Consider the following 224,016-nt stretch of genomic DNA (forward strand, 5'->3'; position numbering starts at 1 on the left):
GGCCCGCATGTCCGGTGGTGTGGGGGGAGGGCCGGGCGAACCGGCCCTCCTACCCGATCGTATGCCTTCACCGTGCGGGCGCGCGGGCCCGGGATACCGACGGGCGCCTCGGCCCGCCCAGCCGGCAGGTCCGGGCGAGGACACCGGCCGCGGTCGCGGCGGACGGCTCGCCGCCGACCAGCCCTGGGTCACCGCGGGGCCGGGCGGTGGGCAGCCGTGCGGTGCAGCTGTCCTGGACCGCGTCGACGGACGACCGGGCCGTCGCGTCGTACGACGTCTACCAGGGCACGACGAAGATCCACAGCGTCGTCGGCGGACAGACCGCGACGGTGGTCACCGGGCTGCGCCCCGGTACGCGCTACGTCTTCAGCGTCCGGGCCCGCGACGCGGCCGACAACCTCTCCCCCGCGAGCGACGCCGTCCGGCTCACCACTCCGGGCACCGACGACGGCCGGGACACCGCCCCGACCGGGTTCCGCGCCACGACCCACCGGACCGACGGGGCGTACTACATCGACCTGTCCTGGGTGGCGCCGCAGACGGACGGCGTGATCACGGAGTACGGGATCCAGCTGGACGGCGCCGCCGCGACCTCCCTGGTGTGGGGCGGCACACCCCCGCGCGGCCGGGCGACGTACAGCTTCTACGCCGGCCGGGAAGCCGGGGCCCGCCACCGGGTGCGGATCCGGGCCAAGCTGCCGGACGGCACCTGGGGCGGGTTCTCGCCGGAGCGGACGGTGACCACCGGCACGGTCGGCGACGCCGCGCCGTAACTGCCCCGCCGGGGTCCATCGAACGGAGCAATCCGTCACCTGGCCGGGGGCGGTCCGCATGCGGGTGGCACCGGGGGCGCATTGGCTGGCCATAAGGCTGCACGGACGTTTCCCGACCCTCGGCGGCGCATGGGACGTTCCGCCAACCGTGCCGCCGGAGGGCACCCCAATGCGCACTACTCGAATCCTCCTCCGCTCCGGCCCGGTACTGGCGGCCGCGGCGCTGCCGATCGGCCTGGCCGGTCCGTCAGGCGCCGCCACGGGCATCTCGGTGAGCACGTCCGGTTCCACCGTCTCGGTGGTGACCAGTGCGTGCGCGCAGAACAACGGCAGCTGGGGCAACGCCTCCCTGCTGAACAGCAGTCAGACGAACTTCGCCCAGGGGCGGCAGTCGGCGCTCGCGGGCACCACGATCAGCCAGTCGGCCGCCTGGTCGAACGTCAGCCCGGGCACGTACTCGGTCATCGTCGTCTGCTCCAACGGCAACACAGCGGGCACGCAGTCCGTCATCGTCTCCCCGGGGTCGGCTCCGACGATCCCCTCCACCACCGCCCCCAAGCCCACGTCCTCGCCGTCCCGCGGCGTCGCGGGCGGCCTCGGCGGCGCGACACGCGACTACGGCCCGCTCACCCTGGGCATCGGCGCGGCGCTCGTGGGATCGGGCGTGATCGCTACGGGCTGGTACGTGCGCAAGCGGCGGTCGAAGCCGTACCGGCCCTGAGGGCGGGTTTCCCGGCCGATGGGACCCCGCTGCTAGCCCTCCGCGGCGGACAGTTCGGCGAACTCCTTCAGCGCGTGCGTGAGCCACTGCGTCCAGAAGGTCTCCAGGTCGATGCCCGCGCGCAGGACCAGGTGCCTGAGACGGTCCTCGGGGCTGTCCCGGTCCGGCGGGAAGTCACGGCGCTCGATGGCCTCGTACTCGGCCAACTGCCGACGGTGCAGGTCGAGATGGCGGCGCAGGTCGCTGTCCAGACCGGCCGTGCCGACGACGGCCGCGGCACGCAGCCTGAGCAGCAGCACGTCACGCAGCGGCTTGGGGTCCTGCGACGCGGCGGTCCAGCGGGCAAGTTCGGCACGGCCTGCGGGCAGGACCTCATAGCTCTTCTTCTGCCCGCGGGCCGGCTGCTCGGCCGGCAGGGTGCGAATGAGCCCGTCGGCTTCCAGTCTTCCCAGCTCACGATAGATCTGCTGATGCGTCGCCGACCAGAAGTAGCCGATCGACCTGTCGAAGCGGCGGGTCAGCTCCAGCCCCGACGACGGCTTCTCGAGCAGGGCGGTGAGGATCGCGTGCGGGAGTGACATGGGCTCATCCTAGGGACGCGCCGGACGGCGCCTAGAGCGTCGCCGCCAGCTCCGTGCCCTGCTTGACGGCGCGTTTGGCGTCCAGTTCGGCCGCGACGTCGGCGCCGCCGATGAGGTGTGCGCTGCGGCCCGCGGCGAGCAGTGCCTCGTACAGGTCGCGGCGCGGCTCCTGCCCGGTGCACAGCACGATGGTGTCGACCTCGAGGACGGTGCTCTGCCCGCCCACGGTGACGTGCAGGCCCGCGTCGTCGATCCGGTCGTACCGGACGCCCGGCACCATGGTGACGCCGCGGTGCTTGAGTTCCGTGCGGTGGATCCAGCCCGTGGTCTTGCCGAGGCCGGCGCCGACCTTGGTCTCCTTGCGCTGCAGCAGGTGGACGGTGCGCGCGGGCGCGGGCCGCCGGGGTGCCGTAAGTCCGCCGGGCGCCCGGTAGTCCATGTCGACGCCCCAGGCGCGGAAGTACGCCTCCGGGTCCTCGCTCGCCTTGTCGCCGTTGTCGGTGAGGTACTCGGCCACGTCGAATCCGATGCCGCCCGCGCCGAGGATCGCGACGCGGTCGCCGACGGGGGCGCCGTCGCGCAGGACGTCGAGGTAGCCGAGGACGCGCGGGTGGTCGACGCCGGGGATGTCGGGGGTGCGCGGGGTGACGCCGGTGGCGACCACGACCTCGTCGTAACCGGTGAGATCGTCGGCGGCCACGCGGGCGCCGATCCGTACGTCCACCCCGTGCGCCTCGAGTTGATGGCGGAAGTAGCGCAGCGTCTCGTCGAACTCCTGCTTGCCGGGGACCTTGCGGGCCACGTTGAGCTGGCCGCCGATCTCGCTCGCGGCGTCGAACAGGGTGACCTCGTGGCCGCGTTCGGCCGCGCTCACGGCGCAGGCGAGGCCCGCCGGTCCCGCGCCGACGACGGCGACGCGCTTCTTCAACCGGGTCGGGGACAGGACGAGTTCGGTCTCGTGGCAGGCGCGCGGGTTGACCAGGCAGGAGGTGATCCTGCCGCTGAAGGTGTGGTCGAGGCAGGCCTGGTTGCAGCCGATGCAGGTGTTGATGGCCTCGGGCCGTCCCTCGGCCGCCTTGTTGACGAAGTCGGGGTCTGCGAGCATGGGGCGGGCCACGGAGACCATGTCCGCACAGCCGTCGGCGAGCAACTCCTCGGCGAGGTCCGGGGTGTTGATGCGGTTGGTGGTCACCAGCGGGACGGACACCTCGCCCATCAGCTTCTTGGTGACCCAGGTGTAGGCGCCGCGCGGCACCGAGGTGGCGATGGTGGGGATGCGGGCCTCGTGCCAGCCGATTCCGGTGTTGATGATCGTCGCGCCGGCGGCCTCGACGGCCTTGGCGAGCGTGACGACCTCGTCGAACGAGGAGCCACCGGGCACCAGGTCCAGCATGGACAGCCGGTAGACGATGATGAAGTCCGCGCCGACGGCCTCGCGCATGCGCCGGACGATCTCCACGGGGAAGCGCATGCGGTTCTCGTACGAGCCGCCCCAGCGGTCGGTGCGGTGGTTGGTCTGCGCGGCGATGAACTCGTTGATCAGATAGCCCTCGGAGCCCATGATCTCGACGCCGTCGTAGCCGGCCCGGCGGGCGAGGCGGGCGGCGCGGGCGTAGTCGCCGATGGTCCGCTCGACGTCGGCGCCGGTGAGTTCGCGGGGCGGGAAGGGGCTGATCGGGGCCTGTACAGGGCTCGGAGCAACCAGATCCTGGTGGTAGGCGTACCGACCGAAGTGCAGGATCTGCATGGCGATCTTCCCGCCCGCACGGTGGACGGCCTCGGTCACAGCGGCGTGCCGCTCGGCCTCGGCATCGGTGGTGAGCTTGGCACCGCCCGCGTACGGCCGCCCCTCGTCGTTGGGCGCGATCCCTCCGGTGACGATCAGCCCGACTCCCCCACGCGCACGGGCGGCATAGAACTCCGCCATACGCTCGAACCCGTTCTCGGCCTCCTCCAGCCCCACGTGCATGGACCCCATGAGGACACGGTTGGCCAGGGTGGTGAACCCCAGGTCGAGCGGCTTCAGCAGATGCGGGTAACGACTCATCGGGCCCTCCGTGCGAGATGCGGTCGTCCCTGTTGTAGAGGACACCCGACGTGTTTTGCAACTAGTTGCATAAACTCTGAGGCGAGCGTGAAATCGACGCGCTCGGCGCCGACAGCGCCCGCCTCGAGTCGCTGGGCCACGCCGTCCAGGACGCGCCGGCCGAGGTGCTCGGCGTTCCGGCGGAGGACCGATTCCAGGTGCTGACCGGCCACGACGGCATCCACAGCACCCTGTGGTGCGGCGACCACCTGGGCCTACGGCACGACGACGGCGTCGTCTTCGTCGCGATCACGATGCGCTCGGGACGCGCGCCCGACCGCAAGCGCGCCCCTGTACCGCCGGATCGCCGAGCTCGCGCACGCCTACGCCGGCATCGAACCGCGCAACGTGGTCGTCAATGTGACCGAGAACGAGTCGGTCGACCGGCCGTTCGGGGACGGGGTGGCGCAGTACGCCCCGGCCGGGGGCTGAGCGGCCGGGGCGTATCGAGTGGAGATTTCAGCGGCTTTCCAGTAGGACGTGGAGTTCCCTCTCCTGGTCGCCCGAGGCCGAGGTGAGGTTGCGTACCGCGAACAGGGAGTCAAGGGTCGCGCGGAGGCGGTCGATCGCCCAGTAGCCGCCCTGTGCGTCCGCCTCGACGGTCGACGACAGATGGGCGGGCGGGCGGCACTCGTGGGCGTCGGTGACCTCGAACGTTCCGAGCCACACCATCGGACGCGTCTCGTGGAGCTGCTGGGGCACGTCCTCGGCGCCCCGGTCGGACTCGAAGCACTGGCACAGCGCGTCGAACACGATCCGGGCGTCTTCCTTGCTGCATCCGCTGATCTCGACGGATACGGGCTCCTCGTGCATGCGCTCACGGTCCATCGTGATCGCTCCTCTCGTGGCGGTGACGCGACCCCGCGGGTTCCCCGCGAACCACGCCACGACCCCAGAAAACCACCACTTTCCGGAAGAGCACCACCTGTCGCATCGACCGGGCACCCCGGAGGCTCAGCTCCGCGTGAACTTGTACGTCTTGCTGTCCGTGAGCACGCAGAATCCCGGCGACACGACGATCACGCGCAGCGTGCCGGTACGGCGGTCGTAGTCGATGCCCTCCGCCTCGAACGCGCCGGAGCAGGAGCTGCGCAGCGGCAGTCGGCGCAGCGCCGTGACATGGCCGGACACGTCGGCCGTGCCGCCCGGCTCGGCGGACAGGTCGACCTGGAGGAGCGGCTTCGTGACGCCGAAAAGGCTGCCGTCGGGGTCGTCGGAGGAGCACAGCAGGGTCGTCGGGCCGGAGAAGTCGCAGCCCTGCACGTCCCGCACGGCACGGTCCAGGTTCACCGTGGATACCTGCGGCAGGTTCACGGACGGCGAGGTGCTCGGGTTCACGCCGGGGGCCGGGAAGACCAGGAGCCGACTCATGGTGCCGTACTCCCCCGCGAGCATCCACTGTCCGCCCGGCGAGATCGCGACCCAGGAGTTGTTGAGCGCCTCCCCGCCGCCGAGCGTGTGGACGTACTCCGACCAGGCACCGTCCGGTGCCTGCACCCGGAACATCTTCGAGTTGCCGGAGTCCCGCTGGTACGGCTCGATGTAGTAGCCGTCGTAGGACGCGTCGGGGTCGCCGACGTGGTTCCAGCCGCGGCCGCGCACGTCGGAAGGGATGGTGCCGATGCCGGTGTACCGGTTGGGGCTGCCGGCCGGGACCTCGACCGAGGCCAGGCCCTGGCTCTCGGTGAGCGGATCGGCGCGGTCGGAGCCGGTCTCGGTCCAGGTGTCGGCGGCCGAGGCGGGTACGACGGCGGAGAGGGCGAACGTGGTGGCGAGGGCGACGAGTCCGGTGAGGACCGCGTGACAACGTTGCCGGGCGGGCGCGGGCATGGGCCTGCTTCTGGGGTTCGGGGGGTGGCGGGCACTTTCGGCGGACAGTCTGACCCGGGTCCGATGGACATGTGCAGACCAAGCTCGGGAACAGAGAGGTGAACGGGCGTGACGGGCTGCCGTGCGCCCGGATGGCGCCCTGCCGACGACTTCCGCGTACACCCGCCGCCGTGTTGAGAGATGGTGGAGAAAGACGCCGGCGGCAGCGTCGGCGAGTCGGGTGTGGGCGCGATAGAACAAGGGGAGTCGGCACGGGGGACGACGTGCCGTGCGGACGGTCGAAGGCGGTGCGTGGAATGAGTCCAGCCGAGGCTCCCGTGGCGGAGGGTGACGGGCCGGTCCGCCCGAGCGGCCTGCTCGACGTGCTCCGGGTGGCCTCGGTCGTGCTGGACGACCGGGGACACATCGTGCTGTGGAGCCCCCAGGCGGAGGAGCTGTTCGGCTACTCGGCGCAGGAGGCTCTCGGGCAGTACGCGGCCCGGCTGATGGTCCACGACCAGCACATCGAGCTGGTCGGCAAGCTGTTCGCCGACGTGATGCGGACGGGCAAGAGCTGGGCCGGGGCGTTCCCCATCAAGGTCAAGGACGGCAGCACGCGTCTGGTCGAGTTCCGCAACATGCGCCTGCTGGACGACCACGGCGACGTGTACGCGCTGGGTCTCGCCGCCGACCAGTCGACGGTGCGCCGCCTCGAACAGGACGTCGCCCTGTCCGAACGGATCGTGAACCAGTCCCCGATCGGCCTGGCCGTCCTGGACAGCGACCTGCGATACGTCTCGGTCAACCCCGAACTGGCGAAGATCAACGGCGTCCCGGCCGAGGAGCACACCGGCCGCACCCTCCACGAGCTGCTGCCGCAGATGGACACCGACGCACTGGAACGGGCGGCCACCCAGGTCCTGGAGACCGGGCAGCCGCTCGTCGACCGGCCCACGGTCGGCCGAACCCCGGCGGACCCGGACGAGGACCACGCCTGGTCGGTGTCGCTGTACCGGCTCGAGGACGCCATGGGCACGGTCCTCGGCGTCGCGATCTCGGTCGTGGACATCACCCAGCAGTACCGGGCGGCCGTCGAGGCGGAGGCGGCGCGCCGCCGCCTCGCACTCATCGCGGACGCCTCCGCCCGGATCGGCACCACCCTCGAGCTGGACCGCACCGCCCGCGAACTGGCCGACGTCGCCGTGCCCGAGCTGGCCGACGTGGTCGCCGTGGACCTGCTCGAGGCGGTGGTGGAGGGCCGTCCCAGCACGCTCGGCCCGTCCGAGCCCGCGATGATCCGCGCCCTCGCCGTCCGCGCCGAGCACGCCACGGACGCGATCCGGGCCGCCGACCCGCCCGGAGAGCTCGCCGAGTACGCGCCCGACCGGCTGGTCACCGAGTGCGTGCGAACGGGTCGCCCGATCGTCGTACCGCAGGTCAAGGACGACGACCTGCCCCGCATCGCCCGCTCCCCCGAGGCGGCGGTGCTGCTGGGACGGGCGGGCCTGCGTTCGTATCTGGCCGTGCCGCTGATCGCGCGCGGCGAGGTGCTGGGCGCCCTCGACCTCAAGCGCACGTGCAATCAGGCGCCGTTCGACGAGGACGATGTACTGCTGGCGCGGGAGCTGGCCGCCCGCGCGGCCGTGCAGATCGACAACGCGCGCTGGTACCAGAATGCCCGCAACACCGCCCTCACCCTGCAGCGCAGTCTGCTGCCCCGCCATCCTCCGGTGACGACCGGGCTCGAGGTCGCCTCCCGCTACCAGCCCGCGGGCGCGGCGAGCGAGGTCGGCGGCGACTGGTTCGACGTGATCCCGCTGGAAGGCGACAAGACGGCACTCGTCGTGGGCGACGTGATGGGCAGCGGCATCGACGCGGCCGCCACCATGGGCCGGCTGCGCACCGCGACGGCCACCCTGGCCGCGCTGGACCTCGATCCCGCCATGCTCCTCGAACACCTCGACAAGATCACGTCGGGTCTCGACCAGTCCATCGCGACCTGTGTGTACGTCGTCCACGACCCCCATCTGCGCCAGTGCCGCATCGCCAACGCCGGCCATCTGCCCCCGGCCCGGGTGTGCGTGGGGCGTCCCGCGGAGCTGCTCGACCTGGACACGGGGGTGCCGCTCGGCGTGGGCGGGGTCGAGTTCTCCACCACCACGGTCGACCTGGGGCCCGGGGACGAGCTGGTCCTCTACACGGACGGGCTGGTCGAGACGCGTCGGCACTCGCTGGACGAACGCCTGGACGACATGCTCGCCCTGCTGGACGACCCGGCCCGTCCACTGGAGGAGGTCTGCGACCTGCTGCTGCGGCGGCTCCACCACCCCGACAACCACGACGACGTGGCGCTGCTCATCGCGCGGGCGCATGCGCTCGACTGACGACCGGCCCCGGGGGACGGGTCCGGGGCCGATTCACAGCGACTCGTTATCAGGCCCTTATCGTCCTGACGGGACAATCACAGGGAGGCATGCGTAAGGATGCCGCGTGACATGGCCGAGGGGAGCGAGCGGTGATGCACGAACCGGACCATGAGCAGCGCTCCGGCGAAGGACCCACGGAGCCGGTGCCGCCGATTCCGCCGATGCCGGCCGAGCCGCCGCGGGCGGCCGCCGAGTGGGAGGTGATCGCCGGGCCGGGCGACGGCCGCGAGTCCCGTCCGCCCCTGCGCGAGCGATGGCACAGGCAGTCGGCCAGGGCGCGCGCCGTGACCGTCGCGGTGGCGGTCGTGGTGCTGGCCCTCGGCGGCACGGTCGCCTACGCCGCCGCCTCGGGCGGCACGGCCGGCGACGCCGTACCGGCGGCCGCCGGCTCCACCTCCCCGTCGCCGGGACCGGACGGACACGGGCACGGCTCGTGGTTCGGCCTCGGCGGGGACGCCGCGCACGGCGAGGCGACCGTCAAGGACCGCGACACCGGGAAGTGGGTCGTACGGGTCTGGCAGCGGGGCACCGTCGAGAAGGTGGCCGGCGACCAGGTGACCGTCAAGAGCGAGGACGGCGCGCGGTGGACCTGGACCGTCGGCTCGGACGCGATGGTCCGCCGCCACGACGTCTCGTCGGACTCGGGCACCCTGAAGAAGGGCGACACGGCGATCCTCGTCGGCACCCGGGCGGACGACGGCACCCGGACCGCGAAGGCCGCCTTCGCCGGGACGTTCGACGGCAAGGGCTCGCGTTTCGACGGCAAGGGCCCGCGCGAGCACCGGGGCGGGTTGCCCGGCCACGGTCCCTGGGGCCGCCCCGACGGCACCCCGTCACCGGCCGGCCCGTCGGGCAGCGGGGCGACGACATGAGGCGCCGCGTGCGCGGTCAGACCCTGACGCCGATCAGCACGGTGGCGTAGAGCTCCTCGGACACCGCCAGGCGGGTGTTCAGTCCCGCACGGGTGAACTCCTCGACGGCCGTGGGCACCTGGCGTTCGCTCGTCTCCACCAGCAGACGGCCCCCGGGAGCCAGCCAGTCCGGTGCGGCCGTGACGACCCGGCGCAGGATGCCGAGACCGTCGGGTCCGCCGTCGAGGGCGGCCCGGGGCTCGTGCTCGCGGGCCTCCGCCGGCAGGAGGCCCAGCTCGCCGGTGGGGACGTACGGCACGTTCGCCGCGAGGACGTCGACGCGCCCGCGCAGGGTGGCGGGCAGGGCGTCGAACAGGTCGCCCTCGTGAGCGTGTCCCCCGAAGGCTGCGATGTTGCGGCGGGCGCAGCGCACGGCGGCCGGGTCGACGTCGGCGGCGTGCAGTTCGACCGGGCCCAGCGCGGCGGCCAGGGCGGCGCCGACCGCGCCGGAACCGCAGCACAGGTCCACCACCACGGAGGCGTCCGGGGCCTGGGCGAGGGCCTGGTCGACCAGGAATTCGGTGCGGCGGCGCGGCACGAAGACGCCCGGTTCCACGGTGACGCGCAGTCCGTGGAACTCGGCCCAGCCGAGGACGTGTTCGAGGGGAAGCCCCAGGACGCGTCCGTCGACCATCGCGGCCAGCTCGTCCGGCGTGCGGGCGGTGGCGAGGATCAACTCGGCCTCGTCCTCGGCGAAGACGCAGCCGGCGGCGCGCAGCGCGGCGATGACGGAGGCAGGGGAGGAAAGAGGGGGCATGGGAGCCGAGAGCCTTTCGGAGACCTTGGGGCCGAAGGGCGCTCACACGGTCACCCGCTAGCGGTGATCCGCGCCATGGTGAGGAGAGAGCACCCGACCTGACACAGCGGTAATGGGTCTCACCTCCTCGACAGCAGGGCCGGGACGATCCACGGCCGGACGGCCACCCTACCCCAACGGACTTGCGCCTACGGCCTCTTCGACCGCCCCTGGGCCGCGGTTGCGTCGGTGCACGCCCGTGCGGATCGACGGCCGCTCAAGTTGTACTCTGCAACGGGAGCGGCTGAGGAGGATTCCCCGTGAGCGCAGCGCAGACGGCCATCGAGACCATCCAGCGCGAGATGACGATCTTCGCGCGCCGGGCCAGGGCCTCGGCGGGCCGAATGCACCCCGAACTGTCCCTGGTGTCGTACACCCTGCTCGGGCACCTGGAGGAGCGCGACGGCTGCCGGGCCACCGACCTGGCGGCGCACTACGCGCTGGACAAGTCCACGGTCAGCCGCCAGGTGACCGCGCTGGAGCGGGCCGGGCTCGTCGAGCGGCGCCCGGACCCGGAGGACCACCGGGTCCAGGTGCTGCAACTGACCGACGCGGGACGTGAGATCCTCGCTCAGGTCACTCAGCGGCGCCGGGCCGCCTTCCAGGAGCGGCTCGAGGACTGGCCGGAGGAGGACCTGACGCGGTTCGCCCGGTATCTCGAGCGGTACAACGCGCGGGCGGACGCCGACTCCGACTGATCGGACGGCGCCGCGCCGCTCACGCCACCGGTACGGCCTCGCGTCCGTCCGCCAGTCGTTGTGGCGCCCTGGCGGCGAGGAAGGCCGTCCTGCGCCGCAGCCGGAAGCCGAGCGACTCGTACAGCCTGATGGCGTTCGTGTTGCCCGCCCCCGTGTGCAGGAACGGTGTCTCGCCGCGCTCGCGGATGCCGTGCGCGACGGCGCGGATCAGCCGGGTCGCCAGGCCCTCGCCGCGGTACGCCGAGTCCGTGCAGACCGCGCTGATCTCGGTCCAGCCCGGCGGGTGCAGCCGCTCCCCCGCCATGGCGACGAGGGCGCCGTCGCGCCGTATGCCGAGGTAGGTGCCGAGTTCGATGGTGCGGGGCAGGAACGGGCCCGGCCGGGTGCGCCCGACCAGGTCGAGCATCTCGGGTACGTCGTCCGGACCGAGGCGGACCGCCTCCGCGTCCGGCGCCGCGGCGAGGCCGTCGTCGACCAACTGGACGCCCTCCACCCGGAACGTGATCTCCCAGCCGTCCGGGACCTCCCCCCGGAAACCGGGCAGCGGGACCTCCGCACCCGGTCCGGCCAGCGCGGCGAGGTCCGCCCAGTCGTCGGCGTCGGGCCCGTCGGGCAGGGCCAGCCACGGGGACACGTCCACCGGGTAGCGCAGCACCCGGCCGCGCCGCTCGGCGAAGCCGGCGTGCGGGCCGGTCAGCGAGGCGAGAGCGGGGTTGTCGAGGATGTGCGGGGCGTCGGCCGGCACCCTGCTCTCCTGGTTCGCGTCGGTCATGCGGCGGCCTCGATCACGATCTTGCCGCGGGCATGGCCCTCCTCGACGGCGCGCAGCGCCTCCTCCGCCCGCTCCAGCGGGAAGGTCCGGGTGACGTGGGGGTCCAGGTCGCCGTTGCCCACGAGCCGGGCCACCTCGTCGAGGACGGCGGCGTTGCGGGCGCGCGCGACGCGGGCGCCGCCCAGCGCGGACACGGTCTCCGCCGTGGCACCGGCCGTGATCAGCTTGGAGCGGTCGGTGAGCAGGGCGGCGGCCTCGGCGAGCACCTCGCCGCCGACCAGGTCGTACACGCCGTCGACGCCGTCGGGCGCGGCAGCCCGTACGCGGTCGGCGAGGCCAGGGCCGGACGGCACGTGCACGGCGCCGAGCGACTCGACGAAGTCCTTCTTGCCCTCGCTCGAGACGCCCACGACCTGCAGCCCGAAAGCGCGGGCGATCTGCGTCGCCGCCGCGCCCACGCCACCGCCGGCCCCGGTGATCAGCAGCGTCGCTCCGGTGGGCAGGTCGAGCTGGCGGACGCCGTCGTAGGCGGTCGCCGCGGCCACCGGCAGGGTGGCGGCGTCGGCGAAGGACAGTTCGGCGGGCTTGTGCGCGGTGACCGCGGCGGGCAGCAACGCGTACTCGGCGTAGCCCCCGGCCACGGTGTTGCCGAAGACCTCGTCACCGGCCGCGAACCCGGTCACGCCGGCCCCGACCTCCTCGACGACGCCGGAGACCTCGTTGCCGAACACGGCCGGGAAGACGCGCTCGCCGGTCTCGCCGGGGCGGCGGTAGCCCGAACGCAGCTTCCAGTCGACGGGGTTGACCCCCGCGGCACGCACCGCGACCAGCACCTCACCGGCGCCGGGACGCGGCCGCGCGACCTCCACGAACGCCTCGGTCTCCGGGCCGCCGTACCGCGTGAAGACATACGCTTTCGGCATTGCTCCCACTCTCCTTCGCAGTCGCCGGCTCACCGGGTGTACGGGCCACCGATACCGGCACGCCTTGTGGAAGGGAGATCGCCGGGCGGCTATTCCCCGGCCGCGGGAGAGTTCATACGGCCTTAATGATCGCCGGGCCACCCGGTGCCGGGACGGGCCCGAGGTGCACGTACGGTTGAATGCGTAAGCATTCACCCGCGTCGGCACAGGCAGGCAGCACCCGTATGAACGTCACCCGCGGCTTCACCGGCCGCCCACGCGTGAGCAACGCAGGGCTACCCCCCGGGCAGTACGACGCGGGCGACGACTGGCCCGTGCTGTCCGCGGAGGTCACGCCCGACCTGCAGCCTGCCGACTGGTCGTTCCGCGTGGACGGGCTGGTGGCCCAGCCGCGCACCTGGAGCTGGGACGAGGCGCACGCGCTGCCCGCGTCGGCGTACGAGGGCGACATCCACTGTGTGACGAGCTGGTCGAAGTTCGGCGTCCGGTTCGGGGGCGTCTCGCTGGACGCATTCCTGGATGTGGTCCAGCCCCATGGGTCCGCCACCCATGCCGTCGCCTACTCCCACACCGGCTACACGGCCGCCCTCCCGCTCGCAGACCTCACGGGCGGCCAGGCCTGGATCGCCTGGGAGTACGGCGGCGAGCCGCTGGCTCCGGAGCACGGCGGCCCGGCGCGGCTGCTGGTGCCGCACCTGTACTTCTGGAAGAGCGCCAAGTGGATCGCGGGCGTCACACTCCTCGACCATGACGAACCCGGTTTCTGGGAGCAGAACGGCTACCATGCGCGCGGCAACCCCTGGCAGGAGCAGCGGTACTCCGGTGACTGAGACGTTCGCTCCCCCGACCCGCTTCGCGGTGCCCGGACGCATCGCCGTCAGCACGCAGACCGAGGCGACGTGGCAGACCGCCGCTCTCGCCGAGATCCGGCGCGAGACCGCGCACGCCACCACCTTCCGGTTCGCGGTCCCGGACTGGCCCGGGCACCTGCCCGGACAGCACCTGATGCTGCGGCTGACCGCCGAGGACGGCTACACGGCCCAGCGCCACTACTCGATCGCGTCCGCGCCCGACGGCTCAGGGCACGTCGAGCTGACCCTGGACCACATCGAGGGCGGCGAGGTCTCCGGCTGGTTCCACACCGAGGCCCGGCCCGGTGACACCGTCGAGGTGCGCGGGCCGCTCAGCGGCTTCTTCGCCTGGCCCGGCGACCGGCCCGCGCTGCTGGTCGGCGCGGGGTCCGGCGTCGTACCGCTCATGTCGATGGTCCGGCACCACCGGTCCCGGGGGCTCACGGTGCCGCTGCGGCTGCTGGTGTCGGCGCGCAGTCCCGAGGAGCTGATCTACGCGCGGGAGTTCGGCGCGGAGACGACGCCCGTGTTCACGCGCAGTGCGCCGGACGGTGTGCCGGTAGGACGTATGGCCGCCATACATGTGGCTCCGCTCCTGGCCGCGCGGCCGCCGGGTGGATGGGAGGCCTATGTGTGCGGCTCCAACGGCTTCGCCGAGCACGCCTCGCGCCTGCTCGTCGCGGCGGGGCAACCCGTGGATCGCATCCGCATCGAGCGCTTCGGGTAGGCCCCGGCGGACGTCCGGAGCGCGGACCCCGAGACAGGGTTGGGCGCAAGCCGGTCTCGAGCGCCGCAGTGGACCTCCTCACCACGCTGAGAAACCTCTGCGGTATGTGGTTCGCGAGGTGAGCCGGTGGGGCCGAACGGGGTACGACATCGGTGTGGACGCTCGCATGCGTGCGCGGAGCGCGGAGAACGACGGACCGGCCCCGACGAGGTGCCGTCCACCCCTCCGGCTCCGGTGACGGCGAGGAGGTCGACATGCGAACCCGGGTGCGCGGCTGGCGCTGGCGGCGCAATCTGCTGCGGCGCCGGTCGGACGTCGTCGAGGCGTGGACGGCGCTGGCCGTCGCTGTGCTGCTGATCCTGGCCGCGCCGCTGGCCGGGGCGATGGCGGGCCTGTGGGCCCATGACGAGGCGAAGGCGATCGCCACGGTCGAGCGAGCGGAGCGGCATCGTGTCCGTGCCGAGGTGGTTGGCGGCACAAGCGATCAGCCCTCCTCCGCAGCGGGCGCCAGGGAGCACGCCTACCGGACGACGGTGCGCTGGACGGAGCCGGGCAAGGGCACCTGGACGGCTCAGGCCCGGGTCCCGGCGGGGACACGTCAGGGCGACAGGGTCGACGTCTGGTTCGACTCCCGGGGACGTGACGTGTCCGCGCCGCCGGGCGACGTCGCGATCTGGCAGCACGCGGTCACCATCGGCGTCTTCACCACGGGCGCGGCAGCCGGCGTGGTGCTGCTCGGCCACGGTGTCGTGCGCCGGGTCTCGCTGCGGCACCGGATGACCGAGTGGGAGCGGGAGTGGGCCCGGACGGGTCCGGACTGGACGCGCGGGAAGGCGTGAGACCAGCCCAGCGAGGCCCCGTCGCGACATCCGCTCGCCGGTGCGCGTCGCGAGACCTGCCGGCCCCTGGCGCGTCGCAATATCCGCTCACCCGTGCCGCACCACGAGATCCGCTCACCCGTGCCGCATCGCAACGCGCACCCCGCCCCGGCGCCGATGGCGGGCGCGGGCCTCGCGACTGCTCGCCGGGGCCACGTACGGTGTGATCATCCGCAGTACCCCTTCACAAAGGCGGTTGTCGATGGCCCTGTTCGACCTCACTCCCGAGGAGCTCCGCGAATACCGCAGCGCGTCGGCGGAACCCGAGGATTTCGACGCCTTCTGGTCCAAGACGCTCCAGGAGGCCCGTGAGCACGATCTGGACGCCCGGTTCGAGCCGGTCGACACCGGGCTCGCCACGGTCCAGGTGTTCGACGTGACGTTCGCCGGGTTCGGCGGCCACCCGGTCAAGGGCTGGCTGCTGCTGCCCGCGGCCGCCGAGGAACCGCTGCCGCTGGTGGTGCAGTTCGTGGGGTACGGCGGTGGCCGGGGTCTGCCCCACGAGCATCTGCTGTGGGCGTCGTCGGGCCGGGCGCACTTCGTGATGGACACCCGCGGGCAGGGCAGCACGTGGGGCGGCGGGGGCGACACGGCGGATCCGGTGGGCGGTGCGCCCGCGTACCCGGGTTTCATGACCCGTGGCGTCGACGCGCCCGAGAACTACTACTACCGCCGGCTCTACACGGACGCCGTGCGCGCCGTCGAGGCCGCCCGCTCGCACCCCCTGACCGACGCGACGCGGACCGTGGCGCTCGGCGCGAGCCAGGGCGGCGGGATCACGATCGCCGTGGGCGGTCTGGTCCCCGACCTGGTCGCAGTCGCGCCCGACGTGCCGTTCCTGTGCGACTTCCCGCGCGCGACGACGCTGACCGACCGGCACCCGTACCGGGAGATCGGCCTCTACCTCAAGACGCACCGCGGGCGCACCGAGGACGTGACGCGCACGCTCTCCTACTTCGACGGCGTCCACTTCGCGGCTCGCGGCCGGGCGCCCGCCCTGTTCTCGGCGGCGCTGGAGGACCAGACCTGTCCCCCGTCGACCGTCTTCGCCGCGTTCAACGCCTGGGCGCACGACGACAAGGCGATCGAGGTGTACGAGTTCAACGACCACGAGGGCGGCGGCCCGTACCAGGACGCGGAGAAGCTGCGCTGGCTGCGCACGTACGCGTGAGCGGACCGGGGTCGGGGGGATTCCCTGCGTCACCCTTCCCTCCAGTCCGACCAGTCGGTACGTTCGGGATGCCCGGGTCGCAGCGTCGCGGCCCGGGCATTCCGGCGGACGACGGAGGGCCCATGTCCGAGCACGTGGCAGACGTTCACGGTCACTGCGACGCACGCTTCGCGGCGGTGCGGCAGGCGTTCGAGGAGAACTTCCGGGACCGGGACGAGCTCGGCGCCGCGGTGGCGGTGACGGTCGACGGCGAGCCCGTGGTGGACCTGTGGGGCGGCTGGGCCGACCCGGCGCGCACCCGGCCGTGGGAGCGGGACACGCTGGTCAACGTGTGGTCGACGTCGAAGGGCCCGGTGGCGCTGTGCGCGCACATCCTGGCCGACCGGGGACTGCTCGACCTCGACGCGCCCGTGGCGGACTACTGGCCCGAGTTCGCGGCGGCGGGCAAGGAGCGGGTCCTCGTACGGCATCTGCTGTCGCACCGCGCCGGCCTCGCCGGGCTGCGCGAGCCGCACTCTCTGGAGCAGCTCTACGACTGGGAGTTGACGACCGCCCGGCTCGCGGCGACGGAGCCGTGGTGGGAGCCGGGGACACGGTCGGGATACCACGCGCTGACGTACGGCTTCCTGGTCGGCGAGGTGGTGCGGCGGGTCTCGGGGCTGCTGCCGGGCGCGTTCCTGGAGCGGGAGGTGACCGGGCCGATGGGGATCGACTTCACCATCGGGCTGCCGGAGAAGGAGTCCGGCCGGGCGGCCGAGATGGTGCATCCACGGGCCGCGGCGACCAGTGAACAGGCCGCGATCTTCAGCCAGTTGTCGCCCGCGGCGATCGCGGCGCTGACCAATCCGGTCGTGGGCGCCACCCAGGCCAACACGCCGGAGTGGCGGGCCGCCGAGATCCCGGCCGCCAATGGGCACGGCACGGCGCGGGCCGTCGCCGCGCTGTACGGCGTCTATGCCGGGCGGGGCTCCTTCGGCGGCCGGCGCGTCCTGTCCGCCGAGGCGGCCGAGCGGGTGCGCGAAGGGCAGGGCAGCTGCCGGGACTTGGTGCTCGGGGCCGGGTTCCAGCACGAGACGGAGGTCGCTCTCGGCGTGTGGCTGAGCGGGCCGAACGGCTCGTACGGCCGCAATCCGCGGGCCTTCGGGCACGACGGCTTCGGCGGTTCCTGCGGGCTCGCGGATCCGGAGGCCGGGGTGTCGCTGGGCTACGTGATGAACCGGATGGGGCCGCACATCGCCGATGATCCACGGAAGACGGCCCTGGTGGAGGCGCTGTACAGCGCGCTGTGACACGGGGCGCGCGGATCGGTTTCGGCCGATTCGGCGGGCCGCCCTTCCTTAGTGGTTTAGACCAATGCTGGATGTGGCCGCGCAATGAGCCCACGCGGCTACGTCTTGTGACCAACAGGAGGCGCGGCATGGCCCGCACCATCCCCCACGACCACACACGGACCGACGGCCAGTCCCCGCCGCTGTACTGGCGGATCGCCACGAAACTGCTCGGCGAACTGCGCGACGGCACCATCCCGCCCGGTGAACGGCTGCCGGGCGAACGGCAGTCGGCCGGGCACTTCGGGGTCGGCAGAGAGACCGTACGGCAGGCGCTGGACGTGCTGCGACGCGACGGTCCGGTGGCCGCCGACCGGCGGGGCAGCCACGCCACCCTGACCGGCCGGCCGGTGGCGGACCCGGTGTCGCTCGCGTTCCCGGTGGGCGCGCGGTCCGCCGAACCGTGAGCGGCGGACCGGGCCACGGTGGCCTGGGAGGCGCCCCCGCCGGAGCACGCCGCCGCGCTGGGTCTCGCCCCGCTGCGGCCGACGCTGGTGCACCGCTACGAGTCGGCCGCGCCCGACGGCCGTACCCTGCGCACCGCGGTGACGTCGTTCTCGACGGTGGCGCTCGCCGAGGTGGAGGAGCTGGGCCGCTACCGCGACCGCGCCGACGGCGCGGCGGCCGCTCAGCTGCGCCGGGCCTACGACTGAATGCGCGGAGCGGGCCTGACCCTGCACCACCGGGATGCCATCACCCAGCACGCGGACCCCTCGTCGGTACGGGTGACCCGCCGCGTCCACGACCAGTACGCCCGCCCACTGGAAATCACCGACCTCGTGGTGGACGCCCAGCAGGACACACTGGTCTACGAGTTCACCCTGCCGTCGGCGGTCTGACACAGTCGGGCCCATGAAGGCCGGCCGTCACCGGGAAGCACCACTACGCCCGCGGTCATTTCGGCCGGCGCCGGGCGACGGTGCGTTCGGATTCGTCCATGCCCTCGTCAGGGCAGCCGCCGCGCCGCGATCAGCCGGGCGCGGGGGCTGCCGTCGGCGCGGCGGCCGAACTCGGGAAGGGGGTGCAGGCCGGTCTCGAAGCCGGTGCGCTTCAACTCGTCCAGGACGGCGCCGAGTCGGAACGCCCGGTAGTACATGACGAACGGTGGGCGCCACACGGCGTTGCGGACGCGCATCGCCGCGTCGAAGCCGAGCAGTACCCAGAAGCCCGGCCTGGACGGGCGGGGCGGGGCGAGGACCGGGAAGGCGAACGTGCCGCCCGGCCGGAGCACGGAGTGGACCTGGCCGAAGAGTCCGGGCAGTTCGCGCGGCAGGAAGTGGCCGAACGCCCCGAAGCTCACCACCAGGTCGAAGGAGGACGAGAACGGGAGGGCGCGGGCGTCGCCGCGCACCCAGGCGACGCGCGGCCCGCTCGGCCGCGGCTGCCGCCGGGCGACGTCGAGCATGCCCGCGCTGAAGTCGATCCCCGTGACGCTTCCCCGGCACACCCGCGCCAGCACGTCCATCCCGGCGCCCGTGCCGCAGCACAGATCGAGCCCGTCCTCGAAGGGACCGGTGCCGACCAGTGCCGTGGCGACCGACTCCAGCACCGAGTCGGGCGTCCGGAAGGGCGTGTGGTCGAACTTCGGCGCGAGCAGGTCGTAGCCGTGCTCCACGGACGACAGCGCCTGCACGGCGAGTTCGCGGAGCGTGGGGCCTTGAGGGCTGAACATCCGGTCAGCCTAGGGGAACTCGCCGGTCCAGGACGGCGAGAACGCGATGGCACCAGCGGACGTTCTCCTCCTCGAAGGCGATCCCGGCCATCAGGGTGAGATACGGCCCCACGCGGTCCGCCGTGCGCAGGTACTCCTCCTCGGTCCGCCCGTCGACGAGGCGCTCGCGCACCCGCTCGTATCGGGCGAGCTTGCCGCGCGCCCACGACATGCGCTCCTCGATCAGCCCACGCGTCACCCGCGCGTCGCCGCCGTCCATGGCCTGGATCTTGATGAGGAGTTCGTCGCGGATGGCGGTGGGCCGGCGTGGTGGCTCGGCGGCGAAGCCGCGCAGATCCGCGCGGCCGGCTTCGGTGAGCGTGAACATCCGCTTGTTGGGCCGGCGCTCCTGCTGCACCACCCGCGCCTCGATCAGGCCGTCCTGCGCGAGGCGCTCCAGTTCCCGGTAGAGCTGTTGCGGGGTGGCGGGCCAGAAGTTGGCGAGCGAAACGTCGAAGACCTTCGACAGCTCGTAGCCCGAGGCCTCGCCTTCCAGGAGCGCGGCGAGGACGGCGTACTTGAGGGACATATGGACACGTTAGCAGTCGGTGACTATTCTCATCGGCACCTACTCAAGAAATTGAATATGAGGTGGTGATTCGATGCGTGCGTTCCGCAAGGCGATCGAGGCACGGGATCTTGACGCCGTCGAGGCGCTGCTGGCCGAGGACGTCGTCTTCCGCAGCCCGGTCGTCTTCAAGCCGTACACGGGCAGGGCGATCACCGCGGCGATCCTGCGCGAGGTGGCGCAGGTCTTCGAGGACTTCCGGTACGAGCGCGAGCTCGCCGGTGCCGACGGCCGCGACCACGCCCTGGTGTTCACGGCTCGCGTCGGCGACCGGGAGCTGAGCGGCTGCGACTTCATCCAGGTCGACGAGGCCGGGCTCATCGCCGACCTGACGGTCATGGTCCGCCCGCTGTCGGGCGCCCACGCCCTGGCCGAGGCGATGGGCGCCCGCTTCGACCGCATCGCGCGGGAGGCGCAGGCCCGCTCCGCGTGAGCGACCGCACCAGGAGCGGCGCGGGACCGGTCAGCCCCACAGCCGCAGGGCGGCGAGCCAGAGTTCCGGGGTGCCGGGACCGCGGTCGGCCGGCGGTGGTTCCGGCGGGCGCTGTTCCCGGTGGCGCGACCGCGTGAGGGCGGCGAGCAGGCGTGCGGCGGGTCGTACGAAGGTGTCGGTCATGGGAGTCTCCGGTTGCGTCCGTCGGATCTCTTGCACCCCACCGACGAACCGGGCTCACGCGGATCGACACTCCGCGAGCCGCTTCTCGAGGAACCTTCGCTCCGCGTCGTTCTCGACGTCCTCCAGCGCCCGCGCGTACGCCTCCGCCGCCTCGCCCGTGCGGCCGAGGCGGCGGAGCAGGTCGGCGCGGGTGGCGGGCAGCAGGTGATATCCGGCCAGGTCGCCCTCCCGTTCCAGCTCCGCCACCAGGGCCAGGCCGGCCTCCGGTCCCTCGGACATGCCCACGGCGACGGCCCGGTTGAGGCGTACGACGGCGGAGGGCACATGGCGCAGGAGTGCGCCATAGAGCGCGGCGATGTCGGCCCAGTCGGTGTCCTCGGCCGTCGGGGCGGTGGTGTGGCAGGCCGCGATGGCGGCCTGGATCTGGTACGGGCCGGGCCTGCCCCGGCGCAGCGTCGTCTCCAGGAGGGCGGCGCCCTCGTCGATCTCGGCGCGGTCCCAGGCGGTGCGGTCCTGGTCCTCCAGCGTGACCAGGTCACCGGCCCCGTCGACCCGGGTGGCGCGGCGGGCGTCATGCAGGAGCAGCAGGGCCAGCAGGCCGAGCGTCTCGGGTTCGTCCGGCATGAGCCGGGCCAGGACGCGGGCGAGGCGGATGGCCTCGGCACACAGGTTCGTGCGCACCAGGTCGGCGCCCGCGGTGGCCGCGTAGCCCTCGTTGAACAGCAGGTAGAGCACGCCCAGCACCCCTGTCGTGCGCTCGGGCAGGAGGTGCGCGGGCGGGACGCGGTACGGAATGCCGGCGTTTCGGATCTTGCGTTTGGCCCGCACCAGGCGCTGCGCCATGGTGGCCTCGGGGACGAGGAAGGCGCGGGCGATCTCGGAGGTGGTCAGTCCGGCGAGGGTGCGGAGGGTGAGCGCGACGCGGGCCTCGAGGGGGAGTGCCGGGTGGCAGCAGGTGAAGATCAGCCGCAGCCGGTCGTCCCCGACCCCGCTGTCGTCGTCGTACGGCTCCCCGTCGCGCGTCAGCACGGCCACCTCCCGCAGTTTCTCCTTCCCCACCGCCTGTCTGCGCAGCACGTCCAGGGCCCGGTTGCGGGCGGTCGTGGTGAGCCAGGCGCCTGGGCGGCGCGGCACTCCGTCGCGCCGCCACCGGTCGAGGGCCTGGGCGAAGGCGTCCTGGGCGCACTCCTCGGCGAGGTCCCAGTCGCCGGTCACCCGGATCAGGGTGGCGACGACCTGGCCCCACTCCTCGCGGAAGGCGACCGCGACCGCCTCCTCGACGTCGTTCGTGTCGTTCACTCCCAGACCGGCCGCACCTCGACGGAGCCCCCGGCCAGTACGGCGGGGTGCCGGGAAGCGAGAGAGATGGCCTCGTCGAGGTCGGTGACCTCGACGATGTCGATGCCGGCGACGTACTCCTTGGACTCGGCGAACGGGCCGTCGCTGAGCAGGACTTCGTCGCCCTGGACGCGGACGGTGGTGGCGTCGGACCCTGGGCGCAGACGCGCACCGCCCCGTCCGATGCCTCGGCTGCGCACCTCGTCGATGTAAGCGGTGAAGCGCGGGTCGTCGGCGATCTCGGCCGGGCTCAGCTCCTCGCCGCCGGCCGGTGTGCAGATGAACAGCACGTACTTCACGGCCGCTCCTTCGTCACGCCGCCCTCGAGCGGCACCGAGAGGTGCTCGTGGTCGATGAGCCAGCGGAAGCCGGCGTCGCGGTAGCCGGTGGTCACCCGGACCACACGGTCCAGCGGTTCGCCGTCGCCGCGGGTGCCGCGCACCCGCACGAGGGCGTGGCTGAAGGCGCTGCCCTCGCCCGGCCGCACCCGCAGGGAGAGAACCTCCCGGTGGATCGGCCCGCTCAGCGTGGCAAACCATTCCGCCACGGCCTTGCGGAGGGCGTCAGTGCCGATCCGCACCTCGCCGTCGAGGAGACCGAACGCCTCGACGTCCGGGGCATAGCAGGCCATCGTCCGGTCGACGTCGCGCTCGAGCGCCGCCTCGGTCAGCTCGGCGTCGATGCGGCGGACGGCCGTCTCCGCGTCCTCGCCGCCCTCGTCCCAGAAGGGCCGCACCTCCATCGCGCCGATCGTCGCCACGGGGTGCTGCGCGGCGATCGCCACGGCCTCCTCCAGGTTCGCGCAGTCCACGACGTCGAACCCGGCGACGTACTCCTTCGTCTCGGCGAACGGGCCGTCGGAGCGCAGCACCTCACCGTCCCGCACCCGTACGGTGACCGCCTCGACGGGCAGGCGCAGCCGGTGGCCGTAGAGCCGCGCACCGCTGCGGACGCCGTGCTCCTCCACCCAGGGCTCGACGGGCGCCATGCCGGAGGCGTCGGCGGTGTCGTCGCCGCAGACCAGCAGCATGTACTTCATGGTTCCTCCCGGTGTTCATGAGCTTCCTGCACCCCACCGACGAACGGGAGCGACCCGGATCGACACCCCGGATCGACAAAGTACGCGCGGCACGAACCGCGCGAGCCGCCGACGCGCGGCAGGCCGCCCGGCCCGGCCCCTCCCGCGTCAGCCCACGAGCCGCACGGGAAGTGTCCGCACGCTGTTGCCGACGAAACTGGCGTGGCGGGCCAATGAGGCCTCCGGAACCGCGAGCTCGAGCCCGGGGAAGCGCGTGAACAGCCGCTCCAGCGCGATGGTCGCCTCCAGCCGGGCCAGCGGAGCGCCGAGGCAGTAGTGGGCGCCGTGCCCGAGCGACAGACTGCGTACCGCGTCCGGGCGTGCGGGACGCGTGACGTCGAAGCGGCCGGCGTCCGGGCCGTACGCGGCCGGGTCACGCCCGGCGGCGGAGTACCCGGCAAGGACGGGCGTGCCCGCCGGGATGAGCGTCCCGTCGACGGTCAGGTCCCGCACCGGATACCGGAACGGGAAGAAGCTGACCGGCGCGTCCCACCGCAGCGTCTCCTCCACCACTTCGCCCCAGCTCGCCTCGCCCGCGCGCACGTGGTCCAGCTGGTCGCGGTGCCCGCACAGCGCCCGGACGGCATTGGTGATCAGGTTGAGGGTCGTCTCGTGTCCGGCGACGATCATCAGCACGAGCGTGCCCATGAGTTCAGGTCGGCTCAGCCGGTCGCCGTCCTCGTCGTGGGCCGCGATGAGCGCACTCGTGAGGTCGTCGCCCGGCCGTTCCGCCTTGGCGGCCGCGATCTCGCCGAGGACGGCGACGAGTTCACGATTGGCGGCGACGGCCCGCTCGGGCGTGATGTCCGTGGCGACGACCTGGCTGGACAGCTGGTGCAGCCGGTCCCGGTAACGCGCGTCCACGCCGAGCAGTTCGCTGATGACGCCCATGGGAAGCGGCATCGCGAAGTGCCGCCGCAGGTCGGCGACTCCGCCTTCGGCCTCGGCCGCGCGGGCGAGGCCGTCGAGCAGGCAGGACGTCAACTTCTCTATGCCGGGCCGGAGTTCCTCCATCCTCCGCGCCGTGAACGCACTGCTCACGAGCGACCTGAGCCGACGGTGGTCGGCCCCGTCGGCGGCGGTCATCCCCTGTACCGTCGCGAAGGTCGCCAGCGGCCAGCCCTCGGGGATCCGCCCGTCCCGCAGCGCGGCGAAGTGCCGTGCGTTCTTGGCGACTCCGGGATGTGTGAGGAACTCCTTGAGTGCCGCGTGCCCGAGCACCGCCATCCCCTCGAGCTCGCCCGGAAGCATCACGGGCGCGACGGCGCCGCGCGTGAGCAGCCGGGCGTTGGCGGCGTGCGGGCAGCCACCGGCGGGGTCGAAGCGGTGCGGCGTGTCCACCGGAACTCCTCGGTACGGGAGGCGGGTTGACGTCGTACGGCGTTCGATTCTGCCGGGACGGCCGCGATCGTGCCAAACGGCGGCCGATCCGGCGCTCCTCCCACCGGTCACCGGCCGTTCGCGGTTGGATGACATCTGTGACCACCGACGACGAGCAGCGCCGGATGATGCGCGCCAACCAGGCCAACTGGGACGCCCGCACCCCGGTCCATGTGGCCAGCCGGTTCTACGCACTCCACGAACACCCGGACCCGACCGCTGGTTCGGCGCCTTCGAATGGAACGACCTCGAGGACGTGTCGGGCCTGGACGTGCTGCACCTGCAGTGCCACCTGGGCACGGAGACGCTCGCCTTCGCGCGGCGCGGGGCACGGACCGTGGGGCTCGACTTCTCCGAGGCATCGGTCATGGCCGCCCGCGGGATCGCGGAGAAGGCAGGGCTCGACGTCTCCTACGTCCGGGCCGACGTGTACGACGCCGTCGAAGCCCTGGAGGGGCGGCGGTTCGACGTCGTGTACACCGGGAAGGGTGCGCTGCGCTATCTGCCCGACCTCGAGCGCTGGGCGGACGTCGTCGCCCGGCTCCTGCGGCCGGGCGGGCGGCTGTACGTCGTCGAGTTCCATCCGCTGCTGAACGCGCTGGGTCCCAAGCCCGCGCCCGGCGAGGGCCCCGAACTGCTGCTGCTCCACGACTACCTGGGCGGTTCCGGCGCCGTGCACCGGGACGCGACCCACACCTACACCGACGGACCGGCCGTCGAGGGAGCGACCGACAGCTATGAGTGGATGCACGGAACAGGAGAGGTCGTCAACGCGTTGCTGGGTGCGGGGATGAGCATCCGCCGGCTGACGGAGAGCGACGAGCCCCCGTGGCCCCGCTGGCCGCGGATGGTCTGGACGGCCCCCGGCTGGTGGTGCCTTCCCGAGCCGCGGATCCCGCTCCTGTACGGTCTGCCGGCAAGCCGCTGAGGCGTCTCCCACAGCCGCGCGCCCACCCCGAGTGGTAGAGTGCGGTCAGCGCTTGTGTACGCCCCGTTGCGGGCGCCGGTGCCAGTTCTTCCTCAGACCGCTGAACCGCCCACCGTTTCGGTCGGCACCTCAGCCTTTCCGCACACCTCGTGAGCAGGGGTCGTAGCACCGCCGTACCCGAGGTGTTCTCCGCCGCCGAGCGCGTTCGTACGCCCTCGTTCCGCGGCTCCTCCCCCCTCTTCCGCATGCCTGATGCCAGGCCACCCGTCCGTGAAAGGACCACTCATCATGACCACCACACTCGAACACCCTCCCGTGGAACAGCAGTCCAAGGCCCTCCGGCTCGTCACCGGTGTCCTCGACATCGACGCGCAGGGGAAGGGGCAGCTGCGGGCGGCCGAGAGCCTCCTGGCCTCGCCCGCCGACCCCCAGGTGTCCCCGGCGCTGATCCGCCGGTACGGGCTGCGCAAGGGCGACCTCGTCGAGGGCGTCCGCGGCGCGCAGCGCTCCCTCACCGAGATCGGGCATGTCAACGGCCGTGCGCCCGAAGAACTGGGCGGCCGCCGTCAGTTCCGCGACCTCACTCCGCTGCACCCGAGCGAGCGGATCGGCCTCGAACACCCCGCGGCGGGTCTGGCCGGGCGGGTCACCGACCTGTTCGCGCCCGTCGGCAAGGGCCAGCGCGGGCTCCTCGTGGCGCCGCCGAAGACCGGCAAGACCGTGCTGCTCCAGCAGATCGCGGCGGCCGTCGCCGGCAACCACCCCGAGTGCCGCCTGATGGTGCTGCTCCTCGACGAGCGTCCCGAGGAGGTCACCGAGATGCGGCGCTCCGTGCGCGGCGAGGTGTACGCCTCGACGTTCGACCGGGCACCCAGGCAGCACATCGCGCTCGCCGACCTCGTCGTCGAACGGGCCAAGCGGCTCGTCGAGGACGGCGAGGACGTCGTCATTCTGCTGGACTCCCTCACCCGGCTGTGCCGGGCCCACAACAACGCGGCCGCCTCGGGAGGCCGCACCCTGAGCGGTGGCGTCGACGCGGCGGCGCTGCTCGGACCCAAGAGGTTCTTCGGCGCCGCGCGCCACGCCGAGGAGGGCGGATCGCTCACGATCCTCGCCACCGCGCTGGTGGACACCGGCTCGCGTGCCGACGGCTACTTCTTCGAGGAGCTCAAGAGCACGGGCAACATGGAGTTGCGCCTCGACCGCGAGCTGGCCTCGCGCCGGCTGTTCCCGGCCGTCGACCTCACTCCGTCCGGCACCCGGCGCGAGGAACTCCTGCTGTCCACGGCCGAGTTGACGGCCGTACGCGGCCTCAGGCGCGCCCTGCAGTCCCGGGACGGCGGTCCGGCCGGCCTGGAGACGCTGCTGGAGCGGATGCGGGAGACCCCGGACAACGCGACGTTCCTGCGCCGGATCCGGCCGACGCTGCCGGCGGACTGACCGAACGGTGGCGCGCCCGGGCGGGCCACGTGCGGCATCCGGGTTGCTCATCGAACCCGTTCGGCCCGGCCGGCGTGGCGTGGGGCGACGCCATTCCTAGGTTGATCGTATGCCTATCGGATTCTCCTCTCGTGTGGCCGTGTCGGCCTGCGCCCTGTGCGTGGCAGGCGTCCTGGCGCTCACACCACCCGCGGCCGCCGCCCGCTCCGGCGGCACGGAGCCCAGCCCACCGGGCGGACAAGCGGCCTCGGCGCCGAAATCGGCCCTCCTCTACCGCTCGGGGACGCAGGTGAGGCCGCACACCGATGCCCCTGCCGTGCCGGAGGTCTCCGCGCTGTCGTGGCTGGTCGCCGACGCCGGCACCGGCGACGTGCTGGCCGCGAACGACGCGCACCGGAAGCTGCCCCCGGCCAGCACCCTCAAGACGCTGTTCGCCCTCACCGTGCTGCCGGCCCTGCCCGCCGGCGTCCGGCACACCGTGACCGAGGAAGAGCTGGCCGGCGTCGGCCCCGGCAGCAGCCTGGTCGGCGTCGAGGAGGGGCACACGTACGAGATCGCCGACCTGTGGCGCGGAGTCTTCCTCAGCTCGGGCAACGACGCCGTCCACGTCCTGGCGGCGCTCAACGGCGGCTGGCAGACCACGGCCCAACGGATGCAGGTCAAGGCACGCGCCCTGGGCGCCCGCGACACCCATGTCGTCTCACCCGACGGCTACGACGCCCCCGGCCAGGTGTCCTCCGCGTTCGACCTGGCCGTCTTCGGTCGGGCCGGGCTGCGCAACCCGGACTTCGCCCGATATTGCTCCACCGCCTCGGCCGGATTCCCGGGCGACGGCGGGTCGTACGGCATCGAGAACACAAACCGGCTGCTGACCGGCCACGACGGCGTGGCGCCGTACCCGGGCCTGATCGGCATCAAGAACGGCTACACCAGCAACGCGGGCAACACGCTCGTGGCCGCCGCGCACCGCGGCGGCCACACCCTCGTGGTGACGGTGATGAACCCTCAGGAGGGCGGCGGGTTCGCCGTGTACGAGGAGGCACGGGCGCTGCTCGACTGGGGCTTCGCCGCCGCCGGGCACGTCGATCCGGTGGGCTCGCTCGACGCGCTGCGCGCCGCGTCCAAGCCGGCACCGGTGCCGGCTCCGGCGGCGGCCGCGTCGTCGGTGCCCGACGACGGATCCGGCTGGCCGGGCACGGGCGCCATCGCGGGCATGGCCGGGCTGGGCGCCGGAGCCGTGGCACTGGCGCTGCGGGTCAAGGCCGCGCGGTCCGCACGCGGCTGACCCACCGGCAGCCAGAACAGCAGGCCGAGCGTGATCCACGTGTAGGTGTTGCTGCCGAGGAACCCGTCGACGCCGGAGGCGTCCTCGAACCACAGCCACACCACGCTGGTGCACAGCACCGCGTAGAGGGCGCCCGCGACGCGCGGGTACCCGGCGCGCGCCAGTACGGCGAACGACGGCAGCAGCCAGACCAGATGGTGCACCCAGGTGATCGGGCTGACGAGGCAGGCCGTGAGACCGGTGAGGGCGAACGCGGCGATCCAGTCCCCGGCCGCGACGGCCCGGCGCGCCCGCCACGCCCACACGCACAGCACGAGCAGGACCGCGGTCGCCCACAGGGGCCGCTCCGTTTCGCCCAGCCGGGCCAGCACGCCCTGCAGCGACTGGTTCGACACATAGTCGAGCCGGCCCACCCGGCTGGTGTCCCACAGCGCCTCGGTCCAGTAGAAGCGCGAGGCCGCGGGGTCCGCCCAGGCCGCGAGCGCGGTCGCGCCCAGGGCGACGGCCGTCGCGACCGCGGCGGCGCGCCACCGGCGGGTGAGCAGCAGCAGGCCGATGAAGACGGCGGGCGTGAGCTTGATCGCGGCGGCGAGCCCGATGCCGACCCCCGCCCAGCGGCCCCGGCCGGTCGACAGCAGCCAGCTGTCGCCGAGGACAAGGGCCAGCAGCAGGAGGTTCACCTGGCCGAAGCTGAAGGTGTCGCGCAACGGCTCGAACAGGGCGAGCCCGCACAGGGCCAGGCACCAGCCGTACCAGCCGTACCGCCGCCAGTGCGGCCCGGCCAGAATCCGCAGCACGACCGCCAGCGCCGCCAGGTTGAACAGCAGGGCGACGGCGATCGCGGTGTGCAGACCCATCAGGGCCATCGGCAGCATGCCGACCGCGGCGAACGGCGGGTAGGTGAAGCCGTACGCCGTCCCGGGCACCCGGTAGTCGTAGATCCACCCGCCGTGGTGGACCCAGGTGTCGACCGCCCCGTAGTAGACGCGCAGGTCGAACCAGTCACGCAGCAGCGGCACGGTCACCGTGAAGGCGGTGACGACGGCGGCCAGCATCAGGACGAGCAGCAGCCGGCCCCGGTCGGTCGCGGGCCACTTCGGCGCCTTCACGCCGTACGCTCCATGGCCGGGGCCTGAGTGGCCTGGTGGGCCTGCCACAGGACGACCACGGCGAGCACTCCGCCCGAGACGGCCAGCACCAGTTGGCCGGTGTCCACGGGCCCGCCGCTCGGCATCACGCCGAGGGCGAGTGCGCCGGTCACGGCCGCGACCCGGTGCCGCACCGAGGTGGTGGGCGCGGCGGCCGCGATCAGGAACAGACCCCACAGCGCGTACCAGGGACGGATCGCCGGGCCGAACGCGGCCACCACGGCGAGGCTGAGGCCGAGCGCGTACACCGGGCGCGGGCGCAGCCGCAGCCATATGAAGAGCACGGCGGCGGCGGTCACGGCCAGGCCGAGCACGTGCCAGGCCGGCACGGCCAGCGGCGCCAGATCGCTGCCGAGGTGTTCGAGCAGCGCGCCGGTGGCGCGGCCGAGCAGACTGGTGAGCGCCCAGTTGTGCGGGGAGACGGGGGTGTCCAGGGCGCCGATCCAGCCGTATCCCGTACCAGCGACGGCCGTGGCCGCCACAGTGGTCGCCGCGGCCGTGGCCGTGGTCGTCAGCACGGCCCGCGCCGGGCGGCGGCCCGCGTGCACCTGGACGACCACCACCGCGAGGAGCCCGAGTGCGGCGGGCGCCTTGACCAGGGCGGCGAGCGTGACGAGGACGGCGCCCAGCACCGGCCACCGGCCGAGCGCCGCGACCAGGCCGAGACCGAGCAGACCGAGCATGATCGCGTCGTTGTGGGCGCCGGCGACCAGGTGCAGCAGGACGAGCGGGTTGAGGGCTCCCAGCCACAGGGCGGCGGCCGGGTCGGCTCCGCTGTGCCGGGCCAGACGGGGCAGCGCGGCCGCCATCAGGGCGACACCGAGCAGGGCGACGAGCCTCATCCCGAAGAGTCCGGCGGGCAGTTCACCGCGGGTGAGCGCGGACAGGGCGGAGGCGAGGCCGAGGAACGCGGGGCCGTACGGGGCGGCGGTGTGCTGCCAGACCGGGGCGACCTCGTCCGCGAGCGGGCCGCCGAGCTGCGCGGGTCCGTGCGCGTACACGTCGATGTGCGCATCGACCATGGCACCCTGCGCGAGATAGCTGTACACGTCCCGGCTGAACAGCGGCGGCGCGAGCAGCAGCGGGGTCGCCCAGAGGGCGAGGACGAGGAGCAGGGCGCGCGGGGTGGGCGGTTCGTCGCTGCGCACGAGGCGGCCGAGCAGTGCCCAGGCCGCTATCAGCAGGACGACGCCGAAGTAGACCCCGACCAGTCCGAGGACCGCCTGGGCCGAGGCGGGGGCCAGGAGATCCTCGACAGGCAGGGCACCGGCCGTCTCACCACCCAACGCGAGAAAGGCGGTACCGGCCAGACCGAGTACCTGGCAGCGGCGGAGATCGACGGGGAAAGCCATGGCCAACACTCGGGAATCGTGTCAACACGGGGTGGCCGGAAGGCGACGAGCGGCCTTCTGCGCGGCAGCCGACGTGTGACCTCTGTGTGCGGCAGCCGGCGAAAGACCTGCGTGTGGCGGGGTGACTGTGCGTTCCTGACTACGAGTTCACCGACGCATGTCGACAAGTCCACTTGTCTCAGAACACCGACAGTCCCGTCAGCGTCGTGAATCCGTCCAGCGCCGCCACCCCCGCCACCGAGTTGCCGCGCTCGTCCAGGCCCGGGCTCCAGACACACAGGGTGCAGCGGCCCGGGACGACGGCGATGATGCCGCCGCCCACACCGCTCTTGCCGGGCAGCCCGACCCGGTAGGCGAAGTCACCCGCCGCGTCGTACGTCCCGCACGTCAGCATCACCGCGTTGACCTGCTTGGCCTGGCTGCGCGTGAGCAGCCGGGTGCCGTCGGCGCGGATGCCGTGCCGGGCCAGGAAGGTGGTGGCCAGAGCGAGGTCGGCGCAGGAGGCGGCGACGGAGCACTGGCGGAAGTACTGGTCGAGCAGCACCGGCACCGGGTTGTCGATGTTGCCGTACGACGCCATGAAATGGCCGAGGGCCGCATTGCGGTCGCCGTGCGTGGCCTCGGAGGCGGCGACCTCCCGGTCGAAGTCCAGTTCCGGGTTGCCGCTCTCCGCCCGCAGGAACGTCAGCAGCTCCCCGGCCGCGTCTCCGGTACGGGTCTGGAGGCGGTCGGTGACGACGAGCGCGCCCGCGTTGATGAAGGGGTTGCGCGGAATGCCGTTCTCGTACTCCAGCTGGACCAGGGAGTTGAACGGGTTGCCGGAGGGCTCACGGCTCACGTGCTCCCAGAGTTCGTCGCCCTCGCGGGCCAGGTCGAGGGCGAGGGTGAAGACCTTGGTGATGGACTGCGTCGAGAACGGCTGCCGCCAGTCCCCCACCCCGTAGACCGTGCCGTCCAGCTCGGCGACGGCCATGCCGAAGCGACGCGGATCGCACGCGGCGAGCGCCGGGATGTAGTCGGCGGGACGCCCGCGGCCCGGCGTCCGGTCCACTTCCTCGGCGATGCGCTCCAGGACCGGCAGGTAGGTGAGCGACGACGTCGTTGCCATGATCACCATTGTGCCTCCGGGCCGGCCCCGGCGCGTTGTGGCAGATCAGGCGGCAGGCGCACCGCTGCCCGCGACGGTCTCGGGGCGCAGCAGATCGGCTGGGGTCTCGGCGGGCAACAGCCTCTTCTCCAGGACGAGTTCGGCCACGCCCCGGCCGGTGGTGAGGGCCTCCCTGGCGATGTCGGTCGCGGCCATGTACCCGATGTGCGGGTTGAGGGCGGTGACCAGACCGATGGAGTTCTCGACGCTCGCGCGCAGGGCCTCGGTGCTGGCGGTGATGCCGCAGACGCAGCGCTCGGCGAGGGTCGGGCAGGCGTTGCGCAGGTGCGCGACGCTCTTGGACAGGGAGTGCAGGATGACCGGCTCGAACGCGTTGAGCTGGAGCTGTCCGGACTCGGCGATCATGGTGATGGCGACGTCGTTGCCGATCACCTCGAAGGCGACCTGGTTGACCACCTCGGGGATCAACGGGTCGACCTTGCCGGGCATTGATGCTCGAACCGGCCTGCACCGGCGGCAGATCGATCTCGCCCAGGCCCGCGCGCGGCCTCGAGGACAGCAGGCGCAGGTCGTTGCAGCTCTTGGAGAGCTTGACGGCGATGCGTTTGAGGACGCCGGACATCTGGACGAACGCGCCGCAGTCCTGGGTGGCTTCGACCAGGTTGGCCGCGGCGACCAGCGGCAGGCCGGTGATGCCGGCGAGGTGGCGGCGGGCCGATTCGGCGTATCCCGCAGGCGCGTTGAGGCCCGTACCGATGGCCGTGGCGCCCAGGTTGATCTCATGGATCAGCTCGAGGGCCTCCGCGAGCCGGCCGCGGTCCTCGTCGAGCATGACGGTGTACGCCGAGAACTCCTGCCCCGGCCTCATCGGCACCGCGTCCTGGAGCTGGGTACGCCCCATCTTCAGGACCTCGCGGAACTCGACGGCCTTGTGGGCGAAGGCGTCCTGGAGCACGGCCATCGCCTTGAGCAGGCCGTGCACCGCGAATACGGTCGCGATCTTGACGGCGGTCGGGTAGACGTCGTTGGTGGACTGGCTGAGGTTGACGTCCTCGTTGGGGTGCAGGTACCGGTACTGCCCCCTCGCGTGACCCTGCAGCTCCAGCGCCCGGTTGGCGACGACCTCGTCGGCTTTCATGTTCGTCGAGGTGCCGGCGCCGCCCTGGATGACGTCGACGACGAACTGGTCGTGCAGCTTTCCGGCGCGGATCTCCCGGCAGGCGCGCGACGATCGCGGCGGCCTTTCCCGGCGCCGGCAGGCCGAGTTCCTCGTTCGCGAGGGCGGCGGCCTCCTTGACGGCGGCCAGGGCGTCGATCAGATGCGGGTACGCGGAGATCGGGGTGCCGGTGATGGGGAAGTTCTACGTCGCGCGCAGGGTGTGGACACCCCAGTACGCGTGGGCGGGGACGTCACGGTCGGCGAGCAGGTCGTGCTCGCGTCGGGTCGCGGCGGTCATGAGGGCGGGGGTCCTCTTTCGGGGTACGGAGGTGAGTGCGCCCCCGCAAGGGGCGCGGGCGGTATCGACTTGCGGCTCCGCCGCGTGGGCGCGACCAGCCACACGCGGCTCGCAGACCGGCGGCGGCCCGCAGTTCCTCATCGGGAATCGGCAGAACTACGCGCAGGCAGTGAGCGGAGCCGGGTCAAGCGCACGCACCGGACGAACGCATCCCACCGGCTCCCCTCCCCCGAGCAGCGGCTCACCCGCGAACTCGGTCAGCAACTCGGGGTCCACGCCCGCGCGAGCGAGCGCGGCCGCCGCGACCGGGATGCGCGCCCGGTTCGCTCCGTCGGCGATCTTGACCGCGACGGCACGACCGTCGGGCAGTGCGGCGACCTGGACGCCCTCGAAGCCGTCCTTGGCGAGCAGCCCGGGCACGGCCCGCATCAGCGCGGCGACGTCCCGTCCGGCGCCGGAGGCCATTTCGGCGTGCTCGCGCATCGCATCGGCGACACGCGCCTCGGGGGTGCCGGGCGCGGCCGAGGCGACACGGGCGAACGCGCGGGCCAGGCCGTGCAGAGAGACGGCGAACAGGGGCGCACCGCATCCGTCGACCGTGACCCGGGCGACGCGCTGACCGCTGAGGTCCTCGACGCTCTCGGCGATCGTCTGCTGGAGGGGGTGGGCCGGGTCGAGGTAGTCGTCCAGGGACCAGCCGTTGAGCTTGGCCGTGCAGAGCATGGCGGCGTGCTTGCCGGAGCAGTTCTGGGCGAGCCGGGAGGGCAGCCGGCCCGCGCGCACCCAGTTGTCGCGTACGGCGGGGTCGTACGGCATGTCGGTGACGTTGCGCAGGTCGTCCTCGGCGAGGCCGGCGAGGACGAGGATGCGGCGGGTGCCGGCGAGATGCCGTTCCTCGCCGGAGTGGCTGGCGGCGGCCAGCGAGAGCAGGTCGCCGTCGAGCGGCAGACCCGCCCGCACCATGGCCACGGCCTGGACGGGCTTGAGTGCCGAGCGCGGGTAGAAGGCGGCCTCGATGTCGCCGAGCTGGAACTCGACGTCGCCGTCGGCGCCGAGGACGACGACGGAACCGTAGTGGATGCCCTCGACGACTCCGCCGCGTATGAGGTGGGCGACGGGGGCGTGGAGGGGTTCGCGGACGAGGGGTGCGTCCGCGGGAGAGGTGCTGTACATGGCTGTCCGGCTCACTGGTGGGGTGGAGTGGGCTCGCGTGGGGTTCACGCGTCGGCCCGGCCTGGTGCGGTGGTGTCCGCGCGTTCTGCGGTCGTGTCTCCGCGCGAGGAGCGCACGATGTCGGTGAGGGTCGTCTCGACCCGGTCGAGGTGGTGGCTCATGGCCTCCACCGCGTCGTGCTCGGAACCGTCGGCCAGCGCCTCGACGATCGCCCGGTGCTCGCGGTTGGACTGCTCGCGGCGGCCGCCCAGTTCGTTGAGGAAGGCCGACTGCCGTGCGAGCGCGTCCCGGATCTCCTCGATCAGCCGACGGAATACCGGGTTCTGCGCGGCCTCGGCCACGGCGAGGTGGAAGAGGGTGTCCATCGCGACCCATGCGGTGGTGTCGGTCTCCCGCTCCATACGGTCCAGGAGGTGGGCCAGGCGGTCGAGGTTCTCCGGGGTGCGGCGCAGCGCCGCGTACCCGGCGACGGGGATCTCGATATGGCGGCGCACCTCGAGCAGGTCGCTGGCCGCGTAGTCGCCGAACGTGGGGTCCTCCACGGCACTGGCGACGACGAAGGTGCCCTTGCCGGTCTTGGAGACCGTCAGGCCCATCGTCTGCAGGGCCCGCAGCGCCTCGCGCAGCACGGGCCGGGAGACCTCGAGCGTGCGGCACAGCTCCGCCTCGGACGGGAGCTTGTCGCCTATGGCGTACTCGCCGCGCTCGATGGCGTTGCGGAGGTGGGCGAGCACCGCTTCCATCGCGCTGACGCGCCGCGGTCCGGAGCCACCTGTCTGGCTGTCTGACAGGTTCACGTGTTGATGGTCCGGTGGGACGGGGCCGCTGTCAAGGTGAGGCGAGGTGACAGGGGTCTCAGGCGTGAAAGGACGACGGGCGTGAAGCCTGTCGTGGAGGCTTCACGCCCGGGACGGTCGACCGGCGACGGTCGGATCTCCGAACTGTCTCAGCCGTCGAGGGCGCCCGTGGCCAGAAGACCGAAGAGGGCCACACCGATGACGATCCGGTAGAGCACAAAGGCGTTGAAGGAGTGCTTGGCGACGAACTTCAGCAGCCAGGCGATGGAGGCGTAGGCCACGACGAAGGAGACCACCGTGCCGACGACCAGCGGCGCGGCGCCGACACCCGCACCCAGGGCGTCCTTGAGTTCGTACAGGCCGGCGCCGGTCAGAGCCGGGATGCCGAGGAAGAACGAGAGACGGGTGGCGGCCACCCGGTCCAGGTCGAGGATGAGCGCCGTGGACATGGTGGCGCCGGAGCGGGAGAAGCCGGGGAAGAGCAGCGCGAGGATCTGCGAGCAGCCGACCAGCATCGCGTCCTTGAACGAGGTGTCGTCCTCACCCCGCTTGTGCCGGCCCATCTGGTCGGCCGCCCACATCACACCACTGCCCACGATCAGCGAGCCCGCGACCACCCAAAGAGAGGCGAGGGGGCCGTCGATGAGGGGCTTGGCGGCCAGGCCCACCAGGACGATCGGGATGGTGGCGTAGATCACCCACCAGGCGAACTTGTAGTCGTGGTGGTAGCGCTCCTCCCGGTTGCGCAGACCGCGGCCCCAGGCGGAGACGATCCGCACGATGTCCTTGAAGAAGTACACGAGCACGGCGGCGATGGCGCCGACCTGGATGACGGCCGAGAACCCGACGACGGACTGGTCGTCGACGGGGATGCCCATGAGCCCCTCGGTGATCTTGAGGTGGCCGGTGGAGGAGACGGGCAGGAACTCGGTCACCCCCTCGACGACTCCGAGGACGACGGCTTGACCGACGGAGATGGCGCTCATGGGATCCAGTTCTGAGAAGTGGGTCGACAGTGCTGTAGACAGTCTTACTACGCCGGGGTGCGAGGCAAGCACCTACGCCCGGACGTCGAGGCAAGTACCTGCGCCCGGACGCTGTTGGGGGCCGCGGCTCCGACGAACGCGCCCTGAGCCCCGCCGCCGGACTCGCGAGAGGTTGGCGGCAGCGTAGAGGGCGGTGCCACCCTCGGTCAGCCTGAGCATCTCGCACGAGAAGGCCGAGGCGCCGTCGGGTCCCCGCGCAGCACGGGTGACCACCAGCAGTTGAACGGCCAGCCGGTGACGTTCACCACGTCAGTTCACAACGACTTCTTACCCTCAGTGCCCGTTATGCCCGCTTCCTCCGGGCGTCCGAACAGCCGCGCCCTGGGCCGGGGAACAGGTTGCCGGCGCTCAGCGCTCCCCTGCTCTGACCAGTCCCGTCTCATAGGCGAGGACGACGGCCTGGGCGCGGTCGCGCAGTCCCAGCTTGGCGAAGATGCGGGCCACGTGGGACTTGACGGTGGCCTCGCTGAGGCAGAGCTCCGCGGCCAGTTCGGTGTTGGACAGGCCGCGCCCCAGCCACGTCAGGACCTCGCGCTCCCTGGGTGTGAGGACGACGAGGTCGGCGTGCACGGCGGGTGCCCGGCCGGCCTCGGCGGCGTAACGCTCGACCAGACGCCGGGTGATCGACGGCGCGAGCAGCGCGTCGCCCGTGTCGACCAGCCGTACGGCGGCGGCCAGGTGTTCCGGGGTGACGTCCTTCAGCAGAAAGCCGCTGGCACCGAGCGTGAGGGCCTCGTACACGTACCGGTCCAGGTCGAAGGTGGTGAGTATCAGAACCCGGCAGTCGGGGTGCCGTTCCAGGATGCGCCGGGTGGCCTCCAGGCCGTCCATGTTCGGCATGCGGATGTCCATCAGCACGACGTCCGGCCGCAGTTCACGCACCGCCGCCACGGCCTCGGCGCCGTCGGCCGCCTCGCCCACCACCTCGATGCCGCGGGCGTTCAGGATCAGCCGGAAGCCGGTCCTGATCAAGGTCTGGTCGTCGGCGATCAGCACGCGGGGCACACGTGCGGGATCGGTGACTGGTACGGGTGGTCCTTCCGGGTGCGTTGCGGGTGTCATCGGTGGTCCTTCCACGGACGAAGCGGTTCGCCGGGCGGCCTGGCGGAGGTGTCGAGGAGGCCTGCGTCGGTGCGCCCGGGTTCACGGCCGGTCCAGCGGTATGCGGGCCCGGACGCGGTAGCCGCCGCCTAGGCGGCGCCGCGCGTCCAGGTCGCCGCCGTACACCGCGACGCGCTCGCGCAGGCCCAGCAGTCCGCGTCCCGTGCCCGGCCCGGGGCGCGCGGGCAGCGGCACCACGGCGCCGGTCAGCACGCTCGGGCCGGTGTTGAGTATCTCGACGCGCAGGGCATGGTCGGCGTACCGCACCGTCACCTCCGCCTTGCCGCCGTCACCGTGCCGCATGGCATTGGTCAGAGCCTCCTGGATGATGCGGTAGGCGGTCACCTCGATGCCCTGCGGGAGCGGGCGCGGCTCGCCGGATATCCGTACGTCGACGGGCAGTCCGGCGAACGATATACGGTCGACGAGTGCGCCGAGCCGGTCCAGACCGGGCTGCGGTGCCAGGTCCGTGCCCGGGCCCGGGTCGTCGGCACGTCCCGTGCCCGGGTCGGTGTCCTCGCCGGTCGGTGACGGCGCCAGCAGGCCGAGCAGATGGCGCAGGTCGGTCATCGCGCCGCGTCCCGTGTCCTCCACGGCGCGCAGGGCGACGGCCGCCTCGTCGGGCATGGTGCCCAGGACCTCGCGGGCGGCGCCGGCCTGGACGACCATGAGGCTCACGTTGTGGCTGACGATGTCGTGCAACTCCCGGGCGATCCGGTCGCGTTCGGCCGCGACCGCGGTCCGCGCGGCGCTCTCCCGCTCGCGCTCCAGCAGCCAGCCGCGCTCCCCCACCGCCGTCAGCCACCGGCGCCGGGTGCGCACCAGCGCGACCGCGAGCACAACGACAGCCGCGCACGCCACCGCGAACGCCGCTGCCCACACGTCCCGTTCCCCCATGGCCTCACTCTCGCAGAAGACTCCGACCACCGCATCGGCCTGTGGATACAGCGCCCTGCATCTCCGGGATGACATCCCGCCGAGGTGCCGTCCGGGGACGGATGCCGTCTGCCGGGTCGCGCGTCTAGCGTCCTGTGCATGGTCGATGAGGTGGGAACGGGAGAGACCGTCGTACGGCTCGACGGTGTGCGCAAGGAGTACGGCGAGACGGTCGCGCTGGACGGGCTGTCGCTGGAGATCCGGGCCGGGGAGGCGGTCGCGGTGATGGGGCCCTCGGGATGCGGGAAGTCCACTCTGCTCAACATGATCGCCGGACTGGACCGCCCGTCGGGCGGCACGGTCCTCGTACACGGGGAGAACGTCGGGGAGTTGAACGAGAAGGGCCTCGCGCTGTACCGACGGCGCCGGATCGGCATGATCTTCCAGTTCTTCAACCTCGTCGACGACCTGTCGGCGCTCGACAACGTCGCCCTGGCCGCCCAGTTGACCGGCAGCCCGGCCCGCCAGGCCCGCCGCCGCGCCCTGGAGCTGTTCGAGGAGCTGGGCATCGCGGATCGCCGCAACGCCTATCCGGCAGTCCTCAGCGGAGGTGAGCGGCAACGCGTCGCCGTGGCACGAGCGTTGATGAACCGCCCCGCTCTCCTGCTGGCCGACGAACCGACCGGCGCGCTGGACAGCCGGGCCGGAGAGCAGGTGATGGACCTGCTGCTGGACCTCAACCAGATCGGTCAGACACTGGTCCTGGTCACGCACGACGAGCATCTGGCCAGGCGCTGTGCGAGCCGGCTGGTGCAGGTCGCGGACGGCCGGGTGACCGGCGAGCACAGTCTGGAGCCGTCCGCATGAGGGCGGTGTGGCGGGCCGCCCGGGCGGCCGTGCGTCGACGCGGGCTGCAGACGCTGGTCATCTGGCTGGTGGCTCTGGTGTCGACAGGGTCGATCGTGGTCGCGCTGGGGCTGGTCGACGCGGCGACGGCACCTTTCGACCGCGTCTTCGGAAAGCAGCGGGGGCCGCATGTCGTGGCTGCCTTCGACCGGAACAAGGTCTCGGACGACCGGCTCACACGCGCGGCAGAGCGGTCGGGGACCGCGGCGGTGGCCGGGCCGTTCCCGCAGGCGACGATGGAGATTCCACGCGGGGCGGGCGACTTCGGCCTCGGCGGCGAGGTCACCGTGGTGGGCCGGCCTGGACCCGGCGGCCCGGTGGACCGGGTCGACCTGTGGGCGGGCAGGTGGCCCACCCGGCCCGGCGAGATGGTCCTGAACCGGCAGTCCGACTGGACCGCCGACGACCTGGGCAAGCAGTTCAGGGTGCCGTCGGGGCCCACGCTCACCATCGTCGGGTTCGCCTTCGACCTGAGTGACACAGCCGACGTGTGGGTCGCACCCGACCAGATCGAGGCCCTGCACCCGACCGGGACACAGATGCTGTTCCGGTTCCGGGACGCGTCGTCGGAGAATCGATTGCGCGCGCAACTGGCCGAGGTGACCGCAGGGTTGCCGAAGGGCACTCTCGCCGGGGCGCAGACGTATCTGTCGCTCAAGCACCGGGTCGGCAGCAACGCGCGTGCCTACGCCCCCTATCTCATGGCATTCGGCATCCTCGGCATCCTGGTTGCCGTGCTGATCGTCGCCAACGTGGTCGGCGGGGCCGTGGTCTCCGGGTTCCGGCACATCGGCATCCTCAAGGCACTGGGGTTCACACCGGGGCAGGTGCTGACTGTCTACCTGGTGATGATCTCCGTACCGGCCGTCCTGGGCTGCGCGCTCGGAACCCTCGCCGGGAACCTGCTGGCCCAGCCGTTCTTCCGGTTCGTGTTCACCGGGCCGAACTCGGGGGTGCTGCGCGACAGCGTAGGAATCGCGCCCTGGGTGAACGTACTCGCCCTGCTCGGTATGCCGTTCGTCTGCGTGCTCGCCGCGCTCGGTCCCTCGATGCGGGCACGCGCGATGCCGGCGGCGCGAGCGATCAGCACGGGCAGTGCGCCACGTACCGGGCGGGCGCTCGGCGTCCAGCGGCGTCTGGCCGGTGCACGGTTGCCGCGATCGGTGAGCCTCGGGGCGGGACTGCCCTTCGCCCGTCCGGCACGCAGCGCGCTCACCCTGGCCGCCGTGGTCCTGGGTGTGACGACGGTGACGTTCGCGACCGGCCTGGCGGCGACGATGACCGGCCTCGGGACCGCGGGGACGCACGCGTACGACGTCACCGTGTACGTCGGCAGCCACCGGCATGGCAAGGAGGTACGACCGGTGCACAGCGACCGGGAAATCCAGTCGCTGCTCGGCTCGTTGCCGGGTGCGACCCGGGTCACGGCGCGGTCGGACGACGACGCGGTACTGGTCGGCTCCACGCAGCGGGTGATGTTCGAGGGCCGGCGCGGCGACCTCCCCCTGGACAGTGTCCTGGCCCGGGGCCGCTGGATGCACCGCACCGGCGAGGTGGTGGCCGGCTCGGCGTTCCTGCGCCGCAACGGGGTGCACGTCGGGGATCACCTGCGACTGCGCAAGGGCGGCCGCGAAGTGGACCTGACGGTCGTCGGCGAGACGATGTTGGACAACGACCGGCTGATCGCCGGTGCGTGGCCGACGGCCGTCGCTTTGATGCCGGACGTGAAGCCCATCGCCTACCACGTCAAGCTGGGCGACGGCGTGGATCAGGAGAGGTACGCGCGCGCGGTCCGGGCGGCCGACCCGGGCCTGTCACCTCAGCTGAGAGGCCCGAACAACATCACGCGCACCATCGTCGGCTCGGCGACCGCGCTCACGCTGGCGCTGGCCCTGATCGCCTCGCTCGGTGTCTTCAACACAGCCGTCCTCAACACCCACGACCGGCGGCGTGACCTCGGCATGCTGAAGTCGATCGGCATGACACCACGCCAGGTCACGGTGATGACAGTGACGTCGATGGCGGTGCTCGGCGCGCTGGGATCCGTGCTCGGCATCCCGCTGGGCATCGCGGCCTACGAGCTGGTGATCCCGCGCATGACGGGAGCGATCGACATCGCTCTGCCGTCGTACATGACGGACGTCTGGCACGCCCCCGAGCTGGCCCTGCTGGCGCTGGCCGGACTGGTGATCGCGGTGCTCGGTGCGTTCGTTCCCGCCCGCCGGGCGGCCCGGCTGACCGTCGCGGAGGTGCTGCGCAGCGAGTGACGGCGGGCCCTGGGGCATGGGCTCAGGAAGCGGTCAGGATCTGAGAAGCCGTACCGGGCCTCCCCGCCCTAGCGTGAAAGCACCGACGGATCACGTCGGCCCACACGGCAAGAAGGAGTGAGTTGGCATGACCGCCGGACTCAAGACGATCGTCTACCCCGTCAAGGACATCGACCAGGCGAAGGCTCTGTTCAAGATCTTGCTGGGGGTGGAGCCCTACGCGGACGAGCCCTACTACGTCGGCTTCAAGGACGCCGGGCAGGACATCGGGCTCGACCCGAACGGACACGCCAGGGGCATGACCGGACCGGTGCCGTTCTGGCACGTCACGGATCTCCGGGGGAGGCTCGCGGCGCTGCTGGAGGCGGGTGCCGAACTGCTCGAGGACGTGCGGGACGTCGGTAACGGCCGGCTGATCGCCTCGGTCAAGGACGCCGACGGCAACCTCATGGGGCTGCTCCAGGACCCGGCCGCCTGAGTCTCGAGCGGCCGCATGCACCCGCACTAGTTGCACACTCAACAACTGGCTGGATCGGTGTTACCGTGCGGGTATGGCAGTCAAGACGGCCGAGACCCGGCTCGAGGAGCGCTGGCGGGACATCCTGTCGGTGCACGCGCGCACGATGTGCGAGATCGACCGGGTGCTGCACCCGTACGGTCTGGGCGCGAGCGACTTCGAGGTGCTCGACATCCTCGCCTCCGAGTCGCGCCAGGAGGGCGACCAGTGCCGGGTGCAGAACCTGGTCGGCCGGGTTCACCTCAGCCAGAGTGCCCTGTCCCGGCTGATCGGGCGCCTGGAGAAGGACGGTCTGGTCGAGCGATCGATCTGTGCCGAGGACCGGCGAGGCGTATGGGTCGCGCTCACCCGCAAGGGCCGCGACCTGCACACCGAGGTCCAGCCGCTGCAGCGGGCGGTGCTGGAGCGGATGCTGGCGGGCCAGGAGAGCTGACCGACGAGGCTGGTTCGGGCCGGGAGGGCTTCGGCTCCGCCGGGGAAGGCTTTGGCTCCGCCCGGGATGCCCTCGGTTTCAGGGCCGGTTCCGGCTTCGGCCTCGGTTGCAGATCCGGCGCGTGTTCGTCTGTGAACGGCGAGTCGAGGGCGCCCGCCCACGCCTGACGGCTTGCTCGCGTTCTCGGGCTCCCCCCGCGGCCAGGTGGATCACCCCTGCGCAGGCGACGGCTTCTGCCCGCCCTCCCCAGGACGGCGGTCTCTCGGGCGGCGGGGTGGGATCGGGGTCGACGGGAAGTCGCGGGGGCCGGTCCACAGGGCCGGGACGGCGTCACTGCGGCGGCACAGTTCGTAGGCGACGGCCTCGTAGTTGACGCGCCAGCCCTGGAAGTGCGGCCAGGCCTCCTTGGTCGAGCGCTCGGCGTGGAAGCCCGCCGCCTCCAGCATCTCCGCCGCCGCGTCGAACTCGACGAACGTCAGCTGGATCGCGGCGTCCGGTGCCGGGTCGGCGTCGAACGGGAAGCGCAGCCCTCGGGAGATGTCGTGCAGGGCGGTGAACCCGGCGCGCAGCACCAGGCGGGCCTCCGGCGGCGCGGAGTTCGGGGTGAGCGACAGTTGCACGGCCGCCGCGTCCATCACGGCGATGAGCCCGACGAGCCAGCTCAAGTGCGGGCGAGGCGAGCGGAACGTCAGCAGGACCGGGTACGTGGAGTGGCTCTCGCCCATGTCCGCGGCGAGGCGCTCCCAGGAACGGTAGAGCTCGGGCAGCGCCGTCTCCGTGTCGACCAGCCACTGCCGGGCCAGGATCTCCGGTCCCCAGGCGGGCTCGCCGGCGCGGGACTGCAGGAGGGTCACCTCCAGTTCGCGGCGGTTGTAGGCGGCGTACAGGGTGGGCAGGTAGGCGATCTGCAGGGCGATGAGGACGGGACCGGTGGCCGCGGCCATGAAGTCCAGCACCGAGAGTTTCAGCCGGTCGCCGCTGGCGAAGCCGAGCGTGAACAGGCTGGACCCCGCCTCGCGGAAGGAGGTGGCCCAGGACAACGGCGAGAAGGCGTAGAGCAGGAGCCCGTACGCGAGCAGGGCTCCTGCCAGCCAGGTGACGAGCATGCCGATGAGCATCAGCGGAGCGAGCCAGGTCTGCGCACGGTCCACGGCCTCGTAGCCGCCCCGGAACGCCGTGAGCCGCAGCAGTCGCCGCAGGACCCACCACAGCCGGAACACCAGCATCGAGTACAGACCGCGGGGCACCACCAGGGTCCGCAGGATGCTGCCCAGGACCACTCCGAGCACCACGGCGCCGGCCACGCCGGAGATCCATTCCATGCAGACATTCTGACCCGGCGCCGAGACGGGCTTCCTGTGCGGTGCCGCCCGGAACGGTCAGCGGGCGGCCAGCGTGTGTATGCCCTCCGAGGTGAGCACCAGGCCGTGGTCGGAGCCGGCATCGACGGCGAGCGCCGGGGCGTCGTCCGGCCACTGCGCCGCGAGGGCGCCGAGAGGCACCAGCCGGTAGCGGGAGACGGCCGGCAGCAGCTCGGCCAGGTCCGCCTCCGAGGTGAACACGGGTACGACGGGTTCTCCCCCGGGTCGTTCCAGGACCGGTACGGCGAGCGCCGTGGGGTCGGTGACGTCCGTGTCCGGAATGTCGTCGGGCACGGGGACCAGGACGTCGCTGTTCGCGAGCGCGTCGAGGGCGGCCGGGTCGGCAGCGTCCGCGGCCAGTGCGTCGAGCGCCCGCCGGGCCGGCGTCGGGAGGTCGTCGTGGGCGGGTGTCGTCATGGCGGATCCCCTGGTAGCGGCGGTCGTACGGCCCGCCCGGACCCCTCGGCCACGGGCGCGGCCCCCACCGCGTACCCGGCAGCGCCCGGGACATGCATGCAGGCTTCGAGCACCTCGCCGGGACGGTGGTCCTGCACGTTTCCGCCACACCCCGGGTACGGGGTCCTGCGGTTTCCGCCACGCGTCCTGGTTCGCCGTCCCATCGATCTTCGGCTCCCCGCCGGGAGGCCCGTCCCGCACATGACCGCCACCTCGCCAGGACGCCCACCCTGCAGATCCCCATCACCTCGCCGCGCTGCCGATCCCGTGGTTCTGCGCTACGCCGCCGCGATGGAAGCGCCCGGTGCCCGGAGGGTTCCGCATCGGTCTCCCGCATCCAGGTACCCGCGCCCTGAAATCCCTCTTGACGGTTAATGAGCATGAACTCGTAATCGTTTTCAGGGATCAGAGGTTGATGGTCGGTCGCACGTTCAGCTACGACCGGCGGCCACAGGAGTCTCCAGTTGAGACAGCAACTCGGTCTGTCTGACTCGGTAGGCCGCTACGTTAGCCATCTTGATGTGCTCGTAGCCGCGAACCATGTCGGGCAGTTCGGCCAACTCAACAATGGTCGCGTGGTCCTGGCTGTGAGCGTGGGCGGTGTTCAAGGCGCACAGCACGGCGTCTCGGTATTCGTCGACAAGCGCGCGCTCCATCCGTCGTACACCTGCGTAGCCGAAAACGTCCAGACGGGTTCCGCGCATCTTGCGCATCGCGCGCAGGACGCGCAGGGCCGGCCGGGTGCGGGGACCGAGGCTGATCTTTCGCTTCATGCCTATGGCCCTTAACACTGGTGGATGCAACTGGTAGGCGTATGTCGCACCTTCCCCGAACTGCGCCTCGATGTCTGCTAGCAACTCTTCTTCAAGGTGAAGGCGGGCCACCTCGTACTCGTCCTTGTAGGCCATCAACTTGTACAGGTTGCGGGCCACGGCCTCGGTAACGACCGTGGGGCCCGCTTCGAGCAGTCGCACACGCTCCACGAACTCCGTGTATCGGCGAGCGTACTTTTCGTCCTGGTAGGCGATGAGTTCCGGTACCAGGACGTCCAGCAGTCGGGCTAGTTCTGTATCGGCCTCGGCATGGACGAGAGCCTTGATGTGCTGAGCCGCGGCGCTCGGCTGTCTGAGGTTACGAGTACCACCGCGCTTGGTGGAGGCCCACAGGGCCTCGGGGTCGGCCACCAGTTGGCGGCCACGCCGGAACGCCTGGACGTTGCGGTCTACGGCCACACCGTTCAGCTGAATGGCCTGCTCGATCAAAGCCGAAGGCAGAGGGAGCGCTCCGAACTGGTAGGCCGCGCCTAGCAGTAGGATATTGGCGTACTGATCGTCGTCGAGGATATCCTCGGCCAGTTTCCGCCCGTCGACATAGAATGCGTGCGCGCTGGCCGCGTCGATCGCCGCGCGGATGGCGCTCTGTTCTGGGAATGACGCTGTCGTATTGATGACCATGTTGCCCGTGGGGACTTCTGTGGTCGACATGACTGCCACCGTGCGATCCGGGTCCGCCACCGCGAGGTATTGTGGATCGATCCCAACCAGCGAGTCACAGGCGAGGTAGAGGTCGCACTCGGCGTCGGCCAGCTTCGGGGCCTGCTCGATGACGGACGAAGTCACCTTGATGTCCGAGACCACCGCGCCGCCCTTCTGGGCGAGGCCAGTCTGGTCGAGAGTACGGACGTGCTTGCCGTCGATCACCGCGGCGGTGGCGAGGATCTGGGCCACGGTGACGATGCCGGTGCCGCCGACGCCCGTGATGCGTACGGTGAAGTTATCGTCCTTCACGCGCCGTTCAGGTTCGGGCAGCATCTCGGGCGAGATCTCGGCGGCCGCCGTGTGCTTGGCCTTGCGTCCGCTGGGCACCACGGTCACGAAGGAGGGGCAATCGCCGGCCAGGCACGAGTAGTCGACGTTGCACGAGGACTGGTCGATGCGGGTCTTGCGGCCAAATTCGGTCTCCACCGGCTGTACGGACAGGCAGTTGGACTTGACTCCGCAGTCGCCGCACCCCTCGCATACCCGCTCATTGATCACGACCTTGACGGGCGGCGTCTCCATTTTGCCGCGACGCCGCTTGCGCCGCTTCTCGGCAGCGCACTCCTGGTCGTGGATAAGTACTGTGACACCCGGGATCGCGGCCAACTCTTTCTGGCTGCGTATCAATTCGTCGCGGTGCCGGACTTCCACCAGTTTGGGGACGCGCGCCTTACGCAACCGTTCGGGGTCCTCGGTGGTGATGATCACCTTGGCGGCGCCCTCGACGAGAAGCAGTTGGGCGACTTGACTGATCGACATCGCGCCGACTGCATCCTGACCGCCGGTCATTGCCACTGCATCGTTGTACAGGAGCTTGTAAGTGATGTTGACGCCGGCTGCGACCGCGGCACGCACTGCGAGGCTCCCGGAGTGGGTAAAGGTACCGTCCCCAATGTTCTGCACGAAGTGCTTGTGGTCAGTGAAGGGAGCCATTCCGATCCACTGGGCGCCCTCACCGCCCATTTGGGTCAGGCCGGTGACCGTGCCCACCTGGTCGGGCTCCATAAAGACGGCCATGGTGTGACAGCCGATTCCAGCGCCGACCAGCGAGCCTTCCGGAACCTTGGTCGAGGAGTTGTGCGGACAACCCGAGCAGAAATATGGCGTACGCGTCACTCCCAGCAGCGGCAGCTGAACGCGCTCTTGGCGGCGCTTCTCGCGCCATGCGATGACCGGTTCGATGTCCCTGTACTCGGGCGCCGACAGGCGCCGTCCGAGTCCGGCCGCAACGGCGTCGGCGCCCAGCTCGCCGGCCTGGGCGAACAACACGGTGCCATCAGGTTCCATCTTGCCGTACACGGCGGGGGCGCCTGGGACGCCGTACAGAATCTCCTTGACGGCGAACTCGATGAACGATCGCTTCTCCTCGACGACAATGATCTCGGTCAGCCCCTCGGCGAACTCCCGAATGAGGTTTGGGTCCAGGGGATGGATGACGCCCAGTTTCAGCAGCCTGATTCCGTAGCGTTCCAGCGCCGCCTCGTCCATGCCGAGCGTGCGCAGCGCCTGTTGGAGATCGAGGTAGGGCTTGCCTGCTGAGATGACGCCGATCCGGTCGGCCTGCCGGGTGCCGCCGATGATCCGGTTGACGCCGCTGGCTCGCACGTATTCCAGCGCCATGGGCAGTCGCTCGGTGTAGAGACTGTGTTCGAGGGCGGCGAGACTGGCGCCGAGCAGGTGGGTGCTGGGCTTGTGGGTGTATGGCTTGGTGAAGCCCAGCGTGGGCACAGAGGGCGGGGCCCAGCCGCTGCTTACGACCGCAGTGCTTGCCGCGTCCGCAACATTGGTGACTACCTTCATCGCCGCCCAGACGCCGCTCGCGCGGGAGAGTTCGACGGCGTGCAAGCCGTAGTCGAGGATGTCCTGCGGGTCAGCCGGGTAGAAAGTAGGCATAGCAAGGTCGGCCAGGGTGAGCTCGGAGGCGCACGGTACCGTCGAGGACTTGGCGACCGGATCATCACCGACCAGGGCAAGTGCGCCGCCGCGCGGATCCGTGCCCGCGAGGTTCGCGTGCCGGAAGGCGTCGCTCGCCCGGTCCAAGCCCGGAGACTTGCCGTACCAGATGCCAGTCACGCCGTCCGGCCGCCTGTCGCCGAGGGCGCCGGCGAGCTGGCTGCCCATGACGGCCGTGGTCCCGAGCTCCTCGTTGAGGCCGGGACGGTGTACGACGTCGTAGGTCGTGAGTAGTTTCGAGCGACGGGCCAGCTCCAGGTCGAATCCTGCGAGGGGTGAGCCCTCGTAGCCCGAAATGAATGCGGCGGTACTCCGCCCGGCTCGCCGGTCGTGCCTGACTCGGTCGAGGACCAGACGCACGAGGGCCTGGATGCCGGTCAGGTAGACCGTGCCTTCGTCGCGCAGATATCGGTCTTCGAGGGTGAAGCTGTCGTCCGTGGTCGAGCCGGTCACCGCAGTTGCCATGTCGTACCGCCTGAATTCTTGAGATCCACGCATCCCTTGGCCATTGGACCGGATGATAGACTCGTTTTACTCTATTGGGTCAATAAATCGGCTTGAGACTGGGCCAATGGCACAGTTCCTCGAGTGTGCTGTTGGATGAGAAGGGCCATCGGTACAGCCATGGACATGGACGAGCTGGACACTGCCATCCTGCGTCTGCTCCTTGAGGAGCCGCGTGCCGGTATGCGTGAGTACGCGCGCATTCTCGGGGTCGCCCGAGGGACGGTGCAGAGTCGGCTGGCCCGGCTGGAGCGGGACGGAGTGATCGCCAGCTTCGCCCCCCGACTCAGTCCCGCCAGAATGGGCTATCCCGTGCTCGCCCTCGTCCACCTGCATCTGGCGCAGGGCAGACTGGAGGAAGTCACGGCACAGTTGGGCGGGGTCGCGGAAGTCCTTGAGGCGTTCAGCATCGCCGGCGAGGGCGATCTCGTCTGCCGTGTGGTCGCGCGGGACAACGTCCACCTGGAGGACGTCATCCAGCAGCTGATCAAATTGCCTGGAGTCGTCCGTACGAAGACGGAGGTCGCACTCAGTGAACGTGTCAGTTATCGGCTGCTGCCGCTGGTCAGTCAGACCGTGAGGCGGCGTGAACTGTAACTAGTGAAATGAGGGCGCCTATGCGGCATGTCAAGCCGTCCAAGATAAGAGCCAGGCCCGCCTCGAATGCCGACTCGTGATCGATCGGCGGGACGGCCGCGGAGTCCGCGCCGACGCCACGGCCGGTATCTGCCTGTTCCTCGAGAACGCTGCCGACCGTGAAGCGCCCGGCAGCCAGTGCCATCTGGGCGCCCCGCTCAGGCACACCGGAAGTGGGCAGGAAGGCTATCTTGTGGGCGATGCGGTCAAGGTCTGCGCCGTCCGGGCGACTTCCAGCATGGAGTCGTGCGCCGTCGCGGCGCAGCAGTAGGGTCCGCCGGAAGCTGCGTGCGTTTTCCGGCAACCACTCACGCCAGTCCTGGACAGGCTCCGGTATCGGAGCCGTCGCATGGGGTGCCATGGCAGTCTCGGCCACTGCGCTGAGCAGTTCTTTCTTGTTCCGGAAGTGGTAATAGACCAGTCACACCAGTCTGGGCCTCACGGCTGACCGGGAAGGAGCTGCACTTCAGGTGCCCGATGTCCGTGAACCGCGCATCCTTCAGTGTCTCGAAGAGATCGGTGGCGTAGTGGTGCGGCAGGGCAACGGTCGAGTCCGGATGTGGCCCCGGACCGGCGATCCGATCGGTGCGATGTAGCGGAGTCAGGTTCGGGTGCCGATGACGATGCCGCCGACTCCTCACGAGCACTCGCCCGTACCTACGGCTGTCACTGGGCTTTCACCTCGCGCTCCAGGCTCGGCGAGGTTCACGTGCGGCTTCTTGATCTGCTCCGTCACGTACCGCCGGACGGTGCGTGCGAACACCCACGGCCTCCGGAAGACTGCCTTGGTGCCCGTGATCTTTGACCAGATACCGTATCTGCGCGCCCACGCTCGTGGGCGCCGGGCGGGTGAACGGAGGCGTCGTGACGTCCAGGCCGTCCCCAGACAATATGACCGCCGCGCAGACCTGCCGTCTCGTAGGACGGGACAGCGCCCGCGGCTCTGTCAAACGAACGGCCGTTAGATTTACACCCGCGGGCCAACACCCGCGACGGTAGGAGCCGACCACCTCCGCACCGCCCCAAACATCCACGAATCACCCAAACGAGGCACCCCTACAAGATCTGCACCCTTTCGAAATCGACCGCCCACCGCCGCTTCCTCATCTGGTCAAGAGCCAGCGTCTGGGGCCGGTTGCACGAAGCCGTGCTGCACCGACTGAACGACGCCGGCCTGGTCGACGTCACCCGCGTCGTCCTCGACTCCGCCCACGTCAGGGCTAAAAGAGGGGCGAACACACAGGTCCGAGCCCCGTGGACCGGGGCACGCCAGGTTCCAAGATGCACGTCCTGTCGGACGCGAACGGACTGCCCCTCCTCGTCGGCGTCTCGGCCGCCGACGTCCACGACAGCGACGCGCTGAGGCCGATGGTGGCGGGTCACCAAACGAGACACGACCCCCACCGCGGCCGCCACTACAAGCCCCAACGCCTGCATGCCGACAAGGCCTACGACGTTACTCACCTGCGTAAATGGTTACGCAGCAAGCACATCGGCGTGCGCATCGCGCGCAAAGGCATCGAGTCCAGCGAACGATCAGGGCTGCGCCGCTGGGTCATCGAGCGCACCAACCTCCTGGCTGTCCGGCTATCGCCGACTCAGCCCCCGCTACGAGCGCAATCCCCGCAACTACCTGGCCTTTCCCGAACCTCGCCGCCGCCCTGTGCTGCTACAAACGACTCCTCCGCCTCACCACATAGGACACGTTCTCAGGAACCCACGGCTCGGCCAGGTCGGAGCCGGTGGTGCGATGACCGCGCAGTCACGACGGCCGACCGGGCGGGTGGTCCAGCGCTGTGGACAGCCGGTGCAGTCGCAGCGCGAACTGCACCTCGATCGCGAAGTCGGGGTCCTTCCAGGTTCCGCCGAGAATCTCCCCAATTTTCGCAAGACGTTGGTACAAGGTGTTCGCGTGGATGTGTAAGGCCTGGGCCGTCGCAGTGTGCCGCGACGCCCGTGACAAGTATGCTTCGAGCGTTCGGGTCAGCTCGGTTTGGTGTGCGCAGTCGTAGCTCAGCAGTGCGCCGATCGTTGTGTCGATGAACCTCTTCAGCTCTTCCCGGCCAGATCGCGCGAACAGCGACTGGTAGACGCCCACCTCGTCCGCTACCGCACAGGTTCCCGCCCTGCCCAGGGCCGTCAGCAAGGCTGTGCAGTCACTTGCCTTGCGGTATGCCTCTCGCACCTCGTCGGCGGTTCCCCCAGTGGAGGCGATCCCACCGGTCACCGCCCCGTCGGCAGTCAGGGACCTCAGCCGGTCGCGCACGTCACCGAGAGCGGCACTCGGTAGCAGGGCCACGGCGTGCCCGTTGTAGTTCGCTGACCATCCTCCTGCATCGTGAGCCAGCCGGACGGCGGTTGCCGTCGCGGCGGCCGCGTCACCATGTCCGGGGTCCAGCACGACGACACACCGCACTTTGCCCAGGTTCATCCCTGCTGCGGTCGCACGACGGCGAAGCGTCGTGTCATCGGTGTGCCCGCCGAGCAGTGCTGTCACGAACTCGCCTTGCGCGCGCCGCTCAGCCTCGGCGACCGCGCGGTCGGAGGCCAGCGCCAGACCGACGACGGTTGCACCCGCTTCGAGGAACCTGGTTCCGTCGTCGTCGAAGGGTTGGCCGCGAAGGGCGATCAGACAGCCGGCCAAATCCTCCGCGATGACGATCGGTGTGCTGGCCCAGCACGTGCCGGCCGCCTGTCCCGTGTGCGTCCTGCGATCGCCGGGATCGCTGAAGCCACTCGCGAGGGCCCTGAGATCTCTGACGTTCCCGGCGAGGGCGGACGTGGGGCCATTCGTCGAGATGACGGTGGCGTCGGCGTCCAGGAAGAGGACATCGGCGCTCAAGACTTCGCCGATGGCGTCGACGACCTCGGTGAGTCCTCCGCCGACCAGCACAATGTTGGTGAGGCGTTCGTGGAGGCCGACGGTGCGGCGGACGGATTCGTTGCTGCGCTGCAGCTTCTCGGCGGCGCGGTGGCACTGGTCGAACAGTTCGGCGTTGTGGATGGCGACGGCTGCGTGCGCGGCGAGGGACACGAGCAGCGCGACCTCATGCTCGCTGAATTTCCTCGGACGCCGGTCGGCGGCGACGAGCACCCCGATGGTGCCGGTCCCCATGCGCAGCGGTACGCCGAGGATGCCGCCGATGCGCTCCTTTCCGGCCGCGGCGTCGGTGTCCGGATCGTGCCGCAGCTCCGGGTCGGCGACGTAGTCCTCCGACCAGTAGGGCTGCCCGTCGTACAGCACGCGTCCGCCGAGACCGACGCCCGGCAGCAGCTCTATTCCGCGCAGGGCGCTCCCCAGTGACCCGCTGACCAGTTCGATGCGCAACAGTCCCTGATCGTCGGCGAGCATGATGAAGGCGACGTCGACCCCCAGCAGCCGGCGGGTCTGTGCCGCCACCTCGTCCAGCACCTCGTTCGGGTGGCGCAGCGCGGTGAGCTGCCGGGCGAGGTCATTGAGAACGGTGAGCTCCGCGGCGTGCCTTTTACGCTCGGCAAGCAGCGCGTGGAGGTGGATCGCTCGCCGCGCCTCGGCCTCGATCTCGGCTGTCTGACCGGACCCCGCGCTGCTCAAGCGGAGAGCACGGTGACTCTCGAGCTCGGCCAAGGAGGCACCGTCGATGAGCATTTCCAGCCATGATCGGTAGCGCCCGTCGCCACCCGGATCCGCCATCGCCCCGTCCGCTCCACATTGGTGAGCCGTAATGTTGCGGACCCAGTATGCGTGCTGTGGTCCGGCTTCACTCAATGGGGAAAACCTCCAGCCATGTGCGGCACGAGTAGGCAATTGCTCCATTACGACCCCCGCCGGTGAGGCCTAACGTCAGGTGCCCGGACGCGGATCGGGAGGGCTTCCAGTGAAGGAGCGGTGCCACATGCTGCGGCAGTTGACAGCGGACGAGCGGACCTTTCTCACCCCACGGGTGACCGAGACTTGCCAGTGCGACGAGCCTGGATTGACACCGCCGGGGAGGCCGTTGCCGGTGGTTCGTGCCCGTGTCACCGGAGGGGTTCAGCGTTGAAGGTCCAGCGCCACATGCCCACTTACCACGACCTGGCGCCACTGCTGCGATTCAAGAGGCCGCAGGTCAACCTGCGCAAGCGCCGGCTCGCGTCGGCGGCGACCATCCACGATCTGCGACGTGTTGCCAAGCGGGTCACCCCCAGAGCCGTGTTCGACTACGCCGACGGCGCAGCTGAAGGAGAACTGTCGCTGTCCCGCGCACGACAGGCGTTCTCGGACATCGAGTTCCACCCCGAAGTGCTCAGGGACGTGTCCGCGGTCGATACCAGCCGGGACATCCTCGGTGGCACTTCGGCACTGCCGTTCGGCATCGCGCCTACGGGTTTCACGCGCATGATGCAGACAGAGGGCGAACGCGCGGGGGCCACCGCCGCGGCGTCCGCCGGTATCCCCTTCACCTTGTCGACGATGAGCACGACCTCGATCGAAGACGTCGCCGCAGTCGCGCCGGAGGCGCGACGCTGGTTCCAGCTGTACATGTGGCAGGACCGAGAACGCTCACTGGCGCTGGTCGACCGTGCTTGCGCAGCGGGATTCGACACGCTCGTCGTCACCGTCGACACGCCTGTCGGCGGTGCCCGCCTGCGCGACGTCCGCAACGGTATGACCGTTCCACCGAGTCTCACGCCCAGGACGGTTCTCGACGCGGTCCCCCGCCCCGCGTGGTGGATGAACTTTCTGACCGGTGAGCCGCTCGCGTTCGCGTCGCTCGACAGGTGGTCCGGTACAGTCGCCGACCTGATCCGCACGATGTTCGATCCGACGGTTGTCGCCGATGATCTGCGTCTCCTCCGCGAGCACTGGAAGGGGAAGCTCGTCGTCAAGGGCATCCAGTCCATCGAGGCCGCCCGGCTCGCGGTCGACCTCGGCGCGGACGGGATCGTCCTCTCCAACCACGGTGGGCGGCAACTCGACCGTGCGCCCGTCCCGTTCCACCTCCTGCCGCGCGTCGTCGCCGAGGTCGGCAGGGACACCGAGGTCCTGCTCGACACCGGCATCATGAACGGCGCGGACATCGTGGCGTCCGTCGCGATGGGAGCGCGTTTCACCCTCATCGGCCGCGCCTACCTGTACGGGCTGATGGCCGGCGGTCGCGAGGGCGTCGACCGGGCCGTGCAGATACTCAGCGACGAGGTGGTACGCACCATGAAGCTGCTCGGCGTGGCCTCGCTCGATCAGCTCTCACCCGAGCATGTCACTCAACTTGTGCGCATGATCCCGCTCGCCCGCGGCAGGGAGTAAAACCCCCGCCTCGCTCGGTCGTTTACTAGCAGCCCAGGCGGCTTCTGCCGTGGCCTCGGGCGGCAAATCTGGGTCCCAAATCGGCGCCTTCTTTCGAGGACAATGCGAAAAGGCCAGCAGAGAACTCCTCGATTAGGGGAATTCTGAATACAGAATCCTGTACAGGAAATGACCGAAAGGAAAAAGTCTTCTTATGGAAGCCAGCCTCAACGACAATCAGAATCTGGCCGTCGGCACTCGCGCGATACCGCCCGGTGTGTACCGGCTGGACCCGGTGCACTCAACCGTCGGTTTCGTGGTCATGCACAAGGTGTCGCGTTTCCGTGCCGGCTTCGGCGATTTCGACGCGACACTCGTGGTGGACGAATCGGGTGCCATGACGCTGACCGGCGCCGCGCAGGCGGCCAGCGTCGAGGTCAAGAACCCGATGATGAGAACGCACTTGCTGTCGCCGGAGTTCTTCGACGCCAAGCGCCATCCGGAGATCAACCTTCGATCAACCTCGATGGAGCTGGGAGAAGGCGGCGCGCTCGTGGTCTCCGGCGAGCTCACGCTGCGGGGTCACACCGAGGTCGTGTCGGCCGTGGGTACGTTGACCTACGTACCGGATGATCTCCACGGCCACGGGCGTGTCGGGATCGACCTCGAGGGCGTGGTCGATCGCACCCGATTCGGTATGACGTGGAACCAGAAGCTGCCCGGCGGCGGCGTCGCGGTCGCCAACGAGGTCACCCTGGTCGGCGAGCTCGAGTTCCCAAAGGAGTAGGCATGCCGCACGATGTGCCGCGCGTTCTCGGTATCGCCGGCAGTCTGCGCCGGGATTCACTCAACGGACAGCTGCTGGATTACGCGGCCGCGCAGTTGCCGGCGCACGTCAAGTACCGCCGGTACGACGAACTCAAGAGCGTGGCTCCGTTCGACGAGGACGATGAAGTGGCGCCTCCTGGGGCGGTCGAGCGGTTGCGTGAGCAGCTGTGCTGGGCTGACGGGCTGATCATCGCAACGCCGGAGTACAACTCCGCGATCCCCGGGCAGCTCAAGAACGCGCTCGACTGGGCTTCGCGCCCGATTGAGACGGCTGCGCTGCGTGAGGTGGCCGCAGTCGTGATCGGCGCCAGCACCTCGAGCTTCGGCGCGGTCTGGGCGCAGGCCCAGCTGCGCGCGGTACTCGGTGCGGCCGGGGCACGCGTCCTCGACAGCGAATTCGCGCTCGGCGAAGCCCACGAGCGGTTCACACCCGACGGCCGGCTCGGGGACAGCGAACTCGCGAGGCAGCTCGCCGAAAACCTGACGTTGTTCATGACCGAGGTGACGGCGACAGCAGCCATACGCACCACAGAAGGCTGTACACAGCGAGTTGGCTGATGCCATCTGCGCCCACCTATCACAACCCTGCTGGTCTCGGCACGCCATTCAGTGAGTTATTCGCATCTGTCGCGAGCGGGTGACCTGCTGTTCGTCTCGGGTCGGTGCGGGTTCACCGTCGACAACACGGCCACGGGGTCCGACACCGGCAGCTGAAATCGGCGGGCCTCCGAAAACGCTCACCCAATCCTGGAGTCACAGGGCGACTCGCTGCGCGACGTCGTCAAATTCACCAGCTATTTGACCAGCACGGATGACATTGCCGAATTCTACGCAGCGCGCGAGCGCTATTTCGCTGAGCACTACGACGAACCGTTCGATTCGGACGGCGGCTACCCAACACCTTGCTGGTCGGGACGCTCCCGTCCGGGCGGATCTGCTGGTCGAGGTCGAGGCGGTCGCGTGTCTGCGTCCATGACCCGCTACGCCGCCGGTTCGCCTTACGACGGGGTGTGGCATCCGACTAGACCAATGAAATCGGTGGTGGAGCAATGAGTCCGAAGCAGATAATGGTGATGTCGTCGGGTCCCGGGCAGAAGACCGCCGCGCACTACCAACGCTCGCCCTTTGGCCCCGGCCAGGGTTTTGCATATTCGAACCACGTAATCGTCGCACTCATCTAGTGCCTGACGAACTTTCTTTCCTGGCTCGAAAAATTGAGTCATCGATCGCCACTCAAGAGTATTGCCCGAATCCAAGCCGGCAGCCGGCGTGGGCAGGAGCAGAGGAGCTCGTATGTCGATCGTTTCTCGGAAGCCACCCAATTCAACCAGTCAGCAGTGGCGCTTTACGCTCTGGAACAGAAGACTAAACCACTACCCGGACCCTCCACAGCGGATCGTCTACCTTGGTGTCACGGTCGCGGCCACCATCCTGCTGTACTACGAGCTCTACGTCCAAGGTGCTGTAGCGCCGAGCATCATCGCGCATTTCGGCATGTCCTTCATGTCGTTTGTTTTCATCTCGGTGGTCGGAGCCCTGGTCGGTGCGTTCGGCTCTCTCGCCGCCGGTCTGGCGGACCGCATCGGCCGGGCCAACATAGTTGTCGGCGGGCTTTTCGTAACGGGCCTGACCGTGCTCGTCGCGCTGCCGCACGCAGCGAACAGCACGGTGTACATGATCTCCTTCGCCCTGCTCAGTCTCGTCGAGGGCATGATCCTGGTTGCCACACCTGCGCTGGTCCGTGACTTCTCCCCGCAACTCGGTCGCGCCTCGGCCATGGCCTCCTGGACGATGGGGCCGGTGCTGGGCAGCCTCGCCACGACCGCAGTGTCCAGCAACACCCTGGACTCGTATCCCGATTGGCGAGTCCAGTTCTACATCTGCGGGGCGGTCGGGCTGGTGGTCGCGGTGGTCGCGCTGCTGCTGTTGCGGGAGCTTTCGCCCCCGCTGCGCAACCAGATCATGGTGAGCATGAACGACCGCTCGATCATCGAGGCGCGAGCCAAGGAAGTCGCTGAGACCACAGCCGGCAAGAGTCAGTGGCGGCAGATGCTGCACCTGGACATCGTCGGTTCCAGCATCGCGATCAGTGTGTTCCTGGCCTTCTACTACATCGCGGTCGGCTTCTTCATCGTCTATTTCACCACCGTCTACGGCTACTCCGAGTCTCGCGCGAACTCGCTCGCGAACTGGTATTGGGCTTTCACGGCGATCTCGCAACTGGCGACAGGATTCTTGTCCGACAGACTCAGGGTCCGTAAGCCGTTCATGATCGTCGGCGCCCTGATCAGCATGACCGGAGTCGCTGTCTTCGCCACGAAGACGACCGATCCAACTACCTCCTTCGGTGAACTCTGCGCCCTGATGATCATCATTTCCGTCGGTCAGGGAATCACCTTCAGCTCGTGGTTGGCCTGTTTCAGTGAAACCGTGGAGCGGCGTAACCCGGCGGGCACGGTGACCGGTCTCGCGGTGTGGGGATGGACGATCAGGGTCGTGCTGTGCGGAGTGCTGGTCGGATTCGGTATTGCGTTGCCTGCCCCGGCTGTGCTGGTCGATCACGGCGCGCAAGTCACTGCAACCAGCAAGGCGCTGACTCGCGGAACCCTTGCAGCACTCGAGGAAGATCCGAACTCGACTGCTGCGGAAGCGGTAGCCGTCCAGGAACTCATCTCGAAGGGGTTCGCCGACGATGAACGACAAGCCGTCACCGACGTCGAGTACCTCACCAAGCACCGGGACGAGGTGGCAAAAGCCAGTACGGAAGGTCCCGAGCAGTGGGAACGCTGGTGGTGGATCTGCCTGGCGCTGCAAGTGGTGTTCATACCGTTCGTGTTCGTCATGGCCGGGCGGTGGCGTCCTTCCTCCGCGCGTCGTGATGCTGAGCGCCACGACCAGCTCATGGCGGCCGAACGCGCGCGGCTCGAGGTGCCGCAGGGCTGAACACCCGATGCGACGACCGCTTTGCGGCCAATGACAGCCGGCTTCCCTCGTTTCCCGCCGGCCGCAGGTACCGCGCCAGCGCAGCCGCATTCTCTCCGGCCCGGTCGGCTCCCGGTAGAAAACGATCCCACCCTTCCGCAATAACGTTCTTCACCGCGCAGGGCCCGATCAGATCTGTGTCGCTCACAACAATTTGGCCTTGTACCGCTCGAAAGTGAGGTTCCTCTATGACCGACGTGGTGGATGTCCCCGTCCTGGTGATCGGGGGCGGACCGACGGGGATGAGTCTGGCGCTGCTCCTCGATCGATTCGGGATCCGCAGCATGCTTGCCGAGCGTCGCCCTTCGACCACGAAACACCCGAAGGCGTTCGGCTGTCAGGCTCGCACGATGGAGCAGTTCCGCGTCTGGGGTATCGAGGATCGCGTTCGCGCGGCCGGACTGTCGGCCGATGCGGATGTCATCTGCTGGTGCGAGAGCTTGAACGGGCCGCTGGTCGGCTACACGCACCCGGAAGCGAGCCTGAACACACCAGCGCCGAAGTCGATCGTCTCCCAGGACGTGGTCGAAGAGGCGCTCGACCAGGTACTGGCACGCTGCCCGCTCAGTGTGGTGCAGCGTTCGATGGAGCTCGTCTCGTTCGAGCAGGACACCGACGGCGTTACCGCACACCTGCGCGGTGTCGATACCGGCGAGGCGATCATGGTCCGCGCACGCTACCTCGTCGGTTGTGACGGCGCGGCCAGCGTGGTGCGCGAGCAGGCCGGCGTGGCGATGGACGGGCCCGAGACGATCGCAAACTTCGCAAGCCACTACTACCGCGCAGACCTCAGCCGTCTGCCGCACGCCCGCAGTGCGATCGGGTTCGTCGTGCGCCCGTCCGATCCCACGCGGCCGCACGTCGACGTGCTGGCGAGTGGCCCTGATGCGGATCGCTGGAGGTTCCTCCAAGAACTTAAGGACGACTGGACCGAGCCATTCAGCGAGCAGCAGCTGATCGAGCTGGTCCGCGAGTACTGGGAAATACCCGACCTCGAGGTCGAGTTGATCAACACCATGCCCTGGCGGATGAGTGCCCAGGTGGCCGAGCAGTTCCGCGCGGGCCGCGTGCTGCTCGCCGGTGACGCGGCACACCGCTTTCCGGTGACCGGCGGGATGGGCCTCAACTCCGGGGTCCAGGACGTGCACAACCTGGCTTGGAAGCTCGCGTTGGTGATCGACGGACACGCCGGTGAGGCGCTGCTGGACACCTACGATTCCGAGCGGCGGCCCCTCGCCCAGGACAACACCGACTGGTCGGTTCGCAACTTTCGCCGGATGAAGCAGATGGACGTGGCATTCGCCGATCGTCATGAGAACCCCAAAACCTGGCGGGAACTGTTGCTGGCGATGGACGAGCAGATCAATTGCGAGGGCCAGTCACTCGGCTACATCTACCGTGAGGGCGCGCTGGTGGACGACGGCTCGGAACTACCTGAGCACGACCCGCAGTACTACTGGCCGACCGACCGTCCAGGTGCTCGATTCCCCCACTTCTGGCTCGACGCCGACCAGACCGAATCGACGATCGACTGGTTCGACACGGCGTTCGTGCTGGTCTGCGGTCCCGATGCGGACGGCTGGCGTGCCGCGGGGGAGCGCGTGATGGCTGAGGCCGCGGTCCCGCTGATCATCAAGCGGCTACCGCACATGCTGGGGCCGTTGACGATCGAACGCGACGGCGCCGTGCTGGTGCGTCCAGACGGGCATGTCGCTTGGCGCACCCTGAACGCCGGCCCCGCGCAGGAGCTGCGCGAGGCGATCGCCGGCACGTTGGCCGTGGCCCAGGTCGCGAGCGCCGGCACGGGACCGCAGCGAGAGGAGCTGTAACGATGATGGAAGTTCCCGTCCTGATCGTGGGTGCCGGCCCGGTCGGCATGAGCCTGGCGCTGTTGCTGGAGAGGTTCGAGGTGGAGAGCCTCGTGGTGGAGCGTCACCCGACGACAACGCCCCATCCGAAGGCATACGGTTGCACGGCGCGAACGATGGAGCACTTCCGCGTCTGGGGTATCGAGGACCGGGTCCGCGGTGCCGGCCTCCCGCCGGGCAGCGACGTGATCGCGTGGTGCGAGAGCCTGAGCGGTCCGATCGTCGCGCTCACCCACCCGGAACCCAGCGTGAACACGCCGGCGCCCAAGTCGATCGTGCCGCAGGACGCGATCGAGGAAGCCCTCGACGACGCACTCGACGCGCGGCCGGGCGTGGACCTGCGCAGGCAGACGCGGCTCGAGTCGTTCGTGCAGGACGACGACGGCGTCACAGCGTTGTTGCGCCGGCTCGGCGACGGGGAGGAGTTGACCGTTCGCGCGCGCTTCATGGTCGGCTGCGACGGTGGATCGAGCACTGTGCGCGATCTGCTCGGTATCGAGATGGAGGGGCCGGGCGCGCTCCAGCGGCGGGCCACGCACTACTTCCGCGCAGCGGTCGGGCATATGCCGCACGTGCGCGACGTGATCGGCTTCCTCTGCCGTCCGCGTGACCGGCCTGCTCTCGACGTGCTGGGCACCGGACCGGACGGGGATCGCTGGCGCTTCATCCAATGGCTCAAGGACGATGATGAACAGCCGTACAGCGAGGAGCACCTGATCGCCTTGGTGCGTGAGTACTGGGGGATTCCCGACCTCCACGTCGAGCCGATCAACGTCCAGGTGTGGAACATGAGCGCGCAGGTCGCGAAGCAGTTCCGTCAGGGCTGGGTGTTCCTCGCCGGGGACGCCGCCCACCGTTTCCCGCCCGCAGGCGGCATCGGCATGAACTCCGGCATACAGGATGTGCACAACCTGGCCTGGAAGCTCGTCGCCGTGCTCGCCGGACATGCCGGCGACGCGCTGCTGGACAGCTACCACACCGAACGCCACCCTCTCGCCTGGTCCAACACGAACTGGTCGGTCGAGGGGTTCGACCGGATCGAGGAGATGGACAAGATCTTCCACAACCGCGACGTGGACCCCGATCCATGGCGGGAACTCCTGATCGACCAGGACAAGCAGATCCACTGTGAAGGCCAGGCGATGGGCTTCGTCTACGCTGACGGGGCGGTTGTCGACGACGGTTCGGCTCTGCCACCGCAGCAACCACGCTACTACTGGCCGACCGACCGCCCCGGGGCGCGGTTCCCGCACTTCTGGATCGACGCGTCCCACGAAGTGTCGAGCATCGACTGGTTCGACACGGAGTTCGTGCTCGTGTGCGGCCCCGATGCCACGGCATGGCAGCAAGCGGGCAACAAGCTGGCCGAAACCACGCCGGTCCCGCTCGTCGTCAGGGTGCTGCCTCACATGGTCGGACCGCTCACGATCGAACGTGACGGAGCTGTGCTCGTGCGCCCCGACGGGCACGTCGCCTGGCGCGCGAAGCGCGCGGGTGATGCCACAGAGCTCACCGAGGCGCTCACCATCGTGCTGGCGGGCGGATCATCCTACCGGTCTCACCAGGAACCACTGACGAACTGACGATCCGAACGGGCCGACGATCTGCTCGGCCGTAGACGACGCACCGCAATCGAAGAGGAAGTGATGCGAATGCTCATCGAAAAGCCGGTCAAGGACAGCAGCTACATCGGTGGCTCCTGGAGCGGCGCGCGGGGATCCCGCTTCGACGTCGAGAACCCGGCGACCGAGGAAACGCTTGCGACGATCGCGAGTGCCAGCGAGGCGGATGTCGATGCCGCCGTCAGGGCGGCGACCGGTGCCGCGCGTGACTGGGGGCGCGCGCCAGGCGGAGTACGCGGCGCACATGTCAGCGCGATCGGCGACCTGATCCGCGCTCACGAGGACGAGCTCGCTGAGCTGCTCACCGCCGAGGGCGGCAAGCCGGTAGGGCTGGCGCGCTGGGAGCTCGGGTTCGCCGCAGGCTACGCGGACTTCACCGCGGGCTGGGATCGCCGGCTCGACGGCGAGATCATCCACAGCGACAACCCCGACGAAGTCATCAACCTGGTGCGAGTCCCGATGGGCGTCGTCGCGGCGATCACGGCCTGGAACTTCCCGATCGCGCTCTTCGTGCGCAAGATCACGTCCGCGCTGGTCGCGGGCAACACGGTAGTCGTCAAGCCCAGTGAGCTCACTCCGCTCGCGACGGCGGCGCTCGTCCGGTTGATCGACGAGGAGCTCGACCTGCCGCCAGGCGTGCTGAACCTGGTCAACGGCGACGCCGCGGTGGGGCGGGCGCTGGTGACGCACCCGGGGGTCGACCTGGTGACGTTCACGGGCCATCGCGACACCGGCAAGGCCGTGATGAGGGACGCGGCGGCCAATCTGACCCGGGTGTCACTGGAGCTGGGCGGTAAGGCCCCGGCAATCGTGTGGGCCGATGCCGATCTGGACCGGGCGGTCGAGTCGGTCGTGAACGGACGCCACGCGAACTCCGGCCAAGTGTGCACATCGACCGAGCGTGTGATCGTTCATGCCGATGTCTTCGACGCGTTCGCCGAGCGCTACTTGGCGGCTGTGGCGGGCTTGCGGCTGGGCGACCCGCGCAGCGACGTGGACCTCGGTCCGGTGGTCAGCGCGGGGCAGCTGCGCAAATGCGTCGACGCGATCGAGGGTGCGGTCAAGGAAGGCGCGATCGTGGCACTCGGTGGTGGACGGCCGGACGGCGCCCAGTTCGAGCAAGGCCACTGGCTGGCTCCCACAGTCCTCACCGACGTGCGGCCCGAGATGAAGATCATGCACGAGGAGGTTTTCGGGCCGGTTACGCCGATCGTCAAGGTGCACGACTACCGCGAGGCGTTCGAACTGGCCAACGCGACGCGCTACGGGCTGGCGGCCTACCTGTACACCGAGGACTACCGGACCGCGTTGCGGGCAGCGCAGGACCTCGATTTCGGCGAGCTCTACGTCAACCGCTCGCTCGGCGAGCAGGTCCAAGGGCACCACAGCGGACACAAGGAGTCCGGGTTCGGTGGTGAGGACGGGCGCCATGGCGTGCTGCGATACACCCAGCTGCGCACCGTCTACCACAACTTCGGATAGGACTCCGCGCCTGCACGCCGTGGCCCCGGATCCACGGCCGCACCCGATCAGGCGGGCAGTCCTGCCGGCCTGATCGGCTCTGGCGAGCGAGTCGTGCCACCCGTGGGTGCCGCGCCGACGACAACAAGGCAGCATGTACCCGAAGTAGCACCACTACCCACCGCACGAGGAGCCCACCTGAGGCTGGTGACCTTGGAGGGACGCGCCGTACTGCTGCGCCGGTCGACCTTGGTCCGGACGCCGAGACGGCCCGACGGTGGCGAGTTCGGCCCGGAACTGGGACTGTTCCAAGATCGGGTCTTGCCCTCGCTGATACGTCGCTCCACGTAGTCGCGCGTGCGGGTGTCCCAGCGCAGGCGGGCCAGAACGATGGTGTAGAGCGCGGAGTTGGCCTGGCGGTCGCCGCCGCGGTTGAGCCTGCGGCGTTGGGTCTTGCCGGAGGATGCCTCCACCGGGCTGACGCCGCAGAGTGCGGCGAAGGACGCTTCGCTGCCCATCCGTTGTGGGTTGTCACCGACAGCTATCAGCAACGCGGCAGCGGTGTCCGGGCCGACGCCGTAGTGCTCTAGGAGCCTCGGTGCACGGGCGGCGATGGCGGTGGTGATCCGCGCGGTGAGGTCGTTGATCTCTTCGGTGAGATGCTGGATCCGTCGGGCCAGCAGCCGGAGTGTGTGGCGGGCCGCTGCTGCCGGGCCGATCCCGTCCACGGCCTCCAGCTCCGAGCACCGGCGGATGAGCTCGGGATTGCTCAGCCCGGTCAGCGACTCGCGCAGAGCAGGATCCGCGGACACCAGGACGGCCTTGAGCTGGTTGATCGCCTGCGAGCGCGACTTGATCGCGGAGCCCTTGGCCATCTTGAACATCCGGATGGCCTCCACCGGCCCGTCGCTGGTCTTGGCGGTGGCGGTGGCCCGGCCGGACAGCACCGCCTGGGCGGCAGCGGCCGCGTCGGTCTTGCCGCGTCGGCGCCGGGTGGCCTTGTCGGGCTGGTTGACCTCGATGACCGTGATGCCCTCGCTGTGCAGGTAGCGTGTCAGCGCCGCGCCGTAGGAACCGGTGCACTCGGCGCCGGCCCGCTGGAGCCGCCCGAAGGAGCGTGCCCAGGACAGGAGTTGCCGGTAGCCCTCCTGGGTGGTCGGGAAGCTGCGGGTGTCCAGCATGGCTCCTGTCGTGGTGGTCACTGCAGCGACGTGGGTGTCCTTGTGGGTGTCCACTCCGAGTACGACATCCTCAGGCGGTTCGGCCGTGTGGTGACGGGGGCGGGTGGATTGGGTCATGCTGGGCACGGTCGCCTGTCTCCTGAGCGCTTCGGGAACACCGGTGGCCGACGCGGGGCCGGTGTGGCGGTCAGGACTGTGACGGTGCCTGTCGCGAAGGCCCCTATCGGGACACGCCCACCGGTCCGGCGGCAGCAAGCGCCGCCTCAGGCGTGGCCGACAGATCAGCACGCAGGGCACGAGGCCAGTCGCGTCGCGGGTCAGACCACCGCCCGAGGCGGCACCCGATCATCCTCACAGTCGCGTCGGGTCGGCGCCGGGTTCCACGGCTCCGGGGTGGTGCTGCTCGTAGGGACAGGACGCTGCTGGTCAGCCGGGGTTTGGGAGGGCATCGAGTCGGGCGAGGGCTCTGGTGATCACGTCGGTCCAGGGCCAGTGCCGTGCCAGGCGGAGGATGCGTCGGCGTCCGGTGGTGACGAGCTGGGCAGCGGCGGAGAACAGCCGCAGTCGCAGGCGGCGGGGTTCCCACAGGCGGGCGTGCCGGTGAGAGCGAGCATCGGTCGTCCTGTCCCGCCGGAGACGCGAAGCTGCGCAGGTCATCCCGGACCGCATCGGCATCCCACTTCGCCCTCAACAGCAGATGCTGCAGGCCGTACGGGGGGGCCGCCGGCGTGCACGGCCAACGTCCAGCAATTCTTGCGTGGCAGCTCCGACAAAGGCCGAGCACAAACTTCCGCGCCCGCCGCCGTGGTTCCACTCGGGTGAACCGTCCCGCGATGCGGCCCATCAGGGCCTCGAACATGTCCTGCCAGTGGGCGGGATCTATGCTATGGCCTGCGGCCGCCGCCTGATCTTCTGTCTTCACACACCGATGATCAACGGTGGCCGCACTCGCGCCGCTCGCCCCCTGTCGTCCGGGGGCAGGAGGCGCCTACGCGCGCGCCGGGCAGGGGGCTCATCATGTGGTCAACCACTTCACGGCCGGTGTTCCGGCGCTTCGTCGGTGCCGTCGTGGTCGGCGTGGCCTTGGCCGCGACCTCAGGATGCACGGTCCCCGTCGATGCTGTTGCCGGCATCTCCGTGACAGGCGACGGCCATCTGCTCGGTGTCATGATGGTTTGCGGACATCAGATCGATGGCGCGACCCTCTACGTGGACAGCGATGACGTCGACAAGCAGGTGACGGTCGGTTCATGGACCGCCGACCGCCCCCTCACGGCCGGTCTCGCCACCTGGCCCCTCGATTCTCCCGCTACCGGCTGGGCCGCGACCAGATCTCTCGCTCCGCTCACCGCCAAGACCTCCTATGTGCTGTACGGCTGGACCAAGGACGACTCGTGGTCGTCGAGCAGCGTCTTCTTCACCCTGGCCGACCGGGACCGGCTCACCCCGGGAAAGGTCCGCTACGCCAACATCTCGGACAACGGCGACGAGTCCGCAATTACCGTCTCCATAGCGGAGTTCAAGACCAGGGCCTGCCCGAACACGTAACGCCACGGCGCCCTCGGCCAGACCGAGGCACTCCCGTTGGGCGCGAGCCCTACGGTGCGGAGTGCCAGTAGCAGTCGTGGGAGTAACGCCCTACCAGGGAGAGCGGGAGAGCCGCTTACAGGGCCAAGTGGCGCAGGTGTCCACGGTATCCGAACCCGCTCGACACACGGATTCGCGTCGAACCCGGTATACGGCGCGAGGTTGACATGTGGAGCGTCGCGCACCACGTCGAATCATGCCCATGGCGGCATCGATCACCTGAGGATATGGGCCATCTCACCGATACCGTCAATGCTGGTGCGAACCTCATCGCCAGGAGCGAGGTAACGGGCCGGGGTCCGTCCCATGCCGACCCCGGCCGGAGTACCGGTGAAGACCAGATCTCCCGGGTAGAGGGTGCACACCGAGGAAATCCGCTCGATGAGGACCGGCACGGGCATGATCATCTGATCTGTGCTGCCGTCCTGGACGAGCTCGTCGTTGACCCAGCATCGCAGCCGGAGCGGGATGTCCGGGGCGATCTCGTCAAGGGACACCAGCGCCGGTCCGGTCGGGCCGAAACCGGGGTAGCTCTTGCCCAGGGAGAACTGCGGAGGGGTTCCGCTCATCTGTACATCGCGGTCACTGAAGTCCTGACCGACCATCACGCCCGCTACGTGCTCCCAGACATCGGCCGCGGCAACGTCGTAGGCCTCCTTGCCGATCGCCACGACGAGTTCGACTTCCCAATCGACCGATGGCCCGGTGAGCTGGACCGTACCGGTAGGGCCAGTCAGGGAGCTGGTGAATTTGGTGAACACCGACGGCATCCCCGGGCCAGCCTCCAGACCGGTCTCCGCCGCGTGCTCAGCGTAGTTGAGCCCGATGGCGAAGACCTGGCCCGGACGGGGAACTGGCGCGCCCAAGTCCTCGCGTCGATAGGGCGCGGAGGAGTGGACACCGTCGGTGTGGGCCCAGGTACGGAAGGCGTCCCAGTGGGCGAAGAGATCCATCGGATCGGGACCGAATCGCCCGCCGCTGGCCCGGGCGATGTCGATCGCGCCCGGGCCGCTCAGCAGGTGGGCGCGGCCGTTGACATTGGCGATGCGCATGAAACCCTCTTCCTGGGTGCGAGAGCGCGGATGTTCAGGCGGCGGTCTCGGCGGTCGCGGTCAGCACCGCGCGGCCCAGGACGTGGCCGGCGATATGGAAGCCCAGCAAGGCGGGCGTGGTGTTCCCCTCCACCCCGATGTCCTCCACGTCGAGCGCCTGCACCACGATGAAGTAGCGGTGCGGGCCATGACCGGCAGGTGGCGCGGCGCCGATGAACCGGGCCGCTCTCGCGTCGCCGGGGAGTTGCACGGCACCCGGCGGGAGGAGGTCGCCCGAGCCGTTGCCCGCGTCACTCGCCAGCTCGGTCACCGAAGCGGAGATGTTCGCCACGGCCCAGTGCCAGAAGCCGGAACCGGTGGGGGCGTCCGGGTCGTACATCGTCACCGCGTAGCCCTTCGTTCCCTCCGGCGCGCCGAACCAGGACAGCTGCGGGGACACATCCCCTCCACCGGGGACACCGAAGATGCCCGACCACTGGGCGAGGGGCAGGGGCTCGCCATCACTGACGTCCTTGCTGCTGAGTGTGAAGCTCGGGACCTCGGGCAACCGCGCGAAGGGATCGTTGAAGTACATGGGGACTCTCTCACGTCGTGGCACCGTGCGGCGGGCCGTCCCGCCCCGGCGTGTGGTGGGGTGGGTTCAGGGGACCAGGATCGCGCGGCCTCGGACCCGGTCGTGGGCGAGGTCGTCCAGCGCTTCCGTCGCCGCGTCCAGCGGGTACTTCTTGGTGTGCAGGGTGACCCTCCCGGAGTCCACGAGGGCCATCAGCTCCACGAGGTCGTTGTAGGTGCCGACGATGTTGCCGACCACCCGTTTCCCGCCGGCCACCAGGTCGAGGGTGGGAATCCGCAGTTCACCGCCATAGCCGATGACGTACTGGGATCCGGCCGGGGCGGTCATCGCCCAGGCGTCGTTCTCCGCGCCGTGCTCGGCGACGAAGTCGAAGACCACATCGCCGCCCCGGCCTCCGGTGAGCTCCTTGACGGCCTCGACCTGATCGCCGTCGGCCAGCACGGTCGCGTCCGCACCGAGCTTCTCGGCCAGCTTCAACGCCTCCGGGTTGCGGTCCACCACGACGATCTTCGCGGCGGTGAGCGCGGCCACGGCCTGGATACCGACGTGGCCGAGCCCGCCGGCGCCCTGTACGACGGCGACCGCGCCTGGGGGGAGCAGCGGTACGGCCTGCCGCACCGCGTGATAGGCGGTGATCCCCGCATCGGCCAGCGCCGCCACGTCGGCCGGGTTGGTGTCCGGGCTCAGCTTGACGCAGCCGCGCGCCGTGGTGCGCAGGTACTCGGCCATGCCGCCGTCGTGGTTCGACACCCCGGGGAAGACGGCGTCGGAGCACTGCATATCCCGACCGGCCCGGCAGGCCAGGCACAACCCGCAGGAAGGCTGCGGGTGCAGGATCACCGTGTCGCCGACCTTGACGTTGGTGACCGCCTCGCCGACCTCCTGTACCCAGCCGGCGTTCTCGTGGCCCAGCGTGTAGGGGAGTTGCGGCCCCATCGCCTCGGCCCACTGCCCCTCGATGATGTGCAGATCGGTGCGGCAGACGCCGGCGCCACCGATCTTCACGATCACATCCAACGGGCTGGAGAGCGTCGGCTCCGGTACCTCCTCCACCGCCGGTGGCTTCTGGTAGTCGTGCAGCCGCACAGCTCGCATGAGTTCTCCTTGATCGATATGGGGGAATCAGTTGACCGGCGAGAGCGATTCCGCGGGTTCGACAGAGATCCGGCTCCGCCTCGCGGAGCTGGCGATCACGGCGATCAGTGCCGCGACCAGCACCAGCGGCAGTACGAGCAGACCGAACAGCGATCGAGCGGACCACCCGTGGTCGAGGAGCAGACCCGCGAGGGCGGGAGCGCTGAATGCGCCGAGCCGCCCGACCGCCATGGCCCACCCCACGCCGGTGGCACGCACGGCTGCAGGGTAGAGCCCGGGCACGATCGAGTTGAGGCCATTTCCACTGGCGTTGACGAACAGCCCGATGGCGACGGCCGCGGCCAGCGCGACCACGGTCGAGCCGAGGAAGAGGCTCATCGCCAGGTACGAAAGCCCCGCTCCCAGGAACGCCAGGACCGTGAGGGTGCGCGTCACCACCTTCAGGGCCAGAACGCTGAGCAGCAACGTCCCCGCCAGCCCGCCGAGGTTGAGCAGCAGCCCTCCGTCCATACCCTGCGCGGCGGAAGAGCCGTTGTGCTGGAGAAGCAGAGGCGTCCAGCTCTCGGCGAAGTAGAAGCTCGCCATCATGAAGAAGTACGCGACCCACAGCGCGACGGTGCGAACGGCCTCACGACCGCGCAGGACGTTCGCCAGCACACCGCGCTCCTCCCTGGGCGGGACGGGCGGCAATGCCTCCACCGCGGGCAGCCGCATCCGGCCCAGCAGCTTGTTGACCTTCTCCAACGCGCCTTCCGGCCGTCGGCTGATCAGGTAGTCCAGCGACTCTGGCAGAGCCAGAGCTACGACCACGAGAATGGCGAAGGTGAGCACGGCACCGACGAGGAAGCTGGCTCGCCAGCCGTATTCGGACGTCACCAGCACGGCGACCGAGCCGCCCAGTATCCCGCCGACCGGCAACCCGCTCCCATACAAGGCGATCATCGTGCCCCGGAGGCGCCGTGGTGAGTACTCAGTGATGATCACGGGGAGACCGGCCACCATGCCCCCGACACCGAGCCCGGTCAGCAGGCGGCACACCCCCAGGAACCAGAAGCCGGTGCTCACCGTCGCGAGCAGCATGCCCACGGCGCAGACGGTCAGGCAGATCAGCGTGTGCGGCCGTCGGCCGATCCGGTCGGAGAGCGGGGCAATGAGGGCCGAGCCGAGTGCCATACCGACAAGGCTGCTGCTCAGCAGCAACCCGACCTGGGATGCCGTCAGCGACCACTCCTTGGAGATTCCGGACGCCGCGAACGCGATCACCAGGACGTCGAAACCCTCGAAGAGGTTGATGACCAGGCACACCCCGACGACACTGACCTGAAACGCGGTCATTCTCGAGCGATCTATCGATTCACTGATCGACGACATGACGGCTCGTCCTCACTGCCGACAGGCTGTGGCGTCGAGCTCGACCAGCAGGTCCGGGCGGACCAGTCCCTTGACGATCAGCAAGGTGTTCGGCGGGTACTCACCGTCCGGGTAATGCTCGGCGAAGAATTCCTCGCGCGCCGCGTAGAACTCGGCGACGTGGTCCGAGGACGTCAGGTAGGTCACGAAGCGAACCACCGAACGCAGCGACGCGCCCTGGGACTCCAGTGCGGTGCGCACGTTGGCATAGGCGCGAAGCGTCTGGCTGCGCACATCCGGACCGGCCACGGAGTTGTCGTCGACAAACCCGCACTGTCCGGCCACGAAGATCAGATCCCCGGCGCGGGCCACATGCGCATAGGCACTCAGAGGGTCTCCGAGACCCTTCGGGTTCTCATACGTCGGCAAGGGAGACATGGTTCCGCCTTTCTGGCTTTCTGAAGTGGCAGGCGCGGGAGCGGTGCATGGCCCCGGTCGCGGCCGGGGCGCACGGCATCCGCGCGGTGGCGTCAAGCGGCGAGGCCGGTCACGGACGGGGCACGCGTGCCGCCCGCCAGTACACGGGTGAGCGCTTCGCGTAGCAGCTCGGGGCCACCGGCCTGGGTGGACCGCCAGGCGACATGGCCGTCCGGCCGGACGAGTACCGCGCCATCGCGGCCGATCGACATGGGTCCCAGGAGATGGGGCAGCCTTCTGACCTCCAGCGGCACCGTGCCGGCCGCGAGCAGTTCCTCGCCGGCCTGCTGCCAGCCCTGGCCATCGGGCCCGCAGACGAGTACGAACGAGGTGTCGAACCAGTCGATGGACGATTCCGTCTTCTCGACGTCCATCCAGAAGTGCGGGAACCGGGCGCCGGGCCGGTCGGTTGGCCAGTAGTGGCGCGAGTCGTAAGGCGGCAGGAACGAGCCGTCGTCGACGACCGCGCCGTCGGTGTAGATGTAGCCCATCGACTGACCCTCGCTGTGCAGCTGGTTGTCCATGTCCAGGAGCAGGTCACGCCAGGCTTGGGGATCCTCATGGCGGTGGCGGATGGCCTCGTCCATCGTGTCCATGCGTTCCTGGTTCCGTATCGCGAAGTCGGTGTTGGAACGCGCGACCGGACGGCGCTCGGACTCGTAGGTGTCGAGCAGCGCGTCAGCGCCCTGGTGCGACAGCGCCATGACGAGTTTCCACGCGAGGTTGTGTACGTCCTGAACCCCCGAGTTGAGTCCGTTGCCCCCCGCCGGGGGAAAACGGTGGGCGGCATCCCCGGCGAGGAACACTCGCCCCTCGCGGAAACGTGTCGCCACCTGAGCGCTCATCCGCCAGTTCATGACGTTGATCCGCTCGACCGGGAGATCGGGAATTTCCCAGTATTCGCGAACGAGCTCGATCAGCCGCTCCTCGCTGATGGGTTCCTCGCCGTTCTCCAACTTCTGGACCGCGAGCCAGCGATCACCGTCCGGGCCGGTCGCCAGCACATTGACGTCCGGCCGTGACCGGTCACTGGGACGCACCAGGAAACCGATGGCGCTGCGCACGTGCGGAAGGTGACTCACGTCCGCGCGGTAGTAGTGGTTCGCCATGAGGTGCAGGAGCTCCGGACCGTCCATCTCGATGCCCAGCAGGCCGCGCACCCTGCTGTTCGCCCCGTCACAGCCGACGAGATACTGAGCGCGCACCTCGAACTCGCCGCCGTCGCCAACGGATCGAACGCGTGCCGTCACACCCTCGTCGTCCTGGACGAACGACACCAGCTCGGTCAACCGGCGCACCTGCGCCCCCGGCCGGGCAGACAGCGCATGATCGAGCGCGTCCTCCACGGCGTCCTGCGGCACGATCGAGCGGGGTGCCGGGGTGTTCACACTCGGCGCGGGCTGCGTATAGGCCACCAGCGGCCCGTTCAGGCTCTCGCACCAACACGCCACGTCGGATTCCTGGGGCAGACCCGCCCGGCGGATTCGATCCTCGATGCCCCATACGCGGAACTGCTCCATCGTACGGGCGTGGCAACCGCGGGCCTTGGGATGTGTCGTGGTCGACGCACGACGCTCGACCAGCAGGCTCGGTACCCCGAAGCGATCGAGAAGCAGCGCCAGACTCATTCCGACCGGTCCGCCGCCAACTACGAGAACCGGGACATTGATCATAGGGGGATCTCCTTTTCACCTGACGCGGACGAGACCGAATCGCGCAGCGTGACGCCCTGGGAACGCGCACGTTCTCGTATGCCTGAGGGTCTGGCTAAGCAAGTCCTCTTCGACTGGCCGGTTATGCCGATCCATGCCGACCTGGCCTGCAACGCACACGAGCTCGCCCGCCTTGGCGACGTGGGAGTAGGCGCGGAACGGCTCGCCGACTATGTGCGGATCGGCAAAGGAAGGCTGCAAAACCTGGCCCGTCATCAGTCGACCCAGTCGATGCGGGACTCGCAACGACCGTCATCGAGCTCCGGGGTGACGACGACGCGCTCCTGCTCCAGGGGGTCCGTGCGCGCGACGACGAAGGTCGCGCCCTCAGCGTGGCTGCGGCTGAACGTCTTGTGCGGGGTGAACGGCGGGATGTACACAAAGTCACCGGCCTCGACCTCGAGCATGACCTCGAGCTCGTCGCCCCAGAACATCACGCCCTTCCCCTCGGTGCAGTACAGGGCCGTCTCGTGGTCGAGGTGATAGTGGGTGGTGGTGGCGCCCTCAATACCGGGTCCGCACACCGTCACGAGCATACAGATGTGACGCGTGGCGACAGTGTTTTCGTTGATGCCCTGGTAAGCGTCGATGTTCTGCTTGATGCGGTCCGCATCCTTCACACGGACGGCCGTGACAACTCGCTCCCACTCCCCTGCCTCGGCGAGGGGAATCCATGATGCGGTAGTGCCGCACATTTCGGTCACCTTTCTATTTTTTGTGTCCAAAGGGTGGAGTGACCGCTGCTGAGCGGCCTCACCGGTAGGGTTTGTCGTTCCGTTCGGCGATGACCCGGTCGCCGTGCGCGACGCCTGCGCGCAGATCGCCATCGCTCGGGTCGCGGTGGGTAAGCAGCCGGATGTGGTGCCGGTGGTCATCTGTGGTGGACGCGCTCCGCGAAGGATCACACGTGGACGCGGTCCGCAACCCGGTCGTCGAGGTCAGGCAGAAGGAAGACGCGTTCCTGCTCGAGTGCGTCGGTTCGCGCGGTGGCGAACGAGGCGGTGACCGTCCGACTGCGGTTGTACGAAACGTGCGGGCAGAACGGCGGGATGTACAGGAAGTCGCCCTCGCCCACGATCACCTCGTGTTCCAGGTCGTTACCCCAGAAGAAATGCGCGCTGCCACTGATCCCGTAGAGGGCCGACTCGTGGTTGATGTGGTAGTGCGCGGCCGACTTCTCACCCGGCCGAAGGGAGGTCACGATCAGGTACAGATGCTTCGACGGAGTGGTGCTGCTGTTCGCCCCGAAGAGCGCGTTGACGTGCTGCTTCACCAGCTCCTCCTGTTCAGGGCGGACCAGGGTCACATCGCCGTCCCAGTCAACCTTGAAGTCCATGTCGAACCCCTCCCTTCCATCGGTTGGTGAACATTGGGCTGGCGAGACATCCGAGACCGGTCGGCAGGCACGGCCGGAGAGGGGAGAAAAACCCGAGGTCGAGCTCACAAGTTCAGGCAGCAGTCGATTTCACAGGGTCACGCCCCTTTTTCGCTGGAGTGGGCCGGCCTACCGACCGTGGGAGCCGGATCACATCACGGGTTCACCGGAATTACCTCGGATCTCCCTCTTTCGGATGCATTCGATATCCTGCATCATCGCTGTCAACCCCGACAAGGTGGTGTGCAAAAGCTGCACAGCTCTCCCGTCACGGAGCAGCTCAGCACGCCGACGGCACGCATGGGAGGCGCGATGAGATCACAGAGCACCAGGAACGCCTGGGAGAGCTTCCAGTCGGGGGAGGTCGCGACCGTCCGCCCGCAGATCCTCACGTCGTGGCGCCGGGCACGGAGCAACGGCGTCGATCCGCAACGGCTGGAGCTCACCCGCGCGGACATCGACACGCAGTCCCCGTTCTTGCGGGCCGCGAGGCCGGTGTTACTCAGGATGGCCGACCTGCTGGTCGGGAGCTCGACCTCACTGGCGCTCGCAGACGCCGACGGAACCCTGGCCTGGCGGTGGGAGTCCGAACGCGCGCTGTCGCGGGCCCTGGACCGGGCCGAGTTCGAGCCCGGTTCGCGGGTGGGCGAGCCGGTGGCGGGGACCAATGGGATCGGGATGGCACAGCTGACCAACCGCACCTCGCTCGTCATCGGTGCGGAGCACTACAAGGAGCCATGGCACGCATGGGCCTGTATCGCCTCGCCCGTGGTGGATCCGATCAGCCGCCGCGTCATCGGCACGGTGAACGTGGCCTGTCGCGCCGAGGACGCCAATCACCTGCTTCAGGTCGCCGCCGGGGCCCTCGTTGACGGGATCACCACCACGCTGCGTGAGGTGGCCACCGCGCGCCAGCGACGCATGCTCAGTACGCATCTCTCTTATTGCGGCCCCGCCGCCGGCCCAGTGGTCACCATCGATCAGAGGACCATGATCGTCGACAATGCGCCGACGGAACTCCGGCTGGACCGGGCCGAGTTGTGGTCGATTGTGGTGGCTGCCGGCCTGTCGGCCACCGAGGTCACCCTGCACGACGGCTGGAGTGCCCGCCTCCACCCGGTGACCCAGGGACGCCTCCACGACGGAGTCGTGCTCGTCCTCGAGCACGACCGGCGGGGCAGGTGCGCCGAGCAACACGGGATCTCGCCCCTGGCTGCGCTGGGCCCCCTCGAGCAGGCGGAGTTCAAGGTCATCAACGAGACCCTCGCGGAGTGCGGCGGCAACAAGTCCGAGGCCGCGGCCCGCCTCGGAATCTCCAGGGGCACGCTCTACCACCGCGTCCGGCGCTACCGGCTCGGCTGACCGACCGGCGCCCTACCGGATTCCCCTACCCCCTATGCGGATTCCCCTACCGCGCTTCGCTTGTGGTACTGGAGATGGTCGAGCATGGCTTCCACCGCCCGTTCGGGATCCCCGCTCGCGAAGCTGTCGACCAGGTGCGCGTGTCCGGCGTCGATCCAGGGTCTGCTGGACGCGTCTTCCCTGAGGGACAGGGCGATCTGCGGGGCGGCCACGTCGGACAGGCTGGTGACGATCGACAGCAGCCGAGGCGAGCGGGCGGCGCTGTGCAGGACGAGGTGAAAGGTGCGGTGAAGGAGTACCCAGCCGGCGACGTCCTCGGTGCGAGCCATTTCGCGGGCCAGCGAGCGGGCCTGCTCCAGTTCCGCCTCGGTGATCTGCTCCGCGGCCCTGCGTGCCGCCATCGGGGTGAGGGTGAGCAGGAGATCGTAAACCTCGCGCATCTCTTCCTCAGCGGGTGTCAGGACCACGGCCCCGCGGTAGGAGTCGAGCTGGATCAGCCCTTCGGTCGCCAACTGCCGTATCGCTTCGCGTACGGGAGTGATGCTGACTCCGAGACGGTCCGCCAGCTCGGATTGAACCAGCCGTGTGCCGCCGGGCAGCTCTCCGGCGAGGATGGCATGACGCAGAGCCTCGGCAACCGTTTCATGGGCCGTCCGTTGCTTGACGTTTCCCAGGGAAACCTGCGAGGAGGCGGAGAAGTTACCGAAGGCACCCATGTTCACAACAATACATGATGCAGGACCACGCCGAAGAGACCCAACGACTGTGAGGACGGATCCATGGCAGCGCCCCGCGCCGCTCTCCTCCGTCGCTCAGCCGTGTTGCGTCAGGCGCGGCCCCGCCAGACACGCGTCAGAAACCGCACGACCTCCTCCACCCTCTCCGGCTCGGAGAATTCCGGTGCCATGTGGTCCGCTCCAGGCACGACGATCAGCTCCGCGGGTATCCCCGCCGCATCGAGACCTTCGTACAGGCGGCGACTCTGCGCGAGACCCACCCGGTGGTCGCGATCGCCATGCATGATCAGGAATGACGGCCTCTCGCCGCTTCGCTCGGCGAGAACCAAGGGATCGGCGCCCGCTGCCAGATCGGGCGCGTCGCGCGGGTCGAATCCCAGAAGCTGACGCACGACGGCAAACAGCGATTCGATCTCGTGCTCCGTGTTCTCGAAGGCATCCTCCCCCAGACGGGCCAGGTCGGCGGCGCCGTAGTGGTCGATGACCGCCGACAACCTGCTGGACTGCTGCCGGACATCGCCCACCGGACGCCCCAGGGGCCCGTCCCCCGCCAGGCCGGCCATCGTCATGAGATAGGCGCCCGCAGAACTTCCCCACCCCGCGATCCGGCTGCCATCGAGCAGGAACCGCTGTGCCTGCGCCCTGACCCAACGGATCGCCGCCCGGATGTCCTCGGCCGGATCCGGGAACCGCACCTCGCCCGCGAGGCGGTAACCGACCGAGGCGACCGCGATGCCCCGCGCGGGCAGCGAATGCCACGGTCCGATCGCCTTGGACCCGCCGAGCCAGCTGCCGCCGTGGGCGTAGACGACCACCGGATACGGCCCCGGTCCTCCCGTCGGGACGTGCAGGTCGAGCAGAAGGGGACGCCACCCCATCACGACGGCATAGGCCACGTTGAGATAACTCCGGGCTCCGGGGAGAGCGTCGACGGCATGCGGCTCGGTCAGCGACCGTGGCGCCAAGGGATCACTGTCGATGGGCGTCGTCAACAGCTCCGACGGGTGCGGGAACGGGTCCATGGTGCCTTCCTCCCAGGTGCTCTGCCTCGGCAGGATCCGGCGACGGACGGTGAACCCCAGCCGGTCCTGGCCGCCGGAGCTCCTTGCGGCAGCATAGATGATGCATCCTGCATGATGCACCCTGCCCGTGCCCACACCCGAAAACTGTCCAGCGACCCCGCGCACGGGCAGGCGGTGTGCTCAGCCGGTCAGACAGGGATAATCGTGTTGGGGTGACGTGCAGCTCGAACCGCGGGTGTTTCGCCGGCCAGGCCTTGATCGCTCGAGTCTTGTGAGTGCCGTAATGGTCCACGATCAGGTGGACCTGCAGGTGAGCGGGCACCTCCTTGTCGATCCGATCAGGAACTTCTTGAACTCCACGGCCCGGTGCCGGCGGTGCAAGGCAGTGATGACTTCACCCGTGGAGACATCGAACGCGGCGAACAAGGTGGACAGGCCGTTGCGCACATAGTCGTGGGTACGCCGCTCGGGCATGCCCGGCATCATCGGCAGCACCGGCTGGGACCGGTCCAGGGCCTGGATCTGCGACTTCTCGTCCACCGAGAGCACCACCGCTCCCTCGGGCGGGTTGAAGTACAAGCCCACGACGTCGTAGACCTTCTCCACGAACAACGGGTCGGTCGACAGCTTGAAGGTGTCCGCCAGATGCGGCTTGAGCTGGAACCGCCGCCAGATCCGGCCCACGGTCGACTTCGACAGACCACTGTGCTGCGCCATCGATGTCCGCGACCAGTGAGTGGCGTTCTTCGGCACCTGCTCCAGCGTGGTGACCACCACCGCTTCCACCTGATCGACGCTGATGGTGGGCGGCCGGCCCGGGGCTCGTCGGCCGGCCCGTCCAGCCGCTCGGCGAGGAAGCGCCGCCGCCACTTGCGGACGGTGTCCGCGGTCACCCGAAGCTCCCGGGCGACCGCGACGATCGGCGGCACCTCCGGCCCCGCACGCGCCAGCACGATCCGTGCCCGCAGGGCCAGCGCCTGGGCCGATGTCGCCCGGCGCGTCCACCGTTCCAAGGTCGCCTGCTCCTCATCAGAGAGCAACAGCGAGGAACTGACGCACCATCAGTAGAAGTCACACACCAACTAACGATCAAATACTGGCGCATCACACTAGTAGATTGTCGCGGCTAATTTGTGGGATATAGGTGGCGTAGTTTGATGCGCGCGTCGTGGGTGGTGAACTGCCAGTTCACCTGACGTTGGTCGCTGTTTGTGGCGTTCTGCCAGGCCGAGAGTTCGGTGTTGAGGGTGTCGAGGTCGGTGATCCGGCGGTCGAGGCATTGCCGGGTCAGTGCAGAGAGTTCGATCTCGGCGATGTTGAGCCAGGAGCCGTGTTTGGGTGTGTGGTGGATCTCGAGGCGTTGAGCCAGGGCGAAGGCCTCGGCTGGTTCGAAGGCTTCGTACAGTGAGGCGATGTCGTGGGTGTTGAGGTTGTCCATCACCAGCACCACGGTCTCGGCGTCGGGGTAGTCCTCGGTCAATAACCGCCGGACCTGGCCAGCCCAGTCGATCCTGGTGCGACGAGGCTGGGCGTCTACTCGGCGCCACCCTCGCAGGGGTTCAACCCACACAAAGATCGAGCACGTGCCGCAGCGGATGTACTCGCTGTCCTGGCGGGCGTCGCGGCCGGGGGCGGTCGGGAGCGGGTCGCGGGCATGGGCGAGGAGCTGGTAGGGCTTCTCGTCCATGCACACCACCGGGCGGGCCGGGTCATAGGGCCGGGCATAGACGGCCAGCACGTCCTCCATCCGGGCCGCGAACTGCGAGTTCGCTCGTGGTGGGATGGTCCAGCACTTCTTCAGATGAGGACGCAGCCTCGTTTTTTTAAGACCCGCCCGATGGTGGAGTGGTCCAGATCGGGGATGTCCTCGACCAGCGCGACATGCTTCTCCAGAAGCCGCAATGACCATCGGGCACGGCCTGCCGGGGGCTGGGAGCACGCCATCGCGATCAGCCGGGCCTCGACCTCACCGGTCACCGGTGAGGGCACCGGCGGGAGCTCCCGCTGTTTCCGCTGGATCGTCGCGTCGACATCACCACCGGTCTCGGCGAACCGCTTGGCCACCAGCCGGATCGTCTCCCCCGAGACCTCGAGCCGAGCAGCGATCACCTCTTTCGGATCGACGACGCCCACCGAGGTATCCAGCGCCAGCAGCACCCGAGCCCGCCGGATCATCGAGGCCGGATGCACCCCCGTCGTGGTTATCCGAACCAACTCATCACGATCTGCCGCGGTCAACGTGACCGGACGCTTCTTCTGCGAAGGCATGAGATCCGTCATATCAGGCAGAGGGAACGGAAATCTGCCAGACACCTACCACCGACACACCCGAACTAAGCAGCGACACACTACTAGCGTGGGCGCATGCCGATGCAACCCTGGTTCCGCGACGCCAAGTTGGGCATCTTCGTCCACTGGGGCATCTACGCGGTGGATGGAGTCCCGGAGTCCTGGTCCTTCTACACGGGGCAGGTGTCCCACGAGCGGTACATGAAACAGCTGGACGGCTTCACGGCCTCTCGGTACGACCCCCGCGCCTGGGCGGAGCTGTTCGTCCGTGCGGGTGCCCGGTACGCCGTCCTCACCGCCCGGCACCATGACGGCGTGGCCCTGTGGGACACCGCCCACGGCGACCTGAACGTGGCCGCCGGCACACCGGCGGGCCGCGACCTGCTCGCCGGTTACACCGCCGCACTGCGCGAACGGGGCCTCAAGGTCGGCCTCTACTACTCGCACTCCGACTGGAACCACCCCGACTACGCGAGCACCCGTCACCCCGAGCCCGGCGAGGAACCGCCCAACCCCTACTCCCACGCGGCACCGGGTGCCGAGGACCCCGAGGCGTGGGCGCGCTTCCTCGCCTACCGCAACGCCCAGGTGGGCGAGTTGGTCGCGCGGTTCCGCCCGGACCTGCTGTGGTTCGACGGCGAGTGGGAGCGCACGGAGGAACAGTGGGGCATGAGGGAGCTCGCCGAGGCCGTCCTGGCCGGAAACCCTGACACGATCCTCAACGCCCGCATGCTGAGCCACGGCGACTACGCCACGCCGGAGCAGGGCGTACCGCTTCAAGCACCGGACGGGCCATGGGAGTTGTGCCTCACCGTCAACGACTCGTGGGGGTTCCAGCACCAGGATCACAACCACAAGTCGGTGCGCCAGCTGGTGCGTTACTTCGCGGAGACGATCGGCGCCGGCGGCAATCTGCTGCTCGACATCGGCCCGCGCGAGGACGGCACGATCCTGCCGGAGCAGGCGGAGCGTCTCGAGGGACTCGGGGCGTGGATCGCCCGGCACTCGGACGCCGTGTACGGCACGGTGGCGGGGCTGCCGCCCGGCCACCACTACGGGCCGAGCACGCTGTCGGCGGACCGGCGCACGCTCTACCTGGTGTGCTTCGACGCCCCGCGCGAGACCGTGTCCGTACGGGGGCTGCGCAACCGGATCCGCCGGGTGAGCGTGGTCGGGACGGGCACCGAGCTGGGCCACCGTGTCACCGGGGGACTGCACGAGGTGCCGGGCGTGACATGGCTCGAGGCACCGGGACCGGACGACGTGGACGAGTACGCGACGGTCCTCGCCCTGGAACTCGACGGCGAGCTGGACCTCTACAGGGGTACGGGGCGCGACTGACACCTTGGCCCGGGCGGGGACACGGACGTGGACGTGGACGTGGCCTCAGCGTCCACGCCCACGGGCCGGCGCCAGCTCGCACGAGCCGGGCGACCACCGCCTCAGACCACCCCGGGCCACCGCCGCCTCATGCCACCCCGCCGACCGCCTCCGCCCCCCACACACAACACCCCGGCAGGACGCCGTGCGTGGGCACCTGGTCGCCCGCACGACCGGCTGCAGGAGCTCCTCGCGGGCATGGGCGCCGCCGTCGACGCCGCGGGCGGACGTCTCACGATGCGCTACGCCACGGTGGTGATCACGGCGGCCCGCACCGCGGCCGGCTGATGCGTCTCACGCGCCGTTCGCCGATCGGCCGTCGACGATCTCGGCGAAGCGGTCCGCGCCGACGTTGCCGCCGGAGAGGATGACGCCGATCCTGCGCGGCCCCGGCTCGATCCGCTGGGCCAGCAGGGCCGCCAGGCCGCTGGCGCCGCTGGGCTCGACGACGCTCTTCAGCCGTTCGAAGGCGAACCGCATCGCGTCCCGGATCTGGTCGTCGCTCACGAGTGAAATGCCGTCCAGCAGGCGCCGGTTGATGGAGAAGGTCAGCTCTCCGGGGATGTCGGCGGCCTGACCGTCGGCGATGGTGCGGGGCACCGGCACGGAGACGCGCCGACCCGCCTCCAGGGACCGCTTGGTGTCGTCGCCGGCCTCGGGCTCGACCCCGACGACCCGGATGCCGGGCAGCAGCCCCTTGGCCGCGGTGGCGCTGCCCGCGATCAGCCCGCCGCCGCCGACCGGCACGACGAGCGCATCCAGATCCCCCACTTCTTCGATGAGTTCGAGGGCCGCCGTGCCCTGTCCGGCGATGACGTGGGGGTGTTCGTACGGTGGCACCAGTGCCAGCCCGCGGTCGGCTGCGAGGGCCTCGCCCATCGCGTTGCGGTCGCCGGTGTAGCGGTCGTAGGTGACGATCTCCGCCCCGTAGCCGACGGTCGCCTCCAGCTTGGCGCGGGGTGTGTCCTCCGGCATGAGGATCACGGCGGTGGTGCCGAGTTCACGGGCGGCCAGGGCGACGGCCTGGGCGTGGTTACCGGAGGAGTAGGCGGCGACGCCCTTGGCGAGCTGCTCCGGGGACAGCCGGGACGCGGCGTTGTACGCGCCGCGGAACTTGAAGGCACCGATGCGCTGGAGGTTCTCGCACTTGAGGAAGACCTCGGCGCCGACCAGCTCGTCCAGGGTGCGCGAGCGCAGGACGGGGGTGCGGTGGGCGACGCCCTTGATCCGTGCCGCGGCGTCCTGGACGTCCGCCAGGGTGACGGGCGGGGTGTCGGGCATGTGCGTCCTCCGTTCTGGGCGCCGTCGACGCCCGGTGGGCTTCCGCTGGAGACTCCTTGGAATTATTGTCTACTACCTGTACTGAAAGTCCAGACCCGGTCCACGAAGGCGAGCCGATGACGCAGCGATCGACGGACACCAGCGACGACGCGGCGCCGCAGCCGACAGGCGCCGACGACGACTCGGCGCGGCGTGAGCAGGACGCGATCGTCACCGCCCTCACCCCGGTGATCGACGGGATCGCCACGACCCTCGGGTCCTGCTGCGAGGTGGTGATCCACGACTTCCGGCGCCCCGAGCGCTCCGTCGTCGCCATCGCCGGGGCGGTCACCGGGCGCGGCGTCGGCGGGTCCATGAGCGAGATCGGCATGAAGGTCCTCGCGAGCGGCGACACGGCGCGCGACGAGCTGAACTACCTCACCCGCACCCAGGACGGGAAGCTGGTGAAGTCCTCCACGATGGTGCTGCGCGACACGCGCGGTACGGTGTTCGGCGCGCTGTGCGTCAATCTCGACGTCACCGCCGTGACCCAGGCCCACACGCTGATCGGCGAGATCGCCGGGGTCGCCGCGACCGGTCCCGAACCTCCGACGACCGCCTTCGGCGACGACATCGGCACGGTGCTGGACTCCATCGTCGACACGCACCAGCTGCGCCGCAACAAGCCCTGGGCCCAACTGACCCGTACCGAACGGCTGGACCTGTTCCGCGACCTCGACGAGCGGGGCGTGTTCGCGGTGCGTGGCTCGGTCCAGCAGGTCGCCGGGCGACTCGGTATCTCCCGCGCGTCCGCGTACAGCTATCTGGCCGCGACCCGCAACGACGACGGCCCAGGTACGTCCTGAGCAGCACCGCCCCAAGCACCGTGAACAGCCCGAGGAAAGGCGTCCGTTGAACACCGGCAGCTACTATGAGCGCATCGACGAGCACCGTTTCAAGCCCACCCCGCACGCGGGCGGCGCCTGGGACCCCGGCGAGCTGCACTTCAGCCCGCTCGGCGGTCTTGTCGCGCACGCCCTCGACCGGTACCGGGCGGCGCGCCCGGACGACGGGCTCGCGCTCGCCCGGATCAGCTACGACATCCTGGGGCGGCTCGCCCTGGACGAGTGCGAGATCCGGGTCGAGACGGTGCGCCCCGGCCGCACCATCGAACTCCTCGAAGCCGTCGTGCTCGTCGCCGACCGGCCGGTGGTCCGCGCGCGTGCCTGGTTCCTGGCCACGCTGGACACCGCAGCGGTGGCGGGCGGCTCCGGCGAACGGCTGCCGGACCCGGAGACGCTCGCGCCGTGGCGGATGTCCGACGTGTGGCCCGGCGGCTACATCGCCTCCCTCGACGTACGGCCGGTCGCCCCGCCGCAGCAGGGTCGTACGACCGCCTGGGTCGCCACGCCCCTCGAGCTCGTGGCCGGGGAGCCCGTCGGCCCGGTCGCGTCCTACCTCGCCCTCGTCGACACGGCCAACGGCATCGCCGTACGGCAGCCGCCGACCGAGTGGATGTTCCCCAACGTCGACCTCACCGTGCACCTGCACCGCCGGCCCGAGGGCCGCTGGACCGGTCTGGACACCACGGTCGTCTTCGGCCCGACCGGCCAGGGCCTGACCGGCACGGTCCTGCACGACGTCCACGGCCCGGTCGGCCAGGCCCAGCAGATCCTCACGGTCCGACCGCTGTAGCGGGTGTGGGCGTCAGCGGCCGTTCGCCGGGATCACGGCGACCGGGCAGCCTGCGGAGCGCAGCAGTGACCGGCTCGCCCCGTCCCACAGCAGTCGCGGCATCCCCTGGCGTCCGCATGCCGCGACGACGACCAACTGGGCGTGTTCGCTCACGTCGGTGAGGGTCCGCCCGAGCCGGCCAGGCACCGGCCGGTCGTGCACCGTGACCTCCGGGTGCGCCTTCCGCAGGTCCCGCAGAATCCCGGCGAGGCCGTCCGGTGCGCCCGGGCGCCTGCCCCAGGGGCGCACGGGCCGCGGACCACCAGGACCGGGCAGCGCGCGTGCGCGGTCAGATGTCCGGCGACCGATCCCTTCCGCGTGCGGTCCGGGCGACGGCCGCCGATGACGGTCAGCGACGCGTCGCGCGCCTCCGTCGCCAGGACCGACTCGGGGTCGCCGATGAGAACGTCCTGCGTGACCTCCAGGAACGGGGCGGTGCGACAGGCCCGGCGCTCCGCCTCGGTCAGGATCCTGTCCGCCCGCTCGCGCACCGCGCCCCCGGCCGGGTCCCACGCGGCCGCGCCCGCCGACCAGCCGATGGCATGGACCAGCCGGAGTTCCGTGCCGTGCCGCTCGGCCTCCCGTGCCGCGGCCTCGACCACGTCCCGGTCCGACGGCGAACCGTCCACTCCCACCACGACGGGACCCTTCATGTCGCCCCTCCCCTGCCGGTCACGGTCGGCGGCCGTACGGCACGGCCGGACCGATCCCACCGTGCTCCCGTGCCCGCACCTCCCACAGGGGCCGGAAGGGGCCCGGAACCGCGCCATCCGGCCCCACCGGCGGCGGCCGGAACACGGCGGTGGGGCCGGACAGGGTCGATCGGCCCTGGACCGACGGCGCGAACGGGCGCAGCCTTGAGAAGTGCAGGGGGGTGCCCACGGAGGTGATGACGGTGCAAGCCAAGCAGTGGACCGTACAGATCTTCATCACGGAGGACGACAACAACACCCACGCGCGTGCCGTCCTGAGCACCCGCGACACGTCGACGGTCACCGGCACGGGCACCGCGCGGCGCAACCCGGTGGACCGGCCGATCCCCGAGATCGGTGACGAACTGGCCGCCAGCCGCGCACTGGAGGACCTCGCCCTCCGGCTGCACGAAGTGGCGGCTCGCGACGTGGTGGAGATGGCCGGGCCCATCCGCGGCTGACGGCGGAGCAGGGCACGGCATGTCACCGGGGCCTCCGCCACCCGCACAAGGAAGCGGAGGCCCCGGCATGTGACCGTTCGCTCACCGGTGCGGTACCACGGCCACCGGGCAGCCCACGTGGTGGATCGCCGCATGCGTGACGGGACCCAGGCGCGGCCCGGCCGGCCGCTCTGCGAGGTGCCGGCCCACGACCAGGAGGCTCGCCCCGGTCGCGGCGCGCACCAGCACGTTGGTGGCCCTCTCCTCGACCACGGTCTCCAGCGTCTCCACGTCTGGGTACTTGTCCCGCCAGACCTGCAGCAAGGCCTGGAGGAAGCCCAGCCACTCGTCCGCGCGCTGCGGCTCGTTCACCAGGGCGATCTCGCCGGGACCGAGACCCACCGGCCAGGGCACGTGCCAGGCGTGCACGGCCCGCAGCCGCGCGTGGCGCAGCCGGGCCGCCTCGAAGGCGAACTCGATGACCTCGTCGCAGGGGTCGCCGACGTCGATGCCCAGGACCACGTCCCGGTAGCCGGTGCGCGTCGAGGCGCTGCCGTCGGCGGCCGGAAGGTGCTCGTCGGCCGCGTCCTCGCCGGCCCGCACGAGGACGACGGGACGCCCGGCCTTCGACGCTACGCCGAGCGCGACCGAACCCACGAGGAACCCGGTGAAGCCGCTCAGTCCGCGCGAGCCCAGGACCAGGAGGTCGGCACCCTCGGCGGCCTTCAGGAGTGCGGCGGTCGCCGGGCCCTCGACCTGTTCGTCGTGGATCCGGACCTCCGGGCACGTGGCGCGAACATGCTCCTGCGCCGCGCGCAGGACGCGTCGGGCCAGATTCCGCTGGGCGGCGGTCGCGATCTCACCGTCCCGCCCGCGCGGGTGCCAGTTCCAGACGTGCACGAGACGCAGCGGTCGTCCCCTGCGGACGGCCTCGCGGGCCGCCCACGCGGCGGCGGAAAGGCTCTCGGACGATCCGTCGACTCCGGCGACAACAGGCGGCAGCATGACGGCACCTCCAGTGATGGTTCAGGTTCCCGGTTCCACCGTCGTACGGCGGCCGGTGTACGGCGAGGGGCTACCAGGTCCACGCCGGGGTCCGACCGGCCCCCCTGCGTGGGAAGTTCATGTTGTACCGGGGCCGGGTCCCCGCGTGTCAGTCCGGTAGCACCAGCCGGACCGTCTCCCCCGGCGGCACGGACACCGCCCGCTCCGGGAGCCGGATGTCGATGGGCCGGCGGTCGGACTGTGGCACGACGACGTCCAGCAGTCCGCGCTCCAGGCGCAGCTGTACGCCCCAGTGGCCCTGGTACTGGAACGAGAAGCCGTACGAGGACAGTTCGGGCAGCGGCACGGGGTCGAGCCACAGCGTTTTCTCCCTGGTCTCGAGCCCGGTCAGCCCGCGCTGCACGAGGTCGAGCGTGCCGCCCATCGCGCCGAGGTGGATGCCCTCGCCGGTGGTGCCGCCCTGGAGGTCGGCGATGTCGCCCCGCAGGGCCTCCTGGACGAAGATCCAGGCGTCCGAACGCCGGCAGCGCGCGAGGACCCAGCCGTGCACCAGGCCGCTGAGGGTGGAGCCGTGGCTGGTGCGGCGCAGATAGTGGTCGACGGTGCGCCGCCAGGTCTCCTCGTCCAGCCGGTACCCCAACCTGGTGAAGAGGGCGTCCAGTTCGGCCGGTGAGAAGAGGTAGCCGAGCATCAGCACGTCCGCCTGCTTGGACGCCTTGTAGCGGTTGACGGTGTCGCCCTCCGCCTCCAGGATCCGGTCGAGGCGGCGGATGTCGTCGTACCGATTGCGGTAGCCGTCCCAGTCCAGCTCCTGGAGGTCGTCGTAACCCTCGAACTGGCTGATGACGCCGTCGCCGTGGAAGGGGACGTGGAGGGTGCGCGACACCTCCTCCCAGCGGTCGGGCTCGCCGGGCTCCAGGCCGATGCGCTCGACGAGTTCGCGGCGGCGCGGCTGGGGCAGGACGCGCAGCAGATCGAGGGCGCGGCAGAGCACCCAGGCGGCGGTGACGTTGGTGTAGGCGTTGTCGTCGAGGCCGGGCTCGGTCGCGCCCGGGTAGGCGTCGTGGTACTCGTCCGGACCGACCACGCCCCGGATGCGGTGCCGGCCGAGGCGGTCGTCGTAGGTGGCCGAGTCGGCCCAGAAGCGGGCGATCTCCAGCAGCGTCTCGGCGCCCTCGGTGTGCAGGAACTCGGCGTCGCCGCTCGCCTCGCTGTAGCGCCACACGTTGTACGCGACCGCCGAGCCGACGTGTCGCTGCAGGCGCGAGTGGTCCGGCAGCCAGCGCCCCGAACGGGGGTTGACGTGCACCTCCTGCGTCTCCTCGCGGCCGTCGCTGCCGCTCTGCCACGGGTACAGCGCGCCGCGCCGGCCGAGCGCGCGGGCCGCCGCACGGGCCTGCTCGAGGCGCCGGTGGCGGTAGCGGAGCAGGGCGCGCGAGACCTCGGGGAAGTGCAGGTCGAGATACGGCAGGACGAACAGCTCGTCCCAGAAGACGTGCCCGCGGTACGCCTCGCCGTGCAGCCCGCGCGCCGGCACACCGACGTCCAGGTCGGCCGTGTGCGGGGACAGCGTCTGCAGGACGTGGAAGAGGTGCAGCCGCAGGATGTGGCCCGCCTCACCGGGCACGTCCAACTCGGCGCGCCGCCACAGCTGTTCCCACGCGATGCGGTGCGCCTGGGTCAGCGCCTCGAATCCGGGGGCGGCGCCCACCCGGTCGACGGCGGCGCGCAGCGGGTCGCCGATCGCGGGGTCGCGGGAGGTGTGCACGGCGACGGTCTTGTCGACGGCGACGGTACGGCCGGGCGTCAGCGACAGCCGCATGTGCTGCACGGCCCGCCATGGTTCGTGCGGGTCGGAGACGGGTGCGTCGGCGGTGAGCCGGGCCGCCATGCCGATCCCGATGTCCGAGGTGCGGGTACGGCAGCGCAGCCACACCGTGTCCGCCGCGGCGCTGCCGGTGCGTACGTCGGTGAGGTGCCGGCCGTCCAGATCGCGGTAGCGGGCCACTCCGGAGTTGGTGACACCCCCGTCGAGCGCGGCCTCGACGAGCAGTTCGTCGGCGAAGCCCTCGGCGGTGAACTCGGTGCACAGCGCGGCGAGATGGGGGTCGGCCATGTGCACGAGCCGCTGTTGGCGCACGAACAGGACGCGTTCTTCGCCGAAGCCGTAGCGGGTCCGGCGTTCCAGCAGTCCGGAGTCGAGGTGGAGCACCTGCCGGTGTTCGATCACCTCGGCGCTGTCCGGGCCGAGCCAGTCCTGTCCGTCGAGCCGGAAGCGCAGCGGCAGCCAGTTCGGGAGGTTGACCATGTCCTCGTTCTCGACCCGGCGTCCCGCCACCTCCGAGGTGAGCCGGTCGTAGCAGCCGGCCACATAGGTGCCCGGGTAGTGCACGTGGTCCGCGTCGCACTCCGGCAGCGCGCCGCGTGTGGCGAGGTAACCGTTGCCGACGGTGCACAGTGACTCCCGCAGGCGCTCCTCCGCGGGATCGTAGCCGTCGTACTCCCAGGTCCAGCCCGTCACTGTCACGATCCCCCTTCGAGCGATGCTGCGCGGTCGGCCACGGCGGTGCGCCGCCGCGTCGCAGCAGTCTGACCGCGGTGCGCGGACCGGCGGCGCGCCACGCCGACGGCGGTGGTGAACTCACCGTGACGGCCCGCGCCGGGTGCCCGGTGGGCGGAGGTTCACACCGGCTGCGGGACGATCGCCACGGGGCAGTCCGCGTGATGCAGCAGTTTGTGGGCCACCCGGCCGACCTGGAGCCCGAAGTGCCCCGTCCTGCGGCCCGCGCCGACGATCACGAGGTCGGCGGCGGCCGTGCGGCGCAGCAGCACGTCGTGGGCGTGGCCCTCGACCGTCGCGCGGCGCACCCGGACGCCCGGGTGGTCCGCCACGGCGTCGCGCAGCAGCGCGTCGAGGCCGGTGGAGGCGTGCTCCTCGGGACGCGCGGACTCCTCGCCGCTCCCGTCCGCGCGGCGGCGCCAGGCCCGTACGGCGTCGAGGGTGCACTTGCGGGCCGCTGCCTCCCGGAACGCGAACCGCACGGCCTCGCCGCAGGTGGTGGCGTCCCCGGCGCCGAGCAGGATCCGTTCATGGCTGCTCGCCAGGGCCGCGGGGTCGCCACGCACGACGATCACCGGGCAGGGCGCGCGGGCCGCGACGGCGAGGCCGACCGATCCGAGGAGCAGTCCCCTGAGCCCGCCGCGCCCGCGCGAACCGGTGACGAGGGCGGTGGCCTCGTTGCCTTCGCGCACGAGTGCCTCCGCCGCCTCATCGGGGACGATGGCGGTGGTCACCGTCACGGAGGGGTCGTGGCGGCGGGCGCGTTCGGCGGCGGAGCCGACGACGTGCTCGGCCATCACGCGTTCCGAGGGGCGTTCCAGGCTGTCCGTGGGCACGCCGCCCTCGTAGCGTTCCCAGAGCGAGGCGTGTACCAGTCTGAGGGGCAGGCCGTGGCGGGCGGCCTCGTCCACCGCCCAGTCGACCGCCCGCAGGCTCGCGTCCGATCCGTCGACGCCCACGACCAGGGGGAGTGTCATCGTCCCCACCGCCTTTCGCCGGGTTGCCGGGCCCGGCAGTCGGGTGTTCCGTTTCCACGGTCGCACCGGTCGGCGCCCGGCAGCAGTGGCGGTCGGACCCGGACGGGGACCTTCCGGCCCCACCGGGCGTCAGCGGACCAGTACATGCTCCCCGGAGCGCGGGCGGACAGCAGGGTGTGGCCGGGGCGGCCGAGGCCTCCGCTGACGGCCAGGGTGTGGCCGTCCTCCAGGATGAGGCGGGCCCAGGCGGAGCCGAAAGTCGTCGCCCTCCCGGTGTCACGTGCGTCGGCCCCGGGCAGTGCCCCGGTTCCGGTGGTGCCGAAATCCGCCCGGCCCTGGTGGTGAGGCGGTTGCCGTGGTGTCCTGGTGTTGGCGGGAAGGACCCGGAAGAGACGCGGGGAAGCGGTCAGCGGCCGCGCACCGCGCAATCAGGACCCGCGAGAAGCGGATAGAGCCCTTCCCGCCCTCTCGCGCGACCCGCCGGTTCCGGCTGTCCCACTGGTCCTGGTCACCCTCGCCCTCCGCTGAGTTTGCGCCACTGCGGGCCGACGCGCTTCCATTCCTCGTCCCACTCCGCCAGGCGTCGCTTGATCAGGCGGGCGCGGATCAGACGGCCTCCGGCCCAGGCCAGGGCTCCGGCGGCCGGTGCCACGACGGCTCCCGTGAGGGCCGCCTGGAGCTGCGACTCCATCGGTGACAGCGGTGGCGACACGATGCGGTTCGTGCTGTTCGTCCACACCGTGACGCGGCTGCCCGCGGCCGTGCCCGGTTCCACCTGAGCCTGGTCGGTGTGGACCGAGCCGTCGCGTGTCGTCCAGCGCACGGTGGCCCAGGACCTGCCGGTGTCGTATCCGGTCGCGGACGGTGGGGCGGGCGCCGCGCTCGCGGTCAGTACGGCGGGCACGGCGTGCACCTCGGCCCGGCGCACCTCCAGCGACCGGTCCACCATCCCTGCCGCGACCGCGCCCGCGAGCACTCCGCCCAGCAGGGTCACCGTCCAGGTGACGAGCACGATCCAGGCCTCGACGACGTCACAGCTCCGCCGCAGCGGGTTCTGCCGCCAGCGCCAGAGCCGGTAGCCCGTCGTCCGGGGCTTCCTCGGCCTCTTCCTCTGCTTCGTGCGACGTGTCCTCGCCATGGGTGGACGCCTCCTTCCCTGGCCACGGGTCGCCTTGATGTCTCAGACGGGCCGGACTCCCTCCGTGTCCGGAAGGTCGGGGTCGAGGTCCGGTCGGCGGGGCGGGCCCGTGACCGCGCAGTCCACGTCCACCACGCCCTCGACGGTCCGTGTCAGCCGTGCCGCGACGGGCGCGACCGAGGTGTCACGGATGCGGCCGGTGAGCGTCACGACACCGTCCCGCACGGTCACCTCGACCCGCTCCTCCGGCAGGACGAACAGCCGTGCCACGACCTCCCGGCGCACCTCCTCGGCGATGTCCTCGTCGTCCCGCAGGAACACCTTGAGCAGGTCGGAACGGCTGACCAGGCCCTTGAGGACCCCGGCGCCGTCGACCACGGGGAGCCGCTTGACCTGGTGGACGGCCATGAGGCGCGCCGCCTGGGCGAGGGTGGCTTCCTCGTCCACGGTGACGGCCGGCGCCGTCATCAGCTCCTCGGCGGTCACCGCTCCCGCCTTGGCGAGGTCGGACAGCCGCCGCAGCTGGGTGTAGCGATCGGGATCGCCGTCCCGGAACTCCTCCTTGGGCAGCAGGTCGGCCTCGGAGACGACGCCGACGACGCGCTCCTCGGCGTCGAGCACGGGAAGGGCGCTGACGTTCCACCGCCGCATGGTCCGCACGATGTCCTTGAAGGCCGCACCGGCACCCAGCGCGACGACGGTGCGGGTCATCACATCCCTCACGACGTAACGCGTGCCCTCCATGGCGGCCTCCAGTGTGCTCGGGTGCCCGCTGCGACACCTCCAGAGTCGGTCAGGAGTCCACTGATCGCATGGGCCGAACGGCCCCGCCCGCTGCGCCGTGCGATGTCTACGCCTTCTTTTCGGCGCCGGCGTCGTCCTCCGAGTTCACCGGCACGCACCACACCAGCCTGGTCCCGCCGCCCTCGGGAGTGCTCAACTCCAGCCGCCCGCCCAGCTGCTGGGCCCGCTCGGCCATGTTGCGCAGCCCGCTGCGGCGGCCGTCCGGCGGGATGCCCACACCGTCGTCGGTGACCGACAGCCGCAGCTCGCGCCCGTCCGTGATCAGGGCCACCTCGGCCCGGGTGGCACGGGCGTGCCGCGCGATGTTGGTCAGGGCCTCGGAGAGCACGGCCACCACGTGGTCGCCGGTCTCCTTCGGCACGTCGGTGTCCACCAGGCCCTCCATGCGGACGCTGGGGGCGAAGCCCAGCACGGAGGCGGCCTCGCCCGCCACCCGGACGACCCGGGCCCGCAGTCCGGTCCCGGCGGTGCCCTCGCGCGCCCGCAGACCGAAGATCGTCGACCGGATGATCTTGATGGTCTCGTCCAGGTCGTCAACGGCGCGCAGCACCCGCTCGGAGGCCTCGGCGTGCTCGATGAAGCGGCCCGCGCTCTGCAGGGTCATCCCGGTGGCGAACAGCCGCTGGATCGCAAGATCGTGCAGGTCACGGGCGATCCGGTCGCGGTCCTTGAGCACCGCGATCTGCTCCGCGTCCTGGCGGCGCTCGGCGAGCTCCATGGCGATGGCCGCCTGCGCCGAGAAGACCTGGAGCGGCTCGGTCTCCTTGTCCGCGAACGGAGTCTGGCCGGCCTCCCGCACGAGCAGGACGACACCGCGTACGCCGCCCTCTCCCGTGCCGACGGGGACCGCCACCCCCGGGCCCAGGCCGGCGAACCGGGGCGGACCGGCCGGGAAACGCTCGTCGAGGGCGAGGTCCGCGCTGGTGACCGCCTGCGCGCCGGAGAACGCCTCGCCGATCAGGCTGCCGTCCACCGGCAGCACCAGCCCTCTGAAGGCCTCGGCCTCCTGCCCGAGCGCCAGCTCCACCTCGAGCGAGCCGGTGTCCTCCATGGGCATGGCCACGACCGCCAGGGCGGCACCGGTGATCTCGCGGGCACGCTCGGCGATCAGGCCGAGAACCTCGGTGCGCCCGGCGCCGGACATCAGGCTGTGGGTGATCTCGGAGTTGGCCTGCAGCCAGCGCTCGCGCAGCCGGGACTCCGCGTACAGCCGGGCGTTGTCGATCGCGACACCGGCCGCCACCGCCAGCGTCAGCGTGACGGAGACGTCCTCCTCGTCGAACTGGCCGCCGCCCCGCTTCTCGGTGAGGTACAGATTGCCGAAGACCTGGTCCCGCACCCGGATCGGGACGCCGAGGAAGCTGTTCATCGGCGGGTGGTGAGGCGGGAAGCCGTACGACGCCGGGTGCTCGGAGAGCTTCGCCAGGCGCAGCGGCTCGGGGTTGCGGATCAGCTCGCCGAGGATGCCGTGGCCCTCCGGGAACGGGCCGATCCGGTGGATCAGGTCCTCGGCGACCCCGACCGTGTGGAAGGCCGACAGCCGCTTGCCGTCGGGACCGATCACGCCGAGGGCGGCGTACTCCGCGTCGACCAGGACCGCCGCGGCCTCCACGATGCTGCGCAGGGCCTGCTCCAGGTCCAGTTCACGGCCGACCGAGAGCACCGCCTCCAGCAGGCTGTGGACCCGGTCACGGGTTCCGCGGGCCGCGTCGAGGCGGGCCTGCAGCTCCTCCAGCAGCTCGTCCAGCCTCAGCTGCGGCAGCCGTACGCGGGCCTCCTCCGGGCTTCCCACGTGCGTTCCTCCAGGTCCCCTCAACGCGCGGACACGAATGTTCCGGTCATGTGCCACCGTAATGGTCGCCGCACCATGGCGGTACCGGTTCCCTCCGGTCCGCCCGTGCGACGACCGCATCACCCGCGTGGCTGCCGGTACCGGCCGGACCATGCCAGGGCCACGAGCCGCTCACAGAGCGGGCCGGTCACTCCTGGACGATTCTGGATGTCCGAGGCGTGCGCTGACCGTCACGCCCCGGAGCCGCCCGGCCCACCCGAGGGGTCGTACGGCACCTGCCCGTGCGCGACGGCGCGCTCGACGCTGAAGGCACACCGGATCCCGTAGCGAGGAGAGCGGCGTCATGGTTCGTTACGTGTACGACTTCGCGGACGGCGGCCGTGACATGGCCGACCTGCTGGGCGGCAAGGGGGCGAACCTGGCCGAGATGACCCGGCTGGGGCTGCCCGTCCCGCCGGGGTTCACCGTGACCACGGAGGCCTGCCGGGCGTTCCTGGCGACCGGCGCCGAACCGCAGGGCATGGCGGAGGAGGTGACCCGGCATCTGACGGCCCTGGAGACCGCCGCGGGGCGGGAGCTGGGCCGGCCGGACGATCCGCTGCTGCTGTCCGTGCGCTCCGGGGCACGGTTCTCGATGCCCGGCATGATGGAGACGGTCCTGGACATCGGTCTCACCGACGCGTCGGTGCCGGGCCTGGCCAAGGTCTCCGGGAGCGAGCGCTTCGCCTGGGACTCCTACCGCCGGCTCCTGCAGATGTTCGGCAGCACGGTCATGGGCGTCGACGCGGCCCTGTTCGAGGAGGCCATCACCCGGCTCAAGGAGGCCCGCGAGGCCCCGGACGACGTCCATCTCGAGGCGGCCGATCTCCAAGGCCTGGTCGAGACCTACAAGCGCGTGATCCGGGACGAGACGGGCCAGGACTTCCCGCAGTCCCCCGCCGAGCAGCTGCGGCTCGCGATCCTCGCGGTGTTCCGCTCGTGGAACGGCGAGCGCGCCCGTCTGTACCGGCGCCGCGAGCACATCCCCGACGACCTGGGCACCGCGGTCACGGTGCAGCGCATGGTGTTCGGCAACCTGGGCGCGGACTCCGGCAGCGGTGTCGCCTTCACCCGCGACCCCGCCACGGGGCGCCCCGGTCTGTACGGCGACTACCTGGCGAACGCGCAGGGCGAGGACGTCGTCGCCGGCATCCGCAACGCCGTACCGCTCGCCGAACTCGAACGGCTCGACCCGCGGTCGTACCGGCGGCTGCGCGACCACGCGCAGACACTGGAGCGGCACTACCGGGACCTGTGCGACATCGAGTTCACCATCGAGCGCGGGACGCTGTGGATGCTGCAGACCCGCGTCGGCAAGCGCACCGCCGAGGCCGCGTTCGCCATCGCCGCCGAGCTGGTCGAGGAGGGCCTGATCACGCCGGACGAGTCGCTGGCACGGGTCGGCGGGGAGGGGCTCGCGCGGCTGATGTTCCCCCGCTTCGACACCTCCGCGACCGGCGAGCCGCTGGCCCACGGCATTCCGGCCTCGCCGGGCGCGGCGGTCGGCGCGGTGGTCTTCGACTCCGCCGAGGCCGTACGGCGCGCGGGGGCCGGCGAGGACGTGATCCTCGTACGGCAGGAGACGACTCCGGACGACCTGCCCGGCATGGTCGCCGCCCAGGCGGTCCTGACCAGCCGCGGCGGCAAGACCAGTCACGCCGCCGTGGTGGCCCGCGGCATGGGCAAGGTCTGCGTGTGCGGCGCGGAGGAACTCTCCGTCGACACCGGGGCCCGGCGCTTCACCACTCGCGACGGCACCGTCGTCGAGGAGGGCACGACCGTCTCGGTGGACGGCTCGGCAGGCGCCGTGTACCCGGGTGCGGTGCCGCTGGTGGCGTCCGCCGCGATGCGTTACCTGGAGACCGGCGAGCAGACGGACGGCATAGTGACCGCGGTCGCCCGCGCCCTGAGCCGGGCCGACTCGGTACGGCGGCTCGAGGTGCGGGCCAACGCCGACACCCCCGAGGACGCGGCGCGCGCCCGGCGCTTCGGCGCGCAGGGCATCGGGCTGTGCCGCACGGAACACATGTTCCTGGGCGAGCGGCGCCGGCTGGTCGAGGAGATGATCCTGGCCCGCACGGACTCCGCACGGGACCGGGCGCTGGCGGCGCTGCTGCCGCTGCAGCGGCAGGACTTCACCGGGATCCTGGCGGCGATGGACGGCCTGCCGGTCACCATCCGGCTTCTCGACCCGCCGCTGCACGAGTTCCTGCCCGACCGCACCGAACTCGCCGTCCGTGTCGCCTCCGCCGAGGCCGCCGGGCGTCGACCCGATCCGCACGACGTCGAGCTGCTCGACGCGGTGAGCCGGATGCACGAGGAGAACCCGATGCTCGGCCTGCGCGGTGTGCGGCTGGGACTCGTGGTGCCGGGGCTGGTCGCGATGCAGGTGCGGGCGATCGCCGAGGCGGTCGTGGAGCGCGTCCGGGCCGGCGGCTCGCCGGAGGCCGAGATCATGGTGCCGCTGGTCGGCGCCGTCGAGGAACTACGCATCGAGCGCGAGGAGGTGGAGCGGGTGCTGGCCGAGGTGTCGAAGGAGTCCGGCGTCGCCGTGCACTGCCCGGTCGGCACGATGATCGAGCTGCCCCGGGCCGCGCTCACCGCCGGACGGATCGCCGGCGAGGCCCAGTTCTTCTCCTTCGGCACCAACGATCTGACCCAGACGACCTGGGGCTTCTCCCGGGACGACGTCGAGGCCGCGTTCTTCTCCGCCTACCTCGACAAGGGTGTGTTCGCCACCTCGCCGTTCGAGACGATCGACCGCGACGGCGTCGGCCGGCTGGTCCGCATCGCCGTCGAGGAGGGCCGGGCCGCCCGCCCGGACCTGAAGATCGGCGTCTGCGGCGAGCACGGCGGCGATCCCGACTCGGTCCACTTCTTCCACGGCGCGGGACTGGACTACGTGTCCTGTTCGCCGTTCCGGGTCCCGGTCGCCCGGCTGGAGGCCGGCCGGGCCGCACTGGCCCGGACGGGGACGAGCGACAGCCGGTGAACCGAGGGGCGCAGGCGCCGTACACTTCCCCCCTTCTGTCTTGACGGACCGTCACAAGGGGTACAGCGCATGACAGTTCATGAGGCGGCCGGCAGCAGTGTTCGGGTGCGGGCCGACGGAGACGTGGGCGAGAAGGACCTCGCCCATGTCCGCGCCAAGGTCGAGGCGGCCCTGGCCCGGCCGGGGCTCGGGGAGGTCAGCGGCGAGGTGCGTGTCGCCCGGGCCGCGGCGCACCACGCCGGACAGCCGTGGTCGGCCGGCGCCGAGATCCGCGTCGGGAAGCACGCCGTACTCGTCCGCGCCGAGGAGGCCACCGCGCACGAGCTCGCCGACCGGCTGGCGGACCGGCTGCGCGTGCAGGCCGAGCGGGTGGCGCACCGCGCGGGCACGGCCCGCAGGTCGGCCGGGCCGCCGCCGTGGCGCGGCGGCGAGGCCGACGCGCGGGCGGCCGAGAAGGTTCCGCCGCGCGAGGTGTGAGGGACGTCCGGCCCCGCCCTGGGGACCGTACGGCCCCCAGGGCGGCCCGTTCGGCCCTGGATCCCGGGGCCCGCACGGGAGACACTGGACTCAGGAGCGGCACCGATCCCCCGCGGTGTCGCTCCGTTCTCGCGCGCGTTCTCGTATGTGCCGTGGCCCGCGACCGAAGGATCCGTCCGGACGCCGCGCCAGGGCCGAACGGCCCTAGCGGGTCGGCGTGCGGCGCGGTCGAATGATCACCCTGAGACCGCTCGCGGTCTCTCCCGGACACGGACGAGCCGGATGCAGAGAAGAGTGAGCGACGCACCCGTACGGAACCCGCCATGACCCGTAACGACGACCCATCACCCCGGAGCATCGACCTCGACCGCGTCGAGGCGCTGCGGCTGCTGGGCAGCGTCTCGCTGGGAAGGATCGTCTTCACCCGGCACGCGCTGCCCACCATCCGCCCGGTCAACCATGTCCTGGACGACGGTGACATCATCATCCGCACCCACGAGGGTGCCGCGCTGACCTCGCACGCCCGGCAGGCCGACGGTTCGGGCGTGGTCGTCGCCTACGAGGCCGACGTCATCGACCCGGACACACACCTGGGCTGGAGCGTGGTGGTAACGGGGTACGCCCGGCTGGTCACCGATCCGGACGAACTCGCCCGTGTCCAGAAGCTGGTCCATCCCTGGGTGCAGGAGCACAGCATGGCGTACGCGGTCCGCATCCATCCCGACCTGGTCACCGGGGTGCGTCTGACCGGCGTCGACGGCCGGGCGGACGGCGACTGAACGCTCCCGGCCGGCGGCGTGGGCGGGTCATGGGGCCGGGACCACGATCACCGGGCAGTGCGAGCGGTGCACCAGGGTGAGGGCGACGGGGCCCAGCCGCGGGCCGAGACCGCCCGGGCGGCGATGGGCGCCGATGACGACGACGGCGGCCTCGCGGGTGGCGTCGAGAAGAGCGTGCGCGGGCCCGTTGCGGACCGTGCGGGTCTCCAGTCCCACGGCGGGATACAGGTCCCGGAGCCGGGCCAGGGAGGCCCGTGGTGCCGCCTCGACGGCCCGGGCCCGGCCACGGACCCAGGCACGCAGGACGCGCACCGCGGCACCGCGCCGCTCGGCGTCGCCGAAGGCATAGGCGGCCGTCCGCTCGTCCGTGTCGTCGTTCAGCCCGAGCAGTACGACCCCGTCACCCGAGGTCTCGCCGGCGCACGGGTGCTCGCCGCGGACGACCGCGAGGGGTCCCTGCGCGTGCGCGGCCAGCCGCAGGCTCACCGATCCGAACAACGGTCCGGTGAAGCCGCCGAAGCCCCGGGTGCCCACGACCGTCAGGGCGGCGGTCCCGCTCTCGCGGGCCAGGCCCCGTACGACACCGCCCTCCACGGCGTCGGTCTCCAGCGGCAGCTCCGGGTGCCGTGCGCGCACCCGGGCCGCCGCCGCGTCCAGTACCGGCGCGGCCTCGTCGCGGTCGGGCACGGCGTACACCACACGCAGCGCCGCACCGCGGCGGACCGCCTCCTGCGCGGCCCAGTCCAACGCCCGTACGGAGATCAGCGAGCCGTCCACTCCGACGGCCACCCGACGGTCGGTCATGGCCCTGTCTCCCTTCTGTCCGCACCGCCCGCGCCGTGAGCCGGCCCGGTCGGGGCACCGGGTGCCTCCGAGGACGATGCTGGCCGTCCGCGGGCGCCGGGGGCAGGAGCCGGGTGAACCCTCCCCGCACGCCGAACGGCCCCCGGGACGGGGGCCGTTCGGCGTGCGGGTAGGTCAGGGGTGACGAACGGTCAGGAGGTGAGGTCCAGGCCGTACATCGTGCGTCCGCCGACGAGTTCGCGGCCGGTGACCAGTTCCGGCGCGATACGGACGAAGACCTCCTGCGGCGCGGGCACCCAGGAGCGCGGGCCGGTGCGCACCAGCCGTTCGTGCTCGGCGGCGTCGGTGACCACAGTGGCCCCGCCCGTGACGACGACGCTCCAGCCGGACTGGGTGGTGACGTCGACCTGGTCGGCCTCGAACGCGACCACCGAACCGTCGATCGCCCGCACCAACTCCGAGGCAGCGGAGGTGCGCAGCAGTACCGAGCCGTCGTCCTCGAGGGCGAAGTTGACCGGGAGGACGGCGGGCAGGGCCTGCCGCGTGTGCACGATGCGGCCGACGGCCGCCTTGGCCAGCAGCCGCAGGCACTCCTCCCGGTCCAGTTCGCGGAATCCGTCGTTGGGATACATCAGCCGTCTCGTCTCTCACCTGGTCCAGCGGAAGTACGTCCGTCCATCCTCCGGCGGACCGGAGCACGGGACGAGGGGCCATCGGTCCCGGCCCCGCCGGAGAAGGGCCCGACTCCCGCACGGCCGGGGCGTCTCAGACCGTGATCCGGCGTCCGGTGACGGTCTCCGGCTCGACCCGCACCCACACGTCCCGCTCACCACCGGCCCACGGCAGGCTGTACGCCCGTGCCGTGAGCCGGCTCTCCTCGTCGGGGTCGGTGACGGTCCGCGCACGACCGCGCACGAGCACGCTCCAGCCCTGGCTGAACGCGTCGTCGATCCGGTCGACCTCGAAGGCGACCGGGCGGCTGTCCGCAAGCGCGGGGGTGGTGCCCTCTGCGGTCCGGAACACGATCGCGTCGTCGACGACGTCGTAGTTGACCGGCACGATCACCGGCCCCGAGTCCATGGGGACCGCTAGGCGGCCCACGCCGTGCGCCGACAGCAGCGACCGGCACTCGTCAGGGTCCAGTTCCGTGAACTCGGGAGTGCGCCCGGCCCGTCCGGTGCCCGGGGGCAGGTCGACCGCGCCGCCGGTCAGGTCGGTCACGGTGGTCTGCAGGACCTCGGCCAGTCTGACCAGGGGACCGCTGCCCGGCGCGGCGCCGGGGTGCTCCTCCAGGTACCGGACGTAGCTGGGTGCCATGCCGGCACACTCGGCCGTCTCCTCGAGGGACAGGCCGAGTTGTGAACGCCGTGCGGCGAGGCGGCGGCCCAGGTCGCCCACGGGCGCTCGCGCCGGAACGCTCGCCGGTGTCGGCTCCGCCATGACCCGTCACCTGCCTCTCGTCAGTCCGTGCGCACGGCCAGTTGGTCGTGCTGCTCCCCGCCGAGCACCACCTTGAGCGCGCCGGTCTCGGAGGCACGGCCGAAGACGTCGTACGCCTCCTCCATGCGCTCCAGCGGGAAGGTGTGGGTGACCATCTGCTCCGTGGGCAGCCGGCCGGCGGCGGCCATGCGCAGCAGGGTGGGCGTGGAGTACGTGTCGACCAGACCGGTGGTGATGGTCACGTTCTTGATCCACAGGTCTTCGAGGTGCAGGGTCGCGGGCTTGCCGTGCACGCCGACGTTGGCCACGTGCCCGCCGGGGCGCACCAGACGCGTGCACAGCTCGAAGGTGTCCGGCACGCCGACGGCCTCGATGACCACGTCCGCGCCGAGTCCGTCCGTGAGGTCGGTGACCAGTTGCCGAGGTGCCTCGTGGACGTCCGCCACCGCGTCCGCGCCGAACCGGCGGGCCGCCTCGAGGCGGGCCGGGGCCAGGTCGATGGCGATGATCCGCTCGGGTGCGAACAGGCGGGCCGTGGCGATCGCGGCGAGCCCGATGGGTCCCGCGCCGACGACCGCGACGGTGTCGCCGGGACGCACCTTCCCGTTGAGCACGCCCACCTCGTAGGAGGTCGGGAAGATGTCCGCCAGCAGCACGGCGTCCTTGCTCGAGACGGTGCCGGGCAGCGGGTACACGGACAGGTCGGCGTACGGGACGCGGACGTACTCGGCCTGGGTGCCGTCGATCAGATGGCCGAGGATCCAGCCTCCGCCGCCGCGGCACTGGCCGTACATCCCCTCCCGGCAGTAGCGGCAGCGTCCGCAGGCGGTGATGCAGGAGACCAGGACGCGGTCGCCCGGGCGTACGGTGCGCACGTCGCTGCCGACCTCGACGATCTCACCGACGCACTCGTGGCCCAGCACGGTGCCGGGGCGCACCTCGGGCACGTCGCCCTTGAGGATGTGCAGGTCCGTGCCGCAGATGGTGACGCTGTCGACCCGTACGATCGCGTCGGTGGGCTCCTTGACCGCGGGATCGGGGACGTCCTCCCAGGCGGACTGCCCGGGACCGTGGAAGACCAAGCCTTTCATGGCGTTCCTCACCTTCACTTCGGTCGTGCGTCTCCGGCCGGACGACACGGCGGCCCGGCCGAGCGGTGCCGGTTATGCCCTGCGAGTCCAGCTTGTCCCGCGCCGCTGGGTTCCGCATGGGCCGGTCGGCCCCGGTGCCCGGCCGCGCGGGGCCCTTCCCACGGCCGTCATGGTGGGAGCGCGGACCCCACCGGATCGCGAACAGGGGACCGAACGGCCCTTCCGCACGTCCGCGGGCCGGGTTTGTCTCGTCGTATGACCGAATCGCACACGAGGACGCCCCTGCGGTCCGTGACACGCACCGCCGCCGGAGCAACCCTCGTGACCCTGCACGGCGAGATCGACCTCCTGACCGCCAGGCAGCTCTCGGCCCGTCTCGACGAGCTGACCTCCGGGTCCCGTCCCGACCTGGTGATCGATCTCCGCCCGGTCGACTTCATCGACTGCGCCGGGCTGGGTGTCCTGTGCCGGGCGCGGAACCGGGTCATGCACCGCGACGGGCGGCTGCGGCTGGTCAGCGACAGCGCCTCCTTCCGGCAGGTCCTGCGGGCCACCGGCCTGAGCGACGTCTTCGAACTGCACCGCCACCTGCCCGAGTCCGTGAACGGCCTCCCGTCCTCGGAGCCGGTCCCCGCGCACCGCGACTGACCCGGCCGCCGGGGCCGAACGGACCTCGTCCGGCGCGCTGCCGGGTCCCGGGCGGCCCTGCTGTGGCGCCCTGTGGCCCATGCCGCGGCGGGCGCCGGGCTGACACCGTCGGAGGTGGCACCACATGGGCGGGGACGAGAAGGAGGGTGCGGAGCGATGCGCGCCGGCAGGAACGCGAGGAAGCGGCTGTGGCGGTGGCGGAGCAATCCGCTGCGACGGCACGACGACGTCATCGAGGCCTGGATCGTGCTGGCCGCGGGGGCCGTCATCGCGGTGGGGGGCACCGTCGCCGGGCTGGTGACGGCCCACACGGCCGACGAGGTGTTCGCCCGGCAGCGCGCCGAACGGCAGCCCGTGCGGGCGGTGCTCGTCACCGACGCCCCGGCCAGCGGCCCGGCCACCTGGGGAGCGGGCACGCAGGCGCGGGCGACGGTGCGGTGGGCGGCCCCCGACGGGCGTGTCCGCACCGGACCGACGCTGGTGGACACCGGCAGCAAGGCAGGCACCGGCGTCGAGGTGTGGCAGGACGGCCGCGGCCGGCTCACGAACCCGCCGACGGAGTCCACCGAGGCGGCCGTGGAGTCGGCGGTACTGGCCATCGGCGCGGCCGGCGCGGTCGCGGCACTCACCCTGGGTGCCGGGGCCCTCGCACGGTGGCGGCTCGACCGCCGGCGCATCGACTCCTGGGGCCAGGAGTGGGATCTCGTCGGCCCGCGCTGGGGACACAAGACCGGCTGACACGGGGCGGGGCCGTGCGACCCCGCCCAGGTGCGTCTGCGCTCGTTCGTCCCGCCTCTGACGATGGGCTCGGGGCGGCCGGAACGCGCTGCAGTGACTCCGCTCCCCACCTGGGGTGGGGGCTTCCGACCCGAAGGTTGCGGTCCAGCCCGAACCGGCCCCTTCCAGGGCACGATGAAGCTAGCACGGGTGAAGGACGCACTTCCGTCATTTACTGAAACTGGTGACTTGCTCGCTGGTCCGAGGAGGTGCGGAATGCAATTCGACGACCGGACGGACGCCGGGCACCGGCTTGCCCGGCGCCTGGAGGAGCTGCGCGGCGAGGACGCGGTGGTGCTGGGACTGCCGCGCGGCGGTGTCCCCGTGGCCTACGAGGTGGCACGGGCGCTCGGCGCACCGCTGGACGTGCTGGTGGTGCGCAAGCTGGGCGTGCCGTGGCAGCCCGAGCTGGGCTTCGGCGCGATCGGCGAGCAGGGGGTGCGTGTCCTCAACGACGACGTGATCCAGGACACCGGCCTGAGACCGGCCGACCTGACGGCCGTCGAGGAGTCCGAGCGCGCCGAACTGGAGCGGCGGGTGGAGCGCTACCGGGCCGGCCGTGCCCCCGTCGCTCTGACGGGGCGTACGGCGGTGATCGTGGACGACGGTCTGGCCACCGGCGCCACCGCGGCGGCCGCCTGCCGAGTCGTACGGGACCGGGGTGCGGCCCGGATCGTGCTGGCGGTACCGGTAGGGCCGGAGCGGACGCTGCCGCATCTGCGGGAGGTGGCCGACGAGGTCGTGTGTCTGGAGCGCCCGCGCTACTTCGGCTCGGTGGGCGCCTGGTACCACGACTTCGCGCAGACCTCCGACGAGGAGGTCACAACGCTGCTGGGGCGGGCCGCGGGCTCCTCCCCCGCAGCCGCCGACCCGCCCCGGTCCCCGCCGAACCGTGAGGTCGAACTGCCGGCCGGACGGGTGAACCTCGCCGCTCGGTTCGTCCTGCCGGACCGTGCCACGGGCGTGGTGGCGTTCGCGCACGGCAGCGGCAGCGGCCGGCACAGCCCGCGCAACCGGTACGTCGCCGCCGTGCTCAACCGCGCGGGACTCGGCACGCTGCTGCTCGACCTGCTGACCGAGGACGAGGAGAGCGACCGGAACAACGTGTTCGACATCGCCCTGCTCGCCCGCCGGCTGCAGGCGGCGTCCGCGTGGCTGCGGCGCGAGACCGATCTGCCTGTGGGCTACTTCGGCGCGAGTACCGGCGCGGGCGCGGCGCTGGAGGCGGCCGCCGACGACCCGGTCATCGGAGCCGTGGTCTCCCGGGGCGGGCGCCCCGACCTCGCCTCTCCGGCCGCGCTGGCCCGGGTACGGGCTCCGACGCTGTTCATCGTGGGCAGCCGGGACACCCGGGTGCTCAGCCTCAACCGGCTGGCCGCCGACTGGATGCACTGCGAGCACCGGCTGGCCGTCGTGGCCGGCGCCGGGCATCTCTTCGCCGAGCCCGGCACCCTGCCCACGGCCGCCGCGCTGGCCCGCGACTGGTTCACCGCCCATCTCGTACGTCCCGACACGGGCGCGCCGCCGCTGCGTTCGGCGTGACCCGCGTTGCCCCGGTCTCCTGACGGGGCAAGGCCGTTCGGCCCGTGCGCGGGCCGGGCCGTGCGGTGCAGGGTGGTGGGCGAGAGCGTCTCCCCCTGTGCCAGAGAGGCGGACTGCCATGGAACGAGTGATCCTCGCCGGCGCCCACGCGGCGGCGGCCGACTGGGCCGAGGAGGAAGCCCGGCTGCGTGGTCTGCCGCTGGCGGTGACCGACGGACTGCCGGCGGACCCGGCCGGCGCGAAGCTGGTCGTGACCGGCGTCCGCGGGCAGGGCGACCTCTCCGGTGCCGGGTCCGTGCCCTGCCCCCTCGTCCTCGTCCCGGACGACCCGGTCCCCGGGCGCCGTCCCGATCGGATCCTGCTCGGGGTGGACGCCCGGGATCCCGCCGGGGCCGTGATCGAGTTCGCCTTCGACTGTGCCCGGGTGCGCAGGGCGCGGCTGCATGTCGTGCACGCCTGGGAGTTGCCTCCGCTCGCCGCTGAACTGCCCTTCGGGATCCCGGAGGAGGACCGGGGCGAATGGGAGGACGAGGAGGTGCAGTTGCTCGCCGACGCGGTGCGGCCGTGGCGTGAGAAGTACCGGGAGGTGGACGTACGGGAGGACGTCCTGCTGTTCCCTCCGGCCGGGGCCCTGCTGCACCACTGCGCGAGCGCCGCCCTCGTCGTGGTGGGCGTGCGGCCCGGCACGGCGTGGGGGCACACCGCCCGGACCCTGGTACGCGAGTCCGCGTGCCCAGTCGCCGTGGTACCGGCGTGACTCCCGGCACCCCGAAGGTGCGCGGAGCCGGGTCGACATGCGGCTCCGCCACGTGGGCGCGATCAGCCACGACGGTGCAGCAGCCAACCGCGGACATCGCTCACGGTCCGCGCAGCCGGTCCTAGGCCACGCCGTGCAGGGCCTGTTCCGCGGGGTGCGGGCGGGGTGTCGTCGAGCCGGTGTGTGAGCCTGTCGACGTCGTCGACGACGCCGTCGATCTGGCGGGCCGTCGACACGGCGATCTCCGTCTCGCTCCGGCGTTCCATGTCCTTCCGGGGTGAGGGGCGTTCAGGCGTTCCAGCTCCACTCCGCGACCTCCGGCAGGTCCGTGCCGTGGGCGCGGATCCAGTCGTGGTGGCGGGAGCGGGCGTCGGCCATCGCCTGGCGTACGGCGGCGGCGCGCACGGCGAGTCCGGGGACGCGGTCGACGACGTCCATGACGAGCCGGTACCGGTCGAGGTCGTTGCGGACGACCATGTCGAACGGAGTGGTCGTGGTGCCGGACTCCTTGTAGCCGCGCACATGCAGGTTCGTGTGTCCGGCGCGGCGGTAGGCGAGACGGTGGATCAGCCAGGGGTAGCCGTGGTAGGCGAAGATCACCGGCTTGTCGGCGGTGAAGAGGCCGTCGTACTCGAAGTCGCTCATGCCGTGCGGGTGTTCCTCGCGGGGCAGGAGCCGGGTCATGTCGACGACGTTGACGACACGCACGGCGAGCTGCGGCAGATGCCGGCGCAGCAACTGGGCGGCGGCCAGCACCTCCTGGGTGGGCACGTCCCCGGCACAGGCGAGCACGACGTCCGGTTCGCCGTCGTTCTCGGTTCCGGCCCACTCCCAGATCCCGGCGCCGCGCGCGCAGTGGGCGCGGGCCTGGTCCATGGACAGCCAGTCGAAGCAGGGCTGCTTGCCGGCGACGATCACGTTGACGTAGTCGCGGCTGCGCAGGGCGTGCTCCGCGACGGACAGCAGGGTGTTGGCGTCCGGCGGCAGGTAGACGCGCACGACCTCGGGGCTCTTGTTGAGGACGTGGTCGACGAAGCCGGGGTCCTGGTGGGAGAAGCCGTTGTGGTCCTGGCGCCACACGTGCGAGGTGAGCAGGTAGTTGAGGGAGGCGATCGGCGCCCGCCAGGTCAGCTCGCGCGAGGTCCTGAGCCACTTGATGTGCTGGTTGACCATCGAGTCGACGATGTGCACGAAGGCCTCGTAGCAGGAGAACAGCCCGTGCCGGCCGGTCAGGAGATAGCCCTCCAGCCAGCCCTGGCACAGGTGTTCGGACAGGATCTCCAGCACGCGGCCGTGCCGGTCGAGGTGTTCGTCGACGGGCAGGACCTGGGCCTGCCAGGCCTTGCCGCTGGCCTCGAAGACGGCCTGCAGCCGGTTGGAGGCGGTCTCGTCGGGGCCGACGACGCGGAAGTCCCGGCGGGCCGCGGTGTCCTTCATGATCTGCTCGATGAGGCCGCCGAGGACCCGGGTGGGCTCGTGGAGCGTGGTGCCGGGCTTGTCGACCGGTACGGCGTAGTCGTCGAGCGGTGCGATGGGCAACTCGCGGGAGAGCAGACCGCCGTTGGCGTAGGGGGTGGACCCGAGGCGCTTGGCGCCGTAGGGGACGCAGGCGAGGACGTCCGCGACCGGACGGCCGTCGGGGTGGAACAGTTCCTCGGGGCGGTAGGAGCGCAGCCAGGCCTCCAACTGCCGCAGATGCTCCGGGTTCTCGCGGACGCCGGCGAGCGGGACCTGGTGGGCGCGCCAGGTGCCCTCGACCGGTTCGCCGTCGACCTCGGCCGGGCCGGTCCAGCCTTTCGGGGTCCGCAGCACGATCATGGGCCAGTGCACGCGCTCGGCGACGCCCTCCTCGCGCGCGGTGCGCTGCATCAGGGCGATGCGGTCGAGGGCCTCGTCGAAGGCGGCGGCGAGGGCGCGGTGCACCTGGGCCGGGTCGTCGCCGGTGACGTGGATCGGCTCGTGACCGTATCCCCGCATCAGGGCGTCGAGTTCGGGCTCCGGGAGGCGGGAGAGCACGGTCGGGTTGGCGATCTTGTAGCCGTTGAGGTGCAGGATGGGCAGGACGGCTCCGTCGTGCACCGGGTCCAGGAACTTGTTGGAGTGCCAGGAGGCGGCCAGCGGCCCGGTCTCGGCCTCGCCGTCGCCGATCACACAGGCGACGAGCAGGTTCGGGTTGTCGAAGGCAGCGCCGTAGGCGTGAGCCAGGGAGTAGCCGAGTTCACCGCCCTCGTGGATCGAGCCTGGGGTCTCCGGAGCCACGTGGCTGGGCACGCCGCCCGGGAACGAGAACTGCCGGAACAGCCGCGCCATGCCGGGCTCGTCGCGCGACACGTCCGGGTAGGTCTCGCTGTAGCTGCCCTCCAGCCAGGAGTTGGCGACCACGGACGGCCCACCGTGCCCCGGGCCCCAGATGCACAGCGCGTCCAGGTCGCGTGCCTTGATCACCCGGTTGAGGTGGGTGTACACGAGGTTGAGGCCCGGCGAGGTGCCCCAGTGCCCGAGCAGCCGCGGCTTGATGTGGTCGGGGCTCAGGGGTTCGGTGAGCAGCGGGTTGGCCAGGAGATAGATCTGGCCCGCGGCGAGGTAGTTGGCGGCTCGCCAGTGCGCGTCCAGGGTGCGCAGTTCGTCGTCGGAAAGTACCGTGGCGTCCTGTTGTTCGACGGTGGTCATGGGGGCTCCGGATGTCATCGTCGCGGGTCATCGGGCGGTGGAGGCGGCATGGCCGGCAAGAAGGCGGCGACCCTGCCGCGCAAGGTGTACGAGACTGAACTGCTGTGTCTTCAGACGGAGTTGGTGAAGCTTCAGGAGTGGGTGCGGGCGGAGGGCGCCCGGCTCGTCGTCGTCTTCGAGGGGCGGGACGCGGCCGGCAAGGGCGGCACGATCAAGCGGGTCGCCGAGCATCTCAACCCGCGGGTGGCGCGGATCGCGGCGCTCCCGAAGCCGACCGAGCGTGAGCGCACGCAGTGGTACTTCCAACGCTACGTCGAGCATCTCCCGGCCGCGGGCGAGATCGTGCTGTTCGACCGGTCCTGGTACAACCGGGCGGGCGTGGAGTGGGTGATGGGGTTCTGCACGAAGGAGGAGCACCAGCTGTTCCTGCGCCAGTGCCCGATCTTCGAGCGGATGCTGGTCGAGGACGGGATCCTGCTGCGCAAGTACTGGTTCTCGGTGAGCGACACCGAGCAGCAGGAGCGGTTCCGGCGCCGGCTGGAGGATCCGCTGCGGCGCTGGAAGCTGTCGCCGATGGACCTGGAGTCGATCACCCATTGGGAGGCCTACTCCCGGGCGAAGGACGAGATGCTGGTCCACACCGACATCCTCGAGTCGCCCTGGTTCGTCGTCGAGAGCGACGACAAGCGCCGGGCGCGGCTGAACATGATCGCCCACCTGCTGGGCTCGGTGCCGTACCACGAGGTGCCGCCACCGGTCCTCGAGCTGCCGGCCCGCCCGCCGTCGACGGGCTACCAGCGGCCGCCGCGCGATCTGCAGACGTACGTTCCCGATCACGCGGCGCGCCTCTGATCCGCTCACGCCTCCTCCGGTACGACGGCGACCGGGCAGGCTGCGTGGTGCAGCACGCCGTGGGCGACGCGGCCGAGCTGGAGGCCGAAGTGCCCGCTGCGCCGCCTCGCCCCGACGACCAGCAGGTCGGCGCCGGCCGAGGCGTCGAGCAGCACGCGGCGGGCGTGTCCCTCGACGATGCGCCGGCGCACCTCCACGTCGTCGGGCGCCTCGCGGAAGGCCTCCTCGAGTTCCTCGGCGGCCCGCTCCTCGTGCAGCCGGGCGGCTCCGCCGGACATCAGCGGATGGTCGGTGGTCTCGTGCGCCGGGGCGCGCCAGGCGCGCACGGCGTCCAGGGGCACGTGGCGCAGCCGCGCCTCGTCGAGGGCGAACCGCACGGCCGCCGAGTGCGCGGGTTTCTCACCGACGCCCACGGCGACGCGGCCGTGCCGCCCGGAGCGGGCCTGGTCGTCGTGGCTGCCGCGGAGCACGATCACCGGGCAGTGGGCGTGCCCGGCCACCGTCACGCTGACGGAGCCGAGGAGTGCCTCGGTCATGGCGCTGCGGCCTCGTGAGCCCAGGACCACCGCGGAGGCGGTGCGGCTCTCGCGGACCAGCGTGTACTCCGGTTCCTCGGGCAGCACGGCGATGGAGAGCCGCACGCCCGGCTCGCGCAGCCGCGCTCGGTTCGCGGCGGTCTCGATGACGTCCTCGGCGGTCACCTGCCCGGAGGGCCGGGCGAGGTCCTGGGCGAGGGAGCTGCCCTCGTACCGCTCCCACAGCCGCGCGTACACCAGCCGCAGCGGCACCCCGCGCAGCGCGGCCTCGTAGGCCGCCCGGTCGACGGCCCGCAGGCTGGGTTCGGAGCCGTCGACACCGACGACGATCGGCAGGTCCATCACCGTCACCGCCCCGCCGCGAGGTCGAGGACGATCCGTGCCTTTACGCGGCCGTGCAGCACGTCGTCGATGGACTCGTTGACGGAGGAGAGCGGCCGGGTCTCGTGGATGACGCGGGTGCGGCCCGCCGCGTGCAGCCGGAAGACCTCGGCGAGGTCCTGCCGGGTGCCGACGACCGAGCCGACGACGGACGTGCCGCCGAGGACGGTGTCGAAGATCGGCACCTTGATCGTGCCGTGCGCGGGCACCGCCACCATGACGAGCTTGCCGCCGCGTCGCAGGCCGGAGTTGACCGCCGCGAAGGCCTCCTCGTTCACTGCGAGCGCGATCGCCGCGTGGGCGCCGCCGTACTGCTTCAGCACCTCGCCGACGTCGTGCTTGCGGGCGTCGATGACGAAGTCGGCGCCTAGTTCGGCGGCGAGTTCGAGCTTCTCGCCGGTGACGTCGATCGCCGCGACCTGCGCCCCGGCGACCTTCGCGTACTGCACGGCCAGATGGCCGAGCCCGCCGATGCCGGAGACGGCGACGAGCTGGGCCGGCCGCACGCCGGCGACCTTGAGCGCCTTGTACGTGGTGACGCCGGCGCAGGTCAGCGGGGCGGCGTCGACGGCGCTGACGCTCTGCGGCACCGGCTGGGCGAAGTCGGCCCAGGCGAGCATCTTCTCGGCGTAGCCGCCGTCGCAGCCGTACCCGGTGTTGATCTGCTGCTCGCACAGGGTCTCCCAGCCGGAGACGCAGTGCTCGCAGCGTCCGCAGGCCCAGCCCAGCCATGGCACGGCGACCCGGTCCCCGGCCTCCAGGTGGGTGACACCGTCGCCGAGCTTCTCGACGAGACCGACGCCCTCGTGGCCGGGCACGAACGGCGGGGTGGGCTTGACCGGCCAGTCGCCGTGGGCGGCGTGGATGTCCGTGTGGCACACCCCGGAGGCCTCGACACGGACGCGGACCTGGCCGGGGCCGGGTTCGGGGTCGGGGCGTTCCTCGATGACCAGGGGTTCGCCGAAGGCTCGGACGACCGCTGCCTTCATGGGTTCAGCTCCTCGGAACGGGTCAGCCGTGGGCGACGACGGCGACGGGGGTGGTGGAGTGGTGCAGGAGGGCGTGCGTGACATGGCCGACGTGCACACCGAAGGGGTTGCGGCGGATGCGGCGGCCCACGACGACGAGGGACGCCTGGCCGGAGGCCTCGACGAGTTCGAGGGCCGGGCTGCCGTACCGGGACTCGGCGACTACCTCGACGTCGGGGTACTTCTGCCGCCAGGGCCGCAGCACCTCCTCGAGGGCGGCGGCCTCGGCCTGGGCCAGCGACCGGTTGATCTCGGGGTCGGCGGCGATGCCGTACGCGTAGGCGTAGTACGGCGGCGGGCTCCAGGTGTGCAGGACGCGCAGCGGGACGGAGCGGCGGGCGGCGGCGTCGAAGGCGAACTCGATCAGCGTCGCGTCGGGACCGTCGACGTCCAGGCCGAGCAGGACGGGACGGTAGGGGGTGGCGGCGGACGGGATGCCCATCTCGTCCGGCTCGTGCTCGTCGGCGGCCTGTTCACCGGCCCGGACGAGGGCGACGGGGCGCTCGGCGTGCGCGACGACGGCGAGGGACACCGAGCCGATCATGAAGCCGCCGACCCCGCCGAGGCCGCGCGAGCCGAGGACGAGCAGTTCGGCGTCCCGCGCCTGCTGGGCCAGGACCTCGCCGGGGTTGCCGGTGATCTGCTCGGTGGTCACCTCGACGCCGGGGTGACGCCGCCGCAGACCGTCGGCCGCTTCGCGCGGGACCCGCTCGGTCCAGTGCTGGTGCGTCTCGGTGCCGAGGAGCGGTGCCTGGGCCATGGGCTCGGGGACCGGTTCCCAGACCTGGACGAGCTTCACGGGCAGGCCGCGCAGCCGCGCCTCGCGGGCCGCCCACTCCGCCGCGGCCCTGCTCTCGGGCGAACCGTCGATACCGACCGTGATGGTGCGGGACATGATCTCCACCTCTCGGGTTCTTGGGGGTTCGGGGACCCGGTTCCAGGGTCGTGTCGCGGGGACGGCGGATGCAGGGGCCGCTGGTCCTGTCGAGGGGCCGACCGGTCCCATGGACGCGCCGGTGCGACGGGCCCTGCCGGGCGGGCCCGTCGCACCGTCGGCGTTCAGCGCAGCCAGCCGTGGTCGCGGACGACGGGGAGCTGTGCCCACAGCCTGCCGAGCCCCCAGGTGGCGCCGGCGCCCAGCGCCGCGACGGCGATCAGCGCCAGGGCGTAGATGACGTGGTAGTCGGTGAAGGGGTTCGTGGACATGCTGGGCGAACCGTCCGAGAGGTGCTTGGCCGGCGGCCACTCGGCGATCCACATGAAGGCCATCATCAGGGTGCCCGCCACGGCGGAGATCCGCAGCGCGACGCCGGACATCACGGCGACGCCGACCCCGAGCATGCCGAGCATGAACAGCCAGTCCACCCAGGTGTCACCCGCCCAGGAGTGGAACGTCGACTCCATGGGGCCGGCGGCCACGGAGCCGAGGAAGCCCTTGGTGGGCGAGCCGCCGTCGATCCAGCCCTTGCCGGAGGCGGTGGCGTAGCCGAGGCCGAAGGTCTTGTCGAGGAAGGCCCACAGGAAGACGAACCCGGTGAGCAGGCGCAGGGACGCGAGGGCGTACCGTGCGGCGACGGTGCCGGTCCGAGCCGACACGGCGGACTCGGACGCGGAGGCGGCTGCGTGCCTGCGGAAGTGCGGCAGTTGGAAGCCGGAGCTCCGCTGGGGGTGCTCGTGCACGGCCATGGTGGTGTTCCCTTCTGGGAAGGTCCGGTCATTGCCTGACGCTCATTACTCTCGTCTGACCCGCCGCGCGGCGCCGGATGCCGAAGGTCGGTGTCGATTGGGCTGAACGGCCCTGTCCGAGCGGCCGGTTGGGCGACCGCGCGGCGTGTGGGACGCCGGCGGCGGCCGTCTCGCGAGGAGGCGGCACGCCGGTGGATGCTGTGGGCCGACGGCGAAAGGCGGCTCATGGCACAGGACTCCGGCGGGCGTGGCGCGATGTGGCGAGGCCTGATGCCCGGGCTGGGTCCCCTTCTCCGGTACCGGCGCGCGTGGCTGAGGGGTGATCTGCTGGCCGGTCTGACCGTGGCGGCGTATCTGGTGCCGCAGGTCATGGCGTACGCGGGAGTCGCCGGACTGCCGCCGGTGGTGGGTCTGTGGGCGATCCTCCCGGCGCTCGGCCTGTACGCCCTGTTCGGCTCGTCGCGGCTGCTGTCGATCGGCCCCGAGTCGACGTCCGCTCTGATGACGGCGACGGTGGTCGGTCCGCTCGCGGCGGGCGACCCGGGGCGGTACGCCTCGCTGGCAGCCGCACTCGCGGTGACGGTCGGGCTGCTGTGCCTGGCGGCGCGGGTGCTGCGGCTGGGTTTCGTCGCCGACCTGCTCTCCCGGCCGGTCCTGATCGGCTATCTGGCGGGCGTGGCCCTGATCATGACGGTGGATCAGCTGACCAGGCTCACCGGGGTGCGTACGTCGGGGAGGCAGTTCTTCCCGCAGCTGTGGTCGTTCCTCAGCCGTCTGACGGACGTTCGGCTCCCGACGCTCGTGCTCTCCATGGTCGTGCTCGCGTTCCTGTTCGCCGTCACGCGCTTCCTCCCCGTGGTTCCCGGCCCGCTGCTCGCCGTGGTCCTCGGTACGGCGGCCGTGGTGGCGTTCGGCCTCGACGACCGGTACGGGATCGAGGTGATCGGCGAGGTCCCGTCGGGGCTGCCGAACCTCGCCGTGCCTGACCTGGGCGAGGTGCCGCGCCTGGTGCTGCCCGCGCTCGGCGTGCTGCTCGTCGCGTACACCGACGTGATCCTGACCGCCCGGGCGTTCGCGGACCGCGACGCGCAGGGCCCCGGGCTGGACGCGAACCAGGAGTTCCTGGCCCTCGGTACGGCGAACCTCGGCGCCGGTGCCGTGCAGGGCTTCCCCGTGAGCAGCAGCGCCAGCCGCACCGCCCTGGCCTCCTCCGCGGGCGCGCACAGCCAGGCGTACTCACTGGTCGCCGGCGCGGTGGTGCTGGCCGTCCTGCTGGTCCTCAGCCCGCTGCTGACGCGCACGCCGTCCGCCGTCCTCGGCGCGCTCGTCGTCTACGCCGCGGTCCGGATGATCGACCTCTCGGGTTTCCGCCGGCTGGCGTCGTTCCGGCGCAGGGAGCTGTTGCTGGCGGTCGGCTGCCTGGCCGGGGTGCTCGCGCTGGACATCCTGTACGGCGTCCTCGTGGCCGTCGGCCTGTCGGTGGCCGAGCTGCTGACCCGGGTGGCGCGGCCGCACGACGCGGTGCAGGGGCTGGTGCCCGGGGTGGCGGGCATGCACGACGTCGACGACTACCCCGAGGCCCGCACGATCCCCGGCCTGCTGGTCTACCGGTACGACTCGCCCCTGTTCTTCGCCAACGCGGAGGACTTCCGCCGCCGCGCCCTGGCCGCCGTCGACGAACAGGCCGTCCCCGTACGGTGGTTCGTGCTCAACACCGAGGCCAACGTGGAGGTCGACATCACGGCCCTGGACGCGGTGGACGACCTGCGCCGTGAACTCGCCCGCCGCGACGTCGTGTTCGCCCTCGCCCGGGTCAAGCAGGACCTGCTGGTCGACCTGGAGGCCTACGGCCTCGTCCAGGCCGTCGGCGAGGACCACGTCTTCCCGACGCTGCCGACCGCCGTGGCCGCCTACCGCGCCTGGTCCGAGGGCCGGTGACGGCGCGCGCCGGCCGTCTCACCCGCTCGTGAGATCCGGGCGGACCAGCGTGCCCGACCGTCCGTGGACGATCTCGTACGCCGCGTCCAGGGCACCGATGGCAGCGAGGCCTCCGGTGCGTTCGACGAAGCGGGCCGCCGCCTCGGCCTTGGGCCCCATCGAGCCGTCCGGGAAGCCGCCGCGGCGCAGCTCGGCGGGGGTCGCGTCCAGGACGGGACGCTGGTCCGGGGTGCCGTAGCCCTGGTACACACAGGGCACGTCGGTGAGGATCAGCAGGAAGTCCGCCTTCAGTTCCACGGCGAGCAGGGCGGCCGTGAGGTCCTTGTCCACGACGGCCTCGACGCCGGTCAGCGCCCCGGTGCGCCGGTCGGCCGTGACCGGGACACCTCCGCCACCGGCGCAGATCACCAGGGTGCCGCCGCCCAGCAGTTCGTGGACGGTCTCGGTCTCCACGATCCGTTCCGGCTCCGGAGAGGGCACCACCCGGCGCCAGCCCCCGGTGTCCTGCGCGATGTACCAGCCGCGGGCGCGGGCGAGGGACTTCGCGACGTCCCTCGGGTAGACCTGACCGACGAACTCCGTGGGCCGGGCGAAGGCGGGGTCGTCGGCGCGGACGAGGGTGTGGGTGACCAGGGCGGCGATCCGGTGTCCCGGCAGCACGTCGTGCAGGGTGCGGGCGAGCAGGGAGCCGATCAGTCCCTGGGTCTGCGCGCCGAGCAGATGCAGCGGGTAGGGGGCGCTCAGCGCGGGGTCGGCGGCGCTCTCCGCGGCGAGCAGGCCGATCTGCGGGCCGTTGCCGTGGGTGAGGACCAGCTCGTGGTCGTGGGCGAGGGCGGCGAGTGCGGTGGCGACCCGGTCGACGTTCGCCTGCTGCACGCCCGCCTCGGGGCGTTCGCCGCGGTGCAGCAGGGCGTTGCCGCCGAGGGCGACGACGATGCGCATGCTTCGATTCTCCAGGATCGCGACGGGCACGGGACAGCGGCCACATGGACCCGCGGCGGTGCCGATGGTCCCGGCGGCGCGGACCGGACCGGCCCCGAACGGCCGGAGCGACGTGCGCTTTCGCCCACGAACCGCACTCGGGACCGCGGTGGACCGTACGGCCCGGTCGAGGGACGGGTGGCCCACGGTTCGCACGGACCCTGCGGGTTCACCCTGGCGGTGACAGCTCGTACGACGTGCCGGGGAGGCACCCATGACCAGTCCCCCCACACCCAGCATGCTGCGCGCCCTGCCCGCCGAGCACCGGAACCGGCTGATGGCCATCGCCCGGGAGGTGTCGTTCCCGCAGGGGACCCGGCTCTTCGAGGAGGGCGACCGCGCCGACCGGTTCTGGATCATCCGCACCGGCACGGTCGAACTCGACATGCGCGTGCCGGGCCGTCCGCAGGCCGTCATCGAGACCCTCGGGCACAACGAACTCGTGGGCTGGTCCTGGCTGTTCGACCCGCACGTCTGGCACCTGGGCGCCGAGGCGGTCACACCGGTGCGCGCCTACGAGTTCGACGCCACGGCCGTGCGCTCCATGTGCCGGGACGACCCGGCCCTCGGCAACGACGTCGCCCAGTGGGTGGGCCAGGTGCTGGCCCACCGTCTGCGCTCCGCCCGCACCCGGCTGCTGGACCTGTACGCCCCGTACGGCGCCGGTAGCCCCGCCTGAGCGGGCTCCTCACCCCGTTGTTCAAGGAGTCGCCATGCACGGCACCCCGCACATCGTCAGCGACGTCATGACCCACACGGTCGCCTCCGTCGGCCCCGGGGCCGGCTTCAAGGAGATCGTGCGGCTGATGCGCGACTGGCGGGTCAGCGCCCTGCCGGTCGTCGAGGGCGAGGGCCGCGTGGTGGGGGTGGTCAGCGAGGCGGACCTGCTGCCCAAGCAGGAGTTCCGCGAGGACGCCCCGGCCGACGGGCACACCGTCCCGCCCCGCCCCGCCGCGCGGGGCAAGGCCGACGCGGTGACGGCGGGCCGGCTGATGACCTCACCCGCCCTGACCATCCATGCGGGCGCCCCGCTCGCCGAGGCCGCGCGCGTCATGGCGCGGGCCAAGGTCAAGCGGCTCCCGGTCGTCGACGACGTCGGCGTCCTCGAAGGCATCGTCAGCCGCGGCGACCTGCTCAAGGTCTTCCTGCGCGGCGACGAGGAGATCGCCGAGGAGGTCCGCCGGGAGATCGTGTCCTATCTGCTCCCACCACCGGCGTCGGTGGTGCGGGTGCAGGTCGAGGACGGGGTCGTCACACTCACGGGCCGGATCCGGGACACGTCTCTCGTCCCGGTGGCGGCGCGGCTGATACGCGCTGTGGAGGGCGTGGTGGACGTACGGTTCGACCTCGCACGCCGGGAGGAGCCGGCGGGGACGTGAGCAGTCGGGAGCAGTCCCGCACGCTCCCGCCGCGGAGACCGGCGGATCTCTTCGGGTCTCAAAGGACCCCCACCAGGTCGCATCTGTTCCATCGGATCCCGGGGTCCCATCGGTCCCATCGGATCCCGGCTGCCTCAACCGCTCGTCCTCGGCCCCTGCTGCCGTCCCACCCGGTCCCACTCGACGCCCCACTGCTCGGTGGCCCGGCGCTCCACGCGCAGACGCACCACCCGGCCACCGGTCATCACGAGGAGCCCGGTGCCGAGGGCGACGCCCGTCCCGGCGAGGCCCACGCGTGCGGCCGCCGCCGCCGGACCGATCGGCCCTGCCACCAGGCGGCCGTCAGGGCCGGTCCACACGGTCATCCGCGTGCCGGGCGCGGTACCGGCCCGGACGGCGGTGTCTCCCGTACGGACCCTGCCGGCGCCGTCGGTCCAGCGCACCGTGGCCGTCGCGCGGTCGTGGGCACGGCCCGTGGCCCTGCCGTCCGTCGTGACGGGCAGGGTGTCGACGAGGACGGCGGAGGCGGGGTGCCGCTCGGCCTGCGCCTGCCGTACCGCGCCGTCCATGGCCAGGGCCCCGGCCGTACCGGCGGCGGCCGAACCGAGGAGGGCCGTCGTCCAGGTGGCCAGCACGATCCACGCCTCGACGACGTCGCTGCGCCGGCGCAGCGGGTTTCGCCGCCACCGCCATCCCCGGATCGTCGTGCGCCTTGCCTTCCGCATCGGTCACACCTCCCGAGGGCCTCACGAGCCCACGCGCCTGCCACTACCCTGTCACCAGCCGGACGACGTCGGGAGGGGTCTTCCGACCACGGGCTTCACGCCGGTGAGGTGCGCCCGTCCCAGGTGAGTGGGCCGGTCGGCCCTAGTGCGTCCCGGCCTGGCGAGTGATGATCTCGTGGTGGGCAGCCCGCAGTCTGTCCTTCACCCGGGGAACGAGGGGCCGCATGACCGAGACACGCACTTTCACGGAGCAGAATCCCATCCGTGTCTTCCTGCTGGACGACCACGAGGTCGTACGACGTGGACTGGCCGATCTGCTCGACGCCGAACCGGACATCTCCGTGGTCGGCGACGCCGACACGGTCGAGCACGCGCTCGTCCGCGGCCCGGCGCTGCGTCCGGACGTGGCCGTGCTCGACGTCCGGCTGCCGGACGGGGACGGCATCTCCGTCTGCCGCGAGCTGCGCAGCCAGATGCCTGAGCTGGCCTGTCTGATGCTGACGTCGTTCGACGACGAGGACGCCCTCCTCGACGCGATCATGGCCGGTGCCTCGGGTTATGTCCTCAAGCAGATCAAGGGGTCCGACCTGGTCTCGGCGGTGCGCACGGTCGCCTCGGGCCAGTCGATGCTGGATCCGGCGACCACGGCCCGGCTGATGCGCTCGCTGCGCGCCGACCCCGCCGAGACTCCGGCTGTGCCGCCCGAGCTGGCGAGCCTGTCGCCACGGGAGCGGGACATCCTCGCGCTGATCGGGGACGGGCTGACGAACCGCGAGATCGGCAAGAAGCTGTACCTGTCGGAGAAGACCGTCAAGAACCACATCTCCCGCCTGCTGGCCAAGCTCGGCGTACAGCGCCGGGTCCAGGCGGCGGTCCTCGCGTCGCACCTGGAGCAGCCGGAGCACAGCGAACAGCGGTCGGCCCGGTAGGGCCTGCGCCGAAGCGCGGGACTGACGCGTGCTCAGCCACGCCGACTCGCAGCGCTCGCTCCTGTGGGCCGGAAAGCATGTGCCTCCGGGCCGTCGGGGACCCCCGTAGGGCCTTACGGCCCCTGCCTCGTCCGGCGCCCGGCGCGGGACCCTGGAGCGGTCGCCGCAGAGCCCGGGCGCCGACATCGGCGCAGGGCGGGGAGGAGCCTGTGATGCCTTCCGCAGTTCTCGACGGCACGGTTCTGGAGTCACTCGTCTCCGCCGCCGTGACCGCTCCGTCGATCCACAACACCCAGCCGTGGCGGTTCCGCCTGGACCCGGACACGGTCACCCTGGAGATCCGCGCGGCCGCGGACCGCGGGCTGCACCACATCGACCCGAGCGGCCGCGCCCTGCACCTCTCGGTGGGCTCCGCGGTCTTCAATCTGCGGGTCGCCGTGGCGCATTTCGGCTGGGAACCGGTGACCCGGCTGCTGCCTCGCCCCGACCGGCCTGACCTGCTCGCCACCGTTCGGCTCGCCGACACCGCCAGGGCACCCGCCTTCCCCGGCCTCTACGACGCCCTGTGGCGCCGGCACAGCAGCCGCTTCCCCTTCTCGGACCGCCGGCTGCCCCGGGCGGTACTCACCGAACTCACGGATGCGGCCCACACCGAGGGCGCCCTGCTGTACCGTCCGGCACCGGTGGACAGGGACCGTCTCCTGCGGCTCACCAGGGAGGCGGAGCACCGTACCACCGCCGATTCCGCGCGGGCGGCGGAGAGCAGGCGGTGGGTGCACGAGCCCGGCGACTCGGCGCTCGGCCTGCCGCCCGGGACGCTCGGACCCCAGGACTTCCGGGAGCGGGTGCCCATGCGGGACTTCGGCGCGCACCGGCACCCGGACGTCCTCGCCGCGCGCCCCTTCGAGAAGCGGCCCCTCATCGCCGTACTGACCACGGCGCACGACCGCCGCACCGACTGGCTGCGCGCGGGGCAGGCCCTGGAGCACGTGCTGCTCGTGGCCACAGCCCACGGCGTCCGCGCGTCGCTCCTGCACCAGGCCCTGGAATGGCCCGACCTGCGCGAGCAGCTCGCGTCGTCCACTCCCGACCCGCGCACCCACCCCCAGATGCTGATCCGCCTCGGCTACGGTCCCGAGGGCCCACCCTCCCCCCGCCGCACGGCCGGGCGTGTGCTGGACGGGTTCCTCTCACGGAGCGCCGTGGGCGCCCCCTGACGTCCAGCGGTCACGACTCCTCGGGCCGCACGATGACGACGGGGCAGGTCGCATGGTGCGCGACGTGCTGGCTGACGGATCCCAGCAGCGCCCGGGCGAAACCACCCCGCCCATGGCTGCCGACGACCACGGCCTCGGCACCGTCGGCGGCTCTCAGCAGCACGTCGACGGGGTTGCCGCGCACCAGGAGCGCCCGGACCCTGCCGGCTCCCTCGGCACCGAGCGTCTCCGTCAGTTCCTGGGTGAGCTGCTGCCGGGCGATCTCCTCGTCGAAGTCGGTGTCGACGGCAGGGGCGGACCAGCCGTACATCCCGGCAAGCTCCCAGGCGGCCACCGCGTCCACGCCACCGCCGATGAGGTCGGCGTAGCGAACGGCCCAGCGCAGGGCCGCGTGCGAGGACGGCGACCCGTCGACACCCACCACGACCCGCGGTCCCGAGACGTCCTTGTCCATACGACCCACCTCTCCAGCGGCCTCGCGCCCGCGTCCGTGTTCCGCCCTCCCTTCCACGCTGCGCGACACACGCCCGCCCCGCCAGGGAAGAGCGTCCGAGGGCATGGCGGCCCCGCCTGCGCCGAGGACATCACGGGGTCACCGGGCGAGCTGCTCGTACAGGGCGCTCACCTCGCTCGACAACCGGCTCTTGACCCAGCGGGTGAGGTCGTCCGCGAGGACCTCGTGGGCTCCCGTCCCGACGCCGTCGAGCGCGGCCACGGCGATGTCGTGGGCGTTCGCCCTGGGCGCGTCGGTGTCGGTCGTCATGTCGGTGTCGACATAGCCCATGTGCAGGCCGGTGACGGCGCGGCCCCGCGGCTGCAGTTCCAGGCGCAGGCTGTTCGTCTTCGACCAGACCGCGGCCTTCGTGGCGCTGCAGGCCTCGCCGTCGGCGCACCAGGGCACCTGTGAACCGATCGGTTTCCGGGATCAAACGGAGGCTGCCCCGGCTGCGCGGAAGTGGGTGAGCAGCGCCGCCGCCACGGCTCCCGGGTCCTCGATCGCGAGATGACCGGTGGCGACCGTGCGGAGCCCGGCACCGGGGATCCCGTCCGCGAGCTCCCGGGCATGGTCCAGGGGTGTGGCGGTGTCGTGGATGCCGCCGATCACCAGAGTGGGTGCGGTGATGCGGGGCAGCTCGTCGCGCACGTCATAGCCGGCGAGGGCGTCGCAGCAGGCGGCGTAACCCGCCGGGTCAGCCGCGGCGAGGTCGCCCAGCAGGGCCTTTCCGTAGGGCGTTCCGGCCGTCGCGGGATCGGCGAACCAGCGGGCAGGCATGAGCCCGGCCAAGGCCCCCATGCCCGCCCGCCGTACGAGAGCGGCCCGCTCCCGCCACCCCTCCGGCCCGCCGAAGTGCGCGGACGAGCACACCAGCGCGAGCGAGGCGACGCGCTCGGGGTGCCGGAGGGCCAGCTGTGCGCCGATGGCACCGCCGAGCGAGATGCCCGCGTAGTGGAAGCGGCCGGTGTCGTAGTGGTCGACCAGGCCGAGTACCAGCCGGGCGAGGTCCGCGACCGTGGTACGGCCGGGCCCGGTGTCCGGGAGCAGGGCGCCCGGCGAGGCACCGTGGCCCGGGAGATCGAAGCGCAGGACGCGGTAGTGCTCGGCAAGCGTGGGCGGCTGCGGTTCCCACACCGCCGTCGAGGTCCCGAGCGACGGGCCCAGTACCAGCACGGGTGCGCCGGGCGGACCCTCGACTGTGTGGTGCGGCAAGGGGGTGAAGCGCACTGCGGCTCCTTCGGGGTCAGCGTTCGAGGACGAGGGCGACGCCCTGGCCGACGCCGATGCAGAGGGTGGCGATGCCGGTGTCGCGCCCACCACCTTGTCCCTCAGCCGGCCGCCAGGTCCGAGGGGTGCTGGGCCAGTGGTGTGACCTCGATCTTCATGTACGGGAAGAGCGGGAGGTTCCACAGGAGCGCGTGCAGTGCCTCGTTGTCGGGGACGTCGAAGACGCTGATGTTGGCGTACTGCCCGACGCACCGTCAGATGTGCAACCACTCCCCCGACTTCTGCAGTTCACGGCAGTAGGCCTTCTCACGGGCCACCAGGTCCGCGCGGACCCCCGGGTCGAGGTCGCGCGGAATGTCGACGTCCATGCGTACGGCGAAGAGCACGGTCGATCACGCCCTGTCGAGGACGAAGTCGTACGTGACCTCGCGGCCGTTGCCGTCCGCAGCCGGACCCGGGTCGAGGATCAGCTCGGGCTTCACGGCGGAGGCGATGTCGTCGGCGACATGGCTGCCGCCCTTGAAGTACAGCTGGGTGGTGATCAGTTGGTGGCCGGGCGCCGAGAACTTGAGGTGCAGGTGAGCCGGGCGCCAGGCGTGCCAGCCCGCGGCCGCGATCAGCTTGCCGCACGAGCCGTCCGTCGGGATCTGGTACGGCGCCGGCTCCACCGTGGGCGGCGCCGAAGGCGACCGAGCACAACGTGCCGATCCCGCCGTCGATCTGATTGCCCATCACCACTTCCACGCCGAGTCCCTCGCACTCGTGCAGCACCCGCTGGGAGGCGATGAAGCCGGTGCGGGCGGTCTTGATGCTGATGGCGGTCGCCGAGCCGCCCAGCAGTTCGCGGGTCACCTCGGCGGCCCGGGTCGCGCTCTCATCGGCGATGAACAGGACCGGGCTCTGCGCGACCAGCCAGCGGCGGCCCAGCACATCGTCGGCCGGGCAGAGTTCCTCGGCGAAGGTCAGCCCGAGGTCGGCCATCTCGCGCAGGGCGCGCACGGCGTCGGAGGCGGTCCAGCCACGGTTGCCGTCGATGTACAGATCGACGTCGGGGCCGAGTGCCTCGCGCAGCGCGCGGCAGGCCGTCACATCCTCGGTGTACGGCTGCCGGCCGACCTTCACCTTGAAAGTGGTGATGCCGTACGTGTCCCGGATCCGCTCGGCCTCGGCCACCATCTCGGCGGCCGGTGCGAAGCCGACCATGTGGCTGACCCGCATGCGGTCGGAGTAGCCGCCGAGCAGTCCGGAGACCGGCATGCCGGCGGCCCGGCCGAGGATGTCCCACAGGGCCATGTCGATCGCGGCCTTCGCGGCCGGGTTGCCGACCGTGCGGTCGAGCCGCTCATGGACCGACTCGCGTTCCAGGGCGGTCAGTCCGAGAAGCTGCGGCGCGAAGATCTTCTCGATCACCGCGACGATCGACTCCTGGGTCTCGCCGTACGTGTAAGGACGGGGCCGGCCTCCGCGATTCCGGTCAGTCCCTCGTCGGTGTGCACGCGGACCAGGACGTGGTCGGCGGTGTGCACTTCGCCGCTCGCGAATCTGAGGGGTTTGGCATAGGGGATGGCGAAGGGAATTGCCTCCACCCGGACGATTTTCATGCCGCTCTCTCACAGGTCTCGGGAAATACTTCGTTGCGCTCCAGCACCTCAAGCAGGTTCCGCAGCAATGGGGACCGGTCGTCCGCGCGCCACGCGAGGTCCAGCCGTACCGACAGCGCGTCCTCGATCTCCGTGACCACGACACCCTCACGGGGTGCCGAGCGGATGGAGTCGGGCAGGACGGCGATGCCCAGGCCGGCGGCGACCAGGGCGAGGGCCGCGGAGGTCTCGGTGACCTCGTAGGCGGCGTGCGGATAGAAGCCGGAGGCGAGGCAACCGCGCACCACGGCGTCGTTGACGACGGAGCCCAGCGTGGCGCCGTACATGATGAAGTCCTCGTGGCGCAGTTGCTCGACGCGCACTGAGTCGGCCTCCGCCAGCCAGTGCTGTTCGGGCAGGGCGACGACCAGCGGTTCGGTGGCGAGGGGGCGGTGGGTGATGCCCTCCTGCCGCACCGGCGGGCGCAGTACGCCGACGTCCAGGCGCCGTTCGAGCAACCCTGCTTCCTGTGCGGGTGTGAGCATCTCGGTGTGCACCTCCAGCATGACGTGCGGCATCTCGCGCTTCACCAGCCGTGCCAGGGCGGGCAGTTGGCGGTACGAGGCGGAGCCCGTCAGGCCGATCCGCAGCACGCCCTCCACTCCGGTCGCAAAGCGCGCGACCCGGGCGACCGCCTCGTCGACGGCCTGCAGGATGCGCTCCACGTCGGTGCGGAACACCTCGCCGGCGCCGGTCAGGGCGACCTGCCGGGTGGTGCGGGTGAAGAGCTCCACGCCCAGTTCCGATTCCAGGCGGCGTATCGCCTGGGAGAGCGGAGGCTGGGCGATGTGCAGCTGCTGTGCGGCCTTTCCGAAATGACGCGTCTCGGCGACGGCCGCGAAATAGCGAAGGTGCCTGAGTTCCATCGGGCTGCCCCTTTCGATGTCGGGGCCCTCGAATGCGGCCCAGCGTAGGGAGGGGATCCCATACATCACAAATACTTGGTTGCAGCCTATTCAGACGTCTGCCGTATCAATACCCCCCTGGGTCAACCCTGGGGAAATGTCTGGGGCCGACTTTTCACCGCGCAGCCATCGTGCTGAAAAACGGCCGTTACAGGCCGTTGCCGGCCGGAGGGTCCGGGCGGCGGACATGGCTGGGAGGGACGGGACCATGACCGAGGACTTCAGCCGCGCGCGGACCATCCTCGAGAACGCCCTCGTGGAGGACCCGGACAACGGTGTGTACCGGGTGCGGCGCAGCGTCTTCACCGACGAGGAACTGTTCGAGCTGGAGATGCGGCACATCTTCGAGGGGAACTGGGTCTATCTCGCGCACGAGAGCCAGATCCCGGAGGCCGGGGACTACTTCACCACGTACATCGGCCGGCAGCCCGTCGTGATCTCCCGCGACAAGCAGGGCGAGCTGCACTGCCTGATCAACGCGTGCAGTCACCGCGGCGCGATGCTGTGCCGCAGGAAGACCGACAGGCGGACCACCTTCACCTGTCCGTTCCACGGTTGGACGTTCAGCAACAGCGGCCGGCCGCCGTACGGCAGACGGCGGAGGCGGCGTGAGCATGAGCACCGTCCACGCGGACCGGTTCGCCGGTAAGACGGTCCTGGTCACCGGTGCCGCCCAGGGCATCGGGCTCGCCGTGGCGCGGCGGCTGGCCGCCGAGTCCGCCCGGCTGACCCTCGTGGACCGCTCCGACCTGGTCCACGAGTCCGCCGCCGAGCTGGGCGCGCAGGCCGTCACCGCCGACCTGGAGACATACCCGGGGGCCCAGGAGGCGACGGCGGCCGCACTGGAGCACCACGGCCGGATCGACGTCCTGGTGAACAACGTGGGCGGCGCGATCAACTTCAAGGCCGTTCACCGAGTTCTCCGCGCCCGAGATCCAGGCGGAGATCACGCGCTCGCTGCTCACCACGCTGTGGACCTGTCGCGCGGTACTGCCCGCCATGACGGTCCAGGGACACGGCGTGAGCGTCAACGTGTCGTCGGCGGCCACCCGTGGCATCCACCGGATCCCGTACTCGGCCGCCAAGGGCGGCATCAACGCGCTCACCGCCTCGCTCGCCCTCGAGTACGCGGGCGCCGGGGTCCGTGTCGTCGCCACCGCGCCGGGCGGCACCGAGGCACCGCCCCGCCGGATCTCCCGGGGCACGCCGCCGCAGCGGACCGCGCGGGAGAAGGCCTGGTTCCAGGCCCATATCGACCAGACGATCGGCTCCTCGCTGCTCAAGCGGTACGGCACCCTCGACGAGCAGGCCGCGGCGATCTGCTTCCTCGCCTCCGACGAGGCGTCGTACATCACCGGCACGGTGCTGCCCGTCGCGGGCGGGGACCTGGGGTGAGAGACGCCGGCGGTGTTAGCGTGCAGGCCCATGGAAGACCGTCCTGAGCAGCGGCGACGTCTGATCGGACGGGCCGGCGAGGTGGCCGCGCTGACCCGTGCGGTCGACGCCGCCTGCGCGGGACGGCCGGGCCTGCTGCTGGTCGAGGGCCCGGCCGGGATCGGCAAGACGGCTCTCGTCGAGCACGTGCTCCGTACCGCGCCGGCCGACGGATGCGCGGTGCTCCGGGTCGCTGGCGTCTCCTGGGAGTCGGAGCTGCCGCTGGGAGTGGCCCGGCAGCTCGCGGGTGCCGAGGACGACGTGTCCGGGTCGGTGCCGGAGATGGGACGACTGCTGCACCGGCGCTGGTCGGCCCGGCAGGAGCGCGATCCGCTGCTGGTGATCGTCGAGGATGCGCAGTGGGCGGACGTCGAGAGCCTGCGCGCGATCAGCTCCGCGATCCGGCGGATGACGCGCGCCAGGGTGCTCGTCCTGCTCGTCGCCCGGGACACACCGAGCGAGGTGACGGAGCCGCGCGAGGAACCGCCCCTCTCGGTCCTGCGCACCCTGGACTTCCTCGACGGCTGCCGCGACGACGCCGTACGTCCGGCACCGCTCACCCCCGGGGACATCCGCGCCCTCGCCCAGGACACCGGCGTTCCTCTGACACCGCCCGCCGCCCGCCGGCTGTGCGTGCACACCGGCGGAAACCCCCGCCATGCAGCCCGGCTGCTGGCCGAACTGCCGCACGAGACCTGGCAGGACTGGCGCCCGCAACTGCCTGCCCCCGCGCGCTACGCCGCGGCCGTACGGCACCGGCTCGCCGGGTGCGGCGACGACGCCCGGGCGCTGGTGGAGGCCTGCGCGGTACTGGACGAGGCGCCGCTCGCCGAGGCCGCCGCACTCGCCGGCGTCGCCGAGCCGCTGCCCGCCGTGGACGAGGCGCGTGCGGCCGGCCTGCTCACGGCCACCGTCGACCCGGGCCGCCTGCTGCTGTCCTTCACCCACCCGCTGATCCGCGCGGCCGTGCTCGACGCGATCGGGCTGACCCGGCGCGCCGCGCTGCACCGCCTGGCCGCGGGCCTCACGGCGGACCGCAAGCGGCAGCTGGCCCACCAGGTCGCCGCCACGACGACCACCGACACGGCGCTCGCCGCCGAACTCGACCGGTACGCGCGCGAGCGCGCCTCGGCCGGCGAATGGGCGACGGCGGCCGATGCCCTGGTGCGGGCCAGCAGGCTCAGCCCGGCGGGGTCCGACCGGGAGGACCGGCTGCTGCGGGCCGTCGACGCCATGATCGGCGCCGGAGACGTGCCGCAGGCGGCCGGCTTCGCCGCCGAGCTGGAGTGCTTCCCGGTGAGCACGCTGCGCGAGGTGGTGCTCGGCTATCTGGCCATCATGCGCGGCCGTCCCGCGGAGGCGGAGGTGCTGCTGACCCGGGCCTGGGAGCGCTGCGACCCCGAGCGGCATCCGGATCTGATGGCGCGGATCTGCCAGCGCCGGGTACTGCACGCGCTGGGCCGCTGGGACGGGCCCGACCTGGTCGCCTGGGCCCGGCGGGCCGTCGAACTGGCGGACCCCACCGACCCGTCGGCCGTCGAGTCGGAGGCCGTCCTGGGCCTCGGACTTGCTGTGTCGGGCCGTCCCGAGGAGGCCGTCAAGGCCTACGAGGCGGCCGCCGCCCGGGTGCCCGGCGGCGCCCAGCCGCAGCGCTTCCAGCTCGGCCGCGGCTGGATCGACCTCGCCCTGGACGCACCGGAGTCCGCGCGCCGCAGGCTCGAGGCCGCGGTGCCGACCTCGTACCGGATGGGATCCACCCGGATCTCCCTCTGGGCGCAGGCCTGGCTGGCGCGCACCCAGTTCGCGCTGGGCGCCTGGGACGAGGCACTGGAGACGGTGCAGCGGGCGTCGGCGCGCCTCGCCGAGGTCCAGGTAGAACTCGTCCGCCCGGCCGTGCACTGGACGGCGGCGGAGATCCACGCCCTGCGCGGCGACTGGGACGCCGCCGACCACCATGTGGGCGAGGCCGCGGCGGCGCCGCACCAGTACGAGGTCATGCTCGTGCCCTCGTGTCTGGCCCGGGCCCAGGTCGCCGAGGCGCGCGGGGACTACGAGCGGGTCATCGAGGCACTCTCCCCCGTCCTGCAGCTGCCGTCCCGGTCCTCGGTCGACGAGCCGGGTTTCTGGCCGTGGCAGGACGTGTATGCCAACGCCCTGGTGATGACCGGCCGTCTCGACGAGGCCGACACGTTCCTGAAGCCGTACGAGGACCTGGCCGCCAGGCGCGGGCACCGCTCCACCCTGGCGCGCCTGGGCCTGGCCCGGGGCCGGCTCACCGGCGCGCTCGGTGACATCGCCACCGCCCGCGAGGAGTTCGAGCGGGCCCTCGGCCAACTGGAGCCCCTGCCACTGCCGTTCGACCGCGCCCGTGTCGGTTTCGCGTACGGCCAGACGCTGCGCCGGGCCGGCAAGCGCCGTGAGGCGGACACGGTGCTGCACAACGCCCGGGACCTGTACGTCACGCTCGGCGCGCAGACGTACGTGGAGCTCTGCGACCGGGAGGTGCAGGCGGGCGGTGTGCACAGCCCGCGTCTCGCGCCCGGGTTGTCGCAGCTCACGCCCCAGGAGCAGGCGGTGGCCCGGCTGGTGGCTTCGGGCGCGACGAACAAGCAGACGGCGCTGGAGCTGTACATCTCGGTGAAGACCGTGCAGTACCACCTCACGCACATCTACGGAAAGCTCGGCATCCGCTCCCGCAGCGAACTGGCGGCCCGGTTCCGGGACCCACGCTCGGGTGTCCCGGGGTGAGAGGTGTCTCAGGGTGAGACACCCGCCGCCGCCGTCCTGCCGCACGCTTTACGTGACGTGCGACGAGACGGCGAGGCGGGGAGGTCCGGGATGGTGGCACGCGCATGGGGACACCGCGAACGGCTGCTGGCGTTCGGCGGTTTGGGCGTCCTGCTGGTGGTGTGCGGCGCGATCGCGACGGCGACCGGCGCGGCGGACGGCCCCGCTGTGGCGCTCACAGGCCTGGCGCTGACGTGCTGGGAGGGGCTGGGTCTGTGGGTCGTCAGCCTCTACCGGCGTTGAACCCGGCGGGTCGGTCCTGCGTCACCTCGCGTCCGGCCCCAGCCTGATCCCGTAGGACGTGATCTTCCGGTAGATCGTGGCCCGTGAGATTCCCAGCGCCTTCGCGGCCTTCGCCTTGTCGCCGCCGTGGTCCAGGAGGGCCTGCACGATGAGGTCGCGTTCCGTGGACTCCCAGGCGGACAGGGGGTGTTGGGCCTGGGAGAGCAGTGAGGGCGGCAGGTCGGACTCCTCGATCAGCGGGCCCGAGCGGTGGGCGTCGGCATAGCGGAGGGATCCGGCCAGCTGGCGGACGTTGCCCGGCCAGGGCGCGCGGGACAGGGCGCGCAGCGCGCCCTCGGTGCAGCGGACGTCCCCGTCCTGACGGGCGATCAGACAGGTCACGAGCGGCGGGACGTCGGCCGTACGGTGGCGCAGGGGCGGCACCGTGACCTCCGCGCCGAACCGCGCCCGGACCGCCGCGACCGGGTCCGTGCCGTCGCGCGGAGTACCTCCTCGGGGCAGGGTCGGCCGGTCGCGGGTGAGCAGTGCGGCCACCCAGCCCGAGCGTCCGGCGGTGGTGCGCAGTACGGCGTCGAGCTGCCCGAGGACGGCGGCCGAGAGCAGTTCGAGATGGCGCAGGACGACGGTGCCGCGGTCCTCGGCCAGGTCCTGGTAGACCGTGCGCAGCCAGTCGGCGGTGCCGGCGCGCGCGTGAGCCGCGTCGTGCACGGCGTACGGCGCCGTGGGGGCGGCGTGCCGGTGGACGGCTCGGACCAACTCGTGCTTGCCGGTGCCGGCCTCCCCGTCCACGAGTGTCCAGCGGCCCTGTCCGCAGTGCCGGAGCAGCTGGTTGACCACGCCCTGGAAGGCGGGGCTGCAACCGGCGATCCCGGGCAGCCGGGGCGCCTGGGCGCTCGCGCGCGACGCGGGCTCGTCCAGGTCCGCGACCAGCCGCAGCTCGATGAGATACGCGGCCGGGACGCCGTCCGCCGCCTCCCCCTCCACCTGCCGGCCCCGCACCTGCACGGCCCGCCCGTCGCTGAGCAGCATGCGCTGTTCGCTCAGGCCCGTGGGGCCGGCGGCCAGTTCACGGAGCTTACGGTGGTCGTCGGGGCCGAGGAGTTCGGTGGCGGCGGCGTCGGCGAGGAGCAGCCCGTCCGTGAGGGTGACAAGGGCCTTGCGAGAGTTCTGACGGTAAGTCAGAAAAGCGCGCAGGGCAGCGCGCTCACGCTCCGAGCCGATGTCGAGCAGTCGTTCCTCGATGTCGGCGGCGGCCTCGCGGACCAGGGCGAGCATCAGCGGGGATGCGGTGTGCTGCCAGGACGTCAGGTCGATCAGGCCGATCACCCGGCCGCTGGCGGGATTGCGGATCGGCGCGGCGGCGCAGGACACACGTTGCAGCCGCTCGGAGAAGTGCTCCGAGCCGAAGACGTGCGCGGTGCGGCCGTCCTCGGCGGCGGTGCCGATGCCGTTGGTGCCGACGTATTCCTCGGCATAGCTGAAGCCGGGCGCCAGGCAGATGTCGTCGAGGTGCCGGTGCAGGGCCCGGTCCCCCGTCCTGCGTTCGCGCACCCGCCCCTTCGAGTCGGTCAGGATCAGCGACATGGGAGTGCCCTGGAGGGCTTCGGAGAGCCGGTCGAGGACCGGCCGGGCAGCCGTGGCGAGCCGGGAGTGCGGATCGAAGTCGGCGTTGTACGGCGCCTCGATGCGGTCGGCGTCCACCCCCCAGAACCGGGAGCGCTGCCAGGAGCTGAGGATCGGCTCCCGTACGTCGGCCTCGGGGACGCTGCTGCCCTCCAGGAACAGGGTGCGGGCGCGGACGGGGTTGAGGTGCGGGACGGGGCGGTCGAGAGCGAGCGGGGTGGCCGAGGGGGACGGCCGGGGCCGTTCCACGGGCTTCAGGGATTCCAAGGGTGCGGCGGGTTCCAAGGGTTCCATCGGCTCTGTGCCTTCTGCCGTTCGATGACGCCACGGTGTGCTGCGATGACGCCTCTGCGTGCTGCGGTGACGCTCCGGTCGCTGTGGTGACCCTCCGGGTCCAGGTATTTCCAGCACGTTAAGTCCGGCCGTCCGACGGAGGCCATACCCGTGTCATGACCCGTGTCTCAACTTGAGACGACCTGCCTCGGCGTGTGCCCCCACGATGGGCGGCGCCCCGGTCATCGACGGCAGTGCGCCGCCGCGGCACCGGGCCGACCGAGGCCATGCCTCGCCGCCGAGTCAGCCGGAGGAGTCTCACCCGTGAGCCGACAGAGCCTGAGCAAGGCGCACAAGAAGATCACCGAATTGTCGTGGGAGCCGACGTTCGCGACGCCCGCGACGCGCTTCGCCACCGACTACCGCTTCGACAAGGCCCCCAAGAAGGACCCGCTCAAGCAGGTCCTGCGCTCCTACTTCCCGATGGAGGAGGAGAAGGACAACCGGGTCTACGGCGCGATGGACGGCGCGATCCGCGGCAACATGTTCCGCCAGGTCCAGCAGCGCTGGATGGAGTGGCAGAAGCTGTTCCTGTCGATCATCCCGTTCCCCGAGATCAGCGCGGCCCGCGCGATGCCGATGGCGATCGGCGCCGTACCCAACCCGCAGCTGCACAACGGACTCGCCGTCCAGATGATCGACGAGGTACGGCACTCCACGATCCAGATGAACCTCAAGCGCCTCTACATGAACCACTACATCGACCCCGCCGGGTTCGACATCTCGGAGAAGGCGTTCGCGAACTGCTACGCCGGCACCATCGGCCGGCAGTTCGGCGAGGGATTCATCACCGGTGACGCGATCACCGCTGCCAACGTCTATCTGACGCTGGTCGCCGAGACCGCCTTCACCAACACCCTGTTCGTGGCCATGCCCGCCGAGGCGGCCGCCAACGGCGACTATCTGCTGCCGACGGTGTTCCACTCGGTGCAGTCGGACGAGTCGCGGCACATCTCCAACGGCTACTCCATCCTGCTGATGGCGCTGGCCGACGAGGAGAACCGGCAGCTGCTGGAGCGCGACCTGCGCTACGCGTGGTGGAACAACCACTGCGTGGTCGACGCGGCCATCGGCACGTTCATCGAGTACGGCTCCAAGGACCGCCGCAAGGACCGCGAGTCGTACGCGGAGATGTGGCGCCGCTGGATCTACGACGACTACTACCGGTCGTATCTGATCCCGCTGGAGAAGTACGGCCTGAAGATCCCGCACGACCTCGTCGAGGAGGCGTGGAAGCGGATCTGGGAGCAGGGCTACGTGCACAAGGTCGCCCAGTTCTTCGCGACCGGCTGGCCCGTCAACTTCTGGCGCATCGACGGGATGACGGACGACGACTTCGAGTGGTTCGAGTCCAAGTACCCGGGCTGGTACGCGGAGTACGGCGCCTGGTGGGAGGCGTACAACCGGCTGAGGCACCCGGGCGCGAACAAGCCGATCGCGTTCGAGGACGTCGGCTACCAGTACCCGCACCGCTGCTGGTCGTGCATGGTGCCCTGCCTGATCCGGCAGGACATGGTGGTCGACAAGGTCGACGGCCAGTGGCGCACGTACTGCTCGGAGACCTGCGCGTGGACCGACCGGACCGCGTTCCGGCCCGAGTACGAGGGCCGGCCGACGCCGTCGATGGGCCGGCTGACCGGCAAGCGCGAGTGGGAGACCGTCTACCACGGCCAGGACCTCGCCGACATCATCCAGGACCTCGGCTACGTCCGTGACGACGGCAGGACCCTGGTCCCGCAGCCCCATCTCGACCTCGACGACCCGAAGAAGCTGTGGACGCTCGACGACGTGCGGGGCAACACGTTCATCAGCCCCAACGTGTCGCTGAACGAGATGTCCGACGAGGAGCGCGAGGCGCACGTCGCGGACTACCGCAGCCGCAGCAACATCACCCCGTCGATGCTCTGACCGAACCCGGGCAAGGGGCGGCGACGAACCGTCGCGGGGTCGCCGCCCCGGAAGGCTGGTCCCTGTGGGCGACAAGCACCGCATCCGCTTCGAACCCGTCGGCATCGAGATCGAGGCCGACGAGGAGGAGACCGTCCTGGACGCCGCGTTCCGCCAGGGCGTCATGCTCATGCACGGCTGCAAGGAGGGCCAGTGCTCCTCCTGCAAGTCCTTCCTGCTGGACGGCGACCAGCAGATGGAGCGCTATTCGACCTTCGCGCTCGCCGACTACGAGAGCGAGGAGGGCTACGTCCTGCTGTGCCGGGCGCACGCCTACGGCGATCTCTCCGTCGAACTCATCAACTACGACGAGGAGATGCTCCTCAACGGCATCCCGCCCCGCGAGGCCCGCACGACGGTCGGCGCGGTCGAGGCGCAGACGCACGACATCGTCCGGCTGGCCCTTACACTCGACCCCGCCGACGAACTCCCCTACCGCACCGGGCAGTACGTCGACATCAAGGTGCCCGGCACCGAGCAGTGGCGGTCCTTCTCCATGGCCGGACTGCCGGGCGGCGAGCTGGAGTTCCTCATCAAGCGCTACCCCGGCGGGCTGTTCTCCGGACTGCTCGACGGTGAGCGGCTGCGTCCGGGCGATCCGCTCACGGTGAAGGGTCCCTACGGCACCTGCGTCATGCGGGACGCCCCGGACCGCGACCTGATCCTCCTCGCGGGCGGCGCCGGCATGGCCCCGATCCTGGCCCAGCTGCGCGCCCTCGTCGCCACCGGCACCGCCCGGCGCACCCGCTTCTACTACGGCGCCCGCACGTCACGCGACCTGTTCGCCCTCGACGAGATCGCCGAACTCGGGGCCCGGATCCCCGATTTCGCGTACGTCCCGGCGCTGTCCGAGGACGCGTCGGGATCGTACGAGGCCGGCCTCATCACCGAGGTCGTCGACCGCCACGAGGGCGACCTGTCGCGGGCCGACGCCTATCTCTGCGGGCCGCCCCCGATGTGCGACGCCGCTGTCGACCTGCTCACCGGCAAGGGCATGCCCGAGGAGCGGATCTTCCTGGACAAGTTCACCACTTCCACCGACACCTGACCCGACCGTCGCGAGGAGAGCCGTACGCATGACCACGCAAGCCGACAAGCCGGTCAAGGCCGAACGCAGCTTCCCCAAGCCGCAGTTCACGGACGCGGAGGCGGGAGCCCTCACCTTCCCGAGCTCCACCAGCCGCGCCTTCTCCTACTACAAGCCCCAGAAGCTGCGGGCCACCATGTACGAGGACGTCACCTTCGACGTCCAGCCCGACCCCGAGCGGCACCTGCTCCAGGGCTGGATCTACGGCTTCGCCGACGGGTCCGCCGGATACCCGCAGGACTGGACCGCCCTCAAGTCGTCCGACTGGCACCGCTTCCTCGACCCCAACGAGGAGTGGGAGCAGACGATCTACCGCAACAACGCCAACGTCGTACGGCAGGTCCAGCAGAACCTGGCCAACGCCCGCAAGGCCGAGGCGTACGGCCAGTGGGCGCGCTCCTGGGCGAGCTTCGTCGAGCGGCACGTCGGCGCGTGGATGCACGCCGAACAGGGCCTCGGCATGCATGTGTTCGTGGCGATCCAGCGGTCCGCGCCCACCAACATGATCAACAATGCGCTGGCGGTGAACGGCGCCCACAAGCTCCGCTTCGCCCAGGACCTCGCGCTCTACAACCTGGACATCGAGGAGCAGCTGGACGGCTTCGACGGTTCCGCACACAAGGACGTGTGGCAGTCCGACCCGGCCTGGCAGGGCGTGCGTGAGAACGTCGAGCGGCTGACCGCGGTGGAGGACTGGGCCGAGGCACTGTTCGCGGCCAACATCGTCTTCGAACCCCTCGTCGGCGAGCTGTTCCGCAGCCATCTGGTGCTCCAGATCGCCGCCCGCAACGGCGACTACACCACTCCGACTGTGCTCGGCGCCGGCGAGAACGACTACGACCGCGACCTGCGCTACACCCGCGCCCTGTTCACGCTCCTGCTCGGCGACGACGCGCACGGCGCCGGCAACAGGGCGGTCGCCCAGGAGTGGCTGGCGCGCTGGGTGCCGGTGAGCCTGGAGGCCGCCCGTCGGCTGCAGCCGCTGTGGTCGCAGCCCAGCGAGAAGCCCGTCCGCTTCGAGGACAGCCTCGACCGCGCCAAGGAGCGCTTCGGCCGTCTGGTCGCCGACCTCGGCCTCGAAGCCCCCGCCGACCGTACGAGCGAGAGGACCGCCAAGTGACCACCCTCCCCCAGCCGTTCAGCGCGGACCGCACCTCGTCGAACAAGTGCGGCGTGACGCTGATGAACAACCAGAACGGCCACGTCGTCGCCGACGTCATGCGCGGCAAGGAGAACGTCACCGTCACCGACTTCCCCTCGATGATCCGCGTCGACGGCGAGCGCGTGCTGACCTTCGACTTCGACGAGATCTCCAAGGCCCTCGGCTTCGACTTCGACCAGGCCGACTTCGAGGAGATCATGTCCACCCACTACGGCCGCATGGTCCACCTCGACGACCGCACCGTGCTGTTCGCCAACCCCGAGGACGCCGCCGAGTACATCGACTTCGACCTCCGACCGGTCGACTGAGGGCAGCGAGGAGGTCCGTATGTACCGCAAGGACGGAGTCGACTACTTCGTCGTCGACGGCCACATCCACTTCTGGGACGCGAGCGAGGAGAACACCGCCAACAAGTACGGCGAGGGCTTCATCCGCTGCTTCTACGACTACCAGCGCAACCTCAGCCCGCAGGAATGGGTGTGGTCCCTGGAGAAGTTCCGGAAGTACACCGAACAGGACCTGGTCCACGACCTGTTCGAGACCGGCTACGTCGACTGGGGCATCTTCCAGCCCACGTATCTCAACGAGTTCTACCGGAGCGGCTTCAACACCACGGAGGCGAACGGCCGACTGGCCCGTAAGTACCCGGACCGGCTCATCGCCAACGGCTCCTTCGACCCGCGCGAGGGCGAGGCCGGCCTGGAACGGCTGCGGCAGCTGGCGGCGGAGTGGAACCTGCGCGGCGTCAAGCTCTACACGGCCGAGTGGCGTGGTTCGTCCAAGGGCTGGAAGCTGTCCGACCCCGAGGCGCAGGACTATCTCGCCCTGTGCGAGGAACTGGGCATCCGCAACATCCACGTGCACAAGGGCCCCACCATCTGGCCGCTCGACCGCGACGCCTTCGACGTCGCGGACGTGGACCACGCGGCCACCGCCTTCCCGGGCCTGAACTTCGTCGTGGAACACTCCGGACTGCCCCGCCTGGAGGACTTCTGCTGGATCGCCACGCAGGAGCCCAACGTGTACGCGGGCCTGTCGGTGGTCATGCCGTTCATCCACTCCCGGCCGCGCTACTTCGCCCAGGTGATCGGGGAGTTGCTGTACTGGCTCGACGAGGACCGGATCGTGTTCGGCAGCGACTACGCGATCTGGAGCCCGAAGTGGCTGATCGAGAAGTTCGTCGACTTCCAGATCCCCGAGGACCTGCAGGGCGAGTACGGCACGCTCACCACGCACGCCAAGCGAAAGATCCTCGGCCTCAACCACGCCCGGCTGTACGACCTGAAGGTCCCGGAGAGCGCCCAGGTGCCGTCGGCCGCACGGGTGGGGGCATGACCGCCGTCACCGACGCGGTCGACCGGGTCACCGCCGTCAACGCGGCACTGGCGGCGGTGCTCGACCCGGAACTCGACCGTCCCATCACCGACCTCGGCTTCGTCCGGGCCGTCAGCGTCGGTGCCGACGGCGCGGTCGAGGCCAGACTCCGGCTGCCCACCTACTTCTGCGCACCCAATTTCGCCTGGCTGATGGTCGAGGACGCCCGGCGTGCCCTGGCCGGGCTCACCTGGGCCGGCCGGTGCACGGTGGTCCTGGAGGACCACTTCGCCTCGGACGAGATCAACCAGGGAGTGGACTGCGGAAAGTCGTTCGCCGAGACGTTCCCGGGACTCGCCGACGCCGGACGGCTGGAGGAGCTGCGGGCGGTGTTCCTGCGCAAGGGCCACCTGGCCGCACAGGCCGGTCTCGGCCGCCGGCTCCTCGAACGCGGCTGGACGATACGGCAGTTGGCCGAGGCCCGGCTCGGTGATCTGCCGGAACGACTCACGGTGACCCTGCGCAGACGCCGCACCGCGCTCGGCCTGCCCGCCGACGCGACCGCCCCGCTGTTCACGGACGACCACGGACACGCCGTACCGGCCGTGGGCCTCGAACGGCACCTGCGCCGCGGCCGTACCGCTGCCGTCGGCATCGGCACCAACACCGAGCTGTGCGAAGGGCTGCTGGCCACCCGCTACGGCTCCGGACACCGGAGGGAGAAGGCGTCGTAGCACGCGACGCGCCCGCCCCGAACAGGTGGCGGCGGCCGGTCCGTGGACCCGTAGAGGGTCGGCGCACCACGGAATCCGCATACACGGCCGCCGCCACCGCTCCACCCCCGCGTACCCCTGTACACCGCCGTACCGAAGGGACGACACCGCCATGGCGAAGGAACTGCGCTTCAACGCCGAAGCGCGCGCACTGCTGGAGAGCGGGGTGAACGCACTGGCCGACGCGGTGCGCGTCACCCTCGGGCCGAAGGGCCGCAACGCGGTGCTGGAGAAGCTCACCGGTCCGCCCACCATCACCAACGACGGCGTCACCATCGCCCGCGAGATCCAGCTCAAGGACCCCTTCGCCAACATGGGCGCGCAACTCGTCAAGGAGGTCGCCACGCGGACGAACGGCGATGTCGGCGACGGGACGACGACCGCGACCGTGCTCGCGCAGGCGATCGTCAGGGAAGGGCTGAAGGCAGTCAACTCCGGTGCCAATCCTGTGCTGTTGAAGAACGGCATCGAGGCCGCGGTCGCCGCCGCCGTCGGCTCGCTCGCCGCCCAGGCGCGGCCGGTGCGCTCCGACGACGAACTCGTGCGTGTGGCCGCGCTGTCCGCGGGCAACGACCCCGCGATCGGTGAGGCCATCGCCGAGGCCGTGGCGCGGGTGGGGCGCACGGGCGTCGTCACCGTGGAGGAGGCGTCCACCCTGGGGCTGTCCGTCGAGTACGCGGAGGGGCTGGAGTTCGACAACGGATGGATCTCGCCGTACATGATCACCGACGAGGGGCGGATGGAGGCGGTCCTGGAGAACCCGTACCTGCTGTACTGCGACACGAAGATCACGCGTGTGCAGGAGCTGATGCCGGTCCTGGAGCTGGTGATGCGCGCCGGCTCGCCGCTGGTCGTCATCGCCGAGAACGTCGACGGGCCCGCGCTCGGGATGCTGGTCACCAACGCCGCGCACGGCACGTTCCGTTCACTGGCCGTGCGGGCACCCGGCTTCGGCTTCCGGCGGATCGCCGAGCTGGAGGACATGGCCGCGCTCACCGGCGGGCGGGTCATCACCGTGACGGCCGGCCGCACGCTGGAGGGCGTCACGCTCGAGGACCTCGGCCGGGCGGAGAAGGTCATCGCCACGGAGCGCTCGACGACTGTCCTCGGCGGGGCCGGTGGCGACGAGCGGGTGGCCGAGCGCATCGAGAACCTCAAGATCGAGCTGGAGCGCGCGAGCAATGAGCACGACCGGGACAAGCTCGGCGAGCGCATCGCCAAGCTCTCCGGCGGTGTCGCGGTGATCCGTGTCGGCGCCGCGAGCGGGGTGGAGCTGAAGGAGAAGCAGATGCGGCTCGAGGACTCCCTCGCGGCGACGAGGGCGGCCGCCGAGGAGGGGGTGGTCGCGGGTGGGGGTGCGGCGTTGCTGCACGCTCGTTCGGGCCTGGCAGCGGTCGATCTGACCGACCGTGACGCGGTGACGGGGCGCGAGATCGTCGAGCGGGCACTCGCCGAACCGCTGCGGTGGATCGCCATCAACGCGGGGCTCGATCCCGAGGAGGCGGAGGCAGCGGTCGCGGGGTTGCCGATGGGGAGCGGGTTGGACGCGCTGGCCGGTGAGTATGTCGATCTGCATGAGCGGGGGATCGTCGACCCGGTGAAGGTGACGCGGTGCGCTCTGCTGAGTGCGGCGTCCATCGCTGCGCTGCTTCTGACTACCGAGACGCTGGTCGTCGAGGAGGTCGTCGGGCATCCCGGGGCCATTGTCTCGCCGGAGATCGGTGATCTTGCGGAGGGGTTGCCTCGGCCGTCCAACATTCCGTAGGGGGTGCGTTTCGTCTGCCATGTGCGGGTCGTGGTCGGCTGCGGGTTGGTTGTGGCTGGTCGCGCAGTTCCCCGCGCCCCTTCAGGGCGCTTCCGCAACCCCGTGATGAGGAGAACCCATGGCGACCGAGCCCACCTCTGCCGAGTCCGGGCAGCTTGATCCGCCTCGATCGTCACGGGCTTCCGGGCGGACTCCCGGGGAGCGGCGGCCCCGGTTGCGGGCCGGGTTGTCGTACTCGCTGCTCGGGCCCGCCTTCGTGGCGGCCGTCGCGTATGTCGATCCGGGGAACTTCGCCACCAACGTGCAGGCCGGGGCCACCTTCGGGCCGTTGCTGCTGTGGGTGCTGCTCACCGCGAACGTGGTGGCGATGTTGTTGCAGTACCTCTCCGCCAAGCTGGGGGTCGCCACCGGGATGAGTCTGCCCGCGGTGTGCCGGGCCCGGTATCGGCGGCCCGTGGTGTGGGGGTTGTGGGTGCAGGCGGAGGCGGTCGTCGTGATGACCGACCTCGCCGAGGTGGTCGGTGGTGCCATCGCGCTGAATCTGCTGGCCGGGGTGCCGTTGTGGCTCGGCGGGGTGCTCGTCGGCGCCGTCTCGCTCCTGCTCATGCCCATGCGCGGGCGCGGGCGGCGTCGGTTCGAGGTGCTGATGGCGGCGGGGCTGGCCTGTCTGCTGGCCCTGTTCCTGGGTCAAGTCCTGGGCGCCGGTGCGCCGTTGAGTGAGTCGGTGGACGGGCTCGTGCCTCGGCTGTCCGGTGCGGACAGTCTCGTGCTGGCCGGTGGCATCGTCGGCGCGACCGTCATGCCCCACGTCATCTATCTGCACTCGGCCCTCACCAGTGACCGCTACAGTCTCGATCTCTCGCCGGGCGCAGGTGGCCCGCCCGAGGACCCGGACCGGCCACTGCGTCACCGGCTGCTGCGGCATGTGCGTACCGACGTCCTCGTCGCGATGGGTCTCGCGGGGGCCGTCAATGTGGCTCTGCTGGTGTCCGCCGCAACCCTGTTCCACCCCGGTGCGCCGGGCGCCGCCGACTCGCTGGCCGCCGCGCACGACGCGTACGGTCGTCTCGTCGGACCGCTCGCGGCGCTCGCCTTCGCGCTGGCCCTGCTCGTCTCGGGACTCGCGGGCACCAGCGTCGGCATGTACGCGGGCGAGGTGGTCATGGGCGGCTTCCTCGGCCGCCGGATCCCGGTGCTGCTGCGCAGGCTGGTGACCATGATCCCGGCGATCGCCGTCCTGGCCGCCGGTGCCGGGCCGACACAGAGCCTCGTCGTCAGCCAGATCATCCTGTCCTTCGGCATCCCCTTCGCCCTGATCCCGCTCGTGCTGGTCACCCGGGACCGGTCGGTGATGGGCCGTTGGGTCAACCGGCGGGCGACGACATGCGGCGCGTGGGCGGTCAGTGTCGTCGTGGTGGCGCTCAACGTGGCGCTGTTGACCAGTGTGTTCGGCGGCTGACTCGGGCCGCCCGGCCGAGGCGGACGCAGGGGACCGGCCGGCCCAGGGGGCGCACCCGCCGGCCGGTCCCGCATCCGTGTCACGTGCCGCGTCGCCGCCGGCGCGTGGTGGCCGCCACACGCCGAGACCGGCATTGCTCGCCCGTGTACACGTTCATGGGGGTGCCGCGGAGAACGGGACCGCGTGTCTGTGGCGTGTCCATGACCGGCATGACCTCACGAAATGGTCGACACCATTCTGTCTACAGTATTCCGCGTCACACTGACAAGGCTCATGACATCACCCGGATCCGAGACAGCGGACGGTAGACTGTAGACGAAATCCAATCTCTGGCTCGGGTGAGTCGCGACCGAGGGGTGAAGCCATGGCGTCTGCCGCGCTGCCGTCCGGCTCCGTGTCCAAGCTCGAGCGTTCCGGCCCGCTGCGCGAACGTGTCTACGAGGCTCTTCTGGATCTCATCGTCACGAGGTCGCTCAAGCCCGGACAGCATCTGGTCGAGACCGAACTCGCAGGACTTCTGGGAGTCTCGCGCCAGCCCGTCCGCGAGGCCCTGCAGCGACTCAACACCGAGGGGTGGGTCGATCTGCGCCCGGCGCAGGGCGCCTTCGTGCACGATCCCACAGAGGAGGAGGCCGATCAACTGCTCGTCGTACGCGGCCTGCTGGAGGCCGAGGCAGCACGACTGGCGGCGGCCAACGCCACCCCGGAGACGACAGCGCGGCTGCGCGAGCTGTGCGAGGCGGGCGAGCGTGCACTCAAGTCCGACGACATCGACGCCGTGGTCGCGGCCAACGCCGCCTTCCACGCGTATGTGATGGAAACCGCCGCGAACTCGGTCCTGGCGGAACTGTCCGCGCAGGTGGACCGGCGCGTCCGCTGGTTCTACACGCCGGTCGCCCGCAGCCGTGGCGCGCTGTCCTGGGACGAGCACCAGGCGATGATCGACGCCATCGAGTCGGGCGACGAGCAGCGCGCCCAGCGGCTGATGCGGGCCCACACGGAACACACCCGCACGAGCTACCGCGAGCGCACGACCCGGAAGGGACGTGCCCGGTCCGGGCGTTGAAGGTTCTCCCGAGAGTGATCGAACGCGCGGTATTCCCGCGCAAGCTGGTGCAGTATACAGTATGCAATCCTCCGAGACTGCAAGGAGCCGCTCCATGCCGTACCGCTCCGCCCTCTCCTACGTCTTGAGCAGCACCATCACCCCCTCGGCCGAGCTCACCAGCACGCGCGAGCGGTTTCCGCGCGCGTCGGTGGCCGCCCTCGGAGAGGCGGGGCTGCTCGGCCTCACAGTCTCCACCGATGTCGGCGGCGGGGGCCTGGGCCTCACCGAGGCCACCGACGTCGTGAACCTCGTCTCCGGCACCTGCCCGGCCACCGCCGCCGTGCTCCGTTCCCACTACGCCGCCGTCGCCTTCCTCGAGGCGTACGGCAGCCCGTGGGTGCGCCGCAAGATCGCCGTAGGCCACCACCTCAGCACCCTCGCGCTGACCGACGACGGACCGGGCGAGGCGGGCTCCGCGGCACGGCGCACCGGTGACGTGGTGGCGCTGCACGCCCGTAAGCGCGACGTCGTCGCGGCGGGCGAGGCCGACAGCTATGTCTGGTCCTCGGGGCCGGTCGACGGCGCAGCCGGCCAGACACTCTGGCTGGTTCCGGCCGACGCCCCGGGTCTGCACGTGCCGGCCCGTCCGAGGGGCGCGGGTCCCCGTGGCTGCGGGGCGTCCACCGTGTGCGCCGACCCGGTGCTGATCCCAGCGGGCGCGATGCTCGGGCGGGACGGCGGCGGGCTCGACGGGGTGCTCAGCACCGTGCGCACATGGCTGGCCGAGCTGCCCTCACCGGACACCGCGCCGACCGCCTCCACGGCCCTGCTCTGACCGCCCGCCGGGGTGAGTTCGGGCCGCGTTCCGCGGCCGTACTTGGCACGCTCCGGACGGTGGACTTCTCGAATCCGGACTGCATACAGTATTCGAGAACCACTCGTACACGTGACTAAGCTACACAACTCAGCTTGCACTCAGGGGCGTTATGCACCGCACGAGCAGGGCGGCCAGGTCGCCGGGCCCGTCGATCACCACCCCGTGGAGCCAACCGAGCAAGGCCAGGGATGCACATGCGCGCGACGGTGAGGGGGAGGAATCATGACGACGAGCGTCAGTGACGTGACGACGGAGGCCGCCATCAGTGCGATCGTGGCGGCTCATCGCCACCAGCGCGGCCCGCTGCTGGAGATCCTGCACGCCATCCAGTCCGAACTGGGCCATGTACCGAAGGAGGCCGTCCCGCTGCTCGCCCGGGAACTCAATCTGTCCCGGGCGGACGTGCACGGGGTGGTCACCTTCTACCACGACTTCCGTGACGCGCCGGCGGGGCGTACGACGGTGCGCATCTGCCGCGCCGAGGCCTGTCAGGCGCTCGGTGCGAGTGCCCTCGTCGGCTGCGCCGAGGAGCGCACGGGCCTGCCGCTCGGGCGGACGAGCGCCGACGGGTCGGTGACGGTGGAGCAGGTCTTCTGTCTCGGCAACTGCGCGCTCGGCCCGTCCGTCGAGGTGAACGGCGAGGTGCTCGGGCGTATGAGCGCGGTTCGGCTGCGCTCGATCCTCGACGAGGCGGTGACGTCGTGACCCAGGACGCGAACTCCCCGGTGCGCGTGTACGTCCCGCGCGACTCGGCGGCGCGGTCGGTCGGCGCGGACGCGGTGGCCGAGGCGGTCCGGAAGGCCGCGGCCGACCAGGGCCGGCCGGTCGAGGTCGTGCGCAACGGGTCGCGCGGCATGCTCTCGGTGGAACCCCTGGTCGAGGTGGTCACCGCCGAAGGACGCGTCGGCTACGGCCCGGTGGCGCCCGAGGCCGTGCCGATCCTCGCCGCCGCCGGCTTCCTGGACGGCGCCGACCACCCGCTGCGGCTCGGGGTCATGGACGAACTTCCGTGGCTGGCGCGCCAGAACCGGGTCACCTTCGCCAGGGTCGGCATCACCGACCCCCTCTCCCCCGAGGACTACGAGCGGCACGGCGGAATCGCCGGACTGCGCAGGGCACTTGAGCTGCCGCCCGCCGACGTCGTCGCCGCCGTCACTGAGTCCGGGCTGCGCGGCCGGGGCGGGGCCGGGTTCCCGGCCGGCATCAAGTGGAAGACCGTACTGGAGTGCGCGGACGAGCTGAAGTTCGTCTGCTGCAACGCCGACGAGGGCGACAGCGGCACCTTCGCGGACCGCATGGTCATGGAGGGCGACCCGTTCATGCTCATCGAGGGCATGACGATCGCCGCCCACGCGGTCGGCGCCCGTGAGGGCTATATATACATCCGCTCGGAATACCCCGACGCCGTCGCCACGATGCGTGCCGCGATCTCCGTCGCGCGCGAGCGGGGCTGGCTCGGCGAGCACATCCTCGGCTCGGAGCTCCGCTTCGACCTGCACGTACGGGTGGGTGCCGGAGCGTACATCTGCGGCGAGGAGACCTCCATGCTGGAGAGTCTCGAGGGCAAGCGCGGGATGGTGCGCGCCAAGCCGCCGATCCCCGCGATCGAGGGGCTGTTCGGCAAGCCGACGGTCGTCAACAACGTCCTCACGCTCGCCACGGTCCCGGTGATCCTCGCTAACGGCGCGCAGGCGTACCAGGAACTCGGCGTGGAACGCTCGCGCGGCACACAGGTCTTCCAGCTCGGCGGGAACGTGGCGCGGGGCGGCATCGTCGAGACGGCGTTCGGCATCACGCTGCGTGAGCTGGTCGAGGACTTCGGGGGCGGCACGCTCAGCGGGCGCCCGGTGCGTACGGTGCAGGTGGGCGGCCCGCTGGGCGCTTATCTGCCGACGTCGATGTTCGATCTGCCCATGGAGTACGAGGCGTTCGCGGCCGCCGGTGCCATGCTCGGGCACGGCGGCGTCGTGGTCTTCGACGACTCGGTCGACATGGCCTCGCAGGCGCGCTTCGCGATGGAGTTCTGCGCCGCCGAGTCGTGTGGCAAGTGCACCCCGTGCCGCGTCGGTTCGGTGCGCGGCGTCGAGGTGATCGACCGGATCGTGGCCGGTGAGCAGCGCGACGAGAACCTCGCGCTGCTGGAGGACCTCTGCGAGCTGATGACCGACGGATCGCTGTGCGCCATGGGCGGGTTGACCCCGATGCCGGTGCGCAGCGCCATCACACACTTCTCCGACGACTTCCTCGCGAGGGAGGAGGGCACGGCATGACACTGCTCAAGGAGCCCGACTTCGGAACCCCGGAGCGACCGGGTGCGGCCACCGTCTCGGTCGAGGTGGACGGACTGCCCGTCACGGTGCCGGAGGGCACCTCGGTGATGCGGGCGGCCGCGCTCGCGGGCGTCGACATCCCCAAGCTCTGCGCCACCGACAGCCTGGAGCCGTTCGGTTCCTGCCGGCTGTGCGTGGTGGAGATCGACGGGCGGCGCGGCACCCCGGCGTCCTGCACGACGCCGTGCGCCGAGGGCATGGTCGTCCGCACCCAGACGCCAAAGGTGGAGAAGCTGCGCCAGGGCGTCATGGAGCTGTACATCTCCGACCATCCGCTGGACTGTCTGACCTGCTCGGCCAACGGCGACTGCGAACTGCAGGACATGGCGGGCGCTGTCGGGCTGCGTCAGGTGCGGTACGGGTACGAGGGCGAGAACCACCTCGACGCCGAACCCGACAAGAGCAACCCGTACTTCGACTTCAGCCCGTCCAAGTGCATCGCGTGTTCGCGCTGTGTGCGCGCCTGCGGCGAGGTGCAGGGCACGTTCGCGCTGACCATCGAGGGCCGCGGCTTCGACTCCAAGGTGTCCGCCGGTGCCGGCGAGGCCTTCATGGACTCCGAGTGCGTCTCCTGCGGCGCGTGTGTGCAGGCCTGCCCGACGGCCACGCTGCAGGAGAAGTCGGTCGTCCAGCTCGGCATGCCGTCCCGCTCGGTCGTCACGACCTGCGCGTACTGCGGCGTCGGCTGCTCCTTCAAGGCCGAGCTGCGCGGCGACGAGCTGGTCCGGATGGTGCCGTACAAGGACGGGGGCGCGAACGAGGGCCACTCCTGCGTCAAGGGCCGCTTCGCCTTCGGCTACGCGACCCACCCCGACCGCAAGCTCAAGCCGATGGTCCGCGAGAAGATCACGGACCCGTGGCGCGAGGTCGAGTGGGACGAGGCGATCCGGACGGTCGCCACGCGCATGCGCGCCATCCAGGAGACGTACGGGCCGAGTTCGATCGGCGCCATCAGCTCCTCGCGCTGCACCAACGAAGAGGTGTACGTCGTCCAGAAGATGGTGCGCGCGGCGTTCGGCAACAACAACGTCGACACCTGCGCCCGCGTCTGCCACTCCCCCACCGGCTACGGGCTGAAGCAGACGTTCGGTGAGTCGGCGGGCACACAGGACTTCCGCTCGGTGGCCGAGGCCGACGTCATCATGGTGATCGGCGCCAACCCCACCGACGGGCACCCGGTGTTCGCCTCGCGGATGAAGCGCCGGCTGCGTGAGGGCGCCCAGTTGATCGTGGTCGACCCGCGCCGGATCGACCTGGTGCGCTCTCCGCACATCGAGGCGGCCCACCACCTCCAGCTCAAGCCGTCCACCAACGTCGCCGTCATCAACTCGATGGCGCATGTCGTCGTCACCGAGGCTCTGGTGGACCAGGGCTTCGTGGCGGACCGGTGCGAAGGCTTCGACGAGTGGGCCGAGTTCGTGGCCCTGCCGGAGAACAGCCCGGAGGCCACCGAGCCGATCACCGGGGTACCGGCCGACCAGCTCCGCGCCGCGGCACGGCTGTACGCGGCGGCGCCCAACGCGGCCATCTACTACGGCCTCGGCGTCACCGAGCACAGCCAGGGCTCCACGATGGTCATGGGGATGGCCAACCTCGCGATGGCGTGCGGCAACATCGGCCGCGAGGGCGTCGGCGTCAACCCGCTGCGCGGCCAGAACAATGTGCAGGGCTCCTGCGACATGGGCTCCTTCCCGCACGAGTTCACCGGCTACCGGCATGTCTCCGACGACGCGGTGCGCACCGTGTTCGAGGAGCTGTGGGGCCGCGAGCTGCTGCCGGAACCGGGTCTGCGCATCCCCAACATGTTCGACGCGGCGATCGACGGCTCCTTCCGCGGCCTGTTCGTGCACGGCGAGGACATCGCCCAGTCCGACCCCAATCTCCAGCACGTGAGCGCGGCCCTCGCGGCGATGGACCTGGTCGTGGTGCAGGACCTGTTCCTCAACGAGACGGCCAAGTTCGCGCACGTCTTCCTGCCGGGCGCGTCCTTCCTGGAGAAGGACGGCACCTTCACCAACGCCGAACGCCGGGTCAACCGGGTGCGCGCGGTGATGAAGCCGAAGACGGGCAAGCACGAGTGGCAGATCGTCTGCGAGATCGCCACCGCCATGGGCTACCCGATGGCGTACGACCACCCGAGCCAGATCATGGACGAGATCGCCCGGGTCACGCCGACGTTCAAGGGCATCTCCTTCGACGTCCTCGACAAGCTCGGCAGCGTCCAGTGGCCGTGCAACGACGACGCGCCCGAGGGCACGCCCACGATGCACGTGGACGCGTTCACGCGTGGCAAGGGCCAGTTCATGGTCACCACGTACGTCCCGACGGACGAGCGCACCACATCGCGCTTCCCGCTGGTGCTCACCACGGGCCGCATCCTCAGCCAGTACAACGTGGGCGCCCAGACCCGCCGTACCGAGAACGTCGCCTGGCACCCCGAGGACGTCCTCGAACTGCATCCGCTGGACGCCGAGAACCGCGGCATCCGGGACGGCGACCTCGTGACGCTGGCCAGCCGGGTGGGCCGTACGACCCTGAAGGCGCAGGTGTCCGACCGAATGCCGCCGGGCGTCGTCTACACCACGTTCCACCACCCGGTGACGGGCGCGAACGTGGTGACCACCGAGAACTCCGACTGGGCCACCAACTGCCCGGAGTACAAGGTGACCGCCGTGCAGGTGGGTCTCGCCCATCCGCTCGCGCGGCACTCCTCGGAGTCCGTCGGTGCGGACCGGCTCGCGGCGGTGGACTGAGATGGCCGCAGGAGTGCCGTCCGAGCAGCGGATGGCGAACCAGATCGCTTCGAACCTCCGTCACCAGCCCGCCGACCGGGCCGCCGAGACGCTGGCGGCGCACATCCGCCGGTTCTGGGACCCGCGGATGCGCGCCCGGCTGTTTGCGCTGGTGGACGCCGGCGCAGACGGCCTGGACCCGGTGGTGGTCGAGGGCGCCCGGCTGCTGCGCAAGGACCAGGAAGAGCGGGTGGGCTGACCGCCGGACGACGATTCAGCGCCCCATCTCCCCTTGTTCCGGGGGGAGATGGGGCGCGGTGTCGGGTGCGGCAGGCTCAGGCGGCCTCGGCGTCGTCCAGGCCGTGGCTGGCGACCAGCCGTACCCGTCCGTCGTCGAGGTGGTAGGAGAGGCCGACGACCGCCGTCCGGCCCCGTGCGAGCGCGGGCGAGCGGTCCAGGAGCATGTCCACGGTGTGCCGTACGTGCTCGTCCACGATGTCGGGCTCCTCGCTCAGCCCGGCCGCGCGCGCGGCCAGCACGCTGGAGGTGACGCGCTCGACGACGTCGCGCACGTACCCGGCCGGGGTGAGGCCGTCCTCCAGGATGCTGCGCGCGGCGCGGATGGCGCCGCACGCGTCGTGCCCGAGCACCACCACGAGCGGGCAGCCCAGTTGGTCCACGCCGTACTCGATGCTGCCGAGCACCTCGGGACCCAGAACGTGGCCGGCGGTGCGCACCACGAAGAGGTCTCCCAGGCCGCGGTCGAAGATGATCTCCGCGGCCAGGCGTGAGTCGGAGCATCCGAAGAGCACGGCGAAGGGATGCTGGGCGGGCGCCAGGGAGGCGCGGTGCGCCGTGCCCTGGTTCGGATGCTGAGGGTCTCCGTCGACGAAGCGCCGATTGCCCGTCAGAAGTATCTCGAGGGCCTGCGCTGCTGTGGGCGTGCGAGTGAGGGCCATGAACAAGGATAGGCCTGGACTCCATACTGTATGCAATACGCGTGCGGGCCTTGATGAGGTATCACGCGGGAGCGTGTGCCGCCCGGGCGCTTCGCTGCGCGAGCAGGTCCGTGGCCGCGTGGACGGCCCGTAGCACGGGCGTCTCGGCGCCGGTGATGTCGGCGATCTCCACCACCGCCGTGACGAGGGCGTCGAGTTCGAGCGGCTTGCCCGCCTCCAGGTCCTGGAGCATCGAGGTCCTGTGGTGCCCGACCCCTTCCGCGCCACGCAGCCGCTTCTCGATCGAGATGTCCGGCGCGCTGCCGACCCGGGCCGCGATGTCGAGGGTCTCCTCCATCAACTGGGCCACCAGTCGCCGCGTTCGAGGGTTGCCGCAGATCTCCGCCATGGTCGCGCGGGTGAGCGCGCTGAGCGGGTTGAACGCGACGTTGCCCATGAGCTTGATCCAGATGTCGTCGCGCAGGTTCTTCTCGACGGGTGCCTTGAGGCCACCGGCGACCATGGCGTCGCCGAGCGCCGTGCAGCGCTCAGGAGGTCCTGCCGGGGCGGCCGGTCGGTCTGGGCCGGGGTCAACAGCCGCTCAGCCTCGCGTTGTTGCTGATGTCACTGGGCTGCGCCGTCGCGATCGGCCTGGGCTCTTCTTCCGAGGCGCTCATCGTGGGCGTGCTGGTGACGGCCGCGGTGCTCGGCGTGATGGTCGTGCTGCCGATCGGCGGTGCGGACATGCCGGTGGTGGTGTCGCTGCTCAACGCCTTCACGGGACTGTCGGCGGCGGCCACCGGACCGGCGCTGGACAACACCGCGCTGATCGTCGCGGGCATGATCGTCGGCGCGTCCGGGACCATCCTCACCAACCTCATGGCCAAGGCGATGAACCGGTCGATCCCGGCCATCGTCGCCGGCGGGCGACGGGCACCCCCGCAGCGGTGCACGAGGAGGACCCGGTTCGGACGGCGGACGGGGCCGCGACGCTGCGGACGGGGGTGCGGGACAGCCGGCAGGCCTGGCCACGGCGTTGCACGGGCAGGTGCGGGGCAGCCGATGGCAGGCCCGCGGCGACCCGCCCTATGTGCATGCGGACGGCGAGCGCGACCGCGATCTCCAGGCCCCGGTCGTGCTCATCGCGCTCTCCGTCCTGGCCGGGCGGTGACAAGGGGCGCGGCTCTCGCCATGGCGCGCACCCCGGCGCGCACGATGCCCGTGCCCAGGCCGATGGCGCAGCGCCAGGCGCCGCAGGCGTGCTCGGCCGCGTCGGCCGCCGGCCGGCCCACGGCGCATCTTGCGAGCCGGGAGGTGCCACTGGCGCAGCAACGCCATAGCGAAGTGTCGTATGCCGCCCGCAGCTTGACGAGCCGGAGGTCCTCCGACAGCGGGCACGCCGAGAAGCCGACCCGGGTCGGTGGACCGGGCCGGCTTCTTCCCGCGGCGGCTCAGACGATGACGTTCTTGTCGCGCAGCTCCGCGATCGTGCCCGCGTCGTAGCCGAGTCCGCCGAGCACCTCGTCCGTGTGCTCACCGAGCAGCGGCGCGCCCACGATCTCGGGCTTGAACCGGGAGAACTTGATCGGGCTGCCGACCGTCAGGAACGTTCCACGGCCCTTCTGCTCGACCTCCACGACCGTGCCGCTCTTGCGCAGCGCCTTGTCGTCCGCGATCTCCTTCATGCTGAGCACGGGCGCGCAGGGGACCTCCCACTTGCGCAGGATGTCGACCGCCTCGTACTTCGTCTTGTCGGCCAGCCACTTCTCGATCTCGCCGAAGATCTCGAAGATGGTGTTCTGCCGGGCCTTGGCGGTGCTGTACTCCGGGTCCTCCGCCCACTCGGGGCGGCCGATGGCCTCCGCGGTCCGCTTCCAGTTCTGCTCCTGGACCGTGAAGTAGATGTAGGCGTTCGGGTCGGTCTCCCAGCCCTTGCACTTCAGGACCCAGCCCGGCTGACCGCCGCCGCCGGCGTTGCCGCCCCGCGGCACGGCCTCGCCGAACTCGCCGTTCGGGTACTGGGGGTACTCCTCCAGGTAGCCCACCCGGTCCAGGCGCTGCTGGTCGCGGAGCTTGACGCGGGACAGGTTGAGCACGGCGTCCTGCATGGACACCGCCACCTTCTGGCCCTTGCCGGTCTTGCCCCGGTCGATCAGCGCCGTCAGCAGGCCGATCATCAGGTGCATGCCGGTGTTGCTGTCACCAAGAGCGGCACCGCTGACGGTGGGCGGGCCGTCCCAGAAACCGGTCGTCGAGGCGGCACCGCCCGCGCACTGGGCGACGTTCTCGTAGACCTTGAGGTCGTTCCAGGGCGAGTCCTCGTTGAAGCCCTTGACCGAGCCGAAGATCAGCCGCGGGTTCCACTCCTGGAGGGTCTCCCAGCCCAGGCCCATGCGGTCCATGGCGCCCGGCGCGAAGTTCTCGACCAGGATGTCGGCCTCACGGATCAGCTTCTCCATGACCTCCCGGCCCTCGGGGGACTTGGTGTTGATGGCCAGGGAGCGCTTGTTGCTGTTGAGCATGGTGAAGTACAGGGCGTCGACGTCGGGGATGTCGCGCAGCTGGTTGCGCGTCACGTCGCCGCCGGCGGTGCGCTCGACCTTGAGGACATCGGCTCCGAACCAGGCAAGCATCTGCGTGCAGGCCGGGCCGGCTTGTACGCCGGTGAAGTCGATGACCTTGATCCCGGAGAGCGGCAGTTCAGTCATATCTGTTCCTTCTCGTGAATCATCTCGATGCGTCTCGATGCGTCTCGATGCGTCTCGATGCGTCTGGCAGCGTCGCGATGCGTGACGGCGGGACGTGGTCAGTGCTTGGCCGTGATGCCCTTGGGGTTGAGGTGCGCGATGTTGCCGCTCTCCGTGCCGTCCGCAGGGTCGATCACGCAGTCGATGAGTGCCGGCACACCCGCCGCCAGGGCCTCGCGGAGCACGGTGGCGACCTCGGCGGGCGTGGTGGCCTGATAGCCCTTGCCGCCGAACGCCTGGATCATGAGGTCGTGCCGGGCCTTGAGCGCGGTGGGCGCCGGATCCGCGGTGGAGGAGGGGTCGTCGCCGCGGTAGACACCGCTGTTGTTGAGGACGACGGTCACGATCGGCAGGTTGTAACGGCAGACCGCCTCGATCTCCATGCCGCTGAACCCGAAGGCACTGTCGCCCTCGATGGCGACGACCGGGTCGCCGGTCTCGACGGCGGTGGCGATCGCGTAGCCCATGCCGATGCCCATCACGCCCCAGGTGCCGCTGTCCAGGCGGTGGCGGGGCACACTCATGCCGATCGTGTTGCGGGCCAGGTCGAGCGCGTTGGCGCCCTCGTTGACGACGTAGGCGCGCGGGTTGTCCTTCAGGACGTCGCGGATGGCCTGCAGGGCGCCCAGGAACTTCATCGGGTGCGCGGTCTCGGCGGCCTTCAGCCGGCCGGCCATCTTGGTCACGTTCTGCGCGGAGCGCGCGGCAAGTTCCTCGCGCCACTGCGCCGGGGCGTTGATGCGGCCGGGCTTGCTGCGCTCGACGAGGGCCTCCATCACGGAACCGACGTCGCCGACGAGCGGGGCGGCGATGGGCTGGTTGCTGTCCATCTCATTGGCCGCGATGTCGACCTGGACGAACTTGGCGTTCGGGCTCCACTGGGGCGCGTCCCCGTGGCCCAGCAGCCAGTTGAGGCGCGCGCCGACCAGCATGACGACGTCCGCCTTGCGCAGCGCCAGCGAGCGCGCGGTGGCCGCGGACTGCGGGTGGTCGTCGGGCAGCAGGCCCTTCGCCATCGACATGGGCACGTACGGGATGCCGGTCGTCTCGATGAACTCGCGGATCGGTTCGTCCGCCCGCGCGTACGCGGCGCCCTTGCCGAGTACGACCAGCGGCCGCTCGGCGCCCGACAGCAGGTCGATCGCCCGGTCCACGGCCTCGGGCTGCGGGAGTTGGCGCGGCGCCGGGTCGACGAGCCGCCACAGGGAGGCGGCGCCCCTGTCCGCGTCGATGATCTCGCCGAGCACGGCAGCGGGGATGTCGAGGTAGACGCCGCCGGGACGGCCGGAGATGGCCGTGCGGATGGCGCGCGCGATGCCGCGGCCGATGTCCTCGGCGCGGTGTACCCGGAACGCGGCCTTGGCGAACGGCTTGGCGGCCGCCAGCTGGTCCATCTCCTCGTAGTCGCCCCGCTGGAGGTCGACGAGGTGGCGCTCGCTGGATCCGGAGATCTGCACCATCGGGAAACAGTTGGTCGTGGCGTTGGCCAGCGCCACGAGCCCGTTGAGGAAGCCCGGCGCGGACACCGTCAGGCAGATGCCGGGTTTCTGTGTGAGGAAGCCGGCCGCGGCGGCCGCGTGACCCGCGTCGCTCTCGTGCCGGAAGCCGATGTAGCGGATGCCCGACGCCTGGGCGAGCCGCGCCAGGTCGGTGATCGGGATACCCACGACTCCATAGATGGTCTCGACCCCGTTGAGTTTCAGCGCGTCGACGACCAGGTGGATCCCGTCGGTCAGAGCGGCCGGTTCTTCGGCGCCCTCCACCCCCGTGTCCTGTGTGACAGCGTCCGTCATGGTCCGGATCCTCCCTAGAGGGTCGCCGAGTTCGTCTTCCGTGTTCACCATCGGCGCGGAAGGGCCGATGCGTCCAAGATCTCTTGCCAACCAGCTGATTTACGGCGTTTATCGATGGGGGCGCAGGACGCCCTTGCCCTTCTGGGCACCTGTCAGCGGCAGTTCGTGAGTGCACTCCCCGCCGCAGGCATCAGCCCGCCCCACGAACACCCACGGGCTGCCGGTCGTACGGCGCCTCGTCCTGCCTGTCGTACGGTTCCTGTGCCCCCGCGTACACCGGGGTGAGGTCCGGCCGTTCGGGCAGGAAGACCTCGTCCAGGGACAGCCCCGCGACCACGTTGAGGAACGCCCGCGCGGCGACCGACCCGGGCGTCGCCGCCTGGATCGCCACCGAGATCTGCGCCCTGCCGTCCGGCTCGACCAGCCGCACGGCCCTGGTCCCGCCGGCCATGGGCATCGCGTTCAGCCAGGTGTGCGGGACGACGCTCGCCCACGCGCCCGTGGCGACGTGCGCGCAGAGGGAGGCGACCGAGTCCGTCTCCACCTGGGGGGTCCCCACGGCTCCGCAGCTCTCGAAGGCGTCGTCGATGAACTGACGGAACCTCATGTCAGGTGTCAAAAGCGCCAGGGGAAGCTGCGCCGCCTCGGCCCAGGTGATGGTGGGCTTCGCGGGCACCAGATGCTCGCCGGACACCAGCAGCACGTACTGCTCCTCGTACAGCGGCAGCAGCTCGAGGCCCTCACGGTCGTCGGGCCCGAAGTGGGCTATGGCGGCGTCCAGTTCGAAGTCCCGCAGCTGGCGCACGAGTTCGGCCGAGGAGAGCCGGGAGGAGACCTTCACCCTGGCGAGCGGGTGCATCGCGCAGAACGCGGCCACGGGGAGCCCCGTCGTCGTCGACACGGTGGGGCCCGTCCCGAGCCGTAGTGTCCCGGTGATGCCGGACTGCATGACGGCGACCTCTGCCTTGAACGCGTCGTGTTCGGCGAGGATCCGCTTGGCCCAGACGACCAGCCGCTCGCCCTCGGGGGTCAGTCCCTCGAAGGTGTGGCCGCGGTTGATCAACGTGACGTTGAGCTCCCGCTCCAGTTTGGCGATGGCGATCGACAGTGCCGGCTGCGAGACGTAGCAGGCCTCCGCCGCCCGCGCGAAGTGCTTCTCCCTGGCCACTGCCACGAAGTACTCGAGCTGCCGGAACAACATGAGCGGCCCCTCCTGACCAGATGAGCGATTGTATGCAGTATTCCTTATTCAAAGCGCGGGCGCCATACTGTCGCCGACGCGGATCCGGAGAGGGCGCGGCCGAGGCGGGCACCGAGGTGCGGCCCGCAGGGCGGCGCCCCGGAAGAAGGGGAGTACGCCGTGGGTGACGGCAGCGAAGCAGCAGACGGAAACGGGGCCACGACGGCACAGGCGAGCCCCGGCACCGGACGTGCCGGTGCCGGTGAGCCGGAGGCCTGGCTGGCGCAGGCGATCGCGCGCGAGTCCTCGGAAGCCATCGTGGTGGCCGATCCGGACGGAACCATCCTGGTCTGGAACGGCGGCGCGGAACGCATGTTCGGGCACACAGCGGCCGAGGCCGTGGGACAGAGCCTCGACCTGATCATTCCGGAGAAGCTCCGGGCGCGGCACGGCAAGGGCTACGAGCAGACGACGGCCACCGGCCGCACCAAGTACGGCGACACACTGCTCGGCGTTCCGGCCACACACAAGGAAGGCCACCGCCTCTCGATCGAGTTCACGGTGGCGCTGCTGCGCGACGCCGGCGGCGAGATCGCCGGGATCTCCGCGATCATGCGCGAGGTGTCGGAGCGCCGCGCGACGGAGAAGGCACTGCGCATGCGGCTGGCCGAGCTGGAGCGACGCTTCCCCGACCCTGAGCCGGCGGCGGAGCTGGGGGCCGAGCGGGGGGCGTAAGTGAAACCGGAAGGAATGGTTCCGTGACCTCGGTCACACCGGGTCGGGTTCTAGGCGGGTCGGATAGTAGAAGCAGCTCTGTTGACATAAGGGATTTATCCGTCTTGATCTAACAGCTTGACCCACCGCGGCGGGCGGCGTTCCGTCCGCCCGCGCCATTCCCCCGTGCCTCGCAGTCCAGACACTTCTGACGGAACGACAGCATTTCGCGAGACCCCCTCGAGCGGGCCCGGCGGACCCCCACACCCATGACGGGGCCTGCTGCTGTCTACGAAGTGAGGTAGTACGTACCCCCTTTGCGCGCTGTGTGAAGGCTTCCTAAGAATGACGAACCGCAGGCACTTCGCCGCAGTTCAGGGGCGGACCCTGCGCAAAGCCAGCCGCACAAGGAGCGCTCGGCGATCACCGAGTGAGGTCACGCATGGGTAAGCACAGCAAGAAGCAGCACTACAGGCGGATGGTCATAGCTGCCGTCGTACTAGGCGCCGTGGGCGTGCCGTCCGTCGCCATGGCCACCGACTGGCCGGGCGAGGGAGGAGGCGAGACATCCGGCGCGCGCACGGTCGCGGGGAAGAACTGGTGGAACGACGCCGACTGGTATCGCCAGTGGAACGCCGAGGCGAACGCGTCCGCCTCGGCCACGCCGGAGCAGCCGGACCCGTCCGCCACCACCGCGAAGCCGAAGCCGAAGCGTCACAAGCACCACAAGCACGTGGTGCGGAAGCACACCCCGGCCCCGGCCCCCGCCCCCAGCACGCCGAAGGCCACCCCCTCCACGCCTTCCGCCCCCGCGGCCTCCTCGGCGCCCGCCGCTCCGAGCACCCCGAAGCCCACCGCCACGGCCTCGGGAGTCGCCGCGCAGATCGTGCAGCTCGTGAACGCCGAGCGCACCAAGGCCGGCTGCTCGGCCGTGACCCTGAACGCGACCCTGACCAAGGCGGCGCAGGCGCACAGCGAGGACATGGCCGCCCACCAGAACATGTCCCACACCGGCTCCGACGGCTCCGACCCGGGCAGCCGGATCACGAGCGCCGGCTACAACTGGAGCGCGTACGGCGAGAACGTCGCCTACGGCTACTCCACGCCCGAAGCGGTCATGGCGGGCTGGATGTCCAGCGAGGGCCACAAGGAGAACATCCTCAACTGCTCCTTCAAGGAGATCGGCGTCGGCCTCGCCCAGCCTGGCAGCTACTGGACCCAGGACTTCGGAACGGCTCGCTAGCCGAGCACGCACTGATGCGGCCGGGGCGGTCGGCTCTGCGTAACGAGGTGAACTCGTCGCGCAGGGCCGGCCGCCCCGGCCGCATCAGATTCTTGGGGCTGCGCTGCGGGTCGGGGCGTGCCACGTCGCGATACATGGTCGCGACGGACGCATGCCGCAGTTCTGCACGGCGCAGTCAGCACCCGGTCGGCACGACAGCCGGTACCGCGCCCGCAAACAGGGACCGAGCAGAGCAAATCGGAAAGCCTCCTTCGCGGCCTCGTCGCAACCGTCGCGAGGCCCTCGGTACCGCATCCATGGTGGGCGCGCGCACTCCAACACCCAGAACTATGGTGTCCCGCCACATGTGCGCCTGACCTGCGACTTCCTACGGTGACCCGACACGTACCCGTCCCCACCGCACACGAGGAAGTGGCGCACATGGCCTCCGCAGCATCCGCTCCTCCGACACCGGCAAAGCTCCCCCGCATCGTCGCCGCCAGCCTCATCGGCACCACCATCGAGTGGTACGACTTCTTCCTGTACGGCTCGGCCGCCGCGCTCGTGTTCAACAAGCTGTTCTTCCCGGACTCCGATCCGCTCGTCGGCACGCTGCTGTCGTTCCTGACGTACGCCGTCGGGTTCGCCGCCCGGCCGCTGGGCGCCCTGGTGTTCGGGCACTACGGTGACCGGCTCGGCCGCAAGAAGCTGCTGGTCCTGAGCTTGCTGCTGATGGGCGGCGCGACCTTCGCGATCGGTCTGCTGCCGACGCACGCGACCGTCGGATCCGCGGCACCCGTGCTGCTGACCCTGCTGCGCCTCGTCCAGGGATTCGCCCTGGGCGGCGAGTGGGGCGGTGCCGTCCTGCTGGTGTCGGAGCACGGGGACGCACGCCGGCGCGGATTCTGGGCCTCGTGGCCGCAGACCGGGGCACCGGCCGGACAACTCCTGGCCACCGGTGTCCTGTCGTTCCTCACCGCCGTGCTGTCCGACGCCGCGTTCGGCAGCTGGGGCTGGCGGATTCCGTTCCTGCTCTCCGGTGTCCTGGTCGTCGTCGGTTTGTGGATTCGTCTGTCTGTCGATGAATCGCCCGTGTTCCAGGAGGCGTTGGAGCGCGCCGAGGCCCGCAAGGCGACCGCCGCAGGGGACGCCGAGAAGCTGCCGCTCGTCTCCGTGCTGCGGCACCACTGGCGTGATGTGCTCGTGGCGATGGGCGCGCGCATGGCGGAGAACATCAGCTACTACGTGATCACCGCGTTCATCCTCGTCTACGCCACCGAGTCGGCCGGCGTCTCCAAGCAGACGGCGCTGAACGCCGTGCTCATCGGATCTGCCGTGCACTTCGCCGTGATCCCGGCGTGGGGCGCGCTGTCGGACCGGATCGGCCGCCGCCCGGTCTATCTGCTGGGCGCGGCCGGAGTCGGCCTGTGGATGTTCCCGTTCTTCTCGCTCGTCGACACCGCCTCCTTCGGCAGCCTGGTGCTGGCCGTCACCGTGGGCCTGGTGCTGCACGGCGCGATGTACGCGCCCCAGGCCGCGTTCTTCTCGGAGATGTTCGCGACCCGGATGCGCTACTCCGGCGCGTCCATCGGCGCCCAGTTCGCCTCCGTCGCCGCCGGTGCGCCCGCGCCTCTCATCGCCACGGCGCTGCTCGCCGAGTACGACAGCTCGGCCCCGATCGCCCTGTATGTGATCGCCGCTGCCGTGCTCACCCTGATCGCCGTGGGAGTGGCCAAGGAGACCCGGCACTGGGACCTCGCCGACGTCACGGCCGACAGCGTCGCGGACGCGGAGAAGTCCGCCGGTGCGCAGGCGGCGGACGCCCGGACCGTCTGACCCGCACCGCCCCCGCTGCGCCCCCGTACGGTCTCGGCCGTGCGGGGGTCAGTGGCGCGTCGGTGCCGCCAGCCTGTGCAGTCTCAGAGCCAGTTGGATCTCCAGCACGCGGGCGGGGCCCTGCCAGTCGTCGCCGAGCAGGCGGCCGACGCGCTCCAGCCGCTGGGCGACCGTGTTCACATGGACGTGGAGTTCGTCCTTGGTGCGGGCGGGGCTCATGCCGCAGGCGAAGTACGCGTCGAGGGTGCGCAGCAGGTCCGTGCCGCGCCGCTCGTCGTACGCCACGACGGGGCCGATCGTGCGGTCGACGAATCCCGCCACGTCCCGCTCGCCGGCCAGGAGCAGTCCCAGGAAGCCGAAGTCCTCGGCCGCGGCGCCGTCACCTCGGCGGTCCAGGAGCCGTAGCGCGTCGAGGCAGCGGCGGCCCTCCGCGTAGGCGGCGGCCAAGGCATCGGGATGCGCCAGGAGGCCGGCCACGGGAGCGGAGGCCCCGACCGTGACGGGTTCGTGGACGGCCGTACCGAGCTGGCGTGCGGTACGGCGGGCCGCCTCCGTCGCCGTGTCACCCGGGCCGAGGGGCAGGAGCAGCACGGTGCCGCCGTCGCGCGCCGCCGCCAGGCCGTGCCGGGTGGCGGCGAGGTGGGACGCGGCGGCCCACAGCCGGCGGCGGGCCGCGGCCTCCTGCTCGGCGTCGGCCGCGGGACCGTCGAGACGGGCCGCCAGCACGGTGTGGGTGGCGTCGAGGTCGGCGTGCAGCCGTGAGGCACGTTCGCGCAGCAGGCGCGGGTCGCGGTCCCGTGCGTCCAGCAGGTCGTCGAGCAGTTCGCCGCGCACGCGCTGTTCGGCCTCGGCGGCGGAGCGGCGGGCGAGCAGGAGCAGCGAGGTGACCATCGCGGCCCGCTCCAGGGTGCGCTGGTCGACCGGGTCGAGGCCGGCGTGACCGCGCAGCACCAGTGCCCCGAGGAGTTCGCCGCCCGCGGCGACCGCGGCGATCCAGTTCGCCCCGTGCAGGACCGCGTGCCCCTCGGCCCGGGACGCCTCCAGCGCCTCGGGGGGCGCGGTGTCCGCCTCCGCGAACTCGACCGTGCCGTCCAGCACTTCGGAGACCGCCGCGGCGACGTCGTGAACTCCGCCTCCGCGCAGGACGAGTTCGGCCAGCCGGTCGTGGACCTCCGAGGCACGCTCGATGACAGCACTGCGGTCGCGGATGATCTCGTTGGCGCGCTCCAGGCCGGCCAGCGCCGACCTGGTCTCGGTGAGCAGGTTCGCGGTGTCGATCGCGGCCGCGGCGAGCGCGGCGAACGAGCCGAGCAGCGCGATCTGTTCCCGCTCGAAGACCCGCGCCCGGCGGTCCGCCGCGAACAGCACGCCGATGACGTGCGGCCCCAGCATCAGCGGAACACCGAGGATGGCGACCAGGCCCTCGTCCCGCACGCCGGCGTCGATGGTGAGCGTGTGCTGGAAGCGGCCGTCCTTGAAATAGTCGTCGGTGACGTACGGCCGGGCCGTCTGGGCGACGAGCCCGCCGAGCCCCTCCCCCATGCCGAGCCGCAGCTGCTGGAAGCGGGCCGCGACCGAGCCCTCGGTCACGCGCATGTACGTGTCGCCCCGGGCCGGGTCGTTGAGGCTGAGGTAGGCGACGTCCGTACCGAGCAGCGAACGGGCACGCTGCACGATCGCCTGCAGGACGGCGTCCAGATCCCGGAGACCCGCCAGGTCGTGCGCGGTCTCGAACAGCGCGGACAGCTCCGCCTCGCGCCTGCGCCGCCCCTCCAGCTCCGCGCGCACCCGCAGCGCCAGGAGCTTGGCCTTCTCCAGCGCGGCGATCCGGTCGGCGGGCCTTCCCTCGGCGCGGGCGAGGAGCACCGGCTGCTCGTACGCCTCGGCCGGGGCGCCGCGCGCCAGCAGTTCGAGGAACGGGGCCTCCACGCCGTCGTCCGGCGTGCGGGCAGGACCGGCCGGCACCGCGGCGTCGGTGGCGGTGCGCCCGTCGGACTGCACGTGATCGCGAGACATGCTCACAGGATTACGCATCGCCGGTCCGTCCGTTCGAGCCTGTGGAAAACACCGCGGCACGTCGGAGACGGCCCGCTCAGTGGGCCGTCCACCCTCCGTCGAGCACCAGCGACGTGCCGGTGACGAACGAGGCCTGCGGGCTGCACAGGTACACCACGGCCTCGGCGACCTCCTCCGGCTCGATGAGCCGTTTGACGGCACTGTCCTTGAGGAGCACCTCGGCCGGTACGCGTTCCTCGGGGATGCCGTGCGCCCGTGCCTGGTCGGCGATCTGCCGCTCGACCAGTGGGGTGCGCACATAGGCGGGATTCACACAGTTGGAGGTGACCCCATGGGGTGCGCCCTCCAGCGCGGTGGTCTTGGACAGGCCCTCCAGACCATGTTTGGCGGACACATAGGCCGACTTGAAGGCGGAGGCGCGGAGACCGTGGACGGAGGACACATTGACGATCCGGCCCCACCCTTGTCCGTACATGTGGGGCAGGGCGCCGCGAATCAACCGGAACGGGGCCTCCAGCATGACAGTGAGCACCGTGTGGAAGACGTCCGGCGGGAACTCCTCGATGGGACGCACCAGTTGGAGCCCGGCATTGTTGACCAGGACATCGGTGCCCGCGGCGGCGAGCTCGGCGGCGTCCAGATCGGTGAGGTCGAGGACGTGCGGTTCGACCGTGCCGGCCAGGTCCCGGGCCCGCTCGGCGAGCTCGTCCAGGCCCGCCACGTCCCGGTCGACGGCTCTCACCTCGGCGCCGGCCGCGGCCAGGCGCAGCGCGCAGGCACGGCCGATGCCGCCGGCGGCGCCGGTGACAAGGGCCGTGCGGCCTCCGAGGTCGAGCGAGAGGGCGGGAGGTCCAGGCAGGGCGCTGAGCGAGGTCATGGTCCGACCCTAAGCAGCGCCCTCATCAGGCCACATGTGCTCACACCCCATACTTCATTCAAAACTCGTGGGTTCGAACCATGTGGGTTCGTCGGACAGGGCCCGCTTGAGCCGGACCAGCTGGTGGTCGTCCATCTTGGGAAGGGCGTCGACCTCGAACCAGCCGACGTCGAGGGATTCGTCGTCGTTGACGCGCGCCTCGCCGCCGACCGCACGGCAACGGAAGGTGATGTCCATGAACTGGCAGATGTCGCCGTTGTCGTAGGTGACCTGTCGCCCGGCCTTCACCATGACGACCCGCTCGGCGACGCAGCGTACGGCGGACTCCTCGTACACCTCCCGCTCGGCACAGGCGGCGGGCTGCTCACCGGGGTCGGGGATGCCCGAGAGCAGCGCCCACTTGTGGTTGTCCGCGCGCTGTCCCAGCAGCACTCTGCCCCGGTCGTCGAAGACGACGGCACTGACGCCGGGGAGCCACAGCAGCTGGTGACCCGCTGAGGTCCGGAGGGTGCGGATGAAGTCAGGAGTAGCCATGCGCCCGACCCTAACGGGCCGGCCGCGTCACACCACCTGAGCGCCGGGGGCGCGGGTGTCGCGCCCGGTCACGCCTCGGCGGCACGCCGCCTGCGCACGACGCCCGCCCCGATCGCCCAGCCGAGGCCGCCCGCGGCGACGACCACGAGCGCGATCTCGGGCAGGATCCCCAGCCCGGTGGCAGGCGTCTCGGAGGAGCGCAGCGGGATCTTCTGGACCAGATAGGCCGGCACGAACATCCCGGTCTTCTGGGTGATCTTCCCGTCCGGCATGATCACCGCGCTGACCCCGCTGGTCACCGGCACGGTCACGGTCCGGCTGTGCTCGACGGCGCGGATGCGGGACATGGCGAGCTGCTGGTAGGTCATCTCACTGCGGTCGAAGGTCGCGTTGTTGCTCGGCACCGAGATCAGCTGCGCGCCGTGGGTGACGGTGTCCCGCACGGCCCAGTCGAAGGCGGCCTCGTAGCAGGTGACGAGGCCGACCTTGGCGCCGTCGACGTCGAAGACGCCAGGCTCCGTCCCCCTGCTGAAGTCCTGGCGGACCATGCTGGTCCAGTCCTTGTTGACCGCCCCGAGGAGCGAGCGCAGCGGGAGGTATTCACCGAAAGGCTGCACCTGACGCTTGTCGTACGTCTGAGTGGGCCCCTTGACCGGGTCCCACAGGATCTGCTCGTTGAGCAGCTTGCCGTCCTTCTCGACGACACCGCCGACCGAGATGGGCACGCCGATCGCCCTGGCCGCGTCGTCGATGACCACGGCCGCGTCGGCGTTGGCGAAGGGGTCGATGTCGGAGGAGTTCTCCGGCCACAGCACGAAGTCGGGCCTCGCGACCTTGCCCGCCTTGACGTCGGCGGCCAGCTTCAGCGTCTCGCGCACGTGGTAGTCGAGCACGGCGCGGCGCTGGGCGTTGAACTCGAGGCCGGAGCGGGGCACGTTGCCCTGGATGACGGCGACGGTCGCCGTGCCGTCCTCGGCCTTGTCGCTCACCAGCGGCCGGGCGGCGACGGCGCCCACCACCGGAACGGCCACGCTCAGCAGCGCAGCGGCGGCAGCCCCCTTGCGGACGGCACGGGTGCGGCGCCCCGCGACCACCAGCCGCCCTGCCTCGTACAGGCCGAATCCGCACAGCACCACGGCGAAACCGAGCACCGGCGTGCCGCCGACCGCGGCGAGCGGCAGGAAGACGCCGTCCGCCTGACCGAACGCGATCTTGCCCCAGGGGAAGCCGCGGAACGGCACGCGCGCGCGTACGGCCTCGCCCGCTATCCACAGGGCGGCGGCCCACAACGGCCAGGCGGGAAGCTTTGACACCGCGGCGACGCCGACGCCGACGAGGGCGACGAAGACCGCCTCCACCGCGACCAGCGCGAGCCAGGGCCCGGCGCCGACCTCGACGCCGGTCCACACCAGCAGCGGCAGCAGGAAGCCGAGGCCGAAGAGGTATCCCAGGCCGAGGGCCGCCTTCCAACTGCGGCCGCGCAGCACCCAGGCGAAGCCTGCGAAGGCGGGCAGGGCCAGCCACCACAGGGTGCGCGGCGGGAAGCTCACGTACAGCAGCACGCCGCACAGGGCGGCGGCAGCGGCCGGGACCAGTCGCCGCAGCCATGCCGTGCGCGCGCTGGACGCGGGCGGCGGCTCGAGCTGATCCGACTGGTCCACGGGGGGTGCGGTGACGGTCACCCGGGGAGTGTACGGCGGGTGGCCTGGCCGCCGACAGCGCGGTCCGCAGGGCGGTGCCCCCCGGGCAACCACGCCTGGCGGCCATGCCGTTCCTGCGCGACACATCCACAAAACGGTCATCAGCCGTTACGGTGTGCCGAAGTCCGTGTCGTGCGGCCGGCCACGGCCCGCGAGCGGTGTCTGCCACAGGTCGGGGGACCGGAGGGGCGACGGGGTGGGGACGACCGGAACGGCGTCCGCTGTGGGGGCGGATAAGGACAACGACAGACGAAACGTTTCTGACGCAGTGGGCGTCGTCGTGCTCGGCGCCTGTGCCGTGTGGTCGCTCGTCACGGCGGCGGCGCACGACGGCCGCCCCGAGGGCATGCTCCTCGCGGTGCTCGCCGTCTCCGCCGGCTACGCCTCCGGCCGGATCTCGGGCGCGCTGCTGCCGGTCGCCGCGCCCTGTGCCGGCGCGCTGGCCGGGTTCGGCCTCGCGGTGGCCATGCCGCATCTCGCGCCGGGACCCCAGATCACCGCCCCGCTCGGACACGCCGGCGCCACCGCCGCCCTGCTCACCCTGGCCACCGGAGCCGTGTGCTGCGCCGCCTGGGCCACCCCGCTGCGGGTCCTGCGGCTGGCCCTGCGCGGGCTGGCCGTCGGCATCGTGGTGACCGGCGCCGTCGTGGGCTCGGCGACCGGATCCGTCCTGGGCGCCGTCGTCCTGCTGTGCTCGCTCGCCGCCGGCCGGATCCGCCGCCGCGGCCTGGGCATCCTGGGCCTCGCCCTCGCGACGGCGCTGGTGACGGGCGTGACCTGGGCGGTCGCCGGGAACGTGCTGCCGGACGGCCTGGCCGATTCCTTGGCGGGCCGGCTGACGCCGCGGCGCGTCGCGCTGTGGCAGGACGCCCTGCATCTGGCGGGCCGGGACACGGTGCTGGGTGTCGGCCCCGGCCGGTTCGGCGAACTGAGCGCGGTGGCCCCGCAGACGCTCCTGCCCGACGGCAAGCCGCACTCGGCGCCGCTGCAGCAGGCCGCCGAGCAGGGACTTGTCGGGGTGGGTCTCCTTGCGGCGGCGTTCTGCTGGGTCCTGTACGCGCTGTGGCGTACGGCCCGGCCCACGCCGGTCGCCCTCACCGCGGGCGCGGCCCTCACCGCGCTGGCGGCGATAGCGGCGGTGGGCGACGCGCTGAGTTTCACGACGGTGTCGGTGAGCGCGGGACTGCTGGCCGGGCTGGCCACGGCCCGCCCGCTCGCGGGCGACCGCGGCGCCGGGCCGGGGTGATCAGGAAGCAGGTGGCGGGCGTCAGCGCGCCGTGCCGGGCGCGATGGTGCGCAGTCTGTCCTTGATCGCGCGTACCGCCGACTCCGCGTTGTCCACGGTGATGGTGAACGTGTGGCCGTCCCAGAGGCGCAGGACGACGCCCTCGCCCTTGCGGACGACGACCGCGGTGCCCATCTCGGGACGCCACCGGTAGCCCCAGCCGCCCCAGTGGCGCGGGGTGACCTGCGGCGCGAACTCGGCTCCGGCGACCTCGCTGAGCGGAATGCGGCGGCGCGGCACTCCGATGTGCCCGCAGCGCACCTCGAGGCACTCCTGGTCGAGCTTCAGGTCGACGTGCACGAAGGAGAGGGTGCCGAAGAGGACCAGCAGTCCGGCGGCGATGCAGCCGACGACGGACATGACGAGCGCCGTGATGCCCGATGTCCACGCGGAGGCGACGGCCAGCTCGATGCCGAGAGCCATACAGGCCGCGCCGACGAGCGCCAGCAGCCACTGGACCCGGTTCGTGGCGCGTCCGGTCCACACTTCGGGGGGCACGGCTTTCTTGTCATGGGTCGCATGGGGGTGGTCCCTCATGCTTATGAGACTACTCATGTTTCGCTGCGCGGCTACCGGGTTGCGGAGGGTGACCGCCGTCGATGGCCGGGAACCGGACGGTGCGTGTCCGGGGTGGCCGCCGGTCAGCGGGCGGGGCTGGCAGCGGGCAGGAGCCGTCCCTCGGCATAGGTGAGCGCGGTGGCGGGCAGTTCGCCCTCGCGTCCGCTGAGCAGCACCGTCAGGGTGCCCTCGGCCGGGGCGTCGGGGGCGGGCTGCTCGCCGATCCGGCGCAGGGCCTGCGCGGCCACCGCTCCCGCGGAGCCGTGCAGGACGAGCGGCGGGGCGTCGGACTGCTGCACGGCGGCGCGGATACGTTCCGCCACCAGCTCGTAGTGGGTACAGCCGAGGACGACGGTCGTCACCTCGTCCGGCGTCAGCTCGGCGGCCGCGGCGATCGCGGCGCCGACGGCAGCCTCGTCGGCGTGTTCCACGGCCTCGGCGAGCCCCCAGCAGGGCACCTCGGTGACGGGCACGCCGTCGGCGAACGCGTCGATGAGTCCGCGCTGGTAGGGGCTGCCGGTGGTGGCGGGCGTCGCCCAGATGGCGACGGGGCCGCCGCCGGCCGCGGCGGGCTTGATCGCCGGGACCGTGCCGATCACCGGGATGCCCGGCTCGAGGCGGGCGCGCAAAGCGGGCAGGGCGTGGACGGTCGCCGTGTTGCAGCCGACGATGAGCGCATGGGGCCGGTGGGCGGCGGCCGCCTCGGCGACGGCGAGGGCACGCCGGGTGAGGTCCTCGGGGGTGCGTGGTCCCCAGGGCATGCCCTCGGGGTCCAGGGAGAGCACGAGATCCGCGTCCGGGCGCAGGCGCCGTACCGCTGCGGTGGCCGCCAGCAGACCGATTCCGGAGTCCATGAGCGCGATCTTCACGCGGCAACGATAGACGATGGCTCCCGGCGCACCCGGGTGGTGGGGCAGACTGCGCGGGTGATCGCCATCGTGTGGAGCGCCGTCGTATCACTCGCCGCCTGGCTGTGGCTGCTGCTGGGTCAGGGCTTCTTCTGGCGCACGGACGTCCGCCTGCCGCCGCACCGCGACCCGGACGTGTGGCCGTCGGTCTGTGTCGTCGTACCGGCCCGTGACGAGGCCGCCGTACTGCCGCGGAGCCTGCCGTCGCTGCTGGCACAGGACTATCCGGGGCGGGCCGAGATCTTCCTGGTCGACGACGGCAGTACGGACGGCACCGGTGAGCTCGCGCGCGAGCTGGCCACGCGGCACGGCGGGCTGCCGCTGACCGTGGACTCCCCCGGTGAGCCGCCCGCGGGCTGGACGGGCAAGCTGTGGGCGGTGCGCCACGGTATCGGTCTGGCACGCGCGCGTGAGCCGGAGTACCTGCTCCTGACCGACGCGGACATCGCCCACGCCCCCGACAGCCTGCGCCGGCTGGTCGCGGCGGCGCGGACCGGGGGCTTCGACCTCGTGTCGCAGATGGCGCGGCTGCGGGTGGAGAGCCTGTGGGAGCGGCTGGTGGTGCCGGCCTTCGTGTACTTCTTCGCCCAGCTGTACCCGTTCCGGTGGATCGGCCGGAAGGGGGCGCGGACGGCGGCCGCGGCGGGCGGCTGCGTGCTGCTGCGCACGGAGACGGCGTACCGGGCGCGTATTCCCGACGCCATCCGGCACGCCGTCATCGACGACGTGGCACTCGCGCGTGCCGTGAAGGGCGGCGGGGGCCACATCTGGCTGGGGCTGGCCGAGCGTGTGGACAGCGTGCGGCCGTATCCGCGGCTGCACGACCTGTGGCGGATGGTCTCGCGCAGCGCCTATGCGCAGCTGCGGCACAACCCTCTGCTCCTCCTCGGTACGGTCGTCGGTCTGGCCCTCGTCTACCTGGTGCCGCCCGCGGCCGTGGTGGCGGGCGTGGTGACGGGGAGCACGGCCGCCGCGTTCCTCGGGGCGCCGGCATGGCTGGTGATGACGGCGACGTACGTCCCGATGCTGCGTTACTACCGCCTGCCGCTGTGGCTCGCTCCCCTGCTGCCGTTCACCGCGTTCCTGTACCTCCTCATGACGGTCGACTCGGCCGTGCAGCACTACCGGGGGCGCGGGGCGGCGTGGAAGGGCCGGACGTACGCCCGTCCCGACGCCGTGTCCGACGAGGGCTGAGCGCGCGCTATTTGCGGCCGGGGGTCCAGTTCATGCCCCAGCCGTAGGCCCGGTCTATCGTGCGCTGCGGGCTGACCCCGCGCTCCGGGACCAGATAGCGGGCTTCCCGCTGGACGACGAGGTCGCCGCCCGTGTTGGTGAGCAGGGCGAGCGCGCAGACCGTCGAGGGGACCGTGCACTCGTCGAGCGAGAAGTCGACGGGGGCTCCGTGCTGAGGCTGGAGGGTGACCGTGGCGTGCAGGTCGGCGAAGGACGTGGCGCCTTCGTAGATGGTCACGAAGACGAGGATGCGCCGGAAGTCGCGTGTGTGGTCGAGGTTGACGGTGAGGTTCTCACCGCTCGCGACGGCACCGGTGCGGTCGTCGCCGTCGAGGTGGATGTACGGCGGCTGGTGCAGCGACCCGAAGGCGTTGCCGAGGGCCTGCACGACGCCCTTGCGGCCGTCGGCGAGTTCGTACAGCGCGCACAGGTCGAGGTCGAGGTCCCGGTATTTCGCGGCCCGCTTGGCGCCCCAGCCCGCGAACTGTTTGCGCACTTGCCAGTTGAGGTTCACGCGCAGGGCGCCGGACGTTCCCCCTTGTTTGGCGAGCGAGACGGACGGGGCCGCCTTCGTGAGCGTCACCTTGGTGAGCCGGACGGCCTGCGCGGCCGGCGCCTGCGGCGGGGGCGGGGGCAGTTGGACCGGCGGCCCCACTGGCGGCGGCACGGTCACCGGGAGCGGGACGGGCGGCGCGACGGGCGCGGTGACCGGCGGTGCCGCGTGCTGCGGCTCGTCCACGGTGATCCCGAAGTCCGTGGCCAGACCCTCGAGTCCGGTGCTGTAGCCCTGGCCCACGGCACGGAACTTCCAGGCGCCCTGACGGCGGTAGAACTCCCCGAGAACGAACGCCGTCTCGACGGTGGCGCCCGGGTTGTCGAAGCGGGCGACCACACCGCCGGCCGCGTCGCGCACCTCGATGTACAGGTCCGGGACCTGTCCGAACGACCCGCCGTCCGCCGAGGCCGCGAGGACGACGCGTTCGACGACGCTCTCCACGCGCGCGAGGTCCACGGAAAGGGCGTCGGTCACCCGCCCCCCGGCGTCCCGCTTGCCCTCGTGCCGCACCGCACCCGAGGGGTGGGCCGGCTGATTGTAGAAGACGAAGTCGCCGTCGGAGCGGACCTTTCCCGCCACCAGCAGCAGCGCCGAGGCGTCCGCGTCCGGCACCCCCGGTCCGGAGCGCCAGCCCAATTCGACGCGCAGCGCCGTCGTCGGCACCGGCGTATTCGATCCTTTCGGCATTGTCATGTCCGCCCCCATCATGTGTCGGCACGCCCGGCCGGGTCCCGGCCGTCCATTGCCATCCCTACCCGCCCAACCCATTCCGGGCCAGTGAACTCCCGCAAGTGGCACGGGAAGCCGCGCCCGAAGAGCGCTGGCCAACACCCGGTAACCCGCCGGGAACTCGCCCTTTACACGATCCAAACGCGGATCGCCGTCCTATTTTGGCAAGTTCGCTCGGATTGGGGATCCCGCGTCACTGCCGACACGGAAAACAACCCTCTTATCGGTCTCCCCAACCAGCACATCGTGGGCTTAACTTATGTGCCATGACCTCCCCCCGCTCCACTTATGGCGGCGGCTACTACTCCGCCTCCTTCCCGGACACCCCGATCTACGACTCGCTCGTGGCCGAGCGGGGCACCCCGCAGATCGCCCCGATCCGGGTCCCCGCCGCCTACGACTCGGGCAACAACCTGCCCGCGCTCCCGTCGGCGCTGCCCGCCCTCCCGGCGGGTCCCTCCCACCACGTTCCCTCCTACGGCTACGCTCAGGTGCCGCAGCCGGCTCCGCTGCAGCAGGTGCCGACGGCGTACATCCCGCAGCAGGCCACCGCGCCGCGTGGCTACCCGGCTCCTGGCCCGCAGATGCAGCAGCCTCAGCGGCCGATGGCGCCGGCACCGGGCACCGGGTACGAGGCCATGCGTCCCGCCGCTCCCCGGCCCGCCCCGGCTCCTTACCAGGATCCGTACAGCAACCAGCAGTACCGCGGCTACTGAGCCGTCTCCCCGGTTGTCGGCGCCGCCTGGCACGATGACCTCATGGGGAATGCCGTACTGCAGTCGATCCACGTCCATCCGGTCAAGGCGTTCCGGGGTGTCTCACCCCGAGAGGCCGTGGCGGAGCCCTGGGGGCTGACCGGAGACCGGCGCTGGGCGCTGATCGACGACGGGGGAAAGGTCGTCACCCAGCGTGAACAGCCGCGCCTCGCGCTGGCCGCCGCCGAGCCCGTGCCCGGCGGCGGCATACGGCTGTCCGCACCCGGGCGCGAGCCGGTGACGGTGCCGGTCCCAGAGCCGTCGTGCACGGTGACGGTGAACATCTTCGGCACCAAGGTGGAGGCGGTCGCCGCGCAGGACGCCGCGCACGCCTGGTGCGGTGACTATCTCGGAGCCGACGTCCGTCTGGTCCACATGGACGACCCGGCCACGCGCCGCCCGGTCGATCCCGACCACGCCCTGCCCGGCGAGACGGTGAGCTTCGCCGACGGCTATCCGCTGCTGGTCACCTCGGCCACCTCGCTCGACGCCCTGAACTCCCTGGTGGCGCAGGGTGATCACGCCGCCGAGGGCCCGCTGCCCATGAACCGCTTCCGGCCGAACGTGGTCGTGGCCGGCACACCTGCCTGGGCCGAGGACGACTGGTCCCGCATCGCCATCGGTGACGTCGAGTTCCGGGTCGCCAAGGTGTGCGGGCGCTGCGTCGTGACCACGACCGACCAGGACACCGCCGAGCGCGGCAGAGAACCCCTGCGCACGCTGGGCCGGCACCGCAGGTTCGGCAGCCGGCTGGTCTTCGGCCAGAACCTGGTGCCCCGGACGACGGGCACGATCCGCGTCGGCGACCCGGTGCGCATCCTGCAGTAGGGGTCCGCGGCCGGCCCCTGGTGTGCGGCGGCGGGCCGGGGCGCCTGCGTGATCGGGGCGTCCGGCCGGGAACCCGGCGTGGGGGCCCGGTCGTTGGGATGGCGTGAGAAGTTCATGAGAGTCCCGGTCCGGGGTCTGAGGTGATTTCGCTCTCTCTTCGGCCGGACTGGCACGTGAACCGCTCGGGCGGGGGTTATCACGGAGCGGGAAGGGGGGTGGAGATCGGTGCGAGCGATCCGCGGTCTGTGGCGCTGGCGGCACAATCCGCTGCGCCGTACGACCGATCTGGCCGAGGCCTGGGTGGCCCTCGTGGCCATGCTGCTGATCACGGTGGCCGCACCCGTGATCGGCTCCCTCGTCGGCTCCGTGGCGCAGGACTCCCTGCAGCGGTCCGTGCGGGAGCAGCGGCAGACCCGTCATCTGGCCACGGCCACCGTGGTGCGCAAGCTGGACGGCGGCGTGCTCGACCTGGACCCCGACTCGACCTCCGGGCAGGACACCCGCAGCCGTGTCCTCGCCGACTGGACCGCCGCGGACGGCACGCGGCAGCACGGCCCCGTCCTCGCCAACCTCAAGTCCCCGCACCCGGGCGACCACTTCAGACTCTGGACGGACCCGCACGGCCGCATAGCCACCCGCCCGCTCGACTCCGAGACGGCGACGACGCACGCCGTGCTCGCCGGATTCGGCGCGGCGGCCCTGTCGGCCGGCCTGGTCGAGGGCGCTCGACGGCTGATCGTCTGGCGCATGGTCCGTCGCCGGTACGCCCGTTGGGACCAGGCCTGGGACAAGGCCGGTCCGGACTGGGGCAAGGCAGGCACCGGCAGCTGACGGCCTGACGACTCTGGTCAACCGACCGTCCGCGCGCACGCTACGGTGGACCGGCCGACGCATTCGGCATCGACCCGCGTACACGAGGTGGGGGCACAGCAGCGCCATGGCACAGGGCACGGTCCAGGTGACGCACACCGGTACATCGCGGTGGCGGCGCCGCACGGGTGAGTACGCCTCGCTGGCCGCCGCCCTGGAAGCCGCGGCCGACGGCGACGTGCTCACCGTCGCCCCAGGCACCTACCGGGAGAACCTCGTCGTCCAGCGGGCGGTGACCCTGCGCGGCCCCGAGGGCTCGCCCGGCTCGGTCCGTATCGCGCCAGTGGACGGGGTGCCGCTGACGGTGCGTGCCGCCGCGGTGGTGCAGGACCTGCATGTGGAGGGGCAGGACGCGACCGCGCCCGCGCTGCTCGTCGAGGAGGGCTCTCCGGAACTGACGGACGTCCGCGTCGTGACCCGGTCCGCGGCGGGCATAGAGGTGCGCGGCGGCGCACGTCCGACCGTGCGGCGCTGCACCGTGGACAACCCGGCCGGCATCGGCATCGCCGTACTCGACGGCGGCGGTGGGGTGTTCGAGGACTGCGAGGTGATGGCGGCCGGCCAGTCGGGCGTCGCCGTGCACAGCGGCGGACGCCCGCGTCTGGACCGCTGCCGGGTGCACCACGCCTCGGGCGCGGGCCTGATGGTGACGGGCGAGAACTCCGCGCTGGAAGCGGTGGGTTGCGAGGTCTACGAGGTGCGCGGCTCCGGCGCGCAGGTCACCGCGCGGGCCACGGCGCACCTCACCGACTGCGATGTGCACCGTACGGCGGCGGACGGCGTCACGCTCGACACGGACGCCGTGCTCACCCTGGCGGACTGCCGCATCCACGACATCCCGGAGAACGCGATCGACCTGCGCTCCCGTTCGGTGCTCACGCTGACCCGGACGACGGTGCGTCAGTTCGGGCGCAACGGTCTGTCGGTGTGGGACCCGGGCACGCGCGTGGACGCCAACCAGTGCGAGATCTTCGACAGCACCGGGGACTATCCGGCGGTGTGGGTGAGCGACGGCGCGACAGCGGTGCTCGACTCGTGCCGGGTGCACGACGTGCCGGACGCACTGTTCGTCCTGGATCGCGGCTCCCGCGCTGACGTCGTCGACAGCGACCTGTCCCAGGTGCGCAACACGGCCGTGTCGGTCAGCGACGGCGCCACGGCGCAGCTCGACGACTGCCGGATCCGGGACGCGGCCACCGGCGCCTGGTTCCGCGACCACGGCAGCGGCGGCACGCTCGACAACTGCACGGTCGACGGCACCCAGACCGGCGTGATCGTCACCAAGGGCGCCGACCCGACGATCGAGCGCTGCACCGTCGAATCCCCGGCGGAAGCGGGCTTCTACGTGTCGGCCGGCGGCCGGGGCAGCTTCCTGAGCTGCCGGGTGACGGGCAGCGGCGGCTACGGCTTCCATGTGATCGACGGCTGCCGTACGACGCTCAAGAAGTGCCGCACGGAGCGATGCGCGCGCGGGGGCTACGAGTTCGCGGACGCCGGCCCGGACGCCGAATCCGGCACGGGGCCGATCGTGGAGGACTGCACCAGCGACGAGAGCGGCGGTGTCCGGCCGGCCGCGACCCGGGAGCCGGCCGTCCAGACGACGAGCCCCTCGGGCGGCCTGCTGGGCGCGATTCCCGGGCAGCGCAGCACGGAACAGGAACCGCTCATCACGGCCATCGAGCCGGAGAGGCCCGTGCGCACCTCCACGGCCGTACTGGGCGAACTCGACGCCCTGGTCGGCCTGGAGAGCGTCAAGCGCGAGGTCCGCGCGCTCACCGACATGATCGAGGTGGGCCGGCGCCGGCAGCAGGCGGGTCTGAAAGCGGCCTCGGTCAAGCGGCATCTCGTCTTCACGGGCTCGCCCGGCACCGGCAAGACGACGGTCGCCCGGCTCTACGGCGAGATCCTGGCCTCCCTCGGCGTCCTGGAGAAGGGGCACCTCGTCGAGGTCTCCCGCGTCGACCTGGTCGGCGAGCACATCGGTTCCACCGCGATCCGCACCCAGGAAGCGTTCGAACGGGCTCGCGGCGGTGTGCTGTTCATCGACGAGGCGTACGCGCTGTCGCCGGAGGACGCCGGGCGCGACTTCGGCAAGGAGGCCATCGACACACTGGTGAAGCTGATGGAGGACCACCGGGACGCGGTGGTGGTGATCGTCGCGGGCTACACGGCCGAGATGGAACGCTTCCTGTCCGTCAACCCCGGTGTGGCGTCCCGTTTCTCACGGACCATCACCTTCGGCGACTACGGCCCCGACGAGCTGCTGCGGATCGTGGAGCAGCAGGCCGACGAGCACGAGTACCGGCTGGCGCCGGGCGCGTCGGAGGCTCTGCTGAAGTACTTCACGGTGATCCCGAAGGGGCCCGCGTTCGGCAACGGTCGTACGGCGCGGCAGACCTTCGAGGCGATGGTGGAGCGGCACGCGAGCCGGGTTGCCCAGGTCGCGGAGCCGACCACGGACGACCTGACGCTGCTGTTCCCGGAGGACCTCCCCGAACTGCCCTGATCGCGGCAGGTTCTACGGCGCCGGTTCCGGTCGCTGCCCCGGCACCTCCGGACGCAGCCGCTCCAGCAGTTGCTCGCGTTCCTGGGCGAAGACCGGGTCGGCCTGGTAGTCGGAGTGGCCCAGGATCGGGGCGGGCAGCGGGTGCTCGGCCGTACGACCGTACGCGAGGGGGTCCTTCAGGGGCTCGTGGTCCACTTCCGGGCCGCAGTCGCCGGGGAGCCGGACCGGGCCGCCGATCGGGTCGGTCAGGCGGTACAGATTGCGCCAGCAGGCGACCTCGCGATGCAGGGAGTTGAGCGCGGCGGCCCCGAAGTGGGCCGGGAACCAGCGGCCGTAGAGGCGCTCCAGCGGAGAGCCGTAGGTGAGCAGGGCGACCCGTTTGCGCACGGACGGCTTCAGCTGCCAGGCCGCCGCGGCGGCGAGCACACTGCCCTGGGAGTGCCCGGAGATCACCAGGCGGCCGCCGGCGCCGGGTCCAGGTGACCATGCGCCAGGTCAGGTCGGGCACCGCGCGTTCGGCGTAGCAGGGCGGGGCGAAGGGGTGGGCGGCGCGCGGCCAGAAGGTGCCGACGTCCCACAGGATGCCGATAGTGCGCCGCGCGGAGGCGTCCTTGTAGGCGCGCCGGCCCCAGGTGACGAACAGGATGAAGCCGAGTCCGACCAGCCAGGAGCCCAGGGCCTGCGCCGTCTGGGCCGCGCCGTGCACGACGGCGTACGTCTCGCTCGCCGCCTCACTGGGCGTCTGCTCGGTGGTGAGGCCGCCGACCAGCGCTCCGGCGCCCAGGAGCAGCGTGGCTGCGGAGACGACGGCGACGAGGAGCGGTGCCCGGTCGGTGAGGGCGGCCATCGCCCGGGTGCGGGCGATACGGCGGGTGCGTGCGGTGTCCGCGGGCTCGTTCGGGTGGTCGCGTTCGACCGTGCGCTCCTCGGCGCGGCTGACCCGCCAGGTACCCCAGGACAGCCAGCCGACCAGGGCGAGCACGGCCACGAGGAGCGGTGGGATCACGGACGCCTGCCAGGTCAGCAGGACGGGCGGGCCGGGGATCGAGGCCGCGGTACCGTCCAGCCAGTCGGCGACGCGCTGGGCGACACCGCCGGACATCACTCCGCCGAGCGCGCAGGCGAGCAGTGCGACGCACGGGCCGCCGAAGCCGCGCATCGCCGCGCGCGGGTCGCGGTGGGTGCGGTGCAGGAGGTGGGCGACCACGCCGAGGACGACGACGAGTACGCCCTGGGCCAGCGCGAGGGTGCCGAAGGCGGTGTCCCCGGGCAGCCGGCCGGCCGAGTGCCATCCCGGCCGTGACCACCCGGCGTACAGGAGGGTGAGCAGGAGCAGGAGCAGGGAGGCGAGCGGCAGGCGGCGCAGGAGAAGCTCGTCGAGATCCTCGTCGAGGCGGTTCTCCGTGCGGCCGCGGCGGCACACCACCCAGACCACGAAGGCCGCCCCGGCGAGCAGCGTCCCGACCACCAGCCAGCCGAGTGCGTCGATTAACTCTGACCCGCCCGGACGGCGGTCGAAGTGCGCGGCCGGTGTGGCGACCGCCGCCGCGACCGTGAGCAGGCCCGCCGCGGTGTGGGCGGCACGGAGCCGGGCCACCAGGCGGCGGCCGTACCAGAAGCCGGGCCGGCCCAGTGAGGTGCGGACGGTGTCGTCGTCCGGCCCGGCCGTGTCGGTCATCGGCGGCTGGGACTCGTACGCGCTCCAGGTGCGGCGGGCGAGGTACCAGAGCAGGCCGGTGAGCGCGGTCGGGACCAGCGCGGCCAGGGCGAGCCGGCGTCCCGGCGTGCTCCACCAGCCGTCGCCGGAGACGGCGGGTGAGAGGAAGCCCAGCCAGGAGTGGCGCCGGGCGCAAACCTCGACCCCCGCGCACTGCCAGGCCGCGAGGTCCAGGGCGACCTCGCAGGCCGCCGCCACCAGCAGCACGGTCAGGGTGAGTCCGGCGAGCCGGACCAGCAGGCCGTACACCTGGACCGCACGTTTCCGGCCGTGTGCGGCGGGACGCATCCAGTGCGCCAGGTTGACCACCATGAAGGGCAGCAGCAACAGCCACAGGGCGCGCGCGGCGTTGCCGGAGGTGAGGTTGCACCAGACGTACGCCTCGGGCACCGGCCGGCCACGGTAGTCCTCGGGTCTGTCCTCCGCGTCGACGTCCTCGGCGCGCCGGAAGACGGCGGCCGTGTCGTCGCCGGAGATCCGCACCGTGCGCGGATCGTCGAGCATGTCCTCGGGTGTCGTGCCGCCGACTCCGTGGACCAGGAGTTCCAGGTCGCACCCCGACTCCCGGAGCCGGGCGGCACGACCCCCGGCCTCGCCCCCGGCTGCCCGTTCCTGCGCTTGTTCCACTGTTCCCGCACTTCCCCCGTGACGCGCCGCCTGCCTCTGTGCTCGCGCGCATCAGGATCTCCGCTCGCGGGCTGTCGTACACCTCTCGTCACCGAATCTCCCCGATCCGTGTGACAAGCCGTGTGACGGCCGATGTCCGAATGACATGTGCGCGTCGATGCGGGTGGTGGCGCAACCGGCACCGACCCGTGAAAAGATGGGACGTCCGCGCACCGGAGCCAGGCGGAACGTCCTGGTCGGAGCCGGTGCGGCGGGCGTGTCTGAGGCCCCAGGCGAAAGGACCGGAGCGTACGTGAGTGAGAATCAGAACCTCCTCGCGGAGCAGCGCCGCGCCCTGATCCTGGACGAGGTCCGGCGCCGGGGCGGTGTCCGGGTCAACGAACTGACGCGCAAGCTCGGTGTGTCGGACATGACGGTGCGCCGCGACCTGGACGCGCTGGCCCGGCAGGGAGTCCTGGAGAAGGTGCACGGCGGTGCCGTGCCGGTGGTCGAGGCGAGCACGCACGAGCCGGGCTTCGAGGCCAAGTCGGGGCTGGAGCTGAGCGCCAAGGAGGACATCGCGCGGGCCGCCGCCCAGCTGGTCACGCCGGGGACGGCCATCGCCCTGTCGGGTGGTACGACGACGTTCGCGCTGGCGCATCAGCTGCTCGAGGTGCCCGATCTGACAGTGGTGACCAATTCGGTGCGGGTCGCGGACGTCTTCCACGCCGCGCAGCGCACCTCGGGGCAGCGGCAGGGCGCGGCCACGGTCGTGCTGACCGGCGGGGTGCGCACCCCGTCCGACTCGCTGGTGGGGCCGGTGGCCGACCGGGCGATCGCGGTGCTCCACTTCGATCTGCTGTTCCTCGGTGTGCACGGGATATCGGTCGAGGCAGGGCTGTCGACTCCGAACCTCGCGGAGGCCGAGACCAACCGGCGTCTTGTGCAGTCGGCGCGGCGGGTCGTGGTCGTGGCCGACCACACCAAGTGGGGCACGGTGGGCCTGAGTTCGTTCGCGACGCTGGAGCAGGTCGACACGCTGGTCACGGACGCGGGGATGCCGGAGGAGACGCGGGAGGAGATCTCCGAGCACCTCCGGCTGGTGGTGGCGGGCGAGCCCGGCGAGGGTGCAGACATCTGACGGGACGCGAGCTAGGGTGACCGGTCGACCGCCCTGTTCCTCCCGGAGTTCCACGAGAGGGTTCGCGTCCATGGCTCAGCGTCTGCGCCCGGTGGGAATCGACTTCGTCGAGACCGCGCCGGTCCGCCTCGTGTTCGCACGTGAGATCACCGCGGCACCGGACACGGTGTTCCGCGCGCTCGCCGACGACGTGCCCGGCTGGCCCGAGTGGTTCTCCGCGGTGACCTCGGCACGGGCGACCGACGGTGGACGCCGGATCGGCCTGCGGGGCGGCACGCGCTTCGAGGAGACGGTGATCGAGGCGAAGGCGCCGGTGCTGTACGCGTACCGGGTCGATGTCACCAACGTCCCCTGCGCCCGCGCCTGGATCGAGGAATGGCGCCTCACCCCGTCCGGCACGGGCACCCGCGTCCGGATGACGTTCGCCCTCGACGGAACCCCCGCGTTCCGCACGGCAGCCCGCCTGGCCCGCGCGGGCCTCGGCCGCTCGGTCGAGGGCGCCATCGGGGCACTCGACCGACGCCTGGCGGGTTAGGGCATGTAGGGATCTTCCAGTGCGGGAACGCACGGAGACAGCAGCGTCTCCGTGTGCACGGTGACGACGCCACGGACAAGCCGCAGGACCCGCACCTCGTTCTCGTACCCGGGGTCCTCGTCGTCCCGGACGTGGACGAGTCCATAGGACCCGGGCGCCACCGCCCCCACGTGGGCGAGCAACTCGGCGACGTCGGGCGAGCGGTGGTTGGCGTGGCCTCCCAGGTGGATGAAGGGCTCTCCGTTCATCCGCCTCAGGTCGAGCAGGTAGGGACTGGCGAGTTCGGCGACGTACGCCCGAAGCTCGTCGACGATGCGCGCGAGGCGGCCGTCTTCGTCGTCACCGGTGCTCTCCCGGACGGTGACCCAGCCGTGGTACTCGAACATGCGTCGCAGCCTAGATGATCCAACGACGGCCCCCGCCGGTCAGTCGGGCCACCTGCCCGTCTCCAGCAGGGAGTTGATCGCCATCGTGTATGGTGCGATGTCCAGGCCCTGCTCCTCGAGCCAGGTGTCCGAGTAGTACTTGTCGAGGTAGCGGTCGCCGGGGTCGCACAGGAGGGTGACCACGCTGCCCGTGCGGCCCTCCGTGACCATCTCGGAGATGATTTTCAGGGCGCTCCACAGTCCCGTACCCGTCGAGCCGCCCGCCTTGCGGCCGATGGCCCGCTCCAGGGCCCGTACGGCGGCGACGCTGGCCGCGTCGGGGACCTTCATCATCCGGTCGATCGCGCCCGGCACGAAGCTCGGTTCCATGCGCGGGCGGCCGATGCCCTCGATACGGGAGCCGCAGTCGCAGGTGACGTCCGGGTCGCCGGTGGTCCAGCCCTCGAAGAAACAGGAGTTCTCCGGGTCGGCGACACAGATGCGGGTGTCGTACTGCATGTAGTGGACGTAGCGCGCGATGGTCGCGGAGGTGCCGCCCGTACCGGCCGTGGCGACGATCCATGCCGGCTCCGGGAACCGCTCCAACTCCAGCTGACGGAAGACGGATTCGGCGATGTTGTTGTTGCCGCGCCAGTCCGTGGCCCGCTCGGCGTAGGTGAACTGGTCCATGTAGTGGCCGCCGGTCTCGGCCGCGAGGCGGCCCGACTCCTCGTACATCTTCCGTGAGTCGTCCACGAAGTGACACTGTCCGCCGTGGAATTCGATCAGCCGGCACTTCTCGGCGCTCGTCGTGCGCGGCATGACCGCGATGAACGGGACGCCGATGAGCTTGGCGAAGTACGCCTCGGATACGGCCGTGGAGCCGCTGGACGCCTCGATCACCGGGCGGCCGGGACGGATCCAGCCGTTGCACAGGCCGTACAGGAACAGGGAGCGGGCGAGCCGGTGCTTGAGGCTGCCGGTCGGGTGGGTCGACTCGTCCTTCAGATACAGATCGATGCCCCATCGCTCGGGCAGCGGGAAGCGCAGCAGATGGGTGTCCGCCGAGCGGTTGGCGTCGGCCTGGACCTTGCGGACGGCCTCTTTCAGCCAGCTCCGGTAGCCGGCGTCGCTGTGGTCGACGTCGAGGGTGGCGCCCGGCCGGGTCTGTGGGGTGGTGCTCACGGCGGTGCTCCTTACGCTTGGCGCCGACGTCGCCCTGCGCGGCCGACGCCCCGATCATAAGCACCTTCTGCACACCATCCCACCTGCATAAACACACCTTTGGGCCACCCAAAGGCCGTCCACGGGGCGAGGCAGGTGGCGACTCTTGGGGGGCGCATTGCAGCGCGTGCTCCAGGCCTGCGCGGGGGACGCGCCGTGCGTACTGGTGCCCGGCGCGAGGTACGGGCAGACTGCACCGGGCGGGACGAACGTCCCGGACGCGGACGCACACTGGATCACGACACGAGCCGGACGGCACCGGAGCGCGACCCTCGCGAGGTCCCGGTGCGGCGGCCGACGCGCACGAGGGGGCGGGACGTGATGGCCGAGCCGGAGTTCACGGCCACGGGCGTGCGGATCGGGAAGCGGCTGCGCTCGCTCACCCGGGCCGGACAGGTCAGGATCAACGGCGGCAGGCTGGAGTTGCTCACCAGTTACGGCAGTGAGATCGACAGTGCGCCGGTCCAGGCGGTGCGCGCGTCGAAGCCCTGGTTCGTCCCGGACGACCGGGCGCTCGCCGACCTCAACGGCAACCGGTATCTGCTGACGCTGGGCGATCACGATCCCGCTCCGGGCGAGCCGGGCCCGCCGGCGGCACGCCGGTTCATCGAGGCGGTGCGCCGGGCGGCGGGGCGCGGCGGGTGAGTCACGGCGAGTTGCGGGGCGATGTGTCCTGCGTCACTCTGGTCTCACGTCACTCTGGGTTTACCGGCGATAACGCTGCGAACCAGCCCGCCGGGCACGACAGCAGGCGGCCGTCCGGGCGAGGGCATCCTGCTGGATACGTACTCCGTGTTCTTCCGGACCTCAAGTCGGGGAGTCGCAGCCGTGATCAGTCACCCAAGCAGACACTGCACGGTGGAGCTCCAAGCCCTGCCGTCGCGGATCGGCCAGGTCCGCAGAATCGTATCTGCGCAGTTGCGCTACTGGCATCTGGACCCGTTGATCGACCGCGCCGCGCTCGGTGTGACGGAGTTGCTGACCAACGTGCACCGGCATGCGCAGCCCGACAAGTCCTGCACCGTCGAGATCGAGCTGCTGCCCGACCGCCTGACGGTCTCGGTGCGCGACCACGATCCGCGCCTTCCCGTGCTGGAGGAGGCGGAAGCCCTGGACACCACCGGGCGCGGCCTGGCGATGGTGGCCGCGGTCAGCGAGAGCTGGGGAGCCCGGCCGGACGGTGACTCGGGCAAGGTCGTGTGGTTCACCCTGCCCGCCGCCCCGGCGGCGAAGCCGCAGCCGGCCCGGCCGTCGCGCCGCGCCGTCGTGGAGGAACCCGCGCACCTGTTCACGGAGGTCGAACCTGTGGCCTGCGCTCCCGCTCCGGAACACGCTCCCGCCCGGCCGGCCGTTGTCGGCTGACCGGGCGGTGACCTTCTTCCGGTCGCCTCACTCGGCGGCGATGGCCCGCAGCACGTCCAGGCGGGCGGCCCGCCGGGCCGGGCGCAGGCCCGCGAGGGCGCCGGCCGCGAGGCCCACCAGCGCCACCACCACGAGCTGCGCGGGCGGGATCGCGAAGGCGAACGCGCTGTCACGGGCGCCGTCCGAGGCCTTCACGAGGACCCAGCCGAGGAAGGCGCCGAGGCCGAGCCCGCCGGCCGTGCCGAAGGACGCGACCAGGACCGACTCCCAGCGGACCATGGCCCGCAGCTGGGGCCTGGTCTGGCCGACGGCCCGCAGCAGGCCGAGTTCCCTGGTGCGTTCGTGGACGGCCAGCGTCAGCGTGTTGGCGATGCCGAGCAGGGCGATGAGCACCGCGAGGGCGAGCAGCGCGTAGACGAGCGTGAGCATCATGTCGATGCCGCCGGCCGAGGACTGCGCGTACTCCTCGCGGGTCTGCACCTGCGGGCTGCCGTACCGGTCCGCCACCTTCTGCACCGCGGCCTTGCCCGCGTCCGCGCTCACGCCGTCCTTGAAGGAGACGGCGACCAGCGTGTCGGAGTCCTGGGTGCGGTGCGGCGCCCAGGCCGCGCGGGTGATCACGTAATCGCCGGCGAGTTCGGACCGGCCGTAGACGGCGCGGACGGTGAAGTTCTGCGTCCTGGCGTCCGTGAAGGTGAGCCGGGCGGTGTCGCCGGGCACGAGGCCCATGCGGTCGGCCTCCTTCCGGGTGATGGCGATGCCGTCGGTGCCGAGGTCGCGCAGCGAGCCGCTGACCGTGCCGAGGTCGAAGGTGCGGGCCAGCGCGGCCGGGTCGGTGACGGTCAGGGCCCGGCCCTTGCCGTCGACCTCGGCGACGCCGCGGCCGAGTCCGACGGCGGTGTCCACCTCGGGCAGCCGCTGCACGGCGGGGGCCAGCCGGGGGCTGAGTCCGCTGCCGCCCGCACCGAACGACGGGGTGCTGACCGCGACGTCACCGGCGAAGGACCGGGACACGGTCTGGTCCATGGTGGCCTTCAGCGACGCGCCGAACACCGTGAACAGCGACACCACGGCCACGCCGATCATCAGGGCGCTCGCGGTGGCGGCCGTCCGCTTCGGGCTGCGCAGGGCGTTGCGCCGGGCGAGGGAGCCCGTCACACCGCGCAGCCGGCCGAGGGGGCTGCCTAGGACACGTACGGCCGCGGAGGACGCGACGGGGCCGAGGACGACGAACGCGACCAGGGCCAGCAGAGCACCGATTCCGGCCGGCCAGACGGACGGTGCGACCAGGACGCCGACGAGCGCCGTCGCGACCGCGACGGCCGCGAGAGCCGTGCCGGTCACCGCGCGGGCGCGGGAGGCGCCCGCGGCGTCGACGGCCGTCTCGCGCAGCGCGGCCAGCGGGGCGGTGCGTCCGGCGCGTACGGCGGGCAGCAGCGCGGAGCCCAGGCAGACCACGAAGCCGACCACGAGCGGCAGGACCATCGACAGGGTCTTGATGACCAAGTCGCCTTCGGGGAACGGGAATCCGATGGCAGGGAACAAGGCCTGGAGAGCGGCCGCGATCCCGATGCCGCCGGCGAGCCCGGCGAGGGACGCCGTCACGGCGACCACGCTCGCCTCGACCAGGGTCGACGCGGTCACCTGGCGGCGGGAGGCGCCGAGGGCGCGCAACAGGGCATTCTCCCGGGTGCGTTGGGCCACGATGATCGCGAAGGTGTTGTGGATGGAGAAGGTCGCGACCAGCAGGGCGACACCGGAGAAAACGAGCAGGAAGGTGGTGAAGATCGTCAGGAACTGGCTGGAGACCATGTCGGTGTTCTCCTGCGCCGACTCCTGGCCGGTGATGGCCTCGTCCCCCTTCGGCAGCACGGGAGTCAGCCGGTCGACGAGCGCGCTCTGACTCACTCCGGGGTCCGCCCGCACCTGGATGGTCGCCGCCTCGCCCGGCCGCGCGGTGAGGTACTTCTCGGCGTCCGACCGGGTCATGCCGGTGAAGGTCACCTGGGCCATGCCGTCCGCGCCGCCGAAGGTCGCGAGGCCCACGACGGTCACCTCGACGGGGTCGGGCGTGCGCAACGTCGTCGTGTCGCCGATCGTCAGGCCGCCCTTCTTCGCGGCACCGCGGTTGACGACGACCTCGCCGGACCTGGCCGGGGCGCGGCCCTCGGCCAGCCGGTAGGGGTTGAGCTGCGGGTCGGTGATCCAGTTGCCGGCGAGGGTGGGCGGTCCCTGGCCGCCGACGGGTTTGCCGTCGGCGCCGACGAGTTGGCCGGCGCCCTGGATGTTCGGGACGGCGGCGGCGACTCCGGGAACCTGCTCGATGGTGCGCAGCAGGTCCGTGCCGACCGGCCGGCGTACGCCCTGCGCCTCGCCGGGCGTCGTGATGGCCTCCGCGCTGCGCACGACGGCGTCGGTGCCACTGGTGGCCTCGCCGAACATCGAGTCGAAGCTCGCGCGCAGCGTGTCCCCCATGACCAGGGTCCCGGCGAGGAACGCGACGCCGAGGAAGACCGCGAAGAACGTACCGGCGAAGCGACGCTTGTGCGTGCGCAGCGAGGACAGGCTCAGGCGTACGGAGGTGTTCATGACCTCACCTCGAAGGCCTTCATGCGGTCGAGGACCAGGTCCGCCGTCGGGGCCTCCATACGGTCCACCAGGCGTCCGTCGGCGAGGAAGACGACCTCGTCGGCGTGGGCGGCGGCGACCGGGTCGTGGGTGACCATGACGACCGTACGGTTCATCTGCCGTACGGCGCGGCCGAGGAGGCCGAGGACCTCCTGGCCGGAGCGGGAGTCGAGGTTGCCGGTCGGCTCGTCGGCGAAGACGACGTCCGGGCGGCCGGCGAACGCCCGTGCCACGGCGACGCGTTGCTGCTGTCCGCCGGAGAGCTCGGACGGACGGTGATGCAGCCGGTCGCGCAGACCCACGACGTCGACGAGCGCCTCGATCCACTCCGGGTCTCCCCCGCCGCCCGCCAGATCCAGCGGCAGGGTGATGTTCTCCGCGACGGTCAGCGTCGGCACCAGGTTGAACGCCTGGAACACGAAGCCGATCCGGTCGCGGCGCAGCAGGGTCAGCCGGCGGTCGTCCAGGGAGCCCAGCTCGGTGTCACCGATGTAGGCGGCGCCCGAGGTGAGCGTGTCGAGACCGGCGGCACAGTGCATCAGGGTGGACTTGCCGGAGCCCGAGGGCCCCATGATCGCGGTGAAGCGTCCGGCGGCGAAGTCCACGTCCACACCGTCCAGGGCGCGCACGGCGGTGTCGCCGGAGCCGTACACCTTCACGGCGCCGACGACGCGCGCGGCCGTGCGTACGGAGGTCGCCTCGGTGGCCGTCGTCATGCCGCACCGCCCTTGCCCGTACGGCCGAACTGCTCGTCCAGGACGGACAGCCTGCGCCAGTACTCGTCCTCGTCGATCTCGCCGGTGGCGAAGCGCCGGCCCAGGATCGCGATGGGCGAGTCGCCCGACGGGCGTGCCGTGTCCATCGGCCGCCACGGGCCACCCCGGCCGCGCCGGACCGTGCGGCGCAGGACGGTCACGACGCCGAACGCGACGGCCGCCCAGATCAGCGGGAAGAACAGGATCCATGGGCCGGGGCCGCCGTCCCAGTGGGCCAGGGTCTGCATCTCGGGTCATCTCCCTGTGCGTGAGCGTCTTGTGGTGATGCCTCGAGACTGGCCGGTGAAGGGGGTCCGGGTCGTCGTACGGCCAGCGGCACCGGGCGTACCTCCCGGGGAGTACGAGCGGGCCTCACGGGTCATCCCGGGGATGCCCGCCGAACGATGGACGCTGTACCTACTGGTATGTACAGTGAGCCCATGAGCACTGCGGACCGACTGATCGAGTCCACTCGCGAGCTGCTGTGGGAGCGCGGGTACGTGGGCACCAGCCCCAAGGCCATCCTGGAGCGCGCGGGTGCGGGCCAGGGCAGCATGTACCACCACTTCAAGGGGAAGCCGGACCTGGCGCTGGCCGCGATCCGGCGCTCGGCCGAGGAGATGCGGGCTACCGCCGAGGGAGTACTCGACGGACCCGGAACACCGTACGAACGCATCGAGGCGTATCTGCTGCGAGAACGCGACGTGCTGCGCGGCTGCCCGATCGGCCGGCTGACGATGGACCCGGACGTGATCGCGAGCGACGAGCTGCGGGCGCCGGTCGACGAGACGCTCGACCGGGTCCGCGAGCGGATCGCCGGAATCGTCGAAGAAGGCAGGGAACAGGGGCAGTTCGCGCCCTCGCTGGACGGCGAGGAGATCGCCGCGACCGTCCTCGCGACCGTACAGGGCGGCTACGTCCTGGCCCGCGCCTCCGGCTCCCCGGCCGCCTTCGACGCGGGCGTGCGGGGCCTCCTCGCACTGCTCTCTCCCCGTCACGGGGCCGACCGGACCACCCAGGAAGGCTGACGCCATGCACGCGGTGCAGTACGAAGTGACGCTCCCCGCCGACTACGACATGGACATCATCCGCACACGCGTGGCCCGCGTCGGCCACCTGCTCGACGACTGGGAGGGGCTCGGGTCGAAGGCGTATCTGATGCGCGAACGCGGGGTGCACGGTTCGCCCGTCAACCAGTACGCGCCGTTCTACCTCTGGAACACGACGGAGGGCATGAACAACTTCCTGTGGGGAGGTGCCTTCCAGGGGCTCGTGAACGACTTCGGGCGGCCGGAGGTACGGCAGTGGAGCGGGCTGGCGTACGAGGCGGGCGGCGCGGCGGGCTCCCCTGCCGTGCTCGCGGTACGGCGGCGGCAACCGGTGCCGGACGGTGTGGAGTTGTCCGGGCTGATGGAGGACGTCGTGCGGGAGACACGGCAGTCGGCGGCGGCGGACGGCGCCGTGCTCGCGGCGGCCGCCGTGGACACGGCGTGTTGGGAGCTGGTCCACTTCTCGCTCTGGGACCACGATGCGCCGAAGGCCGACGGCGACGTGTTCCAGGTGCTGCATCTGTCGGCGCCGGGCCTCGACCGTGTGCCGCGCGGACGGCAGTGGTGAGTTCCGCCCCGGCCGTCCGTACGGTGCTCGGTGACATAGGGCCCGAGGAGCTGCGTGTGTGCGACGCGCACGACCATCTCTTCCTGCGCAGCCGCCGGTTGCCTGGGCAGGAGCTGGTGGACGCCGGTGCCGCGCGGGCCGAGCTTGAGGCGTTCCGCGCGGCGGGCGGGGCGGGCGTGGCGCAGTGGACGCCGTACGGGATGGGGCGGCGGGCCGCGGACCTTCCCGAACTGTCGCGTGCGACCGGGGTACACGTGGTCTGCGCGACGGGCCTGCACCAAGCGGCGCACTACGACCCGGAGTTGCTCGACGGGCTGCGCGGCCGCCTGGCAGAGATGTTCATCTCCGAACTGACCGAGGGCATCGGCACGTCGGGCGTCCGCGCCGGGTTCGTCAAGGTAGCGGGCGGCTTCCACGCACTCGACGCACATGCGCGCTGGACGATGACGGCAGCGGCGGAGGCGCACCACGCCACCGGCGCCCCCATCGCTGTCCATCTGGAGCTGGGCACGGGCGCGCTCGACGTGCTGGACCTGCTGTGCGGGGAGTCGGCTGTTCCGCCGGACCGGGTGATCCTCGGACACCTCAACCGCTTCCCCGACCCCGTGATCCACCGTCAGGCGGCCGAGTCGGGCTGCTGGCTGGCCTTCGACGGCCCGTCCCGCGCCCATCACCCCACGGACTGGCAGATGCCGGACGCCGTACGGGAGCTGGCCGAGTCCGGCTTCGGGCACCGGCTCCTGCTGGGCGGGGACACCGTGGTCGCCGGGGCACGCTCGGTGGACGGCGGGCCCGGGATGCCGTATCTGCTGCGGCGGGTACGGCCGCGGCTGGCGGCGGAGCTGGGGCCGGAACCGGTGGAGCGCATTCTCACGGACAATCCGGGCCGGGCGTTCGCCGCCGTGTGGCGGTGAGAGCGGGGATCCCGGCGCGTCTCACTGAAGCGCTCCCAGCGGATCGTCCAGGACCGGCTGCCAGGCCAGCTCCGCCGCGCCGACCAGGCTGTCGTGGTCGAGGGTGCAGGGGAGGATGGGGACTCCGCCGCTCTGGCCCCAGAGGCTGCGGTCGGCGACGACAGCGTGGAGGCGTTCGGGGTCGGCGTCCAGCAGGGTGCGGTGGAGGCCGCCCAGGATGATGCGGTCCGGGTTGAGGATGTTGACCAGGCCGGCGAGGCCGAGGCCCAGGCGGTCGATCAGGGCCTCCGTCGCCGTGCGGACCGTCGGGTCGGCGTAGTGGTTGCGGATCAGGTCGTTGGCCTGCTGGAGGAGGGAGACCTCGGGGCCCGGGTCGCGGCCCGCCTCGATCAGCAGCGCCAGCGGATCCGCCTCGACGTCCAGACAGCCGCGGCTGCCGCAGTGGCAGGGGCGGCCCTCGGGGTTCACAGTGAGGTGCCCGACCTCCAGGGCGAGACCCGAACTGCCCGTGTGCAGCCGCCCGTCGAGGACCAGCGCGCCGCCGACGCCCCGGTGTCCGGTGGCCACGCACAGCAGGTCGCGCGCGCCCCGGCCCGCGCCGTGCCGGTGTTCGGCGAGCGCCGCCAGGTTGACGTCGTTGCCCGCGAACGCCCGGCCCTCGATCCCCGCCGCCCGTACGCACTCGGCGAAGATCCGGCGGACCGGTGCGCCGACCGGCCAGGCGAGGTGCAGGGGGTTGAGGGCCAGGCCCTCGGGTTCGGCGACGGCCGACGGCACGGCGAGTCCCGCGCCCACACAGCGCCGGCCCGTCGTGCGCAGCAGTTCCGCGCCCGCCTCGACGACCGAACCCAGCACCTTCGCCGGATCCGCGTCCACAGTCTCGCAGCCGGGCGCCGTGGCCACGATACGGCCGCCCAGACCGACCAGCGCGGCCCGGAAACCATCGGCGTGCACCTGCGCGGCGAGCGCGACGGGCCCGTCCTCGGCGACCTCGAGGCGGTGCGAGGGGCGGCCCTGGGAACCGGCCGCCGCGCCCGGCCGGGCGTCGACCCGGATCAGGCCCAGCGCCTCCAGCTCGGCCGCCACCGCGCCGGCCGTCGCCCTGGTGACGCCCAGTTCTGCGGTGAGGACGGCCCGGGTCGGGGCGCGTCCCGTGTGCACGAGCTCCAACGCGGGCCCGAGCGCGCCGCGCCCCCGGTCCAGTCGCGTCCTCGAGGTGGTTCCTTCCCCCGCCGTCCGGGGGTCCGCCTTGCCGCTCATGAGGGCGAGTCTCCCATGATCCGTACCGTGCTCGTCCGTCGTCGCCACCTAGAAGCCACTCACGCGCAGGGTGATGTTCAGCCGCCCCGTGAGTCCCAACGCGGGTGGCGCCGTGCCGGGGTGGACCCGCGGCACCCCGTGGTACGCGAGCCGGGACGGACCACCGAAGACGAACAGGTCCCCGCCGCGCAGTTCGACGTCCGTGTACGGCCTGGCCCGGGTCTCGGTGTTGCCGAACCGGAAGACGCAGGTGTCGCCGAGGCTCAGTGACACCACCGGGGCGTCGGACCGCTCGTCGCCGTCGCGGTGCATGCCCATACGGGCGTCCCCGTCGTAGAAGTTGATCAGCGCGATGTCGTACGCCGCCCCGGCCGCGGCCTCCGGACCGAGCGCATCGGCGACCGCCCTGCGGCCGAGGTCGCCCAGCCAGGAGGGGAAGGGTTTCACCGGCGTCCCGTCGCCGTCGACGACGGTGCGGGCGTAGGCGTACGGATACCAGTGCCAGCCCAGGCACACCTGGCGCGCGGTCATCGTGCCGCCGCCCGGTGTGCGGACCGTGCGCAGGCCCGCGGGCGGACGCGCCCACTCCCGGCAGGCCGCGAGCAGCTCGCGCTGCGCGTCCGGGTCCAGCCAGTCGGGCACGTGCGCGGCGCCCGGGGCGATCTGCGCGCGCTGTCTGGGGAACAGTTCCGCCTCCACGTCCTCCATCCTGCCCGAAGGATCCAGCCGACCGGCCCTGAGCTGGGGCTCCGCTAGCCTGGACGCACGATGAACGACCGTATGACGACTCCGTGGGGCGAGTTCGAGCTGTCCCGTTTCCCCGAGGATCCACGCGACCGGCTGCGTGCCTGGGACGCCTCCGACGCGTATCTGCTGCGGCACCTGTCCGAGGAGCGGATCCCCCTGTCCGGCGCGGTCGTGGTCGTCGGGGACCGCTGGGGCGCGCTGGTGACGGCGCTGGCGGAGCACCGGCCGGTGCAGGTCACCGACTCGTTCCTCGGCCGGGAGGCGACGCGCGCGAACCTCGCACGGGCTGGCGTCGAGCCCGGTGCCGTGGGTCTGCTCACCACGCAGGATCCGCCGCCGGAGCGCGTCGACGTGCTCCTCGTCCGGGTGCCGAAGAGCCTGGCGCTGCTCGAGGACCAGCTGCTGCGGCTCGCCCCCGCCGTGCACGCGGGCACGGTCGTCGTCGGCACGGGCATGGTGAAGGAGATCCACACCTCGACGCTCCAGCTGTTCGAGCGGATCATCGGCCCGACCAGGACGTCGCTCGCGCGGCAGAAGGCCCGGCTGATCTTCAGCACCCCGGAGCCGTCGCGGGAGCGCCCCGCCAACCCGTGGCCGTACACGTACGACCTGCCCGAGGGCATCGGTCCGGTGTCGGGGCACCCGGTCGTCAACCACGCGGGTGTCTTCTGCGCCGACCGGCTCGACATCGGCACCCGGTTCTTCCTCGGCCATCTGCCCGAGACCCGGGGCGTGCGCCGGGTGGTGGACCTGGGGTGCGGGAACGGTGTCGTGGGTACGGCGGTGGCGCTGGCCGATCCCGAGGCCGAGGTGCTGTTCGTGGACGAGTCGTACCAGGCGGTGGCGTCGGCGGAGGCGACGTACAAGGCCAACGGGGTGCCCGGGCACGCGGAGTTCCGGGTCGGCGACGGGCTGGCTGGGGTCGCCGCGGGCAGCGTGGACGTCGTGCTGAACAATCCGCCGTTCCACTCGCACCAGGCGACCAGCGACGCGACCGCCTGGCGGATGTTCACCGGGGCGAAGCGCGCGCTGCGGCCCGGCGGCGAGCTGTGGGTGGTCGGCAACCGGCATCTGGGCTATCACGTGACGCTGCGGCGGCTGTTCGGCGCCAGTGAACTGGTGGCCAGTGACTCGAAGTTCGTGGTGCTGAAGGCCGTCAAGCAGTAGCGTCCGCGTGCAACGCCCGGGGTGAGACGCCGAGTTCGCGGCGGCACGCCTTGTTGAAGGCCTGCAGGTCCGGGATGCCGACGGACGCGGCAACGGCGGGGATGGACAGGGTCGTGGCGTGCAGCAGGTGACGGGCCCGGTCGAGTCTGCGCCGGCGGATGTGCGTGACCACGGTGTCGCCGGTGGCGGCGCGGAAGAGCCGGGTCAGATGGTTGTGCGAGACGCCTGCCGCGCGGGCGACGTCCGGGACGGTGAGCGGTCCGGCCAGGTGCGCCTCGATGTGGGCGAGGGCGGCGCTGACCGCCGGGTGCGTGCCGGGGCGCCGCTGTGCTGCGGGGGCCAGGTGGGCGATGCGCCACAGGGCGGTCCGGATCTCGGCGCGGGCGCGTTCGGGCTCGCGCGGGGCGGCGGTCACGGCCTGCCGCACCAGGGCGGTGAGCAGGGGCAGTTCGGGTCCGGTGTCCTGGACGACGGGGACGGTGCGGGCAGGGCCGGTGGTGGCCGGGATGCGCAGATGGGCGTAGAGGTGTTCGGAGCGGCCCCGGTAGCGGAAGTGGACGGTCGTGTCCGGCGGGACGAGGCTCACCCGTCCCGGGCGGACGATGTGCGGCGTTCCGTCGACGACGAGTTCGGCGTCGTAGGCGTAGAGGTGCAGTTGCCACAGCTCCGGCAGCCGGAAGACGTCCGTGGGGCTCGCGACGCCGTGCACACCCACCCCCGCCTGGGCCACGACGGGCGGTTCGCCGAGGTGGAGGCGGGTGTGGCGCATGGCGGGAACGTATCAGGGGTGGGAGCGGGCGAGGACGTGGATGATCCGTGTGACCTCGCGGACCATCGCCTCCCGGCCGACGGCCAGGTACTTGCGCGAGTCGACGGCCTCCGGGTGGTCGGCGAGGAAGTCCCGGATCGCGGCGGTCATCGCCACGTTGAGGGCGGTGCCGACGTTGACCTTGGCCATGCCGCCCGCGACCGCCGCGGCCAGTCCGTCGTCCGGCACCCCGGAGGAGCCGTGCAGGACGAGCGGCACGGGCAGGGCGGCCGACAGCCGTTCGAGGAGGTCGTGGTCGAGGGCGGCGGTGCGGGTGGTCATCGCGTGGACGCTGCCCACGGCGACCGCGAGGGCGTCGACACCGGTGTCGGCGACGAACGCGCGGGCCTCGTCGGGGTCGGTACGGGCGCCGGGTGCATGGGCGTCCAGCGGCGGCTGCGCGGCATTCCCCCGTCCACCCTGCCCTGCTTTGCCGCCGACCTCGCCCAACTCGGCCTCGATCCAGAGGCCTTGGGAGTGGGCCCAGTCGGCGGCGGCCCGGGTGGCGGTGAGGTTCTCGGCGTACGGCAGGCGGGCCGCGTCGTACATCACGGAGCCGAAGCCTGCACCGGGCGCCTGGCGCAGCAGGTCGTCGCTCTGGACGTGGTCGAGGTGCAACGCGACCGGCACGGCCGCACGCTCGGCGGCGGCGACGGCCGCGCGGGCCAGCGGGAGCAGCCGTCCGTAGCGGAACTTCACGGCGTTCTCGCTGACTTGGAGGACCACAGGCGCGCCCGCCGCCTCGGCGCCGGCGATGACGGCCTCGACGTGTTCCAGGGTGATGACGTTGAACGCGGCGACGGCGGAGTGCGCCGCTGCGGCGCGGGTGACCAGCTCACCGGTGGGTGCGAGGGGCACGGTCTCTCCTTTCGGGCCGGATCTTCCCTGTCGGTCAGGGGGCGAGGATCACCGAGCGCGTGAGGTGACGGGGCCGGTCGGGGTCGAGGCCGCGGCGGGCGGCGACGGCCACGGCGAGCCGCTGGGCGCGGACGAGTTCGGCGAGCGGGTCGAGCGAGCCCTGGATCCACAACCCGCCCGTGGCGCGCACCTGTTCGGCGAGCCCTTCGGGTGCCACGTCGAGCGTCCAGGTGGCGGTGCCGTGGGTGGTGATGCTGATGGGGCCGTGTCGGTACTCCATCGCCGGGTAGGCCTCGGTCCAGGACAGTGAGGCCTCGCGCATCTTCAGCCCGGCCTCGTTGGCGAGCCCGGTACTCCAGCCGCGGCCGAGGAAGGTGAACTGGGTGCACTCGACGAGGCCCGCGGGCAGCGGAGTCGACAGCGCGGTGCGGGCGTCGGCGACGACGGCGTCCGTGTGCAGGCCGAGGTGGGCGCGCAGCAGGGTGAGGGCGGTGGTCGCGAACCGGGTCTGCACGACGGAGCGTTCGTCGGCGAAGTCCAGCACGACCATCTCGTCGGCCGCCGCCATCACCGGGGTCTCCGGGTCGGCGGTGACGGCGGTCGTTTGGGTACGCCCCTTCAACTGCCCCAGCAGATCGAGCACTTCGGTGGTGGTGCCGGAGCGGGTGAGGGCCACCACACGGTCGTACGAGCGGCCGTACGGGAACTCGGACGCGGCGAAGGCGTCCGTCTCGCCCAGGCCCGCGCCCTCGCGCAGGGCTGCGGCGGCCTGCGCCATGAAGTACGAGGTGCCGCACCCGACGATCGCCACCCGCTCCCCCGGCGCCGGCAGCGCACCGGCGTGCCCCGTCGCCAGCTCGGCCGCGCGGGTCCAGCACTCGGGCTGGCTGTTCAGCTCGTCCTCGACATGGGTCATGCCGCGCCCCTCCGCTGCTGATTTTTCCTGCAAGATATAGCGAAGTTTCGAGCATAATCAAGCATTTGACGAGGTGGGGTGCGCTAGGGTCGCGGAGGATCGAGGAACGGAGGCCGCGGATGTCGCGCGACGCCCGCTGGAAGGCGCTGCTGGAGCTGCTCGTCGAGCGCGGCCGGCTGGACGTCGAGGAGGCGGCCGCCGAGTTGTCGGTCTCGGCCGCGACGATCCGACGGGACTTCGACCAGCTCGCCGAGCAGCAGATGCTGGTGCGCACCCGGGGCGGTGCGGTGGTGCACGGGGTCTCGTACGAGCTGCCGCTGCGCTACAAGACGGCGCGCCGCGCCTCCGAGAAGCAGCGCATCGCCGAGGCGGTGGCCGGCCTCATCGCGCCCGGCGAGGCCGTGGGCCTGACCGGCGGCACGACCACGACGGAGGTGGCCCGCGCACTGGCCGTGCGCGCCGATCTCACCACCGGCTCACCTGCGTTGACCGTCGTGACCAATGCGCTCAACATCGCCAACGAACTCGCCGTGCGGCCCCAGTTCAAGATCGTGGTGACCGGCGGGGTCGCACGCCCGCAGTCGTACGAACTCATCGGGCCGCTCGCGGACGGTGTGCTCGGGCAGATCACGATCGACGTGGCCGTGCTCGGGGTGGTCGCCTTCGACGCGACGCACGGCGCGGCGGCGCACGACGAGGCGGAGGCCGCGATCAACCGGCTGCTGTGCGAACGAGCGGAGAGAGTGATCGTCGCGGCGGACTCCAGCAAGCTGGGGCAGCGGGCGTTCGCCCGGATCTGCGGGGCCGAGCTGGTGGACACGCTCGTGACGGACACGGCGGCGGCACCGGAGGCGGTGCGCCGGTTCGAGGAGGCGGGGATCCGGGTCGTCGTCGTGTGACCACCCGTCGCGCGGTGTCAGATCCAGCCGGGGACGACCCGCACGAATCCCGCGCCCCGCTGGTCGTTGCAGCCGATCTCGGGCCGGCCGGCGGGGTCGGGCCAGGCCTGCTGTGCCTGGAGGGCGACGCTGACCAGCGTCATCAGGAGGTCGACGTCGCTCGCCGCGTCGAGACGTATGGTCACCCACTGCGAGCCCGGCACGATGCGGATCGCGCCCGCGCTCCGGAGGTCGTCGGCGAACCGCCGGATGGCACGGGTGGTGAGATGCAGGTCCACATCGCGATCCGAGTGGAAGTGGACGATCTCGCCCTGCAGGGAACTGAGCCCCTGTCCCAGACCGCAACTCGGCACGGCCTGTCGCAGGTCGGGCCAGGTCGCCAGTTGCGCGAGCGCGCGCGAGGCCAACGTCATGGGCCCATCATGGCTTGCTCACCATCTCGCAACCAGTTCGTTCGCCGGCATTAACCAACCTGTTTCGACAGTTTGTCCGAACATGCACCAAAGGAGCGAGCTTGCGGCCGCGTTTCGCGGCAGGGCGGAGTCGCACGGCGAACGGCGGGACATGCGGCGCCCGTTGGCCGACACGCGGAATCGCGCGGGACGGTGAGACGACGGCGGTCATCGGCGACGCGGCGGTGCGGGCCGTTCCACGGCGCCCCTCCACGTACGAGTGGTTCTGGACGCGACGGCATCACGCAAGTTCCGAGTGGGCATACCGCGGGCCGGTCGGGCCCTTGCGGACATCTCTTCCCGCACATTCCCTCTTCATTTAGGATTCAACTACAGGCGGTGCAGCAAGGAGGTCGCACCATGACGGAACTCGGTCTGGCCGACACGGTCGGGATCCTGCGGCAGCCCGGAGTACGGGGGCGCACCAGCAGTTCGGGGCTCGGATGGGAACGCCTGTATCTGTCCGCGCAGGCGGAGGAGCCCTACCGGGCGGCCTTCGAGCCCGCGGCCACACATCTGCTGATCCTGCACCTCAACGGGCCCGTCACGGTGAGCCGGGGCCGGGGCGCGGCGACGCGGTCACGGACCGTTCCGGCCGGCGGTCTCTTCCTGCAGCCCGCCGGACGCACCCTTTCCGTGGAACTGTGCGGCCAGTTGGACACGATCCACGCCTATCTCACGGACGACGCGCTGCGCGAGGCGAACGACGGGCGCCCCGTGGAGCTGTCCGAGGAGCTGGGGGCGACGGATCCGCTCGCCGAGCAGCTGATGCTCTCGCTGGAGGGCGCCGTGCGAGCGTGGGAGCCGGCGGCGCGGACGTACACCGACCAGCTGACCTCGATGCTCGCCGCGCAGCTCGTGCGCCGGCACCACGCCGGTACCCCGGCGCCGCGGGCCGCACCGTGCGGGCTGTCCGAGCGGCAGCTGTCCGCCGTGCGCGATCTCATGGAGGAGCGGCTGGCCGAGCCCCTGCCGATCGCGGACCTCGCCGCCGCGGCCTCGCTGAGCGGCAGCCAGTTCACCCGGCAGTTCCGGGTGAGCACGGGTCGGTCACCGCACCAGTACCTGCTCAAGCTGCGCCTGGAGCGGGCGTGCCGGCTGCTGCGGTCGGGCTCCCTGCCGATCGCCGAGGTGGCCGTGGACTGCGGTTTCTCGCATCAGGAGCACCTCACCCGGGTGATGCGCGCCCGGCTCGGCACGACGCCGGCCGCCCTGCGCCGCACCGGCTGAGGGGGGGCGACGACCGCCGTACGTCAGCGTTCCGCGTTCCTGTCCCCGGCTGAGGACGGCCGACCGCCGTACGTCAGCGTTCCGCATTCCGCTCCCCGGCTGACGGTCGCGGTCGTACGTCAGCGCTCCAGCACCAGGGCCCGCGGGGCGGCGCCATGGACCTCGTCCACGGCGTCCGCCGCGTCAGGGCCGCGCCGTGGAACACGAGGTTGCCGTGCCGGTCCCCGCGCGCGGCCCGTGGTCGACGCCGTCGAAGGTGCGTATCTCCTTGGGCGGCGAAGCCACGGCGACAGACCCTCCCCCCGGACGCCGTACAGGAGGTGCCCCGAGGGCCGTACCGCCACGGCAGTCCGCCCTCGGCGACCTGGGTGCCGACGCCGGCCGGGGTGTAGAAGGCCGGTATGCCGCTGCCGCCGGCCCGCAGCCGCTCGGCGAGGGTGCACTGCGGGGTCAGTTCGACCTCCAGCTCGCCCGCGAGGTACTGGCGCGCGAACTCCTTGTTGTCGCCGATGTACGAGCCGGTGACCCGGGCGATACGGCCCGCGGCCAGCAGGATGCCGAGGCCGCGTCCGTCGACGCCGCAGTTGTTCGACACGACCGTGAGGCCGCTCGCGCCGGCCGCGTACAGGGCTCCGATGAGAACCTCGGGGACGCCGCTCAGGCCGAAGCCGCCGACGGCGAACGACTGGCCGTCCCGCGCGTCCGCCAGGGCCTCTTCGGCCGAGGCCACCTGCTTGTCCATGTCATCGCCCCAGGATCCGGCGCAGGGCGCCGAGGAGTTCGTCCCGCGCCGCCGCCTCCGAGTCGGGCGCGTCGGCGCGCCGCCAGGCAACATGGCCGTCCGGGCGCACCAGGAGAACGCCCTCCTCGCCGATCTCGCTGACGCGACTCCATTCGCCGTACGCGTCACGGGAGTTGCCGTCGCCGACGCGCACGAACCGCAGCGGGACACCGAGTTCGTCCCGGCTCGCGCTCGCCGCGGCCTCCCAGACATGACCCGACAGTCCGGTCAGCACGGCGAAGACGCCCTTGCCGACGACGTCGAGTGTGGAGACGCGCTCGCCCTCGGAACCGACGAGCCAGGCGTGCGGGAGCTTGGCGCCGGGCCGGGTGGTCGGACGGTGGACCAACTCCTGGTCTTGGACCCAGACTTCGGCAGGGCTGTCGTCGGGCAGGACAGCGGTGGAGTCGTAGCGCTGGTTCATCTCGACGCCGTGCGCGTTGAACTCGTAGTTCTTGAGCTGGATCGCCTCTTCCAGCAGACGCCGCTTCTTGGCGCCCTCGGAAGTACGGGACCCGAGGGCCGCGAGCCCCTCGGCGATGGCCTGCTCGTCGCTGCCGGCGCCGACGCCGAGCACGTCGAAGATCGGGCCGAACTGGTCGCGGCTCAGATTGGCCCGGTCGACGATCTGCCGTCCGACAGGTGCGCGTTCGGCGGTGTAGCTGTCGAGGAGCGAAGGTCCGGCCTCGCCACGGACCACCATGGCGAGCTTCCAGGCGAGGTTGTACGCGTCCTGGATCGAGGTGTTGGAGCCGAGCCCGTTGGACGGCGGATGACGGTGCACTGCGTCCCCGGCACAGAACACCCGGCCGGACGAATAGGCCTTGGCGTAGGTGTGGTTGACGGTCCACAGCGAGGTCGACGTGATCTCCACGGGCAGGTCGGGGTCGCCGACGAGGTCGCGGACGATCCGCCGCGCCTCCTCCTCGGTCACCTCCGGCGGCGGCTGTTCGATGTCGTACCCCCACACGAGCAGCCACTCGTTCCACGGCCGGACCATGCGGACGAGACCCATGCCGATGCCGCCGGTCTCCGCGCCGGGCCGCAGCACCCAGTACAGGACGCTGGGCCGGTGCGAGCAGTAGCGGGCGAGGTCGGCCTTGAAGACGATGTTCATGCTGCCGGCCTTGGCCGTCCGCCCGTCGAAGGGCAGCCCGAGCTGCTCGGCGATCGTGCTGCGTCCGCCGTCGGCGCCCACGAGATAACGGGCCCGTACGGTGAACTCGTCGCCGCGGACCCGGTCGCGCAGCCGGGCCGTGACGCCGTCCTCGTCCTGGGTGAAGTCGAGGAACTCGGTGTCGAAACGGACCTTGGCGCCGCGAGCGGCCGCGTTGCTCACCAGGATCGGCTCCAGATAGGTCTGGGGCAGGTCGATCATCTGGCTGGGGCTCTTGGAGGCGTACTCGGTGGCCGACGCGGGTCCGGTGCCCCAGCTGCGGATACGGCCGATCTCCTGCCCGGTGAGCGCGGTGCACAGCACCGTGTCGCCCATGAGGTGCGACGGGCTGCCGAGGGCGAGTGCCTCGGACTCGACGCCGAGGTCGCGCAGGACCTCCATGGTGCGCTGGTTGGTGATGTGGGCGCGCGGGGTGTTGGCCAGCCAGCCGTACTTCGTCACCAGCAGGGTGCGGATGCCGTAGGTGGCGAGCAGCAGGGCGGTCGAACCGCCTGCGGGGCCACTGCCGACGACGAGGACGTCGGTGTCGTAGGCGGCGGGTGCCTTGGATGTGGTCATGGGCGGAGGCTCCTCGTGCGGTCGGCCAGGGGGGCGATGCGGAAGGTGTAGTCGAGCCGGCGCCACTCCCCGTCGACGGGGCGGCCGTCGGGGGTGGGTCCGGTGTGCGGCGTGAAGTCGACGACGAGTTCGTCCTTGACGCCGAAGACCGTGTCGCTGTCCAGGTAGTCGCCGCCCGCCACGAACAGCTGCGTGACGAGCTTGCGGTGACCCGGCGCGTCGATCATGAAGTGAAGGTGGGGTGCCCGGTAGCGATGGCGGCCGACGGCGGCGAGCATGTGCCCGACCGGGCCGTCCCCGGGGATCGGGTAGGCGGCCGGGAGGATCGACCAGAAGGTGAGCCGTCCCCCGGTGTCGGTGCGCAGCCGGGCGCGCAGCACCGGCCCGTCCAGGTCGGGGAGTTGGACGTCGTAGAAGCCGTCCTCGTTGGACTGCCAGACGTCCACGACGGCGTCCTCGAGCGGTTCGCCGTCGGTGTCCGTGATCCGTACGTCGACCCACAGCGGTGTGCCGGGCAGTCCCCCGGCGATGTCGCTGCCGTGCTCGGCCTCGGGCGGGCCCGGTGTGTAGAAGGGGCCGAGCACGGCGGACGGAGTGGTCGTGGGCGTACGGGAGTTGGTGAGCAGGTCGACCGCGCTGGAGACGCCGAGGGTGTCCGAGAGGAGCACGAACTCCTGCCGGGTATCCGTGCAGATCTGGCCGGTGCGGGTGAGGTAGTCGATGGCGTACTGCCATTCGGCGTCGGTGACGTCGTTGGCGGCGACGAAGGCGTGCAGACGCCGGACGAGGTCGCTGAGCAGGGTGCGGACCCGGGCGTCGGGCGCCTGGCCGAAGCCGGCCACCACCTGCTCGGTGAGCCGGGCCAGCTTGGTCTCGGTGGACGACGGTCCCTCGGGGCGGCGTCCGTGCCAGGCTTCGGTCAGCAGCTCGGTGATGCCCTCGGCGGTCACCGGGCGCGGGTTGGGGTACGGCGTCGACGTGGCCAGTTCCGCGGCACGGTCGAGGCCGGCCTGAGGCATGCCGAGGTCGCGCAGCGAGGTCGGCCCGCCCAGGGAGGCGACCAGGTCGTACATGCCCGAGGGTGCGTCCGGGACGCCGAGGGCGTCGGCGATGCGGCGCATCACGTCGGGGGCCGCCTCGGCGTTGTAGGCCATGACGTGCGGCAGGACGACGGTGTGGGTCGGGGCGTGCGGCAGGTCGAAGCTGCCGCCGAGGGTGTGGCACAGCTTGTGGTGCAGGCCCATGCCGACCGTGGCGAGACAGATTCCGGCGAGCCAGGCGGCGTGCAACAGGTCGGCGCGTGCCTCCCCGTCGGCGGGGTTCTCGGCGAGGCGGGGCAGAGAGCGTGCGACGAGGGAGATCGCGTCGAGCGCCTGCCGGTCGGTGACCGGGTTGGCGTCGGCGGAGTACAGGGCCTCGACGGCGTGCGCGAGGGCGTTGACACCGCTCGTGATCGTGAGGGGCAGCGGCAGGGTGAGGGTGAAGTCGACGTCGTAGACGACGGTTTCGGGGAGGATCTCCGGGGAGGACTGTGTGACCTTGCGGCCGTCCCGGGTCTCGCCGAGCACGGGGGTCACCTCGGAGCCGGCATAGGTGGTCGGCAGGATCACCTGCGGAAGACCGGTGCGCAGGGCGAGGGCCTTGGACAGTCCCGTGGTCGAGCCGCCCCCGAGGGCCACGATGCCGTCGGCGGAGGACTCGCGGAGCACGGCGAGGGCCTGCTCCGTCACCTCCACCGGGGTGTGCATGGCCGCGCCGCCGAACTCCGCCGCCAGGCGGCCGCCGAGCGCCTCACGGACCCGCGCGGTGGCCGCCTCGAGATGCGGGCCGGACAGCAGCAGGACCCTGTCGCAGCCGAGCCGCTCCACCTCCTGGCGGAGCCGGTCGACCGCTCCGGAGCCGAAGACCACCCGTGAGGGATGGGATGTGTACACGAACGTCCGCATTGAGCTCCGCCTCCGCGAGTCATCCTGGGTGCGCCGGTCGCCTGAGCCACCGAGTATGCGAATGACGTCCGTGTGAACTCCTGCACGATCCGCGCGTTCGGCTGCACGAAACACGCGGATCGGGCGGTGTGTGCCGGCAAGGCGAAAGGAAAGTTACGTTACAGCTATTGACTGTAATCAAATGCCCTCCTGACCTCGAAGCAACCGAAGAGAGGAGCCCGCCATGCCGTCCGTTCAGGAGTTGATCGACCGGAGCATCCCGTTCCTGGAGGAGGTCAAGAACCGGACCGCCGGAGGCGACCTGGAGACCCGGCTCGACCAGACCCATGGACCCGGCACCCCGGTGTACGACGACCTGGCACGGCTGATCACCGCAGGCGTGCGGGACGGCTGGGCCGCCGCCGACGAACTCGACGGCCCGAAGTACCGGCGCGGCCGGCTCGCCGAACCCACCGCCGCGCTCAACTACTTCAGCGTCACCGCGGTGTACATGAACAGCGTGGAGCCCTACCGGGGCCAGTACCACCAGCATCCGTACGGCGAGTTGAACCTGGTGGTGCCGCTCGACCCGGAGGCCCGCCTGATGGGCCCGCGGGGCTGGTGCGGCCCGGGGTGGACCGCGCCGGAACCCGGGAGCCACCGCTACCCGGAGGTCAGGGGAGGCGCCCTGATCGCGCTGTTCTTCCTGCCGGCCGGGCGGATCTCGTACGACATCTCGGCGCCCGCCGACTGAGCCCGCGCTGCCCCTCAGTGGCCGCGGAACGCCTCCTCGAGCCACCACGCCCCGCGGTCGGCGGTCACCTTGGCGTCGACGAGCAGGGGCGCGGAGCGCGAGCCGCCGACCCAGTCGGCCACGCCCTTGAGGTCGGCACTCGTGCGCACGGTCACGGCCTCGAATCCGTAGCCGCGTGCCACGGCGGCGATGTCCGTGGGCGGGAACTCGACCGTGTCGAGCGGATACCCGTCCGGACCGAAGTGGTGGACCTCCGCTCCGTACGCGTCGTCGTTGTAGACGATCACGACCATCGGCAGCCCGAGCCGTCGTACGGTGTCGAGTTCCGCCGCGCCCATCAGTGCGCCGCCGTCGCCGAGCGCGGCCACCGGGAGCCGGTCCGGCCGTGCCAGCGCGGCGCCGATCGCGGTCGCGAGGCCGAGGCCGATCGACTGGAACGCCTGGGTGAAGCAGAAGCCGGACTCGTCCGGCACCGACAGATACATGCTCGGGTAGCCCATGAAATTGCCGGAGTCCACGCCGATGATCCGCTCCGCGGGAAGGATGTCGTCGAGGGCGATGCTCAGCGTGCGCGAGTCGATCCGGTCGCGGCCGCTCGTGTCCTCGTACGGCACGTCCCGCCAGCGCACACGCGCGGCGATGGCTCCGCCGATGGCCGGGGTCCGGTAACCCTGCCGTCGTACGCCGGCCGTCTCCCGCACGCGGCGTGCCGTGAGTTCCACGTCTCCGGTGACGCCGACGTGTACTTCGCGGTGTGCGCCGAGCGCGGACGCGTCGTCGTCGATCTGGGCCACGGTGGTACCGGCGCCGATCAGGCGGCCGTGCCGCATGGTCCACATGTTCAGCGCGCAGCCCCAGCCCACTACGAGGTCGGCGCCCTGGATCAGTTCGGCCGCCAGGGGCGAGGCGAAGCCGCCGGACACGTCGAGCGACCAGGGGTTCGCGTGGAACAGGCCGCGTGCCACGGCAGACGTCGCGAGCAGCGCGCCGCGGTCCTCGGCAAGCGCTTCGAGGGCGTCGCGGGCGCCGGGTGTACGGGCTCCCCGGCCGGCCACGAAGACGGGCTGCTGAGCCTGTTCGAGCGCTCGTGCCAGTGCCGTCACGTCGGCGTCCGACGGCTCCACGGGCACGCGCGCGGACGGCGGCGCGGTGAGGGCCAGGGCACCCTCGGGCACGTCCTGGGCCTGTACTCCGAGCGGGAGGTTGAGCAGCACGGTGCGCCGTTCGTGCAGGGCATGCCGGACCGCCGCACAGGTCTGACCCACCGCGTCCTCGGCCGACGTGACACGCATCGGGACGGCACCGACGGCGCGAGCCAGCGCTTCCTGGTCGATGTGGAAGTTGGAACGCGGCTCGGTCACCTCGGCCGCCAGCACGAGGAGCGGCGTACGGCTCTTGGCCGCCTCGGTGATGCCGGTGAGGGCGTTCGTCAGGCCGGGCCCCTGGTGGACGGAGAGCGCGGTGACCGTGCCGCTCACGCGCGCGTGGGCGTCGGCCATCGTCGCCGCGCCGCCCTCGTGGCGGGCGGCGACGAACCGCGATCCCGCCGCGACCATGGCGTTGGTCAGATGGAAGTTGCCCGACCCGACCACGCCGAAGACCTGTCCGACACCGGCCGCGGCCAGCGCCCGGCCGACTGCTTCCGCGGCCTTCATCACCGTTCCACCAGCGCGAGCACGCGCGCGGGAGCACCGGAGCCGGCGACGATGGGCAGCGGCCCGGCGATCACGACGGAGCCGGTCGGGGGGAGGGCCGCGAGGTTGCGCAGCTGGGTGAGCCCGTACTTGGCGCTGCCCATGAGGTAGGAGTGGCACGGGAAGGGCGGGTCGAACGAGTGGCCGCGTCCGGCGTCGGTGCCCACCGTCTCGACGCCGAGACCGAGCACCGGCGACTCCTGGGCCACCCAGCGGGCGCACTCCGGTGACAGGCCGGGGGTGTGCGGGCCGTTCTCGTCCGCGTTGAGGAAGCTCTCCTGGGAGTGCGAGCGGGTGTCCCAGCCGGTGCGCAGCAGCAGCCAGCCGCCGTCGGGCAGCGGACCGTGCTCGGCCTCCCAAGCCTTCACATGGTCCACCTCGACGAGGAAGTCCGGGTCCTTGCGCGCCTCGGCGGTGAAGTCAAGGACGGCGGCCGGTGCGATCAGCCGGTCCGCCGGGACGGACGCCACGTCGCCGAGGTCCTTCCCGGTCACCCAGTGGTTCGGGGCGTCGAAGTGGGTGCCGGTGTGCTCGCCGCTGCGGAAGTTGTTCCAGTACCAGGCCGGTCCCCGGTCGTCGTACCGGCTGATCTCCTCCAGTTCGAACACCGCCGTCTGGCCGAATTCAGGCGGCAGTTCGATGACCGGCGTGGACGACGACAGAGGCGAGGTGAGGTCGACGATCTGGATCGACCCGCCCCGCAACGCGGACACCAGCGAGGCGAGGACGGACGGCTCTGACATGGGGCCTCCAGTGCGTCAGTACGGAACTTTCAGCATGGCAGGCCGGTGGGGCAGTTGGTCAGAGGCGGGAACAGCCGGACGGGGGGGGAACCGATGTCGCCGTTTCAGGCCCCGGACACCGGGAACAGCAGACAGCTGCTGGTGGCGTGCGCGAGCAGGCGTTCCTTCGCGTCGACCAGGGTGGCCTGCGCGAGGGCGGTCGTACGGCCGCTGTTCACGACCGTGCCGATGGCGCGCACGGGGCCGGTGTCCACGGTGATGCGCCGAAGGAACTTCACGGTCAGGTCCAGCGAGGTGTAGCCCATGCCGGCGGGCAGCGTGGACTGCACCGCGCAGCCCGCCGCCGAGTCGAGCAGGGTCGCGTAGACGCCGCCGTGCACGCTGCCGATCGGGTTGTAGTGGTCCTCGCCCGGCGTCAGCGCGAACACCACCCGGCCCTCGTCCACCGCCTCGAGCCTGAAGTCCAGGGTGGCGAGGATGGGCGGTCCGGGCAGCCGCCCGGCCTGCATGTCGCGCAGGAAATCGAGGCCGGAGGCGCGGCCGACGGCCGCCGCCGAGACCGCGGGGTCCTCCCACTCGTACGTTCGTGTCCGTCCCACGGTGCCTTGCCTCCTCGCCTGACTTCGTCGATCGAAGCTAGCCGTACGCTCCTCTGACTGTCAATGTCGAAGTCAGCTCCCTACCATGGGTGCCATGGAGTGGCTTGAGGCGAGCACGGAGAACTGCACGGTCCAGCGCACGCTCGACGTCGTCGGCGAGAAGTGGACGCTGCTGATCCTGCGGGACGCGGCGAACGGGGTCAGCCGCTTCGACGACTTCCGCCGTCACATCGGCCTGTCCGAGGCGGTGCTGAGCGACCGGCTCCGGAAGCTGACCGCAGCCGGCATCCTCAGGACCGTGCCGTACCAGGAGCCGGGCAGCCGCTCCCGCAACGAGTACCGGCTGACCCGCAAGGGCTGGGACCTGTGGCCCGTCCTCATCGCACTCCGGCAGTGGGGCGAGACGTACGCCGCCGACCCGGAGGGCCCCGTCCTGGACATCCACCACTCCGCGTGCGGAGCCCCGGTGCGGGTCGTCGTCGAGTGCGCCGAGGACCGCGCGGCCCTGACCCCGAGGGACGTCACGGCCCGGCCGGGACCCGGGGCGCACCGCAGGTCGTGACGCGGGCTTCACGTCCACGCCGGTGTACGAGCCCGACCCGCGCTGGGTCCGGGAGGGCCGCTTCCTGCCCTTCGACACCCCGCGGCCGGTGACCGTGGGGCCCGCTGTCGAGGGTCTGGAGCATGTCTACGACTCCCCCGGCCAGATCGAGTTCGAGCCGGCCGGCACGCGGCACCGGCTCACCGCGTTCAACGGCTCCGCGCCCGGCTCCCTGATGGTGCTGTTCACCGACCGGACCTCCGGCGTGACCACGTACGCGGCGAACCGCTCCCTGCAGATCGCCGCGCCCGACGCCGAGGGCCGGGTCACGATCGACTTCAACCGCGCCGGCAATCTGCCCTGCGCCTACACGGACCTGGCGACCTGCCCGCTGCCACCGGCGGAGAACCGGCTGCCGATCGCGGTCGAGGCGGGCGAGAAGATCCCCTTGGAGCGCGCTGGCCGGCCCTGACGGGTGCCGGTCAGGCCGACGTGGGTTTCCTGCTGAAGGAAGTGACGGGCCGCTCCAGGCGTTCGCCGTCGACGGTGATGTCCACCTCCTCGTTGTAGAAGGCGAGGAGGCCCTGGACGGCGCCGACCGCGGGCAGCGGGTCCGGGTAGCTCCACAGGATGTTCGGCGGCACGTCGGCCTCGCCCCGCCAGGACCAGTACTCGGCCGTGCCCTTGTAGGGGCAGCCGGTGTGGTGGTCGGTGGGCTCCAGCAGGTCGAGGCGGACGTCCTCGCGCGGGATGTAGTACCGCGTGGGCAGGCCGGTCTCGAAGACCAGCACCGGGCGGTGGGTGTCGGCGACAACTGTGCCGTCGATCTCGACCCGGACGTGCCGGCTGCTCGGGACGGCGTCGACGCGCTTGTACGGGTCCCGGGGGTGGACGAAGATCTCTTCCTCCTCCTCGTACCAGTGGTCGAGGCCCCTGCCGCTGCGCCGGAACCACTCGAAGGCGATGTGGTCGGCGAGGTCGGCGGCGGGGAAGGTCCAGGCGGCGTTCTCCAGCGGCTCGCCGTCGATCTCCAGGTCGTAGAAGATCCGCGAGCCGGTGTGCGTGCCGGTCCGCGGGTTCTTCGCGGGCCGGAGGAGGTCCTCGCGCACCTCCGCGCGCGGGAAGGCGTACAGCGGGACGGGGCTGTCCGGCTCCCAGACGAGGACGGGGTGACGGCTGTCGACGACGGTGACCTCGCCGGCGCGGCCGCGCACCCAGCGCTCGCTGGGCTCCCACAGGAGGCCTTCCGGGGTTGTCCGCACGCCTCGCGCGGTGGGGAATGGGGTCATGACCGGCTCTCCTCGGGCTTGCTCACGCGGTGACTCGGGCGACGCGGGGACGGCAGCGACGCTTCAACCGTATCGAGCCGGGGGTGGACGGACACGGCACGTGGAACGGCGCAGTACCGACGGGTGGCTGCCGTCGGTGGCCTTGCCCCGCTTCCACCCCGCACCTAGCCTTACTTTGTGCCGCCAATAAACAAAACCCGTACGCACAGCGCCGTGCCGGGTACCGACCTCACCCGCCTCCGGATCGCGATCACCGCCTTCTTCGCCCTCGACGGTTTCGTCTTCGCCGGCTGGGTCGTCCGCATCCCCGCCGTGAAGGAACAGACCCACGCCTCGGCCGGCGCCCTCGGGCTCGCGCTCCTCGGCGTCTCCGCCGGAGCGGTCGTCACCATGACACTCACCGGACGCCTGTGCCGCCGGTACGGCAGCCATCCGGTCACGGTCGGATGCGCCGTCCTGCTCTCCCTCAGCGTCGCCCTGCCGCCGCTCACCCACTCGGTGGCCGCCCTGGGCGCCGTCCTGCTGGTCTTCGGGGCCGCGTACGGCGGGATCAACGTGGCCTTCAACAGCGCCGCCGTCGATCTCGTCGCCGCGCTCCGGCGGCCGATCATGCCGAGCTTCCACGCGGCCTTCAGTCTCGGCGGGATGATCGGTGCGGGCCTGGGCGGGCTGGTCGCCGGAGCCCTCTCTCCCACCCGGCACCTGCTCGGCCTGACCGTCGTCGGGCTGCTCGTGACCGCCGCCGCGGGCCCCACCCTCCTACGGCACGAGCCGCCGCGACCGGTGGACCACCCTGCCGGCACCGGCACAGAAGGCCCACGGCGCCTCGACGGCCGTACGCGTTGGCTGGTGGTCGTCTTCGGCCTGATCGCGCTGTGCACGGCGTACGGTGAAGGCGCCATGGCCGACTGGGGCGCCCTCCACCTCCAGCAGGACCTGGAGACTTCGGCGGGGCTCGCGGCGGCGGGGTACTCGGCCTTCGCACTCGCCATGACCGTCGGCAGACTCACCGGGTCGACTCTGCTCGAACGGCTCGGCCGGACCCGTACCGTGGTCGCGGGCGGCACCACCGCGGCCGTGGGCATGCTGCTCGGCTCGCTGGCTCCCTCCGTCTGGGCGGCGCTGCTCGGCTTCGCCGTCACCGGACTCGGTCTCGCCAATCTCTTCCCGGTCGCCATCGAGCGCGCGGGCAGACTCGCCGGGCCGAGCGGCGTGGCCGTCGCCTCCACGCTCGGCTACGGGGGCATGCTCCTCGGGCCGCCCGCGATCGGCTTCATGGCCGAGGCGTTCTCGTTGTCCGCCGCCCTCACGAGCGTCGCCGTGCTCGCGGGCGTCGCCACGCTCATCGGCTTCCTCACGCGGCACGCGGCGACCGGCTGAGCGATACGCACGCGTGCGGCATGCACCCCGTACGCGTACGTAGTACCGCACAGCCATTCGCCGGAGGCCTGCCGGCGCTGCGGCAGCGTGACGCGCGCGGGTCGCGGAGCTGTTCCGGCGAGCCGCGGACGCGATCCCCCTGGAGGGGCCCGCGGGCCCCTCCACGGCGGTGAGCCGGGCCGCGCCGACGGTGGTGCAGGCCGGTTTCGACCCGGGTGCCGCGCGGCGCAGCGCCCGCGGGCCCTGTGGCACGCGAACATCCGCGACGCCTGGACCACGCTCCTCGCCGGCTACGCGCGTGCCTCGTCGACCACCACGAGGGCCGACCCGGCCGCGCCTGGCACCGGGTCCACCGCACCCTGACCGGGGGGCGGCGACGGCCTTCCCGCCCCGCACGGCCGCACCGCGCCGTCCAGTTGGTCAACGACGTCGAATCCGGCGCCCGCCCACGACACCTCCCGCCGCCACAGCCTCGCACGCAGGTACGCCTCCCGAACCCGGCGCCCGGCCCGTCCCGCCGCTGACGCCGAACCCGCGCCGACAAAAGCATCCCGGCTCAACAAAAGGTGCATGCGCCCGGGGCGTGGCCCATCGTGTGAACCATGGCGCAGGCCCCGTCGACGCAGAGTCCCAGCTCCACACGGCCCGCCGGGAGCAGGGCCGGCGCCTCTTCTCGGCACGCGACCTGGTCGTCCTCGCCGTCCCGGTCGCCGGAGCGGTCCTCGGGATCCTCGCCCTGGCGCTCGGCCGGCGCAGCCTCTGACCGCCCTCGACGCCCGAAAGGTGCCCCGTGACCAGTCAAGTCCCCGCGAACCGGCCCGCGTACGGCGTCCACTCGGAGGTCGGCAGGCTGCGCAAGGTGCTCGTGTGCGCGCCCGGCCTCGCCCATCGCCGGCTGACCCCGACCAACGTCGACGACCTGCTGTTCGACGACGTGATGTGGGTGGAGAACGCCCAGCGCGACCACGCCGACTTCGTCAACAAGCTGCGTGAACGGGACATCGACGTCGTCGAGTTGCACGATCTGCTCGCGCACACCATGGCCGACCCGATGGCGCGGGACTGGCTCCTGGACCGGAAGATCGTCGCCAACGAGGTCGGCCTCGGGCTGATGGAGACCACGCGGGCCTATCTGGAGACCCTGGAGCCGACCCAGCTGGCCAAGTACCTGATCGGCGGTCTGTCCACCGCCGACCTCCCGGACGAGTACCGCTCCGACTACATCGCGCTGGCCCGCGAGTCCACCGGCGGCCGCGGGTATCTGATGCCGCCGCTGCCCAACACCCTCTACACGCGTGACACGACGTGCTGGCTGTACGGCGGGCTCACCCTCAACCCGCTGTACTGGCCCGCACGGCACGACGAGACGCTGCTGATGAAGGCGATCTACACGTTCCATCCCGACTACGCGGGCTGCACCGTGTGGTGGGGCGACCCCGAACTCGACTGGGGGCAGGCTTCGTTCGAGGGCGGCGACATCATGCCGGTCGGCAACGGGATCGTCCTCATGGGCATGAGCGAGCGCACCTCCCGGCAGGCGGTCACCCAGGTCGCGAAGGCGCTGTTCGACCAGGGCGCCGCCGAGCGTGTCGTCGTGGCCGCCATGCCCAAGCTGCGCTCCGCGATGCACCTCGACACGGTGTTCACCTTCGCCGACCGCGACGTGGTGACGCTGTATCCGAAGATCATGGACGGAGTCCACGCCTTCTCGCTGCGCCCCGGGGACCGGGCACCGGGCGTCGAGATCACCGACGAGGGCTCCACCCCGTTCGTCGACGTGGTCGCCGACGCGCTCGGTCTGCCCCGGCTGCACGTCGTGGAGACCGGCGGCGACGTGTACGCGTCCGAGCGGCAGCAGTGGGACAGCGGCAACAACGCGGTCGCGCTGGAACCGGGCGTGGTGATCACGTACGACCGCAACACCCAGACGAACAACCTGCTGCGCAAGGCCGGTATCGAGGTGATCACGATCGTCGGCGCCGAGCTGGGCCGGGGCCGGGGCGGCGGCCACTGCATGACCTGCCCGATCGTCCGGGACCCGGTCGATTTCTGAGGCCCGTCGCGTCGCATGGGGCACACTCGCCTCATGGAGACTGCCGACTTCCTTCAGACCCTGGACCGGGAGGGCCGGCTGCTGGCGGCGGCCGCCGAGCGCGCGGGCACCGGGGCCGAGGTGCCGTCCTGCCCGCGCTGGCAGGTGCGCGACCTGTTGCGGCACACGGGCAGCGTGCACCACTGGGCCACCGGTTTCGTGGCCGAGGGGCACACCGCTCCCCGGCCCATGGGCGAGCTCCCGGACCTTGACGGCGACGAGCTGGTGGCCTGGTACCGGGACAGTCACCGCCGGCTGCTCGACACCCTGGCCGGCGCACCTGCCGACCTGGATTGCTGGACCTTCCACCCCGCGCCCAGCCCGTCGCCGCTGGCGTTCTGGACCCGGCGGCAGGCGCATGAGACGACCGTGCACCGTCATGACGCCGAGTCGGCGGGCGTCGGCACCCCGTCGCCGGTCGCCGCGGACTTCGCGGTGGACGGCATCGACGAGCTGTTGCGCGGCTTCCACGCCCGCCGCAGGAGCCGGGTCCGTACCGACGGGCCGCGCGTGCTGCGAGTGCGGGCCGTCGGCGCGGAGGGGTGTGCGGACGCGGTGTGGACCGTACGGCTGTCGGCCGGGCCGCCGATGACCACGCGCGACGAATCGGGTCCGGCGGCGGCCGAACTGTCCGGTCCTGCCGATCAGTTGTACCTGGCGCTGTGGAACCGGGTGCCGCTGCCCAGCGTGACGGGCGACGCCGCACTGGCCGACCTGTGGCGGGAGACGTCCGCGATCTGACGCCGGCAGACCGTCGAGCGGTGCGTCGGCCGGCCTCCGCGATCCGACGGCAGACGCTCGAGCGGGCCGCGGCGGTCAGCCGTCCAGCATCCGTGTCAGTACCGCGCGCTGCGCCGGAAGCAGTTCGCCGTACAAGGCGCGCCCCTTCACCGTGAGCGCCACACGCACGCCCCGCCGGTCCTCGGCACACATGGCTCGCTCGACAAGGCCGTCCTTCTCCAGGCGTGCGATCAGGCGGGACAGCGCACTCTGGCTGAGGTGGACGCGGTCGGAGATCTCCTGCACGCGGTAGGCGCAGCCGCCGTCCCCCGCGGAGCCCTCGGAGAGCAGGTCGAGGACCTCGAAGTCGCTGGCGCACAGCCCGTGGCCGTGCAGCACGCGGTCGATCTCGCACTGGGTTCGGGCGTGCAGGGCGAGGATGTCCCGCCACTGGTCCACGAGTGCCTGTTCGGCCTTCTTCGCCGCCATGGGCGCACCGTAGCAGAACCGAGGAAGTACCACGGTCTGCCGTCGATCGTCTGCGGCATCGTCGTGGCTGGGCTGAGCCCCGCGCCCCTTCGGGGTGCGGGGCTCAGCCCAGCCAGCCGGGCCGTACCAGCCCCGACTCGTAGGCCAGCACGACGAGTTGGGCGCGGTCTCGGGCGCCGAGTTTCACCATCGTGCGGCTCACGTGGGTCTTGGCGGTGAGCGGGCTGACGACCAGGCGGCGGGCGATCTCCTCGTTGGACAGGCCGATGCCGACCAGGGCCATCACCTCCCGTTCACGCTCGGTGAGTTGACCGAGGGCGTCGGCGGCCGCGGGTTCCTTGGAACGGGCCGCGAACTCGGCGATGAGACGGCGGGTGACCCCGGGTGACAACAGCGCGTCGCCCTCCACCACCGCCCGCACCGCGCGCACCAGTTCGTCCGGCTCGGTGTCCTTGACCAGGAAGCCGGAGGCGCCGGAGCGGATCGCCTCGAAGACGTACTCGTCGAGCTCGAAGGTGGTCAGCATCACCACCTTGACGTCCTTGAGCTCCGCCGTCTCCGTGATCCGCCGGGTGGCGGCCAGGCCGTCGAGCAGCGGCATGCGGATGTCCATCAGGACGACGTCGGGGCGCAGTTCGCGCACCGTGCGCAGGGCCTCCTCGCCGTCGGCCGCCTCACCGGCCACCTCGATGTCGGGCTGCGCGTCGAGCAGCGCCCTGAACCCGGCCCGCACCAGCGACTGGTCGTCGGCGAGCAGTACTCGGATCACCGGTCGTCCTCCTTGGCCTTCGCCTGCAACGGCAGGACCGCGAGCACCCGGAAGCCGCCGTCGGGGCGCGGGCCCGCCTCGATCGTGCCACCGAGGGCACCGGCCCGCTCCCGCATTCCGGCCAGCCCGTTGCCGCTGCCGCCCGCGTCGGCCCCGGTCGCGGGCCCGTCGTCGTCGATGCGCAGCCGCAGCGTGCCGGCGTCGTGCTCCAGGCGCACGCGCGCGTGCCGCGAGCCCGAATGCCGTACGACGTTGGTGAGGGCCTCCTGGACGATGCGGAAGGCGGCAAGGTCGGCGCCCGGCGCGAGCCGCGGGGCCGTGCCCTCGACCTCGACGGCGAGGCCCGCGCCGGCCGCCTGTTCCACCAGTTCGGGGAGCCGGTCCAGGCCGGGCGCGGGGGCGCGCGGCGCGGCACCGGGGGCACGCAGGGTGTCCAGGACCTGACGCACCTCTCCGAGCGCCTCCTTGCTCGCGGCCTTGATAGTGGTGAGCGCCTCGCGCGCCTGCTCGGGGTCGCTGTCCAGAAGCGCGAGGCCGACGCCCGCCTGGACGTTGATGACGGAGATGCTGTGGGCGAGCACGTCGTGCAGCTCGCGGGCGATCCGCAGCCGCTCCTCGTCCGCGCGCCGCCGGGCCGCCTGTGCACGGTCGGCGCGCTCCCGGGCCCACTGCTCGCGTCGCACTCTGGCCAGTTCGGACACGGCGACGATGGCCACCACCCAGGTCGCGACGACGATCTCCTGGCCGATGTTCGCGCTCTGGTCCCCGGCGGGTGGCAGCCAGCGGTAGAGCCAGAGCGCGACGAGGGCATGTCCGGCCCAGAGCATCCCCATCGACACCCAGGCGGCCCACCGGCGGCCCGCGACGATCGCGCTGAAGCAGGCCACGGCGACGGCCAGGAAGACCGGGCCGTAGGGGTATCCGGCGCCCAGGTAGAGCAGCGTGGTGGCGGCCGTACCGAACGCCACGAAGGCCGGGTACCGCTGCCGCCACAGCAGCAGCCCCGAGGCCACCACGAGCAGCACGCGCGCGTAGCCATTGAGCGGGACACGGTGGATCTGCTCGTGCGCGGCGAAGTGCGAGCCGATCAGCACGAAGGCGGTGAGCAGCACGGTGGAGCGCCACGGCCAGCGAGGGGCGGGCGGCTCGGCGTCGTCGGTGCGGTGCCACCACGGGGGCCCGTACCGCCACCACTGTGACGGACCGGGCCCGCGCACACGCTGCTCTTCCATGACGGCCACGCTAGACGTCGGCGCGCCGTGGGGGCGTCAGCCGGGCGTGGTGATCACGCGTACTTCCCGGGGAGTATGCCGGCGCGGCTGGTGCTGTGGCCGGAAAGGTTCACCGGCTCGCGACGCCCGGCAAACCTTCCCGGCCACAGCACTAGCGCAGTCCCACGTCGTGCGCGAGCCCGGTCACCGCATGCCGGAAGAACGCCTCGCGGTCCTCCACCACCCGGTGGAACTGGCCGAACAGTTCGAACCCCACCAGCCCGAAGAGCTGCGCCCAGGCCACCACCAGCGCGGCCGCCACCTCGGGCGGAAGGCCCGGGGTGAGGTCGGCGGCCATCCGCTCGGCCTCGGGCCGCAGCGCCTCGGAGAGGGGGAGGGCGGCGAGGCCGGGACCCTGGTGGGCGTCGCGGACGATGCCGATGAGGGCGAAGGCGACGCGGGAGGCGGGAGCGACGGTCGTCTCGGGCGCCGAGTAACCCGGCACGGGCGAGCCGTAGATCAGCGCGTACTCGTGCGGATGCTCCAGCGCCCAGCTGCGCACCGCCTCGCACACGGCCGTCCAGCGCGCCACGGGAGCGCTGCCCGCGGCCGCGTCGCGCGCCGTCTCCGCGGCCTGGCCGAGGGAGTCGTACGCGTCGATGATGAGTGCGGTCAACAGGTCGTCGCGGCTGGAGAAGTAGCGGTAGAGCGCGGAGGAGACCATGCCGAGTTCGCGTGCCACGGCGCGTAGCGAGAGCTTGGCCGCGCCGTCGGCCGCGAGCCGTCTGCGCGCCTCGTCCTTGATGGCCGCGGTGACCTCGATCCTGGCTCGCGCGCGGGCGCCCTGTGTGGTGCTCATGCACAGCAGTGTGCCATGAAGTCAGAGCGCTGCACACAAAAGAGAGCACTGCTCTTGCTCTGGAGCGGCTGTCTGCTCCAGACTGTTCATCAGCGAGAGCACCGCTCTCGAAAAGAGAGCCTCCAGGAGGAAATGGCCATGTCCACGCACGTGCAGAAGCCCGACTGGTTCACCGTCAACGTCTTCAACCGCGCGGTGGCGTGGCTGACCCGCCGGGGTATCAGCGTGTGGGGATCCCGGGTCCTCGCGGTCCGCGGACGCAAGAGCGGCCAGTGGCGGACCACGCCGGTGAACCTGCTGACCGTGGACGGGCAGCAGTACCTGGTCGCCCCGCGCGGGCACGTCCAGTGGACGCACAACATGCGCGCGGCCGGCGGCGGCGAGCTGCACCTGGGCAAGCGCAAGGACGTGTTCACCGCGACCGAGGTCGGCGACGACGAGAAAGTGCCGCTGCTGCGCGCCTACCTCAAGCGCTGGAAGATGGAGGTCGGGGTGTTCTTCAACGGAGTCGGCCCCGGCTCCCCCGACGCGGAGCTGCGCCGCATCGCCCCCGACCACCCGGTCTTCCGGATCACCGTCACGAAGTGACCGTGTCCTGCGCGTCCCCCGCGCCCTCCCCGCTCTCCGCGGTCGCGGCCGGCCGGCGGTCCAGCGCGGTCAGGGCGCGGTGGGCCAGCGGGTGGGTGCGGACGAGCTCACCCAGGGACGTCGAGCCCTGCGTGATCTCCTTGAAGGCGTTCCAGGCAGGGCGGAAACCGGTGAGGACCGCATGGAAGAGCCCGGGCCGGCGCTCGAACACCGCGAGCATGCGCTTGCCGACGCTCATCTCGACGCCGAGCCCCGCCTTGATGGCGAAGGCGTAGTTGAGAGCCTGGCGGCGGGTGTCCACGGCGTCGTGCGCCTCGGCGATCCGCACCGCCCACTCACCGGCGAGCCGCCCCGAGCGCAGCGCGAAGGAGATGCCCTCGCGGGTCCAGGGCTCAAGCAGCCCGGCCGCGTCGCCGCAGACGAGGACCCGCCCACGGGACAGCGGGGAGTCGTCGGCGCGGCAGCGGGTCAAGTGCCCGGAGGAGATGGCCGGTTCGAAGCCGGCGAGACCGAGCCGGGCGATGAGGTCCTCCAAGTACCGCTTGGTCGCTGCGCCTTCCCCCCGCGCCGAGATCACGCCGACGGTCAGGGTGTCGCCCTTGGGGAAGACCCAGCCGTAACTGCCGGGCATCGGGCCCCAGTCGATGAGGACCCGCCCCTTCCAGTCCTCGGCGACCGTCTCCGGCACCGGGATCTCCGCCTCCAGACCGAGGTCGACCTGGTCCAGTTTCACGCCGACGTGCGCTCCTATGCGGCTGGCGCTGCCGTCGGCGCCGACGACCGCGCGAGCCAGGATCGTCTCGCCGCCCTGGAGGACGACGGCCACCGTGCGCCGGTCGGGCACCGCCGAGCCGTGCTGCTCGACCCGCTGCACCGTGGCGCCCGTGCGCAGTTCGGCGCCCGCCTTCTGCGCGTGCTCGACCAGCTGCTGGTCGAACTCGGGCCGGTTGATCAGCCCGAACAGCATCTGCCGGGAACGGCGTGTGCGGGTGAAGCGCCCGTTGTTGGAGAAGGTGACCGCGTGCACGCGGTCCTTCAGAGGCAGCTCGAAGCCGGGCGGCAGTGCGTCGCGCGAGGGGCCGATGATGCCGCCGCCGCACGTCTTGTAGCGGGGCAGCTCGGCCTTCTCCAGCAGCAGGACGCGGCGCCCCGCGACCGCCGCCGCGTAGGCCGCCGAGGCCCCTGCCGGTCCCGCGCCCACCACGACGACGTCCCACACCCGCTGTACCTCGTCCGCCGAAGAGTTGTCGCCGCTCACGATGGTCCGCTGCTCCGATCAAGCCGTCTCCACACCTGTCCCCCGCATCCTACGGCGGCCGTCGCCGCAGGCCACTGTGGGAGTATCGGTCGTACTCACAGCCACAACGTCGCACCCACGAGGAGCGTGCCCATGTCGTCGAATCCGGTCGCCGAGACCGTAGCCTCGCTGCTGCCCAGGGCGAAGGCGGAGCTCACCGAGCTGGTGGCCTTCAAGTCGGTGGCGGACTTCGACCAGTTCCCCCGGAGCGAGAGCGAGGGCGCCGCGAACTGGGTCGCCGACGCCCTGCGCGCCGAGGGGTTCCAGGACGTCGCCCTGCTCGACACCCCGGACGGAACGCAGTCGGTGTACGGCTTCCTGCCGGGCCCGGAGGGCGCCAGGACGGTCCTGTTGTACGCCCACTACGACGTGCAGCCCCCGCTGGACGAGGCCGCCTGGACCACCCCGCCGTTCGAACTGACCGAGCGCGACGGCCGCTGGTACGGCCGCGGTGCCGCCGACTGCAAGGGCGGCGTCATCATGCACCTGCTCGCCCTGCGCGCCCTCAAGGCGGGCGGCGGAGTCCCGGTGAACGTGAAGGTGATCGCCGAGGGCTCCGAGGAGCAGGGCACGGGCGGTCTGGAGCGGTACGCCGAACAGCACCCCGAACTGCTGGCGGCGGACACCATCGTCATCGGCGACGCGGGCAACTTCCGCGTCGGCCTGCCCACCGTGACCACGACCCTGCGCGGGATGACCCTGGTCCGTGTGCAGATCGACACCCTGGAGGGCAATCTGCACTCGGGCCAGTTCGGCGGCGCCGCCCCGGACGCCCTGGCCGCACTGATCCGCGTCCTGGACTCGCTGCGCGCCGAGGACGGTTCGACCACGGTCGACGGCCTCGCCCCCGAGACGAGCTGGGAGGGCCTGGAGTACACCGAGGAGCAGTTCCGTTCGGACGCCAAGGTGCTGGACGGCGTCGGGCTGATCGGCGAGGGCTCGGTCGCCGACCGCATCTGGGCCCGCCCCTCCGTCACGGTCCTCGGCATCGACGCCCCTCCGGTCGTCGGCGCCACCCCGTCCGTGCAGGCGAGCGCCCGCGCCCTGGTCAGCCTGCGGGTGCCGCCGGGCGTGGACGCGGCCGAGGCCGCCAAGCTGCTGCAGGCCCACCTGGAGGCGCACACGCCGTGGGGCGCTCGGGTGCGCACCGAGCAGATAGGCCAGGGCCAGGCCTTCCGCGCCGACACGAGCAGCCCCGCCTACCGGGCGATGGCCGAGGCGATGGCGGTGGCCTACCCGGGCGAGACGATGCAGTACGCCGGTCAGGGCGGCTCGATCCCGCTGTGCAACACCCTCGCCGGGCTCTACCCGGACGCGGAGATCCTGCTCATCGGCCTGAGCGAGCCGGAGGCGCAGATCCACGCCGTGAACGAGAGCGTGTCGCCCGAGGAGCTGGAGCGCCTCTCGGTGGCGGAGGCGCTGTTCCTGCGCAACTACGCGGCGGGCTGAACCGCTCTGCCCTCGGCAGAGGGTCCTCGCCCGCGGGCGGGGACCCTCTCTACGGTCTGCGCATGGACGTCATCGAGATCCTGCCCCGCCTCCACCTGCTGCGCTTCCCGGTCGGCCAGGCCTACCTCTGGGCCGACGGCGACGGGCTGACGCTCGTCGACGCCGGTCCGATCGGCTCCGGCAGGCCGATCGCCGAGGCGATCACCGCGCTGGGGCGGGCACCGGCGGACGTACGGCGGATCGTGCTGACCCATTTCCACGAGGACCACGTGGGCGGGGCGGGCGAGCTGGCCGAGACGACCGGGGCCGAAGTGCTGGCACACCGGCTGGACGCGTCGTTCGTGCGGGGCGAACTCCCGGGCCCGCCGCCGGTGTTCGAGGAGTGGGAGCGGCCGATCCACGCCGAGGCCGCGAAACATCTGCCGCAGGGCGAGCCGGTGCGTCCGGAGCGGGTCGCCGGCCTGTCCGACGGCGACGTGGTCGGCTTCGGCGGCGGCGCCCGCGTCGTCCCCGCCCCCGGTCACACGGACGGCAGCATCGCGCTCCATCTCCCCGAGCACGGTGTGCTGTTCACCGGGGACGCAGTGGCCGCGGCGCCGGTCACCGGGTCGGTGATGCTCGGTGTGTTCAACCTCGACCGCGCCCGGGCCGTCGCCTCCTTCCACCGGCTGGCCGCACTGGACGCGGACGTGGCCTGTTTCGGCCACGGTGATCCGGTGACCGGTCAAGCTTCGGCAGTACTTCGGAAAGCGGCGGACACGTACGAGGCCCCGCACTGAGCATCGGAGGATGCCACTCCCCCCGCGTCTGACCGCCCACACCGACATCGCCACCGCCCTGGCCCTCCGCAGCGACCGGGAACTCGCCGACCTGGTTTCGGCGGGCACCCCGCTCGGCGGCAGATCGGTCCGGATCACGGCCGAGGGCAGAGACGTCTTCGTGAAGCGGGTGCCGCTCACCGACGTCGAGCGGCTGCCGGAGAACGCGAGATCCACGGCGAACCTGTTCGGGCTGCCGTCGTTCTGCCACTACGGGACCGGTGCCGTCGGCAGCCCCGGCTTCGGTGCCTGGCGGGAGCTGGCCGCGCACACGATGACGACGAACTGGGTGCTCGCCGGGCACTGCCCCGCCTTCCCTCTGCTGCACCACTGGCGGGTGCTGCCCGGACCGCCCGGTCCCCTGCCGGACGGACTCGCCGACGTGGAGCGCGCCGTCACCTACTGGGGCGGCACCGACCAGCTGCGCGAGCGCATCGAGGCCCTGCGCACGGCGACCGCGAGCCTGACCCTGTTCCTGGAGTGGATCCCGTACACCCTCCGCGACTGGCTCGACGCCCGGCTGCGCACGGACGCGGCCGACGCCGCCTGCACCTTCGCGGCCCAGGGCCTCGACACCCTCGTCGACTTCCTCGACACACGCGAACTCCTGCACCTGGACGCCCACTTCGGCAACGTCCTCACCGACGGCAGGCAGCTCTATCTCGCCGGCTTCGGACTGGCGCTCAGCCCCCGCTTCCAGCTGGCCAGGGACGAGCACGACTTCCTGGAGCGGCACCGGCACTACGACCGCGCCGACACCGCCCGCCACTTGGTGATCCGGCTGGTCACCGCGCTGTACGGGTACGACCGCGAGGAGGGCGACGCCTTCGTGCGGGCCTGTGCGGACGGCGCGAGGCCGAAGGGGATCCCGCCCGCCGCGGCCGAGTTGCTGTCCCGGCACGCGCCGTTCGCCGCGACCATGGGCGAGTTCAGCCGGCGCTTCGAGAAGGAGAGCAGGCTGACGCCGTACCCGTACGCCTACAGCGGCGTCGCCCTCTGAGATCCGCAGTCGAGCTGCCAGGGCGTCAGCCCATCGGTGCGCCCGCCTCCAGATACAGCGCGGCGCCGCGCTCGCGGGCGCGCAGGGCCCAGCGCAGCCGCTCGTAGCGGACCGGCGGAAGCAGCTCGGCGGCCTCCTGCTCGGTGGCGAACCGCCAGCCGCGCAGTTCGGGGCCGGGCAGCACCAGAGAGCGGGCCTCGGCGGAGTCGAAGCGGCCGCCGTCGAAGAGGAGGCGCAGTCCGCCGTAGCCGGGGGGAGCGGCCGGCTCCCAGTCCACGACGAGCAACCGTGGCACCTTGTCCAGCCGGATTCCGGTCTCCTCGGCGACCTCGCGCATGCCCGCACGGGCGGGGGCCTCGCCGGGCTCGACGACACCGCCGGGGAACTCCCAGCCGGCCTTGTAGGTGGGGTCGACGAGCAGCACGCGGTCCAGCTCGTCGAAGAGCAGCACACCGGACGCGACCGTCTCGGCGGTGGGCTCGGGGGTCTGCACGATGTCGCAGACGGGCGCGGCGCCGCTGCCGACGGCCTCGGCGATGCGGACGGCCGTCTCGTACGGGGTGAGGGCGCTGGTGTCCACGAGGTGGGCGTCGGCGGTGAGCCAGGAGGCGAGGGCGGCGCGGTACGGCTCGATGCGGTCGTACGACCACTGCCGTACCCGGATCTCCCCGTCCAGCAGGTCGGGCGGGATGTCCCGCCCGGCTATTCGCTCGCGCAGGATCGTTTCCGCCGGGGCGAGGAGCAGATGGCGGACGCCGATCCGGCGGGCGGCGAGTCCGCCGAAGATCTCGTCGCGGTAGTCCTGGCGCAGCAGGGTCATGGGGACGACGACGGTCCCGCCGAGCTCGGCCAGCATCGCGGCCGCCGTGTCGATCACGAGTCGTCGCCAGATCGGCACGTCCTGGACGTCACCGACCTCGGCGAGGTGTTTGGCGGGCAGCAGCCGCGTGAGCGTGCCGCTGATGACCTCAGGGTCGAAGAGCGTGCTGTTCGGGATCAGGTCGACCAGTTCCCGTGCGGTGGTGGACTTCCCCGCACCGAACGCACCGTTGATCCAGACGATCACGGTTCCCCCTCTTCCGTTCCGTCGGCCCCCTGTGGCTTGCCCGCTCCACACTGCCACGGAAACCAGTTCTCGTTGAGGGCACACGGCCCGGTGCCGGTGACCCCGGGGTGGGGACACCGGCACCGGGCCGCATCCGTCGGTCCTACTCCTGCACCTCGGGCCCGTCGTGCGGGGCGGCGAAGCTGTCCTGGCTGATGGTGTGGTCGACCGTGCCGAGGGTGTCCGAGACGTTCAGATCCCCGAGCAGGTCCTTGTCCGCACCCTGAGACGGGGTGATCGCGGCCACGACGAATCCGGTGGCGAGGGAGGCGATGGCGAGCATGCTGCGCTTCTTCATGCCCGGATCAACTACGGAACCGGCCGGGGGTCACGCAGGTGGGCGCGAGCGGCGCCACCGGGTCACCGTCCGCGGTGAGGAGTGCCCCACGCGCGAACCCGACGGGCACATCCACGTCGACACGGACGTGAACCGCAACGACGCGGCGGTCCGCCACATCCTGGCGGCGGCCTTCGGCCTGGCCCCCGACCTCCCGACCGAGATCACGACGGGCTGCGGCCTGCGCGTGCCGTATGTCATGCCGTTCTCGCACCCGGAACGCGTCACGTGCCCGTCGCGCCGCGAACACGCGGCCCGCGAGCACGTGTGCCTCGCCGGAACCCTGGAGAGCCGCCCGGACCTGCCCGCCGCGCCCCGCGGGCGGGCAGCCCACCACCGCGACCTGGCACGCCGCTTCCGGGAAACCTGAGGGAAACCGGCGGCGAGAAGCAGCGTGGACGCCAATTCAACACAACCAAACCGTTGTCGAGCCCCTTCCAACAGACTCCGACACGTCCTACCGTGAACGCACATCAATGACGCGTACATGGTGTCATTTCGCTTTCGCGAGTCGGAGGAGCGTAACGATGCGTCACCCTCACACCCGCACGACCCGCACCCATCGCCGAAGACTGGTCGGAGCACTCGCCGCAGCGCTGCTGTGCGCCGCCGGGCTCGCCGTGCCCGCCGCGGCCGTCCCCGTCCGGGCCGCCGCCGCGCCCGCCCCGGCCGACGGCCTCGCCCTCACCCCGCCGATGGGCTTCAACAACTGGAACTCCACCCACTGCCGTGCCGAGTTCAACGAGGACATGGTCAAGGGGATCGCCGACCTCTTCGTCGAGAAGGGGCTGAAGGACGCCGGGTACCAGTACGTCAACCTCGATGACTGCTGGGCCCTGCCGTCCCGCGACGCGAACGGCAAGTTGGTGCCGGACCCGGCCCGTTTCCCCAACGGGATCAAGGCGGTTGCCGACTACATCCACGCCAAGGGGCTCAAGCTCGGCATATACACCAGTGCCGGCACGAAGACGTGCAACAGCGCCGGCTTCCCGGGCGCCCTGGGCCACGAGTACAGCGACGCCCAGCAGTTCGCGGACTGGGGCGTCGACTACCTCAAGTACGACAACTGCAACAACCAGGGCGTGGACGCCAAGCAGCGCTACACCACCATGCGTGACGCGCTGAAGGCGACCGGCCGCCCCATCGTCTACAGCATCTGCGAGTGGGGCCAGAACAAGCCCTGGGAGTGGGCCACGGACATCGGTCAACTCTGGCGCACGACCGGCGACATCAGCGACAACTGGGGTTCGATGCTGTCGATCCTGAAGCAGAACCTGCCGCTCGCGCCGTACGCCGGTCCCGGCCACTGGAACGACCCCGACATGCTGGAGGTCGGCAACGGTGGCATGACCGACACCGAGTACCGCTCGCACTTCTCGATGTGGTCGGTCATGGCCGCCCCGCTCCTCATCGGCTCCGATCTGCGCAAGGCGTCGCAGGCGACCTTCGACATCCTGGACAACAAGGAAGTCATCGCGGTCGATCAGGACCCGCTGGGCAAGCAGGGCACCGTCGTCTCGTCCGAGGCCGGACGGTGGGTCGTCGCGAAGGAGATGAGCGACGGCAGCCGGGCGGTCGCGCTGTTCAACGAGTCGAGCAGCGCGCAGCGCATCGCGACGACGGCCCGGGCCGTGGGCCTGCCGGAGGCCGACGCCTACACCCTGCGCGACCTGTGGCAGCACCGCAGTTACAACACCGCGAGCACCATCTCGGCTACCGTCCCGGCCCACGGCACGGTTCTGGTCCGGGTCTCTGCCGACCGCCGCTGGGCCGCGAACCCGCCCGCCGTCGAACTCGGCCTGGACAGCGGCCCGTACGTCGAGGCCGGCACCCCGGCCACGCTGACGACGACGGTCACCGACCTCGGCCGCACCCCCGCCCGGCGGGTCTCCGTGTCTCTCGGCGGGCCAGAGGGCTGGACCGTCACCCCGGCGTCGCCCACGGTCAAGGACGCCCTGCCGACCGGGAGTTCGCTGCGCACCGACTGGACGGTGACCGCTCCACCGGGCACGCCGACCGGGTCGTACGACCTGACGCTCCGGGCCGACTACCGCTCGCCCACCGGCCAAGAGGTCGCCGGCAGCCTGCCGTTGACCGCGCACGTCGTGGTGCCGCCCCCGTCCGGGACGTCGTACCTCGGTGATCTGCCGTGGCTGTCGGCCACCAGCGGCTGGGGGCCCGTGGAGCGGAACACCAGCAACGGAGAGAGCGCGGCGGGCGACGGCAACCCGATCACCCTGGGCGGCGTCGTGTACGCCAGGGGCCTCGGCGTGCACGCCCAGAGCGACGTCGCCTACTACACCGGCAAGGCGTGCGAGACGGTCACCGCGGACGTCGGGGTCGACGACGAGAAGGGCGCGAACGGCACCGTCGCGTTCGAGGTCTGGGCGGACGACACCCTGGTCGCCTCGACCGGCGTCCTGACCAACGCGATGCCGCCCCAGCCGCTCACGGCGAATGTCACCGGCGCCGAGGTGGTCCGCCTCGTCGTCACCGACGGCGGCGACGGCATCGACTCGGACCACGCGGACTGGGCGGACGCGCGTATCGGCTGCTGAGCCGCGCCCGCCCGGCGCGAGTACGTTCCTGCCCCGGCCGGGAGCCCGGACCCAGACCCCCACGGTCGTGTCCGGCTTCCCGGCCGGTGGGACGCGGAGAGTATCGGCACGGCACGGCAGGCGCCGGCCGGCACGGACCCAACCGGCGCCTGAGGACCGAACCCGAGGCCCCTCGGCACGTGCGACCGACCCGGCGCGGCCAAGACAGGCCCGGCCGGCGTCTGCGCCCGAAAAGGTCCGGCACCGCACGTGAGAGCCACCCGGCGCAGGAGGCCGGCTCTGCGTGTGAGGCGGACCCTGCGCACCAACGTCCTCCTCAGACCTGGAGACCGCGCCTCAGGCCCGAGAGTCGCCTCACACCCCCGCCCCGGTCGCGTCCTGCTTCCTCGCCAGCGCGGCGGCGGCCGCGCCCACCAGGCCCGCGTCCGTACCCATCTGCGCGGGCACGACCGTCAGCCGCTGCACGAAGGACAGGGTCGCGTAGTCGGCGAGGGACTTGTGCAGCGGTGTGAACAGGACGTCACCCGCCTTGCCCACTCCCCCGCCGATCACCGCGATGTCGATCTCCACGAGGGTCGCGGTCGCCGCTATCCCGGCGGCCAGCGCCTGCGCGGCGCGCTCGAAGGACGCCACCGCGACCGGATCCCCGGCGCGGGCGGCCTCCGCGACCGCCGCCGCGGACATGTCGCCGTCGGGGCCCGGCAACCAGCCCTCGTCCAGCGCGCGCCGGGCGATGTTCGGACCGCTGGCGATCCGTTCCACGCAGCCGCGCGAGCCGCAAGGGCACGGGTCGCCGTCCAGGTCGACGCTGATGTGGCCGATGTGACCCGCGTTGCCCGTGGGTCCGGGGTGCAGCCGGCCGCCCAGGACCAGTCCGCCGCCGACGCCCGTGGAGACCACCATGCACAGCGCGTTGTCGTGCCCCCGGGCGGCGCCCTGCCAGTGCTCGGCCGCCGTGATCGCCACACCGTCCCCGATCAGCTCGACCGGCAGACCACCGGTGGCCTCGCGCACCCGCTCGACGAGCGGGAACCCACGCCAGCCGGGCACGTTCACCGGACTCACGGTGCCCGCGGAGGCGTCCACCGGCCCCGCGCTGCCGATGCCGATGGAGTCAGCGCGTCCCCAGAGCGGCGACCCGGCGAGTTCGCCGAGCACCGCCGTCACGGCCCGCATGACGGACTCGCCGTCCTCCTGCGCGGGCGTGGGGCGCTGCGCGCGCACGTGGATCCGTCCGTGGCCGTCCACCAGCGCGCCGGCGATCTTCGTGCCGCCGATGTCGAGCGCAGCCACGAGGTCGGTGTGCATCAGAGTCGAATCTCCCCGTCAACCATGAGAAAGCCAAGAGAAAGCGGCAGGCCGGTCTCGCCATGGAGGGCTGGGCCCGGTAAGTGCGGTGGACAGTGTCCCCTGCAGCTGACAACGTTGTCCAGGCTCTATGCTCGACTCCACATCCTCATACAAACCCACGGACCCACGCACCACCCCCCGTGCACGAGGGAGCACCGCCCCCGTGGACAAGACGGACGACAGGACAGGACGCCGCATCGTGCCCGACACCACCCGCCGCGCAGACCGCCTTCCCGGAAACCGCTACGGCAACCGTCCGACGATGAAGGACGTGGCGGCGCGCGCCGGTGTGGGGCTCAAGACGGTGTCGCGCGTCGTCAACGGAGAGCCCGGGGTCACCCCGGACACGGAGCGCCGCGTCCAGGAGGCCATCGAGGCGCTCGGCTTCCGCCGCAACGACAGCGCGCGGGTGCTGCGCAAGGGCCGCACCGCGAGCATCGGCCTGGTCCTGGAAGATCTGGCGGACCCGTTCTACGGCCCGCTCAGCCGCGCGGTCGAGGAGGTGGCCCGGGCCCATGGCGCGCTGCTGATCAACGGCTCCAGCGCGGAGGACCCGGAGCGCGAGCAGGAACTGGCGCTGGCGCTGTGCGCCCGGCGTGTGGACGGTCTCGTGATCATCCCGGCCGGGGACGACCACCGGTATCTGGAGCCGGAGATCAAGGCGGGCGTGGCGACGGTGTTCGTGGACCGCCCGGCCGGGCGGATCGACGCCGACGTCGTCCTGTCCGACAACTTCGGCGGCGCCCGCGACGGCGTGGCCCATCTGATCGCCCACGGTCACCGGCGGATCGGCTTCGTCGGCGACATGCCCCGCATCCACACCGCGGCCGAGCGACTGCGCGGCTACCGGGCCGCGATGGAGGACGCCGGGATACCGGTCGAGGACGCGTGGATGTCGCTGGGCGCCACCAGCCCGGAGCGGGTACGCCAGGCGGCGGTGGACATGCTCGGCGGCCCGTCTCCCGTCACCGCGATCTTCGCCGGCAACAACCGGGTCACCGTCACCGTGATCCGCGTCCTCGCCGGGCACAGGCGCCCCGTCGCCCTCGTCGGCTTCGACGACATTGAGCTCGCCGATCTGCTCGACCCGGGTGTCACCGTGATCGCCCAGGACGCGGCGGCGCTCGGTCGCACCGCCGCCGACCGGCTCTTCCGGCAGCTCGACGGGACGCTGATCGCACCGGAGCGCATCGAACTGCCGACCCGGCTGATCATGCGTGGCTCGGGCGAGCTGCCCCCGGCGGACTAGCGGCGCATGGCCGGCCGGAGTGTGGAGGCGCTGGGACTGAGCGCATCGAACTGCCGACCCGGCTGATCATGCGTGGCTCGGGCGAGCTGCCCCCGGCGGACTAGCGGCGCATGGCCGGCCGGAGTGTGGAGGCGCTGGGACTGGAGGACCTGGGGCTGGACCGGGCCCCCCGGGACCATCCGCTCCTCTACCCGGGCGCCTGGCCCGAGGCGTCCGGACTCCTCGACGGGGACCGTCTGTGGCCCCTCGACGGCGACGACTTCGCCCGCGCCGGACGCACGCCCGTCCTCGCCGTCGGCTCCAACGCCTGCCCGGGCCAGCTGCGCCACAAAATGGCCGAGTCCGGAATCGTCTCGCCGGTGCCGATGGTGAAGTGCGTGGTCATCGGTCTCGGCATCGGTGTCTCGGCGCGTGTGAGCGTCATGGGCTACGTCTCGGCGTCGCCCTTCCTCACGCCGGGCGCGGTACGGGAGTTGCTCGTCACGTGGTTCGACGCCGGGCAACTGGCCGTGATCGAGGCGAGCGAGCGGGCGTACGACCGTGCTTGGCCGCCCGGATCGGACATCCGGATCGAGACGGACGCGGGCGAGCGGCTGCCGGCGCGTTCGTGTACGTCAACCGGCACGGCGTACTGCACGACGGCGCCGGCGCGCCCCGCGGACATCCGGGACAGCGTGCGCTGCTCACCGAACTCCTCGGGAAATCGACGCGGTTGAAGGATCTGTTCGGCGGCACGCCCGAGGACTCGTGACGCGGGTGCGCGCGGACCGGTCGCTCTGCGCGCGGGGCACGCGGGTGTTCGCGGAGGAGGAACGGGTGACGGCGTCGGGTCTGGAACGGTACGTCGGCAGTCAGCAGACCGGCAGTCCCGGCACCGGTTCGTCGTTCCTGCCGCCCTTGGCGTAGACGTCGCTGACGTACACGCCGGTGTTTCCGCTGTCGTCGTCGGTCTGCGCCCACCAGACGTTGGTCCACCGGCCGTAGGTCTCCCGGCGGCCCGGATTCGCCTGGCAGTAGAAGTGGTCGGTGCCCGGCCGGCATCGGCTGCGGCAGGTCCGCTACGTGCCGGAGACCGTCAGATCGCCCCGCCGCGGCTTCGCGAACCCCTCGAGGCCGGCCCGGGTCAGCCCGGTCGCCTCGGAGACCTCGGCGAGGTCGAGGGCACCGCAGTCCAGGCCGTGCAGCAGATAGCCGCTGAGGGCCTTGGCCGTGGCGGGCTCGTCCATGACGTCACCGCCCACGCGGCCGGCGTACCGCGCGAGCCGGGCGGCCGCCTGCTCGAAGCCCTCGCGGTAGAAGGCGAAGACGGCGGCGTAGCGGGTGGGGAGGTGGCCGGGGTGCATGTCCCAGCCCTGGTAGTAGGCGCGGGCCAGGGCGCGGCGGGTGAGGCCGTAGTGGAGGCGCCAGGCGTCGTGGACCTGCTCGGTCGGGCCGACCGGCAGTACGTTGGTCGAGCCGTCCGACAGCCGTACCCCGGTGCCCGCCGCCGCGACCTGCATGACCGCCTTGGCGTGATCGGCCGCCGGGTGGTCGCTCGCCTGGTAGGCGGCGGAGACGCCGAGGCAGGCGCTGTAGTCGAAGGTGCCGTAGTGCAGTCCGGTGGCCCGGCCCTCGGCGGCCTGGATCATGCGGGCCACGGTCGCGGTGCCGTCGGTGGCCAGGATGGACTGGCTCGTCTCGATCTGGATCTCGAAGCCGATCCGGCCGGGCTCGAGTCCGCGCGCCTTCTCGAAGGCCTCGAGGAGGCGGACCATGGCGGTGACCTGTTCGGGGTACGTCACCTTCGGCAGGGTCAGCACCAGGCCCTCGGGCAGCCCGCCCGCCTCGATCAGCCCGGTGAGGAAGACGTCGAGGGTGCGGATGCCCCGGTCGCGCACCGCGGCCTCCAGGCACTTCATGCGGATGCCCATGTACGGGGCCGCCGTGCCCGTGGCGCAGGCCTCGGCGATCAGCCGGGCCGCACGGGCGGCGGCCTCGTCCTCCTCGGTGTCGGGGCGGGGGCCGTAGCCGTCCTCGAAATCGACGCGCAGGTCTTCGATCGGCTCGCGCTCCAGCTTGGCGCGGACGCGGGAGTGGACGGGTTCGGCGAGGCCGTCGGGCAGCCCCAGTACGGCGGCGAAGGAGGCGGCGTCCGGGGCGTGTTCGTCGAGGGCGGCGAGGGCCCGGTCGCCCCAGGAGCGGAGGGTGTCGGCGGCGAAGACGTCACCGGGGACGTAGACGGTGTGGACGGGCTGGCGGGTGCCGGGGTCTCCGGGGTAGGCGCGCTCCAGTTCGGCGTCGACCGGGGCGAGGGAGGCGCTGATCTTTTCGCTGACGGAGCCAGTGAGACTCGTCGTCACCTTCTCCTGCTGACCCATACCACACCCTCCATTTTCCGCTATACGGAATCAACAATCCGTAGAACGAAGTTATCTGTGCGGCTTCTCGCTGGTCAACACCCCGTCCACAGGCTGATCGGCCGCGTTCACTCCGGCTGACAAGTACCTCTACGCGCCCTTTCGCACATCGGCCCGCACCCTCATCCTGACCCGTCGGGAGGGATTCACATGCCGGACACCCACGCAATGACGCGACGCATGGGGCTGCGAACGGTTTTCGCCGCCACCGTCGTCACCCCGCTGCTCGGCACGCTGCCCGCGTCCGCCGCCCGGCCCGCCGACCTCCGCCTGGAGGTCATGACGTTCAACCTGCGCTTCGCGAGCACCACCGAGCCCAACAGCTGGACCGTCCGCCGCCCGGTGATGCGTGAGCTCTTACGCCGGGAGGCACCCACCGTCCTCGGCACCCAGGAGGGCCTCTACCAGCAACTGCGCGACATCGACG

At 71.4% G+C, this 224,016-nt stretch carries 200 protein-coding genes and 19 pseudogenes (1 of these 219 only partly in view); 105 read left to right on the forward strand and 114 right to left on the reverse strand.

The window, feature by feature from the left end; translation table 11 throughout:
• Positions 1-773, forward strand: a 773-nt coding sequence (locus IEZ19_RS07695) for a fibronectin type III domain-containing protein (protein WP_189310337.1), incomplete at its 5' end; no start/stop codon positions are given.
• 169 nt (positions 774-942) lie between these two features.
• Entirely contained in the window at positions 943-1,494 is a 552-nt protein-coding gene (locus IEZ19_RS07700; protein WP_189310338.1) for a hypothetical protein, read from the forward strand.
• 32 nt (positions 1,495-1,526) lie between these two features.
• Here IEZ19_RS07700 and IEZ19_RS07705 read toward each other — a convergent pair whose 3' ends face one another.
• A complete protein-coding gene (locus tag IEZ19_RS07705) occupies positions 1,527-2,075 on the reverse strand; it encodes a PadR family transcriptional regulator (protein WP_189310339.1) in 549 nt (182 codons plus the stop codon).
• A gap of 31 nt (positions 2,076-2,106) precedes the next feature.
• Complete coding sequence (locus IEZ19_RS07710) at positions 2,107-4,122, reverse strand: NADPH-dependent 2,4-dienoyl-CoA reductase (RefSeq protein ID WP_189310340.1); 2,016 nt, start codon at positions 4,120-4,122, stop codon at positions 2,107-2,109.
• A gap of 92 nt (positions 4,123-4,214) precedes the next feature.
• Here IEZ19_RS07710 and IEZ19_RS50490 point away from each other — a divergent pair.
• A pseudogene (locus tag IEZ19_RS50490) lies at positions 4,215-4,593 on the forward strand (tautomerase family protein).
• Positions 4,594-4,620: 27 nt separating this feature from the next.
• Here the strand turns inward: IEZ19_RS50490 and IEZ19_RS07715 are convergent.
• Positions 4,621-4,989 carry a hypothetical protein gene (locus tag IEZ19_RS07715; protein ID WP_189310341.1) on the reverse strand — a complete coding sequence of 123 codons (369 nt, stop codon included), beginning with the start codon at positions 4,987-4,989 and terminating at the stop codon, positions 4,621-4,623.
• A gap of 126 nt (positions 4,990-5,115) precedes the next feature.
• Complete coding sequence (locus IEZ19_RS07720) at positions 5,116-5,991, reverse strand: hypothetical protein (RefSeq protein ID WP_189310342.1); 876 nt, start codon at positions 5,989-5,991, stop codon at positions 5,116-5,118.
• A gap of 296 nt (positions 5,992-6,287) precedes the next feature.
• Here IEZ19_RS07720 and IEZ19_RS07725 point away from each other — a divergent pair, with 296 nt between their 5' ends.
• Together IEZ19_RS07725 and IEZ19_RS07730 are read left to right on the forward strand one after the other, a co-directional pair.
• Positions 6,288-8,354: a SpoIIE family protein phosphatase gene (locus IEZ19_RS07725; RefSeq protein ID WP_189310343.1), complete on the forward strand. Its 2,067-nt coding sequence runs from the start codon at positions 6,288-6,290 to the stop codon at positions 8,352-8,354.
• A gap of 134 nt (positions 8,355-8,488) precedes the next feature.
• Entirely contained in the window at positions 8,489-9,268 is a 780-nt protein-coding gene (locus tag IEZ19_RS07730; protein ID WP_189310344.1) for a hypothetical protein, read from the forward strand.
• Between the two features lie 16 nt (positions 9,269-9,284).
• Here the strand turns inward: IEZ19_RS07730 and IEZ19_RS07735 are convergent, their stop codons facing one another.
• The gene (locus tag IEZ19_RS07735) at positions 9,285-10,064 is read right to left on the reverse strand and encodes a putative protein N(5)-glutamine methyltransferase (RefSeq protein ID WP_189310345.1); all 780 of its coding nucleotides are present in this window, start codon (positions 10,062-10,064) and stop codon (positions 9,285-9,287) included.
• Positions 10,065-10,405: 341 nt separating this feature from the next.
• Here IEZ19_RS07735 and IEZ19_RS07740 point away from each other — a divergent pair, with 341 nt between their 5' ends.
• Positions 10,406-10,801 carry a MarR family winged helix-turn-helix transcriptional regulator gene (locus tag IEZ19_RS07740; protein ID WP_189310615.1) on the forward strand — a complete coding sequence of 132 codons (396 nt, stop codon included), beginning with the start codon at positions 10,406-10,408 and terminating at the stop codon, positions 10,799-10,801.
• Between the two features lie 19 nt (positions 10,802-10,820).
• Here IEZ19_RS07740 and IEZ19_RS07745 read toward each other — a convergent pair whose 3' ends face one another.
• Both IEZ19_RS07745 and IEZ19_RS07750 read right to left on the reverse strand, forming a co-directional pair.
• Positions 10,821-11,573, reverse strand: a complete 753-nt coding sequence (locus IEZ19_RS07745; protein WP_189310346.1) for a GNAT family N-acetyltransferase — start codon at positions 11,571-11,573, stop codon at positions 10,821-10,823.
• Positions 11,570-12,496 carry an NADP-dependent oxidoreductase gene (locus IEZ19_RS07750; protein WP_189310347.1) on the reverse strand — a complete coding sequence of 309 codons (927 nt, stop codon included), beginning with the start codon at positions 12,494-12,496 and terminating at the stop codon, positions 11,570-11,572. The genes IEZ19_RS07745 and IEZ19_RS07750 overlap by 4 nt, the downstream gene beginning before the upstream one ends.
• Positions 12,497-12,720: 224 nt before the next feature.
• Here IEZ19_RS07750 and IEZ19_RS07755 point away from each other — a divergent pair, with 224 nt between their 5' ends.
• The 6 genes and pseudogenes from IEZ19_RS07755 to IEZ19_RS07780 all read left to right on the forward strand — a co-directional run bounded on the left by IEZ19_RS07755 (position 12,721) and on the right by IEZ19_RS07780 (position 18,290).
• The gene (locus tag IEZ19_RS07755; protein ID WP_189310348.1) at positions 12,721-13,326 is read left to right on the forward strand and encodes a sulfite oxidase-like oxidoreductase; all 606 of its coding nucleotides are present in this window, start codon (positions 12,721-12,723) and stop codon (positions 13,324-13,326) included.
• The gene (locus tag IEZ19_RS07760; RefSeq protein WP_189310349.1) at positions 13,319-14,074 is read left to right on the forward strand and encodes a ferredoxin reductase; all 756 of its coding nucleotides are present in this window, start codon (positions 13,319-13,321) and stop codon (positions 14,072-14,074) included. The genes IEZ19_RS07755 and IEZ19_RS07760 overlap by 8 nt, the downstream gene beginning before the upstream one ends.
• A 254-nt stretch (positions 14,075-14,328) precedes the next feature.
• Positions 14,329-14,913: an Rv1733c family protein gene (locus IEZ19_RS07765; protein ID WP_189310350.1), complete on the forward strand. Its 585-nt coding sequence runs from the start codon at positions 14,329-14,331 to the stop codon at positions 14,911-14,913.
• A 241-nt stretch (positions 14,914-15,154) separates the two neighbouring features.
• Positions 15,155-16,123, forward strand: coding sequence for an acetylxylan esterase (locus IEZ19_RS07770; protein ID WP_189310351.1), 969 nt, complete (start codon positions 15,155-15,157; stop codon positions 16,121-16,123).
• A gap of 122 nt (positions 16,124-16,245) precedes the next feature.
• On the forward strand, positions 16,246-17,412 hold the full coding sequence (locus IEZ19_RS07775; protein ID WP_189310352.1) for a serine hydrolase domain-containing protein: 1,167 nt from the start codon (positions 16,246-16,248) through the stop codon (positions 17,410-17,412).
• A 128-nt stretch (positions 17,413-17,540) separates the two neighbouring features.
• Positions 17,541-18,290: pseudogene (locus IEZ19_RS07780) on the forward strand (GntR family transcriptional regulator).
• Positions 18,291-18,397: 107 nt separating this feature from the next.
• Here IEZ19_RS07780 and IEZ19_RS07785 read toward each other — a convergent pair.
• Together IEZ19_RS07785 and IEZ19_RS07790 are read right to left on the reverse strand one after the other, a co-directional pair.
• Positions 18,398-19,123, reverse strand: a complete 726-nt coding sequence (locus tag IEZ19_RS07785; protein WP_189310353.1) for a class I SAM-dependent methyltransferase — start codon at positions 19,121-19,123, stop codon at positions 18,398-18,400.
• A 4-nt stretch (positions 19,124-19,127) separates the two neighbouring features.
• Complete coding sequence (locus tag IEZ19_RS07790; protein WP_189310354.1) at positions 19,128-19,691, reverse strand: PadR family transcriptional regulator; 564 nt, start codon at positions 19,689-19,691, stop codon at positions 19,128-19,130.
• A gap of 73 nt (positions 19,692-19,764) precedes the next feature.
• Here IEZ19_RS07790 and IEZ19_RS07795 point away from each other — a divergent pair, with 73 nt between their 5' ends.
• Complete coding sequence (locus IEZ19_RS07795) at positions 19,765-20,163, forward strand: nuclear transport factor 2 family protein (protein WP_189310355.1); 399 nt, start codon at positions 19,765-19,767, stop codon at positions 20,161-20,163.
• Positions 20,164-20,193: 30 nt separating this feature from the next.
• Here the strand turns inward: IEZ19_RS07795 and IEZ19_RS07800 are convergent, their stop codons facing one another.
• The 5 genes from IEZ19_RS07800 to IEZ19_RS07820 form a co-directional block, all read right to left on the reverse strand.
• Complete coding sequence (locus tag IEZ19_RS07800; RefSeq protein ID WP_189310356.1) at positions 20,194-20,346, reverse strand: hypothetical protein; 153 nt, start codon at positions 20,344-20,346, stop codon at positions 20,194-20,196.
• Between the two features lie 54 nt (positions 20,347-20,400).
• The gene (locus IEZ19_RS07805; RefSeq protein ID WP_189310357.1) at positions 20,401-21,645 is read right to left on the reverse strand and encodes an RNA polymerase sigma factor; all 1,245 of its coding nucleotides are present in this window, start codon (positions 21,643-21,645) and stop codon (positions 20,401-20,403) included.
• Positions 21,642-21,983, reverse strand: a complete 342-nt coding sequence (locus IEZ19_RS07810) for a YciI family protein (RefSeq protein ID WP_189310358.1) — start codon at positions 21,981-21,983, stop codon at positions 21,642-21,644. The genes IEZ19_RS07805 and IEZ19_RS07810 overlap by 4 nt, the downstream gene beginning before the upstream one ends.
• Positions 21,980-22,723 carry a nuclear transport factor 2 family protein gene (locus tag IEZ19_RS07815; RefSeq protein ID WP_189310359.1) on the reverse strand — a complete coding sequence of 248 codons (744 nt, stop codon included), beginning with the start codon at positions 22,721-22,723 and terminating at the stop codon, positions 21,980-21,982. The genes IEZ19_RS07810 and IEZ19_RS07815 overlap by 4 nt, the downstream gene beginning before the upstream one ends.
• A gap of 147 nt (positions 22,724-22,870) precedes the next feature.
• Complete coding sequence (locus IEZ19_RS07820) at positions 22,871-24,103, reverse strand: cytochrome P450 family protein (protein ID WP_229840045.1); 1,233 nt, start codon at positions 24,101-24,103, stop codon at positions 22,871-22,873.
• 128 nt (positions 24,104-24,231) lie between these two features.
• Between IEZ19_RS07820 and IEZ19_RS07825 the strand changes: the two are divergent.
• From IEZ19_RS07825 to IEZ19_RS50495, 3 genes and pseudogenes are all read left to right on the forward strand, one after another.
• Positions 24,232-25,070: pseudogene (locus tag IEZ19_RS07825) on the forward strand (class I SAM-dependent methyltransferase).
• A gap of 288 nt (positions 25,071-25,358) precedes the next feature.
• On the forward strand, positions 25,359-26,510 hold the full coding sequence (gene rho, locus IEZ19_RS07830; RefSeq protein WP_189310361.1) for a transcription termination factor Rho: 1,152 nt from the start codon (positions 25,359-25,361) through the stop codon (positions 26,508-26,510).
• Between the two features lie 109 nt (positions 26,511-26,619).
• Positions 26,620-27,456: pseudogene (locus IEZ19_RS50495) on the forward strand (D-alanyl-D-alanine carboxypeptidase family protein); the annotation flags it as partial.
• A gap of 59 nt (positions 27,457-27,515) precedes the next feature.
• Here IEZ19_RS50495 and IEZ19_RS07835 read toward each other — a convergent pair.
• The 9 genes and pseudogenes from IEZ19_RS07835 to IEZ19_RS07875 form a co-directional block, all read right to left on the reverse strand.
• A complete protein-coding gene (locus IEZ19_RS07835) occupies positions 27,516-28,850 on the reverse strand; it encodes a glycosyltransferase family 87 protein (protein WP_189310616.1) in 1,335 nt (444 codons plus the stop codon).
• Between the two features lie 50 nt (positions 28,851-28,900).
• On the reverse strand, positions 28,901-30,295 hold the full coding sequence (mptB, locus tag IEZ19_RS07840; RefSeq protein WP_189310362.1) for a polyprenol phosphomannose-dependent alpha 1,6 mannosyltransferase MptB: 1,395 nt from the start codon (positions 30,293-30,295) through the stop codon (positions 28,901-28,903).
• A gap of 178 nt (positions 30,296-30,473) precedes the next feature.
• Positions 30,474-31,412, reverse strand: coding sequence for a glutaminase (locus tag IEZ19_RS07845; RefSeq protein WP_189310363.1), 939 nt, complete (start codon positions 31,410-31,412; stop codon positions 30,474-30,476).
• A 36-nt stretch (positions 31,413-31,448) separates the two neighbouring features.
• A pseudogene (locus tag IEZ19_RS07850) lies at positions 31,449-32,860 on the reverse strand (aspartate ammonia-lyase).
• Between the two features lie 156 nt (positions 32,861-33,016).
• Positions 33,017-34,033 carry an asparaginase gene (locus IEZ19_RS07855; protein ID WP_189310364.1) on the reverse strand — a complete coding sequence of 339 codons (1,017 nt, stop codon included), beginning with the start codon at positions 34,031-34,033 and terminating at the stop codon, positions 33,017-33,019.
• A gap of 44 nt (positions 34,034-34,077) precedes the next feature.
• Entirely contained in the window at positions 34,078-34,830 is a 753-nt protein-coding gene (locus IEZ19_RS07860; RefSeq protein WP_189310365.1) for a FadR/GntR family transcriptional regulator, read from the reverse strand.
• Positions 34,831-34,979: 149 nt separating this feature from the next.
• Positions 34,980-35,816, reverse strand: a complete 837-nt coding sequence (locus IEZ19_RS07865) for an undecaprenyl-diphosphate phosphatase (protein ID WP_189310366.1) — start codon at positions 35,814-35,816, stop codon at positions 34,980-34,982.
• A gap of 408 nt (positions 35,817-36,224) precedes the next feature.
• Positions 36,225-36,938, reverse strand: coding sequence for a response regulator transcription factor (locus tag IEZ19_RS07870; protein WP_308428936.1), 714 nt, complete (start codon positions 36,936-36,938; stop codon positions 36,225-36,227).
• Between the two features lie 81 nt (positions 36,939-37,019).
• Entirely contained in the window at positions 37,020-37,874 is an 855-nt protein-coding gene (locus IEZ19_RS07875) for a sensor histidine kinase (protein ID WP_189310367.1), read from the reverse strand.
• Positions 37,875-38,012: 138 nt separating this feature from the next.
• On the opposite strand from IEZ19_RS07875, the gene IEZ19_RS07880 reads away from it, so the two are divergent.
• From IEZ19_RS07880 to IEZ19_RS07895, 4 genes are all read left to right on the forward strand, one after another.
• Positions 38,013-38,720 carry an ABC transporter ATP-binding protein gene (locus IEZ19_RS07880; protein WP_189310368.1) on the forward strand — a complete coding sequence of 236 codons (708 nt, stop codon included), beginning with the start codon at positions 38,013-38,015 and terminating at the stop codon, positions 38,718-38,720.
• On the forward strand, positions 38,717-41,026 hold the full coding sequence (locus IEZ19_RS07885; RefSeq protein ID WP_189310369.1) for an FtsX-like permease family protein: 2,310 nt from the start codon (positions 38,717-38,719) through the stop codon (positions 41,024-41,026). The genes IEZ19_RS07880 and IEZ19_RS07885 overlap by 4 nt, the downstream gene beginning before the upstream one ends.
• A 127-nt stretch (positions 41,027-41,153) precedes the next feature.
• The gene (locus IEZ19_RS07890) at positions 41,154-41,504 is read left to right on the forward strand and encodes a VOC family protein (RefSeq protein ID WP_189310370.1); all 351 of its coding nucleotides are present in this window, start codon (positions 41,154-41,156) and stop codon (positions 41,502-41,504) included.
• A 73-nt stretch (positions 41,505-41,577) separates the two neighbouring features.
• The gene (locus IEZ19_RS07895; protein ID WP_189310371.1) at positions 41,578-41,976 is read left to right on the forward strand and encodes a MarR family winged helix-turn-helix transcriptional regulator; all 399 of its coding nucleotides are present in this window, start codon (positions 41,578-41,580) and stop codon (positions 41,974-41,976) included.
• A gap of 209 nt (positions 41,977-42,185) precedes the next feature.
• Here the strand turns inward: IEZ19_RS07895 and IEZ19_RS07900 are convergent, their stop codons facing one another.
• The 3 genes from IEZ19_RS07900 to IEZ19_RS07910 form a co-directional block, all read right to left on the reverse strand.
• Entirely contained in the window at positions 42,186-43,298 is a 1,113-nt protein-coding gene (locus IEZ19_RS07900) for a hypothetical protein (RefSeq protein WP_189310372.1), read from the reverse strand.
• A gap of 57 nt (positions 43,299-43,355) precedes the next feature.
• On the reverse strand, positions 43,356-43,754 hold the full coding sequence (locus IEZ19_RS07905) for an SseB family protein (RefSeq protein ID WP_189310373.1): 399 nt from the start codon (positions 43,752-43,754) through the stop codon (positions 43,356-43,358).
• Positions 43,755-44,224: 470 nt separating this feature from the next.
• Positions 44,225-47,749, reverse strand: coding sequence for an indolepyruvate ferredoxin oxidoreductase family protein (locus tag IEZ19_RS07910; RefSeq protein ID WP_189310374.1), 3,525 nt, complete (start codon positions 47,747-47,749; stop codon positions 44,225-44,227).
• Positions 47,750-47,908: 159 nt separating this feature from the next.
• Here IEZ19_RS07910 and IEZ19_RS07915 point away from each other — a divergent pair, with 159 nt between their 5' ends.
• Complete coding sequence (locus tag IEZ19_RS07915) at positions 47,909-48,385, forward strand: Lrp/AsnC family transcriptional regulator (RefSeq protein WP_189310618.1); 477 nt, start codon at positions 47,909-47,911, stop codon at positions 48,383-48,385.
• Here the strand turns inward: IEZ19_RS07915 and IEZ19_RS07920 are convergent.
• Positions 48,354-48,785, reverse strand: a complete 432-nt coding sequence (locus IEZ19_RS07920) for a TetR/AcrR family transcriptional regulator C-terminal domain-containing protein (protein ID WP_189310619.1) — start codon at positions 48,783-48,785, stop codon at positions 48,354-48,356. The two genes, IEZ19_RS07915 and IEZ19_RS07920, sit on opposite strands and share 32 nt — an antisense overlap.
• Before the next feature lie 711 nt (positions 48,786-49,496).
• On the opposite strand from IEZ19_RS07920, the pseudogene IEZ19_RS07925 reads away from it, so the two are divergent.
• Positions 49,497-50,124 (forward strand): annotated as a pseudogene (locus tag IEZ19_RS07925) (IS5 family transposase); the annotation flags it as partial.
• Between the two features lie 62 nt (positions 50,125-50,186).
• On the opposite strand, the gene IEZ19_RS07930 reads toward IEZ19_RS07925, so the two are convergent.
• Positions 50,187-51,998 (reverse strand): helix-turn-helix domain-containing protein, encoded by a 1,812-nt coding sequence (locus IEZ19_RS07930; RefSeq protein WP_189310375.1) that lies wholly within the window; start codon positions 51,996-51,998, stop codon positions 50,187-50,189.
• Positions 51,999-52,460: 462 nt separating this feature from the next.
• Here IEZ19_RS07930 and IEZ19_RS07935 point away from each other — a divergent pair, with 462 nt between their 5' ends.
• The 8 genes and pseudogenes from IEZ19_RS07935 to IEZ19_RS07965 all read left to right on the forward strand — a co-directional run bounded on the left by IEZ19_RS07935 (position 52,461) and on the right by IEZ19_RS07965 (position 62,451).
• Positions 52,461-53,690, forward strand: a complete 1,230-nt coding sequence (locus IEZ19_RS07935; RefSeq protein ID WP_189310376.1) for an alpha-hydroxy acid oxidase — start codon at positions 52,461-52,463, stop codon at positions 53,688-53,690.
• Positions 53,691-53,883: 193 nt separating this feature from the next.
• A complete protein-coding gene (locus IEZ19_RS07940) occupies positions 53,884-54,456 on the forward strand; it encodes a YceI family protein (RefSeq protein WP_189310377.1) in 573 nt (190 codons plus the stop codon).
• Positions 54,457-54,458: 2 nt separating this feature from the next.
• Positions 54,459-55,055 (forward strand): NADPH-dependent FMN reductase, encoded by a 597-nt coding sequence (locus tag IEZ19_RS07945; RefSeq protein ID WP_189310378.1) that lies wholly within the window; start codon positions 54,459-54,461, stop codon positions 55,053-55,055.
• Between the two features lie 171 nt (positions 55,056-55,226).
• Positions 55,227-55,550, forward strand: a pseudogene (locus IEZ19_RS53405) (RidA family protein); the annotation flags it as partial.
• Between the two features lie 240 nt (positions 55,551-55,790).
• Positions 55,791-57,440 carry an MFS transporter gene (locus IEZ19_RS07950; RefSeq protein WP_189310379.1) on the forward strand — a complete coding sequence of 550 codons (1,650 nt, stop codon included), beginning with the start codon at positions 55,791-55,793 and terminating at the stop codon, positions 57,438-57,440.
• A 227-nt stretch (positions 57,441-57,667) separates the two neighbouring features.
• Positions 57,668-59,308, forward strand: coding sequence for an FAD-dependent monooxygenase (locus IEZ19_RS07955; protein ID WP_229840046.1), 1,641 nt, complete (start codon positions 57,668-57,670; stop codon positions 59,306-59,308).
• A 5-nt stretch (positions 59,309-59,313) separates the two neighbouring features.
• Positions 59,314-60,930, forward strand: coding sequence for an FAD-dependent monooxygenase (locus tag IEZ19_RS07960; RefSeq protein ID WP_268248626.1), 1,617 nt, complete (start codon positions 59,314-59,316; stop codon positions 60,928-60,930).
• A gap of 69 nt (positions 60,931-60,999) precedes the next feature.
• Entirely contained in the window at positions 61,000-62,451 is a 1,452-nt protein-coding gene (locus IEZ19_RS07965) for an aldehyde dehydrogenase family protein (protein WP_189310381.1), read from the forward strand.
• Positions 62,452-62,744: 293 nt separating this feature from the next.
• Here the strand turns inward: IEZ19_RS07965 and IEZ19_RS07970 are convergent.
• The 3 pseudogenes from IEZ19_RS07970 to IEZ19_RS07980 all read right to left on the reverse strand — a co-directional run.
• Positions 62,745-63,737: pseudogene (locus IEZ19_RS07970) on the reverse strand (IS110 family RNA-guided transposase); the annotation flags it as partial.
• Positions 63,738-64,037: 300 nt separating this feature from the next.
• A pseudogene (locus tag IEZ19_RS07975) lies at positions 64,038-64,228 on the reverse strand (transposase); the annotation flags it as partial.
• A pseudogene (locus IEZ19_RS07980) lies at positions 64,225-64,455 on the reverse strand (IS701 family transposase); the annotation flags it as partial. The pseudogenes IEZ19_RS07975 and IEZ19_RS07980, both read right to left, overlap by 4 nt.
• A 173-nt stretch (positions 64,456-64,628) precedes the next feature.
• Here IEZ19_RS07980 and IEZ19_RS07985 point away from each other — a divergent pair.
• Positions 64,629-65,159 carry a hypothetical protein gene (locus IEZ19_RS07985; protein ID WP_229840051.1) on the forward strand — a complete coding sequence of 177 codons (531 nt, stop codon included), beginning with the start codon at positions 64,629-64,631 and terminating at the stop codon, positions 65,157-65,159.
• Between the two features lie 254 nt (positions 65,160-65,413).
• Here IEZ19_RS07985 and IEZ19_RS07990 read toward each other — a convergent pair whose 3' ends face one another.
• The 8 genes from IEZ19_RS07990 to IEZ19_RS08025 all read right to left on the reverse strand — a co-directional run bounded on the left by IEZ19_RS07990 (position 65,414) and on the right by IEZ19_RS08025 (position 72,794).
• Positions 65,414-66,250, reverse strand: a complete 837-nt coding sequence (locus tag IEZ19_RS07990) for a fumarylacetoacetate hydrolase family protein (RefSeq protein WP_189310382.1) — start codon at positions 66,248-66,250, stop codon at positions 65,414-65,416.
• A gap of 34 nt (positions 66,251-66,284) precedes the next feature.
• Positions 66,285-66,824, reverse strand: a complete 540-nt coding sequence (locus tag IEZ19_RS07995; protein ID WP_189310383.1) for a YbhB/YbcL family Raf kinase inhibitor-like protein — start codon at positions 66,822-66,824, stop codon at positions 66,285-66,287.
• Between the two features lie 66 nt (positions 66,825-66,890).
• Entirely contained in the window at positions 66,891-67,919 is a 1,029-nt protein-coding gene (locus IEZ19_RS08000; protein ID WP_189310384.1) for an NAD(P)-dependent alcohol dehydrogenase, read from the reverse strand.
• A gap of 27 nt (positions 67,920-67,946) precedes the next feature.
• Positions 67,947-69,254 (reverse strand): MFS transporter, encoded by a 1,308-nt coding sequence (locus tag IEZ19_RS08005; protein WP_229840053.1) that lies wholly within the window; start codon positions 69,252-69,254, stop codon positions 67,947-67,949.
• 48 nt (positions 69,255-69,302) lie between these two features.
• Positions 69,303-69,707 (reverse strand): RidA family protein, encoded by a 405-nt coding sequence (locus IEZ19_RS08010; RefSeq protein ID WP_189310386.1) that lies wholly within the window; start codon positions 69,705-69,707, stop codon positions 69,303-69,305.
• Positions 69,708-69,799: 92 nt separating this feature from the next.
• Positions 69,800-71,419 carry an FAD-dependent monooxygenase gene (locus tag IEZ19_RS08015; protein ID WP_189310387.1) on the reverse strand — a complete coding sequence of 540 codons (1,620 nt, stop codon included), beginning with the start codon at positions 71,417-71,419 and terminating at the stop codon, positions 69,800-69,802.
• A gap of 254 nt (positions 71,420-71,673) precedes the next feature.
• Positions 71,674-72,333 (reverse strand): cupin domain-containing protein, encoded by a 660-nt coding sequence (locus IEZ19_RS08020; protein WP_229840061.1) that lies wholly within the window; start codon positions 72,331-72,333, stop codon positions 71,674-71,676.
• 26 nt (positions 72,334-72,359) lie between these two features.
• Complete coding sequence (locus tag IEZ19_RS08025; RefSeq protein ID WP_189310388.1) at positions 72,360-72,794, reverse strand: cupin domain-containing protein; 435 nt, start codon at positions 72,792-72,794, stop codon at positions 72,360-72,362.
• Positions 72,795-73,145: 351 nt separating this feature from the next.
• Here IEZ19_RS08025 and IEZ19_RS08030 point away from each other — a divergent pair, with 351 nt between their 5' ends.
• Positions 73,146-74,195, forward strand: coding sequence for a helix-turn-helix domain-containing protein (locus IEZ19_RS08030; protein ID WP_189310389.1), 1,050 nt, complete (start codon positions 73,146-73,148; stop codon positions 74,193-74,195).
• A gap of 32 nt (positions 74,196-74,227) precedes the next feature.
• Here IEZ19_RS08030 and IEZ19_RS08035 read toward each other — a convergent pair whose 3' ends face one another.
• From IEZ19_RS08035 to IEZ19_RS50500, 5 genes and pseudogenes are all read right to left on the reverse strand, one after another.
• Positions 74,228-74,911: a GntR family transcriptional regulator gene (locus IEZ19_RS08035; protein WP_189310390.1), complete on the reverse strand. Its 684-nt coding sequence runs from the start codon at positions 74,909-74,911 to the stop codon at positions 74,228-74,230.
• A 110-nt stretch (positions 74,912-75,021) separates the two neighbouring features.
• A complete protein-coding gene (locus tag IEZ19_RS08040; protein WP_189310391.1) occupies positions 75,022-75,954 on the reverse strand; it encodes an alpha/beta hydrolase in 933 nt (310 codons plus the stop codon).
• 196 nt (positions 75,955-76,150) lie between these two features.
• Positions 76,151-76,997, reverse strand: a pseudogene (locus tag IEZ19_RS08045) (IS630 family transposase); the annotation flags it as partial.
• A gap of 83 nt (positions 76,998-77,080) precedes the next feature.
• Complete coding sequence (locus IEZ19_RS08050; protein ID WP_229840063.1) at positions 77,081-77,863, reverse strand: IS630 family transposase; 783 nt, start codon at positions 77,861-77,863, stop codon at positions 77,081-77,083.
• Positions 77,752-78,222 (reverse strand): helix-turn-helix domain-containing protein, encoded by a 471-nt coding sequence (locus tag IEZ19_RS50500; RefSeq protein ID WP_229840065.1) that lies wholly within the window; start codon positions 78,220-78,222, stop codon positions 77,752-77,754. The genes IEZ19_RS08050 and IEZ19_RS50500 overlap by 112 nt, the downstream gene beginning before the upstream one ends.
• Before the next feature lie 96 nt (positions 78,223-78,318).
• Here IEZ19_RS50500 and IEZ19_RS08055 point away from each other — a divergent pair, with 96 nt between their 5' ends.
• Positions 78,319-79,584, forward strand: coding sequence for an alpha-L-fucosidase (locus IEZ19_RS08055; protein ID WP_189310392.1), 1,266 nt, complete (start codon positions 78,319-78,321; stop codon positions 79,582-79,584).
• A gap of 333 nt (positions 79,585-79,917) precedes the next feature.
• Here the strand turns inward: IEZ19_RS08055 and IEZ19_RS08065 are convergent, their stop codons facing one another.
• On the reverse strand, positions 79,918-80,904 hold the full coding sequence (locus IEZ19_RS08065) for a threo-3-hydroxy-L-aspartate ammonia-lyase (protein WP_189310393.1): 987 nt from the start codon (positions 80,902-80,904) through the stop codon (positions 79,918-79,920).
• A 116-nt stretch (positions 80,905-81,020) separates the two neighbouring features.
• Here IEZ19_RS08065 and IEZ19_RS08070 point away from each other — a divergent pair, with 116 nt between their 5' ends.
• Together IEZ19_RS08070 and IEZ19_RS08075 are read left to right on the forward strand one after the other, a co-directional pair.
• Complete coding sequence (locus IEZ19_RS08070; protein ID WP_189310394.1) at positions 81,021-81,749, forward strand: helix-turn-helix transcriptional regulator; 729 nt, start codon at positions 81,021-81,023, stop codon at positions 81,747-81,749.
• A gap of 46 nt (positions 81,750-81,795) precedes the next feature.
• Entirely contained in the window at positions 81,796-82,578 is a 783-nt protein-coding gene (locus IEZ19_RS08075) for a thioesterase family protein (protein ID WP_189310395.1), read from the forward strand.
• A gap of 12 nt (positions 82,579-82,590) precedes the next feature.
• Here IEZ19_RS08075 and IEZ19_RS50505 read toward each other — a convergent pair whose 3' ends face one another.
• The gene (locus IEZ19_RS50505; protein WP_373296933.1) at positions 82,591-82,779 is read right to left on the reverse strand and encodes a universal stress protein; all 189 of its coding nucleotides are present in this window, start codon (positions 82,777-82,779) and stop codon (positions 82,591-82,593) included.
• Complete coding sequence (locus IEZ19_RS08080; RefSeq protein WP_229840068.1) at positions 82,728-83,270, reverse strand: universal stress protein; 543 nt, start codon at positions 83,268-83,270, stop codon at positions 82,728-82,730. The genes IEZ19_RS50505 and IEZ19_RS08080 overlap by 52 nt, the downstream gene beginning before the upstream one ends.
• A gap of 236 nt (positions 83,271-83,506) precedes the next feature.
• Here IEZ19_RS08080 and IEZ19_RS08085 point away from each other — a divergent pair, with 236 nt between their 5' ends.
• A complete protein-coding gene (locus IEZ19_RS08085; RefSeq protein WP_189310396.1) occupies positions 83,507-83,770 on the forward strand; it encodes a DUF1876 domain-containing protein in 264 nt (87 codons plus the stop codon).
• Positions 83,771-83,851: 81 nt separating this feature from the next.
• Here IEZ19_RS08085 and IEZ19_RS08090 read toward each other — a convergent pair whose 3' ends face one another.
• The 6 genes from IEZ19_RS08090 to IEZ19_RS08115 form a co-directional block, all read right to left on the reverse strand.
• A complete protein-coding gene (locus tag IEZ19_RS08090) occupies positions 83,852-84,754 on the reverse strand; it encodes a universal stress protein (RefSeq protein WP_189310397.1) in 903 nt (300 codons plus the stop codon).
• 148 nt (positions 84,755-84,902) lie between these two features.
• A complete protein-coding gene (locus IEZ19_RS08095) occupies positions 84,903-87,275 on the reverse strand; it encodes a glycoside hydrolase family 65 protein (protein WP_189310623.1) in 2,373 nt (790 codons plus the stop codon).
• A gap of 161 nt (positions 87,276-87,436) precedes the next feature.
• Positions 87,437-88,291 (reverse strand): universal stress protein, encoded by an 855-nt coding sequence (locus IEZ19_RS08100; RefSeq protein WP_189310398.1) that lies wholly within the window; start codon positions 88,289-88,291, stop codon positions 87,437-87,439.
• A 508-nt stretch (positions 88,292-88,799) separates the two neighbouring features.
• Entirely contained in the window at positions 88,800-89,429 is a 630-nt protein-coding gene (locus IEZ19_RS08105) for an Rv1733c family protein (RefSeq protein ID WP_189310399.1), read from the reverse strand.
• Between the two features lie 42 nt (positions 89,430-89,471).
• On the reverse strand, positions 89,472-90,173 hold the full coding sequence (locus tag IEZ19_RS08110; RefSeq protein ID WP_189310400.1) for a CBS domain-containing protein: 702 nt from the start codon (positions 90,171-90,173) through the stop codon (positions 89,472-89,474).
• Between the two features lie 106 nt (positions 90,174-90,279).
• Entirely contained in the window at positions 90,280-92,025 is a 1,746-nt protein-coding gene (locus IEZ19_RS08115; RefSeq protein ID WP_229840070.1) for a sensor histidine kinase, read from the reverse strand.
• A 343-nt stretch (positions 92,026-92,368) separates the two neighbouring features.
• Here IEZ19_RS08115 and ppdK point away from each other — a divergent pair, with 343 nt between their 5' ends.
• The 3 genes from ppdK (at position 92,369) to IEZ19_RS08130 (ending at position 96,312) form a co-directional block, all read left to right on the forward strand.
• Positions 92,369-95,056, forward strand: a complete 2,688-nt coding sequence (gene ppdK, locus IEZ19_RS08120; protein ID WP_189310402.1) for a pyruvate, phosphate dikinase — start codon at positions 92,369-92,371, stop codon at positions 95,054-95,056.
• Between the two features lie 69 nt (positions 95,057-95,125).
• Entirely contained in the window at positions 95,126-95,533 is a 408-nt protein-coding gene (locus tag IEZ19_RS08125; RefSeq protein WP_189310403.1) for a hypothetical protein, read from the forward strand.
• A 323-nt stretch (positions 95,534-95,856) separates the two neighbouring features.
• The gene (locus IEZ19_RS08130; protein ID WP_189310404.1) at positions 95,857-96,312 is read left to right on the forward strand and encodes a pyridoxamine 5'-phosphate oxidase family protein; all 456 of its coding nucleotides are present in this window, start codon (positions 95,857-95,859) and stop codon (positions 96,310-96,312) included.
• Positions 96,313-96,339: 27 nt separating this feature from the next.
• Here IEZ19_RS08130 and IEZ19_RS08135 read toward each other — a convergent pair whose 3' ends face one another.
• The 4 genes from IEZ19_RS08135 to IEZ19_RS08150 form a co-directional block, all read right to left on the reverse strand.
• Entirely contained in the window at positions 96,340-97,116 is a 777-nt protein-coding gene (locus tag IEZ19_RS08135) for a universal stress protein (protein ID WP_189310405.1), read from the reverse strand.
• A 191-nt stretch (positions 97,117-97,307) separates the two neighbouring features.
• Entirely contained in the window at positions 97,308-97,748 is a 441-nt protein-coding gene (locus tag IEZ19_RS08140) for a pyridoxamine 5'-phosphate oxidase family protein (protein ID WP_189310406.1), read from the reverse strand.
• 133 nt (positions 97,749-97,881) lie between these two features.
• Entirely contained in the window at positions 97,882-98,556 is a 675-nt protein-coding gene (locus IEZ19_RS08145) for a helix-turn-helix domain-containing protein (protein WP_189310407.1), read from the reverse strand.
• Positions 98,557-98,576: 20 nt separating this feature from the next.
• Entirely contained in the window at positions 98,577-99,647 is a 1,071-nt protein-coding gene (locus tag IEZ19_RS08150; protein ID WP_189310408.1) for a zinc-dependent alcohol dehydrogenase family protein, read from the reverse strand.
• A 291-nt stretch (positions 99,648-99,938) separates the two neighbouring features.
• On the opposite strand from IEZ19_RS08150, the gene IEZ19_RS08155 reads away from it, so the two are divergent.
• The 4 genes from IEZ19_RS08155 to IEZ19_RS08170 all read left to right on the forward strand — a co-directional run bounded on the left by IEZ19_RS08155 (position 99,939) and on the right by IEZ19_RS08170 (position 103,371).
• Entirely contained in the window at positions 99,939-100,295 is a 357-nt protein-coding gene (locus tag IEZ19_RS08155; RefSeq protein WP_373296936.1) for an STAS domain-containing protein, read from the forward strand.
• Positions 100,296-100,451: 156 nt separating this feature from the next.
• A complete protein-coding gene (locus IEZ19_RS08160; RefSeq protein ID WP_189310410.1) occupies positions 100,452-101,033 on the forward strand; it encodes an Rv1733c family protein in 582 nt (193 codons plus the stop codon).
• A gap of 255 nt (positions 101,034-101,288) precedes the next feature.
• On the forward strand, positions 101,289-102,614 hold the full coding sequence (locus tag IEZ19_RS08165; RefSeq protein WP_189310411.1) for a phosphoribosyltransferase: 1,326 nt from the start codon (positions 101,289-101,291) through the stop codon (positions 102,612-102,614).
• Between the two features lie 118 nt (positions 102,615-102,732).
• Positions 102,733-103,371: a universal stress protein gene (locus IEZ19_RS08170; RefSeq protein ID WP_189310412.1), complete on the forward strand. Its 639-nt coding sequence runs from the start codon at positions 102,733-102,735 to the stop codon at positions 103,369-103,371.
• 62 nt (positions 103,372-103,433) lie between these two features.
• Here the strand turns inward: IEZ19_RS08170 and IEZ19_RS08175 are convergent, their stop codons facing one another.
• Both IEZ19_RS08175 and IEZ19_RS08180 read right to left on the reverse strand, forming a co-directional pair.
• Positions 103,434-103,637, reverse strand: coding sequence for a hypothetical protein (locus tag IEZ19_RS08175; protein WP_189310648.1), 204 nt, complete (start codon positions 103,635-103,637; stop codon positions 103,434-103,436).
• 22 nt (positions 103,638-103,659) lie between these two features.
• Positions 103,660-106,041 carry a phosphoketolase family protein gene (locus IEZ19_RS08180; protein ID WP_189310413.1) on the reverse strand — a complete coding sequence of 794 codons (2,382 nt, stop codon included), beginning with the start codon at positions 106,039-106,041 and terminating at the stop codon, positions 103,660-103,662.
• Positions 106,042-106,089: 48 nt separating this feature from the next.
• Here IEZ19_RS08180 and ppk2 point away from each other — a divergent pair, with 48 nt between their 5' ends.
• Positions 106,090-106,893, forward strand: coding sequence for a polyphosphate kinase 2 (gene ppk2 / locus IEZ19_RS08185; RefSeq protein WP_189310414.1), 804 nt, complete (start codon positions 106,090-106,092; stop codon positions 106,891-106,893).
• Between the two features lie 5 nt (positions 106,894-106,898).
• Here the strand turns inward: ppk2 and IEZ19_RS08190 are convergent, their stop codons facing one another.
• From IEZ19_RS08190 to IEZ19_RS08205, 4 genes are all read right to left on the reverse strand, one after another.
• The gene (locus IEZ19_RS08190; RefSeq protein ID WP_189310415.1) at positions 106,899-107,771 is read right to left on the reverse strand and encodes a universal stress protein; all 873 of its coding nucleotides are present in this window, start codon (positions 107,769-107,771) and stop codon (positions 106,899-106,901) included.
• Between the two features lie 5 nt (positions 107,772-107,776).
• Positions 107,777-108,799 carry a zinc-dependent alcohol dehydrogenase gene (locus IEZ19_RS08195; RefSeq protein WP_189310416.1) on the reverse strand — a complete coding sequence of 341 codons (1,023 nt, stop codon included), beginning with the start codon at positions 108,797-108,799 and terminating at the stop codon, positions 107,777-107,779.
• Between the two features lie 22 nt (positions 108,800-108,821).
• On the reverse strand, positions 108,822-109,733 hold the full coding sequence (locus tag IEZ19_RS08200) for a universal stress protein (RefSeq protein WP_189310417.1): 912 nt from the start codon (positions 109,731-109,733) through the stop codon (positions 108,822-108,824).
• Positions 109,734-109,897: 164 nt separating this feature from the next.
• On the reverse strand, positions 109,898-110,524 hold the full coding sequence (locus IEZ19_RS08205; protein WP_189310418.1) for a DoxX family membrane protein: 627 nt from the start codon (positions 110,522-110,524) through the stop codon (positions 109,898-109,900).
• A gap of 225 nt (positions 110,525-110,749) precedes the next feature.
• On the opposite strand from IEZ19_RS08205, the gene IEZ19_RS08210 reads away from it, so the two are divergent.
• Entirely contained in the window at positions 110,750-112,462 is a 1,713-nt protein-coding gene (locus IEZ19_RS08210) for a SulP family inorganic anion transporter (protein WP_189310419.1), read from the forward strand.
• 18 nt (positions 112,463-112,480) lie between these two features.
• On the opposite strand, the gene IEZ19_RS08215 is transcribed toward IEZ19_RS08210, so the two are convergent.
• Positions 112,481-113,404 carry a carbamate kinase gene (locus IEZ19_RS08215; RefSeq protein ID WP_189310420.1) on the reverse strand — a complete coding sequence of 308 codons (924 nt, stop codon included), beginning with the start codon at positions 113,402-113,404 and terminating at the stop codon, positions 112,481-112,483.
• Positions 113,405-113,657: 253 nt separating this feature from the next.
• Between IEZ19_RS08215 and IEZ19_RS08220 the strand changes: the two genes are divergently transcribed.
• Complete coding sequence (locus IEZ19_RS08220) at positions 113,658-114,122, forward strand: Crp/Fnr family transcriptional regulator (RefSeq protein WP_189310421.1); 465 nt, start codon at positions 113,658-113,660, stop codon at positions 114,120-114,122.
• A gap of 34 nt (positions 114,123-114,156) precedes the next feature.
• A complete protein-coding gene (locus IEZ19_RS08225; RefSeq protein WP_189310422.1) occupies positions 114,157-114,822 on the forward strand; it encodes a CBS domain-containing protein in 666 nt (221 codons plus the stop codon).
• Between the two features lie 134 nt (positions 114,823-114,956).
• Here the strand turns inward: IEZ19_RS08225 and IEZ19_RS08230 are convergent, their stop codons facing one another.
• Positions 114,957-115,547, reverse strand: coding sequence for an Rv1733c family protein (locus IEZ19_RS08230; RefSeq protein WP_189310423.1), 591 nt, complete (start codon positions 115,545-115,547; stop codon positions 114,957-114,959).
• A gap of 224 nt (positions 115,548-115,771) precedes the next feature.
• On the opposite strand from IEZ19_RS08230, the gene IEZ19_RS08235 reads away from it, so the two are divergent.
• Both IEZ19_RS08235 and IEZ19_RS08240 read left to right on the forward strand, forming a co-directional pair.
• A complete protein-coding gene (locus IEZ19_RS08235) occupies positions 115,772-116,476 on the forward strand; it encodes a response regulator (RefSeq protein WP_189310424.1) in 705 nt (234 codons plus the stop codon).
• A 212-nt stretch (positions 116,477-116,688) separates the two neighbouring features.
• Positions 116,689-117,693, forward strand: coding sequence for an Acg family FMN-binding oxidoreductase (locus tag IEZ19_RS08240; RefSeq protein WP_189310425.1), 1,005 nt, complete (start codon positions 116,689-116,691; stop codon positions 117,691-117,693).
• 10 nt (positions 117,694-117,703) lie between these two features.
• On the opposite strand, the gene IEZ19_RS08245 is transcribed toward IEZ19_RS08240, so the two are convergent.
• The 7 genes and pseudogenes from IEZ19_RS08245 to IEZ19_RS08275 form a co-directional block, all read right to left on the reverse strand.
• Positions 117,704-118,147 carry a universal stress protein gene (locus IEZ19_RS08245; protein ID WP_189310426.1) on the reverse strand — a complete coding sequence of 148 codons (444 nt, stop codon included), beginning with the start codon at positions 118,145-118,147 and terminating at the stop codon, positions 117,704-117,706.
• Between the two features lie 138 nt (positions 118,148-118,285).
• Positions 118,286-118,594 carry a Rossmann-fold NAD(P)-binding domain-containing protein gene (locus tag IEZ19_RS08250; RefSeq protein WP_189310427.1) on the reverse strand — a complete coding sequence of 103 codons (309 nt, stop codon included), beginning with the start codon at positions 118,592-118,594 and terminating at the stop codon, positions 118,286-118,288.
• Positions 118,595-118,618: 24 nt separating this feature from the next.
• On the reverse strand, positions 118,619-119,416 hold the full coding sequence (locus IEZ19_RS08255) for an alpha/beta fold hydrolase (protein ID WP_229840072.1): 798 nt from the start codon (positions 119,414-119,416) through the stop codon (positions 118,619-118,621).
• Between the two features lie 101 nt (positions 119,417-119,517).
• Positions 119,518-119,784 (reverse strand): annotated as a pseudogene (locus IEZ19_RS08260) (muconolactone Delta-isomerase family protein).
• Positions 119,723-120,826 carry an enolase C-terminal domain-like protein gene (locus tag IEZ19_RS54130; protein ID WP_444545186.1) on the reverse strand — a complete coding sequence of 368 codons (1,104 nt, stop codon included), beginning with the start codon at positions 120,824-120,826 and terminating at the stop codon, positions 119,723-119,725. The pseudogene IEZ19_RS08260 and the gene IEZ19_RS54130 overlap by 62 nt, the downstream one beginning before the upstream one ends.
• Positions 120,823-121,017 (reverse strand): hypothetical protein, encoded by a 195-nt coding sequence (locus IEZ19_RS54135; RefSeq protein ID WP_229840080.1) that lies wholly within the window; start codon positions 121,015-121,017, stop codon positions 120,823-120,825. Before IEZ19_RS54135 ends, IEZ19_RS54130 begins: the two co-directional genes overlap by 4 nt.
• On the reverse strand, positions 121,014-121,922 hold the full coding sequence (locus tag IEZ19_RS08275; protein WP_189310428.1) for a LysR substrate-binding domain-containing protein: 909 nt from the start codon (positions 121,920-121,922) through the stop codon (positions 121,014-121,016). Before IEZ19_RS08275 ends, IEZ19_RS54135 begins: the two co-directional genes overlap by 4 nt.
• Before the next feature lie 247 nt (positions 121,923-122,169).
• Between IEZ19_RS08275 and IEZ19_RS08280 the strand changes: the two genes are divergently transcribed.
• The 5 genes and pseudogenes from IEZ19_RS08280 to IEZ19_RS08295 all read left to right on the forward strand — a co-directional run bounded on the left by IEZ19_RS08280 (position 122,170) and on the right by IEZ19_RS08295 (position 126,425).
• Positions 122,170-122,610, forward strand: coding sequence for a Rieske 2Fe-2S domain-containing protein (locus tag IEZ19_RS08280; RefSeq protein ID WP_308428937.1), 441 nt, complete (start codon positions 122,170-122,172; stop codon positions 122,608-122,610).
• Positions 122,576-122,797: pseudogene (locus IEZ19_RS54375) on the forward strand (SDR family NAD(P)-dependent oxidoreductase); the annotation flags it as partial. The gene IEZ19_RS08280 and the pseudogene IEZ19_RS54375, both read left to right, overlap by 35 nt.
• A 109-nt stretch (positions 122,798-122,906) precedes the next feature.
• Positions 122,907-123,356: an SDR family oxidoreductase gene (locus IEZ19_RS54380; RefSeq protein ID WP_308428940.1), complete on the forward strand. Its 450-nt coding sequence runs from the start codon at positions 122,907-122,909 to the stop codon at positions 123,354-123,356.
• Positions 123,357-123,386: 30 nt separating this feature from the next.
• On the forward strand, positions 123,387-126,143 hold the full coding sequence (locus IEZ19_RS08290) for a helix-turn-helix transcriptional regulator (protein WP_189310429.1): 2,757 nt from the start codon (positions 123,387-123,389) through the stop codon (positions 126,141-126,143).
• 90 nt (positions 126,144-126,233) lie between these two features.
• Positions 126,234-126,425, forward strand: a complete 192-nt coding sequence (locus IEZ19_RS08295) for a hypothetical protein (RefSeq protein WP_189310430.1) — start codon at positions 126,234-126,236, stop codon at positions 126,423-126,425.
• Between the two features lie 21 nt (positions 126,426-126,446).
• Here IEZ19_RS08295 and IEZ19_RS08300 read toward each other — a convergent pair whose 3' ends face one another.
• Positions 126,447-128,342: a sigma-54-dependent Fis family transcriptional regulator gene (locus IEZ19_RS08300; RefSeq protein ID WP_189310431.1), complete on the reverse strand. Its 1,896-nt coding sequence runs from the start codon at positions 128,340-128,342 to the stop codon at positions 126,447-126,449.
• A gap of 303 nt (positions 128,343-128,645) precedes the next feature.
• Between IEZ19_RS08300 and IEZ19_RS08305 the strand changes: the two genes are divergently transcribed.
• The 14 genes from IEZ19_RS08305 (at position 128,646) to IEZ19_RS08370 (ending at position 145,134) form a co-directional block, all read left to right on the forward strand.
• The gene (locus IEZ19_RS08305) at positions 128,646-130,289 is read left to right on the forward strand and encodes a ferritin family protein (protein ID WP_189310432.1); all 1,644 of its coding nucleotides are present in this window, start codon (positions 128,646-128,648) and stop codon (positions 130,287-130,289) included.
• Positions 130,290-130,353: 64 nt separating this feature from the next.
• Positions 130,354-131,376: an FAD-binding oxidoreductase gene (locus IEZ19_RS08310; protein WP_189310433.1), complete on the forward strand. Its 1,023-nt coding sequence runs from the start codon at positions 130,354-130,356 to the stop codon at positions 131,374-131,376.
• Positions 131,377-131,404: 28 nt separating this feature from the next.
• Positions 131,405-132,535 (forward strand): aromatic/alkene monooxygenase hydroxylase subunit beta, encoded by a 1,131-nt coding sequence (locus IEZ19_RS08315; protein WP_189310434.1) that lies wholly within the window; start codon positions 131,405-131,407, stop codon positions 132,533-132,535.
• A complete protein-coding gene (gene mimD / locus IEZ19_RS08320) occupies positions 132,532-132,885 on the forward strand; it encodes a propane 2-monooxygenase effector subunit MimD (protein WP_189310435.1) in 354 nt (117 codons plus the stop codon). Before IEZ19_RS08315 ends, mimD begins: the two co-directional genes overlap by 4 nt.
• Before the next feature lie 19 nt (positions 132,886-132,904).
• Positions 132,905-133,912 carry an amidohydrolase family protein gene (locus IEZ19_RS08325; protein WP_189310436.1) on the forward strand — a complete coding sequence of 336 codons (1,008 nt, stop codon included), beginning with the start codon at positions 132,905-132,907 and terminating at the stop codon, positions 133,910-133,912.
• Positions 133,909-134,625, forward strand: coding sequence for an iron-sulfur cluster assembly protein (locus IEZ19_RS08330; RefSeq protein ID WP_189310437.1), 717 nt, complete (start codon positions 133,909-133,911; stop codon positions 134,623-134,625). The genes IEZ19_RS08325 and IEZ19_RS08330 overlap by 4 nt, the downstream gene beginning before the upstream one ends.
• A gap of 151 nt (positions 134,626-134,776) precedes the next feature.
• On the forward strand, positions 134,777-136,429 hold the full coding sequence (gene groL / locus IEZ19_RS08335) for a chaperonin GroEL (RefSeq protein ID WP_189310438.1): 1,653 nt from the start codon (positions 134,777-134,779) through the stop codon (positions 136,427-136,429).
• Positions 136,430-136,547: 118 nt separating this feature from the next.
• Positions 136,548-137,888 carry an Nramp family divalent metal transporter gene (locus tag IEZ19_RS08340; protein WP_229840082.1) on the forward strand — a complete coding sequence of 447 codons (1,341 nt, stop codon included), beginning with the start codon at positions 136,548-136,550 and terminating at the stop codon, positions 137,886-137,888.
• Positions 137,889-138,252: 364 nt separating this feature from the next.
• Positions 138,253-138,954: a GntR family transcriptional regulator gene (locus IEZ19_RS08345; RefSeq protein ID WP_189310439.1), complete on the forward strand. Its 702-nt coding sequence runs from the start codon at positions 138,253-138,255 to the stop codon at positions 138,952-138,954.
• Positions 138,955-139,048: 94 nt separating this feature from the next.
• Positions 139,049-139,771, forward strand: a complete 723-nt coding sequence (locus tag IEZ19_RS08350) for an acyl-CoA dehydrogenase family protein (RefSeq protein WP_189310440.1) — start codon at positions 139,049-139,051, stop codon at positions 139,769-139,771.
• Between the two features lie 264 nt (positions 139,772-140,035).
• Complete coding sequence (locus IEZ19_RS08355; protein WP_189310441.1) at positions 140,036-140,518, forward strand: formate dehydrogenase subunit gamma; 483 nt, start codon at positions 140,036-140,038, stop codon at positions 140,516-140,518.
• Positions 140,515-142,083, forward strand: coding sequence for a formate dehydrogenase beta subunit (locus IEZ19_RS08360; RefSeq protein WP_189310442.1), 1,569 nt, complete (start codon positions 140,515-140,517; stop codon positions 142,081-142,083). Before IEZ19_RS08355 ends, IEZ19_RS08360 begins: the two co-directional genes overlap by 4 nt.
• Positions 142,080-144,896 (forward strand): formate dehydrogenase subunit alpha, encoded by a 2,817-nt coding sequence (fdhF, locus tag IEZ19_RS08365; RefSeq protein WP_189310443.1) that lies wholly within the window; start codon positions 142,080-142,082, stop codon positions 144,894-144,896. The genes IEZ19_RS08360 and fdhF overlap by 4 nt, the downstream gene beginning before the upstream one ends.
• A gap of 1 nt (position 144,897) precedes the next feature.
• A complete protein-coding gene (locus tag IEZ19_RS08370; RefSeq protein WP_229840084.1) occupies positions 144,898-145,134 on the forward strand; it encodes a formate dehydrogenase subunit delta in 237 nt (78 codons plus the stop codon).
• 76 nt (positions 145,135-145,210) lie between these two features.
• On the opposite strand, the gene IEZ19_RS08375 is transcribed toward IEZ19_RS08370, so the two are convergent.
• Positions 145,211-145,834 carry a carbonic anhydrase gene (locus IEZ19_RS08375; RefSeq protein WP_189310444.1) on the reverse strand — a complete coding sequence of 208 codons (624 nt, stop codon included), beginning with the start codon at positions 145,832-145,834 and terminating at the stop codon, positions 145,211-145,213.
• A 61-nt stretch (positions 145,835-145,895) separates the two neighbouring features.
• Positions 145,896-146,396 (reverse strand): annotated as a pseudogene (locus IEZ19_RS08380) (ketopantoate reductase C-terminal domain-containing protein); the annotation flags it as partial.
• Here IEZ19_RS08380 and IEZ19_RS50515 point away from each other — a divergent pair.
• Together IEZ19_RS50515 and IEZ19_RS52570 are read left to right on the forward strand one after the other, a co-directional pair.
• A pseudogene (locus tag IEZ19_RS50515) lies at positions 146,393-146,683 on the forward strand (NAD(P)(+) transhydrogenase (Re/Si-specific) subunit beta); the annotation flags it as partial. The pseudogenes IEZ19_RS08380 and IEZ19_RS50515 sit on opposite strands and share 4 nt — an antisense overlap.
• Before the next feature lie 178 nt (positions 146,684-146,861).
• A complete protein-coding gene (locus IEZ19_RS52570; protein WP_268248623.1) occupies positions 146,862-146,984 on the forward strand; it encodes a hypothetical protein in 123 nt (40 codons plus the stop codon).
• A 280-nt stretch (positions 146,985-147,264) separates the two neighbouring features.
• On the opposite strand, the gene frc is transcribed toward IEZ19_RS52570, so the two are convergent.
• From frc to IEZ19_RS08400, 3 genes are all read right to left on the reverse strand, one after another.
• Entirely contained in the window at positions 147,265-148,521 is a 1,257-nt protein-coding gene (frc, locus tag IEZ19_RS08390; protein WP_189310445.1) for a formyl-CoA transferase, read from the reverse strand.
• A 98-nt stretch (positions 148,522-148,619) separates the two neighbouring features.
• Positions 148,620-150,353, reverse strand: a complete 1,734-nt coding sequence (gene oxc, locus IEZ19_RS08395) for an oxalyl-CoA decarboxylase (RefSeq protein WP_189310446.1) — start codon at positions 150,351-150,353, stop codon at positions 148,620-148,622.
• A 190-nt stretch (positions 150,354-150,543) separates the two neighbouring features.
• Positions 150,544-151,554, reverse strand: a complete 1,011-nt coding sequence (locus IEZ19_RS08400; protein WP_189310447.1) for a LysR family transcriptional regulator — start codon at positions 151,552-151,554, stop codon at positions 150,544-150,546.
• A gap of 159 nt (positions 151,555-151,713) precedes the next feature.
• Here IEZ19_RS08400 and IEZ19_RS08405 point away from each other — a divergent pair, with 159 nt between their 5' ends.
• The 3 genes from IEZ19_RS08405 (at position 151,714) to IEZ19_RS08415 (ending at position 155,305) form a co-directional block, all read left to right on the forward strand.
• The gene (locus tag IEZ19_RS08405) at positions 151,714-152,268 is read left to right on the forward strand and encodes a PAS domain-containing protein (RefSeq protein ID WP_229840086.1); all 555 of its coding nucleotides are present in this window, start codon (positions 151,714-151,716) and stop codon (positions 152,266-152,268) included.
• A gap of 421 nt (positions 152,269-152,689) precedes the next feature.
• Positions 152,690-153,490, forward strand: a complete 801-nt coding sequence (locus tag IEZ19_RS08410) for a CAP domain-containing protein (protein ID WP_189310448.1) — start codon at positions 152,690-152,692, stop codon at positions 153,488-153,490.
• A gap of 420 nt (positions 153,491-153,910) precedes the next feature.
• Positions 153,911-155,305 carry an MFS transporter gene (locus tag IEZ19_RS08415; RefSeq protein WP_189310449.1) on the forward strand — a complete coding sequence of 465 codons (1,395 nt, stop codon included), beginning with the start codon at positions 153,911-153,913 and terminating at the stop codon, positions 155,303-155,305.
• A gap of 48 nt (positions 155,306-155,353) precedes the next feature.
• Here the strand turns inward: IEZ19_RS08415 and IEZ19_RS08420 are convergent, their stop codons facing one another.
• The 4 genes from IEZ19_RS08420 to lnt all read right to left on the reverse strand — a co-directional run bounded on the left by IEZ19_RS08420 (position 155,354) and on the right by lnt (position 160,414).
• A complete protein-coding gene (locus tag IEZ19_RS08420; protein WP_189310450.1) occupies positions 155,354-157,321 on the reverse strand; it encodes a helix-turn-helix domain-containing protein in 1,968 nt (655 codons plus the stop codon).
• Between the two features lie 76 nt (positions 157,322-157,397).
• A complete protein-coding gene (locus IEZ19_RS08425) occupies positions 157,398-158,198 on the reverse strand; it encodes a 3-hydroxybutyrate dehydrogenase (RefSeq protein ID WP_189310451.1) in 801 nt (266 codons plus the stop codon).
• A gap of 54 nt (positions 158,199-158,252) precedes the next feature.
• Entirely contained in the window at positions 158,253-158,732 is a 480-nt protein-coding gene (locus tag IEZ19_RS08430) for an NUDIX hydrolase (protein ID WP_189310452.1), read from the reverse strand.
• 68 nt (positions 158,733-158,800) lie between these two features.
• Complete coding sequence (gene lnt, locus IEZ19_RS08435; protein WP_189310453.1) at positions 158,801-160,414, reverse strand: apolipoprotein N-acyltransferase; 1,614 nt, start codon at positions 160,412-160,414, stop codon at positions 158,801-158,803.
• A gap of 286 nt (positions 160,415-160,700) precedes the next feature.
• Between lnt and IEZ19_RS08440 the strand changes: the two genes are divergently transcribed.
• Positions 160,701-161,678 (forward strand): O-antigen ligase family protein, encoded by a 978-nt coding sequence (locus IEZ19_RS08440; protein ID WP_189310454.1) that lies wholly within the window; start codon positions 160,701-160,703, stop codon positions 161,676-161,678.
• A 21-nt stretch (positions 161,679-161,699) separates the two neighbouring features.
• Here the strand turns inward: IEZ19_RS08440 and IEZ19_RS08445 are convergent, their stop codons facing one another.
• Both IEZ19_RS08445 and IEZ19_RS08450 read right to left on the reverse strand, forming a co-directional pair.
• Complete coding sequence (locus IEZ19_RS08445) at positions 161,700-162,254, reverse strand: hypothetical protein (RefSeq protein WP_189310455.1); 555 nt, start codon at positions 162,252-162,254, stop codon at positions 161,700-161,702.
• A 104-nt stretch (positions 162,255-162,358) separates the two neighbouring features.
• Entirely contained in the window at positions 162,359-163,144 is a 786-nt protein-coding gene (locus IEZ19_RS08450; protein WP_373296937.1) for a glutamate racemase, read from the reverse strand.
• A 57-nt stretch (positions 163,145-163,201) separates the two neighbouring features.
• Between IEZ19_RS08450 and IEZ19_RS08455 the strand changes: the two genes are divergently transcribed.
• Positions 163,202-164,377, forward strand: coding sequence for a glycosyltransferase (locus IEZ19_RS08455; protein WP_189310456.1), 1,176 nt, complete (start codon positions 163,202-163,204; stop codon positions 164,375-164,377).
• A 7-nt stretch (positions 164,378-164,384) separates the two neighbouring features.
• On the opposite strand, the gene IEZ19_RS08460 is transcribed toward IEZ19_RS08455, so the two are convergent.
• Positions 164,385-165,659 carry a TerD family protein gene (locus IEZ19_RS08460; protein ID WP_189310630.1) on the reverse strand — a complete coding sequence of 425 codons (1,275 nt, stop codon included), beginning with the start codon at positions 165,657-165,659 and terminating at the stop codon, positions 164,385-164,387.
• A gap of 308 nt (positions 165,660-165,967) precedes the next feature.
• On the opposite strand from IEZ19_RS08460, the gene IEZ19_RS08465 reads away from it, so the two are divergent.
• The 4 genes from IEZ19_RS08465 to IEZ19_RS08480 all read left to right on the forward strand — a co-directional run bounded on the left by IEZ19_RS08465 (position 165,968) and on the right by IEZ19_RS08480 (position 170,660).
• On the forward strand, positions 165,968-166,417 hold the full coding sequence (locus IEZ19_RS08465; protein ID WP_189310457.1) for a DUF6643 family protein: 450 nt from the start codon (positions 165,968-165,970) through the stop codon (positions 166,415-166,417).
• Between the two features lie 42 nt (positions 166,418-166,459).
• Entirely contained in the window at positions 166,460-167,284 is an 825-nt protein-coding gene (locus IEZ19_RS08470) for an MOSC domain-containing protein (protein ID WP_189310458.1), read from the forward strand.
• A 225-nt stretch (positions 167,285-167,509) separates the two neighbouring features.
• On the forward strand, positions 167,510-168,115 hold the full coding sequence (locus IEZ19_RS08475) for an Rv1733c family protein (RefSeq protein ID WP_189310459.1): 606 nt from the start codon (positions 167,510-167,512) through the stop codon (positions 168,113-168,115).
• 106 nt (positions 168,116-168,221) lie between these two features.
• On the forward strand, positions 168,222-170,660 hold the full coding sequence (locus tag IEZ19_RS08480) for a right-handed parallel beta-helix repeat-containing protein (RefSeq protein ID WP_189310460.1): 2,439 nt from the start codon (positions 168,222-168,224) through the stop codon (positions 170,658-170,660).
• Positions 170,661-170,684: 24 nt separating this feature from the next.
• Here the strand turns inward: IEZ19_RS08480 and IEZ19_RS08485 are convergent.
• Positions 170,685-173,004 (reverse strand): annotated as a pseudogene (locus tag IEZ19_RS08485) (hypothetical protein); the annotation flags it as partial.
• Positions 173,005-173,296: 292 nt separating this feature from the next.
• On the opposite strand from IEZ19_RS08485, the gene IEZ19_RS08490 reads away from it, so the two are divergent.
• A complete protein-coding gene (locus IEZ19_RS08490; RefSeq protein ID WP_189310461.1) occupies positions 173,297-174,124 on the forward strand; it encodes a DeoR/GlpR family DNA-binding transcription regulator in 828 nt (275 codons plus the stop codon).
• 70 nt (positions 174,125-174,194) lie between these two features.
• The gene (locus IEZ19_RS08495) at positions 174,195-174,659 is read left to right on the forward strand and encodes an SRPBCC family protein (RefSeq protein ID WP_189310462.1); all 465 of its coding nucleotides are present in this window, start codon (positions 174,195-174,197) and stop codon (positions 174,657-174,659) included.
• Here IEZ19_RS08495 and IEZ19_RS08500 read toward each other — a convergent pair.
• Both IEZ19_RS08500 and cds1 read right to left on the reverse strand, forming a co-directional pair.
• On the reverse strand, positions 174,656-175,045 hold the full coding sequence (locus IEZ19_RS08500) for an Imm7 family immunity protein (protein ID WP_189310463.1): 390 nt from the start codon (positions 175,043-175,045) through the stop codon (positions 174,656-174,658). The two genes, IEZ19_RS08495 and IEZ19_RS08500, sit on opposite strands and share 4 nt — an antisense overlap.
• A gap of 39 nt (positions 175,046-175,084) precedes the next feature.
• Complete coding sequence (gene cds1, locus IEZ19_RS08505) at positions 175,085-176,209, reverse strand: L-cysteine desulfhydrase Cds1 (RefSeq protein ID WP_189310464.1); 1,125 nt, start codon at positions 176,207-176,209, stop codon at positions 175,085-175,087.
• Between the two features lie 360 nt (positions 176,210-176,569).
• Here cds1 and IEZ19_RS08510 point away from each other — a divergent pair, with 360 nt between their 5' ends.
• Both IEZ19_RS08510 and IEZ19_RS08515 read left to right on the forward strand, forming a co-directional pair.
• Positions 176,570-176,893, forward strand: a complete 324-nt coding sequence (locus IEZ19_RS08510) for a hypothetical protein (protein WP_189310465.1) — start codon at positions 176,570-176,572, stop codon at positions 176,891-176,893.
• 183 nt (positions 176,894-177,076) lie between these two features.
• Positions 177,077-177,610: an ATP-binding protein gene (locus IEZ19_RS08515; RefSeq protein ID WP_189310466.1), complete on the forward strand. Its 534-nt coding sequence runs from the start codon at positions 177,077-177,079 to the stop codon at positions 177,608-177,610.
• Positions 177,611-177,637: 27 nt separating this feature from the next.
• On the opposite strand, the gene IEZ19_RS08520 is transcribed toward IEZ19_RS08515, so the two are convergent.
• Genes IEZ19_RS08520 through IEZ19_RS08530 form a run of 3 tightly spaced genes read right to left on the reverse strand, consistent with a single transcriptional unit; the run spans position 177,638 to position 181,241 of the window.
• Complete coding sequence (locus IEZ19_RS08520) at positions 177,638-180,199, reverse strand: ABC transporter permease (protein WP_189310467.1); 2,562 nt, start codon at positions 180,197-180,199, stop codon at positions 177,638-177,640.
• Entirely contained in the window at positions 180,196-180,954 is a 759-nt protein-coding gene (locus tag IEZ19_RS08525; protein ID WP_189310468.1) for an ABC transporter ATP-binding protein, read from the reverse strand. Before IEZ19_RS08525 ends, IEZ19_RS08520 begins: the two co-directional genes overlap by 4 nt.
• On the reverse strand, positions 180,951-181,241 hold the full coding sequence (locus tag IEZ19_RS08530) for an SHOCT domain-containing protein (RefSeq protein ID WP_189310469.1): 291 nt from the start codon (positions 181,239-181,241) through the stop codon (positions 180,951-180,953). The genes IEZ19_RS08525 and IEZ19_RS08530 overlap by 4 nt, the downstream gene beginning before the upstream one ends.
• Before the next feature lie 192 nt (positions 181,242-181,433).
• On the opposite strand from IEZ19_RS08530, the gene IEZ19_RS08535 reads away from it, so the two are divergent.
• Genes IEZ19_RS08535 through IEZ19_RS08545 form a run of 3 tightly spaced genes read left to right on the forward strand, consistent with a single transcriptional unit; the run spans position 181,434 to position 183,524 of the window.
• Positions 181,434-182,021: a TetR/AcrR family transcriptional regulator gene (locus IEZ19_RS08535; protein ID WP_189310470.1), complete on the forward strand. Its 588-nt coding sequence runs from the start codon at positions 181,434-181,436 to the stop codon at positions 182,019-182,021.
• A 4-nt stretch (positions 182,022-182,025) separates the two neighbouring features.
• Positions 182,026-182,610, forward strand: a complete 585-nt coding sequence (locus IEZ19_RS08540) for a DUF4865 family protein (protein ID WP_189310471.1) — start codon at positions 182,026-182,028, stop codon at positions 182,608-182,610.
• Positions 182,607-183,524 (forward strand): phosphotriesterase family protein, encoded by a 918-nt coding sequence (locus tag IEZ19_RS08545; RefSeq protein ID WP_189310472.1) that lies wholly within the window; start codon positions 182,607-182,609, stop codon positions 183,522-183,524. The genes IEZ19_RS08540 and IEZ19_RS08545 overlap by 4 nt, the downstream gene beginning before the upstream one ends.
• A gap of 21 nt (positions 183,525-183,545) precedes the next feature.
• Here the strand turns inward: IEZ19_RS08545 and IEZ19_RS08550 are convergent, their stop codons facing one another.
• Together IEZ19_RS08550 and IEZ19_RS08555 are read right to left on the reverse strand one after the other, a co-directional pair.
• On the reverse strand, positions 183,546-184,784 hold the full coding sequence (locus IEZ19_RS08550; protein WP_189310473.1) for an ROK family protein: 1,239 nt from the start codon (positions 184,782-184,784) through the stop codon (positions 183,546-183,548).
• 48 nt (positions 184,785-184,832) lie between these two features.
• Complete coding sequence (locus IEZ19_RS08555; RefSeq protein WP_189310474.1) at positions 184,833-185,483, reverse strand: alpha-ketoglutarate-dependent dioxygenase AlkB family protein; 651 nt, start codon at positions 185,481-185,483, stop codon at positions 184,833-184,835.
• A gap of 81 nt (positions 185,484-185,564) precedes the next feature.
• Between IEZ19_RS08555 and IEZ19_RS08560 the strand changes: the two genes are divergently transcribed.
• Positions 185,565-186,698 (forward strand): methyltransferase, encoded by a 1,134-nt coding sequence (locus IEZ19_RS08560; protein WP_189310475.1) that lies wholly within the window; start codon positions 185,565-185,567, stop codon positions 186,696-186,698.
• On the opposite strand, the gene IEZ19_RS08565 is transcribed toward IEZ19_RS08560, so the two are convergent.
• The 3 genes from IEZ19_RS08565 to IEZ19_RS08575 are packed head-to-tail and all read right to left on the reverse strand — an operon-like array spanning position 186,688 to position 189,280.
• The gene (locus tag IEZ19_RS08565) at positions 186,688-187,467 is read right to left on the reverse strand and encodes a helix-turn-helix domain-containing protein (protein ID WP_189310476.1); all 780 of its coding nucleotides are present in this window, start codon (positions 187,465-187,467) and stop codon (positions 186,688-186,690) included. The two genes, IEZ19_RS08560 and IEZ19_RS08565, sit on opposite strands and share 11 nt — an antisense overlap.
• Positions 187,468-187,479: 12 nt before the next feature.
• Positions 187,480-188,364 (reverse strand): class II fructose-bisphosphate aldolase, encoded by an 885-nt coding sequence (locus tag IEZ19_RS08570; RefSeq protein ID WP_189310477.1) that lies wholly within the window; start codon positions 188,362-188,364, stop codon positions 187,480-187,482.
• A gap of 34 nt (positions 188,365-188,398) precedes the next feature.
• Complete coding sequence (locus tag IEZ19_RS08575) at positions 188,399-189,280, reverse strand: SIS domain-containing protein (RefSeq protein WP_189310478.1); 882 nt, start codon at positions 189,278-189,280, stop codon at positions 188,399-188,401.
• A gap of 119 nt (positions 189,281-189,399) precedes the next feature.
• Between IEZ19_RS08575 and IEZ19_RS08580 the strand changes: the two genes are divergently transcribed.
• Positions 189,400-190,179: a DeoR/GlpR family DNA-binding transcription regulator gene (locus IEZ19_RS08580; RefSeq protein ID WP_189310479.1), complete on the forward strand. Its 780-nt coding sequence runs from the start codon at positions 189,400-189,402 to the stop codon at positions 190,177-190,179.
• 17 nt (positions 190,180-190,196) lie between these two features.
• Here the strand turns inward: IEZ19_RS08580 and IEZ19_RS08585 are convergent, their stop codons facing one another.
• Entirely contained in the window at positions 190,197-190,592 is a 396-nt protein-coding gene (locus IEZ19_RS08585) for a luciferase domain-containing protein (RefSeq protein ID WP_189310480.1), read from the reverse strand.
• Between the two features lie 399 nt (positions 190,593-190,991).
• Between IEZ19_RS08585 and IEZ19_RS08590 the strand changes: the two genes are divergently transcribed.
• Positions 190,992-191,861 (forward strand): helix-turn-helix domain-containing protein, encoded by an 870-nt coding sequence (locus tag IEZ19_RS08590; RefSeq protein WP_189310481.1) that lies wholly within the window; start codon positions 190,992-190,994, stop codon positions 191,859-191,861.
• A 73-nt stretch (positions 191,862-191,934) separates the two neighbouring features.
• Here IEZ19_RS08590 and IEZ19_RS08595 read toward each other — a convergent pair whose 3' ends face one another.
• From IEZ19_RS08595 to IEZ19_RS08605, 3 genes are read right to left on the reverse strand one after another with little or no spacing between them, the layout of a single operon-like run.
• Positions 191,935-192,603 (reverse strand): CoA transferase subunit A, encoded by a 669-nt coding sequence (locus IEZ19_RS08595; protein ID WP_189310482.1) that lies wholly within the window; start codon positions 192,601-192,603, stop codon positions 191,935-191,937.
• Position 192,604: 1 nt separating this feature from the next.
• The gene (locus IEZ19_RS08600) at positions 192,605-194,377 is read right to left on the reverse strand and encodes an FAD-dependent oxidoreductase (protein WP_189310483.1); all 1,773 of its coding nucleotides are present in this window, start codon (positions 194,375-194,377) and stop codon (positions 192,605-192,607) included.
• Positions 194,374-196,323 (reverse strand): maleylacetate reductase and hydroxyquinol 1,2-dioxygenase domain-containing protein, encoded by a 1,950-nt coding sequence (locus IEZ19_RS08605; protein WP_189310484.1) that lies wholly within the window; start codon positions 196,321-196,323, stop codon positions 194,374-194,376. The genes IEZ19_RS08600 and IEZ19_RS08605 overlap by 4 nt, the downstream gene beginning before the upstream one ends.
• A 223-nt stretch (positions 196,324-196,546) precedes the next feature.
• Between IEZ19_RS08605 and IEZ19_RS08610 the strand changes: the two genes are divergently transcribed.
• The gene (locus IEZ19_RS08610; RefSeq protein ID WP_189310485.1) at positions 196,547-197,056 is read left to right on the forward strand and encodes a 4-hydroxylaminobenzoate lyase; all 510 of its coding nucleotides are present in this window, start codon (positions 196,547-196,549) and stop codon (positions 197,054-197,056) included.
• A 14-nt stretch (positions 197,057-197,070) separates the two neighbouring features.
• On the opposite strand, the gene IEZ19_RS08615 is transcribed toward IEZ19_RS08610, so the two are convergent.
• The 3 genes from IEZ19_RS08615 to IEZ19_RS08625 all read right to left on the reverse strand — a co-directional run bounded on the left by IEZ19_RS08615 (position 197,071) and on the right by IEZ19_RS08625 (position 200,092).
• Positions 197,071-198,711 (reverse strand): thiamine pyrophosphate-binding protein, encoded by a 1,641-nt coding sequence (locus IEZ19_RS08615; RefSeq protein WP_189310486.1) that lies wholly within the window; start codon positions 198,709-198,711, stop codon positions 197,071-197,073.
• Positions 198,711-199,493, reverse strand: a complete 783-nt coding sequence (locus IEZ19_RS08620; protein ID WP_189310487.1) for a cyclase family protein — start codon at positions 199,491-199,493, stop codon at positions 198,711-198,713. The genes IEZ19_RS08615 and IEZ19_RS08620 overlap by 1 nt, the downstream gene beginning before the upstream one ends.
• Before the next feature lie 104 nt (positions 199,494-199,597).
• Positions 199,598-200,092 (reverse strand): PaaI family thioesterase, encoded by a 495-nt coding sequence (locus IEZ19_RS08625; protein ID WP_189310488.1) that lies wholly within the window; start codon positions 200,090-200,092, stop codon positions 199,598-199,600.
• A gap of 94 nt (positions 200,093-200,186) precedes the next feature.
• On the opposite strand from IEZ19_RS08625, the gene IEZ19_RS08630 reads away from it, so the two are divergent.
• Together IEZ19_RS08630 and IEZ19_RS08635 are read left to right on the forward strand one after the other, a co-directional pair.
• A complete protein-coding gene (locus tag IEZ19_RS08630; RefSeq protein ID WP_189310489.1) occupies positions 200,187-200,654 on the forward strand; it encodes a winged helix-turn-helix transcriptional regulator in 468 nt (155 codons plus the stop codon).
• Between the two features lies 1 nt (position 200,655).
• Positions 200,656-201,105 (forward strand): annotated as a pseudogene (locus IEZ19_RS08635) (DUF1684 domain-containing protein); the annotation flags it as partial.
• A 10-nt stretch (positions 201,106-201,115) separates the two neighbouring features.
• Here IEZ19_RS08635 and IEZ19_RS08640 read toward each other — a convergent pair.
• Complete coding sequence (locus IEZ19_RS08640) at positions 201,116-201,922, reverse strand: DUF427 domain-containing protein (RefSeq protein WP_189310490.1); 807 nt, start codon at positions 201,920-201,922, stop codon at positions 201,116-201,118.
• Between the two features lie 213 nt (positions 201,923-202,135).
• Here IEZ19_RS08640 and IEZ19_RS08645 point away from each other — a divergent pair, with 213 nt between their 5' ends.
• From IEZ19_RS08645 to IEZ19_RS08660, 4 genes are all read left to right on the forward strand, one after another.
• The gene (locus IEZ19_RS08645; RefSeq protein WP_189310491.1) at positions 202,136-203,302 is read left to right on the forward strand and encodes an MFS transporter; all 1,167 of its coding nucleotides are present in this window, start codon (positions 202,136-202,138) and stop codon (positions 203,300-203,302) included.
• A gap of 583 nt (positions 203,303-203,885) precedes the next feature.
• On the forward strand, positions 203,886-204,065 hold the full coding sequence (locus tag IEZ19_RS08650) for a hypothetical protein (protein ID WP_189310492.1): 180 nt from the start codon (positions 203,886-203,888) through the stop codon (positions 204,063-204,065).
• Between the two features lie 27 nt (positions 204,066-204,092).
• Positions 204,093-205,355: an arginine deiminase gene (locus IEZ19_RS08655; RefSeq protein WP_189310493.1), complete on the forward strand. Its 1,263-nt coding sequence runs from the start codon at positions 204,093-204,095 to the stop codon at positions 205,353-205,355.
• Between the two features lie 33 nt (positions 205,356-205,388).
• Complete coding sequence (locus tag IEZ19_RS08660) at positions 205,389-206,135, forward strand: maleylpyruvate isomerase family mycothiol-dependent enzyme (RefSeq protein WP_189310494.1); 747 nt, start codon at positions 205,389-205,391, stop codon at positions 206,133-206,135.
• 75 nt (positions 206,136-206,210) lie between these two features.
• Here the strand turns inward: IEZ19_RS08660 and IEZ19_RS08665 are convergent, their stop codons facing one another.
• The 4 genes from IEZ19_RS08665 to IEZ19_RS08680 form a co-directional block, all read right to left on the reverse strand.
• Positions 206,211-206,603, reverse strand: coding sequence for a MarR family winged helix-turn-helix transcriptional regulator (locus IEZ19_RS08665; protein WP_189310495.1), 393 nt, complete (start codon positions 206,601-206,603; stop codon positions 206,211-206,213).
• Positions 206,604-206,706: 103 nt separating this feature from the next.
• Positions 206,707-207,372 carry a response regulator transcription factor gene (locus IEZ19_RS08670; protein ID WP_189310496.1) on the reverse strand — a complete coding sequence of 222 codons (666 nt, stop codon included), beginning with the start codon at positions 207,370-207,372 and terminating at the stop codon, positions 206,707-206,709.
• The gene (locus IEZ19_RS08675) at positions 207,369-208,613 is read right to left on the reverse strand and encodes a sensor histidine kinase (RefSeq protein WP_229840088.1); all 1,245 of its coding nucleotides are present in this window, start codon (positions 208,611-208,613) and stop codon (positions 207,369-207,371) included. Before IEZ19_RS08675 ends, IEZ19_RS08670 begins: the two co-directional genes overlap by 4 nt.
• Before the next feature lie 142 nt (positions 208,614-208,755).
• On the reverse strand, positions 208,756-209,442 hold the full coding sequence (locus tag IEZ19_RS08680; protein WP_189310498.1) for a TetR/AcrR family transcriptional regulator: 687 nt from the start codon (positions 209,440-209,442) through the stop codon (positions 208,756-208,758).
• Between the two features lie 138 nt (positions 209,443-209,580).
• On the opposite strand from IEZ19_RS08680, the gene IEZ19_RS08685 reads away from it, so the two are divergent.
• Positions 209,581-210,030 (forward strand): nitroreductase family deazaflavin-dependent oxidoreductase, encoded by a 450-nt coding sequence (locus IEZ19_RS08685; protein ID WP_189310499.1) that lies wholly within the window; start codon positions 209,581-209,583, stop codon positions 210,028-210,030.
• Here the strand turns inward: IEZ19_RS08685 and IEZ19_RS08690 are convergent.
• On the reverse strand, positions 210,020-211,288 hold the full coding sequence (locus IEZ19_RS08690; RefSeq protein WP_189310500.1) for a geranylgeranyl reductase family protein: 1,269 nt from the start codon (positions 211,286-211,288) through the stop codon (positions 210,020-210,022). The two genes, IEZ19_RS08685 and IEZ19_RS08690, sit on opposite strands and share 11 nt — an antisense overlap.
• A 132-nt stretch (positions 211,289-211,420) precedes the next feature.
• Between IEZ19_RS08690 and IEZ19_RS08695 the strand changes: the two genes are divergently transcribed.
• From IEZ19_RS08695 to IEZ19_RS08705, 3 genes are all read left to right on the forward strand, one after another.
• Complete coding sequence (locus IEZ19_RS08695) at positions 211,421-212,776, forward strand: dipeptidase (RefSeq protein WP_189310501.1); 1,356 nt, start codon at positions 211,421-211,423, stop codon at positions 212,774-212,776.
• A 62-nt stretch (positions 212,777-212,838) separates the two neighbouring features.
• Positions 212,839-213,555 (forward strand): MBL fold metallo-hydrolase, encoded by a 717-nt coding sequence (locus IEZ19_RS08700; protein ID WP_189310502.1) that lies wholly within the window; start codon positions 212,839-212,841, stop codon positions 213,553-213,555.
• A 10-nt stretch (positions 213,556-213,565) separates the two neighbouring features.
• Positions 213,566-214,594: a protein kinase family protein gene (locus tag IEZ19_RS08705; RefSeq protein WP_189310503.1), complete on the forward strand. Its 1,029-nt coding sequence runs from the start codon at positions 213,566-213,568 to the stop codon at positions 214,592-214,594.
• A 25-nt stretch (positions 214,595-214,619) separates the two neighbouring features.
• Here IEZ19_RS08705 and IEZ19_RS08710 read toward each other — a convergent pair whose 3' ends face one another.
• Complete coding sequence (locus IEZ19_RS08710; protein ID WP_189310504.1) at positions 214,620-215,660, reverse strand: NUDIX hydrolase; 1,041 nt, start codon at positions 215,658-215,660, stop codon at positions 214,620-214,622.
• Between the two features lie 142 nt (positions 215,661-215,802).
• Entirely contained in the window at positions 215,803-215,997 is a 195-nt protein-coding gene (locus IEZ19_RS08715) for a hypothetical protein (RefSeq protein WP_189310505.1), read from the reverse strand.
• Between IEZ19_RS08715 and IEZ19_RS08720 the strand changes: the two genes are divergently transcribed.
• On the forward strand, positions 215,981-216,406 hold the full coding sequence (locus IEZ19_RS08720; RefSeq protein WP_229840090.1) for a hypothetical protein: 426 nt from the start codon (positions 215,981-215,983) through the stop codon (positions 216,404-216,406). The two genes, IEZ19_RS08715 and IEZ19_RS08720, sit on opposite strands and share 17 nt — an antisense overlap.
• A gap of 157 nt (positions 216,407-216,563) precedes the next feature.
• On the forward strand, positions 216,564-218,594 hold the full coding sequence (locus tag IEZ19_RS08725; protein ID WP_189310506.1) for an NPCBM/NEW2 domain-containing protein: 2,031 nt from the start codon (positions 216,564-216,566) through the stop codon (positions 218,592-218,594).
• A 354-nt stretch (positions 218,595-218,948) separates the two neighbouring features.
• On the opposite strand, the gene IEZ19_RS08730 is transcribed toward IEZ19_RS08725, so the two are convergent.
• Entirely contained in the window at positions 218,949-219,902 is a 954-nt protein-coding gene (locus IEZ19_RS08730) for an ROK family protein (RefSeq protein WP_189310507.1), read from the reverse strand.
• Between the two features lie 241 nt (positions 219,903-220,143).
• On the opposite strand from IEZ19_RS08730, the gene IEZ19_RS08735 reads away from it, so the two are divergent.
• The gene (locus IEZ19_RS08735) at positions 220,144-221,193 is read left to right on the forward strand and encodes a LacI family DNA-binding transcriptional regulator (protein WP_189310632.1); all 1,050 of its coding nucleotides are present in this window, start codon (positions 220,144-220,146) and stop codon (positions 221,191-221,193) included.
• 110 nt (positions 221,194-221,303) lie between these two features.
• A pseudogene (locus IEZ19_RS08740) lies at positions 221,304-222,099 on the forward strand (hypothetical protein).
• Here the strand turns inward: IEZ19_RS08740 and IEZ19_RS54140 are convergent.
• Positions 222,045-222,224: pseudogene (locus IEZ19_RS54140) on the reverse strand (serine/threonine-protein kinase); the annotation flags it as partial. The pseudogenes IEZ19_RS08740 and IEZ19_RS54140 overlap by 55 nt on opposite strands.
• Before the next feature lie 27 nt (positions 222,225-222,251).
• On the reverse strand, positions 222,252-223,550 hold the full coding sequence (locus tag IEZ19_RS08745; RefSeq protein ID WP_189310508.1) for a DUF6986 family protein: 1,299 nt from the start codon (positions 223,548-223,550) through the stop codon (positions 222,252-222,254).
• 189 nt (positions 223,551-223,739) lie between these two features.
• Between IEZ19_RS08745 and IEZ19_RS08750 the strand changes: the two genes are divergently transcribed.
• Positions 223,740-224,016, forward strand: the 5' end (the start) of a protein-coding gene (locus IEZ19_RS08750) for an endonuclease/exonuclease/phosphatase family protein (RefSeq protein WP_189310509.1). The gene runs 608 nt beyond the window's last position; 277 of the gene's 885 nt are visible here — the first part of the coding sequence; the start codon lies at positions 223,740-223,742; its stop codon lies off the right edge, out of view.

This window comes from Streptomyces brasiliensis, assembly GCF_014647875.1.
GTDB lineage: Bacteria > Actinomycetota > Actinomycetes > Streptomycetales > Streptomycetaceae > Streptomyces > Streptomyces brasiliensis.

What these genes read in the sequence shown, in the direction of transcription:
- IEZ19_RS07700 (WP_189310338.1), top strand. Translation starts at nt 943, where the DNA reads ATGCGCACTACTCGAATCCTCCTCCGCTCCGGCCCGGTACTGGCGGCC.
- IEZ19_RS07705 (WP_189310339.1), bottom strand. Translation starts at nt 2,075, where the DNA reads ATGTCACTCCCGCACGCGATCCTCACCGCCCTGCTCGAGAAGCCGTCG.
- IEZ19_RS07710 (WP_189310340.1), bottom strand. Translation starts at nt 4,122, where the DNA reads ATGAGTCGTTACCCGCATCTGCTGAAGCCGCTCGACCTGGGGTTCACC.
- IEZ19_RS07715 (WP_189310341.1), bottom strand. Translation starts at nt 4,989, where the DNA reads ATGGACCGTGAGCGCATGCACGAGGAGCCCGTATCCGTCGAGATCAGC.
- IEZ19_RS07720 (WP_189310342.1), bottom strand. Translation starts at nt 5,991, where the DNA reads ATGCCCGCGCCCGCCCGGCAACGTTGTCACGCGGTCCTCACCGGACTC.
- IEZ19_RS07725 (WP_189310343.1), top strand. Translation starts at nt 6,288, where the DNA reads ATGAGTCCAGCCGAGGCTCCCGTGGCGGAGGGTGACGGGCCGGTCCGC.
- IEZ19_RS07730 (WP_189310344.1), top strand. Translation starts at nt 8,489, where the DNA reads ATGCACGAACCGGACCATGAGCAGCGCTCCGGCGAAGGACCCACGGAG.
- IEZ19_RS07735 (WP_189310345.1), bottom strand. Translation starts at nt 10,064, where the DNA reads ATGCCCCCTCTTTCCTCCCCTGCCTCCGTCATCGCCGCGCTGCGCGCC.
- IEZ19_RS07740 (WP_189310615.1), top strand. Translation starts at nt 10,406, where the DNA reads ATGACGATCTTCGCGCGCCGGGCCAGGGCCTCGGCGGGCCGAATGCAC.
- IEZ19_RS07745 (WP_189310346.1), bottom strand. Translation starts at nt 11,573, where the DNA reads ATGACCGACGCGAACCAGGAGAGCAGGGTGCCGGCCGACGCCCCGCAC.
- IEZ19_RS07750 (WP_189310347.1), bottom strand. Translation starts at nt 12,496, where the DNA reads ATGCCGAAAGCGTATGTCTTCACGCGGTACGGCGGCCCGGAGACCGAG.
- IEZ19_RS07755 (WP_189310348.1), top strand. Translation starts at nt 12,721, where the DNA reads ATGAACGTCACCCGCGGCTTCACCGGCCGCCCACGCGTGAGCAACGCA.
- IEZ19_RS07765 (WP_189310350.1), top strand. Translation starts at nt 14,329, where the DNA reads ATGCGAACCCGGGTGCGCGGCTGGCGCTGGCGGCGCAATCTGCTGCGG.
- IEZ19_RS07770 (WP_189310351.1), top strand. Translation starts at nt 15,155, where the DNA reads ATGGCCCTGTTCGACCTCACTCCCGAGGAGCTCCGCGAATACCGCAGC.
- IEZ19_RS07775 (WP_189310352.1), top strand. Translation starts at nt 16,246, where the DNA reads ATGTCCGAGCACGTGGCAGACGTTCACGGTCACTGCGACGCACGCTTC.
- IEZ19_RS07785 (WP_189310353.1), bottom strand. Translation starts at nt 19,123, where the DNA reads ATGTTCAGCCCTCAAGGCCCCACGCTCCGCGAACTCGCCGTGCAGGCG.
- IEZ19_RS07790 (WP_189310354.1), bottom strand. Translation starts at nt 19,691, where the DNA reads ATGTCCCTCAAGTACGCCGTCCTCGCCGCGCTCCTGGAAGGCGAGGCC.
- IEZ19_RS07795 (WP_189310355.1), top strand. Translation starts at nt 19,765, where the DNA reads ATGCGTGCGTTCCGCAAGGCGATCGAGGCACGGGATCTTGACGCCGTC.
- IEZ19_RS07800 (WP_189310356.1), bottom strand. Translation starts at nt 20,346, where the DNA reads ATGACCGACACCTTCGTACGACCCGCCGCACGCCTGCTCGCCGCCCTC.
- IEZ19_RS07815 (WP_189310359.1), bottom strand. Translation starts at nt 22,723, where the DNA reads ATGAAGTACATGCTGCTGGTCTGCGGCGACGACACCGCCGACGCCTCC.
- rho (WP_189310361.1), top strand. Translation starts at nt 25,359, where the DNA reads ATGACCACCACACTCGAACACCCTCCCGTGGAACAGCAGTCCAAGGCC.
- IEZ19_RS07835 (WP_189310616.1), bottom strand. Translation starts at nt 28,850, where the DNA reads ATGCTGGCCGCCGTCGTCACCGCCTTCACGGTGACCGTGCCGCTGCTG.
- mptB (WP_189310362.1), bottom strand. Translation starts at nt 30,295, where the DNA reads ATGGCTTTCCCCGTCGATCTCCGCCGCTGCCAGGTACTCGGTCTGGCC.
- IEZ19_RS07845 (WP_189310363.1), bottom strand. Translation starts at nt 31,412, where the DNA reads ATGGTGATCATGGCAACGACGTCGTCGCTCACCTACCTGCCGGTCCTG.
- IEZ19_RS07855 (WP_189310364.1), bottom strand. Translation starts at nt 34,033, where the DNA reads ATGTACAGCACCTCTCCCGCGGACGCACCCCTCGTCCGCGAACCCCTC.
- IEZ19_RS07865 (WP_189310366.1), bottom strand. Translation starts at nt 35,816, where the DNA reads ATGAGCGCCATCTCCGTCGGTCAAGCCGTCGTCCTCGGAGTCGTCGAG.
- IEZ19_RS07870 (WP_308428936.1), bottom strand. Translation starts at nt 36,938, where the DNA reads ATGACACCCGCAACGCACCCGGAAGGACCACCCGTACCAGTCACCGAT.
- IEZ19_RS07875 (WP_189310367.1), bottom strand. Translation starts at nt 37,874, where the DNA reads ATGGGGGAACGGGACGTGTGGGCAGCGGCGTTCGCGGTGGCGTGCGCG.
- IEZ19_RS07880 (WP_189310368.1), top strand. Translation starts at nt 38,013, where the DNA reads ATGGTCGATGAGGTGGGAACGGGAGAGACCGTCGTACGGCTCGACGGT.
- IEZ19_RS07885 (WP_189310369.1), top strand. Translation starts at nt 38,717, where the DNA reads ATGAGGGCGGTGTGGCGGGCCGCCCGGGCGGCCGTGCGTCGACGCGGG.
- IEZ19_RS07890 (WP_189310370.1), top strand. Translation starts at nt 41,154, where the DNA reads ATGACCGCCGGACTCAAGACGATCGTCTACCCCGTCAAGGACATCGAC.
- IEZ19_RS07895 (WP_189310371.1), top strand. Translation starts at nt 41,578, where the DNA reads ATGGCAGTCAAGACGGCCGAGACCCGGCTCGAGGAGCGCTGGCGGGAC.
- IEZ19_RS07900 (WP_189310372.1), bottom strand. Translation starts at nt 43,298, where the DNA reads ATGGAATGGATCTCCGGCGTGGCCGGCGCCGTGGTGCTCGGAGTGGTC.
- IEZ19_RS07905 (WP_189310373.1), bottom strand. Translation starts at nt 43,754, where the DNA reads ATGACGACACCCGCCCACGACGACCTCCCGACGCCGGCCCGGCGGGCG.
- IEZ19_RS07910 (WP_189310374.1), bottom strand. Translation starts at nt 47,749, where the DNA reads ATGGCAACTGCGGTGACCGGCTCGACCACGGACGACAGCTTCACCCTC.
- IEZ19_RS07915 (WP_189310618.1), top strand. Translation starts at nt 47,909, where the DNA reads ATGGACATGGACGAGCTGGACACTGCCATCCTGCGTCTGCTCCTTGAG.
- IEZ19_RS07920 (WP_189310619.1), bottom strand. Translation starts at nt 48,785, where the DNA reads ATGGCACCCCATGCGACGGCTCCGATACCGGAGCCTGTCCAGGACTGG.
- IEZ19_RS07935 (WP_189310376.1), top strand. Translation starts at nt 52,461, where the DNA reads ATGCCCACTTACCACGACCTGGCGCCACTGCTGCGATTCAAGAGGCCG.
- IEZ19_RS07940 (WP_189310377.1), top strand. Translation starts at nt 53,884, where the DNA reads ATGGAAGCCAGCCTCAACGACAATCAGAATCTGGCCGTCGGCACTCGC.
- IEZ19_RS07945 (WP_189310378.1), top strand. Translation starts at nt 54,459, where the DNA reads ATGCCGCACGATGTGCCGCGCGTTCTCGGTATCGCCGGCAGTCTGCGC.
- IEZ19_RS07950 (WP_189310379.1), top strand. Translation starts at nt 55,791, where the DNA reads ATGTCGATCGTTTCTCGGAAGCCACCCAATTCAACCAGTCAGCAGTGG.
- IEZ19_RS07955 (WP_229840046.1), top strand. Translation starts at nt 57,668, where the DNA reads ATGACCGACGTGGTGGATGTCCCCGTCCTGGTGATCGGGGGCGGACCG.
- IEZ19_RS07960 (WP_268248626.1), top strand. Translation starts at nt 59,314, where the DNA reads ATGGAAGTTCCCGTCCTGATCGTGGGTGCCGGCCCGGTCGGCATGAGC.
- IEZ19_RS07965 (WP_189310381.1), top strand. Translation starts at nt 61,000, where the DNA reads ATGCTCATCGAAAAGCCGGTCAAGGACAGCAGCTACATCGGTGGCTCC.
- IEZ19_RS07985 (WP_229840051.1), top strand. Translation starts at nt 64,629, where the DNA reads ATGTGGTCAACCACTTCACGGCCGGTGTTCCGGCGCTTCGTCGGTGCC.
- IEZ19_RS07990 (WP_189310382.1), bottom strand. Translation starts at nt 66,250, where the DNA reads ATGCGCATCGCCAATGTCAACGGCCGCGCCCACCTGCTGAGCGGCCCG.
- IEZ19_RS07995 (WP_189310383.1), bottom strand. Translation starts at nt 66,824, where the DNA reads ATGTACTTCAACGATCCCTTCGCGCGGTTGCCCGAGGTCCCGAGCTTC.
- IEZ19_RS08000 (WP_189310384.1), bottom strand. Translation starts at nt 67,919, where the DNA reads ATGCGAGCTGTGCGGCTGCACGACTACCAGAAGCCACCGGCGGTGGAG.
- IEZ19_RS08005 (WP_229840053.1), bottom strand. Translation starts at nt 69,254, where the DNA reads ATGACCGCGTTTCAGGTCAGTGTCGTCGGGGTGTGCCTGGTCATCAAC.
- IEZ19_RS08010 (WP_189310386.1), bottom strand. Translation starts at nt 69,707, where the DNA reads ATGTCTCCCTTGCCGACGTATGAGAACCCGAAGGGTCTCGGAGACCCT.
- IEZ19_RS08015 (WP_189310387.1), bottom strand. Translation starts at nt 71,419, where the DNA reads ATGATCAATGTCCCGGTTCTCGTAGTTGGCGGCGGACCGGTCGGAATG.
- IEZ19_RS08020 (WP_229840061.1), bottom strand. Translation starts at nt 72,333, where the DNA reads ATGACCACCGGCACCACATCCGGCTGCTTACCCACCGCGACCCGAGCG.
- IEZ19_RS08025 (WP_189310388.1), bottom strand. Translation starts at nt 72,794, where the DNA reads ATGGACTTCAAGGTTGACTGGGACGGCGATGTGACCCTGGTCCGCCCT.
- IEZ19_RS08030 (WP_189310389.1), top strand. Translation starts at nt 73,146, where the DNA reads ATGAGATCACAGAGCACCAGGAACGCCTGGGAGAGCTTCCAGTCGGGG.
- IEZ19_RS08035 (WP_189310390.1), bottom strand. Translation starts at nt 74,911, where the DNA reads ATGGGTGCCTTCGGTAACTTCTCCGCCTCCTCGCAGGTTTCCCTGGGA.
- IEZ19_RS08040 (WP_189310391.1), bottom strand. Translation starts at nt 75,954, where the DNA reads ATGGACCCGTTCCCGCACCCGTCGGAGCTGTTGACGACGCCCATCGAC.
- IEZ19_RS08050 (WP_229840063.1), bottom strand. Translation starts at nt 77,863, where the DNA reads ATGGTCATTGCGGCTTCTGGAGAAGCATGTCGCGCTGGTCGAGGACAT.
- IEZ19_RS50500 (WP_229840065.1), bottom strand. Translation starts at nt 78,222, where the DNA reads ATGCCTTCGCAGAAGAAGCGTCCGGTCACGTTGACCGCGGCAGATCGT.
- IEZ19_RS08055 (WP_189310392.1), top strand. Translation starts at nt 78,319, where the DNA reads ATGCCGATGCAACCCTGGTTCCGCGACGCCAAGTTGGGCATCTTCGTC.
- IEZ19_RS08065 (WP_189310393.1), bottom strand. Translation starts at nt 80,904, where the DNA reads ATGCCCGACACCCCGCCCGTCACCCTGGCGGACGTCCAGGACGCCGCG.
- IEZ19_RS08070 (WP_189310394.1), top strand. Translation starts at nt 81,021, where the DNA reads ATGACGCAGCGATCGACGGACACCAGCGACGACGCGGCGCCGCAGCCG.
- IEZ19_RS08080 (WP_229840068.1), bottom strand. Translation starts at nt 83,270, where the DNA reads ATGAAGGGTCCCGTCGTGGTGGGAGTGGACGGTTCGCCGTCGGACCGG.
- IEZ19_RS08085 (WP_189310396.1), top strand. Translation starts at nt 83,507, where the DNA reads ATGACGGTGCAAGCCAAGCAGTGGACCGTACAGATCTTCATCACGGAG.
- IEZ19_RS08090 (WP_189310397.1), bottom strand. Translation starts at nt 84,754, where the DNA reads ATGCTGCCGCCTGTTGTCGCCGGAGTCGACGGATCGTCCGAGAGCCTT.
- IEZ19_RS08100 (WP_189310398.1), bottom strand. Translation starts at nt 88,291, where the DNA reads ATGACACTCCCCCTGGTCGTGGGCGTCGACGGATCGGACGCGAGCCTG.
- IEZ19_RS08105 (WP_189310399.1), bottom strand. Translation starts at nt 89,429, where the DNA reads ATGGCGAGGACACGTCGCACGAAGCAGAGGAAGAGGCCGAGGAAGCCC.
- IEZ19_RS08110 (WP_189310400.1), bottom strand. Translation starts at nt 90,173, where the DNA reads ATGGAGGGCACGCGTTACGTCGTGAGGGATGTGATGACCCGCACCGTC.
- ppdK (WP_189310402.1), top strand. Translation starts at nt 92,369, where the DNA reads ATGGTTCGTTACGTGTACGACTTCGCGGACGGCGGCCGTGACATGGCC.
- IEZ19_RS08125 (WP_189310403.1), top strand. Translation starts at nt 95,126, where the DNA reads ATGACAGTTCATGAGGCGGCCGGCAGCAGTGTTCGGGTGCGGGCCGAC.
- IEZ19_RS08130 (WP_189310404.1), top strand. Translation starts at nt 95,857, where the DNA reads ATGACCCGTAACGACGACCCATCACCCCGGAGCATCGACCTCGACCGC.
- IEZ19_RS08135 (WP_189310405.1), bottom strand. Translation starts at nt 97,116, where the DNA reads ATGACCGACCGTCGGGTGGCCGTCGGAGTGGACGGCTCGCTGATCTCC.
- IEZ19_RS08140 (WP_189310406.1), bottom strand. Translation starts at nt 97,748, where the DNA reads ATGTATCCCAACGACGGATTCCGCGAACTGGACCGGGAGGAGTGCCTG.
- IEZ19_RS08145 (WP_189310407.1), bottom strand. Translation starts at nt 98,556, where the DNA reads ATGGCGGAGCCGACACCGGCGAGCGTTCCGGCGCGAGCGCCCGTGGGC.
- IEZ19_RS08150 (WP_189310408.1), bottom strand. Translation starts at nt 99,647, where the DNA reads ATGAAAGGCTTGGTCTTCCACGGTCCCGGGCAGTCCGCCTGGGAGGAC.
- IEZ19_RS08160 (WP_189310410.1), top strand. Translation starts at nt 100,452, where the DNA reads ATGCGCGCCGGCAGGAACGCGAGGAAGCGGCTGTGGCGGTGGCGGAGC.
- IEZ19_RS08165 (WP_189310411.1), top strand. Translation starts at nt 101,289, where the DNA reads ATGCAATTCGACGACCGGACGGACGCCGGGCACCGGCTTGCCCGGCGC.
- IEZ19_RS08170 (WP_189310412.1), top strand. Translation starts at nt 102,733, where the DNA reads ATGGAACGAGTGATCCTCGCCGGCGCCCACGCGGCGGCGGCCGACTGG.
- IEZ19_RS08175 (WP_189310648.1), bottom strand. Translation starts at nt 103,637, where the DNA reads ATGGAACGCCGGAGCGAGACGGAGATCGCCGTGTCGACGGCCCGCCAG.
- IEZ19_RS08180 (WP_189310413.1), bottom strand. Translation starts at nt 106,041, where the DNA reads ATGACCACCGTCGAACAACAGGACGCCACGGTACTTTCCGACGACGAA.
- ppk2 (WP_189310414.1), top strand. Translation starts at nt 106,090, where the DNA reads ATGGCCGGCAAGAAGGCGGCGACCCTGCCGCGCAAGGTGTACGAGACT.
- IEZ19_RS08190 (WP_189310415.1), bottom strand. Translation starts at nt 107,771, where the DNA reads ATGGACCTGCCGATCGTCGTCGGTGTCGACGGCTCCGAACCCAGCCTG.
- IEZ19_RS08195 (WP_189310416.1), bottom strand. Translation starts at nt 108,799, where the DNA reads ATGAAGGCAGCGGTCGTCCGAGCCTTCGGCGAACCCCTGGTCATCGAG.
- IEZ19_RS08200 (WP_189310417.1), bottom strand. Translation starts at nt 109,733, where the DNA reads ATGTCCCGCACCATCACGGTCGGTATCGACGGTTCGCCCGAGAGCAGG.
- IEZ19_RS08205 (WP_189310418.1), bottom strand. Translation starts at nt 110,524, where the DNA reads ATGGCCGTGCACGAGCACCCCCAGCGGAGCTCCGGCTTCCAACTGCCG.
- IEZ19_RS08210 (WP_189310419.1), top strand. Translation starts at nt 110,750, where the DNA reads ATGGCACAGGACTCCGGCGGGCGTGGCGCGATGTGGCGAGGCCTGATG.
- IEZ19_RS08215 (WP_189310420.1), bottom strand. Translation starts at nt 113,404, where the DNA reads ATGCGCATCGTCGTCGCCCTCGGCGGCAACGCCCTGCTGCACCGCGGC.
- IEZ19_RS08220 (WP_189310421.1), top strand. Translation starts at nt 113,658, where the DNA reads ATGACCAGTCCCCCCACACCCAGCATGCTGCGCGCCCTGCCCGCCGAG.
- IEZ19_RS08225 (WP_189310422.1), top strand. Translation starts at nt 114,157, where the DNA reads ATGCACGGCACCCCGCACATCGTCAGCGACGTCATGACCCACACGGTC.
- IEZ19_RS08230 (WP_189310423.1), bottom strand. Translation starts at nt 115,547, where the DNA reads ATGCGGAAGGCAAGGCGCACGACGATCCGGGGATGGCGGTGGCGGCGA.
- IEZ19_RS08235 (WP_189310424.1), top strand. Translation starts at nt 115,772, where the DNA reads ATGACCGAGACACGCACTTTCACGGAGCAGAATCCCATCCGTGTCTTC.
- IEZ19_RS08240 (WP_189310425.1), top strand. Translation starts at nt 116,689, where the DNA reads ATGCCTTCCGCAGTTCTCGACGGCACGGTTCTGGAGTCACTCGTCTCC.
- IEZ19_RS08245 (WP_189310426.1), bottom strand. Translation starts at nt 118,147, where the DNA reads ATGGACAAGGACGTCTCGGGACCGCGGGTCGTGGTGGGTGTCGACGGG.
- IEZ19_RS54135 (WP_229840080.1), bottom strand. Translation starts at nt 121,017, where the DNA reads ATGAAAATCGTCCGGGTGGAGGCAATTCCCTTCGCCATCCCCTATGCC.
- IEZ19_RS08275 (WP_189310428.1), bottom strand. Translation starts at nt 121,922, where the DNA reads ATGGAACTCAGGCACCTTCGCTATTTCGCGGCCGTCGCCGAGACGCGT.
- IEZ19_RS08280 (WP_308428937.1), top strand. Translation starts at nt 122,170, where the DNA reads ATGACCGAGGACTTCAGCCGCGCGCGGACCATCCTCGAGAACGCCCTC.
- IEZ19_RS08290 (WP_189310429.1), top strand. Translation starts at nt 123,387, where the DNA reads ATGGAAGACCGTCCTGAGCAGCGGCGACGTCTGATCGGACGGGCCGGC.
- IEZ19_RS08295 (WP_189310430.1), top strand. Translation starts at nt 126,234, where the DNA reads ATGGTGGCACGCGCATGGGGACACCGCGAACGGCTGCTGGCGTTCGGC.
- IEZ19_RS08300 (WP_189310431.1), bottom strand. Translation starts at nt 128,342, where the DNA reads ATGGAACCCTTGGAACCCGCCGCACCCTTGGAATCCCTGAAGCCCGTG.
- IEZ19_RS08315 (WP_189310434.1), top strand. Translation starts at nt 131,405, where the DNA reads ATGACCACGCAAGCCGACAAGCCGGTCAAGGCCGAACGCAGCTTCCCC.
- IEZ19_RS08325 (WP_189310436.1), top strand. Translation starts at nt 132,905, where the DNA reads ATGTACCGCAAGGACGGAGTCGACTACTTCGTCGTCGACGGCCACATC.
- IEZ19_RS08330 (WP_189310437.1), top strand. Translation starts at nt 133,909, where the DNA reads ATGACCGCCGTCACCGACGCGGTCGACCGGGTCACCGCCGTCAACGCG.
- groL (WP_189310438.1), top strand. Translation starts at nt 134,777, where the DNA reads ATGGCGAAGGAACTGCGCTTCAACGCCGAAGCGCGCGCACTGCTGGAG.
- IEZ19_RS08340 (WP_229840082.1), top strand. Translation starts at nt 136,548, where the DNA reads ATGGCGACCGAGCCCACCTCTGCCGAGTCCGGGCAGCTTGATCCGCCT.
- IEZ19_RS08345 (WP_189310439.1), top strand. Translation starts at nt 138,253, where the DNA reads ATGGCGTCTGCCGCGCTGCCGTCCGGCTCCGTGTCCAAGCTCGAGCGT.
- IEZ19_RS08350 (WP_189310440.1), top strand. Translation starts at nt 139,049, where the DNA reads ATGCCGTACCGCTCCGCCCTCTCCTACGTCTTGAGCAGCACCATCACC.
- IEZ19_RS08355 (WP_189310441.1), top strand. Translation starts at nt 140,036, where the DNA reads ATGACGACGAGCGTCAGTGACGTGACGACGGAGGCCGCCATCAGTGCG.
- fdhF (WP_189310443.1), top strand. Translation starts at nt 142,080, where the DNA reads ATGACACTGCTCAAGGAGCCCGACTTCGGAACCCCGGAGCGACCGGGT.
- IEZ19_RS08370 (WP_229840084.1), top strand. Translation starts at nt 144,898, where the DNA reads ATGGCCGCAGGAGTGCCGTCCGAGCAGCGGATGGCGAACCAGATCGCT.
- IEZ19_RS08375 (WP_189310444.1), bottom strand. Translation starts at nt 145,834, where the DNA reads ATGGCCCTCACTCGCACGCCCACAGCAGCGCAGGCCCTCGAGATACTT.
- frc (WP_189310445.1), bottom strand. Translation starts at nt 148,521, where the DNA reads ATGACTGAACTGCCGCTCTCCGGGATCAAGGTCATCGACTTCACCGGC.
- oxc (WP_189310446.1), bottom strand. Translation starts at nt 150,353, where the DNA reads ATGACGGACGCTGTCACACAGGACACGGGGGTGGAGGGCGCCGAAGAA.
- IEZ19_RS08400 (WP_189310447.1), bottom strand. Translation starts at nt 151,554, where the DNA reads ATGTTGTTCCGGCAGCTCGAGTACTTCGTGGCAGTGGCCAGGGAGAAG.
- IEZ19_RS08410 (WP_189310448.1), top strand. Translation starts at nt 152,690, where the DNA reads ATGGGTAAGCACAGCAAGAAGCAGCACTACAGGCGGATGGTCATAGCT.
- IEZ19_RS08415 (WP_189310449.1), top strand. Translation starts at nt 153,911, where the DNA reads ATGGCCTCCGCAGCATCCGCTCCTCCGACACCGGCAAAGCTCCCCCGC.
- IEZ19_RS08420 (WP_189310450.1), bottom strand. Translation starts at nt 157,321, where the DNA reads ATGTCTCGCGATCACGTGCAGTCCGACGGGCGCACCGCCACCGACGCC.
- IEZ19_RS08425 (WP_189310451.1), bottom strand. Translation starts at nt 158,198, where the DNA reads ATGACCTCGCTCAGCGCCCTGCCTGGACCTCCCGCCCTCTCGCTCGAC.
- IEZ19_RS08430 (WP_189310452.1), bottom strand. Translation starts at nt 158,732, where the DNA reads ATGGCTACTCCTGACTTCATCCGCACCCTCCGGACCTCAGCGGGTCAC.
- IEZ19_RS08445 (WP_189310455.1), bottom strand. Translation starts at nt 162,254, where the DNA reads ATGAGGGACCACCCCCATGCGACCCATGACAAGAAAGCCGTGCCCCCC.
- IEZ19_RS08460 (WP_189310630.1), bottom strand. Translation starts at nt 165,659, where the DNA reads ATGCCGAAAGGATCGAATACGCCGGTGCCGACGACGGCGCTGCGCGTC.
- IEZ19_RS08465 (WP_189310457.1), top strand. Translation starts at nt 165,968, where the DNA reads ATGACCTCCCCCCGCTCCACTTATGGCGGCGGCTACTACTCCGCCTCC.
- IEZ19_RS08470 (WP_189310458.1), top strand. Translation starts at nt 166,460, where the DNA reads ATGGGGAATGCCGTACTGCAGTCGATCCACGTCCATCCGGTCAAGGCG.
- IEZ19_RS08480 (WP_189310460.1), top strand. Translation starts at nt 168,222, where the DNA reads ATGGCACAGGGCACGGTCCAGGTGACGCACACCGGTACATCGCGGTGG.
- IEZ19_RS08495 (WP_189310462.1), top strand. Translation starts at nt 174,195, where the DNA reads ATGGCTCAGCGTCTGCGCCCGGTGGGAATCGACTTCGTCGAGACCGCG.
- IEZ19_RS08500 (WP_189310463.1), bottom strand. Translation starts at nt 175,045, where the DNA reads ATGTTCGAGTACCACGGCTGGGTCACCGTCCGGGAGAGCACCGGTGAC.
- IEZ19_RS08510 (WP_189310465.1), top strand. Translation starts at nt 176,570, where the DNA reads ATGGCCGAGCCGGAGTTCACGGCCACGGGCGTGCGGATCGGGAAGCGG.
- IEZ19_RS08520 (WP_189310467.1), bottom strand. Translation starts at nt 180,199, where the DNA reads ATGAACACCTCCGTACGCCTGAGCCTGTCCTCGCTGCGCACGCACAAG.
- IEZ19_RS08525 (WP_189310468.1), bottom strand. Translation starts at nt 180,954, where the DNA reads ATGACGACGGCCACCGAGGCGACCTCCGTACGCACGGCCGCGCGCGTC.
- IEZ19_RS08530 (WP_189310469.1), bottom strand. Translation starts at nt 181,241, where the DNA reads ATGCAGACCCTGGCCCACTGGGACGGCGGCCCCGGCCCATGGATCCTG.
- IEZ19_RS08535 (WP_189310470.1), top strand. Translation starts at nt 181,434, where the DNA reads ATGAGCACTGCGGACCGACTGATCGAGTCCACTCGCGAGCTGCTGTGG.
- IEZ19_RS08540 (WP_189310471.1), top strand. Translation starts at nt 182,026, where the DNA reads ATGCACGCGGTGCAGTACGAAGTGACGCTCCCCGCCGACTACGACATG.
- IEZ19_RS08550 (WP_189310473.1), bottom strand. Translation starts at nt 184,784, where the DNA reads ATGAGCGGCAAGGCGGACCCCCGGACGGCGGGGGAAGGAACCACCTCG.
- IEZ19_RS08560 (WP_189310475.1), top strand. Translation starts at nt 185,565, where the DNA reads ATGACGACTCCGTGGGGCGAGTTCGAGCTGTCCCGTTTCCCCGAGGAT.
- IEZ19_RS08565 (WP_189310476.1), bottom strand. Translation starts at nt 187,467, where the DNA reads ATGCGCCACACCCGCCTCCACCTCGGCGAACCGCCCGTCGTGGCCCAG.
- IEZ19_RS08575 (WP_189310478.1), bottom strand. Translation starts at nt 189,280, where the DNA reads ATGACCCATGTCGAGGACGAGCTGAACAGCCAGCCCGAGTGCTGGACC.
- IEZ19_RS08580 (WP_189310479.1), top strand. Translation starts at nt 189,400, where the DNA reads ATGTCGCGCGACGCCCGCTGGAAGGCGCTGCTGGAGCTGCTCGTCGAG.
- IEZ19_RS08585 (WP_189310480.1), bottom strand. Translation starts at nt 190,592, where the DNA reads ATGACGTTGGCCTCGCGCGCGCTCGCGCAACTGGCGACCTGGCCCGAC.
- IEZ19_RS08590 (WP_189310481.1), top strand. Translation starts at nt 190,992, where the DNA reads ATGACGGAACTCGGTCTGGCCGACACGGTCGGGATCCTGCGGCAGCCC.
- IEZ19_RS08595 (WP_189310482.1), bottom strand. Translation starts at nt 192,603, where the DNA reads ATGGACAAGCAGGTGGCCTCGGCCGAAGAGGCCCTGGCGGACGCGCGG.
- IEZ19_RS08600 (WP_189310483.1), bottom strand. Translation starts at nt 194,377, where the DNA reads ATGACCACATCCAAGGCACCCGCCGCCTACGACACCGACGTCCTCGTC.
- IEZ19_RS08605 (WP_189310484.1), bottom strand. Translation starts at nt 196,323, where the DNA reads ATGCGGACGTTCGTGTACACATCCCATCCCTCACGGGTGGTCTTCGGC.
- IEZ19_RS08610 (WP_189310485.1), top strand. Translation starts at nt 196,547, where the DNA reads ATGCCGTCCGTTCAGGAGTTGATCGACCGGAGCATCCCGTTCCTGGAG.
- IEZ19_RS08615 (WP_189310486.1), bottom strand. Translation starts at nt 198,711, where the DNA reads ATGAAGGCCGCGGAAGCAGTCGGCCGGGCGCTGGCCGCGGCCGGTGTC.
- IEZ19_RS08620 (WP_189310487.1), bottom strand. Translation starts at nt 199,493, where the DNA reads ATGTCAGAGCCGTCCGTCCTCGCCTCGCTGGTGTCCGCGTTGCGGGGC.
- IEZ19_RS08630 (WP_189310489.1), top strand. Translation starts at nt 200,187, where the DNA reads ATGGAGTGGCTTGAGGCGAGCACGGAGAACTGCACGGTCCAGCGCACG.
- IEZ19_RS08640 (WP_189310490.1), bottom strand. Translation starts at nt 201,922, where the DNA reads ATGACCCCATTCCCCACCGCGCGAGGCGTGCGGACAACCCCGGAAGGC.
- IEZ19_RS08660 (WP_189310494.1), top strand. Translation starts at nt 205,389, where the DNA reads ATGGAGACTGCCGACTTCCTTCAGACCCTGGACCGGGAGGGCCGGCTG.
- IEZ19_RS08665 (WP_189310495.1), bottom strand. Translation starts at nt 206,603, where the DNA reads ATGGCGGCGAAGAAGGCCGAACAGGCACTCGTGGACCAGTGGCGGGAC.
- IEZ19_RS08680 (WP_189310498.1), bottom strand. Translation starts at nt 209,442, where the DNA reads ATGAGCACCACACAGGGCGCCCGCGCGCGAGCCAGGATCGAGGTCACC.
- IEZ19_RS08685 (WP_189310499.1), top strand. Translation starts at nt 209,581, where the DNA reads ATGTCCACGCACGTGCAGAAGCCCGACTGGTTCACCGTCAACGTCTTC.
- IEZ19_RS08695 (WP_189310501.1), top strand. Translation starts at nt 211,421, where the DNA reads ATGTCGTCGAATCCGGTCGCCGAGACCGTAGCCTCGCTGCTGCCCAGG.
- IEZ19_RS08700 (WP_189310502.1), top strand. Translation starts at nt 212,839, where the DNA reads ATGGACGTCATCGAGATCCTGCCCCGCCTCCACCTGCTGCGCTTCCCG.
- IEZ19_RS08705 (WP_189310503.1), top strand. Translation starts at nt 213,566, where the DNA reads ATGCCACTCCCCCCGCGTCTGACCGCCCACACCGACATCGCCACCGCC.
- IEZ19_RS08720 (WP_229840090.1), top strand. Translation starts at nt 215,981, where the DNA reads ATGCTGCGCTTCTTCATGCCCGGATCAACTACGGAACCGGCCGGGGGT.
- IEZ19_RS08715 (WP_189310505.1), bottom strand. Translation starts at nt 215,997, where the DNA reads ATGAAGAAGCGCAGCATGCTCGCCATCGCCTCCCTCGCCACCGGATTC.
- IEZ19_RS08725 (WP_189310506.1), top strand. Translation starts at nt 216,564, where the DNA reads ATGCGTCACCCTCACACCCGCACGACCCGCACCCATCGCCGAAGACTG.
- IEZ19_RS08730 (WP_189310507.1), bottom strand. Translation starts at nt 219,902, where the DNA reads ATGCACACCGACCTCGTGGCTGCGCTCGACATCGGCGGCACGAAGATC.
- IEZ19_RS08745 (WP_189310508.1), bottom strand. Translation starts at nt 223,550, where the DNA reads ATGGGTCAGCAGGAGAAGGTGACGACGAGTCTCACTGGCTCCGTCAGC.